We start from the raw sequence: 230,686 nt of genomic DNA, 5'->3' as shown, positions 1-230,686 counted from the left end.
TGACGAAGCTAAAACGTCTCCACTAGCGCAACAATTGTTTTATCTTCCCTTTGTAAAAACAATTTACATCTCTGGAAATTTTATTGCAATCGAAAAATATAGTATTGTAGAATGGGACGATGTCAAAGATGCCGTAGCGGAACAAATGGAAACATTTGTAAACAATGGCGGGACAATCATTACTATAGATGAAAACAAAACCAAAAAACAGCCTGTGACCGTTTATGGAGAGACCACTCCAAATCCAGCAGCATTGAAATTTGTAGTGAGCAAAATGTTGACCAAGAACTCCATCGAATTCAAAAATATCGATCAAACAGGCGCATCTCCATTAGCAAAAGAACTTTTTAAATTTCCTTATGTAAAAGAGATTTTCATTGATGAAAACTACATCTCAGTGACTAAATATGAAATCAATGAATGGCAGGAAATAACATTGGAATTAAGAAGTTTCATTAAGCAATATATCGAAAACGGAGGAACAGTTCTAGATGAAAACTTCATTCAAGCCGTTACAGCAGAAGAGGACACTAAAGCAAAAGAGTTTGACAATCTGGATGTCACTTCACAACAAATCATCAACATATTAGAGGAATACGTAAAACCTGCCGTACAAGCTGACGGTGGAAATATCGCATTCGATTCCTATAACGAAACTGACAAAACCGTAAAGGTGATATTACAAGGCGCCTGCAGTGGCTGCCCATCATCAACATTTACTTTAAAAAGCGGTATCGAAAACATGCTGAAAAGCATGCTAAATGACGAAGGAATTAAAGTGGAAGCCATAAACGCATAAGCAAAACTTAAAACACACACCTAGCTGACAATGTTATAGTTATATAAAAATAATTACCGTTTTAAATTGAAGTTTTAAATAAAATAGGTACATTTAATCTTTAACTTAACAAATAAAAATTATGTCAGTATTAAAAGTAATTGAAGTGCTTTCCAGTTCAGATATAAGTTGGGAAGATGCCACTCGAAAAGGAGTTGCAAAGGCGGCTAAAACCATAAACCACATACGTTCTGTATACGTTAAAGACCACAGTGCGGCTGTAAGTGGAGGTGAAGTCACAGAATACAGAGTAAACCTAAAATTAACTTTCGAACTCGAATAGTGAAATTAAAAAAACAAAATTTAAGCGTTTCATTTGAAACGCTTTTTTTATTTTTAAAAGCTATTTCCCGAGATTTCGGGACTATCGGGCTAAAAAACAAAAAATATGAACCTACTTTCACAAGAAACCAGTCCTTATTTATTACAACACGCCAACAATCCTGTTCACTGGAAAGCTTGGAATCCAAAATCATTGACAGAAGCCAAAGAAAACAACAAACTAATCATCGTAAGCATCGGATATTCTGCTTGTCATTGGTGTCATGTGATGGAACACGAAAGTTTTGAAAATGTAGCCGTCGCTCAAGTCATGAATGCGCATTTTATCAATATCAAAGTCGATCGAGAAGAACGTCCGGATGTTGATGCCGTTTATATGAAAGCCGTTCAAATCATGACCGGTCGTGGCGGATGGCCTTTAAACGTAGTCACACTACCAGATGGCAGACCGGTTTGGGGCGGAACTTATTTTAGAAAAGACGAGTGGACACAAACCCTTGATGAATTACAAAAAATGTATCAATCAGCGCCGGAAAGGATGATTGATTATGCCGAAAAATTGCATCATGGAATTAAAGCTATCGGAATTGTACAAAACGAAGAATCAGAAACAGAAATAGATCAAAATTTGATTGCCTCTTTAATCGAAAAATGGAAAAAAAGTTTCGATTGGGAATTTGGCGGAATGGCAAGAGCGCCCAAGTTTATGATGCCCAATAATTATCATTTCCTAATGCGTTATGGCTATCAAAAGAATGATGCCGGTTTACTGGATTTTGTAAATCTTACTTTAACTAAAATGGCGTATGGAGGGCTTTTTGATACCGTTGACGGTGGATTTTCACGCTACTCAGTAGATATGAAATGGCATGTTCCCCATTTTGAAAAAATGCTTTATGACAATGGACAATTGGTTTCTTTATACAGCGATGCGTATAAACTGACTAAAAACCAATTGTACAAAGAGGTTATAGAAAAAACACTTCGCTTTGTAGAAAAAGAATTAATGAATCCTGAAGGCGGATTTTATGCTGCGTTGGATGCTGACAGTTTAAACTCAAATAATCATCTGGAAGAAGGTGCTTTTTATGTTTGGAAAATCCCAGAATTAAAGGCGATCATCAAGGAAGATTTTGATTTATTCAGTCAGGTATTCAATTGCAATAGTTTTGGATTATGGGAAGACGAAAATTATGTTCTGATTCAAAATCAAACTTTAGAAAGTATTGCAAAACAGAATAACATTCCTGTTGCTACACTTGAAAACAAAAAGGAAAACTGGGAAAAACTACTGTATAACGAAAGAGAAAAGCGTTCTAAACCAAGACTCGATGATAAATGTCTGACTTCCTGGAATGCAATAATGTTAAAAGGATATGTTGATGCTTACAAAGCATTGGAAGACAAAAAATATTTAGAGACAGCCTTGCAAAATGCTCGTTTCATAACTACGAATCTTTGGTCAAGCGAGGGAAATTTATTTCACAATTACAAAAACGGAAAAAGTACCATCAACGGTTATCTGGAAGATTATTGTTTTGTAATTGCAGCCTTTATCGCCTTGTACGAAGTAACTTTTGACGAGAAATGGCTCCATGACGCCAAACAACTGACCGATTATAGTTTGGAACATTTTTATGATGAAAAAAAATCGTTTTTTGCTTTTACATCAAATCTGGATGAAGCTTTAATAACCACACATTATGAAACTGAAGATAATGTAATTCCTGCATCCAATTCAGTGATGGCAAAAAACTTGTATCAATTGAGCATTTATTTCAATAATTCTTATTACGAAAAAGTCAGCCATAACATGTTACTTGCTATACTTCCTGGTGTCGATTACCCGTCTGCATTTTCAAACTGGATGGATTTGGGGTTGGATTTTTCGGAACAGAACAAAGAATTAGCCATTTGTGGAGAATTGGCTTTAGAGTATTGCGCAAAAATAAACAGCATGTATATTCCCAATATTGTTTTGGCTGGAACCCAAAAAACATCAAGTCTTCCTTTTTTATCAGCACGCTATATAAATAAGGAAACGCTGTTTTATCTGTGCCAAAACAGGACCTGCTTGATACCAAATACTGATTTTCAGCAAATTATTAATGTTTTAATAAAGCAATCGTAGAAAAAATTGTTTAATATTGTAAGACTAATCAAATAAAAATACCATGGGACTATCTTCATTTTTTAAAAATTTATTTGGCTCAGCCAAAGAAACTGCCAGCGAATTAGCTGACAAAGCAGAAACTACTTTTGAACAAGCAAAAGAGACTGCAGCACCCTATCTTGAAAAAGCAGAAACATTTGCAGAAGAAACATTCGATAAAGCAAAAGAAACTGCAACTCCTTATCTTGAAAAAGCAGAAACTTTTGTAGAAGAAACATTTGAAAAAGTAAAAGAAACTGCTGCTCCAATTATAGATAAAGTAGAAGGTTTTGCTAACCAAGCCAAAGAAACTGTCACTGGGCATTCTGACAAAGCTGGTGATGCTTTAGGAAACGCAGCAGAATCCGTAAAAGAAAAAACTGTCGCAGCCACAGACAAAGTAGAAGAAATAGTACGTGAAACTAAAACAATCGCTACTGATGCTGCCGAAACCGTTTCTGAAAAAGCAAACGAATTAGCAAATGACGGTGATGCTGACACTATCGAAACTCCTAAAAAAACTATAAATAAAACAGACGAAGACGCAGATTAATTTATAAGAAAATAATTTATTTGTATTTTTGCACTTCAAACTTAACCTTCTCTTTTGGGAAGGTTTTTTATTATATAAAAAATGAACTTAAATCCAAATCAGTTAACTGATTATGCCAATACATTTATCACTGTATTGATTGATTATTCGCCAAAAGTTATTTCTGCCTTTGTCATTTTATTTGTTGGCCTTTACGCCATTCGACTTATCAATAGATTCATCAGAAAATTAATGATAAAAAGGGACTTAGATCCTACCCTAACAAAATTCCTTGCCGATATTTTACTTTGGGTATTAAGAATATTATTGTTTGTAACTTTCCTCGAAAAATTAGGAGTAGGAATCACCTCTTTTGTTGCCATTCTTGGTGCCATGGGACTTGCGGTGGGTTTATCACTTCAAGGTTCTTTATCGAATTTTGCAGGCGGTATGCTGATTATTCTCTTTAAGCCTTTTAAGGTAAATGACACCATTGAAGCACAAGGAGTGACCGGAACTGTCAGCGAAATTCAAATATTTGTAACCAAATTAATTACGGCTAATAACCAGACTATTTTTGTACCCAATGGATCTTTATCAAATGGAAACATTATCAATTATTCTTTACAAAAAATCAGAAGAGCCGATTTGACCATTGCCATTTCCTATGATACGGATATTAAAAAAGTGAAAGAAATAATTACTGCCATTTTAAAAAATAATCCAAAAGTACTTCAAACTCCTGTTGCCGAAGTTTCTGTAAAAAACTTAACCGACAATGCTATTCAACTTGCGGTGAGACCGTGGGCAAATAATGAAGATTATGGTAACGTTTTCTCTGAAACTTTAGAAAGCTGTAAACAAGCATTTGACACTGCCGGAATTGTCATTCAACCTTATGTAAGAGAATCATCCCAAGATAATTCTTAATCTAAAGATATTACTTCTTTGAAGTCGTAATCATAAAGTCTTTCAAATAATACGGTTCAAAATAAGCGACATCTACAGTGTCGCTTTTTTTAAATTTATCAAAACTTATCGCACTCATTTCTTTGGCAGAAGGATATACAATTTCGTCAAGAAAAACATAGTTTTCTTTGGTCAAAACTGACTTGCATTTTTCGGCACAATCCCCAACAAAATAAAGTGTTTCCTTCAAATCCTCAAAGGAATTTTCAGTGATTATTTCGGCAAGAACTTCTCTTTTTCGTTCCAAATTTGGAGCAAAAACAGCGCTATACACTTCCATTCTTCGGGCATCAATCATGGGAATGATTAATCCGCTGGAAATGGTTACCTGTGACGCCAAAGCTTGTAAAGTATCTACCGCAATTAATGGAATATCCAGTGCATAACACAGTCCTTTAGCAGCCGAAACTCCTATTCGCAATCCGGTATAGGAACCTGGACCTTGACTCACGGCAATGGCAGATAAATCATTAAGCGTAATTCCTGCTTCTTTTATAATTTCCTCAATAAAAACATGCAATCGTTCTGCATGAGAATAACCTTCCTCGGCAATTTCTTTGCATAAAATTGTTTTACCGTCTTTTGCAAGAGCAACTGAACAGTTTTTCGTAGCGGTTTCGATGTTGAGAATGTATTCCAATTTTATTTAGGCTTTTAGATTTAGGATATGAATCATAAAATCATAATTATTTTATTTCCATTTTTCCCAAACTTGTCATTCCGACGAAGGAGGAATCACATAATGAGATTCCTCCTTCGTCGGAATGACAAGTTTGGGTGATTTACTTTATGATAAAATATAATCACAATACAAATCTCGTTATAAAACTTGGAATTTGAGATTTGTTTTATGGAATTTTAAAAAAAAATTACTTCTTCTCTTTATCCTTATCCGTTTTTAACGTTACCTTATCCCCAGAATTTAAGTCCTTTGAAACGGTAGTATAAGGTCCGGTTATAACAACATCTCCTTTTTTAAGACCTGTTAAAACCTCAATATTTGTATCGTCTTGAATTCCGGTCTTGATAATTCTAATTTTAGCTTTATCGCCTACTTTTACAAATACGCATTCAAATTTCTTGTCACTTTTAGGTGCAGCTCCTTTTTGTTCTTCATTAGGATCTTCCACTTTAATTTCTTTTACAGCTGTCGTATCTGATTTCACCACTACTGAACTAATTGGCACAGACAATACATTCGTTTTTGTTTCTGTAATGATATCAACAGTTGCAGTCATTCCAGGTCTAAAAGGAGAATATGTATCCGGTTTTCCCTCTAATAAATCTTGATACGATTCTTTAAGAATTCTCACTTTAACTTTAAAATTAGTCACCTGATCTGCTGTCAAAGCTGAACTGGCCGAATTAGAAATACTAGTTACAACACCCTTAAATTGTTTTTTTAGATAAGCATCAACTTCAACATTCGCTTCATCTCCCACTTTAATTTTTACAATATCATTTTCATTGACATCGACTTCAACCTCCATATTATTTAAGTTGGCTACTCTCAAAATTTCCGTTCCAGTCATTTGTTGCGTTCCCAAAACGCGTTCCCCTAATTCTACGTTTAACATCGAAATAGTTCCATCCGCAGGTGCATAGATTGTAGTACGTCCTAAATTGTCTTTGGCTTCATTTACAGTTGCCGAGGCACTTTGAACATTAAAATAAGCGGTTTGCTTAGCTGCTTTAGCCACCTCATAAGACGCAACTGCTTTATCCCAATCTGACTTTGAAATAATTCCTTTTTCGAATAATGTTTTATTTCTATCGTAACTTGATTTAGATTCCTTGAACGAAGCATCTGCCTGACTCAAATTTGCTCTGGTTCCTGATAAATTGGAAACCGAACGATTGTAACCTGAAGTATACAAATCTGGATTTATTTTAACCAATAAATCTCCTTTCTTTACAACTTGTCCTTCTTTTACGTTTAAAGAAATAATCTCTCCTGATACCTCAGATGAAATTTTAACCTCAATTTCTGGTTGAATTTTCCCTGTAGCCGAAACCGTTTCAACAATAGTCACAGGATTAACTTGGGCGATTTCAACTTCAGTTCCCTTGTCCTTATTTCCGATAGCTCCTGATTTTGAAAGCGCTATCAAAGCAGCAATGATTACTACTGCTCCACCTATTAGGATATAAATTGTTTTCTTTGACATGATAAATTAGTTTTTGATAAGAGGGATTCCAAAATAGAATTCCAATATTTTAATTTTAAAAATATAATCGTATTTTGTTCTAAGAACATCTGATTGTGCATTAGTAAGTAAGGTTTGTGACTGATTGAAATCAAAAGAATTCATCAAACCAACCGCGTATTTTTCTTTGGCATAATCATACGCTCCTTGTCTGGACTCAAGTGCCACAACCGAAGATTCATACGCATTCAAAGCGCCTTTAGCATCTGCAAATGCAGTGAAAACATTTCTTTGCAAATCTAAATCTTGTTGCTCTACAGCAATTTTTGATCTTTCTAAACTTACTTTAGAACGCTCTACATTGTTTCTGGCTGAAAATCCATTAAAGATAGGAATCGATAACTGAGCCCCAAAAGAATGTCCTTTGTTATCACTAAATTGATCAAAGAAAGGCAAAGCTTTTCCTAATACGGGAGAAAAATTATTTTGTAAAACATTTTGATTTGTACCTTCCACATACCCAACTACAGATGTAGGATTTGAAGTATTTGGTTGAAAACCCACAACTCTGTCACTATACCCAACTCTAGAACTAAAACTATAAAAACCTTGCAAAGTAGGTTGAAAAGCTCCTTTGGCAATTGCTACATTTTTTTGGGCAATCTCCAAATTAGTTCTGGCAATTTTCAATTCTGTTCTGCCTTCTTTGGCTTTATCATAAATGGCCGCCGGAGATTGTGCCATAATATTATTTTCATCTTTAACATCGGTATCATCAACAACATCAAAATTTTCAAAGTCTTTCAACTGTAATAATTGAGCCAAACTTAATTTTGAAATTAATAATGCATTTTCAGCAGTAATAACATTTTGATTGTTTGATGCCACAGTAGCTTTTATGTCCAATAAATCCCCACGCGGAATAGATCCTGCTTTCACTAATTCTTCCGAGCGTGCATATTGCTTTTCATTAATTCCCAATTGTTCTTTTTGCACTTTTAAGTTTTCTTTGTTAAAAAGCACCTGTAAAAAAGCATTAGCAACATTCAATGCTACATCTTCCTGCATTTTCAACAATTGATATTTGGCCGCTATTATTGAAAGATTGGCTTTGCGTAGCGTATTTTGATTTTGTAATCCTTTGTAAATATCTACTCCAACATTGGCACCTGCGGAGGTAAACTGTGTGGTTTGATTTTGTAAAAGCCCCGTTGTAATATCCTGATTCAACCCAATATTCCAGGAATGAGAAGCACTGGCATTCAGTGACGGAAGGAAATTCCCAATCGCCCCTTTTTTATCAATGTTTGCCGTTTTAGAATCTAATTCGGATTGTTTGATTGAGATGTTATTTTGTATGGCATATTTTACGCATTCTTCCAGAGTCCATTTTTTGGATTGTCCCTGAACGGACAAACCAAACAGCACGATAAAAACAAAACTGATACAACTATTTTTTTTCATATATTTTGAATGAAAGTGTAGCAAAGGTACTACACATATTTAACATTTTTTTAAAAACTAAAATTCTTTTTTGAGTGTATTTTTAAGGTTTCATTTCTTCGTTTTTCAGCCCTTGATTCCATACTTTAATTTTATCCGAAGCTTTAATTCCGCTTTTTATTTCGACATAAATCCCATCACTGACCCCCAAGACTAAATCTTTTCTTGTGAATTTCTGTACGCCGGTTTCAACCTCTACATAGGGTTTTTGTGTTTTTTTATCAAATTGAATCAAAGATTCTTTTATCGCTAAAACTTTATCCGCTTTTTCTAAAATAATCGAGGCATTTGCACTTAAACCTGCTCTGATAAAAGTATCGTCTCTATTCGTCAAAGATGCTTTTATTTCGAATTGAATTGCTCCATTTTCTGTTTTACCTTTAGGGGCAATATATTGTAGAACGGCATCGAACTTTTTGTTTTCAATAGCGCCAACAGTAATTTCGATTGGTAATTTTTCTTTTATTTTACCTACTTCTGATTCGTCAATTTTTCCAACGAAAATCATACGCCCAACATCGGCAACACTTGCTATTGTTGTTCCTTCATTGAAATTATTACTTTCAATTACTTGGTTTCCTACTTTTACGGGAACATCCAGCACCATTCCATTTACCGTGGAACGAATCAAAGTATTGGCATAACTTCCCAGTCCTGAAGTTGTTCCTGTTTTCACAATGTCATATCCTTGTTTAGATGCGCTATAATTCTGTTTCGCTTGCTTATACGCTAATTGTGCCGCATCAAAATCATTGGCAGAAATAACGCCTTTATCAAACAACGTTTTTTGTCTTAAAAACACTTTCTCTTGATTATCCAAAGCAATTTTGGATGTTTGAACCTGGTTTTGAGAATTACTCAAATTAGATACATTGGCAACAACTTTAATTTTTGCAATTAAATCACCAGCTTTTATATTCTCCCCAGCTTTAATGTAAACAGCTTCAATAATACCTGAAATATTAGGTTTGATAAGCACCTCTTCATCTGGAACAATATTACCGGTTGCAATCGTATTCTTCACAATCGTTTTTATTTCTGCCTTATCGGTTTCAAAAACAACTGGAGATTCCTGATTCTTGGCATACAAATAATACAAGGCACCGGAGAACACTAGTGCGATTGTAATTAAAATAGTTACGGTTAATCCTTTTTTCATTTTGCTTATTGTTTAATCGATTATATAATTTTTGATTGATATTTTATTCTGTTCTTAATGCGTCTACCGGTTTTACGTTTATGGCAGTTTGAGCCGGAATTAATCCTGCAAATAAGCCGGAACCAATGAGTATGACTAAAGCAATAAAAACAACTGTCAAATCCACACTTGGATTGGCGAACATCATTCCTTCACTTGGCATAGACTCTAAAACCATATTGATAACAGCTAATAATCCTGTGGCCAATGCAATCCCAAACATTCCTGCGATAATTGTCAGAAAAATAGCTTCTGATAATATTTGAGAACGAATCGCACCCGGCGTTGCTCCTAATGCTCTTCGAATTCCTATTTCCTTTGTGCGTTCTTTGACAACAATCAGCATGATATTAGAAATCCCAATTACTCCGGAAAGCAATACCAATGTTCCTACAAAATAAGCGATGAATTTTAAAATAAAAAACAAGCCTTGTATTTTGCTAAACTCCTGAAACAAATCAAAATTCCCAATCGCTCTGTCATCCTGAGGATGTATCGAATGTCTGGATTTCATGAAGTCTAAAATTTTAGGCTTTAACTCTGTAATTGATGCATCATCATTAGCTGTAAGTGCCATCCACCCTACTGTGTCTCCATAATTAAAGGCTTGCTGAAAAGTCGTAAATGGCATAAAAATATTTTTTTGAGCGGATTCAGCATCTCCATTATTTCTAGATTTTGAGTTATAAACACCCACAACCATAAAATTAACTCCATTTACCTTGATATAAGTTCCAATAACCTCTTCTGCTTTTTCATACATTTCGCTTATGACACCTTGACCAATAACCGCAACTTTACGCTTCAATACAATATCTTGCTGATTCACAAAACGTCCTTTTATGATATCCATTGATTCTTGCTTAATCAATTCCGGGTAATCTCCATAAATAGTATAAGCTGCCGTTTTTGTTCCTCTGACTACATTATTTGCTCCTTCATAACCACCCAATTGATTTCTGGGCGAAACGTATAATAAATCCGGAAAATTCTCTTTCAAAGCAGTAACATCGGCGTTTTTAAAATCGAATTGTCTGGTTGCAGGCAATCCTTTGAACGGTTTCGAAGTAGTTTGTGACCACATAAACATGGTATTGGTTGCAATTCCGTCAAAACCTTTTTTAACGCCATTTTCCAATCCATTTCCTGCGGCGAGTAATATTACCAAAATAAATATTCCCCAAAAAACACCAAACGCCGTAAGAATCGTCCTGAATGTATTAGCCGTTAAAGCCTCTAAAATTTCGTTCCATTTATCTCTGTCAAACATAATTATTCGTCTCTAAGTGCTACAATGGGTTTTATTTTGGCGGCTCTGTATGCCGGGAAAAATCCAGCTAAAGCACCAGCAACAACTAATAATATCAAGGTGGTCAAAGCAATACTAAAATCAACTTCGGGATTCAGAAAATAATCACTTGATACTTGCGGACCTACTAATTCCAGCAACAACAAACTTGATAAAAGCCCTATAAACCCTGCAATTGTCGTAATAAAAATGGATTCATGCAAAATCATTCCGATGATAGAAATAGGAGATGCACCAAGTGCTTTTCTAATACCAATTTCTTTAGTTCTTTCTTTTACAATAATCAACATAATATTACTTACCCCAACGACTCCAGCTATTATGGTACAAATTCCAACCCACCAAAAAAACAATCGGATATACAGATTTAAATCATAAAATTGTTTTGCATTTTTTATGGAATTATTAATTCCTATGGCACTTTCATCATCAGGTGCAATTGTATTTTTACTTTTTAACAATTGATCTAATTCCTTTGTAAACTTATTTGATTGCGCTAAAGCTTCTTCATAAGTAGCCTTTTTTGTCAGTGTAAAAGACAAATTGCTAATTCTGTCCCCAATCCCAAAAGCTTTTTGTGTCGTCGTTATTGGCAGATACACTCTGGATTCTTCTCTTTCTCCAGCTGGATCGGTAAAAACACCAACCACTTTAAAATTGATATTGTTAATTACAATTTGCTCTCCAATAGGATTCTTGTCTTTAAATAAATCCAATTTTACTTTTTGTCCAATGGCTGCCACTTTTTCACTGCTTACTAAATCATTGTTATTAATGAATCTTCCATTAACGATTGTTGCATTTTCAATGGCTTGATAATCTGGATAAACACCTCTATATTGATAATTCCCCGTTTCTTTACCATAAACAATTACACCATTCCAAAAACTGTAGGTAGCTGCTTTTTTATCTAATAAATCTCCGAATTTTTGCACTGAAATATCATAATCGCTGTTGCGAAATTGAATTTGTCTTCCAGGATTCAATCCTTTGTATTCTTTGGCTGTAGTTCCTGTCCAAATTTCAATTATACCATCAGCATCACGTTCAAACTGTTTTTCAATCCCGTTTTGAAGTCCTTTGCCCACACCCAAAAGAATAACTAATATGAAAATCCCAGAAGCCACAGAAATTCCCGTGAGAAAAGTTCTCAGTTTGTTCTTGGCAATTGCCTCAAAAATTTCCTGCCAGCGTTCTACATTAAACATAAGCGGATGCTCTTACTTGTTCTACTAATTTATCATCGATGATTAAGCCATCTTTATAAGAAGAAGCTCTAACTTGTGCCACTAATTTATCATCAATGATCAAACCGTCTTTTAAAACCACATTTCTTTTGCACATGGCAGCAATATCAGGCTCGTGCGTTACAATCAAAATGGTTTTTCCTTCGTCATTAATTCCTTGTATCAACTCCATAACCTCATAAGATGTTTTGGTATCCAAAGCTCCTGTAGGCTCATCGGCCAATAATACTTTGGGATTTGACGCCAATGCTCTTGCAATGGCAACACGTTGTTTTTGTCCACCGGAAAGTTCATTTGGTAAGTGATGTGAATGTGAAGACAAACCTACTTTCTCCAAAAAGTTCATCGCAATTTCATTGCGTTCTTTCCTTTTTATACCTTGATAATACAATGGCATTGCCACATTATCCAAAGCACTTTTATAATTAATCAAATTGAAAGATTGAAAAACAAAACCTAAAAATTTGTTGCGATATCTTGAAGCGATAGTCTCATTGAGATTTTTTATTGGCACACTATCCAAAATATAATTCCCAGAATCAGCTTCATCAAGTATTCCAAGAATATTAAGCAGTGTAGATTTTCCTGAACCGGAAGACCCCATAATAGCCACTAATTCCCCTTCTTTAATGTTGAAATTAATTCCTTTTAACACATGTAATTCGGAACTCCCCATTTTATAGGATTTATGTAAATCTTTAATTTCAATCATAATTATGTTAATTTTAAAACAATATTAATTCTTCTCTAAAAGAAATTGTAATAAGAAAACGTTAATACCTTTATCAGGAATTTAATCATAAGACTTAATTGTTGTGAAAATGTTACACATTAATCCTAAAAAAGAATTGTTTTGCTAATTTTGCCCCATCAAACTAAAATAAAATGCATAAATATTTTTCAACCCTACTTATAATTCTGTCTATCGTACTGATTACAAGCTGCTCTACAACCAGTAAAATAGCTACTTTAAAACCAGAACCGGACGATGCCACTCCTTTAGTTTACGAAAACACTCCTTCCTTCATCAATTTACCCATCAGTGTAAAACTGAAGGATATCGAAAACCAAACAAATTCACTCCTAAATGGCTTGATCTATGAAGACAACACTATTGAAGATGATGACATTGAAATGAAGATTTGGAAATTAGCACCAATCACAATCAAAAATGACAACGGTGCCAATGGCCAAAAAATCAGAACGGTTTTACCTTTGAAAGCTATTGTAAAATACAGGATTGGAACAAAGAAAATGGGAGTTGAATTATACAACACTAAAGAATTTAATCTTGATGGCGTGGTCACTTTGCTCAGTGATGTAGGTTTGACCAATTGGAAAATGAATACCAAAACGGAACTAAAATCATTGGATTGGAATGAGAGTCCTACGATGACTGTTTTTGGAAAAAATGTGCCTGTAACCTATCTTATCAATCCGGGAATAAAGCTTTTCAAATCAAAAATTGAAAAGAAAATTGATGATGCTATTGCAAAGTCAATGGATTTCAAACCAAATGTTTTGGCTGCATTAGAGAAAATTTGTATTCCTTTTCAAATGAGTGATACTTATGAAAGTTGGCTTCGAATTGTTCCTATTGAAATTTATTCTACCAATGCCAAACTCAAAAATGACACTTTTGTACTGGAAATGGGAATGAAATGCAACATGGAAACATTAATAGGAAAGCAACCCGAATCTAAATTTAATGCCAGCAAAATTGTTTTAAAACCTGTCTCCAAAATACCTCAGGAAATTACCGCAAACATTGTCGCTGTTTCTACCTATCTGGAAGCATCAAAACTAATGACTAAGAATTTTTCCGGGCAAGAATTTGGTTCAGGATCCAAGAAAGTAAAAGTTCAGAATGTTGCTATTTGGCACAAAAATGGGAAAATGATAATCGCTTTAGATGTATTGGGATCTGTAAACGGAACCATTTATTTAGCCGGTTTTCCGCAATATAACGACAAAACCAAAGAAGTATATTTTGACCAATTGGATTATGCTTTAGACACAAAAAATAAATTAATGCGAACTGCTAATTGGTTAGCGCAAGGATTAATTTTAAGAAAAATAGAACAAAGTTGTCGCTACTCCATAAAACCAAATCTCGAAGAAGGTCAAAAAAGCATGATGACTTATTTAAAAAACTACTCTCCTATGCAAGGTGTTTTTGTAAACGGAAAAATGGAGGAGATTCAATTTCAAAAAATTCAATTGACAAATCAAGCTATTATTGCCTTTATAAAAGTAAAAGGAACAGTGAATGTGTCCGTAGATGGATTAAAATAAAAGTCCTCACCCCAGCCCTACCCAAAGGGAAGGGAGGCATTCTGATAAAATGGAATTTGGAGATTTTTTTGAAATTTTCAACCCTTAGGATTTCTTCTTTTTCATTCGGTAAATGGCATAACCAATTCCTGCGACAAGCAGATATGGAATTACCATTAAATAAACGATTCCGTCATTTACCGCTGCTGCTTTTGTTGTATTACCTTCACTGGTCAATGCGGCGCGACACATGGCGCATTGCGCATTTGCAGATTGTGAAAATAAACAAAGGGCAATAAGCAATAGACTATAGTTAAAAATACTTTTTGACCTTTTTGCCAATTGCCAATTGTTAATTATTTTTCTACTATACATAATATGGTGAAATCATTAAATAAACAACTACTCCGGTAACGGCAACATACAACCAAATTGGAAAAGTAATTTTTGCGATTTTTTTATGGGTATCAAATTTTTGCGACAATGCTCTAACATACGTTATTAAAACCATTGGAATAATAGCAATCGATAAAACAATATGCGTAATTAATATAAAGAAATAAACGTATCGAATTGTTCCTTCACCACCAAATTTTGTTGAATCAGAAGTCATATGATACGCAACATACATGACAAGAAAAGCAACAGACAAAGCAATCGCCGAAGTCATCAATCTTTCATGAAGTTTTCTTTTACCATTTTTAATAGCTATAACTGCACCGATTAAAACTATCGCCGTGATTCCGTTGGTAGTAGCATAGATTGGCGGCAAAAAAGAAAGTGGCTCAACATTATATCCAAAATCTTTTAGTTTTACTCCAAAAAGTATGGCAACCACAACTGGTATTAAAATTGAAACTGCAATGATGAGCTTGCTGAATTTTTGTTCTAACGAAATGTTTTCCATTATTATTCTTCTAATAAAATATTAATATCTTGTTGAATGTTTCTTACCCCTTTTTTATCTAAACCATCGTAATATAAAATTGGATTTCCAAAATCATCGTTTCTACAACGGATATTTCCGTTTTTATCAATCAAGGCAAACAATCCTGAATGCTCGAAACCACCTGCAACTTTTTTGTTTTCACCCGCATAAAGATTAAACCCTTTATTGGCTAAATTAAAAATATAGGCTTTGTCTCCGGTTAAAAAATTCCAATTAGAGGATTTTACTCCCAAAAGATTTGCGTGCTCTTTTAACACCTTTGGAGTGTCATGTTCTGGATCAATAGTAATAGAGACAATTCCAAAATTAGGATTACCGAAAAAACTCTTTTCTAAAACTAACATACTTTCATTCATTTTTGGACAAATGGTAGGACAGGTAGTAAAGAAAAATTCCAAGACATACACTTTCCCTTTGTAGGTTTCATTATTAATCTTCTTATTGTCTTGATTTACTAATTCGAATTTTGGCGCAGGTCCTATTTTAATTAATTGTCCTTCTTCTGCAATTGCCGGATTAACACTGTCCAGTCTATCCCCTTGAACCACTTTATCGTTTTTAATTCTCTCTACAATTTTTGGAACAGCGTAAATGCCGAAAATCAAAATAATAAAAGAGATACCTATATATGATTTATTTTTAAACATAAAACATTAAATTTTTCTGGTGGCGTTATTGTTCTTTTTAAGAGCCGCACGATATTCGTAAAGAATGACTTTAAAATCATCCAGCATTTCGTTACTCAACTCCGCTGGATGAAATGTACTATATCCCTCTTTAGTATCTTTCACTAGTTTTCTGCCTCGAAGATTTCGTTTTTTATCAATGATGTAGACTTTTGGCGTACCGGAATTCTCATCTAATTTCTCCACCAATTTTAATTGAGCATAATAGGTATTAATATCTTCCGTTGATGCAAATACAAAGCGCCACTGGGCAACATCAGTAAAAGCACCCAAAGCATCGACCACTTTTTTAGCATCTTTTTCAGTTCCAGTTGGACAAATCATCACAAATTGAACATCTTTGAACTCATGATACCTTTGATAAATTTTTTGATTTAAATTGAAAAGATTCCCTCTGTTTTTTAAAAGTTCAGTACCCATAAAACCGAGAATCGTTACTTTGCCATTCAAACTAACTTTTTGACCATCTAAAGATTGCCAATTACCTAAATCAGCGGTATTAGGAGTTATTGTTGGTAATTTAGTAAACCCGTTCACACCCGAAGCAAAAAAAAGGTAGGCAACTATAGGCAAAATAAAAAGAACGAAAAGGACAATATTTTTTTTCATTGTAATAATACTATTAAAGTACAAAAATAAAAAAAGGTACGCAATGCGTACCCTTTTATTGAATTAATATCTTGTTAAAAATTCCATTTAATGGTAGAATTCTTAAAAACCTCATAAATATAATCCCCTTCTGTCAAAAGAATGAAGAGTAAATATAATATCAGAAAAATTACTGGAAAAACAACTGCACTTCTTAAAGAACTTTTTTCACCTTCCATGTGCATAAATGCATATACAATGTAATAGGCTTTAAAAATCGTAAGAGCATAGAATATCCAATTAAGCAAATTCATACTTAAAAAATCATTCATGAAAAGAAAATCCGGTTTCAAAATACCCAAATAAACTTCTACTACTGTAACGGCAGATAATATTCCGAAAACTTTCCAGATTCTACCTATGTTAGATACGTGTTCGTGTGACATGATAATTACTTTTTGAAAATTAAACTAGATAGAAAACTGTAAATACAAATACCCAAACTAAATCGACAAAGTGCCAATAAAGACCCACTTTTTCTACCATTTCATAACTTTTTCTTTTTTCATAAGTTCCAATTAGCACATTAAAAAATATGATAATATTTATGATTACTCCAGAAAAAACGTGGAATCCGTGGAATCCAGTGATAAAGAAAAAGAAGTCAGCAAATAATTTACTTCCGTATTCGTTTCTTTTCAAGTTTGCACCTTCAACTACGTAGTGTGCTTGACTCAATCTTAATTCAGACTCTTCTCTTGAAAGAATTGTTTTTTTCTTCTCTTTGGTTATTACCTCAGTTCTGATCAAAAGTTCAGGATGCGCTTTGAAACCAGCTTGAACTTCGGCAACTGAATAAGAAGGCAAACTTGGTTCATCCATAAACCAATTCGCGCTACTTCTTGTCAATTGTTCTCTTTCTTCAGGCAAAATAGCTGCAAAATCCGCTAAAGCTACACGGTGTCCGTCTTTGTCAACAAACTGAAGTAAACTACCTCCTTTTGTTTCAATAGCACCGTATTCTCCTTTAATAAAGTTTTTCCATTCCCATGCTTGAGATCCTACGAAAATCAAACCACCGATAATGGTTAAAAACATATAAAGAACTACTTTATTTTTTTTCATTTGATGACCTGCATCAACAGCCAAAACCATTGTTACAGATGAGAAAATCAAAATAAAAGTCATTAATGCCACATAATACATCGGAGCAGATACTCCATGCATAAATGGGAAGTGCGTAAACACTTCATCGGCCAACGGCCAAGTTTCAATAAATTTAAATCGAGAAAAACCATACGCCGCCAGAAATCCAGAGAACGTTAAAGCATCTGATACGATAAAAAACCACATCATCAATTTGCCATAACTTGCTCCCATTGGCTCATTGCCGCCTCCCCAAGTTTTTTCTTCACTATTTGCAGTAGTAACTGTCGCTTCCATAAAAGTTATTCGTTAAAAAGTTCCCAAATTTACGTTTTTTTCTTATTTAAAGAAATATAAAAACAAAAACAAATAAACCCATAATAAGTCAAGAAAGTGCCAGTACATTGCACCTAGTTCAATTCCAAGGGTTTGAGATGAATTGTATTTTTGTTTAAAATGATTATAAATTATAATTAGAAGTGAAATCACGCCACCAGCAAGGTGAATCAAGTGCACAACCGTAACAACGTATAAAAAAGTCGTGGTTATTGAGCTTCCACTTCCAGTGAAATAATACCCATTATCCACTATTTGCCCAAATCCTACGAACTGTAAAATTACAAACAATATTCCTAGAACTAATGTCGTCAAAAGAAAAATTGTCGTTTTACTTTGATCGTTTTTCTGAATCGCTTTTTTAGCCAAATGAAAAGTAACACTACATCCTATTATTGCAACAGTACTGTAATAAAACGCTATTGGTAATTGAAAATCCTTCAACCAGTCTGCTCTGGATTTACTCACTACAAAAGCACTCGTAAGTCCTGCAAACATCATGGTCATACTTACCATTGCAAACAACAAAATCAATTTATAGGATCTTGCCGTTCTGGATTTTTGCTCCTCAGTTGTCATTATCATTTCCATAACTATCTTAAAAATTTATCAAATATATAAACCAATTGTAACAATGTAATATAAGAAACACTAACTAACATTAGTGTTCTAGCCGCTTTTGCAGTTCTTAATTTGTATAACCGAACAGCATAAAAAAGCATCCATAGTCCCAGTAAAAATACAACAATTGCAGCAATTGGCGTTATGTATAAACGTCCAGTATATCCTAAAACTGGTAAAAGTGACGCTAAAATTAACCAAACCGTATATAAAATAATCTGCAAGGCTGTTCCTTTGTCTTTTTTACCTGTAGGCAACATAAAGAAACCTGCTTTCTCATAATCTTCATACAAAAACCATCCAATAGCCCAAAAATGCGGAAATTGCCAAAAAAACTGAATTAAAAATAAAGTTCCTGCTTCTATTCCAAATTCTCCTGTTGCAGCAACCCAACCCAACATAAAAGGAATTGCTCCAGGAAAAGCTCCAACAAAAACAGACAGTGAAGTCATCGATTTCAAAGGAGTATAAACGCTTGTATATAAAAATATTGAAATGGCGCCAAACATAGCGGTTTTTGGATTGATTGTATAAAGCAACGCAATTCCAACAATAGTCAAAAGACTCGCAATAATCAAAGCTGTAGCCTGAGACATTCTGCCAGCTGGAACGGGACGATTTTTCGTTCTATCCATCAAGACATCAAGGTCTTTTTCGATAACTTGATTAAAAGCATTTGATGCTCCCACCATACAATAGCCACCAACTGCCAATTTTAATAAAACCATCCAATCTAATGAATGCAAATCATAAATCCCAAGCATAAATCCCGCAATAGACGAAAACACAACACTAATAGCTAAACGTGCCTTAGTGATCTCTCGGAAATCAATATAAATGGATTTTAATGAAAATGTATTTTGTGTTGCGTTCAATACTAGAGTTTGTTTGTTTTTAAAAACTTTTGCAAAAGTAGTGTATCAAAAGGGATTTGACAAAAAACAATTCACAAAAAGATTAATAATCAAAATACCAATTAAAAATATCAGCTCTCAGTCCTAAAGTAAACCAATTAGTACTTTCAGTGAAAGTTGTTTCGGTGTTTTTTGTAGGATCAAAACTTCTGTAAATATAACTACAGAAAATTTTCAAATTAGTAGCCGGGTTCACCAAATAACCACCTTGAAAATCAGCAATAAAAACAGCCGTTTTATTTCCCTGCCCCACTTTCACACCACTATCAAACGGTCTTTTTTCATCGTAATCTTTATAGATATTTCCTCCGTAATTAAAGCTGTCTTCAGCGGTGTCAAAATCCAGTCCTCGAGTCCCCACAGTAACTTTTGCATCAGCAAAAAGCCTTCCTTTATGATAGCGCGCAATAGCAATAAATTCCTTGAAATTTCCTCCCCATTGATGCCCAATACTTTGGTTATTATGACCGTAATTTGTGATTGGCATACTATGAGAATACACATAAGGACGCACGTGATTGTATTCTAATTGCAACAGTAAATTATCAACTTTGAAAGCGTTATAATACTTAACGCCTAACTGATAACCGTATTTATTTTTCCAACTATTGTCTCTTTCTTTGATGTCTCCAAGAGAAAACTCATCCAGAATAAACTGTCCATAAAAATTGATTTGATTACTCCATTTATATTTAAAAGTCAATCCCAAAACAGCATTTCCACTTCTTGCAGAAGAAGCGAACTCAACCGAACGATAAAAGATAATAGGATTTACAAAATTCACATCAAATCCTCTGTCATTTGTATTGGTCCAAATCACCGATTCGAAGAAACCAAGATTTAATTTATTGGAAACATTCCAACTCAAATAATGATTTGCCATAAATTTTGTGGCATACGTTCTTTCTAATGTCACCTCAGGACGAACATCTTTGAGCCACATGTAGGTATTGGTATATTTTATTTTCCAAAAATTAGTATTCAATTTAAAATAAGGATACGGACTGGCGCCATCACTTTCCAGCAAAGAACGGTATCCGTCCCCAATAAAATTTCGGCCATAACCCAATTGCAAATCAATGTATTTACTGGGTGCAAAAGTCAAATTGGCTTCCGCCAAAGGAAAATCATAGGCATCCGTTTTGAAATCTTTTGCAATTCCTATCCCTGGAATAATAGCAGGATTTCCTCCTGCGGGTTTAATAGATTCAGCATAACGATTAAAGTAATCTGCAAAACGCCCCTGACTTTCAAAAACCGTGGTAGAAAAATTAAGTTGCTTACCCAAACCTCCTCTAAAATTGATTCCGCGAGTATTCATATAGGTGTAAGACGCTTCCGTTTTAGAAGCTTTACCAACCTGCAAATCAAGTATAGGATTTAAGGTAAACCAATATCCTTCGCCCTGGATTTCTACCGTACTCTCATTCCATAATTTTCTTGTCCACCAACCTGAAGCTTTCTTTTTTATCTTTTCATTAACTGCTTTCAGATCATAATATTTTGAAACCTCAGCATAGGTATATGGTTTTGATGCCGTATGATTATTACTTCCCACTTGATTTAAGGAACCATCAAACTGCGCGTAATAACTATGCGAAAAAGGAACATTCAAATGGCTTTCAAACTCCGGATTAGTAAATTTTTTATATACAATACTATCCAATTCAGTACGTTTCGGTTTGTTGTTTGAAACAATTTCGGCTTTCGCCAAAGCTTCAGCTTCAAGTTCTTCCCTGCTTTTTAAAGGTATGGCGATAGTTATGGTAAATTTGGAGTAGGTTGGTTTTCCGTTATACGTTGACGGTTCTATTTTTGGAAATGTCTCAAAAACCCTTTTTGTTTCTTTTATCAATGCCTCATCAACAGCATCAACATAAATCACTTTAAAAATACCATTACTGTCCACTTCAAAAAGAACTTTTACGTTCCCTTTAAAATTATTTTGTTTTAAATTATCCGGAACTTGAAAATTTTGAAAAACAAAATCCTGAACTTGATTGTAAAAACAATTTTCTAATACTTTCGATTGTAAATTTACACAATCAGGAAAAACAGGAAATCGCTCCGCCGAATTGCCAGATTGTACCAAACTATTATTTAAATCTTGGGAATAGGCAAAAAAGGAATACGAAAATAAAAATAAAGCCAACAATCCTTTTTTCATGTTTACAATTTTTGTCCGTTTAATATTCATTATGTGAATTTTGTCCGTTAGCAATACTTTTCGCTCCTGATGTACCTATTCTTTTCACCCCCAGTTGAATCATCTCAACCGCTTCTTCATAAGTCCTTACACCACCTGCAGCTTTCACAGGAAGGGGCGATGCGTTTTCTAGCATCATCAGTATCGAGGGAATAGTGGCTCCGTTTGGTAAATTATTTTCTGTTTTATAAAATCCAGTCGAGGACTTCACAAAAACCGAAGCAAAAAGTTCTTGTTTAAAATTAGAAACAATTACATTTTTTATCAAACTTGACAACTGGATAATTTCCTTATCGCTTAGAGCCGCCACTTCAATGATCCACTTTACTACCTTGTTATTATCTAAACCTAATTGGGTACATTTAAGAATTTCTTCTTTTACCAAGGCTACTTCTCCTCTTTTGAAAGCTTCATAATTGCATACAAAATCTAAATCATCGGCGCCATCATGTATTGCTTGAAGAGCTTCGCTAAGTTTGTTTTCTAATGAAGATTTACCTTCCGGAAAATCAATTACAGTTCCTATTGACACAACTGAATTTGTTTCAACAATCATTTTTTTCGCCAAAGAAACCATATTAGGACGAATCATAATAAGCTTAAAATGTTCCTCGATGGCTTCTTGGATAAATCCTTTGACTACCAAAGTATTTTCTTTTTCGCTGAGTCCCGCTTGTTCTGCCGTTTTTAAATAGGTAGAATCTAAATATTGCTTAATATTCATGCGCTTTTGATTTCTTAATTAGAGTAGATTATGCCTCACAAAAATACATTTTATATGAACATAAGTTTACTATAAAATATCACTATTTTGTATTTTTAACGCTAGAAATGAAGTTTTTACATGCTTTTAAAAAAATACAAACCAAACTAAATAAACATTTAGCTATAAAATGAAAAGTCCCACCAAAGTGGGACTCCATTTAAATTGAATTTTATCTGACTTTTGTTTTTAAATCAAATAAAAGAATAAAAGCTACTCCTAAAATTGCACCAGATAGATTTGCTAAAACATCAAATACATCTGCATGCCTGGTAGCGGTTAATAATTCTTGCGCAATTTCAATACCTATTCCAAAAAAAACGGAAAACAGAAAAGAAATTATTATGGGTTTTAAACTGTTTATATCGTTTGTGTGTTTTTGAAAAAACAAAAAACAAAGCATCGTTAAAACAAGATGAAAAAAAACATGCACCAATTTATCCAGATTTGAAACATTCCCTAGCGGAACATTATTCAACTGTACTAAACAAAAAAAAGCAATAACTCCAGCCCACAATAAAGCTGCAAAAAAATATATTTGTTTAGGCACCAATAAGCTCTTTGTAAGATTCACTAGACAATAAATCATCTACCTCTGCCATATTCGCAATTTTTATTTTGATCATCCATCCAGCTCCATAAGGATCAGAATTAACGCTTTCCGGAGTACTTTCCAGAGCATCGTTGAAGGCAATAATTTCACCTGCTAATGGAAGAAACAAATCAGAAACAGTCTTAACTGCTTCCACTGTACCGAAAACCTCATCTTTGTCTAAAGTCTGGTCTAAAGTTTCTACCTCAACATAAACGATATCTCCTAATTCTTTTTGTGCAAAATCAGTGATTCCTACTGTTGCAGTATCGCCATCAATACTAACCCATTCGTGATCTTTAGTGTACTTTAAATTTACTGGTATGTTCATATAAATTGTAATTGATAATTATTTATTGATAATTTAGATTTTATGGCACAAATGTAATAATCTTCTATTCAAAAATTGTCCCCTTTTCGAAAAATTAATTTCCAAAATTATAACGAAGTGTGATTCCGGAACGAATATTTGTCAACGGAAAAGAAGTTGATATTACCGCTTTCGAAAAAGAGTGATCATAATAGAAAATAGCCGTTAGATTTTTACTAAACGAATAATCAGCCTTGACTGTTAACGACCAAAGATTCTGCCCTCCCGCCAATTGATTGTTATCATAATCCAAATATCTCACAATCGTCTGATTGTTTCTATAAGATACATCTGCTTTCAAGTTGATATCACTTTTTATTATCCCTGTTGGACTATCAGCCAGTCTGGAAGAGAAAATCACGTCTTTGAAACGATACCCCAATCCTACCACATATTCTATCCCTTTAACTTCGGTCAACAAATTATTATCAAAACTCATTGACAATGCTCTGTCTTTTTTGATTTCAGCCAATACTTTTAACGAACTTTTCAATTCAAAATCCATTCTTAACAATGGGTTGAATTGTTCTACCAAGTTAACATTTGACATTATGGTTTGATTGAAAAAGTTACCACTCGCATCCACTCCGCCTGGCGCTTTGTCATATTCAAAATTCGATCTAAACGCATTTATCGTATAAGAAGCCCTGTAATTATGTTGCAATGAGAAACGTTTGAAATTCTTTTTAAATAGCCCATAACGCATCAAACCATTGTATTTTATCGACCAGTTTGGAATTGGAAAATTCCTGAAAATTCCCAACGAAACATCTGAGGCATTTCCTCCTGAATAAGCCGCTAAAAATGCCGGTAACAATACTGCTTGATTGTTCTTCCCATACCCTAATGGAAATCCTTCTGAGTCCAAATTACCAGGATTATTAATATCAATCCCACGTTGTGTTGCTAATCGATTCGCTACCGTAAGTCTGTTTATTCTAAAATCATCAAATGCAACCGATGAATTTTCATCACTAGTCGAAAATGAAGTTTTTATCAACACCGTAGAAATTGAAAAAATACCTGTATTATAAGGAGATCTAGAATTATACACCCCATCCGTTACATCATACTGTTCTGAGAAATTTTCAGAATGAGCGCGGTCTAATGTCAGATCAATCTTTAAATCCGGCAACAAATCTACATTTGCCGTGGCTTTAAATAATTTATTGGTCACTTGAGAAAAATTTTGGTTAAAATCAGGATAGTTAGTTAGCCAACCATTTTTGGCAGCTTCATATCGCACATCATCCTGACTACCAAAAACAAACCCTAACGACGGTCTTGACGACCCAAGAAATCCTACACCTGGCGTGTATCCCGGTAAAACCGTACCGCTGTTATAGGTATAGTTCATCTGGATATTTTTAATACTGGTTAAAACACCTATAAAACCATCTACAAATTCATTGTTTTTCGGTACTTGATTAGCATTTGTATTTACTATTTTCTCACCTGGTTTTGGAGCAGTTGTTTTAGGTTTTGGTACCGTTTTGTTCATGTTTTTTGTCAGTCCTAAATACTTGTACAACATATCCATATTGAAAGTTGCATTCAAATTGCTTGAACTCGCATTTTGAACGGTGTTCCCTAAATTATACTCAACATCATCAATTTCTATTTGAGACAATGCATTAGAAGTACGCTGCCAGCTGTAGTCTCCCGTATAGGAATAATTGGCTTTGACAAAACTAAATAATGGAATTTTATTGATTGGAATTTCATAATTCACAACCAATTGTTGCATGTGTTGATTTGGATCTCCAATATCCCAATAACTATCCCAAATTGTAAAAGTATCGATAGGCTCATTGTCTTCATTCAAATAATTTTTTACAATATTACTGGAAGAAGCCGTATAATTTAATTTTAAAGATTTAGTCAAATTATAATTAAATCCATATTGGTAATTGAAAGCGAAATTTCTTCGATACAAAGGATCCAGCCCAATTCCTTCTACATCTACCTGTCTAAATTGTTGACGGTTGTATTGTCTGACGATATTAGTATTAAACGATATATTTGAAGGCAAATAATTAAAATTGAAATCACTTAATAATTTCCAATAACTACTTTTTTTCATGAATTTTGTCTTCTTGAAAGGCTCTACTGATTTTGGTTTAAAAGTATAGGCATAATCCACCGACGAATTTACTTGTTGGTCAACGTAATCTTCAATTTCAAAATCATGTCTTTCCACTTCATTAAAAGACTGGGAAAAAGTAAAGTTCTCCGGATCGTACACACGTTGTTTTTGCTCAGGACCGCGCTCTTTTCTAACCCCTATAAAATTTATGCTTTTGCGTTTTGTATAATCAACAGCTCTATTTTTAATGTTTGCTCTTTCGGCCTCATCAGTGGTATAATCCAATAACTGTTTTAATTTTATATCCTGATTAAAAGGATCGTATTCCGGAGTTATGGTCTCTTCGCCAATAGCATAATTAAAAGGCAGGTTAATTTGCCATTTTGGAGGCAATAATTTCCCAAGATTTACATTGGTCACAATACTATATTGTTCTGTATCCTCACGGTTTCTTTCGTTTGGCCCTTGTTCTAAAGTACCAAAACCAATGGTGCTTTTTTTACCTGAAGCAGAAACCGTGGCAAAATCTGCGAAATTTGTATCTATATTCAATACAGCTGCCATTCCCCCTTGATTATCCATATCCGCTAAGCGAAGTTCATTGAACCAAACTTCTCCTTTGATATCATCGCGCAGGTCGCTATTTTTCACACCAACCATCAGCGTACGCACTAAGCCAAAGTTAGGATTCCCTCTAATTCCCAGCTTCAAGCCAGTATTACCATCACCATTAGGAAAAATGTCTAAGTGGTCATCCGGATAATACACCCCATCCAATGGCAAAGCATCTTTTGGAACTCTAATCTTCATTTCAGTCAATAAAGCCAATGACAAATCAATCTCATTTTCTTCAGGCCAAACTTCCTCAGCGCTCAAAGGAGAACAATCTGAATTTGAAGCAGAAGACGGACTCGTTACTTTTAAAGGAATTTCAATTTGATAGAAATTTTGAGTAAAGTCATTTCCAAAACGGATAAATCCAACCATTTGATTGTCTTGAAGTACAATTTCATTTGGCAATGATTCTGCATGCAAGAACATTTTCAATTTCTTGAATTGACGCATGTCAATACTCACATTTTTAAAAACGGCTCTGGAGTCTTCCGGTTCTAATCCGTTTCCAGATACTCTCAACGCCAATGACTGCTCATTTTGATTGATAACCGTATTATTGTTGTACAATTGTTCCCGTTGCACACCTGGAGGAACAATATAATTTATTGGACATCTCTCATTATTTTCCTGAACATTAACAGCCAAAACATCTAGATTAGTATTGTCATCAGTAACATCTGTATCCAAAGGATCAAGCGTATTGGCGTATCTTCTCCATTCTCCCCTTACTAAATCCAGTGCGCCAAAACGAACGGTTACTTCTTCACTAAAGCCCGTCATAAACATCCTCATGAAGCGTATGGATCTAAAATCAGAAATATTCCCTATCGTGTTCTCCGGTTGTGAAACCGGTATTTTAAACTGCAGCCATCTCGCATCAGTAGTCGAACCATCCGGCAAAGTCACTTGCGTATTTCTTATATCGGTAATATAATTTTGCCCCACATTCATGTTTGGCTGAACCACAATACTGTATTCATAATACGCATTGATGGTATTCATAGTATTGTCTCTGTTGATATCCTCAACATCCGGAACGGTCGATGACCCTCTGTTTGGATCATTAATATCAACCGCTGAATTTCCATCAGTACCGTTATATCTTTTATATCGGTCTAAAATTCCTCCTGAAGCATTCAAATAATACGTATAATCATCTGCCGCAGGATCTAACTCTGAGGCAAAATTAGTATACACTGATCCTTCATTGGCATTAACCAAACCATCCAGACCAATATCTTGATTTGTTCTATTTGTTGCATTAGTGTCAAAAGCATAAATCAATGATTGAGATGCTGGAACATCTCCCCATAGCGGTTGAGGGTTTACCAATATCTGATCTGGCCCAAGTCCATTTTCATATTGTTTTCTTCCATCCTTCAAAACATCTTCAGATATCTCCCCTAAATTGAAATAAATTTTCCCCGTATTGGATTGTGGTACCTGACCGTTTCCTACATAAGGATCTAATACCCAAAACTGGATATACTCTACATTTCCTTGTTCGAAATTAGTCGAATTTAACGACCGCATAATTCCCCCAAAATTATCACTTGGATTTGCAGCTGAATTTGAATTGTTATTATAGGGTCCTCTATCAGAAGGATAATAACTTAAATCTAATGTATTAACGACTTGTGATTGCCCTTGAGCAATATCCGTCAAAGGATACAATTCCTCACTGAAAATTCTTCTGGTATTGTTGAACGACAAATCTTCATTTGAAATTCCTGCTGGCTTTTGAGTATAAAATATAGGGTCAATTGAATACCAAGCTAATTTGGCTCTTTTAAACCCATAACTTAAATCATTGGCATCGGCGTTGAAATCATACGTACTCATGGCGTTTCTTTCCGGTGTTGATGCCAGACTCCAAGCATACGGAGAACGCATATCAATGGTCGATTGGGAACCTTCAAAATCATCTACATAAATGGTAGACTCCCCCTGAAATTGATCCGCTTTTGGAGAATCTGGTCTCAAAAAAGCAACTTCACCTCTTACGGAAAGATTAGAAGGCACATCGGTATCAACATTTGGCAACTTATTCACCAATCGAGTCAAGAAAGGAACTTCAGTTGAAAAATTAGTATTGAATCCAAAAATAGTATTGTTAACTGATTCCTGACCAAAGCTGGATTTTTGAGTAAATGGTCTTTCGGTCATTTTAAGAAAAGTCCCTCCAACCAAAAAATTATCGGAAATTTTATGTTCCACATTTACGCCCATAAACCTTCTGGTCTGCAAACCAAAAACGGAATTGTTTTCTAAAGACACTTCAATAGGTGTATTGGAGGCTAGAAGTGACGGATCTAAAATCTGTACTCTTCCTAATTGGTAATTTACACTGTAATCAATTCCTTCCACTAAAACTCTACCTGCAGCAGTAACCACAACAGAACCTTGCGGCACATTTAAAGCCCCAATTGGTATTCCGTCTCCACCAGATGATTTATATTTTCCTCTTAATAAAAATTTATTTTTATCACTGTCCTGTAAAGCTCCAGATTGTGTATTTCGATACATACTACGAAACACGTATTTCTTTTGGTTTTCATTATAAGAATTAACATTGTTATAATTTTCACCTCCATTTGATAATTTAGAAAACAATAATTCTCCAAATGGTTCTTTAGTAGTAAAAATGATTCTTCCGTATTGGGCATCCATCGTTAAGCCCGGAATAAAATCAAAAAAACCATCGCCTCCAGCTTGAGGATCATTGTTATAATTTAATTTATCCAAGTTAAACACTTTCAACAAAGGCGTTTCGGCAACTTCATTTTGAGGCAATGGATTCGGCGGAAAAGGACTTCCCGGAACTTCAGTAATATAATTTAAAGGCGATGGATCCGTGTAAAGAATGTTAAATCTAAAATCTTCTTGTTTTACTTGATAAGCACCCGGAATTTGATAGATGTTTTTCATCATCAAGTTCCAAACAGGGTTTTTAACATTGGTCAAATTACTTTTCAGCATTTTCAAAATCAAACTTTGAGAAATAATGGCTTGATTTGAAGGACTAGTACCCGTTACCACAGTTGCATCTACCCCGTCATTTCCAAATTCACCCACTTGATACACTTGATCTCCGATTGTATATTGGTAGGCAACCGCCAAAACTTCGTCATTAGCCAGTCTCTGTTGTAATGAAATATACCCTAATTGTGGGTTATAGGTATATTCATTTGGATTTAGCTTTCGAGCATTTTCTAATTTAGAATAGTCACTTCCTTCAAAAGCATCATTAGTACTATCACCATCATTATTCCTTAGAAAACCTGATTTTGCAGTAACAATTTCCCTAATATTTTGTGTTAAAAAAGAACCTGACTGTCCAATAAATTTAGGATCATATTTATTATTACTATTCTCTGTTGGGGAATCAACTGGAACTGTATTAAAAAATCCTGTCGAAGGATTTATAACCACAACTTCATCATCTGGTATTCCAGTAAATTGCGCTTCCCCTAAATCCTGAAGTGCAATAATATTTCTTAAATTGTTACTATTGTTAGTGTTTCCGATACCAACATTCAATCTGTTTTGTTTGTTGGTCACCCAAATCTCCAGTCGGGTAATTTGAACTCTACTGTCTATAAAAGGATAGTTTTTTAATGATTTATCGTATCTATTTCTAAAATATTGGGATAAGAAAAAGTGTCTGTCATTATCATAATCCAATGCAAACATGTCAAAATCCTGAATTGTCCCTCCACCTTGAGCAATTAAACTTTTCGTTTGTGATTTTTGCTCTGAAAAAACTCCGGTAATGGTCGTTTTTCCAAATTGCAATTGTGTTTTTACACCAAATAAACTTTGCGCTCCTCGAATCAAAGAACTATTCAAGGGCATGCTTACATTTCCAACTTCTATTTTTTGGATAATATCGTCTTCTGAAGGTGCATATTCCAACTTCATTAAGTTTTGAAAAGCAAATGTTGATTGCGTATCGTAATTAGCATTTACACTGAGTCGCGTTCCTACTTTACCCATCAAGCTCATACTTATTCTTTGATCGAAATCGAAAGAAAGATTCGACCTGTTTCTGGGCGAAAAAGAGGGATTGTCTTGTTTTGTATACCGCATTCCTAAATCAATTTCTATAGATCCGGTCGGTTTTACATCAATGGTATTACTTCCAAAAATAGATTCAAAAAGCCCTGATTTCACATAATATCTTGGCAATAAGTCTTTTTTTGCTTCTTCACTGCCTTCTTTTTTCCCATCAATAGCATCCCCCTTTTTTTTGAAATAATCGCGCATTGATTCTTTCAAAACCAACTTTTCATATTCTTTTGGCGTTAATATAATGGGATAATTGATAGAGAATCCATCAACAGAATTAGTGTAGATATACCTATCTGTAATTGGATCATAGGTATAGGCTGAGAGAATACTCTTTGGATTTTTTAACTGGACTTTTCCGGTAGAAAATCCAGTTTTAACGGTATCCTGAGCCGCTTGATTTACTTGGGCTTGCGATGCAAAACCACAGAATAATACAAGCAAAAAAATACAAATTTTATGCATACAACTCGTGTTACTTGAATACCTCTATAAGTTTTTTAAAGCTTTCTTGATGATTGATTCCACTGAAGCCTCTGGGTCTTCTTTGACAATCTTTTCTACAACTCTTTCTGAAGATTTTCGTAAAAATCCCAAAACTTCCAAAGCTGATAACGCCTCATCTCGATTTGTATTGCTTTGTGACATAGAAACTTCATCTAAATCATACAATTTTAATACCTTATCTTTCAAATCCAGTATTACTCTTTGCGCTGTTTTGCTCCCTATCCCTTTTATAGATTGAATGGTTACCACATCACCAGATGCTATTGCATTAGTAATTTGTTTTGGGTCTAATGAAGAAAGCATCGTTCTTGCTATACTCGCTCCTATTCCGGAGACTGATAACAACATTTTAAAAATCTCTCTTTCTGACTTTTCCACAAAACCAAAAAGTGTATGCGCATCCTCTTTTATTTGAAGATGCGTATATACTTTTATAAAATCCGTATTTGGAAGCAAAGAATAAGTATGTAAAGAAATATTTACATGATAACCAACTCCTCCACAATCAATAATTATTTGCGTGGGCGATTTCTCTACTAATTTTCCTTGTAAATGTGCTATCATTAATTCTTAAATATATCATCAAATATAATAAAAATAGCACATAATTTTATCATATTCATCAATTTAACTTCGCTAATAATTTACAAATTATTAAACTAAATTAAATTTGCTTTTTTCTTTCCTTTCTCCTGCGCATCAATGACCGCAATTGCAGCCATATTGACCATTTCCTCAACACTTGCGCCTAATTGAAATATGTGAACCGGTTTTCCCATTCCTAACATAATAGGTCCTATTGAGTCTACCTTATTCAATTCTTTCAATAATTTATAGGTAATATTAGCCGATTCCAGATTAGGAAAAATCAAGGTATTTACTTTCTTTCCAGCTAACTTAGAAAAAGGGAATTTTTCTTTTAACATTTCAGGGTTCAATGCAAAATCTGCTTGAAGTTCACCATCAATAATCATCTCAGGATGATTATTATGCAAATAAGCAACAGCTTCTCTCACTTTTGATGCGCTTTCATTCGTTGAAGACCCAAAATTCGAATAGGATATCATCGCAATTACCGGCTCTACTCCAAACATTCTGGCTGTTTTTGCAGTCATGATGGCAATTTTAGCTAAATCATCTGCAGATGGATTAATGTTTATTGCGGTATCCGACAAAAACATTGGCCCACGAGCCGTCATCATCATATTTGTAGTGGCAACTAGAGAAGCGCCAGGTGCTTTTTCGATAAGCTGTAATATAGGTTTTACTACCGATGGATAACTTCTGGAGTATCCCGTTACTAATGCATCTGCTTCTCCTTCATTGACCATCATGGCCGCGAAATAATTTCTTTCACGCATTAACTTCTGAGCATCCAATAATGAAATCCCTCTTCTTTGTCTGGATGTCCAATACGTTGTGGCAAACTTGTTTCTTCTAGCTTCCTCTTCTTTAATTTTTGGATCTATAATCTGAACATCAGCATAAAAGCCTAGTTCTTCTTTTAATTCTAAAATAGTTTCTTTGTTTCCCAATAAAATTGGAAAACCGATCCCTTCTTCTAATACAATTTGTGCTGCTTTAAGGACATCTAAATGGTCTGCCTCAGCAAAAACAATTTTTTTAGGATCCATTTTAGCTCTATTAGCGATCAATCGAACCATTTTATTATCATTCCCTAAACGATCTAAAAGCTCTTCTTCATACTTTGCCCAATCGGTTATAGGGTTTAATGCTACTCCGGAATCCATAGCTGCTTTTGCAACAGCTGGTGCAACAACAGTTATCAATCTAGGATCGAACGGAGAAGGAATAATATATTCTTTTCCAAAAACCAATTTAGTAGCTCCGTAAGCAATATTCACTTGTTCCGGAACCGATTCTTTTGCTAATGCAGCAAGCGCTCTTACAGCCGCCATTTTCATCTCCTCATTTATTTTGGTAGCACGAACATCTAATGCGCCTCTAAAAATATAAGGAAATCCAAGAACATTATTCACCTGATTAGGAAAATCAGAACGTCCTGTTGCCATTATAATATCTTTACGTGTGGCAACAGCAAGGTTATAATCTATTTCCGGATCTGGATTTGCCATCGCAAAAACGATAGGATTTTCGGCCATTCCAAGCAACATTTTTGGAGTCATGATATCACCTGATGACAATCCTAAAAAAAGATCTGCACCAACTAATGCTTCTTCAAGACTTATCGGTTTTATGTCTTGGGCATATTTTTGTTGTAAAACTGATAGTGACGGATTGTCTTTTGTCAAAACGCCTTTACTATTAAACATCAAAATATTTTCTAATTTCACACCCAATAAAACATATAAATTAGCACATGCAAGCGCCGCAGAACCTGCTCCTGAAACGACCATTTTTACATCTTCCGCTTTTTTACCTGCTAATTCCAAAGCATTCAACAATGCCGCAGATGATATGATGGCTGTACCGTGCTGATCATCGTGCATCACAGGAATATTCAACTCTTCGACCAATCGTCTTTCAATTTCAAAAGACTCCGGCGCTTTAATATCTTCCAGATTAATACCTCCAAAGGTTGGTGCTATATTTTTGACTGTTTGAATGAATTCTTCAATATCTTTTGTTCCAATTTCAATGTCAAACACATCAATATCAGCAAAAATTTTAAACAATAATCCTTTACCTTCCATTACTGGTTTTGATGCTTCCGGACCAATGTCACCCAATCCTAAGACTGCAGTTCCATTTGTAATTACGGCAACTAAATTTCCTTTTGCGGTATATTTATAAACGTTATTTACGTCTTTCGCGATTTCTAAACACGGCTCAGCTACACCGGGAGAATATGCTAAAGATAAATCTCTTTGTGTTGCATATTTCTTAGTGGGAACTACTTGAATTTTACCGGGAGTTGGCTTTGCGTGGTATAATAATGCTTCTCTTCTTTTGCTATTTTTGTCCATTGTTTTTAGATTTTATTCTAGTCTGCAAAGATAGAAGACTTGATTTAAAAAGTCAGCATTTACCCTATTCTTTTACAAAAAATCGTCCCTCCCTAATTTATATAAAAAAAATAGCTGCATTAATTTTGCAGCTATTTATATACTTAATTTAAATTTTGAATTTATGCCTTGCTTCCGCTGATATAAGAATCCAAATATTGAATGGTATTTTTTTGAAGTTCGATTATCGCTTTTACCACATCGCCTATAGAGACAATACCTATAATCACATCATGTTCTGAAACTGGCAAATGTCTTATTCTTTTTGCGGTCATTAATTCCATACAATAGTCAATATTATCCGATGGCTTTACTGTAACCACATCTTTTTCCATGATTTCATGAACGAAAGTTTCCTTTGAAGATTTGTTTTTCAAAACAATTTTTCGAGCATAATCTCTTTCAGATAAAATACCTTTCAAAACATTATCTTCAATTATTAAAACTGCTCCAACATTTTTTTCTCCCATCACTTTCAAAGCTTCATATACAGTGATAGTAGAAAGTATTGAATGAACTTCCTTTCCTTTAGTGCTTAAAATTTGATTAACCGTCATAATTGATTCATTTAGTGAGTTATAAAGTTAAAAAAAATATACATTCAAATAACAAAAATATTTTTCAGCACTAAAATATATCATCAGAAGAAATCAATTCTCTCAATTTTGCTTTGAATTTTAAAGTTATTCCAGAAAATCAACATTCCTTTTTATCCCCTGAAACTTTGCTCTTTTTAATGGCGAATTTTTAAATACGGCCCTAAATGTTTCTTCGGTTATTTCTATCCAGTCCTTTTTGGACATGGAGAGTAATGCCGAATTTGTGTTAAATAAAGGTTCATTGTGCGCTTTTGAAAACTTATTCCAAGGACACACATCCTGACATACATCACAACCAAAAGCCCAATCATCAAACTTACCTTTCATTTCTTGAGGAATATTTTCTTTTAATTCAATCGTGAAATAGGAAATGCATTTGCTGCCGTCAACCACATAAGGCGCAACTATTGCCTCCGTAGGACAAGCGTCAATGCAAGCGGTACAAGTTCCACAATGATCCGTTGTAGGATTGTCGTAGTCTAAATCTAAATCAATAATGAGTTCCGCAATAAAGTAAAAAGAACCTACTTTTTGTGTCAGTAAATTACTGTTTTTCCCTATCCAACCTAAACCACTTTTGGCAGCCCAAGCTTTATCGAGCACTGGTGCGGAGTCTACAAAAGCACGTCCAGAAACTTCTCCGATTGTTGATTGAATGGAGAATAAAAATTCTTTAAGTTTTTCTTTAATTACAAAATGATAATCCTGCCCGTAAGCATATTTTGAAATTTTATAAGAATCCTGATTTTGTAGTTCTTCAGGATAATAATTTAGCAACAGCGAAACGACACTTTTAGCATCATCGACCAGTAAAGTTGGATTTAGGCGCTTGTCAAAATGGTTTTCCATATAGGACATTTGACCGTTTCTGTTGTTCTTCAACCAGTTTTCTAAACGTGGCGCTTCTTGTTCCAAGAAACCAGCTTTGGATATTCCACAAGATAAGAAGCCGAGACGTTGCGCTTCGGATTTGATAAATTGTGTGTATTTTAATTTATTGTTGATGCGTTAGGAGTTAAAGGTTATGCGTTAGGCGTTAGGAGTTATGGGTTATGAGTTGCACACTTAACGATTCGCCACTTTGAGATGGCTGAATATCCTAACCTTTCAGTTGTCGGCTTAACGAAACTTGAAACGAAACGATAATTCCACTAAATTCCAGCTAGCTCAAAATGGCTGTTAGCATACGTTTCTTTATTTTCCATATTTCATAATCCCCATAATTACTCCCACAAATATCGATAATAATATGTAAGAAAACACAACACCTACACTTCTTATAATCAATGATTTTTTTGAATAACCATAATCTGAAAAAAATTGTTTATAAAAATAAAACGCATAAACTAACGTGAATAGACCAATAATACTATAAATTGTAGTCAACCCTTTAATATTGGTATAGAAAATGGTCGTTATTGTAAATAGTAAAGCAATTAATGATTCTGCAACAGTTTTATAAGAATTTAAAACAAAATGTTCGGTCAGATTGAGTTTCGAATTTCTAAACCATAGAAAACTGAAAATAGAGTACAAAGGAATGGTTAAAAGTAAAGTAGATTTAGGATTTTTCTGTGTAAATTCTTGAAATTCATTCATTGCAGCTTTGCTACTTTCGGGCAATAAATCAGAAATTTTCACTTGGGAAAATTCACCTAAAAAATGGGAAATACCAATAGTAATGACCAACAATGTTACAAAATTAAAATATCCTACTCTTTTTCCATTAATATATTCTCTTATACTATGACCTGGACGTGTAAATAATTCTTTAATTGTAAAAAAAATCCCATTGTCAATGTGCCAAATTCCATGAATTAAATCGTGCTCAATAAAATGTTTGATAGAATATCTATGAACACTTGCTTTTTGACCGCACTGAGCACAAAAATTACTTGTTATTTGATTTACACAGTTTAAACAGTTTTCAGACATTTTATGTTATATTCCGGGATTTGATTTCATTTTTTACTTCTTTGTAGTTATTCCAATTCATTATAAAAATTGGCAAAAATATTATTGGCAATAAGGAAAAAAATGAAAGGCCATTTTTTATAAAACCATAAACTGTAATTCCAATCATCATTCCCATAATAAAAGAATATGAAGTGCTAATACTTTTTCTCTTCTTTTGCTCAATAATTAATTCTTGTTCTGTCAGATCTGTTAATCTCTTTGTTTTCATTTGATTACTTTCTATTTTAAATTATGATTTGTTTTTATTAGGTCTTCTGAAATTTATGCTAACTTCCTAACTTTTAATATTCCTAATAAATTAGAAAAGTCCGCCTTGAATGTTTGTATTTATTTTCCCTAAATGCTTATAGGCTTTATCAGTGACTTCCCTGCCTCGTGGCGTTCTCATGATAAATCCTTCCTGTATCAAAAAAGGCTCATAGACTTCCTCGATTGTTTCGCTGCTTTCGGATACGGCTGTTGCCAAAGTAGTTAACCCAACCGGTCCACCTTTAAATTTATCGATAATTGTGATTAGAATTTTATTGTCCATTTCGTCCAGACCATGCGCATCAACATTAAGCGCTTTTAAGGCGTAACGAGCAATTTCTATGTCAATTGTGCCATTCCCTTTTATCTGGGCAAAATCACGCACACGACGCAACAATGCGTTAGCGATACGTGGTGTTCCGCGGCTTCTACCTGCAATTTCTATGGCTGCTTCCATTGATATTGGCATTTTAAATATAGCAGCACTTCTTTCCACGATTGTGGTGAGCAACTCTGTGGTATAATATTGTAAACGGGAAGATATTCCAAAACGAGCTCTCATAGGAGCGGTCAATAAACCGGAACGCGTGGTGGCTCCAATTAATGTGAATGGATTTAGATTGATTTGAACTGTTCTTGCATTTGGTCCTGATTCAATCATGATATCAATTTTGAAATCCTCCATTGCAGAATATAAATATTCTTCCACTATAGGACTCAAACGATGAATTTCATCAATAAACAAAACGTCCCTTTCTTCCAGATTAGTCAATAAACCTGCTAAATCTCCGGGTTTGTCTAAAACTGGACCAGAAGTAATTTTGATGCCAACTTGTAATTCATTAGCAAGAATATTAGCTAAGGTTGTTTTTCCTAGACCGGGAGGGCCGTGAAACAGCGTATGGTCAAGTGCTTCATTTCGTTGATTTGCAGCTTGGACAAAAACTTTCAGGTTCTCTAATATTTGGTCTTGCCCCGCAAAATCATCAAAAGAAAGCGGTCTTAATTTTTTTTCAAGATCAAGTTCTTCCGAATTGTAACCGTTTGATGTTGGGTCTAAATTTTCATTCATGTAACAAAGATAGCAAAGCAATTTTGAATTATAAATTTTAAATTTTAAATGCTATAAAAATTAAAAAAGTTACTATCTAAAAGAATACTCCGAAGACTAAGTAATACCAAAACGCCATAAAAAAAGCCTCTACTTTCGCAGAGGCTTTTCTTTATATTTTAGTGGTGTAAAACTTCTTCACCTTCTTTCATTGGAACGTTTTGAGGTACAAAATCCACATCGTGTGCAGGATTACTGTAGTCATAAGGCCAACGATATACGTGAGGAATTTCACCTGGCCAGTTACCGTGAATGTGTTCAACCGGCGCTGTCCATTCTAGTGTATTCGATTTCCATGGATTCTGAACCGCTTTCTTACCGTAGAAAATACTACTAAAGAAGTTATACAAAAATACCAATTGAAAAGCTCCACCAATTAATGCAAATGTAGTAATCAAAACGTTTACGTTTTGCAAATCATCAAATAATGGGAAGTTTGTGTTTGTATAGTAACGTCTTGGTAAACCAGCTAATCCGATAAAGTGCATTGGGAAGAAAACTCCATAAGCACAGATTGCAGTTACCCAAAAGTGTACATATCCAAGATTCTTGTTTAACATTCTTCCGAACATTCTTGGGAACCAGTGGTAAATACCAGCAAACATTCCGTAAAGAGCAGAAATACCCATTACTAAGTGAAAGTGAGCTACTACGAAATACGTATCATGCACATTAATATCAAGTGTACTGTCTCCAAGAATAATTCCTGTTAAACCACCTGTAATAAATGTAGAAACTAAACCAATTGAAAACAGCATAGCCGGATTCAATTGCAAGTTACCTTTCCAAAGTGTAGTGATGTAATTAAACGCTTTTACAGCTGAAGGGATAGCAATCAATAATGTTGTAAAGGTAAATACAGAACCTAAAAATGGATTCATACCCGAGATAAACATATGGTGACCCCAAACAATTGTTGATAAGAAAGCAATTGCCAAAATTGACATAATCATCGCTCTGTAACCAAAAATTGGTTTACGTGAATTTGTTGCAATAACTTCCGAAGTAATACCCAAAGCAGGTAATAAAACGATATAAACCTCAGGGTGTCCTAAGAACCAAAATAAGTGTTCGAACAATACTGGCGAACCACCTTGATAATGTAAAACTTCTCCAGCAATATAAATATCCGATAAGAAGAATGAAGTTCCAAAACTTCTATCAAAAATCAACAATAATGCTGCTGATAAAAGAACCGGGAAAGAAACGATACCAATAATTGCTGTTACAAAGAAAGCCCAAATTGTAAGAGGCAATCTAGTCATAGTCATCCCTTTAGTTCTTAAATTAATTACTGTTACAACGTAATTTAAAGAACCCATTAAAGAAGATGCAATAAAGATAGCCATTGAAACTAGCCATAATGTCATTCCTAAACCTGAACCAGGGATAGCTTGTGGCAAAGCACTCAAGGGTGGATAAATAGTCCATCCTGCAGATGCAGGTCCAGCTTCAACAAAAAGAGAACTAACCATGATTATACTTGACAAGAAGAACAACCAGTATGATATCATATTCATAAAACCAGATGCCATATCACGTGCACCAATCTGAAGTGGTATCAACAAGTTACTAAAAGTACCACTTAAAGCGGCCGTTAATACAAAGAATACCATTATAGTTCCATGTATAGTAACTAAAGCCAAATAAATATCATTTGTCATTACTCCGTTAGGAGCAAATTTATCACCAAGTAAAATATTGAAAATTTTAAATGATTCTTCTGGCCATGCTAATTGCATTCTAAATAGCATAGACATTCCTACCCCAATAATTCCCATAATAATACCCGTAATTAGGTATTGTTTGGCAATCATTTTATGATCAATACTAAAAATATATTTAGTAATAAAAGTGTCTTTATGGTGATGTTCGTGTTCGTGATCTATTGCGTGATCGTGACCTTCTGCTGACATATATGTTTACTTTAAATTTTTCTTATTAATTATTTCATGGCCGTTACGGCAACTGCTGCAGTATCTTTTGCTTTTGTAGAATCTGTACCAGATGCTCCATCAGCAGCAGCAGGTTCAGCCATAGCAGCTTTTACTTCACTTACAATTGTAGCTTTATCTTTCAACCATGCTTTATAGTCTTCAGGTGTATCTACAATAATTTTCATTTGCATGTTATAATGAGATGCTCCACAAATTTTATTACAAAGCAATAAGTAATCAAACGTGTAAGGATCTAAAGCAGTTTCGCCCTTAGCTACTAATTCAATACTTTTTTTAGATCTTAAAGCATTAATATTAGCCACTTTTTCTACCATAAATGGCAATTCTCTATATTCTGCTGTAGTGTATATCGGTTCAAAAGCGAATTGCGTAACCATACCGGGAACACAGTTCATTTGTGCTCTAAAGTGAGGCATGTACGCTGAATGCAAAACATCTTGAGAACGCATTTTGAAAAGAATCTTTTTTCCTTTAGGAATATGCAATTCTGTTACAACAATATCATCTTGTGAATATGGATCAGCTAAATCAACACCTACTGCATTTGCACCTTCAATAAATCTAACATTAGCTTTCCCTAATACATTATCATTACCTGAATATCTGGCTTTCCAGTTAAACTGCTGTGCATACAATTCAATAACTATAGTATCCTCATCTTCATCAACAAACATAATATTTGTCCAAGCGAAAAGACCATAAAGAATCAAACCTGCTAAAACTACAGCTGGAATAACACTCCAAATAGCTTCTAACTTATTATTATCCGCAAAATAAAGTGCTTTTTGATCTTTTTTTCCTCTGTATTTGAAAGCAAAATAATGCAACAATACTTGAGTTATAGCCTGAACTATAAAGATAAGAACCCATGTAATATTCATTAAATTATCTACTTCACCACCATGTGCAGAAGCCGGCGTATGAAGAACAAGAGGTCCCCATTTAAACAATCCGTAAATTGAAAAAATATAAATGAAAGCCAAAAACCCAAACATCAAATAACCTTGAACGTTATTATCGTTATCTGTAGCTATTTCTGAACTATCTGAATTAGATCCAACTTGCGTCAGGTCGAATATTTTAGTCAATTGCCATAAAGCAACAGCTAATAAAACTAAAACTATAATTACCAACAAACTTGTCATCTGTTTTTTTCTTTAAATATTAATAATGAAAATGTTTACTTTCTCCTATGAAAGGATTTCTTTTTGCCAACAAAGGAGCTTTAGTTAACGCTGTGAAAACAACATAAATAAATAATCCTAAGAAGAAAAGAACGGATGCTATCTCTGGTACACCAATAAACCATCTGTCTCCTACAGTTCCCGGCATAATCATATTAAAGAAATCAATATAATGACCTGCTAGTATTACAATTCCTGCCATAACTAGTACCCAAGTAATTCTCTTGAAATCTGTATTAATTAATATTAATAAAGGGAATAAAAAATTCATTACTACAGCACCAAAGAATGGAAGATTATACAATTCAATTCTGGTAATAAAATACGTTACCTCTTCAGGGATATTTGCATACCATATCAACATGAATTGTGAAAACCATAAATACGTCCAGAAAACACTTAATCCGAACATGAATTTTGCTAAATCGTGTATATGACTTGTATTTACATGCTCTAAATATCCTCTAGATTTTAGGTACAAAGTAATTAAAGCAATAGTTGTAACTCCACTAACAAAGAAGCTAGCAAATACGTACCATCCAAATAATGTACTGAACCAATGAGGATCAATAGACATTATCCAATCCCAAGACATTATAGATTCCGACACGATGAAGAAAACTAAAAACATCGCTGATATGTTGAAGTTTTTCTTGTAAAACAAGTCATCATTTGCTTCGTCTTGCGCCAAACAGTTTTTTCTTGAAAAATATTGATATAAACTCCAACCAGTCAAAAATATAGCAGCTCTAACAATCCAAAAAGGAAAATTTAAATAACCTGTTTTATTAGCGATTAATTTATCATTTGCAACAACTTCAGGATCTAACCATATAAACATGTGATTAAAATGTAAACCACATAATATTAGAATAACAAAAAAGATAACAGAACCAACAGGTAAATAAGATGTTATACCCTGCATAACTCTAAATAATACTGGAGACCATCCAGCCTGAGCTACTTGTTGAATTGCATAAAACACTAAAACTCCAAGAGAAACAAGCATAAAGAAAATACAAGCAACGTATAAAGCAGACCAAGGTTTGTTTTGTAGTTGGTGTAAAACATGATTCAAATGCTCAGTATGTTCCGCCTCTTCACTAACATCATGACCTTCTTTTTTAACAGCTGCCTCAGCGTGAACTGGTTCAGCATGTGCTGCTTCAGCAACTTTAGTAGTATCATCTGTTGGAGCTACAGCTTCATGAGATTCTTCCATTTTTTTCTCTTCGGTAGCTTCGCTATGACTAGCAGCAGCTTCATGCGAAGGTTCAGCAGCAGTTGTCGCTTCATGTTTAGCTTCACCATGACCACCATGACTTTCGGCCGCAAGAAGTTTTTCAACTTCTTGAATATCTTTAGGTGCAGTTAAAAAACCATATCCAATTCCTAAAAGACCTACAGCCATTAAGATGAAAGAAAAAGTTTTTAATTTACTTGAAAATGTATACATATCTATTACGATCAGTTTGTTCAACAATTATAATTCGCTTTTTAGTTTTAGAACATAGTCAGTAACTAACCAACGTTCATGGGCACTCAATTGGTTAGCATGTGAACCCATTGAATTTAAACCATAAGTTATAACATGAAAAATACTTCCTTCAGTGATAACTCTATCTTTATAACTAGGAACACCCAGAAATTTTTCTCTTTCTACAAGCTTTCCTTTACCGTTTCCAGAAGCACCATGGCAACTGGTACAATATATCTCAAAAAGCTCCTTTCCTTTATCAGAGTCTCTGCTTAAAGAATCCAAAGGAGATTTAAGATTTGCTTTTGCTAACTCATACCCTGCGGTAGAATTTTCATATTCAAAAGGTTCAAATCCTCTGTTAATAGTCCCTTCAGCTGGAAGTTGACCTTCTTTACCGTTTTTAAATGCATTTGATTCAGAATAAGTTTCATACCCTACTGACTCATACATATTTGGAAAATACTGATAGTTTGGTTCCGCATTATTATGGCAAGATGAAACTAAAATAGTTATGCCAAATAAAAGTGTTATTTTATATACGCTTTTCATATCTATAATTAATGCTTTTCTATTACTTTAACTTCTACAGCTCCCGTGCTTTGGAAAAAAGAAACTAATTCTTCTTCATTATCATTTACAGCAACTTCCATTAAAAAATGGTCATCTGTAGTTCTTACATCTGGATTCTCTGCTTCTTTGAAAGGCCATAATTTACTTCTCATATAAAAAGTAATAACCATTAAGTGAGCCGCAAAAAATACCGTAAGTTCAAACATAATTGGAACGAAAGCAGGCATGTTTTCAATATAACTAAAACTTGGCTTTCCGCCAATATCTTGTGGCCAATCTTGAATCATAATATAATTCATCATAGCTGTTGCTACCGAGATTCCAACACAACCATAAAGAAAAGCACAAATAGCTAATCTTGTAGGTGCAATTCCCATAGCTTTATCCAAACCGTGAACCGGGAATGGAGTAAAAACTTCTTCAATATGATGATGAGCTGCTCTGGTTTTTTTAACCGCATCCATCAATATATCATCGTCATTATAAATGGCGTATATTACTTTATTACTCATGATGTGAATCTTTATTTGCTTCTCTTTCTCTTTTGTAATTATCTCCAGTTCCTTTCAAAATTGTTTTTACCTCTGCTTGTGCAATTACAGGGAATGTTCTTGAATACAATAAGAACAATACAAAGAAGAAACCTATTGTTCCAATGAAAATTCCAATATCAACAAATGTAGGTGAAAACATTGTCCAAGAAGATGGTAAATAATCTCTATGTAACGAAGTTACGATAATTACAAATCTCTCAAACCACATTCCAATATTTACAACTATCGAAATTATAAACGAGAACATGATACTTGTTCTTAATTTTTTGAACCACATGAATTGTGGAGAAAAAACATTACAAGTCATCATTGACCAATATGCCCACCAGTAAGGTCCGGTTGCTCTATTCAAGAAAGCATATTGTTCGTACTCTACACCAGAATACCATGCAACAAATAATTCAGTTATATAGGCAACCCCAACAATAGAACCCGTAATCATGATAACGATATTCATCAACTCAATGTGTTGAATCGTAATGTAAGCTTCTAGATTAGATACTTTTCTCATAATGATAAGCAAGGTATTTACCATTGCAAATCCTGAGAAAACCGCTCCAGCAACAAAGTACGGAGGGAAGATTGTAGTATGCCATCCTGGAATAACGGATGTAGCAAAATCCATCGATACAATAGTATGCACTGAAAGTACAAGTGGAGTAGCTAAACCTGCAAGTACCAAAGATACTTCTTCAAAACGTTGCCAGTCTTTTGCTCTACCGCTCCATCCAAAACTTAATATAGAATACACTCTTTTATTAAAAGGAGTAATAGCTCTATCACGTAACATGGCAAAATCAGGTAATAAACCAGTCCACCAGAATACTAATGAAACCGAAAGATACGTTGAAATTGCAAATACGTCCCAAAGTAATGGCGAGTTAAAGTTTACCCAAAGAGAACCAAATTGATTCGGAATTGGTAGAACCCAATACGCTAACCATGGACGCCCCATGTGAATGATTGGAAATAAACCTGCTTGAATAACGGAGAAAATTGTCATTGCTTCTGCAGAACGGTTAATTGCCATTCTCCAACGTTGACGGAAAAGTAATAATACCGCCGAAATAAGTGTTCCTGCGTGACCAATACCAACCCACCAAACAAAGTTCGTGATATCCCAAGCCCATCCTACAGTTTTATTTAATCCCCATGTTCCAATACCTGTAGATACGGTGTAAATGATACAGCCAAGTCCCCAAAGGAAGGCTATTAATGCGATTGAAAATACAATCCACCAATGTTTGTTTGCTTTACCTTCAACAGGCGCAGCTACATCTACAGTTACATCGTGATAAGATTTATCACCTATAACTAAGGGTTTTCTAATGGTTGCTTCGTAGTGAGACGACATAATCCTTTATATTGATTCTTAATTAATTATTTTTTGTACTAGGTATTTCTAACTTTAACGTGGTAAATCACATTTGGTTTTGTTCCAACATGCTCCAATAAATGATACATTCTTTCGTCAGCAGCTAATTTAGTTATTTCCGCTTCTGAATCATTTACATCACCAAATTTCATTGCCCCTGTAGAACAAGCATTTGAACATGCAGTTTGGAATTCACCATCAACGATTGCTCTTCCTTCTCTTTTTGCTTTCAAAATTGTCGCTTGTGTCATTTGAATACACATTGAACATTTTTCCATAACTCCACGAGAACGAACATTAACATCTGGATTCAATACCATACGTCCTAAATCGTCATTCATATGATAATCGAATTCACTGTTTTTGTTGTACAAGAACCAGTTAAAACGACGCACTTTATACGGACAGTTGTTAGCGCAATAACGCGTACCAACACATCTGTTATAAGCCATATGGTTTTGACCTTGACGAGAGTGTGAAGTTGCAGCAACTGGACAAACCGTTTCACAAGGTGCATGATTACAATGTTGACACATTACAGGTTGAAATGATACTTGTGGGTTATCACCCGCTTTTTCCATTTCATTAAATGTAGACAGTGAACTTGATAAACCTGCGATATTTTCTTTTCTTTCGTTATCTCCTTCAAAAGTACTTTCAGAAGAATAATATCTGTCAATACGCAACCAGTGCATATCACGACTTCTTCTAACTTCTGATTTTCCAACAACAGGAACGTTGTTTTCTGCATGACAAGCAATTACACAAGCACCACAACCAGTACAAGCGTTCAAGTCAATAGAAAGATTAAAATGGTGACCAGTTGAACGATCAAATGAATCCCATAAATCTACTTTAGTTGCTTCAACGAGTTTGTGATCCAATGAAACCATTGGTTGTTCATTCCACTCTTTAGCATCTTTTGTATTGAAGATTTCTAAAGAAGTTTCTTTTATAATATCGCCTCTTCCCATCAATGTCTTCTGACCTTGAACACAAGCAAACTCATGTTCTCCTCCAGCTTTCGCCAATGTTACAGACTGTACATTATCAAAACCTTTATATAAAGAGTAGGCATTTAAACCTACCATCATTTCTTCTTTCAAAGCCGCTTTACGACCGTAACCTAATGCTAAACCAATAGTTCCAACAGCTTGACCTGGCTGAACTATTACCGGAACATTTTCTAATTTAGCTCCATCGGCAGTAGTAATAGTAGCATAACTTCCGTTCAAACCACCATTTGCTACAATTTCATTAGAAAGTTCGTATTTTTTAGCATCTGCATTCGAAACAGTAACATAATTATCCCAAGACACTCTTGTAATTGGATCCGGAAACTCTTGCAACCAAGGGTTATTCGCTTGCTGTCCATCTCCCATACCTGTTTTAGTATATAAAACAAGTTCCAATCCTTGCGACGCTTTTGATTTTGCTAAAGCATTTGCAGCAGCACTATAATCAGCAGAACCTGCAGATACCGTTGGAACAACTCCAACATAAACACCATCATGTAAAACTTTGTTCCAAGAAGAACCAGCTATTATTGTTGATGCATTAGCCTTAATATAATCGTAGAATGTACCTGTAAGTCCATTTAAAGATAACAATACATCTTGAAATTGTTTCGTAGTAAAAAGAGGGCGAATTGCAGGCTGAGTAATTCCGTAAGTACCTTTTGTAATACTTACATCATTCCATGATTCTAAATAATGAGGTACAGCAGCTGCAATAGTACTTACTAAAGCCGTTTCATCTTCTTTTAAAGAAAATGCCACTGATGTTTTTACTTTTTTAAGTCCTTCAACAAAAGAAGCACTATCTGCTAAAGTGTAAACTGGATTAACACCACTCATTATCAAAGTATGAACGCTTCCCGCTTTCATATCATTGATTAATTGAGTAACTTTTGCATCAGATCCTTTTCTGATTTGTCTTACTCCAGAAGTACTGAAAGCTTCACTTGCCAACACTTGGTTGATAGCTAAAACTAACAATTGAGCATTTTTATCTTGAATACCCGATACCAATACTCCTTTTGAACCAGCAGCTTTCAATTGTTGAGCCGCTTTTGTAACTTCTGCTTTAAATTTATCTTCTAAACTTACAGCAACAGAAGAACCAGTTACAATATTATATATATGAACTAATGCTTGTTTTTGATTAGCCGTAGACATTGGTAAACGCTTATCAGCAGCAGCACCAGACAAAGTCATGTTTGCTTCTAATTGGAAATGACGTGACATCTTTCCTGCTTTAGGAATTCTTCCTTTAGCATAACCTGAATCAAATCCTCCACCTTGCCAATCCCCAAGGAAATCAGCTCCAACAGAAACTATAAGCGAAGCTTTAGAAAAATCATAATCAACCAAAGCTCTTTCTCCGTATACAGTTTCGAAAGCATCTAATGCTTCAGATTCAGATACAGCGTCATAAACAACATGTTTAGCGTTTGGATTTTTACCGATAAACTCAGCTATCAACTTTTCAGTTGACGGACTAGCCAATGTATTTGTCAAAAGCACTACTTGACCACCTTTTGCGGTAGCATCAGCTATACTTGATTTAATTTTAGAATCAACAGCAGACCAAGTTGAATTTTTACCTTCAATTTTTGGTTCTTTCAAACGCATACTGTCATATAAAGACAGAATAGACGCATGAACTCTTGCATTAGCACTAAACTTAGCTCCGGCAATAGTATTATTATCTATTTTAATAGGACGCCCTTCACGAGTTTTTACCAAAAGATTAGCAAAATCAAATCCATCAAAAACAGAAGTTGCATAATAATCCGCCACTCCAGGAATGATTTGTTCCGGCTGAAGCACATAAGGTATTGACTTGTTCACAGGACCTTCGCAAGCTGCAAGCGTAGCTGCCGCAGTACTAAAACCAACGTACTTTAAAAAATCACGACGTGATGTTGATGAAGATGACAAAGCGTCATTATTTCCTAAAAATTCATCAGTAGGAATTTCTTCAACAAATTCGTTATTTTTAAGCGCCTCAACAATAGAACTATTTTTGTCTAGTTCTTCAACACTTTTCCAGTATTTTTTGTTTGATGACATATATAAATATTAAAATCTTAATAATTTGATTAATAGTGGCATTTACCACATTCTAAACCTCCCATTTGCGCTGCAGTCAATTTGTCTACACCGTATTTCTTAGAAAGTTCATCATGAATTTTAGTATAGTACTCATTGCCTTCCATTTTAACATCCGTTTTTCTATGGCAATCTATACACCAACCCATTGTTAATGGAGCAAATTGTTTTTGAATTTCATACTCTTGAACCGGACCGTGACACGTTTGACATTCGATTCCGGCAACAGTTACGTGTTGAGAGTGATTGAAATAAACGAAGTCAGGTAAATTATGAATACGAACCCATTTTACAGGCTGCGTTTTTCCGGTATAACTTTGAGTTGTTTTATCCCAACCAACCGCAGTATATAATTTTTGGATTTGCTCATCATAGAATGCTTTACTGTATTCCGGAGTAGCAGTAGTTTCAGCAACTTCACCAATATTCTTATGACAGTTCATACAAACATTCAAAGAAGGAATTCCAGCATTTTTACTGACTCTTGCAGCAGAGTGACAATATTTACAGTTAACTTCATTATCTCCGGCATGAATTTTATGCGAGAAATGAATAGGCTGAATAGGCTGATAATTCTGGTCTACACCAATTTGCATTAAATACCCATATACAAAATAACCACTCGCCAAAAGCAAGAATATTGCCGTAACTAAAACCAAAAACTGATTTCTGGCAAATGCTTTCCATATAGGAGTTGTTGGAGCTTTTGGAGCTGTCTCGATACCGTTTGCTTTTGCCACTTTAGATAAAACCTTGTTTACCAAAAATAACATCACAACCAGAATAACCATAACAAGCGCCAAAGCACCTAATATAATATTGTTTGAAATTCCGCTGTCTACAGCAGGCTTACCAGGAACTTCAGCACCACCAGGTCCTGGAGCAGCAACTTCAGCTTTAGGCTCTGAAGTATACGCAATGATATTATCAATATCACCATCTGACAATTGAGGAAAAGCAGACATTACAGCCTTATTATTTTCTTCAAAAACCTTAACAGCCTGAGCATCGCCAGATTTAATTAAGTCTGAACTATTACGAACCCACTTATGAAGCCATGCAGCATCATATTTAGCAGACACCCCCCTAAGAGCAGGACCTGTTGATTTAGCATCAAGTTTGTGACATGCAGCACAGTTTGCGTTAAAAAGCTCTTTACCCTTTACTGGGTCTGCACTTTGCGAAGTAGCTGAAGCATCCGGAGCTGAAGCATCGGCCGCAGGTGTAGCTTCTTGAGCAAATGAAGTAAAGGAAAAAGATAGCATCAAAGCTATGCTAAAAAATAATTTCCTTGAGATCGAATTATGGTTACCCACCTTTTTCATATAGTATAATGATTATCTACTAAAAATTGGCACAGTTTTTTCTAATTGAATTATAAAAACTGATCCTTTATTTAAAAACTTGGACAAAAATACGACTTAAGAACTATTCTCAAAACCTTAAAATAGTCTTAATTTCAATTTATATCAATTCTAAATAACATTTAGTATTTGCTATCAATCATTAAATAGTACTTTTGCACAAAAACAATCACATTATGAGAATTTTAGCCCTTAGAAAAGCATTTTTTATCTCTCTTACCTTATTTATTTCCTATTGTAATGCAAACGCTCAAGACGGAAACATCAGAGTAAATCAAGACTCTAAATTTGAACAATTATTGAATGAAAAGAGAAAAACAAATGTTACAAACACTGTAAATGACTATTATAAAATTCAAATTTTCAGTGGAGACAGCGAAAAAGCAAAAAAAACATTGAATGATTTCAAGCAAGAATTCAGAGACATAGATGGTACTATTACATTCTTCACTCCGAATTACAAAGTTTGGGTTGGGAATTTCAAAACACGAATTGAAGCAGAACGAAATCTTATTGAAATTAAAAAAAGCTACAGCAATGTACATTTAATAAAGCCTAACAAATAAAAGCGTACCGTTTTTAAATTTATAAGCTATCGCTACAATTCCTTTTTTCACATAAGAAAGCCATTCATCACGAATGGCTTTCTTCTTTTTATTTCATTGTGAATACTCCTCATTGTAGGCACGGTTTGCAAAACCGCCATCGAACCGCTGAAACATCGGCACCATCGGATTTTTTAGACCGCTTGACGTCATCACTCAGACTTAGCTCGGGTTTTAGACTACAATACCATTTAATTTTTGGATTATTGTTATTGAAGCAAATGCAAGATTGACCTCAAATAAAAAATTATTGCCAAATTCGGCTAAACTTGTTTTGTACAAGGTGTTTATAGCAATCAAATCAATCTTTTTTATGTTGTTGCTCCGTGTGATTTTGATTTCCGTTAATCGTATTATCTCCCACGTTCATTCCGTTTGACATTCCGATCATAAATGCCGTAATAATTAGGATAATTTTTCTTTTTGCCCAATGAATAGGGCGTTTAGATTGCTCCAAACGTGTTTTATTAATGTGTTTATACATTTTGTAAATGATAAATGATTAGACATTTGTTTTATCATCTTATGCATTGAATTGCATAAATGCTTAGAAAAGAAATTTTCTAGGCTATGTATAAACTTTCACAGGAGTGTCTTGAAGTAATCATTTCATTTATGAAGACGTGTTGCATTGTAAATAAACTTACTTTTTGATACAGCAGCGTTCGTAATTTTAGAAGAACCCGAATTTGAAGATTATAAACATCTTTAAACTTAAGGTATGTTAAGAAAATTGAATATGAAGTCTTTTTAGACGACTTTATCTGATTGAACAGGTATAATTTGGAACTCTTATAACTCCATTCTCTTCTGATAATTACGTTCGAGAATTGATAATAATCTACTGAATTTGATGGAGAATCTAAAGCACCATCATTAACCATCAGGCCAAAAGCCAGAAAGAGTGAAATCAGATATTTTAAATACTTTATCAATTTAATTCGAATTATTAATTTTAGTGATTTATTGTACAACGGTTAGCTGCTTTGAGATGGCGGTTGAGTTCGTAACCTTTCAATTTTCGGCTTTGTAGAAAAGTTAACGCGAAACGGCAATTCCACTAAAACCCCACTATATCAAAACCGCTGTTGGGCGTCTGGCGTTATTTTCAGCCTGTTATTTAAATCGTATTTGCAAATTCAACTTGAAATAATATTGTCCGTTTTCTTCAAATATTTTTCCAAAATCGTGTCGAGTACTACTTGCAGTTTCAAGCTTTGTATTTACAAATAAATAGTCTTCAAATTGGTTACGGTTGTAAATATGGTAGCACAAAATATCTCCGTTTTCTTTTACAACTAAATATCCACCTGTTGCATCATAAATTCCCGTCCAAACCTTTGAAGGTGTCATTCCTAAAGCAACATCAGTCAAGAAGCGTTTTACTTTATAGTCGTAAAATGTATGTGCAAATTGAGTGTCGTAGTTTAATGGATTTGATTTGTTGATGTTTTCGGTTAAGTCTTTTATAGAACTTAAAGCTGACGTGAAAAACGTCTTAATAATTTCTGCTACAATGTTTGGTAATAAACTGTCAATAAGCACTAAATTATTTTTAAAAACATCTTGTTCAAGCGTTACGAATTTTAATTTTCCACCTGCGTTTTTTACCGCTTCAATTCTGTCTTTAATTTTACTTCTTGTATCAATTTCGTTGATTGCTTTTATTTCGCTTTCAGTTGGTTTGAAATCCAAAATTTGATAAATAAAATTGGTCGTTTTTCCAGCATTTAAAAGTGTGGCATCACCGCCTAATTGGGATTTAATACTAAAGCCTAATTCTGCTGTTTGGTTTGTTCTTTGGTCGTGAATTACAATTATTTCTTGAAAATATTATGGTAGTGATAATCTAAAAATTCTTTTGATGGAAAGAATTTATTAGGTAAAATAATAGACTGATTTTCGTATTTTAAAAATAAATCGGTGACGGCATTTTCTTTAGAAAAATCTTTAAAATAATCAGATAGTTTAATTTTAAAATCGGGTGTAATTGTAATAAAACCTTTATCGAATGCTTTATCGTGAATCGAATTTAAACATAATCCATTGTGGGGATTTAATCTATTATTTTCATCTTTTGACCAAGGTACTATATGACTTGAAACTAAAAAATCTGGAATTGATAATCCTGTAATGCAACATTTTTGATTGTATGATGATAAAATTGTACTTCTAAAAAATGATTGGTTAACTCTTGCCTTAATAATTGTTTCTCTTTCTTTCCCTTGTGGTAAATTTTCTAAATCGAAATCTGCAATTTCTTCAATTGCTTTATTTTGGAATTTAGCAATCAATAACTCGCTTTCATAGGCTAATTTCTCCCAATTTCCGTGAAATTCATTCCAAATATCTTCTTCAAGTTTACTTCCATTTACTAAACCAACTATTCCTTGCTTTTTTAATTCTGGGTCTAAACGTCCAAAATTCCCAACTTTCATATTTAAAGCAGAAGGTGAGCGACCTATAATATTGGCATATTTAATAATTACAGCATTCGTTTTACTACTGCTTTTAAATGGTATTTTACAATAAACATTAAACGCAACAATAGTTTCTTCTCGTGTCCAATTATTAGTGTTTGCCATTTTTATTTATTTCAATTACTTCGAGATTATCTACACAATAATCAGATAATATTTCGTCAAAAAGTTGATTAGAAAAATCAGAACAACCTAATAAAATTGTTCTGAAAATTTCAATTCTATCATCGGGTGTTAACTCATTTAGCTTTTCATCATCACGAAAAAACTTCATAAAATCTTCTCTTGTGATTGATTTGTAATTTTCCATATTATGCTACGGTTTGCGTTAGGGATTGAAGTGGAAATCCTTTTTGAGAGGAACGAACAAAAAGATTGCAACGGAAAGCCCGACCCGATAGGGAAACGCCCAAATCGAAACCGTCAGGAATATAAGATTTAGTTTCTTCTTTTGTGATGTCGCCAAATGGAGTTTCTCCGAAGTTGGCTCGGTATGTTTTCTTTGCTTCTTTATCCCATTCGCTTGTAAACACGCATTTGCCTCCCAAATTTTGCATAGCCAATCTAAAACCGCCAATTCCGGCAAATAAATCTATGAATTTGAATTTAGGGTTTTCTATTGGTGGAAAAGGGATTGAAAAAGTGTCGAAAATACCGTATTGTAAAGCTTCTTCGGCTACTAAATTTGTAATGGTTTCCTCGGGATATTTGTATTGTAAAATCTCTTTAGTGTATTCTACGGCATCTTTTTTATAGAATTTAGAAACTCCATTTTTGCTGTTGTGCATATAATGGGTCAGAACCGCTTCCTTATTGCATTCAGGTTCTACAATTCTAACTCTGAATTGTTTTCCTTTAATCTCTTCGAGCGATATTTTTTCTTTTAAATCCATTTTTGCTTCGTTAATTGCATTTTCAACTTCTATGGCGCAATTTAGTAAATCTTTCTCGATGTCTTTACCCCAAAACCTTAAAGTTGTCCATCCATTTTCTAACAATTTTTGGTTGACTTCTTTATCACGTTCAATATTACGTTCAATTTTTTTAATCCAAAATTCTTGATTGGTTTTGAGTCTGTTTTTATTTTCTTCCCAATCTTTTCCGTGCCAAAATTCTCCGTCCACAAACACAGCAATTTTTAGTTTTTTGAATGTTAGATCGGGTTTTCCAAAGACGGTTTTGTCGTTTTTTCGGTAACGATGCCCTCGGGCAAAAAGAAACTTCGCTAAAGCAACCTCGATTTTTGTACCTGTCGCTTTAACCGCTTGCATATTTCTTCTTCTTTGCTCTTCGGTCAACTTGTCCATAGATACAAAGTTACGGCATTTCTGTTGTTGGACTATTTGAGAAGTTAAAGTTTTGTCGGTTGGTTCTGTTTGCGCACGGTAGTCTTACACTTGCCATTAACTCATAAATACACGCAGGTTTATAAAACCGGAACATATTCAAAGTATTGATTTTTTAATTATTTGAGAAATTAACTTAAAAAACACTGCTATGCAGTATACTTTCTAATTTGTTTTATTCGAAATCAAATATAAACTATTTTTCTTATAAAAATATTGGAGGACAACTTATTTAAAACGCATTAATAGGTCTTGAAAAAGAAAAACTTCCTCATTATTGATAAAGGTCTTGTGCTCGCGTTAGAGATAGGAGCTAGCTACCCTGTAGCGCGGATAGCCCGACAGCAGCTAGGAAAAAGGGCAATGACCGGCATGTTGCTGGCTCTTTTTTCTAGCTGGTGCCACGCCCATATAAAACCCAAAGGACTCTCGATGCTCTCCAACTCACCACTAGCGTTAATTAAAACATACCAAAACTAAAAAATCCCGACGAATCGGGATTTTTGGTTTAAAACATATTGAAATTCTATTTCAGTTTCTTTTTAACAGCTACTTCATGGTACGACTCAATAACATCTCTTTCTTCGATGTCGTTGTATCCTTTTACTTGAATACCACAATCGTATCCTTTAGCTACTTCTTTCACATCGTCTTTGAAACGTTTCAGTGCCAAAAGTTCTCCTGTGAAGACAACTACACCTTCTCTAATAATTCTCATTTTAGCGCTTCTGACAATTTTACCGTCCATTACCATACAACCTGCAATTGAACCCACTTTAGAAATTTTGAATATCTCTCTAATCTCAGCAGTACCCAGAATTTCTTCTTTCATTTCAGGAGCTAACATTCCTTCCATTGCATCTTTCAAGTCATCAATAGCGGCGTAAATAATAGAGTAGTAACGGATATCTATTTCTTCTTTGTCTGCTAATTGTCTTGCATTTCCAGCAGGACGAACATTAAATCCGATGATAATCGCATCTGAAGCAGAAGCCAACATTACGTCAGTTTCAGTAATTGCTCCAACACCTTTATGGATAATATTGATTTGAATTTCTTCAGTAGATAATTTAGAGAACGAATCAGACAATGCCTCAACAGAACCATCAACATCTCCTTTAAGGATAATGTTCAATTCTTTAAATTGACCCAATGCAATTCTACGTCCAATTTCATCCAATGTAATATGACGTTGTGTACGTACGGATTGCTCACGCATCAATTGAGAACGTTTTGAAGCAATTTGTTTCGCTTCTTTTTCGTCTTCAAAAATATTGAACTTATCACCCGCAGTTGCTGCTCCATCAAGACCAAGAACTGAAACCGGAGTCGAAGGACCCGCAACAGTTACAATATTCCCTCTTTCATCATGCATGGCTTTAATTTTACCATGATGCTTACCAGCCAACATATAATCTCCAATTTTCAACGTTCCGTTTTGAACTAATATCGTAGAAACATATCCTTTTCCTTTATCAAGGAAAGCTTCAACAACAGTTCCAGAAGCCGCTTTATTTGGATTTGCTTTCAAATCTAAAAGTTCCGCTTCTAACAATACTTTTTCTAATAATTCTTTAACACCTGTTCCTACTTTCGCAGAAATATCATGTGATTGAATTTTTCCACCCCAATCTTCTACCAGTAAATTCATACCGGCTAATCTTTCTTTTACTTTTTCAGGATTAGCATTTGGCTTATCAATTTTATTGATAGCAAATATGATAGGAACTCCAGCTGCTTGAGCATGGCTAATTGCTTCTTTGGTTTGCGGCATGATGTCATCATCAGCAGCAATTACAATAATAGCAATATCGGTAACTTGAGCACCACGCGCACGCATCGCAGTAAACGCTTCGTGACCCGGTGTATCTAAGAATGCGATTTTTTGTCCGTTATCCAACGTTACTCCGTAGGCACCAATATGTTGTGTAATTCCTCCAGACTCCCCTGCAATTACGTTTTCTTTACGAATGTAATCCAGTAACGATGTTTTACCGTGATCGACGTGACCCATTACCGTTACAATTGGCGCTCTGAAAACTAAATCTTCTTCTCTGTCTTCAACAACCTGAATTGCTTCTTCGATGTCTACAGTGATAAATTCAACTTCATAACCAAATTCATCAGCAACGATAGTCAATGTTTCTGCATCAAGACGTTGGTTCATGGTAACCATGATTCCAAGTGACATACACGTACCAATAACTTTAGTAATTGGCACATCCATCATGATAGCAATTTCACCTACAGTAACAAACTCAGTAACCTTAATAGTTTTACTTCCTTCGTCAATGGCTCTTTGCTCATCATCAGATTTCTGACGGTGTGTATCTCTTTTATCTCTTCTATATTTAGCCGCTTTAGATTTACCACCTTTACCTTGCAGTTTTTCTAAAGTCTCTCTAATTTGGTTTTTAACTTCTTCTTCGGTAGGCTCCACTTTTGCAACAATAGCAGGTCTGTTTCCTTTTACAAAACCAGGTCTAGCGCTTCTGTTTGCATTGAATCCACCGCCACCAGTATTAGGTGTAATCTTGTTAGGATTTGGCGCACCAGGAACTCCCGGTGTTGCAGGCGGTCTTGGAGCGCCCGGTTTAGGAGCAATCCTTTTACGCTTATTTTTATTTGCATTGGCTGCAGCCGAACCTGGAGCACCCGGTTTATTCGGAGTGATTTTCGGTTCTTCTTTTTTCTTTTTCGGTTTGTTGAATTGAGATAAATCAATTATCTGCCCCGTTAAAGTAGTTCCCGATAGTTTTTGATATTGCGTAGTGATGGTTTCATCAACAGGCGCTTCATCAACTTTAACTGCCTCGGGTTTTGCAACCACTTTTGGTTCAGCAGGAACTTCTTTAGGAGTTTCTGTTTTAACCTCTTTTATCCCAACAATAGGTTTTACCTCTTTTTTGTCTGAAACAGGTTTCTCAGTTGACGGTTTTTCAGTTGACGGTTTCTCAGGTGAAACTTCTTTTGAGACAGCTTTTACTTCAGGTACATCAGCTACTGGAGCCTCTGTTTTTTCAACAGCTTTTACAGGCGCAACGATGGAAGGTTTTTTTGGATTAAGATCAATCTTACCCACTTGAACCGGACCAGCTATAACTGCTCTCGCTTTTATAACCTCTTGTTGTTTTACGCGCTCTTCCTCAATTTTACGTTTGTCTTCGATTTCTTTCTCTCGTTCTAAACGCAAAGCTTCTTTTTCTTTTCTTTTCTCTTCCCCTACTTCTTTAGAAGCCTCCTTATTCCCTTTGTCACCTGCAAACTGACCGCACAAGACATTGTATACATCATCAGAAATTTTTGCGTTTGGATTTGCTTCAATAGCAATCCCCTTATCTTTTAGATAATCCACAGCTCTTTCTAAAGAAATATTCAATTCCCTTAAAACTTTGTTTATTCTAATAATTCTCTCTTCAGACATAAAACCTTTTTATTATTACCTTTTTTGTTATTCCTCACTTTACTCCCAACTCGATACCTACCGAGCAAGAATTCATTGTAAAGTGGCATGTTTATCGTTGAAGATACATTTGACTAACTGTCAAATTCTTCTTTCAATATTCTCATTACATCCAGAATCGTTTCCTCTTCCAGGTCTGTTCTTCTTACTAAATCTTCTACATCTTGTTTCAAGATACTTTTTGCTGTATCCAAACCAATTTTTGCAAATTCTTCAATAACCCAGTCTTCAATTTCATCTGAAAACTCAGTTAATTCAACATCATCCTCATCAGCAGTTGCACCAGCAACATCACCTTCACGAATAACGTCTAATTCATAGCCTGTCAATAAACCTGCTAATTTAATGTTGTGTCCGCCACGACCAATAGCTTTTGAAACTTCTTCAAGCTTCAAGAAAACTTCTGCTCTTTTTGTCTCTTCATTTATCTTAATCGAAGAAACTTTAGCAGGACTTAATGCTCTCGTTATATACAATTGTATGTTACTTGTATAATTGATAACGTCGATATTTTCGTTTCCTAATTCACGAACAATTCCATGAATACGAGATCCTTTCATACCCACACAAGCTCCTACCGGATCAATTCTGTCGTCATAAGAATCTACGGCTACTTTTGCTTTTTCACCTGGTATTCTCACCACTTTTTTAACCATGATTAAACCGTCAAATACTTCAGGAATTTCTTGTTCAAATAATTTTTCCAAAAACTTCTCAGAAGTTCTAGACATAATAATTTGAGGTTTATTTCCTTTTAATTCAACGCTTTCTATTATTCCTCTAACATTATCTCCTTTACGGAAAAAGTCAGAAGGTATTTGTTTTTCTTTTGGTAAAATAATTTCATTCCCTTCATCATCAACCAAAATCACAACTCTTGGACGCACATGGTGCACTTCAGCAGTATAGATATCACCTATTAAATCTTTAAATTGTTTGTAAAGATTCGTGTTATCATGTTCATGGATTTTAGAAATCAAATTCTGACGTAAAGCTAAAATTGCTCTTCTTCCCAAATCAATTAATTTCACTTCTTCGGAAACTTCTTCACCAATTTCGAAATCAGGTTCTATTTTTCTAGCTTCAGTTAAAGTGATTTCAAGATGATCAAAATCTAAGTCTTCATCCGCAACGATCACTCTTCTTTGCCATATCTCCATATCTCCTTTATCAGGATTTATAATGATATCGAAATTATCATCTGAACCGTATTTTTTCTTCAATGCATTTCTAAATACATCTTCCAAAATTGCCATAAGCGTTACACGATCAATAAGTTTATCATCTTTAAACTCTGAGAATGAATCGATTAATGCTAAATTTTCCATGCGAATTCTTTAATTAAAATGTTACTGTAACAATTGCTTCTTTTATATCTACGTAAGGCAATTTAAGTTCTTTTTGAACTGTTTCTTTCCCTTTTCCTATCTTTTTAGGCTCTCTTGCTTTCCAAGACAAAATTACAAAATCATCATTAGCATCCACTAATTCTGCTTCAATAATTTCAGTCGAAGTCTTCACAATCAATGTTCGACCTATATTTTTCTTGTATTGTCTTACTAATTTTAACGGAGAACCAACTCCTACCGAAGCTACTTCTAAAGAGTAATCTTGTTCCTCTCTGTCCAAATTATTATCAATGAATTTACTCACATCTATACAATCTTGAAGCGCCACTCCATTATCGCCGTCCAAAGTCACAATAACCTTGAAAGCATCAGTAATGACAAGGTCTATCAAAAAGATTGACGGCTTTTCTAATAGGCCTTCGGTCAACAACGTATTTACTTTTTCTTTAAATGTCATATTTTTTATAAAAAGAGGGGACATTTAGTCCCCTCATTATCTAGATTTTAATAAATAACGGTGCAAATATAGTGTTTTTTTTATAAACTAAAATAATCGATTGCTGTAAAATAATTTCTTATCTTTAATGTAGCATTAAAATAACAATTTTCATCATAATTTAACGCTTTATAGTTATGAAACGAATTTTAGTCCCTACCGATTTTTCTGAACACGCAGAACACGCATTAAAAGTGGCCGCCATAATTGCGAAAAAAAACAATTGCGAAATCTTTTTGTTGCATTTATTAGAATTGCCTAACCAGATGAATGATGCCGTAACCGGCGGAAGCAGCATACCCGAAGTAATGTTGTTTATAAAAAAAGCAAACGAAACACTCCAAAAAATCAAGGAACAGCCCTATTTAAATGGAATTTCAGTAAACGCATCCGTACAATTCGAAAGAGCTTTCAGCGGTATTTTATCTTTTAATAAAAAAAATGAAATTGATTTAATTATCATGGGCTCACATGGAACTTCAGGCATAGAAGAAGTACTCATCGGATCCAACACCGAAAAAGTGGTACGACTCTCAGAAATCCCGGTACTGGTTATAAAAAAGAACATTCGTGACTTTAAATTCAACAACTTTGTGTTTGCTTCTGATTTTTCGAAAGAAACCAAAAAACCTTTCAAAAAAATGATAGAATTTGCCAAAATATTTAATGCAAATCTATACTTAGTCATGATTTGCACGCCCAATAGCTTTAAAACCACCAAAATGTCCGAAGAAATAATGAAAAAATTCATTGACTCTTTTGAGGTCGAAAATTACTCCACACACATTTACAATGACGTTAATATAGAAAATGGAATTATCAATTTCACCAATAGCATTGATGCCGATTTAATAGGTCTTTGCACACATGGAAGAACAGGATTCGCTCATTTTTTCAATGGAAGCATCAGTGAAGATCTGGTAAATCACACCGTTAAGCCAGTGATAACTTTCAAGATTTAATTAATCCAAAAAATAAATCAAAACAGCCTAAACACGACTCTCATAGCCACCACAGGCATTTCAATAAATTAAACTCCAAAAACAATCTGCTGGATTTATTGCATAAAAAAACCTCTCAATAAATGAGAGGTTTTACGTTGGTCTACAAGGACTCGAACCTTGAAAGACTGCACCAAAAACAGTTGTGTTACCATTACACCATAGACCAGCATTGCTGCTAAGCGAGTGCAAATTTAAACTAAATTTTAGTTTGTACAAATTTTTTTTGCCTTTTTATGAAAAAAAATTCGTTTAAAATTCAAAATAACTTCAAAAACCTTTAGAATCAATGCGTTATTAAATTGTAATACTTTTCCAGAAAATAGTGTTAATGCTAACAAGTTTAAACAAAAAAACATTTTCTTTGTAACTCAAAATTAAATTAAATTTTAGTACATGGATAAAGCAGCATTCAATTTCAATAAATGGAATACAATTATTGGTTGGCTTACATTTGGAATCGCATTATTAACATACACTTTAACTGTTGAACCCACCATGAGTTTTTGGGATTGTGGCGAATACATAGCCACAGCTGCAAAACTTGAGGTTGGCCATCCCCCGGGAGCGCCTTTATACCAGATGATTGGTGCCTTTTTCGCCATGTTTGCTTCAGATGACACACAAATTGCATTAATGGTGAATATGATGTCTGTATTCTCGAGTGCATTTACCATTTTATTTTTATTTTGGTCTTCCTCTATAATTTTAAAGAAACTGATTTCAAGATTTTCTGACCCGAGCCAAAAAGGCGAACAGGCGGAGCAAACAAATAAATACAATGACATTGTTATTCTTGGAAGTTCATTCGTTGGAGCTTTAGCCTATACTTTTTCTGATAGTTTTTGGTTCAATGCTGTTGAAGCCGAAGTATATGCCATGGCATCTTTATTTATTGCCTTATTATTTTGGTTGGGTTTACGTTGGGAACAGGACATGGACAAACCCAGAGGAAATAAATGGCTTTTAATCATTTCTCTTGTTGTTGGACTTTCATTCGGGGTCCATTTCATGGCACTATTAACAATTCCAGCGATAGGTTTCCTTTACTTTTTCAAAAACTATAAAGTAGTTACCCTCAAAAGTTTCATCATTGCAAATGTTGTTGTTATTGCCATTTTATTATTTATATTCAAATTACTACTCCCTATGACTATGGGATTCTTTGGCAAAACCGAAGTTTTTATGGTCAACAGTTTAGGATTGCCGTTTGACTCAGGAACAATATTTGTAACCATACTACTTGTTATTTTGTTTTATTTTGGTTTAAAATACACCAACAACAAAGGATTAGCAACATCCAATACGCTAATTTTATGTGTGCTTTTTATCCTGATTGGTTTTTCTACTTGGACAATGTTACCGATACGTGCCAATGCAAATACGGTAATCAACGAAAACAAACCCTCTGATGCAGCTGAAGTTCTTGCGTATTACAATAGAGAACAATATGGTGTAAATCCTTTGTTTTATGGTCCTCAATACACAGAAGGTTTTGCTGGTTTAGACAAAAACAATCCTTACCTGGACAAAGCGCCCAATTACGAAAGAGATTATAAGACTGGGAAATATATTATTACGAATAATTTCAAAAATGCCGAGCAAAATACGGATGACAATCAAAAAACTATTTTGCCAAGAATGTGGAGCGGTGATCACATCGAGAACTACATGAATTTTACAAATCCACCTCAATTCAGATTAAATCCTGATTATCCGTACGAGGATGATTTAGCCAAATACGGCATCGATCCGAGTCAATTGAGTGAGGAAGATTACAACAAAGCGATTGCTCAGCTAAAAAACGAAACCGAAAAAATAATAACTGAATTCAGACAAGCTTACGCTCAAAAACAAATTGACAACGAAGGTTATGTTACGTTCCTGAAAAGTTATGGTGATTATTTAATTGTTGAAAAACCAACAACTGCTGACAATTTAGGATTCATGGTTGAATACCAGTTTGGCTACATGTACTGGAGATACTTGATGTGGAATTTTGTTGGTCGACAAAATGACATTCAGGGAAAATACGACTATCTGGATGGCAACTGGCTTAGTGGCATAACTTTTATAGACGAACTCCATTTAGGAAGTCAAGACAATTTACCTTCGGATGTATTGAACAACAAAGGTCGAAATGTATATTTCTTTCTACCGTTTATTCTCGGCTTAATCGGTTTAATGTATCATGCCAATAAGGATTTGAAAAGTTTCTATGTACTACTCGCCTTATTCCTTTTTACCGGAATAGCATTAAAAATCTACTTAAACGAAAGACCTTTCGAGCCTAGAGAAAGAGATTATGCCTTAGTTGGTTCCTTTTATGTATTTGCCATTTGGATAGGCTTTGGTGTTTATGCATTGTACGAAAGTGCCACGAAATATTTAGCCCCAAAACTGGCAGGCCCAATTATTATCGCAGCCAGTTTATTGGCAGCTCCGGTTCTTATGGCTTCTCAAAACTGGGATGATCACGACCGTTCCGGAAAACATACTGCTGTTGCAATGGCAAAAGCATATCTGGAATCATGTGATCCAAACGCTATTTTATTCACAATTGGCGATAATGATACGTTCCCGCTTTGGTACGCACAAGAAATCGAAAAAGTGAGAACGGATGTTAAAATTGTAAACACGAGCCTTTTCATGACGGATTGGTATATCGATCAGATGAAAACTAAAACATACGAATCAGATCCTTTGCCTATTTCATTTACACACGATCAATATGTAGGAGACAAACTGGACTATGTAGCTCACATTCCAAAAGTTGAAAGTCGTTGGGATATAAAAGATTTTATCAATTTTATCAAAAATCCAAAATCAACTGTAGACATGCAAAACGGACAAACAATCCATTTTTACCCTACAAACAAAATCAGAATCCCTGTTGACAAAAATATAATTATACAAAACAAAGTAGTTAATCCTAAACACAATGATTCTATTGTGCCTTACATTGACTTGGATATCAAAGGAAATGCATTGTACAAAAACAGATTGATGATGCTTGATATTGTTGCTAATAACAATTGGAAAAGACCAATCTATTTTAGCGGTGGTGCATTTGACAGTGAAGATTATATCTGGATGAAAGAGTATCTTCAATTAGAAGGAATGGTTTACAAACTGGTTCCAATAAGAACAGCGCTACCAAAAGATGCAAGTCCTCTTGATATGGGACAAATAGATTCTGATAAAATGTATGCTAAAGTTATGAAATGGGATTGGGGTAATGGCGAAAGTCCAAAAATTTATCACGACCCTGAAACCCGTAGAAACAGCATAACCTACAGAACCAACCTTTCCAGATTAATGAATCAATTAATTGTTGAAGGACAAAAAGATAAAGCAAAAAACATTATCGATTTGGCAATGACAAAAATGCCGTTGGAATATTTTGACTATTATTCATTACTAGAACCTTTCGCTGGCGGATATTACAAAATCGATGAGAAATTAAAAGCACAACAATTGTTGAGCAAATTAATACTAAAATACAGAGAGAACCTTAATTATTATGGCAATCTAAAATCTTCTGAGCAAACTAGCATTGCCATTCCTATCATCACTGATATTGAGCGATACAGAAGTCTTTTAACGGTAATGAAAGAAAATGGCGATTTAGATTTTTATAATAAAAATAGAATTGTATTCAATACTTACATTAAAATGTTTGACCGCTTTGGACGCGAAAAAGAATAACTTCAAACAAAAAAGATTCTGATTAGAAAAGGTAGCGATATTGAAAAATGTCGCTATTTTTTTTTAATTTTAAAACTAAAAAATGAAACTTTACTGGATAAAGACGAATTGGATTATAAAAAAAATATTCTCTAATTATACTTGGGATGTTTCCAATACTGGAAGCAATACTACAGTCTACCTCACATTTGACGATGGGCCTATTCCAGAAATTACAGAATGGGTTTTGAATGAATTAAAAAAGCACCATGTAAAAGCTACTTTTTTTTGCATTGGAGATAATATTGATAAAAACCCCGAAATATTCAAAAAGGTCATTAGCGACGGTCATTCCATAGGAAATCACACTTTTAATCATTTGAACGGTTGGAAAACTTCAACTGAAGCCTATATTGAAAACACTAAACGATGCGAAGCAACTATTCAAAAAAATAGTACTTCTAATCTGAAGTCTAAAATATTTCGTCCGCCTTATGGGAAGATAAAAGTATCTCAATCAAGAAAACTACGAAAATTTGGCTACAAAATAATTATGTGGGACGTCCTAAGTGCTGATTTTGATCAAACTTTATCGCAGGAACAATGCTTAGAAAATGTAACATCAAATCTAAGACCAGGAAGTATTATTGTTTTCCACGACAGTATAAAAGCCTTTAAAAACTTAGAATACGTATTGCCGAAAGCATTAGCTTATTTAAAAGAAAATAATTATAATTGTGAGGTGTTGTACTGAAATGCGCTACAATTGTTCTTGAACAATACTAATAATAGTGTTCGCATCTAATTCTCCGGACTGTCTCCATATCATTTGACCTTGTTTGTAAATCATCAACGTAGGCAAGCCTTTAATGCGTAAAGCATCGGCTAATTCTTGATTCTTATCCACATCAATCTTTATGACTTTTGCTTTATCACCAAGAGCGGCTGCCACATCTCTAATTACAGGATGCATTGAAACTGAAGGCTCATTCCATTCTGTGTAAAAGTCTATTAACACAGGTACTTGAGTATTTATAAGTTCTCCAAATTTTGACATAAAACCAAAAATTTAATTTTTAAAATTCACTAAAAAGAGATATTTATTATACAAATGTAGCATTTTAAACGAATTATGCCACATTAACACCCTTTTTTAGTTCGATGACCGTTATTTCCGGCATGATTCCTACTCTGCCCGGATAGGCATGAAAACCAAAACCTCTATTTACATAAACGTACCGTCCTACGTTTTCATATAATCCCGCCCATTGTTTGTAAACATATTGTGCCAAACTCCATTTAAAATAACCTGGTATTTCTATTCCAAACTGCATTCCGTGTGTATGACCTGAAAGCGTAAGATGGAAATTTTTCTCATGATGTTGCACTTCATGTTCCCAATGTGAAGGATCATGACTCATCAAAATTTTAAAATCTTCTTTATTTACATGTTGAGAAGCTTTGTTGATATCACCCGCTTTTTTGAAATTATGTCCCCAGTTTTCTACGCCAATTAATGCAATTTTAGCATCTCCTTTTTCAATAAAAGTATGTTCGTTTAGCATTAATTTGAAACCGATTTGTCCATATAAATCCTTAATGGCTTTAAAATTGTCCTCTTTTGCTGCCTCTGATGGCCAAGTTATATATTCGCCATAATCGTGATTCCCTAAAACCGAATATTTTCCATATTCATGTTTTTTAATTCTATTAAAGGTTTCTATCCAAGGATGCATTTCTTTGGCATCCGTATTCACAATATCTCCGGTAAACAGAATCATGTCTGAATTTTGTTCGTTGACTAAATCTATTGCATAATTAATTTTCTCGGGATTATCAAAACTGCCGCTGTGAACATCCGATATTTGAGTAATCGTAAAACCATCAAAAGCATCAGGCAAATCAGGAAAAAATATACGTTGCTTGATGACTTTATAGTTGTATTTACCAATAGTCACTCCATATATTAAAGATAAAAAAGGAACTGCTGCTAATCCCAATCCTATTTGACTGACAAATTTTCTTCTTGAATTCAGAAAATCTGCATTTTTATCATAATTAACAAAATACTTAACAGCTCCGGTACCTACTCTAAAGATATCTTCTCCCATTAATATGAATGTCAAAATTAGTTTTGGAACATAAACTATAAGCAACAAACCCATGACAACCATCAATTGCTTGGTTTGCCCTGAGTTACGGTCAAATTGCATCAAAGAATAAACAATGTATACTAAAACCAACAGGCTTATAATCTGAATTGAAAACAAAACTGGCCTTGATTTTATTAAAGTTTTTAATACTTGAAAAGTATAAAGCTCAATAACAAGAAGGATTACGCACAAGAATACGATACGAAAGATCATTTTAAAAAAATTTTAAACAAAATAACAAAACAATTCATCAAAACGGTTTCTTATTAATTAAAATTTAACGGTTGATTATCCTATACTGGCTCTTGATGCTTTAAAATTGTATAAATCGACAAAAGCAGAATTTAATCAAAATAGTCGCATTATTTTAAAAACTAAATAATGCGACTATTATAAATTGTAAAGAAGTATTCCTTTTTATTATTTTTATTTCATTGACATATTATAAGAACGAAATGTAAATGTTTTGTTTGTTCCATTTAACCGCTGTGCATACAATTCAACATATTCTCCATTGGCAAGACTGATGGTCCCTGAAACAGAAAAACTTTGCACATTTGCTGTATTAGAATCTATAAAGGTTTCTGAAGAAGTTATAAAAGTATAAGGAGTTCCGCCAGAAGCAAATTTCACGAAATAAAACAAAAGATCAGCACTGCCGGTTCCACCTTCGAAGGAAACTGAAGCCGCAACCGTAAAAGTTCTTGCCTTTCTACCTAAATAAACCAGCCTGTTAGTTGTAGAACCACTTATTCTAAACAAATTCGTTGAAATTGTCGTTCCTGGGACTTTATAGGCTCCATTCGTATCTGTAAGTTGGATTGTTGGAGAAGTAATAGTTCTGTTCAAATATAAATTTCCGGTTGCATAAGAATCTCCCTCATTTGGAATTCCTGTAGAACGTACGGTCCAAAAATCATTAAAACTATATCCCGTATAGCTACCCACTGTATATCCTTTCACGTATTTCCCTGTTGTAAGTACTCCTGTAAAAACCACTGTTTCCATAACGGCATCTCCGGTTATAACTGGATTAGACGACACATCTAATCCAATAGACGCTCCAGTTACTTCACTAAAACCACCTTGCTTCTGGACTAATCCAAATGTACCTTGCAATTTTTCATAAGTACCTGTATTATTACTGAACCACGCTGCATTATTTATTAATAATTTGCCAATAGTATCATACGTAATCCCCGCAGCATTACCCACAAATTGAACGATACTGACAAAAACTAATCCGAAACCAGTTATAGAACCTACATTAGAAGAACCTGCGATTATTGCATCTCTTATAATTAAACTTTGTGATATTGCTCCATTCAAATTAAAAACTTTCCCTCCTCCGGTAACCTGAATAGTTACATTTCTAATACTTCCTCCTGTTGCACCGTCAAACAGATTTCCAGATGTTCTAACCAATACATCCTCATTTGCATCCATGCCAGAAACATAGGCATTATTTAAATCAATCGGTAAATCTACATTTATGGTTCCATTTATTTCATAATAAGTATTAACATCCAAAAGATACTTAGTATTACCTCCTGCGGTCTTCTCCGCTGCCAAAACTGTCGCTAGGACATCCGTAGATTTTATACGTTTAAACTTCAATCTGCCATTCGCTTCACTATTCAGTCTAATCCATAATATTAAAGTAGAATTGTAGTGGTAAAAAGATTTTAAATCTGTATCATAAACTATTAAACCATCGGCTGGAGTCACAATAGCAGTTCTTTGTACAGTTGTCATTCTGGGTGTCAACATTCCTTGGGTTGTTGATGAAACATCCAGTACTGAACTTGCATGGGGCGTGATAGTTCCTATGCCTACTTGGGCAAACACATTCGCAGTTATTATCATGAAAAATAACAGACAGGCTTGTAACACCTTTTTAGAAAAATAATTTTTTTTCATAACAACTGATTAAAGATTAAATATCAATGAACCTCATTGGAGTAGAAATTCCATGTATAAATTTACATAAAAATATCGTTTAAATACATAAATAATCGTTTAAAAACATTATTTTTATTGATGTATAACTATATTCCTATAATTATATATTTCGCAATCACAGCCCTTTAATAATTTATAATTATTTTCTTTCAAATCATTATCCCATAATTTTTCATCAAAAAAAATAGACTGCAAAATTATTTAACGACAACTTTTAGAAAACTAAAAAAAAGGACTCAAACATGAATCATAAGAAATATTTCACTCCTTTATCTGACAAGTTTTGTACTTTTGAAAACTTTACAAAATCACAATCATGTCACAACAAAAACGCCTTTTCCTTCTTGATGCCTACGCCTTAATCTTTAGAGGCTATTATGCTTTCATAAAAAATCCAAGAATCAATTCTAAAGGAATGGACACATCGGCCATTATGGGATTTATGAATTCATTGATGGATGTAATTAAAAGAGAAAAACCAGACCATTTAGCCGTTGCCTTTGATAATGGCGGAAGTCAATTGAGAAATGATATATTTCCAGAATACAAAGCCCATCGTGATGCCACTCCCGAAGCTATTAAAATTGCTATTCCTTATATCCAAGATTTGCTAAAAGCCATGCATATTCCTATTATAGAAGTAAAAGGATATGAAGCTGATGATTTAATTGGAACTATTGCTAAACAAGCAGAAAAACAGAACTACAAAGTCTTTATGGTAACCCCAGATAAGGATTTTGCACAACTCGTTTCTGAGAATATATTCATGTATAAACCTGCCCGAATGGGAAATGGAATAGAAATTTGGGGAATTCCGGAAGTATTAGCAAAATTTGAAATCGAACGACCAGACCAAGTGATTGACTTTCTTGGAATGATGGGTGATGCTGCCGATAATATTCCAGGACTTCCTGGCGTAGGCGAAGTAACCGCTAAGAAACTTTTGAAAGAATTTGGAACCATGGAAAACCTTCTGGCTAATACTGACAAGCTAAAAGGAAAGATGAAAGAGAACATTGAAGCCAATAAAGAGAAAGGATTATTATCCAAAACTTTGGCGACAATTTTACTGGATTGTCCGGTTATTTTTGACGAAACGGATTATGAATTATCTACTCCCGATGTAGAAAAAACAGATGCACTATTCAATGAATTAGAGTTTAGAAGAATGGCAGAACAATTTGATGCCATATTTAAAAAAGGCGGAACTGCATCCACCAATAATAATCCCGTTGACGAAACCAAATTGTACAAAAAACCACAGCCAAAAAACGAAGAGCAATTCGACCTTTTTGGAAGTACACTACAGGATGACTCCTCAGAAGAAACACGTCATCAATATTACAACTCATTAGAAAACACAGAACATTCTTATCAGATAATTCAAGGTGATTTAGGACTGAAATTGCTGTTGCAAAATTTACAAAACCAATCTTCCGTTTGTTTTGATACCGAAACAACCGGTTTGGATGCTTTGCATGCTGAATTGGTTGGAATCTCATTTTCGTATGAGAAAGGAAAAGGATTCTATGTTCCGTTTCCGGAAAATCGCGACCAAGCGCAAACTTTAATTGAAAAATTCATTCCTTTTTTCGAAAATGAAAGCATTGAGAAAATTGGTCAAAATTTAAAATACGATTTAAAGATTCTTTCTAATTACAATGTTACCGTAAAAGGAAAATTATTCGACACCATGATTGCACATTATCTGATCAATCCGGATATGCGTCATAACATGGATATTTTATCAGAAACGTATTTAAAATATTCGCCTCAATCCATTGAAACTTTAATTGGTAAAAAAGGAAAAAACCAAAAATCAATGCGTGATGTTGCATTGGAAGAAATAAAAGAGTATGCCGTTGAAGATGCTGACGTAACCTTGCAACTCAAGGAAATATTCACCTTGGAATTAGACAAAACAGGAACCAAAAAACTTTTTGAAGAAATCGAAATTCCATTGGTAAAAGTCTTGGCTGACATGGAAAAAGAAGGAATCCGTGTAGATGTGAATTTCTTGAAATCACTGTCAAAAACATTAGACGACGACATTAAAATATTGGAGACAAACATTTACGAAACTGCGGGCGAGAAATTCAATCTGGCTTCCCCGAAACAACTGGGTGATGTTTTATTTGACAAATTGAAAATTGGCGGAGCCAAACAAAAGAAAACCAAAACCGGTCAATACGCAACAGGGGAGGAAATCTTAAGTTATTTAGCAGCCGAAAATCCAATAGTGAAAGACATACTCGATTGGCGACAATTGGTGAAATTACAAAACACCTATGTCGAGGCTTTGCCAAACCAAGTAGATAAAATTACGCAACGCATCCACACGGATTACATGCAAACCGTTGCCGCAACAGGCCGTTTGAGTTCAAATAATCCGAACTTACAAAACATCCCGATTCGTACGGAACGCGGCAGACAAATCAGAAAAGCATTTGTAGCCCGAGATGAAAACTACACTTTGGTTTCTGCCGATTATTCTCAAATAGAATTGCGTGTGATTGCGGCATTAAGTGGTGAAGAAAACATGATTAAGGCATTCCAAAATCACGAAGACATTCACAAATCTACAGCTTCAAAAGTATTTAATGTTCCACTCGAAGAAGTGACTCGCGAGCAACGAAGTCATGCCAAGACGGTGAATTTTGGAATTATTTATGGAGTTTCGGCTTTTGGATTGAGCAATCAAACCTCTTTATCCAGAAGTGAAAGTGCCGCTTTGATTGAAGCGTATTACAAAACATATCCAAGATTAAAATCCTATATTCAGGAACAAATAGATTTTGCAAGAGACAATGGTTATGTGCAAACAATTCTGGGACGTCGTCGCTATTTGAAAGATATCAATTCGCAAAACGCCATTGTTCGTGGTGGCGCAGAACGAAATGCGGTAAATGCACCAATTCAAGGAAGTGCCGCCGACATCATTAAAATTGCGATGATTAATATTCATAAAAAACTAACCTCCGAAAACTGGAAAAGCAAAATGTTGTTACAGGTTCATGATGAGCTTGTGTTTGACGTGCACAATTCGGAACTCGAAAAAATCCAACCGATGATAAAATACGAAATGGAACATGCCTTTAAACTTGATGTACCTTTGGATGTTGATTTAGGAGCAGGGAAAGATTGGCTGGAAGCGCATTAATTTAGAGTTTAGAATTTTGTAACTTTGTTAAAAAGAAAACACTATGCCAGTAATCAGCTTGTTCTACGGATTAATTATTTCGATGTATTATTTGGACAATAAGCAACATAACTTACCTCATATTCACGTAAAATATAATGAGTTTGAGGCAGTATTTTCAATTCCTGACGGAGAATTATTAGACGGAAAACTGCCCGTAAATAAAACAAAACTTGTAAAAGCCTGGATTGAAATTCGTCAAGAAGATTTAATGGCAGACTGGAGTTTAGCCATAAAAGGAGAACCTATTTTTAAAATTGAACCTTTAAGATAATTGATATGTTTCCAAAAATCATAACTGCCATACCGAAACCTGGTTATAAATTAGAGCTAGAATTTGACAATAAAATCTGGAAAGAATTCTCTGTTTTACCCTATCTTAATTACCCAGTATTTCAACCTTTGAAAGACACTTCATTTTTCAATCAAGTTTTTGTAAAATACGACACCGTAGTTTGGGGGAAAGAAGAAATCATAGATTTTGACCCTTTTACACTTTGGACAGAAAGTATTGAAATATCGAAAAACAGCATAGCAAGTTGAATTCTATGACAGACGATTTCAAAACCAGGTAATTTGGTCAAAAATAGTTGGTGGTTTTTCATTTTAAATTAGTTAAATTACTTTTACTCGTCCATTAATTTCTTTACTGTGATCATTAAAAATGACGGAATGAGTATTGAAATATAAAGCCACGAATTTAAATCTCTATATGTTTTTTCAACTTCATAATCGAATGGATTAACCTTAAAATATAATAGAAGATTAAGAAATGAAATAAAAATAAAAATCAATATGCTTTTAAGTTGGCTTAATTTGAATTTTAAGGAAATGAATAAATAAACAATAAACGAAAGAATAAAGCTGATAATGCTATTAATAATTAAAACAAAAGGTGCCATTCCAGCAACACCACCCGGAAATTGTGAAGAATAAATAATGTAAATAATATTTGAAATTATAATTATTGGTACAATGTACAACAAATTTTCAAAAGCTCTTTTTAGTATCATTGTTCTAATACTGTTGCTAACTTATTAATAATTCTAGTGGTAATAATTTCCAGTTTCTTCTAATTTACTAAATGACGTTTTAAAAATAATCTACAACTTCCTTGTTGACTCTCTTTCTTTCAATTTTGTTTTGATTACTACCGTCTCATAAGGAACGTGCTCTTCTTTGGATTCTAATCTCGCGATAAGCAATTTAGCAGCAACTTCGCCTATTTCTATTCCATGCTGGCTTACCGTCGTTAAACTTGGAGATAATCTTCTAGAAGCTAGAATTCCATCGGCAAAACCTATAATAGAAAGTTCTTTCGGAATTTTAAATCCTTTTTTAAGACCTACTTTTAATGCGGCCACCGAATCATTTTCATCCAAAGCAAAAACACCATCTATTGTATTGTTATCAAAAATACTTTCAATTTTATTTTTCAAATTGTCTTCAGAATCCGTTCTAAGAATTATATTAGCGTTTACAGGAATATTATTATTTTCCAATGCCTTAAGATACCCTTCGGCCCTTAATTTACCAACACTTAAATTATCTACAGAAGAAAACAAAGCGATGTTCTTGCATCCTATATTTATTAAATGCTGCGTAGAATTTAAAGCCGAATCGAAATCATCAACTACAACTTTATCACACTCCACCCCATCGGCAATTCTATCAAACATAACTATAGGAGTACCATCATTAATAATTTCTTTGAAATGATTGTACTCATGATTTTTTTGTGCTTCTTCAGAAACGGAAACAATAAATCCATCAATAGTCCCATTACTTAGCATTTCAAGTGTATGTGCTTCTTTTTCTAATGATTCATTAGAGATACACATAATAACATTATATCCTTTTTCATCCGCTATTTTTTCTATACCGCTAAATACTTTAGCAAAAAAAGAATTTAAAATATTTGGAATAATTACACCAATGGTTTTTGTCTTTCTGTTTTTGAGATTCAGACCAATTACATTGGGTTTGTAATTTTTAAGTTTAGCATATTCTTTAATTTTAATTTTCGTCAGCTCACTAATTTCCGGGCTATCATTAAGTGCTTTTGAAACTGTAGAAACAGAAACATTCAGTTCTTTTGCGATTTGTTTTAATGTTGCTTTAGCTTTCATAAGGGAGATATTTGTCGTAATTCATATAGTAAAAACAGTAACAAGATATATATAATTAGAATATTAACTGTTTAAATGACAAAAATAGCCAATAAAATATAAAATTTACCTCTGAAAAACTAGAAATATACAATAAAAGCACATAAAAACCACAGCCCATTGAATTCAACTCACGAAGAAGAGAGAAACACAAATTCAATCACAGAATATTATTTCAAATATCCAGTTGATAATCAGTACTAAAACAAGTGAAAAATAATCTTTTAAGGTATTTGTATTTAAAATAATTAATTGTACTTTTGCAACCCCTTTATTGGGGATGGAATGTTTAATTAAAATAATATTATGGACGCATTAAGCTACAAGACACAATCAGCAAGCAAAGCCACCGTTACAAAAGAGTGGATTGTTGTAGATGCTGATGGGCATAACTTAGGCCGTATGGCTTCAAAGATCGCAATGATCCTTAGAGGTAAATACAAAGCTAGTTATACGCCGCACGTTGACTGTGGAGATAACGTAATTGTTATCAACTCAGAAAAAATCAACCTTACAGGAAACAAGATGAAAGAGAAAACTTACATCCGTCACACTGGCTACCCTGGAGGACAAAGAACTTTAACTGCTGAAGTATTGCAATCAAAAAACCCTGCATTACTAGTTGAAAAAGCGATAAAAGGAATGTTACCTAAAAACAAGTTAGGTGCTGAACTTTTTAGAAATTTAAATGTTGTTGTAGGATCAGAGCACAAACAAGGCGCTCAAAAACCTAGAACAGTTAACCTTAACGATCTTAAGTAATGGGAGTTATTCACAAAATCGGTAGAAGAAAAACCGCTGTTGCACGTGTTTATGTTTCAGAAGGAACAGGAGTAATCACTGTAAACAAAAAAGCATTCGAAACGTACTTCCCAACTGCAACTTTACAGTACAAAGTATTACAACCTATGTCTATGACAGAAAATGTAAGCAACTTTGACGTAAAAGTTAACGTTTACGGAGGTGGTTCAACTGGTCAAGCAGAAGCTGTAAGAATGGCATTGGCACGCGTTATGTGTGAAGTAAATGCTGAAAACAGAGCTATCTTGAAACCAGAAGGTTTATTGACAAGAGATCCAAGAATGGTTGAACGTAAGAAATTCGGTCAGAAGAAAGCTCGTAAGAGATTCCAATTCTCTAAACGTTAATATTACCTGTCTTGTTCAAATGGGACAAGACATCGTTCCTTTATTATTGAATTTAAAAAAACAAAGTTGTTGTTGCTCTCCTACCGAGGTAGGAAATAGTTTAGCATCTAAATGTATAAAGCCGGGAAACCGCCATTTATTCATTGCTAATCAACAGAACGTAAACTAGAACAAAAATGGCAAACAAAGTAGAAGTAAAAGAATTACTAGAAGCAGGTGTTCACTTCGGACACATGACTAGAAAATGGGATCCAAACATGGCTCCTTACATTTATATGGAGCGTAATGGTATTCACATTATCAATCTATATAAAACTGCAGCAAAAATTGAAGAAGCGAATGAAGCTTTGAAAAAAATCGCTGCATCAGGTAGAAAAATATTATTCGTAGCTACCAAAAAACAAGCAAAAGACATCGTTGCTGAAAAAGCAAAAGCTGCAAACATGCCTTACATCACTGAAAGATGGCCTGGTGGAATGCTAACTAACTTCGTAACTATCCGTAAAGCTGTTAAAAAAATGGCTACTATTGATAAAATGAAGAAAGATGGTACCTTCATGACCCTTTCTAAAAAAGAGCGTTTGCAAGTAGATCGTCTTCGTGCTAAATTAGAGAAAAATTTAGGTTCAATCGCTGACATGTCTAGACTACCAGCTGCATTGTTCGTAGTTGATATCAAAGCGGAACACATCGCAATAAAAGAAGCTCAAAAATTAAACATTCCAGTTTTTGCAATGGTTGATACAAATTCTGATCCTCGTGAAGTAGAATATGTAATTCCTGCAAATGATGATGCTTCTAAATCAATTGATAAAATTTTATCTTTAGTTACAGCTGCAATTGTTGAAGGACTTTCTGATAGAGGTTCTGATAAAGAAACTGAAGCTACTGCTGAAGTTGTTGCTCCTGCTGCTGAAGCTGTAGAAGTAGCTCCTGCTGTAGAAGCAGCTGCTCCAACTGCAACTGAAGAATAAATAAACATTTAATTCCAAGTTTTAAATTCCTCTCCATAAAAAATTAGAAACCTAAAGTTGATAATTTAATAAAATTGGAAATTGGATTTAATACTTGGAATTTTTTACTTTTAACCTTAAAAAATAATACAATATGGCAACAATTACTGCTGCAGACGTAAATAAATTAAGAACAATCACTGGCGCAGGTATGATGGACTGCAAAAAAGCCTTGGTTGAAGCAGACGGAGATTTTGATTTAGCAATCGAAAACTTACGTAAAAAAGGACAAAAAGTAGCTGCTAACCGTTCAGATAGAGAATCTACTGAAGGTGCTGCAATTGCTGTTGTAAATGCTGACAAAACTGCTGGAGTTGTAATCACATTGAACTGTGAGACTGACTTCGTAGGAATGAATGAAAACTTTGTAAAAATGGCTACTGAAATGGCTAATTTAGCATTGAACTTCAATACTAAAGAAGATTTCTTAGCAGCTGATTTCAACGGAATTACTGTTGCTGATAAATTAATCGAGCAAACTGGAGTTATCGGTGAAAAACTAGAAATTAGAACTTTCGAAAAATTAGAAGGTGCATTCATCGGATCTTACATCCACTCTGGAAACAAAATCGCTACTTTAGTTGCGCTATCTGCAAATGTTGAAGGTGCTGAAGAAGTTTCAAGAAACGTATCTATGCAAGCAGCAGCTATGGCTCCTATTGCATTAAACGAAGAAGGTGTTGATGCAGAAACTATCGCTAAAGAAATCGAAATTGCTAAAGACATCCTACGTCAAGAAGGAAAAGCTGAAGCAATGTTAGACAATATCGCTAAAGGTAAATTGGCTCGTTTCTTTAAAGACAACACTTTAGTAAACCAAGATTACATCAAAGACAACAAATTAAGCGTTGCTAATTATGTAAAATCTTTAGATAAAGATCTTATCGTTACAGGTTTCAAAAGAGCTGCTTTAGGATAAATTGATTTTTGATTTCAGATTAACGATATTTGATTTCAGATTTATATAAAAAACCCCATTTCGAATTACTTCGAAATGGGGTTTTTCTATTTTAAATTATAAAACCTAATTCTCAACCATCCTGAATTATACAATTTAGAAAGATAAAATCTTCTCTGACATTTCTTCCAAATCAATTTGCATTTTTTTAAAATAAAACATTTTATACAATCCCAAGCAGAGTCTTATTTTCTTGATAAAAAATACAAAATTTACCAAAACCATAACCACGAAGAAAGTAATCTTACACTATAATTAAAAAAATAACAGTACTATTGTAGATCAAAATATCTCTAACTCTATTCACGGAACGCTGATTTTAATACATTTTTAAAAATGAAACATATCTCTAGAACAAGTATTTATCTTTTAATTGCTTCATTACTTTGTTGCACACTAAAATCAAACGCCCAAGAAGAAAAAGAATACCGAAGAATATCCTTACATACATTGATCATGGATGAATATCCCCATCCATATAGAAAAATGTTAGCAGATTTCTTCGAAAAATCAGCTTTATCTGAAAAATTCAACAATCATAATTTACCATCAAGAATATTTCAAATACAAGAAAACCAATCATTACTTAATAAAAAAGCACATCAAGGAAATAACGACATGCTGTTTACAGGTGACGGAGGATTGAAATTTGAAAAAAAAGAGATTACATCCTATTTAGACCAGAATAATGTAGCCAGAGATTTAGTCGCAAAATGGTTCAATCGATCTAAAAAAGGAGGATTTAATATGGAGTTAGTCCAGTCAAGAGGCAATTATGATGCTTCCAATTTAAATGTTTCAATTGCGAAAGCAACCAAGAGAGGAATGAGTTCTATTGCTGATGCCGGTGAAGAGTTAATCCAAAAAACATTTGTTCTGGTTTATGATTCTCATTTTATTTACAACCATCAATTTGATATTGAAAAGGCAAAACGAAATGAAAAAAACAAAGCCTATTCAATGTTTTCAAAAATGACTCCTATTGAAGCTGAGCATTTTATATTTAACATTAGAGCTCATTTGTATCAATTAGACTGGAACGATGAAATTGCGACACAATTTTACTCAGAATACTGGGCTGACGACAAATCAATAACAGCCGAAAAGAAAAAAGCATTTGATGAAACTACACTTTTTAAATTAAAATATATAGGTTCAAATAAATCTCAAGTGATTTACAAAAAAACCTTTTACTCAATGAAAGACATAGAAGATTTTGAAAAGAATAAAATTGAAATTCTAGGCGAAACGACATTGAATGCAATAGATGAAGCTATTGTTAAACTCCAAAAAGAACATGATGTTTTTAAAACCAAAACGCCATTATATAGTATTGAACCTATTACGGCAAAAATTGGATTGAAGGAAGGGGTGACAAAAAAATCAATTTTTGATGTTGTTGAAAAACAAATTGATGAAAATGGAAAAACAAAATATGTAGATGTAGGGACTATAAAAATTGACCCCGAATTTCCAATATGGGATAATAAATATAATGCTGGAGAAGAAAATCCAAATAGTACAACTGACAGAACTTACTTTAAGAAACTAAGCGGCTCGGATTTTTACCCAGGCATGTTAATCGTTCAGAAAAAAGGAAAATAAAATATTAATAATACATTTCTCAGTAAACGTGCATTAAAAAAATTCCAAATTTAGTTTTTAAAAAATCCCTATAAATGAGTATTGTATCCTAAAAAACTAAATTCTATTTTTGTCAGCAAACAAGATTTCATCAAAACCAAAATTTATGAAAATAAAATTACTTACTGCCTTACTATTAATTTTTACAATCACTACATTAAATGCCCAGTCAAAAGTTAAAAAGGGAACAACAAACAAAAAAAGCGTTAAAAAAACCATAGTTAAAAAAGACGTTTTGAAAGACGAACCTGAAATAGTTGACAAACCAATTGTTGAGGAAGCGCCAGAATCAAATCCATTAAAAATTAAGTATCGAAGAAGTTCTCTTTATACAATGATGGTAGAAGCGCCTAACATGCCTTATGCGGATTCCATTAAAAAATACTTTGTAACCAGCAAAATTCCGGACAAATTCAACAACCATAATTTAGACAAAAGGGTTTTAGAAAACTTGCCAGGTAACATACCCACTTCATCACCTAATGGAAGCCCGGGATCAGTAAACAGTAACCTTTCAACTTCGACAGGAATTTTAAGTAGCATGACACAATCCCCATACCTGCTAGAATATCAAGCCGAAAGAAAAAAACTCGAAGATGAAGCAAAGGAAATTGGAGTTACCAAAAAGAAAAAAATAACAGAATACGTAGACAAAAGGGTTCAATTTGATAACCAAAGATATCAAAAAGAACTTGTCGACCTTATGCCTCAAGAAGCTAAAGACCAAATTAAACAAGCCGAAAAAGGAACAAATGACATAGCAAGGGAATTAGTTGCAAAATGGTTCGACCGCTCCCCAAAAGGAGGATTCAATATGAATCTGATTAAATCAAGAGGTAATTATGATGCCACAGTACTTGACATCGCTAAAGCAAGAGCCAGTAAAAGAGGACTAACTATGCTAGGCGATGCTGGTGAAGACCTAATAAAAAATACTTTTGTATTGATCAACGAGTTCAAATACACTGACAAAGAAGCAGTAGCAAAAAAAGCTAGTGGATGGTTAAGTGCTATAGGTACAGTGGCAAGTTATGTTCCGGGTGCATCAACACTATCAACTGTTTCTAGTGTTGCCTCATTAGGTGTTACTGTGGCCGGTAAAGGATATATTGTTAAAACAAAGGCCCATTTATATAGATTGGATTGGAATGAAGAAGTCGCAGCAAAATTCTATAACGACTTTTGGGCCACAGATAAAAGTATAACTCCCGCGAAGAAAAAAGCATTTGATGAAACTGATATTTTCAAATTGGTTTATATTGGCACCGACGATTCATGGGCCGATGTACAATCTTCAATTTTCACTAATAAAACAGATGTAAAATTGGTTGAAAGAGCCACAATGAAAGCAATTGATGCCGTAGTTGTGAAACTTCAAAAAAATCACGATGAATTCAAAACCAAAACACCAATATATACAAACGAGCCGCTCACAGCAAAAATCGGACTAAAAGAAGGATTGAATGACAAGTCAGTTTTTGATGTTCTGGAACAACAAATGGATGAAGATGGTATTCCTAAATATGTAAGCGTTGGCGTAATCAAAGTAGATACGACTTTCCCTATTTGGGATAATCGTTACGGAGCCGATGTCGAAAATCCTAACAATACAACCGACAAAACGTACTTCAAAAAAGTTAGCGGTAAAGATTTCTACCCAGGAATGCTCTTGGTTCAGAAAAAAGGAAAATAATAGTATAAACTCTCTATCAACTTTTCTCTTTTCATTTTAAAACCTAAATAAAATAAGTATTACGTATGAATTATTATGGGCTACTATTGTATCTATAAAAAACATTAACAATATTTACAGTATTAAAAAAAATTAAACACAAACAACTAAATACCAACACTTAACCCTTGAAATTAAAATAAATATGAAAAAACAAATACTTACAGTATTATTAATGCTTATTGCATCAGCATCAACTTTTGCGCAGTCCGGGAAACAAAAAAAAGCAGACAAAGCAACCGAAGCATGGAGATATGAGATAGAATGTGCAGGTGTAGGAACTGATGGAACTTACCTAATAAAAGTTTGGTCCTATTCTAAAAAACCAAGCATAGCAATTACACAAGCAAAAAAGAATGCAGTTCATGGTATAATCTTCAAAGGATTTGGTGGTGATGGCAGAGGTTGTTCATCCCAAAAACCTATGACTACAAACCCTAACATTGAAATGGAAAAAATGGATTTCTTCGAACCTTTTTTTGAAGAAGGCGGGAAATACATGAAATTCGTATCTGAATCAACGGACGGAATGGTTGATGCTTCAGACAGAATGAAAGTAGGTAAAGAATATAAAATAGGAGTAATCGTATCCGTATCTAAAGATGCTTTAAGACGTGATTTAGAAGCTGCTGGAATAATTAGAGGACTTTCATCTGGTTTTTAACCCTAAAAAATAAAAAATTATGAAACTTAAATTAACTTTAATCATCTTCCTTTTCACTCTAACGTTTATATATTCCCAGAAAAAAATATCTGGAAACTATATCTACAAGACCGAGTGCATGGGCATTGAACATGATGGATCTTTGACCCTAAAAACATGGGGAAACGGGAGAAATAGGGCTGACGCAGTGGAACAAGCTAAAAAAAATGCAGTAAGAGATGTAATCTTTCAAAGTATTCTGGAAGGAAAGCAAGATTGCTTAAAAAAACCGCTAATCACTGAAGTAAATGCTGAAGAAAAGTATGAAGATTATTTTAACAAATTTTTCTCAGACGGCGGTCAATACCTAAACTTCATTACATTAAAAGCGGAAAGAATTGGCGAACAAATTAGACGTGACAGAAGGAAAGCCAGAGAAAGTGTTACCAATGGATTACTGGTAAGCGTATTACGCTCTGAATTAAAAAGCAAATTAATTGCTGACGGGATTATTAAATAATAAAGTAATTATATACAATGAGAAAAATAACAACAAAAATATTCGCTATACTGTTTATACTTACAGTAAGTTTATCACATGCTCAAGCAAAAAAACCAACAATCATGGTGGTGCCAAGTGACGTCTGGTGTAATAAAAATGGGTATATGATGGAATTTAATAATCAAGGCACCAAAGTGAAAATACCAGATTACAAAAGGGCTTTTCAAGAAAATGCCGATTTATTAACTGTAATAAGTAAAATCAACGGTTTAATGGCAGAAAGAGGTTTTCCATTAAAAAACATGGAATCTGCCATCAAAACATTGGAATCTGAAAGCGCTGAAAATGCAATGCTAACTTCAAAATCTGGTGCTGGAGTTGTTGAAAGTCCTGTAGACAAATTGAAAAAAGTAGCTAAAGCTGATATCATCATGCAATTAACCTGGACCCTAAACACTGCTGGGCCAAAAAAATCTGTAAATTTCACTTTACAAGGGTTAGACTCATACACTGATAAAGAGATTGCGACAGCAACAGGTACTGGCGCGCCATCTTTCTCAGCAGAGTTACCGGTACTATTAGAAGAATCGGCATTAGCACACATTGATAATTTCAACGTATCACTTCAAAAACATTTTGATGATATGTTTGAAAACGGAAGAGAAATTATCATCCGAGTGAAAAAATTCGATTCTTGGACTGGTGATTTAGAAAAAGAATACGACGGAAAAGAATTAAGCTCCGTTATTGAGGATTGGATGGCAGCAAATTCAGTAAAAGGACGTTTTAGCACTAGTGACGCTACAGAAAACATGATCCTTTTCGAACAAGTAAGAATTCCTCTTTATGATACAACCGGAAAAGCGATTGATGCAAGAGGTTTTGCCAAAAGCCTACAAGAATTTTTAAAGAAAGCCCCTTACACAATTCCTAACAAATTAACGATGAAAGGTTTAGGACAAGCAGTAATAGTTTTAGGCGAAAAATAATAAAAATAATAAAACATGAAAAAATCAATTAATAAATTCATATATAGTTTTGCAGCAATAGTAAGTTTTACAACTGTTTCTATAGCTCAAAACGCAGCTAAATCTGATGAGTTAGGAAAAATTGCACTTACAGCATACATGCCATCACAAGAAAGCATGCCCGAGGATACAACAAATATGCTAACTAATAAATTGAATCAAATTATTAGCACAAATGGCATCGCTAATTCTAGTTTTAATTCTAGATTTATCATCACTGCTAATGCAAATGTTATGACTAAAGATATAACGGCAACTGCTCCTCCTATGACAGCATTGACATTAGATGTAACATTATACATAGGTGATGGAATTGATGGTAAAAAATTCGCCAGCAAATCGTTAACATTAAAAGGTGTTGGCACTAATGAAACAAAAGCATATATCGATGCGATGAAATCTATTAATCAAAACGATACCGGAATTCAATCATTTGTAACCAATGCAAAAAACAAAATTATAGATTATTATAATGCTAATTGTAATAAGTTAATCAAGGAAGTACAACTTCTTGACAAACAAAACTTGTACGAAGAAGCTATTTTCAAACTTACTTCCGTTCCAGTTGAATGTACTGATTGTTACAACAAAACAATGGCTGTAATCCCTGCTATTTACAAGAAAAAAATCAACAGAGATTGTTCTGTAAAATTAGCCGAAGCAAATCATCTATGGAATGCAAACCAAGATTATGACACGGCAGTTTCAGTTGGTGAAATCTTAAACTCAATTGACCCTAGTGCTGCTTGTTTTAATGAAGTAAAAGCACTTTCTAGCAGAGTTGGAAAAAGGATTCTTGAAATTGATAAAAGAGAATGGAATCTAAACTATGAAAAAGAAGTTGGTTTGCAAAAAGATCTGATCAAAGCATATCGCGATGTAGGTGTTGCCTATGGTAGCGGTCAGCCAAAAAATTTCACTTACAACGTTTTAGGTTGGTGGTAAAATAGTAACTAAGAAATCAATGCAAGAGGCTGTCCAAAAAGACAGCCTCTTTTTTTTTAAAAATCAACTACCGTCTGTTTTATAAAACATAAATTTCAAAATAATATACTAAATTTGAGTACTAATTATTTTTTATGTTTAAAAACAAAAAAGAGCACGTATTTATTATCCTCGCCGGAATCTTTATTACCAATGCTGTTACTGCCGAATTAATCGGCGGGAAACTCATACAAATAGGTCCGTTTGTAATGAGTATCGGTATTTTGCCCTGGCCAATTGTTTTCCTGACCACCGATTTAATCAATGAATACTTTGGAGGAAAAGGAGTAAAAAAACTCTCTTTAATCACTGCCTGTTTAATTGCTTACGCTTTTATCCTCTTGTTTTTAGCCATAAGTATCCCCGCAGCAAAAGGAATAAGTCCGGTAAACGACGATCAATTCTTTGCAGTTTTTGGGCAAAGCATGTGGATAATTGTTGGAAGTATCATTGCCTTCTTGGTTTCTCAATTGATTGATGTGACTATTTTTTGGTTTTTCAAAAACCGCACAGGAAATAGCAAAATCTGGCTAAGAGCAACGGGTTCCACCATAATTTCACAATTATTCGATTCCTTTATTGTACTTGGAATTGCTTTTTGGTTGCCCGGAAAAATAAACTTTAATACTTTTATAACTTCCGCATTGACGGGTTATACATTCAAACTTGGAATTGCAATCCTATTGACTCCTTTAATTTATTTGGGTCACTATTTAATAAAAAACTATTTAGCCTCTGAAAAGGAATAATTATGGAAGATAAAATACGATGTGGTTGGTGTTCTTCAAGCGATTTATATAAAAAATACCATGATGAAGAATGGGGTGTTCCCGTTTATGAGGACCAAAAATTATTTGAGTTCTTAATACTGGAAACCTTCCAAGCGGGTTTAAGTTGGATTACCATCTTAAAAAAGAGAGAAAACTTCCAATTAGCTTTTGATGATTTTGACTATAAAAAAGTCGCACTTTATACCGAAGATAAAATCCAAGAGCTACTTCAAGATGCCGGAATTATTCGCAATCAGTTAAAAATTCGCGCAGCAATTTCGAATGCAGTTGCATTTATGAAAGTTCAGGAAGAATTTGGCAGTTTTAGCAAATACATTTGGGAATTCACCGATGGAAAACCAATTCAAAACAACCGACAATCCTTAAAAGAAGTTCCTGCCACTACTCCGCTTTCTGATGCAATCAGCAAAGATTTAAAAAAACGCGGGTTTAAATTCGTAGGTTCTACCGTAGTTTATGCACACATGCAAGCCACTGGAATGGTTGATGATCACGTAGCAGATTGCTGGAAAAAAAGTAACTTTTTAAAAGTCAATAACAAAACAAGTCCTAAAAGTTTCATTTTTTTTTAAACTTTAGGAATTCCGTATTAAATAATATCCTATTTTTGCTTCACACTTTAGGGGTGTCTACAACATTGTAGGCTGAGAATTACCCTCTGAACCTGATCTAGTTCATACTAGCGTAGGGAAAAGTAAGATGACTCCTAGTACATTTATGTGTACTTGTAGCCATTCCTAAAGTAGAGACGCACGGCAGTGCATCTCTATAATTTTCTAAAATTAAAAGGAATGGAGCTCAAAATCAACAATCAAACCAAACAATTTACAACTGACAGTCTAACTGTTCAGGCACTTCTTGACTTGGAAATTCCCATCAAACAAAATGGGATTGCCGTAGCCATTAACAATACCGTTATTCCAAAATCCAACTGGAATTCCCATCCTTTACAAGAAACCGACGACATTCTCATCATCTCTGCAACTCAAGGAGGATAGTTTGGCTGCTCGGGCGGGCTATCCATTTCAAGTCCGCAGTTGCAGCCCTATAAAACATAGTCTTAGTCAAAGCTTCCTTACGGTCGCTTCACTAATCCTTGTTTTATTTGGCCTTCAACTTTACGGGCTTTCCATTACTATCCCTAGCAGAATACAACACTCCTAAAATCATAAAATTCAAACAAATGAATAACGAAGAAAAAATCTCAAGAACTCCTTTCCCAAATTCTACAAAAATTTACGTAGACGGAACCATTCATCCCATAAAAGTAGCGATGCGAGAAATTGCATTAGCAGACACTAAATTATCCAACGGAAGAATAGAAAAAAACCCTCCTGTTACGGTTTATGATACTTCAGGTCCATTCACCGACCCAAATATCGAAATTGACATTCGAAAAGGATTGCCACGCATTCGCGAACAATGGATTTTGGATCGTAATGACGTAGAAGAATTAACTGAAATCTCGTCTGAATACGGGAAACAACGTCTGAATGACGAGAAATTGAACGAATTGCGTTTTGAGTATTTACACAAACCCATGCGCGCCAAAAAAGGAGCCAATGTTTCCCAATTGTATTATGCCAAGCAAGGCATCATCACTCCTGAAATGGAATACATTGCCATTCGTGAAAACCAACGCTTGGAGCTAATAAACGAACAAACCAAGGCCATGCAATGCCAACACGGCGGGAACAGCTTTGGAGCCAATACGCCAAAATCTAAAATCACTCCTGAGTTTGTGCGCAGCGAAGTGGCCAGAGGTCGCGCCATTATCCCAAACAACATTAACCATCCCGAAAGCGAACCCATGATTGTCGGGCGTAACTTCTTGGTAAAAATTAATGCCAATATCGGAAACAGCGCTGTAACTTCAAGCATCGAAGAAGAAGTGGAAAAAGCGGTTTGGGCTTGCCGTTGGGGAGCTGATACGATTATGGATTTGTCAACCGGAAAAAACATCCATGAAACCAGAGAATGGATTATCCGAAATTCTCCGGTACCAATTGGAACCGTGCCTATTTACCAAGCTTTGGAAAAAGTAAATGGCATTGCTGAAGATTTGACTTGGGAAGTCTATCGTGATACGTTAATCGAACAGGCCGAACAAGGCGTTTCCTATTTCACCATTCATGCCGGTGTTCTATTGCGTTACATTCATTTAACTGCGGAACGTGTTACAGGCATTGTTTCCCGTGGTGGTTCCATTATGGCAAAATGGTGTTTGTTTCACCACAAAGAAAACTTCCTTTATACTCATTTCGAGGAGATTTGCGAAATCATGAAACAGTATGACGTAGCCTTTTCATTAGGAGATGGATTACGTCCAGGTTCTATTGCCGATGCCAATGACTCCGCTCAGTTTGCCGAATTGGAAACCTTAGGCGAACTGACAAAAATTGCTTGGAAACACGACGTTCAAGTATTTATTGAAGGTCCTGGTCACGTACCCATGCATATGATTAAAGAAAATATGGAGAAACAATTGGAGCATTGTGATGAAGCACCATTTTATACTTTAGGTCCATTAACCACTGATATTGCACCAGGTTATGACCACATCACTTCTGCTATTGGAGCAGCAATGATTGGCTGGTACGGCTGTGCGATGCTCTGTTATGTAACCCCAAAAGAGCACCTTGGACTACCCAACAAAAAAGACGTAAAAGACGGTGTTATCACCTATAAAATTTCGGCTCATGCCGCCGACTTAGCCAAAGGACATCCGGGATCACAATACCGTGACAATGCCTTGAGCAAAGCGCGCTTTGAATTCCGTTGGGAAGATCAGTTCAACTTGTCGTTAGACCCAGACACAGCAAGAGAATTTCATGATGAAACATTACCGGCAGATGGTGCAAAAGTGGCTCATTTTTGTTCCATGTGCGGACCAAAATTCTGCTCTATGAAGATCTCACACGAAATTCGTGATGTTGCCGAAGCGGAGAAAGGCATGAAAGAGAAGTCGCAAGAATTTGTAGAAAGCGGGAAAGAGATTTATAGTTAAAAGAGGAATTAGACAATAATTTCTACTCCTTTTTGTCATTCCGAGGAAAGAGGAATCTCATTTCGTCGCTCATTTTATGGAGATTCCTCTTTCCTCAGAATAACAACATTACCTATTATCAATCATCCAATAAACTATGATTCTCATCAGCAATCCAATATCCGTTCCAAACGAAATCAGCCTAATCCATTCGCTTTTTGCCGAAGGATTGGAGTTGTTGCACGTTCGTAAACCCGATTTTTCGGAAACGGAAATGAAAGCGTTTTTATCGGAAATCGGATTGGAGTTTAGAACTAAATTGGTTTTACACAACCATCATCATTTGGCAGATGAATTGAATATTAACCGATTTCATTTTTCCGAAAAGGAAAGAACCAACCCTTTCAGGGTTTCAAACCTTGAAAGGATTATTTCAACGGCAACGCACAGTATAGAAGATTTCAACGCCTTGGAAAACGATTTTGAATATGCGTTTTTGAGCCCAATCTATCCAAGTATTTCCAAGCCAGATTATGTTTCTAAAATCAATTATTTGGAAGAAATTAAAAATAGAATCAATTTTTCGACAAAACTCGTCGCATTGGGCGGAATTTCAGCAGAAAACATTCAGCAGACTTTAGCAAATGGTTTTGACGACATCGCTCTTTTAGGCACCATTTGGAACAGCAATAACCCAATAGAAAATTTCAAACTATGTCAGCAGATCGCCCTTTCGTATTAACAATAGCCGGTTTCGATCCCTCGGGAGGCGCAGGAATTTTAGCAGATGCGAAAACATTCGAGCAACATAGCGTGTATGGTTTTGCTGTGAATACTGGCAATACCATTCAAACCGAAAACATGTTCTACGAAATGCAATGGACAGACTTAAATTTTGTTTTGCATTCCATACAAATGCTATTCAAAAACTATAGTATCAAAGCAGTAAAAATTGGCATTGTTCCTTCATTGGATTATTTAAAAGAAATTGTTTTTGCCGTAAAAAGGCTTTCGCCAAAAACAAAAATCGTTTGGGATACCGTTCTGAAATCCACTACCGAATTCGATTTTATAAGCATCGAAAACCAAGCTTTTTTGATTGAAATATTGAAAGAAATTGATTTGATAACACCCAATTACAATGAGATTTTACAACTGTCTTCGGAAGAAATTAATGCAGAAACAATTGCAGAAAACCTTTCGGAATATTGCGCCGTTTTACTAAAAGGCGGTCATAATCCAGCCGAAATTGGTGTTGATTATTTATATCTAAAAAATGAAATCTTCAGGCTTTCGCCGAAAGAAGTTTTAGTATTTGAAAAACACGGTTCCGGCTGCGTATTATCATCAGCCATTACAGCCAATATAGCTTTGGAACAGGATCTGAAAACTGCCTGTACTAATGCCAAAAATTATATAGAAAACTATTTACAATCTAACCAAACCAAATTAGGATATCATTATGTATAACAAATTACAATACATTTCGCAAGGAAATACAGTCGAAGAACAATTATACAACATCCACAAAGCATTAGATAATGGTTGCGATTGGATACAAATGAGATTCAAAAAAAATTATTCAGATGATGCTTTCACTTTGGCGGAAGCCGTAAAAATGTTATGCAAAGAATATTTATCCACTTTTATCATCAATGACAACGTCCATTTAGCAAAGCAATTGGATGCTGATGGCATTCATTTGGGTTTGAGTGATATGAAAATTGAGGAAGCGCGCCTTATTTTAGGAAACACAAAAATCATTGGCGGCACCGCCAACACTTTTGAAGACGTGCTTCAAAGGGCAGAAGAAAACTGCAATTATGTTGGTTTGGGTCCGTTTCAATTTACAATAACCAAACAAAATCTAAGCCCAATTTTAGGACTTGAAGGCTACCGCACGATTATCGAAAAAATGAAAACGAAAAACATCAATATTCCTATTTACGCTATTGGGGGCATCGTACTGGAAAACGTTGAAAGTCTAATGGAAACAGGAATTCACGGTATAGCCGTTTCGAGTTTAATTACTCAAAGCGAAAATCCATCTCAATTGATCAATCAACTTAACGAAAAACTATATGTTACCATTTAAAATAGGAGATAAAACCTTTGAATCCCGCTTGTTTTTAGGCACAGGGAAATTCGGTTCCAATCAACAAATGGAAGAAGCCATTTTAGCATCAGGAAGCGAATTAGTGACAGTAGCGCTAAAACGTGTCGATTTAGAAACTGAAACAGATGTAATTTTATCACACTTAAAACACCCACACATCAACTTATTACCCAATACTTCTGGTGCAAGAAATGCCAAAGAAGCCATTTTTGCGGCGCAATTGGCTCGGGAAGCACTAGAGACCAACTGGCTCAAACTCGAAATTCATCCCGACCCAAAATATTTAATGCCTGATGCAATAGAAACTTTAAAAGCAACGGAAGCATTGGCAAAATTGGGATTTATTGTTTTGCCCTATATTCATGCTGACCCTGTTTTATGCAAACGGCTGGAAGACGCAGGAACAGCAGCGGTAATGCCTTTGGGCTCGCCAATTGGGAGTAATAAAGGATTAAAAACTATCGATTTTTTAGAAATCATTATCGAACAAAGTAGAGTTCCAGTAATTATTGACGCAGGAATTGGCGCACCATCCGATGCTGCAAAAGCGATGGAACTTGGGGCAGATGCGGTTTTGGTAAACACAGCTATTGCCGTAGCGGGAAACCCCAAATTGATGGCAGAAGCCTTTAAAGAAGCCGTAATTGCAGGACGAAAAGCATTCGAAGCAAAAATCGCTCAGCAACATAATCGAGCAATGGCTTCAAGTCCGCTGACGGCGTTTTTATATGAGTAATCCTCTCCCCTCCCGAAGCCTCGGGACTCTCCAAAGGAGAGGGAGCCATAGCCATATAAAAATATGGAGCAAAGTAAAACTAACTCATTATCTAATAAATGAAAACATTTAAATCGGTTTTTGACAATTACGATTGGGATACCATCAAAACCAAAATATACCAAACTACAGCAAAAGATGTAGAACAGGCATTGGCTAAAAACAAACGGAATCTAGACGATTTTTTGGCGTTGATTTCGCCTATTGCACAAGATTATTTGGAACAAATGGCTCAAGAATGTCACGAGTTAACCAAAAAACGTTTTGGCAAAACGATTCAGATGTATGCTCCTTTGTACCTGAGTAACGAGTGCCAGAACATTTGCACCTATTGTGGTTTTAGTTTAGATAACAAAATAAAACGAAAAACCCTCACTGGAAACGAAATCACATTAGAAGTTGAAGCCTTAAAAAGTGCTGGTTTCGATCATGTTCTGTTGGTAACAGGCGAAGCCAATTACACGGTAAATATTCATTATTTTCTAAAAGCAATTGCGCAAATAAAAAATGATTTTTCTACTATTTCAGTCGAAGTGCAACCGCTTTCTACCGAAGAATATGCCCAATTGCATGAAGCCGGTGTCTATTCGGTTTTGGTATACCAAGAAACCTATCATCAGGAGGTTTATAAACAATACCATACCAAAGGTAAAAAATCAAATTTCGATTTCCGTATGGAAACACCGGACCGAATAGGAACTGCGGGCATTCACAAAATTGGCATGGGCGTGTTATTAGGATTGGAAGATTGGCGCACGGACAGTTTTTTCAATGCGTTACATTTGGATTATTTACAAAAAACCTATTGGCAAACTAAATATGCAGTTTCTTTTCCTAGGTTGCGTCCAGCAGAAGGAGTCATTCAGCCCAACTTTATCATGAATGATAAAGATTTAACCCAACTCATTTGCGCGTATCGATTGTGGAATGAAGATTTAGAGATCTCAATTTCTACGCGGGAGAATGAAAAATTCAGAAACAGTATCATTCCTATTGGCGTTACAAGCATGAGTGCCGGTTCAAAAACCAATCCCGGCGGTTATGTTGTTGATCCGCAATCTTTGGAACAATTTGAAATCAGCGATGAACGTTCGGCTGCCGAGATTGCAAAAATTATTTCGAGTATGGGCTACGAACCTGTTTGGAAGGATTGGGATAAAATATACAGTCAAATGTCATAAAGTCTTAATGTCGAAAGAACTCAACTTACTTTTTTTATCTTCTTTTGACTTTTAACTTTATGACTTTCAACTTTAAGACTAAAAAAAATGAGTATTATTCAAGATTTTTTACGCTACAACCGACAAATGATGTTACCGGAAATTGGTGATTCGGGACAAGAAAAACTCAAAAGAGCTAAAGTTTTAGTAATTGGCGCAGGCGGACTGGGCTGTCCCATTTTACAATATATAGCGACGGCTGGAGTAGGAACTATTGGAATCATAGATTTTGATACAATAGAATTACACAACCTGCACCGTCAAATTTTATATACGGAACAACATGTTGGTCAATCAAAAGCAATTACGGCAAAATCGGTTTTAGAAACTTTAAATCCGTTGATTCAGATTATTGCTTTGGAAGAAAAATTAACTGTTGAAAATGCCGCACAAATCATCATGAATTTTGATGTGATTGTTGACGGTTGCGATAATTTTGAGACCCGTTATCTGGTAAATGATACTTGTGTAGCGTTAGGAAAATCATTGATCTATGGCAGTATCTTGAAATTTGAAGGGCAAATGGCAGTTTTCAATCATAATGGAAGCAAAAACCTGCGTGACTTATTCCCAGAACCACCGAATCCAAAAGATGTTCCCAATTGCAACTTGAACGGAGTATTGGGTACTCTTCCGGGAATTATCGGAACGATGATGGCGCATGAAACGTTGAAACTGATTATGGATTTACCAACTTTAGAAAATGAATTAGTACTTTTTAATACTTTAGATTGGAGTTTTACAAAATTGAAATTTTAAAACTATTTGCTTTTCAAAATTTCCATAAATTCTTCTCTATCAATTTCCATACAGCCTAAACTTTCAAGATGTGGATTATAAACTTGGCAATCCAGTAGCTTGTAGTTGGCTGCCTTTAATTGGCTTACCAAAGCAATAAAAGCCACTTTGGAAGCATTAGAAACTTTAGAAAACATACTTTCACCACAAAAAACATGTCCCAAATCAATTCCGTATAAACCACCAACCAAAACCTCATCTTGCCAAACTTCAACCGATTTGGCGATTCCCAATTCATGGAGTTTACAGTAAGCTTCAATCATGTCGTTGGTAATCCAAGTCCCGTTTTGACCGTCTCGTTTTATATTTTGGCAATTCGAAATTACATCCCTGAAATTCTGATTAAAAGTAACTTTAAAAACATTTCGATTCAGAATGTTTCGCATACTTTTTGAAACAATCAATTCATCCAAAAACAAAACCATTCTGGGATTTGGTGACCACCAAGTTATCGGTTCACCATCTTCAAACCACGGAAAAATTCCGCTTTTATAAGCCAGTTGCAAACGCTCTGGCGATAAGTCTCCACCAATGGCAAGAATTCCATCGCGATTGGCTTGAGAAACGGGCGGAAAAAATAAGGCGGAAGATAAATAATACATTTTTCAATTTCAAAAATCAATGGCAATGACAACGGCAATTTAAAAAAAATAAAAAAGTCAGAAATTCAAGTAAAACTCAAACTTCTGACTTCTAAATTCTAACTTTTTTATCTCTTAGAATGGTAAATCGTCAGCTTCTTCTTCGTTTAAATTTGTAGCTGGAGCAAATGCTTCAGCAGCTGGCATTGGAGGCATTTGCGCAGAAGTTGCTTCAGCAGCTACTCTTTCCACTCTCCATCCTTGGATTGCGTTAAAATATTTAGTCACTCCTTGTGGATCAACCCATTCGCGTCCTCTTAAATTGATAGAAACTTTTACTGCTTCACCCACTTTAAAACTATTTAATAAATCACATTTATCTTGTACAAATTCCACTAAAATATGTTGTGGATATTGCTCCTCAGTCGTTACAACTAGTTCTCTCTTTAAGAAACTTCCATTTCCTACATTTTTAGCTTCTCCAAGCATTTTAATTTTTCCTGTAACTTCCATCTTCGTTATTTTTAATGTTATTTATGTTATTTTTTTGCCAAAAGCACTTTCCAAGCAGACAAAACATCATTATTATCCAGATATTTTTTAGCCTCCAAGTGTACTTTTTTCTGATCGTCAGCGCTTAAAACGCCTTTTACGGCAAAATTCTGTTTTACAAATATACTAACTTCTTCCATTGTAGGCAAGGCTTCTATATTTCCCAACATCCCTAAATCATTTCCATCAAAAACTGGGCTTTCTTTTATAAAATTTGGAATCGCATCTACTCCAATTCCTAATGTGGATAATGGTTTTGGCACTTCAAAAAGACCTTGATTCGATCTGGAATACCAATTGCCTCCTAATCTGGAAACCAAGTCTATTTTATGTTGGTCAATAGCTCCATTTTCGTCTAAAACAGATTCGTCAATATGAATGCGTAACACTTCACAAAGCACTAAATTTCCGGCTCCTCCTTCTGTTCCCAAAGGAATAATCTGCGTGACTTTGCATTCAAATTGAACCGGTGATTCTTTTACTCTAAAAGGTTTCACCACCTCAGAAGGAATTGGCGTCAAACCTGATTTTATAAACTCATCTACACCATCGGCATACTCTGTACTTGCCAGAGATGTTTGCTGTACAATATTATAATTAACCACATTAATCACTACTTCCCGAGTCGCTTCGGCATTAATTAAAGTGTGTTTTATCGAATTATCGCGAACGCGTCTTGCAGGTGAAAATATCAGAATTGGAGGATTTGCACTGAACACATTAAAGAAACTAAAAGGCGATAAATTCGGATTTCCTTTAGCATCCATAGTACTGGCAAATGCAATGGGCCTTGGCCCAACGGAACTTTGTAAATATCCTTGTAATTTTGCTGTTTCAATACTTTTAGGATCAATAGTAATCATACGTTTTTAATTTATTGCTGGAAGATACAAAAGTAGACAAATGAATTAAGTTTAAGAAGTAGTAACGAAGAATTAGAATGAAATTCAGAATTGATTTATTCAAAAAAAAATTCTTTGGTAAAAACTAAAATAGTACAGCATTTATTTCGTTATATTTATAATTCAAAATTTAATTTATGCAGTTTTCTGAAAGAAGAAATACAACTCGTTGGGTTATTATTTTTGCCTCCTTTTTAATCATCTCATTAATTCTATGGAACACTTATACGTTTTTTCAAATCTTCAAAAATGAAGAACGATTAAAAATGAACCTTTGGGCAAATGCACAAAAAACCCTCATAAATGCAGGTGAAAATACCGATGTAGAACTTCCATCCCAAATTTTCAGCAACAATAAAACGATTCCTTTAATTCTTACCGAAAACAATAAAATCATAAATAGTACCAATATTGATGATAATATTGTTAAAGACAAAACCAGATTAGATGCTTTTCTAAGAAGGTTAAAAACGGAAAACGACCCGATAGTTATAGAGTATGTTCCAGGAAAATTTCAATATTTATATTACGGAAATTCTTCATTGCTTAACAAACTAAAATACTATCCTATTGCCTTATTGCTAATCATAGTGCTGTTTGGCGGCTTAGTTTACAATTTTTACAGAAGCACCAAAATGGCGACGCAAAACAAGCTTTGGGCAGGAATGGCAAAAGAAACCGCACACCAGATAGGAACACCACTTTCTTCATTGATTGGCTGGGTCGAACTCTTGAAATCTGAAAATGTGGACGAAAGCACAACTTTCGAAATTGAAAAAGACATTGAGCGTTTGCAAACCATAACCGATCGTTTTTCGAAAATAGGATCTGAACCAAAATTAGAAAACAAAGATATCATCGCAGAAACCTTTCAATCCTACGACTATTTACAATCCCGATTTTCGAAACAAATTGAGTTTTCGTTTAAAGCGCCAAAATCACCTATAATTGTTTCTTTGAATCCTACTTTACACAGTTGGACCATTGAAAATTTAGTGAAAAATGCCATTGATGCCATGAAAGGAAGAGGCCAATTAGCGCTGGAGATTGAACAAGAAGGCGATTATGTAAAAATAAACGTTTCCGATTCCGGAGGCGGGATTCAAAAAAAACAATTCAAAACCATCTTTGAACCTGGATTTACTACTAAAAAACGAGGTTGGGGATTGGGTCTTTCATTGACCAAAAGAATCGTGGAAGAATACCATAAAGGAACCATCAAAGTACTGGGTTCCGAAATTGGAAAAGGAACAACAATGCAAGTGATTTTAAAAAAAAGTAATTTAGTTTAACGGAACACCAAACCAAGATACTTTCGAGAACATCGTTTTTCTGACTATTTTAGACTTCCCCAAATAATTTTTAACAAACAAAGCGTGTTCTTCGGCTTGCGCCAAAGCTGCCCCAATTGATTTTTTAATCGACGCTACATTAGATGCATTTTGACTACCAACAGAACCAACGGTGTAAATATCGTTCTGACATTTGGCCAGTTGCTCTCTTGGCGTTTCAATCATACGGCTAATTTCATCATCTGATAAAGTAGGCTTGAACTTATTGTTTCTGTAATAAATAAAATCATTCAATAGGACGACTGCCTGATTCATTTCATTCACAATAGCATTCAATTTTTCAATATTTGTATTTTGTCGCAAATAGGTCAACTGTTTCTTTTTCCCTTCGTAACGCTCCAGAATCATGGTATTTTTCAAGCCGTTTTTCTCTATTCTTTCTGCCGAAGAAAACAATTGATCGACTTCAGACAAGGCATTATATTTGGTGATTTCTTTCTCAAAATCGAAGTATTTCTTGGCTTTGTTGATTTGAATTTTCCCTTCATAAAACTCACCATTGGTAATAGGATAATTCGAAAATTGCCATAAATAATCAAATGGAATGTGGGAAGCGATTATTTTAGCAGGTTCCGCCTTAAAATAATAGTTATTTATTTTTTTAGAAAACCGCCCATTATTGACATAACCAGAACCCCAAGTGGGATCAAATACATACCACTTTCTGTCAATTTTTGCAGCTGTCCAAGCGTGAGCTAAGTCACTTACTTTTCCGTTTTGCTTTGTATAACCTTCAATTATATAGGATTGGATTCCTATTTTTTGTGAGAGCTCATTAAAAACGACAGCATAATGAATACAAACCCCTTTTTTAGTTTTTAACGCCTTTGCGATTTTTTCCTGTGTCGTTTCATTGAAATTTACGGAGTACATATTGGCAACATCATAGCTGATATTGGAGGCGGTCCAGTAAAAAATAGCCCTGATTTTATCTGTTTCTGTTTTGAAATTAACATTGATATATGCAGCAATTCCTTCGGTAGAAACAGCCGAATTAGCTGGAATAGCAGCCATTTTAGCATCAACCAAAGGATATCCGGAATTAACCTGTCCAAAACTCAGAAGTGAGAAAAAGAAAAAAAGTACTAAACAAATGTTTTTCATAGTATATAATGTAGGCTCTAAAAATTAAAAGGGGATAGGTTTTCACCTATCCCCTTTCTAAACTAAAATCATACCAATTTATTTTATTTGTGCAACTATTATAAATTGGTCTTAATGCTTTCTGCCAAAGCTTCAAATTCATCTTTGGACAATGATACTTTATTTTGAAAACGCATTTCATCCATTTCATTCAAGGGAATTAAATGAACGTGTGCATGGGGAACTTCAAGTCCTACAACGGCCATCCCGATTCTTTTACACGGAACAGTTTTTTCAAGAGCAACCGCTATTTTTTTAGAAAACTGCATCAGTCCGATATACAAATCGTCTTCCATCTCAAAAATCTTATTTATTTCTTGTTTCGGAATACAAAGTGTGTGTCCTTTTGCATTTGGATTTACATCCAAAAAGGCCAGGAAATTTTCATCTTCAGCGATTTTGTAACACGGAATTTCTCCGTTTATGATTTTTGTAAATATACTTGACATTGTGAAATTGGTTAATTGTTGAATCAGTTAATCGGTTAAACAATTAACCGATTAAACCTTTAACTATTTAGTCGCGAGAAATTTCTAAAATTTCAAACTTTAATACACCATTAGGCACCGTAATTTCAGCAACTTCGCCCACTGATTTTCCTAGCAAACCTTTTCCAATTGGTGAGGTTACAGAGATTTTCCCGGTTTTTAAGTCGGCTTCACTTTCAGCTACCAGCGTGTATTTCATTTCCATTCCATTGGCTTGATTCTTGATTTTCACATTCGACAAAACCAATACTTTAGAAAGATCTAAATGGGATTCATCAATTAATCTGGCGTTAGAATGTACTTCTTCCATTTTAGCAATACGCATTTCCAGCATTCCTTGTGCTTCTTTAGCAGCATCGTATTCGGCATTCTCAGAAAGGTCGCCTTTATCTCTTGCTTCGGCTATATCTGCAGATGCTTTTGGACGCATTACGCTTTTTAAATAATCTAATTCTTCTCTTAATTTCTTTAACCCTTCTGCGGTGTAATACGATACTGTACTCATAACTTCATCATTTATATAAATAGAAAAAATCCCATCAGGACGGGATTTCTTTCCACAAAGATACTATTATTATTTTTTCGTCTATAAATATATGTTAATCATATATAATTCAAAGTTAAATAAATTAAATTTGTTTCACTAATACTTTGACACTATTTTAAAATGAAAAAATACCTGCTGCTTTCCGTTATAATTCCTTTCCTTTTTTCGTGTAGTGATTCAGGTTTTGATAATACAAATCCATTTGTCCCTAATTATACTTTTACGGTAGATATTAATATGAATTTGCCTGCGTATTCAGACCTTAAATATACCAGCAATGCCATTTATTATCCCGGAGAAGGCGCACGTGGTATTATTGTTTTTAATACTGGTAGCGGTTACAATGCTTTTGACGCCGCTTGTCCCAATCAAGCTATAAGTTCCTGTTCTACCATGACTATAAATGGCATCAATGCCGTTTGTGGGTGTGATAGTAAAGAATACAGTTTATTTACCGGACAGGGTAGTTTACAATATCCTATGAAGCAATATCGGGTTCAAGTCAACGGAACGTCGCTTCGGGTTTATAATTAAACCAAAAAATCCTGACAGTTAAACCATCAGGATTTTTTTCATTATAACTAAAATAGTATTCTAAAACTTCAACGTTAATCCGGCTAAGAAGTTGATTCCGGCTTGTGGATAATAGTACGGATAAACATCCCACATATATCCATTAGAAACATATTTTTTATCTAAAAAATTATTCACCAAACCAGTGATTACAATTGATTTAAAAATTGATTTTGGTTTAAACTCATACGCTACATTCAAGTCATTTACAAAATAATCCGCCAACTTTGCAGCCGGTAATTCGATGTTATTCATGTATTGTTCCCCGACGAATTTTTGCAACCATGAAATATGAAGATTTTCAATTGGCGTATAGACCAAAATATTTCCCGCAATAATCGATGGAGAATATGCGATATCTGTAGTCCCATAACTCTGTCCTTCTACCGCTAAATCTGTATTTTTATTAGCACTCAAAGTAAAATTAGGACGGATAATCAATTGATTTGTCAACGCTATTGTAGCATCTACTTCCAGTCCTAAACGGTAACTTTTCTCGCTATTGGAACGTATTGGAGCGCCTACATCATCCAGATTTCCGGTCAAAATCAATTGATCTTTATAGGCCATATAATACACATTCGAATTGAATTGTATTTTCTCTGCAACATATCTCCAACCCAATTCAAAGTCATTCAACTTTTCTGGCTTTACATTTCCACCTTCATAATCGGTTCTGTTTGGCTCTCTGTTAGCTCTTGCATAAGAGAAATATAAGGCATTATTAGCATTGATATCATACGTCAATCCTGTCTTTGGATTAAAAAAATCAAACGTATCATCCACTACATTGGCCTGAACGCCATTTGCTTTATAGTTAACCGTACGGTATTGTAAATCCCCAAATAAACTTAATTTTTCGGTGATTTGATAATTAACTTTTGCAAAAACAGTTCCATCGGTTTTAGTGGCAAAATCATCGTAATAACGATCTCCTAATTCACTCTGCGAAGCAAATCGCGCCCAAATAACTTTCCCAAAGTGACTGCCTTCATACTTGTTCCATCCGCCGCCAAAAATCACATCCAGTTTGTCTTTCTTATAATTTGTAGAAAATGTAGTTCCGTAAAAGTCATTATCCAACCATTTTTGACGAATCAAATCAGTCGTTGTTAAAACTCCTACTGGCTGCAATCCATAATCAGAAAAATCAGCATCTTCTTTGTAGTTTTCATAGAATCCTTTCCCTTTCGTGTAATGCAACGCAAAATTTGTGCTCCAGTTTGCTGCTATTTTTTCGTTCCAATGCAATTGAGCGTGATCTTGTTGGTAATTATCGGTTTCATTGTCATAAAAACGATCTTTTCCTTGTTCATCAGTAAAAGCTCCTGCTGAATTAAAAGTTCGATCTCTGATTAGCGTTTCGCCATCAATTCCGTTCCAAGACTGGTACGTTTTCTCTTTTCCGCCAAAAACCAAGGCTTTGATTAACGTTGTTTTCCCTACATACGTCCCTTGAAGAAAATAGGATTTCAAATCAGATGCACCTCGATCCACATATCCATCCGAATTTAAAGCCGATAAACGTCCCGCGATTTCGAAATGATCGTTCATCAAACCTGTACTGAATTTCACCGTGTGTTTTCTGGTATTGAAACTTCCAAAAGAGTTTGAGATTTCTCCCGTGCTTTCTTTGGCAAAATTATCAGTCAGCATATTTAAACTGGCGCCGAAAGCTCCAGCTCCATTAGTCGAAGTCCCTACGCCGCGTTGCAATTGTAAACTCTCCAGCGAAGACGCAAAATCAGGCATATTTACCCAATACGTTCCATGACTTTCGGAATCATTGTAAGGAATCCCGTTGATGGTTACATTGACACGGGTTGCATCGCTACCACGAACCCGAATTCCAGTGTACCCCACTCCATTTCCAGCATCGGAAGTCGTAACGACTGAAGGCAAATAATTCATCAAAATAGGGATATCTTGTCCTAAATTTCGGAATTTGATTTCCTTTTTGTCCAAATTGCTAAAACTGACCGGTGTTTTTGTAGTCACACGTACTGCCGAAACCAAGACTTCATCGAGTTGGTTTACTTTAGTAGTGTCTTTAACTTGTGAAAAAGAGACTAAAGAAAATAGAGAAAAGACAATAGACATACAAGGAGTTAAAACCTTGCTTTTAAAAACTTTGCAACTTTGCGACTTTGCAACTTTGCAACTAATAATAGTATTCATCCGTAAAAAGATTACGAATAAAAGGGGGAATTATTCTTTTGTTAAATTAAAATGATTGTTTCCTATGACAAATAGATCGTTTGCACGCTATTTTGTCATTCTTTCCCTTGACAACATTACTTGTCCAGGTTCTTTGGGTATAATCTCAGCTCGTTATTTAGAGCACCCCTTTGAGACGGGGCAAATTTAGAAAAGATTTTTAGATATTTAGATTGTTTGACCGTTAGATTTAAAAAATAATTAGACCCGAAAAAATACAATTAATCTAAATTAGGTCTTCTGCGATTTTTTTTAACTTCAGAAACATTCTTTTTGTCCTTTATACGCTTTCTAATAACCGACTTAGGAATTTTAGTCGCTTTTCGTTCTTTAGGAATTAGTAACGCATTTTTGATGAGTTCCAAAAATCGTTTGATTACAATTTCTTTATTTCTAAATTGACTTCGATCTTCATCACAATTTAAGATTAAAACAGCATCAGTGGTCAATCTGGAAGACAATTTGGTTTCAATCAGGAGTTTTTCTTCCTCAGTTAAAGCTTGAGAATGTTGCACGTCAAATGTAAGCACCACTTTTGAAGATACTTTATTTACATTTTGACCACCGGCTCCACTACTGCGGACGGCTTTAAAACTTAATTCAGATAAAATTTTTTCGTTTTCCAAAATTATTACGGTTGATGTGCTGGTTTTAATAAATCATTTACGTTTTTTACAGGATTGAATGTTATTAAAGGCACTTGAACAAATATGGTGATCCAGTTTGCCATAGCGCCATTCCATAAGCCCGGCAATTCGTATCCTTTCAATTCGGTACCGTTTTTATTTTTCTCCACTATAAAACCACTATTATAATCTATAAATTGAGTCAAATCAAATTTTTCTTTTTTATAATTTTTAATGCCGCAAACTAAATCCACAGGATTAAAATGAGTAGCTCTAGTAATTATTTCAGACTGGTTTTTATTCGAAAAATCTACTTGATAACTTTCCACAATTTGCAACGAAATTGCCCCTTTTTCATTTCTTACCCAAAAAGGACCTCCACCAGGTTCCCCTTCATTTTTTACCATTCCGCATACACGCATTGGTCTGTTTAGATACCCTTTAATTTGTGTAATCTTGCTTTCTAAACTACAAGTATAAAAATCATCCTGAATTTTAATATTTAATTTTTCTTCTAAGAAAAGGATTATTTCATCGATATACTTTTGCTCCACTTCATGAGTATCGATACTTTGCAAATATTTAAAAACTTCTCCCTGTACTTCCATTAAAATTCCTGCCAAGGCTTTTTTGTACAGGGCAATTTTTTCAATATTGTTTTGAATTACATTGTCAATATTTTTGATAAATATAATATCGGAATCCAGATTATTTAAATTATCTATCAAGGCACCGTGTCCACCCGGTCTGAAAACCAACTCCCCATTTTCTTCTCTAAATGGCTTATTTTCCAGATCTACAGCAATAGTGTCTGTACTCTTATTTTGATACGAATAAGTAACATCTATTGAAGTGCCGGATTCCTTTTCAATTTTATTTTTAATGCTATCAATAACACTTTCAAATTGCTCTTGATGCGATTCAGAAACCGTAAAATGCAGATATGAATTGTTATTGGAACTCGCATAATGGGTACATTCATTCAAATGTTCTTCAACAGGAGTTGCAATGTGTGTTTTGTATTTATGAAAAGGCAGAATTGCTTTTGGTTTATTGGCAAAATCAAAATAATCAGAAGCCAAAAGCAATTTTATAAAATAATAATTTTTATAACTGCTGTCTAAAGAATCAAAATCTGCAAACTCCTCTTTAAGTTGCTTGTCAATTGCCTCAAAAAAAGGAAATTTTTCCATGCCAACTATAAAAATAGATAATTCCGTATCTTTTTTTCTATTGATATAGGCGTTGATGCTTTCGTTTTCAACATCAAACTCATTCAAAAAAGCAATTAGAAACTTAAACATTCTGCTTGCGGCTCCCGAAGCAGGGACAAATTTCTCTAATTTCAGATTTGTTTTATTGGCATCAAAAAAAGCTGCTTTTTGCTTAAAATCTGTTTCTGATAATTTTAAAATCCCATTAAACAGTGTTGCCGGATCTACCAAATCAATTTTAGAAATTCCGTTTTGAAGAAACTTTAATTGTTTTTGAATATTTTCAATTGGGATTCCGTGTTCCTGAATTTGGATAAAATCAACCGAAGAAAAACCCATTTCTTTGGCTTTTGCCAAATCATTGATAATGGCTATTGCTTTCTCAAGTCGTAATTTTTTATCTCCTGAAAGAATTACAAATGGTTTTTTATTATCAATTAAAGACTGTTTGAAAATTGCAAATACGGATTCTCTTTCTTCAGGACTATCTCTTAAATCATCTTTTTCCCAAGGGACATCAATATCCGTAAGGAAAAACAAATCGTATTCATGTTCTCGGGCCGCTTGATCTAATAATGGATCACAATAATCATAATACACTTCCGAAAACACTTTGGTTACCATTAAGTTAGTATCGCAAAAAAGATACTTATTGGCAATTAAAGCGCTTTCATTTTCTAATTTGGTTTGACCCAAAGCAATCGGTAACATATCGTCAATAGCACAAATTTGCTGATGTACATCCCATTTTTCTTGAAGATATTCTCGTGCATATTCAGGAACCCATTCTGTTTTATAGTAATCAGCGAGTTGTTTTGCTAATGTGGTTTTTCCGGTACTTTCGGGACCAAATAAAGCTATTTTAATTATTTTTGTAGCTCCGATTGAGAGTTGTCTGAGATTTTCTTCCATTCTAAATAGCCAAAAATGGCAACAATTGTAAATACTGTGTACTGAAAACTTGTAAAAGTAAACCCTTTTGAAAAATATAGTGGAATTGAAATTACATCTCCAACAATCCAAAATATCCAATTTTCTACCTTCCTTTTGGCCATGAGCCACATTCCCACAAAGAAAACCCCCGTAATGAATGTGTCTACATAAGCATACCAAGTGGTAAATTTATCAAAATACTGATAAACCAAAACCACAAATACAACCGTAAATATAAAAAGAATTATGGCAATTCGTTTTTCAGAGCTTGAAATTTTTGAAATTGGGAACTCAATTGTGTCATCTTTTTTTCTGGTCCAATGGTACCAACCATAAATACTCATCACAAAATAATACCCATTGATCATCATATCGCCCCATAAAGTCCATTTCCAAAGCAAATAAACAAATATTAATGTACTTACAATCCCTGTTGGGAATACTAAAATGTTATCTTTTTTAGCATACCAAACACTTAACAAACCAAAAACGACCGCTACAATTTCCAAAATTATATCTAATGTTGGGTAATCTGCATATTGAGAAAAAAAGTATTCTATCATTGAAGTGTTTTAGGTTTGTGAATTTACCTCTCGTCCCTCGACTGCGCTCGGGATGACAAATAAAACTAATGTCTGTTATTAAAAAAATTCAAATCTTTTTCAAAAGCAGTTCCTATTACAACTAAATCGGCTCCGGCTTGGTAAGCGTTTTGAATTCCTTGCAAATCTACAATTCCGCCACCAACCAATAACGGAATTTCAATATTTTGAGAAACTAATTCAATTATTTCTAACGGAACAGCTTGTTTTGCCCCACTTCCCGCTTCGAGATAAATCAACTTATTGCCTAACATTTCGCCGGCTTGAGCTGTTGCCAAAACCAAATCCAAATTATTTCTGTCTAAAGGCTTTGTTTTACTAACGCTCGCTACAGCAGTTTCATTGCCGCTTTCTATCAAAATATAACCGGTAGAAATAATTTCGAGTTGGGTTTGTTTTAAAATAGGCACTGCTTTTACTTGGTGTTCGATTAAATAATCAGGATTGCGACCAGAGATTAAAGACAAGAACAAAATCGCGTCTGCTTTATCTGAAATTTGAGATGGATTTCCTGGAAAAAGGACAATTGGCAAATCACAGTCTTGTTTAATCTTTATAATTAATTCGTCAAGAATATTAGTTTTCACATGGCTTCCGCCAATGAAAATATGCGTTGCCGGCGATTGATTGATTTTCGAGATTAAATCCCCAAGATTTTCCCAGACGATTTTGTCGGGATCGAGGAGAATGGCCAGTAACTTTTTGTCGTTGGTTTTGGCTTTTAGTATTTGGCTGTATAGGTTATCCATGTTTTTTTACCGCTAATTCGCAAATTTGCGGTTTATTTTAATTTTCAAAGGCATAAACTAAAGTAAAATCCTCTATTTCTTCAAAATGAATTTTGAAATCCTTTATCAGATTATCAAAATGAAGTTCGGCGATAGTTTGTTTCTCTTCTAGTTCGAAAGCATTGACCTTGATATGGTCTTTGAAACTGATTCCTTTTTCGTTTCGGATTTTGAAGATGGCTTCTTTGGCACCCCAAATTACGGTCAATTTCCGAATATATTCTTGTGCTTTTTCAGTCCCGAAGCTTGGTGATAAAAATTGAAATTCCGAGTCACAGAATTTATCTGCGATTCGTATGATTTTATCTCTCTGTAATTCGATGTCAATTCCCACGGTTTCGTCACTTATAATAAGTGCCGAAAAATTATGGGAATGCGTGATAGAAATGTGTTTCTCTCCGTTGAGATGCGGTTTCCCGAATTCATCATAATACAAATCCAAATCCGTGTGTCCTGTTTCCTGCAATAATTTGCGAACACTCAGGAAGGCGCGTTGGTGCATTTCAGATTTCATTCCGTCAAGTCGGATGCGATTGGTATTGTTTAACACCACATCTCCTAATAATTCCGCATAGGATTCGGTTACTTTCCAAACAAGAATTTGGGTAGTGGTCCCTACGCTTCGGGAGAAATTGATGGTTTTATAAAGTGGCATCGTGTTATGGTCTTGATTTTTAGCCCCGATAGAAGTGAAAATCCTTTTTCTCAACCCTTTCAGGGTTTTGAACCCTGAAAGGGTTGAGAAAAAGATTGCAACGAATAGCGGGATTGGCTCCTAATAAAAATTATTTCTCTAATATTCAAAAGATTAAGTAATTCACAAATCTTTTAGAAATTAGTTTATTTATAAAGTTATTACGTAAATTTGCAAAAAATTTTACACTTACAAATATACTATAAATGAGTACTACAACTATGCCTTTTGTGGCTTTCAAAGTTAAAGACATTTCTCTAGCGGCTTGGGGAAGAAAAGAAATTGAACTAGCAGAAGCTGAAATGCCAGGTTTAATGGCGCTTCGTGCAGAATACAAAGACGAACAACCACTTGCTGGCTCTCGTATTGCGGGATGTTTGCACATGACCATCCAGACTGCGGTTTTGATTGAAACGTTAATTGCTCTTGGTGCTGAAGTGACTTGGAGTTCTTGTAACATTTTCTCTACTCAAGATCAAGCTGCTGCTGCAATTGCTGCTGCAGGAATTCAGGTTTACGCTTGGAAAGGGTTGAACGAAGTGGATTTTGACTGGTGTATTGAGCAAACATTATTCTTTGGTGAAGACAGAAAACCATTGAACATGATTCTTGATGACGGTGGAGATTTGACGAATATGGTTATTGACCGTTACCCAGAATTGGTTGCGGGAATTAAAGGATTGTCTGAAGAAACTACAACTGGTGTTCACAGATTATACGAAAGGGTAAAAGCCGGAACGTTACCAATGCCTGCAATAAACGTTAATGACTCGGTTACTAAATCGAAATTTGACAACAAATACGGTTGTAAAGAATCGGCTGTTGATGCAGTTCGTCGTGCAACTGACTTGATGCTAGCCGGAAAAAGAGTAATTGTTTGTGGATACGGAGACGTTGGAAAAGGAACTGCTGCTTCTTTTAGAGGTGCTGGATCAATAGTTACTGTTACTGAAATTGACCCGATTTGTGCTTTACAAGCTGCAATGGACGGTTTTGAAGTGAAGAAATTAGATACTGTGGTTGGAAATGCTGATATTATCATCACGACAACTGGAAATAAAGATATCGTTTTGGGAAGCCATTTCGAAAAAATGAAAGACAAAACTGTTGTTTGTAACATCGGGCATTTTGACAACGAAATTGATATGGCTTGGTTGAACACCAACCACGGTGCATCAAAAGTGGAGATCAAACCACAAGTTGACAAATATACTATTGCTGGAAAAGATATTCTTATCTTGGCAGAAGGTCGTTTGGTGAACCTTGGTTGTGCTACAGGTCACCCAAGTTTTGTAATGAGTAACTCATTTACAAACCAAACTTTGGCTCAAATCGAATTATGGAAAAACAGTGCGGCATACAACAATGACGTGTATATGTTACCAAAACATCTTGATGAAAAAGTAGCTATGTTACACTTGGCTAAATTAGGTGTTGAATTAGAGACTTTACGTGTTGACCAAGCTGATTATATTGGAGTTCCAGTTGAAGGTCCATTCAAACCAGAATATTACAGATACTAGATTGCTGATTTTAGATTAGCGATTTATGATTTCAGATTTAAAACCCTTGCAGAAATGTGAGGGTTTTTTATTGGGGCGTGATCTCAATAAAGTATAAATAATTATATGCAAAAAGTGATTCAAAAATAATCATTCTCACTTTATGTCAAATAAATTATTTTTGAATATATTAGCAAAAGAATGGTTATTGAGCTTACTTCTCAAAAAACAGAATAAAGTTTTTTTTCAAACCTAGTAATTAAAAAAAAGTATATGAAACCTAATATCGAAACATATTTAAAACATCTAAAAGAAAATTTCGGCGAAAACTTAACACCACAAGTGCAACAAGTTGCGGCTGATTTTGTGGAAAATCATGAAGAATATAGTGAAATGTTTTTGAAAAATAAAATTTCTATCATTTCATCAGCTTCAAGATTAGCAGATGCTACAGGTAATCCCGAATACTCTAAACATCATAAATTTAACGGATTATCAATTGTATTAATTCTTACTTCTATTATTTTTTTATTTTTTTCATGGAAAACAACAATTATCTTAATTGTTTTATCAATTATCATGAAGTTAATATCAAAATCATTAAAAAATAAATCGAATTTTAATTACACTAAACTAATTTACGATGAACTCGCTAATGATATTGACAGTGGTATTTTAAAAGTATGTGTAAATTATTGTGCAGGAATTGTACAATTGCAAAGTTCAAAAGCTAAAGCACATTTACCTATTTTACCTTCGGCTTGTATAACAGGTGAAATTATTTATGCCAAACATAGTTAATATAACACCAAAAATCTACCATACAGGTATATGTCAACTATGAAAAAAAATTTTTGGGTAGAAGAAAGAGTTATTTTTTGTTTTTACATTCTATCTAACAATCTTCAAAAAGGAATTAGATAATAATTCTTTTGACTTTTCTTTATTACTAGACCTTTTTCTAAATTCATCTTTGAGTTTGTTTCTTTCGTCTTTAGATAATTGAATGAAAATATCAAACATTGTTTCATAGCATTCAGTAGACGTTTTTAATTCTGATTTTTTTTCTTCCAGAGAAACCGCTTCTAAAAAATCATCTGTTGCAAATGAATACTCCTTTAATTCCATTCTAATTATAAATCTTGTTAAATATGCACTTAAACATTTATCATCTAATTTGATAGCATTTGTACAATCCTTTATTGCACCACTATAATCTTTAATTTTTAACCTCAAAATTGAATTATGCAAATAATCATCTTTAGTTAATTCAAAGTCATTTTTTGAAAATTCGGAATCACTATAAAGAGATATGGTTTTCATATATAAAAATTAATTACTTAATGCGTTTTCTAATTCTGAAATTCTAAATTTTAATTTTTCCATTTCATTCTTATGCTCACCTAAATCTTCTCTCAATCCTTTAATTAGATTTATCAAATCTAAAATGTGTTCATTTAATTCTGTATTCATTTGTTTAATTTTATCGATAATTTTTCTAAAAGCATTCTAATAATAACGCAATAATATATTGATTTGTTTTTCCGAATTAATCTTTTAGCAATTTTCATCTTTATCCTATAATTAACTCTAAATCAAACCTTTTAATTATCAATTATTATATGTTTTTAATTTGTTTACACGATTGAATAAATTTGAATGTAATTGATCTTCTAAACTTTCAAATAACTTGAAACTAGAATTTGTTTGAGGTTTTTCGTTCCCTATATAACCTTCAATAAATTGTTTTTTTTGATCTTGAATAAAATCTAAAGCCGCTTTTAAGTCAGCAATTGACAAATCATTTAATTTTAAATTTTCCATTTTTATAATTATTTGTGTTTTCTATTGCAAATTTACAAACAATAGATAAAAACTATTTAAAATAAACATTAAACTTATTCACATCTTATCAACCAAACCTCGACCGTGGGGATTTGACATAGTGTTGAAAAAAAACCGACCGCTCGGATTTGTCTCCAGTTCGATAGCGCAGATTTGCGATCTGTGCCCGAAAAACAAGAACTACACCTCAAAAAGTTATATATTTTATTTACTTTTGAAATAAAAATTAAAAATGCCAAAGAAACTTCTAGCCCTATGTTTAGTATTTATTTTCACTATAACGCTACACAGCCAAAACAACCAACAAAAAACAAATAGCCAATGGCTGATAAAAAACACGAACGTTGTTGATGTCCTTTCCGGTAAAATATTAAAAAACAGGAACATCTTAATAGAGAGCAATAAAATAATTGCCATAAGTAAAAAAAACAAAAATTATGACAATGTACCCGCTTCTAATCAAATAGACGCTAGTAACAAATACGTAATTCCCGGCCTATGGGATAATCACATCCACATTGAAGGTGAAAATCTTGTGGAAGATAATTTGGCTCTATTCCCGGTATATTTAGCCTATGGCATTACCACTGTTCGAGATTGCGCAAGCGATTTGGGCGAAAAAGTATTGTCTTGGCGAGACCAAATAAATAGCGGCAGCTTACTTGGCCCAACCATTTTTACTGCCGGAAGAAAATTAGAAGGAATAAACTCTATTTGGAAAGGTGATTTAGAAATCAGCAATGAATCGGAACTCCATTTAATGCTTGATAAATTAGATAACTACAAGGTAGATTTCATTAAAATTACCGAAAGCACACTAGATGGGTCCTTATACACAAAAAGCGTACTTGCCGCCCACAATAGAGGTTACCTTGTTTCTGGTCATATTCCGTCAAATGTTAGCATTGAAACCTTAATTGACAACGGACTTTCCAGCATCGAACATGCGAGTTATGTTTTACGATTAGGAAGTGATGAAAACGAAATAATTTCAAAACTCAATTCCAAAGAAATCACAAAAAGTCAGGCGGAACAATTGTACTATAAAAATTTCAACCAAGAAAAAGCCATTTCAAATTATAAAAAACTGGCTAAAAAAGGAATGACAGTAACCCCTACATTAATAGGAGGCAAACAATTGGCCTATTTAGATGAAAATGATCATAAAAACGATGCTTATCTTCAATATTTAACCAAGCGTTTTACGGATAATTATCAATGGCGAATTGGCCGAATGGCAGGTGAAACGGCTGAGCAAAAGCAACAGAAAAAAGACAAATATAAACGTATCGCACAACAAGTTCCACTGATGCAAAAGGCTGGTGTAACTATATTGGCAGGAAGTGATTCTGCGGCATTAAATACATTTGTTTATCCCGCAGCAGCATTAACAGAAGAACTTGAATTGTTTCAAAATGCAGGTATGCAACCTAAAGATATTTTGAAAACCGCCACCATCAACGGAGCAAAATTCTTGAAAAAGTCAGATACTATGGGCTCTGTAAACGAAGGAAAAATAGCCGATTTGGTAATCCTGAATGAAAACCCTTTGATTGACATTAGAGCTGTAAACAAAGTTTACGGTGTTTTTACAAAAGGTCAATATTTTGACAGAGAAAATTTAAACAACATGTTAGAAATTGCAAAAAACAAAAAAATAGAATTGGACGAAAAAAGGAAATAACCATTCCCAAGCTATGGAATGCAATTCTATTTTAAGTTCGAATTAGAAAAAAGCAATTTTCACAACAATATCAAAAAAACCGTTTACCTAGGCGAACGGTTTTTTTGTACTAATAAAATCACCCTGATAATGGTTCGAACGGAAACTCGCATATATACCATTTATTGTTAAATCCCTGTATTCTATTCTCCATAGAACTTCGACGAAAAGAGGAAATCTTGCATTAAATTGAATTTGACTCTTTTTTACGAAAGATTTTTACTATTATAGCAGAAAAAACAATTCAGCCTTACAATTAATATACTTTAGGTGTATTTTTACAAATAACAATTCTATTTTTATTCAATTTATTATATGAATCAAATTTATAATTCAACCACAACATTTTACTTTTTCTTTACACCGAATAACCGCTATTAAATCCTTATCATCCAAAAGTAAATGAATTATAAGTATAAGTCTTCAATTCTTACATCCGTAAGTATATTTACCATTGTCCTAGCGCTAATTGTTATTTTAGGATGGCTGTTTGATATTTCTGTATTTAAAACAATCATTCCTGGCTATGTTTCCATGAAAATAAACACTGCCATCGGCTTTTTATTATCCGGAATAATATCCCTATGTATGACTACAAATCGATGGAGTAATACTTGTCGTTTCGCTGCTTTTTTACTTTTAGTATTTGGCGTAGCAACTTTTTCGCAAAATATTTTCAATTATGATTTAGGAATTGACCAGTTTCTAATCACCGATTACGACAATATAAAAAAAGGATTCTCTTATCCAGGACGCCCCTCACCAACTACCGCTTTTTGTTTTAGCTTATATGGTTTGGCCCTTTTAGGCATTACTTCTCAAACTTCCCACTTTAAGAAACTGGCTCAATATTGCCTTCATATTATCACATTAATATCTTTCATCGCATTATTAGGTTACCTGTTTGTAGTTCCTGTTTTTTACAAACTGTCTTTTCTTACTACTGTAGCGGTGCATACTGCATTAGCCTTTTTTACACTCTCAATTGCCACTTCTTTTACACAAAAAAATTTGGGAATAACCGGTATTTTTACCGGAATCAACATAGGAAACCTGATGTCACGGAACCTTTTCCCCAAAATGGTAACCGCTATTCTCCTGCTTACTTCATTAGAATTATTCATCCTTAGACACAAACTGATATCGCAAGATTTTGGAATAGCGCTATTGGCAACTTCCTTTATTCTGATATCGCTGTATTTTATCGCGTCAACTTCAAGCTTACTAAACCAAATAGACATCAAAAGAATTAAAGCCGAAAATAAAATAATCAAAGCCAATAAAAATCTTGAAAAGATAGTTGTTGATCGCACCATGTATTTGACCACTCAAAACAAACAATTAGAAGATTTTGCCCATATCATTTCACACAATCTCCGCGGACCTGTGAGTAATTTACACTCCCTTTTGAACTTCTATAAAGAGGAAGAAAACATAGAAGACAAAGATGAATTGATGCAAATGTTTGAAAAAACCGTCAACAATATCGGAAGCACTCTTAATGAATTACTGGAAGTGGTTTCCACAAGACACGAATCAAAGAGAGATAGAGAAAAAATCATTTTTGAAACCGTTTTCTCAAAAATAACAACAACATTCCAAGGACAGATTTTAGAATTAAATGCCAATATAACCGCCGATTTTTCAGAAGCTCCTGAAATAGAATACTCTAGCACCTATCTTGAAAGTATTATGCAAAACCTGCTAAGTAATGCCTTAAAATATCATACTCCAGAGCAAAAACCCGTTATTCATTTTGCAACAACAAATACGGATGACAGAATTGAGCTTACGGTAAGTGACAACGGCCTCGGAATTGACCTTTCTAAAAACGGATCTCGTTTGTTCGGATTGCATAAAACCTTCCACAAACACCCTGAAGCAAAAGGAGTCGGGCTTTTTCTTACCAAAACACAGGTAGAAACGATGGGAGGAATAATAAGCGCAGTAAGCAAAGTAAACGAAGGCACTACCTTTAAAATAGTATTCAATCCAAGTCCAACCGCCTAGATTTGAATATCCGAACAGAATATGCTAATCTGTTTCCAGTTCAATTCCCTTCTAAAAAATAAAATTACAGATATACGTCTCTACGAAATTGCACATCTCTTAAATTGCACCTCTACAACAATTATACGTATCTACAATTGTGGAAAAACAAAAAACCCGCTTCTTTCGAAACGGGTTTTTTTAATAATTGAGAAAATCAATTATGCTTCAACTTCAAATGGAAGGATAGAAACATAAGATTTGTTATCTCTTTTCTTTTGGAACTTAACAACTCCATCTACTCTTGCGTGTAGTGTGTGATCTTTACTAATGTAAACGTTTTCACCTGGATTATGTTTTGAACCTCTTTGTCTTACGATGATGTTCCCAGCAATAGCAGCTTGACCACCAAAAATCTTAACACCTAAACGTTTTGATTCTGATTCTCTACCATTCTTAGAACTACCGACACCTTTCTTGTGAGCCATGACGTATTAGTTTTATTTTGTTATTATTCTTGTGTATCTTCTTTTTTAGCTTTAGCTACTTTTTTCTTAGGAGCTTCAACTTCTTCTGTAGTTGCTTCAACTGCTGCTTTTTTAGGAGCCGCTTTTTTAGCACCAACACCAGTAATACCTTCAATTACAATTTGAGTAAGATATTGTCTGTGACCGTTTCTCTTTTTGTATCCTTTTCTTCTTTTCTTTTTAAAAACGATAACTTTATCTCCTTTTAAGTGTTGTAACACTTTAGCTTCTACTGAAGCACCTTCTATAGCTGGGGCGCCTATTGTGATTGTACCGTTATCATCTAACAAATAAACTTTGTCGAAAGAAACTTTCGAACCTTCTTCATTTGTCAAACGGTTAACGTAAACCTTTAGGTCTTTGCTTACTTTGAACTGTTGCCCTGCTATCTCTACGATTGCATACATACTGAATTGTTTTAATAATTTTTAAGGTTGCAAATATACAATTAAATATTTAACCTGCAATTAGTAGAACCAAAAATATTACTTCCTTCTAATCCCCTGATTTGTCATACTTTTGAAGCTGTTTGATAATAAACCTAAATGAACAGTTGTTAAAGGTTTATTCTGTAGTATTTTTGATGTAACAATACCCCTTTTTCCGTTACTAATAGAAAATAAAAAATTATTAATCCAATATGAAAAAATCAATAATGGCCTTAAGTACAGCGCTCATGCTTGGTGGAGTAGCTTCGGCTCAAAAAGTAGTTTTCGAAGAATACAATTTAGACAATGGCATGCATGTCATTTTGCATAACGATCCTTCTGCGCCTGTAGTTGTTACTTCTGTGATGTACCATGTAGGTTCCAAAGATGAGAATCCGGAACGAACTGGTTTTGCCCATTTTTTCGAACATTTGTTATTTGAAGGAACTGAAAACATCAAACGTGGTGAATGGATGAAAATTGTAAGTTCAAACGGAGGAACGAACAATGCTAATACTTCTGATGACCGAACGTATTATTACGAAGTATTTCCTTCTAATAATTTAGAATTAGCACTTTGGATGGAATCCGAAAGATTAATGCATCCTGTAATCAATCAAATTGGCGTTGACACTCAAAATGAAGTGGTAAAAGAAGAGAAAAGAACCAGTTTTGACAATCGTCCTTATGGAAACATTCTTACGGTTGTAAAAGAAAATATGTTCAAAAATCATCCATATCGCTGGACTACCATTGGCTCAATGAAAGATTTGGATGCCGCAACCTTAGAAGAATTTCAAGCATTCAATAAAAAATTCTACATTCCAAACAACGCTGTTTTAGTTGTTGCCGGTGATTTCGAAAAAAATCAGGCTAAAGAATGGATTCAGAAATATTTTGGACCAATAAAAAAAGGAACTGCTGTAACGAAACAAACTTTTGTTGAAGAGCCAATCACTCAAACTATAAAAGCTACGTATCAGGATACTAACATACAAATCCCAATGTTAGTTGCTTCGTACAGAACACCATCAATGAAAACAAGAGATGCCAGAGTTTTGGATTTCATCTCTTCTTATTTAAGTGATGGAAAAAGTTCTAAATTGTACAAAAAAATAGTTGATGAGAAAAAAATGGCATTACAAATAGGTGCCGTTGGTTTTAGCCAAGAAGATTATGGAATGTATATTTTGTATGGCTTACCAATGGGAACAAATACCGCTGCTGATGTCTTGAAAGAAATTGACGAAGAAATTGTAAAAATTCAAACCGAATTAATTTCTGAGAAAGACTTCCAAAAATTACAAAATAAGTTTGACAATAATTTTGTGAATGCCAATTCAAATGTAGAAGGAATTGCCGAAAATTTAGCAACCTATTATATGCTTTACGGGGACATCAATTTAATTAACACCGAGATAGAACTTTTACACTCTATCACTCGTGAAGAAATTAGAGACGTTGCAAAAAAATATTTGAATCCAAACCAAAGATTGCTTTTGGATTATATTCCTTCAACAGAACAGGCTAAAAACTAAGACACTCTAAATCATGAAAAAAACAAATATACTAGTATTCATTTTGTTGGTAACAGGAATTATGCAGGCACAAGATAGAACACAACCTAAACCTGGAGCTTCACCAGTAGTAAACATCAAAAAACCACAAACTTTTGTTATGTCAAATGGTTTGAAGGTAATGATTGTTGAAAATCATAAACTCCCAAAAGTCAGCTTCAGCCTTTCGCTGGACAACGCTCCTTATGCCGAAGGCAATAAAAAAGGAGTTGATGAATTGACGAGCAGCATGATAGGAAACGGGAGTAAAAAATTAGCAAAAGATGCTTTCAACGAAGAAATTGATTTTCTAGGGGCTGATCTTAATTTTAATTCTCAAGGAGCTTATGCAAGCGCACTTTCTAAATATTCTAAACGAATATTGGAATTGATGTCTTACGGAGCTTTGCACCCAAATTTTACTCAAAAAGAATTCGAGAAAGAGAAAGCAAAATTACTGGAAGGACTTAAATCTCAGGAAAAAAGTGTTCCTGCAATTGCAAACAGAGTTGTTGACGCACTTGCTTTCGGAAAAAACCACCCTTCTGGAGAATACATGACCGAAGAAACGATTAAAAACGTAACTCTTGCGGATATTCAAGCCAATTATGCTAATTATTTTGTTCCCGAAAACGCTTATTTAGTGATTATTGGAGACATCAAATACAAAGAAGCAAAACCAATTGTAGAACAACTATTTGGATCTTGGCAAAAAAGAAGCACGCCAAAACTGACCTACGCAGCCCCGGAAAATGTACCGTTTACTCAAATCAATTTTGTTGATGTTCCTAATGCAGTACAATCGGAGATTTCATTAGTAAATACAGTGAATTTAAAGATGAGTGACCCCGATTTCTTCCCTGCTGTAATCGCAACTTATATTCTTGGCGGTGATTTCAATAGTTATCTTAATATGAATTTAAGAGAAAAACACGCATGGACTTACGGTGCCAGTTCTATAATAGGAAGCGGAAAATACGTGACTAAATTAAGATCGACTTCGGCGGTAAGAAACGTAGTTACAGATAGCGCAGTGGTTGAATTTATCAAGGAAATAAAAAAAATACGTACTGAGAAAGTAAGCGAGGAATTGCTGAGTAATACTAAAGCCGGTTATATTGGACGATTTGTTATGCAGGTAGAAAAACCGCAATCAATTGCCCGATATGCCTTGAATATAGAGACAGAAGATCTTCCAAAAGATTTTTATGAAAATTACATCAAAACTATCAATGCGGTAACTGCCGATGATGTACTTCGTGCAGCCAACAAATATTTTCTTTTAGACAATAAACGAATCATTATTGCCGGAAAAGGATCAGAAGTGATTCCAGCTTTGGAAAAATTAAAAATTCCAATGTTTTATTTTGACAAATACGGCAATCCATTGGAAAAACCAGTTTTCAAAAAAGACATTCCTGCTGGCGTAACTGCCAAAAGCGTTATTGATAATTACATCAAAGCTATTGGTGGAGAAAAAGCAGCTTCTGCTGTAAAAACGATTGTAATGAACGGAACAACGACTATTCCCCAAGCACCTTCTCCTTTAAGTTTTACTTCTAAGATAGATGCTAAAGGAAAATTAATGGTTGAATTAGCGATGGGAACCATGAGCTTGATGAAGCAAGTTATCAATGAAAAAGGAGCTTACATCATGCAACAAGGGCAACGCAAAAACATTGAAGGTAATGACCTTACTGAAATGAAAGCAAGCGCAACAACTTTTGAAGAGTTATTGCTTTCTAAAAAAGAAGGATTAGTATTGAGCGGTATAGAAACAATCAGTGGAAAAGATGCGTATGCTGTAAAAAATGGAAAAACAACATTCTATTACGATGTAACTTCCGGACTGAAAGTATCCGAATCAAAAACAATGGAACAAGGTGGTCAAACCATCACTCAAACTACGAATTATGGAGATTATAAAGAAGTAAAAGGGGTTAAGATTCCTTTTAACATCATCCAAAATGTAGGATTTGAATTGGATATTAAAATGTCTGATGTAAAAATCAATGAAGGTGTTTCAGATGCTGATTTTCAATAATCAAAACTTGAATTAATAAACAAAGGCTGTCTTTTTTAGGCAGCCTTTGTTGTTTTATAAAGTTTGTGAATCCATTAGATTTTAAAAAATTCAAAATCTGTTATCTATCCGTTTATAATCTGAGTACTAAACTGATCACTGAATACTACTTCTTAGCTGACAAGTACACTCCGATTAAAACGATAAAAGCACCAAAAAACTGAACTGCAGTAAGCATTTCATTGTCCAACAATCCCCAGCAAAAAGCAACCACAGGAATCAAATACGTTACTGAAGTAGCGAAAACTGGTGAGGACATTTGGATGAGTTTAAAGAACAGAATATTCGCAATTCCCGTTCCTACAACCCCAAGAACCATAATAAACAAAACCGATTCCTGCACTTTCACATCGTGTACCACTTCAAAGAAACCGGAGAAAAACAAGATGATGAATGCCGGAAAAAACAACACCATAAAATTACCGGTAGTAATACTCAACGGACTCAAATCATGTAAATATTTTTTGATTAAATTTACATTAACCGCATAACATATTGAAGCTATTAAAACCAAAATAGCATAATAATAATTTTGTTCCGGATGATGAATAGCCCCGTTCAAAATCAACAAGGCGCTTCCTATTAAACCGATTAGAATTCCAAAAATCTGATTTCTTTTGAATTGCAATCCAAAAACCAAAGCGCCTAAAATCAATGTATTCAAAGGAGTCAGAGAATTCAAAATAGAACTCACGGAACTATCAATTTCGGTCTGGGCAATCGCAAAAAGGTAAGCTGGTATAAATGTCCCAAATAGAGAAGTTAAGGCAATATATTTCCATTTATGCATCGGGATTTTAGATAAACTTTTAAATCCTATCAGCAATAAAAAAACAGCTGCAAAAATAATTCGCAACGATCCCAATTGTAAAGCTGTCAAACCAATTAGCCCTTTTTTTATTAATATAAATGAACTTCCCCAAACCAAGGCAAGAACCATCAAGTACACCCATTTTAACTGCTTCGATTCCATAAAGATAATTTTGCCCCAAAATTGTAATTATTTTATGAATTAGTCCTCCTTTTTTTAATTAATTTTGCAGTTCAGAAACACGCTTTTAATCTTTAAAATTTACATCATAATGAATTTCAAAAAATCAATCGTAACGCTAGTACTTACAAGTGTTTTATTTGTAGGCTGTAAAGAAAAATCAACAGATATCGTTTCCAAAGAAACTGCAACAACAGAAGCTCCAAAAGTTAAAAAAGAAATTGTAGCTGCCAATCTTCAAACAGCGAGTTTTTCCGTAGAAGGAATGACATGTGCCATAGGTTGTGCCAAAACGATTCAAGAAGATTTGACCGGACTCGATGGCGTTCAGAAAGCAACGGTAGATTTTGATACAAAATTAGCCACCGTGACTTTTGACAAAACGGTTCAAACTCCAGAAAAATTGGCTAAAGTTGTTGAAGCCGCTGCAGATGGTAAAACATACAAAGTTTCGAATATGAAGTCGTAATCCAGACTTTCAAATTGTATAAAAAAAAGCATTCTCTTAACGGGAATGCTTTTTTTTGAACCATACAAGAAATTGAAGGTCATTCAAGAAAGCTCAGAATCCAATATTTACGGGCTTATTTATCCTTAAATGTCTATATGGCTATAAAAGAATATTTATTGTTTCTTAAAATTTCAGTAAATTTCTATTGTTGTTATTTCCACTTCAGGGTTTCCATCAGTCGCTGCATGTCATTTTTGATATAACTTGCCGCCGGCATAATGGAATCATAATTGGGTTTTGCATAAAAATAAACAGAGCCTGTAACAAAATGTTTGGTGCTGTCTGTAGCGTAAAACTGGGAATTCGTTGCCGCATTTCCTTCTACCTGATAAAACATTCCATAGACTTTTTTGTCAGAATTCAAATACGGCTGTTCTAATATATCATCCGCTTTTATCACGTGTTCATAAGTTAGTTTTTGCGCATCACGCAACAGTTCATTAATGTTTTTCGTAACTGGTTTATAGGTGAGATAAATAGTCGCTTTCATTTTTGGATACGTAATCGTAAAACCACAATCCGTCTCTTTTTTGATAATGGCATCCGAATTCATTTCGAAAGCAAAAGGACATTCATTTTCAAAATTCACATATTTGGCTTCCGGGTAATCCAATCGCAAATAGCTTGACGGTTTTGGCAAGACATCATCTTTGCAACTAAAACTCAACAATGACATTACTACTATTGCCGAAAAAGTGATTATTTTTTTAAACATTTGTATTCTAAATTTATTTAATCTTTTATTTTTCAAAAGAAACACATTCCACAATAATTCCCCTTCCTTCGGAGAGGATTTATTCAATCGTTACTTTTATTTGCTTTACCCTTTTTTGATCCACTGCTTCTACTGTAAACAGACAATTTTCGAATGAAATTTTCTGATTTTTTTTTGGAAAATTTCCCAAAATTTCAAGAATAAATCCAGCCAGCGTTTCGGCTTCTCCTTTTTTGATTTCGAATAATTCTTCATCGACATCAATTATCCTGTAAAAATCCTTGAGGTTTATTTTCCCTTCAAAAAGGTAATTTCTATCGTCAATTTGGGAAAAATTAATATTCTCGTCGTCAAATTCATCGCTGATATCCCCTACAATTTCTTCAATAACATCCTCAAGTGATACCAAACCGGAAGTTCCTCCATATTCATCAACTACAATCGCGAGATGACTTTTCATACTCTGAAAGTCTTTCAGCAAATTGTCCAGTTTTTTATTTTCAGGAACAAAGAAAGGCTCTCGCAACAATGATTTCCAGTCAAACTCACTCGTATTAATATGCGGAAGCAAATCTTTGACATACAAAACGCCTTCTATCTGGTCTATATTGTCTCGATAAACCGGAATTCTGGAATATCCTTTTTCTATAATTTTAGGACAAATAACGGAAAAAGATTCGTCTATTTCTAAAGCAAAAATGTCAATTCGGGGACTCATCACTTGTCTCGTATCGGTATTTCCAAAACTTACAATTCCTTCTAAAATTTTTTGCTCTTCCGTAGAAGTTTCATCTGAAGCTGTTAATTCTAAAGCTTGTGACAATTGATCGACGGAGAAATTTGTTTTTTGCTTTCCTAATTTGTTATGCAAATAAATCGTTGCAGCGCGCATGGGTAAACTTATTGGCGAAAGCAATTTATCCAGAAAAGCAATTGGATACACAATCAGTTTGGCAAACTTTGTATTGTTTCTGCTGGCGTATACTTTTGGCAAGACCTGACCGAATAATAAAATTAAAAAAGTAGCGGTCAGTACTTCCAGAATAAATTTTAAAAGTGGTGTTGTTATTCCCGAAAAGATTGTTTTTCCAACAAACGAAAATAATAGCACTATGGAAATATTGATAAAATTATTGGCAACAAGAAGTGTCGCTACCAGTTTTTTGGGTTTTTCTAAAAGTTCAGCAATAATTTTCCCTTTGGAGTTATTTTCCTGCACTGTTTTATCAATATCCTTTTGTGACAACGAAAACAAGGCAACTTCAGCACCTGAAATTAATGCAGAACAAAATAACAAAACAACTATTCCTGTAAAGCCAAACACTACATTAGTATCAATAGCGTAAGCAAAAAATAAACTGGGCTCTGGGTCCAAATTAGTTAAGATTAATTAAACAATCAAAATGGCAAGTCATTAATAGGCAAGACATTATTTTCCGAGTCAAAATTAGTGTTTTTCGCAACATCAGCTGCAGGAATTTGTTTGTTGTTTTCACTGTCTTTTTTTGTTGTAAGAAAAGTGAATTCGGTTACCTGAATTTCGGTGGTGTGTTTCGTACTTCCATCCTCTGACTGCCATTGACGGGACTTAATGCGTCCTTCCACATATATTTTATCTCCTTTAGAAAGGTATTTTTCACAAAGTTCAGCCGCTTTATTGCGCACCACCAAATTATGCCATTCCGTAGAAGTGATTTTTTCATTGGTGGTTTTGTTGATATACACTTCGTTTGTTGCCAACTGAAATCTTCCGATACAATTGCCTCCGTCGAAATAATGCATTTTGATATCATCACCAAGAAAACCGATAAGCATAACTTTATTTAATGTTCCGTTCATTGTAGGATTTGGTATTTCTATCAAAGATACATTTTTTCACTAAGACTCAAAGATTCTAACAGGTTACTTCTGGATCTGATTGCAAATATCACTGTGTAGAAACATATTCATAATAAGGGGTGTTAGCTTTAGATTTTTCTAAAGTTAACCCATAAAGTTCTAAATCTTTTATAGTATTTTCTATCGAATCGTTTCTCAAAATAAAGTCGTAATTACCAAGTAGTCCAGTTTCGTCATTAATTACAGTATTATAAAATCTACTCATAGTATTTAACATTCGTTCAATTTTAATGTTGCCAATCAGAAAATGAGTTCTATTGTATCCGTCTTTGCGGCCTTCTTCGTTGAAAATTTCTTGTAGTTTCTTTTTATCAACTATTTTTAAAACATAAATTGACTCTTCTTTGTATGTTAAATCTTCTTTTAAAGACAATGAATTTAAAAGCAAGTTTTTAATTTTATTCCGTTCTTCCTTTTCATTCTTAAACAAACTGTTTTTATAAAATATACTATACAATTTGTCTTTTTGATTTTCTGGAATAACAATATGATTTTTAAAAGCATTTGTTAAATTTGAAATAAGTGAGATTAGGTCTAGATTCCAATTTTGATAATTCCCTTCATTATTAAAATCAAAAAGGTACCCACCACCTTCATTTTCATTACCTTTAAATACTGAAAATGAATACATCGTTTTATCAATTGTAGTTGTTTTATAACCTAAATCTATTGTGTTGAATTCTTCTATTTTAGTTGGATTTCTAACTATTAGTGATGGTGGCGGCATATCTGAATTTGAATTTTGACTCGTTGAAATTTCTTTGCCATTCAAAAAATTATTCAGAATCAAATCGTTTAAAGTTTCTGGATTTCCAATCCATTTCAAAATTCCTTTATCATCAATAAGAATGGTGGTTGGAAAGGCTTTAATGCCAAAGTTTTCAATAGTTTGTCCGGTCTGATCACTAACAACCACTGATTTAAAAGGAATGCGTTTTACTGTCCGTAAAACTTTATCTACTTTTTCATCGGTAATTGAAATAAAAACAAAATCTTTATTGGATTTAAATTTTTCTTGAAATTTATTCAAATTAGGCACTCCTTGCAAACAGGGCCCACACCAAGTTGCCCAGAATTCCAATAAAATAAATTTATTTTTAAAATTCTTATCGCTCGGAACATTTGAAATATAGTCCGTTATATTAATTTTTGGTGCAATATCCCCAACTTTTAATTTAGTTTGACTGAATAATGAGTTAGACATAAATAATATGGCTACTATATACAAAATATTTTTTTTCATGATTTAATGACTTTTTTTTAGTTGCTATTCTTTTTAACAGAATTTCTAAAGATAGAAAAATCCTACTACTAATTTCATGGAAAATCAGTTTTAAATTTCATTCTCTATAAAATTATGAATCACAATTGGGAAAGGAAAAGTTCTCAAAGTTTCCCCATCAATTCCGTTTTCAATTGTTCCTTTTACAGATACTTTCCAAAACTTGATGTGTAAATGTTGGTGTGACAATTTATGAATGATGCTTTTTTCGTTGTATTCTAACATGCTTATAACTTCATACTGGTCGCTAAAATCGGTTTGTATTTGTGTTGAAATAAAATCAAAATCTTCTTCTTTTTCTGTTTCTATCAAAGGGAATTCATATAAATTATGCCAAATCCCTTTGTCCGTTCGTTTCTGGATAATTGTATTTCCCATTTCATCGGCAACAACCAAATAATTAAAGTATCGGTTTCTTACTTTTAGTTTTTTGGACTTTACAGGCAATTGATCGACTTTATTTTTTTGCAAAGCGGCGCAACTTTCGTTGAAAACACAAATGCCACAATTCGGACTTTTAGGAACGCATTGCAAAGCGCCAAACTCCATAATGGCTTGATTGAAAGTTGCCGGATTAGCTTCGCTCAGTTCGGCTCCGCCTCGGGTGTCTTTTGGCATGAGTTCAAAAGCCAGTGCAGCGAATTCTTTTTTGGCGGAAGCCTGAGCAATATCCGTATCCACATCGAAATAACGCGATAAAACCCGAAACACATTTCCATCAACAACGGGAACGGCTTCATTATAGGAGAAAGAAGCAATGGCCGCTGCGGTATATTCCCCTACTCCTTTTAATTTCAATAAGTCATTATAATTCCCCGGAAAGATTCCGGATAAATCAAAAGCGATATGCTGTGCAGTTTTATGTAAGTTTCGAGCTCTGGAATAATATCCTAATCCCTGCCAAAGTTTCAAAACTTGTTCTTCATTGGCTTTCGCCAAATCAAAAACAGTAGGAAAAGCGGTTGTAAAAGATAAAAAATAAGGCATTCCTTGCGCAACACGCGTCTGTTGTAACATGATTTCAGAGAGCCAAATAGGGTACGGATCAGTGGTATTCCTCCATGGTAAATCACGTTTATTTTGTAAATACCATTGAATTAGCAAGTTAGAGAAAATCATGTTTTAATTATTTGTTAGCAAAAGTAAAAGTTTATGTGATTAAAATTTAATGAATTAGCTTGAATAATTGTTTTTTAAATTCCTATATTTGCAAACTCAAAAAAATAGTACAACATTATAAATAGGAAAGAAAATGACGAAAGCAGATATCGTAGCAAAAATTTCAGAAAAATTAGGTCTTGAAAAAGGAGATGTACAGGCAACTGTAGAGACTTTTATGAATGAAGTAAAAAATTCATTAGAAACTGGAGACAATGTTTATTTAAGAGGTTTTGGAAGTTTTATAGTGAAGACTAGAGCTGAGAAAACAGGAAGAAATATTTCTAAGAATACAACAATAAAAATTCCTGCACACAATATTCCTGCATTCAAACCTGCAAAAGTTTTTGTAGAAGGAGTGAAAACAAATAACGAAGCAAAATAACAATATTAATTAATCATAAAATCGATAAGATATGCCAAGTGGTAAAAAAAGAAAGAGACATAAGGTAGCGACGCACAAACGTAAAAAAAGAGCGAGAGCTAACCGTCACAAGAAGAAAAAGTAGTTTTAAACTACTTTTTTCTTTTTAAACGTTCATTGAAATTGAAAATTAGTGTTCAGCCCTCAGTTTTAAGTATTCAGTTTACTGCCAACTTACAACTGCTAACTGCCAGCTAATTTTCCCCGGGTTCAATACCTGTTAAAATATTGTTTAATCCATTTGTTCGCCTTGGCGAATAGATAAAAAATTTACAGTGTGAATAAAGAATTAATCATTAGATCTAGTTCTGAAGCCGTAGATTTTGCCTTATTAAAAGATGGAAAACTAATTGAATTACACAAAGAAGAAGAAAAAAGCAACTTCCAGGTTGGTGATATTTTTATTGCCAAAATCAGGAAACCAGTTGCGGGACTGAACGCTGCTTTTGTAAATGTTGGCTTCGAAAAAGATGCTTTTTTACATTATCACGATTTAGGTCCTAACTTATCTTCCCAACTGAAATTCATAAAACTTGTAAGCGCAGGTAAATTAAAAGATTTCTCCCTAAAAACCTTTCAGTTTGAAAAAGAAATAGATAAAGATGGTACTATTACTGATGTATTAAGTGCCAATCAATCTGTTTTAGTACAAGTCGTCAAAGAACCTATATCTACAAAAGGACCAAGAATTAGCGCTGAGCTTTCTCTTGCCGGAAGATTTATAGTTTTGGTTCCGTTTTCTGACCGCGTTTCTATTTCACAAAAAATAGAAGACAAAAAAGAAAAAGAACGCTTGAAACGATTAGTACAATCCATCAAACCAAAAGGATTTGGTGTTATTGTTCGCACAGTAGCCGAAGGCAAAAATACAGCCGAATTAGAAAAAGATTTGCAGAACCTGCTTAGCAGATGGACTGCAATGTGTAAAAAATTACCAACTGCTCATCATCCGTCCAAAGTATTAGGAGAACTCAACAGAGCCTCTTCGATATTAAGAGACGTATTTAATGATACCTTTAGTGGTATTCAAATTGATGACGAAGAGTTGTACAACCAAACAAAGGATTATTTGCAAGAAATTGCACCATCCAAACAATCAATTGTTAAGTTTTATCAATCAAAAGACACACCTATTTTTGAGAAATACAACATAGAGAGACAAATCAAAACTTCTTTTGGAAAAACAGTATCCATGAGTAAAGGGGCTTATCTTATTATCGAACACACTGAAGCTTTGCACGTTATAGACGTAAACAGCGGAAACCGTTCTAATAAGGCCACCAACCAGGAAGATACAGCCATGGAAGTCAATATGATTGCAGCTGCCGAAATCGCAAGACAATTACGTCTTCGTGATATGGGTGGTATCATCGTAGTTGATTTTATCGATATGTCAAATCCTGAAAATCGTAAAGTGTTGTTCGATTTCTTGAAAGAAGAAATGAGCGACGATAAAGCTAAACATAAGATCTTACCTCCGAGCAAATTTGGATTAGTCCAGATTACAAGACAAAGAGTAAGACCAGAAGTAAATATTAAAACTAGAGAAGAAGATCCAAACAATGAAAGTGGCGAAATTGAAGCGCCAATTCAAATCATTGACAAAATCGCTTTTGATCTAGAAAGAGTATTAAAAAACCACAAAGATGTTGTGCTTAATGTACATCCTTTTGTGGCCGCATACCTTACCAAAGGTTTTCCATCATTACGTTCAAAATGGTTTCTTGAACATAAAAAATGGGTGAAAATTATACCTCGTGATGCTTACACGTACTTAGAATATCATTTCTACGACAAAAAAGAAAATGCTGTCATAGAATAAATTACAAACTCCTCAAGAAATTGGGGAGTTTTTTTTTGCTCTTTTTTTAGGAGCTAATCCAGCTATCCGTTGCAATCTTTTTCAACGCTGTCAGGGTTCAAAACCCTGACAGCGTTTAGAAAAAGGATTTTCACTTCTATCTGGGCTAGGGCATTCGAGTATTATATTACTTCCTTCTTTCTACAAAAAATCGCTTCATCAACTCCGAAGCTTCATTCGCCAGAACTCCAGAAACAACAGTAGTTTTAGGATGCAATTGTGTTCCCATTTTTACAAAACCACGATTTTCATCGCTGGCGCCATACACAATTTTAGAAATCTGACTCCAGTACAAAGCACCTGCACACATCTGGCAAGGTTCCAGCGTGACGTAAAGCGTACAACCAATTAAATATTTCCCGCCAAGATAATTCGCAGCGGCAGTAATAGTTTGCATTTCGGCATGGGCCGTAACGTCATGGAGTAATTCGGTTAAGTTATGACTTCTGGCAATGACCTTATTATCGATGACAATTAGAGCACCAACAGGGATTTCGCCTTTCTCAAAAGCCATTTCAGCTTCCTGCAAAGCCTTTTTCATAAAATATTCGTCGGTGAAAGGATTTATCATAGTATTAACCACGAATTCGCAAATTTTAAATTCTTTGTGAATCTTCGTTTTATTTTGTGAATCTTTGTGAAACAACTTTTTTTATCGAATGCAAAAATACAATTTCAAATCGTACATTTGCTTTATGCCAGATAATTTACTTTCAAACCTAAACAATCCAACCGATTTGCGCCTGCTTGACGAAGTCCAACTTCCTCAAGTTGCCCAAGAGTTACGTGATTTTATTATCGATATTGTGGCTGCAAAAGAAGGGCATCTTGGCGCCAGTTTGGGAGTTGTAGAACTCACAATAGCTTTGCATTATGTTTTTGACACGCCGAACGATTTGTTAATTTGGGACGTAGGTCATCAAGCCTACGGACATAAAATACTGACCGGAAGAAGAGAAAATTTTCATACCAATCGTCAAATTGGCGGTATTTCCGGTTTTCCAAAAAGAAGTGAGAGTATTTACGATGCTTTTGGCGTAGGCCACTCCTCTACTTCCATTTCAGCGGCTTTAGGAATGGCAATTGCTTCTAATTTAAAAGGCGATTTCAACAAACAACACATAGCAGTAATTGGAGACGCTTCCATCGCATCAGGAATGGCTTTTGAAGGCTTAAATCACGCCGGAGTTACCGATGCTAATTTATTGGTGATTCTCAACGATAACGCCATCGGAATTGATCCAAGTGTAGGGGCTTTGAAACAATACCTTACTGCCGTAAAAGAAGGAAAAAATCCGAGGCAAAATAACATGATTAAATCCCTGAATTTTAATTATTCAGGTCCAATAGACGGTCACGATATTTTTGCTGTGATTAAAGAACTGAAACGTTTGCAAAAAATCAAAGGACCTAAATTCCTTCATATCATTACCACCAAAGGAAAAGGACTGCAACAAGCCGAAGAAAATCAGGTAAAATACCATGCACCCGGAAAATTTGATGCTGCAACAGGAGAAATCCACATTAAATCCGAAGAAAATTTACCTCCAAAATATCAGGATGTTTTTGGCTTGACCGTATTGGATTTGGCCAGAAAAAATGAAAAAATCATAGGAATTACACCGGCAATGCCATCCGGAAGTTCCTTAAAGTTTATGATGGAGGCTTTTCCTAAACGTGCTTTTGATGTAGGAATCGCCGAGCAACATGCGGTAACTTTGGCGGCCGGAATGGCTACTCAAGGTATGGTCGTTTTTTGTAATATTTACTCCACTTTTTTACAAAGAGGCTACGATCAGGTAATTCATGATGTCGCTTTACAGAATCTTCCGGTGATTTTTTGTTTAGACAGAGCCGGTTTAGTGGGAGAAGACGGCGCAACGCATCACGGTGTTTTCGATTTGGCTTATCTGCGTTGCATTCCCAACATGATTGTATATGCTCCAATGAATGAAATAGCGTTGCAAAACATTTTATACACAGCACAATTGGGATTAGATCATCCTATCGCCATTCGATATCCTAGAGGTCGTGGTGTTATTGCAGATTGGCAAACTCAACATTTGGGAAACTATCAAAAAATAGCAATTGGAAAAAGTATTTGTATTAAAGAAGGTTCAAAAGTAGCCGTTTTATCCAATGGAACTATTGGTAATAATGTCACTTTGGCAATAGCCAAAATAATCCATCCAGAAACTATTGCGCATTACGATTTTTCTTTTGTTAAACCACTAGATGAAAAGGCATTACATTCCATTTTCACTGAATTTAAAAGTATAATCACAATTGAGGATGGCGTTGTAAAAGGCGGTTTTGGGAGTGCGGTACTCGAGTTTGCCTCTGAGAATAATTATACGTCAAAAATAACGACTCTTGGCATTCCTGATGAGTTCATTGAACATGGAACTGTAGCTGAATTACAACAATATTGCAAAATTGACGTTAAAAGTCTTGAAATACTTTTTTCGAGTTATTAAAAGAATTATTTTGCAACCTCAAACACAACAGTACAAAATGAAATTATTAACCTACACATTCCTTTTACTTACCTTTACAATCTCTTTCAATTGTTTTTCTCAAGAAATAAGAATCACACCGTTATCTGATACACTTAAACCTGTAACAACACTATCAACAGCAAATAAACCGCTGAAAGTAGCATTAAAAATACAAACTAAAACACACTTCCTTCCATTATCCTATTGGAGTAAAAAAAATAGTTTAGGCTTTGACATCTCCGAAGTAGCCTTTGTCAACTGGAGTGCAGGAGGAACAAGTTCGATTTCAGGATTATTTAAAGGAAAATTTCATAGAAATTATACCGGAAGTAATTACAACTGGTCAAATGAGTTGATCGTTAAATACGGTTTAAATAAACAAGACGGTATTGATATACGAAAAACAGAAGATGCCATACAATTTAACTCCACATTTGGCTACAGAAAAAATCCTCTTTCCAACTGGTTTCATTCCGCTAAATTCAATTTTAATACGCAATTTGCCAATGGTTATGCATATCCAAATACTGAAAAAGCAATCTCAAAACCTTTTGCTCCCGCTTATATTTTTATGGGTGTAGGCGCTGAAAATATCAATAAAGAAAAGAAAAGAACACTTTACATTTCGCCATTTACATTCAAAACAACTCTGGTTTTAGACCAAAGACTGGCGAATCAAGGTGCTTTTGGTGTTGCTAAAGCCACCTACGACTTGGATGGAAATCTACTCACCGAAGGAGAAAAATCAAAAATGGAACTTGGCTTTTTAATAACTAATAAATACAAAAAAGAAGTATTCAAAAATGTCAATTTAGAAAACCGCCTGAGCTTATATTCCGATTATGTGAATCGTTTTGGAAATATAGACGTAGATTGCGACTTACAAGTAGAACTTGTGGTAAATCAATACGTTAAAGCTAATATTGGAGCACACGTTATATATGACGACGATATCAAATCAAAAAGAGAAATCGCCGGAATACAAGTAACTGAAGGTCCAAAAACACAAATAAGACAAGCTATTGGTGTTGGAATCGAATATATTTTCTAAAAATTAATTCTGCTTTCTTCCATTAATAGTTTCGAACAATTCAAGTGCATTCCCATCAGTCAGCAGCGACACATAATGACAAATATGAAGTAGTCTTCCATAAAGGTTTTCTTTTTCCAAATGGTGTTTTTCCGGTAACATTTTCATGATTAAAGAATCATAATTAGAAGCTTTGCCATCAAATTTATTATTGAAAGCAGTTATGAATTTATCCAACAAAGTTTGAATAATCTGATAACCCACAATCTCTTTCTCGATGACTTCACGGCTTTGATAGATGTTTTTAACACTTATTTTAATAATATCATCCATTTGGGCTTTGTACTTGCTTTTATCCATGATAGCAAAAGGGAATTTACCTTCCATAATTAATGCTTCATTTTCTACAAAAACTTTTACGGCATCGTTTATTAAACTTCCAATGGCCAAAGCGCGCAAATAACTTATTCGGTCTTCTTTGGTTTCTAAAGTCTTATATTTAGACGTATCAATGCTGTCTTTTACCAGTTTTATTAAATATTCCAACGCGAAATCTTCGGAAACTAATCCTAAATTAATTCCGTCTTCAAAATCAATAATGGTATAACAAATATCATCGGCAGCTTCTACTAAATACGCCAAAGGATGTCTTTCAAAACCTATATTCTCTCCTGATTTATTTGAAATCAAACCCATATCAGAAGCCACATCTTGAAAAAAGGCTTTTTCAGTTTGAAAGAAACCATATTTTTTATCGGCAATAGCTGTGGTCGGTTTTTTCGGTAAGCTTTCTTTTGGGTATTTCATGAAAGCGCCAAGAGTTGCATACGAAATTCGAAGTCCGCCTTCAATTCCGGGACGACTTGCAGTTAACACTGAAAACCCATTCGCATTTCCTTCAAAATCAATTAAATCCTGCCATTCTTTTGCTGTAAGTTGGTCTTTGTATTGTTGCCCTTTCCCAATCGAAAAATATTCTCCAATCGCTTTTTCACCGGAATGTCCAAAAGGAGGATTCCCAATATCATGAGCCAATGATGCCGCGGCAACAATAGCCCCAAAATCATTCATGTGATACCCATGAACTTCTTTCAGATGTGGATATTTTTCGATGATTTTTTTACCCACCAATCGTCCTAAAGAACGCCCAACAACCGAAACTTCTAAACTGTGTGTCAATCTGGTGTGCACAAAATCAGTTTTCGATAACGGAATCACTTGTGTTTTATCCTGCAAACTTCTAAAAGCAGACGAGAAGATTATACGGTCATAATCAACTTCAAAACCCAAACGGGTGTCGTCTTGTTCTACACGCAATCTTTTTCCTTTGTCGCCTTGTCGTCTTAGTGATAAAAGTTGTTCCCAGTTCATGATTTCTTTTTAAAATTTCTTTCCAAAGATATAAGAAATAGACACATTATCAAGTGAAATAAAGTCAGGTATGACTTTATTTATATGAAAAATCTAAAGTATTGGCTCCTATTAATACAATATCCTAAAAATAACAAATTTATAAACCTATCGAAAAAAACTTTAAATGATTAGTGCTACTTTTGTACTGAATTTAAGTTCTTAATTTATTTCTTCATCAACCGATAAGGGTTTTACTTAACTGTAGATTAATAGGGAATCGTGTGTAAATCACGAACTGTCGCGCAACTGTAAGTAACACAAAAAGTTTTTATCTGAAATAAGATCCACTGTTAGTCTATGACGAATGGGAAGGATGATAAAAATGTTACAAGTCAGGAGACCTGCCTTTTATCGAATTGACAATGCTTTCGCGATTTGAAGCAATAGTCAGGTATGGTGCGTTCTGAACACAATAAGCGTAACTATTTATGCCTTGTTGTGCGGTTCTCTTTGGTAACGTATTCCCCTTTCTACTTTTCATTTCTGCTTCGCATTTGAAATGCATCAAGAGCTTTTAACTGATTTATTCATCATTTAAAAAGCAAAAAAATGCTAACAAACAATCTTGGCTACCCGCGAATTGGTAGCAACAGAGAATTAAAAAAAGCCTGCGAATCGTACTGGGCAGGAAAAATTTCCGCAGACGAACTTTTGGCTACAGGCGCAACTATCCGCAAGCAAAACTGGCAGTTACAAGCCGAAACCGGAATCGATTTAATCCCTTCAAACGATTTTTCGTTTTACGATCAAGTACTGGATTTATCACTTACTTTAGGAGTTATTCCAAAACGTTATCAAGAATTAGCCAAAACAAACTCCGCTATCGATTTGTATTTTGCCATGGCTAGAGGTTCACAAAAAGAAGGACAAGATGTAGTTGCGATGGAAATGACAAAATGGTTTGACACCAATTACCATTACATCGTACCGGAATTTACCAAAGACCAAGAATTCAAATTATTCTCCGAAAAAATAATCGACGAGTTCAAAGAAGCCAATGCTTTAGGAATCGCTACAAAGCCTGTACTTATAGGACCTGTTTCTTATTTGCTTCTTGGAAAAGAAAAGGAAGCAGGTTTCCATAGAATTGACCTTATCGAAAAATTGCTTCCGGTATATTTTGAAATTCTTCAAAAACTGGAAAATGAAAATGTAGAATGGATTCAATTTGACGAACCATTTCTGGCTTTGAATCTAACGGATAAAGAAAGAAACGCTATCACCTATGTATATAACGAAATCAACAAACGTTTCCCTAAAATCAAACTAATTCTTGCTAATTATTTTGATTGCTTTGGCGAAAATCTGAGCACCGTTCTTGCACTACCGGTTCATACGTTGCATTTAGATTTGGTTCGTTGTCAATCCCAATTGGATGATATTCTGGAATCAGGACAATTATCAAGCAATGTGAGTCTTTCGCTAGGTGTTGTTGATGGAAGGAATATTTGGAAAAATGACTTCAAAAATTCCTTGGCTATTATCAAAAAAGCGACTGATGCACTTGGCGAAGACAGAATATTAATTGCGCCATCGTGCTCGCTTATTCACTCGCCGTGTGATTTGGAATTAGAAACCAATAACGCAACGCTAACTCCAGAAATCAAACAATGGCTGGCTTTTGCCAAACAAAAAACAGAAGAAGTAGTCTTGCTTAAGTATTTTGCTTCGAATGAAATAGACGTCAGTAATTCTATTCGTTTTCAAGAAAATACTGTTGCCAATGAAAACAGAAAAACATCAACTTTAATACATAATGATGCGGTAAAAAATCGTGTCGCCAGCATTACAACTGGGGATGACCAACGAGAAAATCCATTTTCAATTCGTAGAAAAAAACAAATTGACGTATTGGATCTTCCATTATTCCCGACTACAACTATTGGTTCTTTCCCGCAAACAACGGAAGTACGAAGCTGGAGAGCCAAGTTCAAAAAAGGAGAATTAAATCAACAACAATACGATGATTTAATTAAAAAGGAAACGGAAGAAACCATCCGTTTTCAAGAAGAAACCGGCATTGACGTTTTGGTTCACGGAGAATTTGAACGCAACGATATGGTGGAATACTTTGGCGAACAATTGGACGGATTTACGTTTACCAAAAATGGTTGGGTGCAAAGTTATGGCAGCCGTTGCGTGAAACCTCCCGTTATTTACGGTGATGTTTCCCGCCCAAATCCTATGACAGTAAAATGGTCCTCTTTCGCACAATCACTTACACCAAAATGGGTAAAAGGAATGTTAACCGGTCCCGTAACTATTTTGCAATGGTCATTTGTTCGTAACGATCAACCGCGCTCGGAAACCTGCACCCAAATTGCATTGGCGATTAGAGATGAAGTAGTCGATTTAGAAAATGCAGGAATTAAGATTATTCAAATTGATGAACCCGCTATTCGAGAAGGATTGCCTTTGCGAAAAGAAGACTGGACAACCTATTTGGATTGGGCGGTAAAAGCATTTCGAATTTCGGCAAGTGGTGTGAAAGATGACACCCAGATTCATACGCACATGTGCTACAGCGAATTCAACGATATCATCCAAAATATTGCCGACATGGATGCCGATGTAATCACCATAGAATGTTCGCGTTCACAAATGGAATTGCTCGATGCTTTCGCCGATTTCAATTATCCAAACGAAATAGGTCCAGGAGTCTATGACATTCACTCACCTCGTGTACCTTCAAGTACTGAAATGGTACGATTACTAGAAAAAGCTTCGGCAGTGATTCCTGTAGATCAACTTTGGGTAAATCCGGATTGTGGTTTAAAAACACGTCATTGGGATGAAACCAAAAAGGCTTTAATCGAAATGGTAGCTGCAGCTCAACAAATGAGAATTGCTGTAGAAAACATTGCAACGGTATAATTCAATTCAAAAAAACCCAGTAGATTTAAAAATTTACTGGGTTTTCTTTTTAAGGAAACTATTATTAAACTACGATTTCATCAGATGGATCAAGCAATTTCTTTTTTGCTATAAACTCATGTTTCTTCACCACATACGTAACGGATAATGTATCATGCCATCCGCGCGCAGCAATTAAAAAAGAAAAAGGCTCCAAAGGAATTAATCTCGATACTGTTCGTATAATAATGCTTTTCATATTTGGTTTTGAACCGTCATGTTTGACAACAAGTGTTTTTGTAAAATATTTAGCGAAGGTTCTGGAGAAATACATTTCAGTCAGTCCATAATAAAAAAACAGGATAATAAGTCCAAAAAAGAAGTTTTCAATTGGGCTTAATGATGTAACCCAATTCGAAGCGGCATAACTATTGGTCAAGTCTCCAATTATATTTAAAGTGGTACCAATAGTGATTTCAATAACATAAACTATCAATATATCGATAATAAAATTCAGGAAACGCTGCTCTTTGGAAGCTAATAAATCATCTGTAACAGTAAATTTTTTATTTTCCATTTTTATTATTTTTGATTATTATAAAAAAGGTTTTAAGACTAATAACTATCTCAAATATAGTGAATTATTTACAAATTTAAACTGTTAGCTCTTGGTATTTTAACCCTGATTACTTCACAACACTTTTAATTTCATGGGAGTTCAGTGAACTTCGTTTGCAGGGAAAATCCTTTTTATTTTTTCTTTAAAAATAAAAAAATTGAAACGGAAAGCGGAACATCGAAGATTCAGCGAAGCTAAATAGCTCCAAAAAAAAAGCAGTTATCATTACAATAACTGCTTAAAATTTATCCTCTTCCCGAAACTTCGGGAGAAATGACAAAGTGTTCTATTCATTACGGTTTTCGATCAAAAATCAAAAATCGTTAATCATCATTCTAAAATCTTTAAGACCCACACATTTCACATTCGTCCGGACCTGCATTTTTAGACAATTCAATCATTGCTCTGTATTCATCAGCAGTCATCTCTACTGCTTCCGTTACTACAGGAATGGCAACTGGTTGTTCTTGAATTTCAATTGGCTCCGCTTTTTTATCATTGTTCAATGTAAATTTAATCGCATCCACCGCAGCTTTTGTTCTTAAATAATACATCCCTGTTTTTAATCCTGATTGCCAAGCGTAGAAATGCATTGATGTCAATTTAGAATAATTGGCATTTTGCATAAATAAGTTCAATGATTGCGATTGATCGACAAAATAACCCCGTTGACGTGACATATCGATAATGTCTTTCATTGACATTTCCCAAACCGTTTTGTACAATTCTTTCAAGTCTTGCGGAATGTTTAGGTCTTGAACAGAACCGTTATTACGCATTAATTCTTGTTTCAAAGTTTCGTTCCACAAACCGCGTTCCACTAAATCGTGCAATAAGTGTTTGTTTACCACAATAAATTCTCCCGAAAGTACTCTTCTCGTGTAAATATTAGAAGTATATGGTTCGAATGCTTCGTTGTTACCCAAAATTTGCGAAGTCGAAGCAGTTGGCATTGGCGCTACTAACAATGAATTTCTCACCCCATATTCCATCACTTCTTTTCTTAACGAAGCCCAATCCCAACGTCCTGATAATTCCTCATCTTTCAATCCCCAAAGGTTGTATTGAAATTCTCCTTGTGAAATTGGCGAACCTTTAAAAGTGGAATAAGGACCTTCTTCTTTCGCCATTTCCATCGATGCGGTTACAGCAGCAAAGTATAAGGTTTCAAAAATTTCCTGATTCAGTTTTTTAGCTTCATCACTGGTAAAAGGCAAACGCAACATAATGAAAGCATCGGCTAATCCTTGTACTCCAAGACCGATTGGTCTGTGGCGTTTATTAGAATTTTCTCCTTCTCTTACCGGATAATAATTTCTGTCGATAACTTTATTCAAGTTTCTCGTTACACGTTTCGTCACGGTAAACAACAAGTCATGATTGAATTTTTTGTTTTCCACAAACATTGGCAATGAAAGTGACGCCAGGTTACAAACCGCGATTTCATCTTTAGAAGTATATTCCATAATCTCAGTACACAAATTCGAAGAACGAATCGTACCCAGATTTTTTTGGTTTGATTTTCTATTGGCTGCATCTTTATACAACATGTAAGGCGTTCCAGTTTCAATTTGCGATTCCAGAATTTTCTCCCACAATTCATGTGCTTTGATGGTTTTTCTACCTTTTCCGCGTTTCTCGTAATCAATGTACATCGCTTCAAACTCTTCGCCATACACATCATACAATCCCGGACATTCGTTAGGACACATCAACGTCCAATAACTGTCTTCTTGTACTCTTTTCATGAATAAATCAGAAGTCCACATCGCAAAAAATAAATCTCTTGCACGCATTTCTTCTTTTCCGGTATTCTTTTTCAAGTCCAAGAATTCAAAAATATCCGCATGCCAAGTTTCGATATAAATCGCAAAACTTCCTTTACGTTTTCCACCACCTTGATCTACATAACGCGCCGTGTCATTGAAAACACGCAACATTGGAACAATTCCGTTTGACGTTCCATTAGTCCCTCGAATATAAGAACCTGTCGCTCTCACGTTATGAATAGAAAGTCCTATTCCACCTGCTGATTGCGAGATTTTAGCCGTTTGTTTCAACGTGTCATAAATCCCGTCAATACTATCGTCTTGCATTGCCAAAAGGAAACAAGAAGACATTTGAGGTTTTGGCGTTCCAGCGTTGAAAAGCGTTGGAGTCGCATGCGTAAAGAATTTTTTCGACATTAAGTCGTAAGTTTCTATTACTGATGTCAAATCATCTAAGTGAATTCCAACCGAAACACGCATCAACATATGTTGCGGACGTTCCACGATTTTACCGTTTATTTTTAGCAAATAAGAACGTTCCAGCGTTTTAAAGCCAAAATAATCGTAGTTGAAATCTCTGTTATATATCACATGTGAATCCAAGAATTCAGCATTTTTCATAATCACTTGATGCACTTCTTCAGACAACAAAGGAGCATCTTGCCCATTTCTCGGGTTTACATAATGAAACATATCGTTCATTGTTTCCGAAAATGATTTTTTTGTATTGGAATGCAAATTCGAAATTGCAATTCTCGCTGCCAATTGTGCATAATCTGGATGCGCAATAGTCATCGAAGCCGCAGTTTCGGCTGCTAAATTATCTAATTCTGACGTAGAAACTCCATCATAAAGTCCTTCAATTACTCGCATTGCTACTTTCACAGCATCTACCAAATCATTTAAACCATAACATAGTTTTTTAATTCTATCCGTGATTTTGTCGAACATTACCGGCTCTTTGTGGCCGTCTCTTTTTACTACGTACATACTTTTGTTTGTTTTTAAAACAGAAAATCCCTTCGCTGTTTTTTGTTATTTGTAATACTTTTTTGGAGCTATTTCCGCTTCCCGATAGCTATCGGGACGTTGCAATCTTTTTATTTTTAAAAGAAAAAATAAAAAGGATTTCCTCTTCAAACGAAGTTCACTGAACACCTATAAAAATAGAAATTAAGTGAAGTAATCTGGGCTAATCTACAAAGACTCGTAACTTATTGAAACCCTTTTCTTTAATTTCTAATTTTTTATAGAAATTTCATCTAATTTTTCCAAAGCATCAAATCTACTATCGTCCGATTTCTCAACTTTATCAAAAACTTCTTTATTGTCGTCCCAATTATAATATTTGTTTTCATACTTTAAAAAAGAATTTGGAAATTGATTCCCAGATTTCTTCTCCTCAAGATATTCTTCAAAAGATAATTTCTTTTCTTTTGTTATATCACAAATTTCCAAATAACCTTTATAATCAATAAGAAAAAATCTAGTTGTTTCTGCTTGGCAATAATCATTAGGAAGATCTGATATTACATACGGTGTTAATTGTCCACATTCATCAATGCAAAAAGCTAATAATACACTTTTTGCGATTTTAATATCACAAACCGCAAAAAACTGAACCTTATATATTTGATAAAAATTATTTTCTTGATTTACATTTTCATCTTTTAGAGAAAATGACATTTCTCCATCAAAAACCAATAAAACATTAGTACTTTCAGTGACTTTTTTTAAATTTAAAATTTCAAAACTTTCCCATTCACTATTTTTTTTAGAATATTTTTCTAAATATAATTCCATGATTTATTTATGTTTTTAATTAATATTTTTTTATACAAGTTTATATAAACACTATCCATTAAAAATCAGCGTCAAAAGATATTTTTTGAGCATCACTATCGGTGTTCATCACTCCTGCTTTTTGATATTCGGCTACTTTCTTTTCAAAGAAATTTGTTTTCCCTTGAAGCGAAATCATATCCATAAAATCAAAAGGATTTGTAGTATTGTATTCTCTGTCGCAACCTAATTCAACCAACAATCTATCGGCAACAAATTCTAAATATTGCGTCATTAATACCGCATTCATCCCTATTAAACTTACCGGAAGCGATTCGGTGATGAATTCTCTTTCTATATTTAAAGCATCTACAATAATACTTCTAATTCTTTCTTTTGGCACTTTATTCACCAAGTGATGGTTGTGCAAATGCACCGCGAAATCACAGTGAACTCCTTCATCACGAGAAATCAATTCGTTAGAAAATGTCAATCCTGGCATTAATCCACGCTTTTTCAACCAATAAATAGAACAAAATGCTCCCGAAAAGAAAATCCCTTCCACCGCTGCAAAAGCGATTAATCGCTCCGCAAACGAATCGGATTCAATCCATTTCAAAGCCCAGTCCGCTTTTTTCTTAATAGCCGGAAAAACTTCCAAAGCATTGAATAAGTCATCTTTCTCCGCTTCATCTTTTACATAGGTATCAATCAATAACGAATAGGTTTCGCTGTGAATGTTTTCCATCATGATTTGAAAACCATAGAAGAATTTTGCTTCAGCATATTGCACTTCATTCACAAAATTTTCAGCCAAATTCTCATTTACAATTCCGTCAGAAGCAGCAAAAAAAGCAAGAATATGTTTTACAAAATAACGCTCCTCGTCAGAAAGCTTATTATTCCAGTCATTTAAATCTTGTGACAAATCTATTTCTTCAGCAGTCCAAAAACTAGCTTCCATCTTTTTATACCATTCCCAAATATCATGATGTTTGATAGGAAAAATTACGAAACGATTTTTATTTTCTTGTAAAATTGGTTCAACTTGCGTCATTATAATTGTTTATTTTTTTGAGATTTTAAAGAAATTTTATGCATTCTGCGGATTACAAAGATTGTGAAATATTGCGGAAATTAAAAGCCAAACTTATTCACAATCGCCCCTAGTTTTTAACAAATGGAAAAAATCAGGATACTTTTCATAAAAATCATAAAAAACTATACATCAGTATTTTAAAATTTAAAAAAAGAGATGAAGTACCGTAAAATATAGGATTTTAAAAACAGGAAACAAGAAAAATTTAATTTTTTTTGGATTTATTTTTTGAGCTCTTGGGCGACTATTTCAAGCTCTGCATACCAGTCCTCTCCAAACTTTCTAACCAAAGCCTCTTTGACAAATTTATACACCGGCACTTCAAGTTCCTGACCTAAAGAACAGGCTGGATCACAAATATCCCATTTGTCATAATTAACGGCTGCAAACTCCGTAAAATCTTTCACACGAATAGGATATAAATGACAAGAAACAGGCTTTTTCCAATCAATTATTCCTTGATTATACGCTTGCTCGATACCGCATAAAGCAGTTTTACCGTCAAAAATTACATAGGCGCAATCTTTATTGTCAATCAACGGTGTTTCAAGATCACCGTCAGTTCCTGTTGTCCAAGTTCCTTGCGCTTCGATAGCAGCAATTCCTTGTTTGCGTAAAAATGGTTTTACTTTAGGATAAATTTCTTCTAATATCTTAGTTTCCTCAACGCTCAAAGGAGCTCCCGCATCACCATCAACACAACAAGCCCCTTTACAGGCGGATAAATTGCAAACAAAATCTTTTTCGAGTATGTCTTCTGAGACGATGGTTTTTCCTAATTGAAACATTATTTTGGGGTACTGGGATTATAAAGTGCAAAGGTAGTTAAAGTAAATTGTAATTTTTTAGATAAAAACCAACTTTAACTTTTTTAAAACCAACGGAAAAATTGACTTTTAAAACCAACTAACAGACTAACAGTAAATAACATACCGGCAAAAATAACAAAAAATCAATTAAAAATCGGTCTGTAAAAAAATGAATCAGAATTGTTGTAATAAAATTTAATTTTAATCAAAAATCTATCGAAAAGTTTAACTTTGCAAACAAAAAATTATGTTTGAAATCGATTTTAGAGAAATAATTACGGTTGGAATGGTACTTTTTGCTGTAATTGACATCGTGGGAAGCATTCCTATTATTGTTGATTTAAGATCAAAACATGGACATATAGAATCCGAAAAAGCTTCAATAGTAGCCGGTACAATTATGATTGTTTTCCTTTTTGTGGGAGAAGAATTATTGAATTTAATAGGAATTGATGTGAACTCATTTGCCGTTGCCGGTTCGTTTGTATTATTCTTTCTGGCACTAGAGATGATTTTAGGCATTCGCATTTATCGTGATGAAGAAGCGAGTTCCGCATCTATAGTCCCTTTGGCGTTTCCCTTGATAGCCGGAGCCGGTACAATGACAACTTTACTCTCTTTACGTTCCCAGTTTTTTACCATAAATATTGTTATTGCAATACTATTGAATATTATTCTGGTATATATCGTTTTGAAATCATCATCTAAAATCGAAAAAATATTAGGAGAAAATGGACTTGGCGTGATCCGAAAGACTTTTGGCGTAGTACTTCTTGCAATTGCTGTTAAATTATTCGCTGCGAATGTTAAAGGTTTGTTCGTCTAAAATAAATTTTCATAAATTTACCCCCTAAGATAATTTTAAAAGACAATCTGATTTTTGGACAGACCTGTTTCTAAAACAAAAAAATCTATTTCTTTTACATCAAAAACAAAAACGTATTATGAAAATTTTTACTAACATATTGGTGTTTTTAGCATTAGCGCTAATCATATTTAATGTTACTTTGTTGGATTTTAGAAATCCATTTCAAGGAGATAGCGTAGTTGCTTTTATTGGAATTGCCGCTTCTTTTTGTGCCGTTTTGATACTTCTAATTTTTAGGATGGCTAAAAAAATAGAAGAAAAATCAAACGACCAACTATAACAATGTTTGATGTTCTCGTAGTTGGTGGTGGCGTTTCCGGAATGTCATGTGCACTCGTTTTGGGTTCTGCAAAAAACAAATCCTTTGCTGCTGACAAAAAAATAGGAATTTTTACCCATCAAAAAACATCTTCTCTTCAAGATGCGCTGTTTAATAATGCATACGGAATAGCTCCGGGGAAATTAGGCTCTGAATTATTGGAGGAAAGCACGGAACATCTTTCGAAAGCCTATCCTCATGTTACTCAAATTCCAGATGAAAAAGTACTAAAAATTGAAGGACAATTTCCTGAATTTACAGTCCTTACAAACAAGAACTCTTACCGAACTAAAATAATTGTCATAGGCATTGGATCCGCAAATACTTTTGCAATTGAAGGATTGATGCATTATGTAGAATCCCATCAAAAATCCCTTCCCGAAAAACAACGAATCCAACTAAAAAACAGCGACCACAAAGTTGCTGAAGGAATTTATGTCATAGGAACTTTAGCAGGCTGGAGAAGTCAACTGGCTATTGCTGCCGGAAGCGGTGCCGCCGTTGCAACAGATATTCTTACGGTATGGAATGACGGCGTGCAGACTCATGCACACGACAGTATCAGGTAAATAGAATTTGATTCTGAAAAATCACTGGAAAAATAGTGGTAGGTTTACAATTTCAATACACTATTTTATGTTATCACTATTATTGGGTCTGACTAGGCTCATCATTTTTGTACTATTCGTTTCCTTTTTCTCGATTATTTTCTATTTGATGAGTTTTTTTCGTAGCGAAGAAAACAATTCCAAAAGAGGACTTTTACTACGTGATTTTTTAATAAGAGGGCTTAATATCATTTTAGGCATTCGTACCATAATTTACGGTGAAAAACCAACCATACAAGGACTGATTGTAGCCAACCATCGTTCTTATTTTGACCCAATCGTTATTGTAAATCAAATACATGCTTTTCCTGTAGGAAAGAAAGAAGTCGCCTCATGGCCTATGATTGGCTACATCTGCAAAATATCCGGTGTTTTATTTGTAGACAGAAAGTGTCCAAAAAGCAGACAAGAAACTGCCGAAAATATTCGAGAAGTTCTGGCCAAAGGATATTCTATCATTAATTTCCCAGAAGGCACAACAGATGTTCTACCAACGACTGTAGATTTTAATTATGGCTCGTTTGTGATGGCCACTAAGATTAAAGCAGCAGTTATTCCTATTGCTATTGATTACAAAGAAAAAACAGATGCTTTTGTGGGAGATGATACTTTCATTCCGCATTTTTTAAAGTGTTTTGGAAAATGGACTACCGAAATTAAAATCACTTTTTTTCCACCTATTTACTCTGAAGATGCAACCTACTTATTAAATACATCTAAAAAGATGATAGATGAAGAACTCATTCGGTATAGAAAAGATTGGAATAATGAAAATTAATTGTTTTTAAAACGAGTATTTTTCCTCACTGTTACTTCTTTGAAACCGCCTTAATCATTGCATCCTCTTTCAATACAATCTCATAATAACAGCTTTCCCCATACAATTGTCGGGCGAATTCAGCAGTCAAGTATCTTTTCACCAATGACTTGCTTTTTCCGAAATTTAAATCCAATCCGTTTCCGAAGATAAATTTTTGAAACAAATTAAAATACAAATCCGTTTGATTCATTTTAATTTTGAATTGTTCGAAAGTCAGTCCTTTAAAAGCGCTTCTGTTTTTATCCAATTGTTCGAAAACAAAATTGCCCACGATTCCGGATTGTAATAAATAAGCGGCACTTTCATTTCCGTGTTCCACTTCTAGCGGTACAAAAACATCAGGAACAATTCCGCCTCCGCCGTATACAATTTTACCTTTTTTAGTCTTGAACTTTATGGTATCAGAAACTTTTATACTGTCTTTTTCATACAATTCACCATTTCCAAAACGAGCTTCTGATTCTTTAAAATACGCCTCATTTCCTTTCGAATAAGGCTTTTGAATCGAGCGACCGGTTGGCGTATAATACCTGGCAATAGTCAATCGAACCGCTGAACCATCGGCAAAATCCATTTCTCGTTGTACCAATCCTTTTCCAAAAGAACGGCGTCCCACAATAGTCCCTCTGTCATTATCTTGAATCGCCCCCGCTAGAATTTCACTGGCTGAAGCACTGTTTTCATTGATTAAAACAAATACGTTTCCGGTTTCAAAACTGCCTTTTTTGGTTGCAAATGTCTTGTCTATATTCCCGTTTTTATTCTTGGTAAAAACAATCAGCTGCTTATCCGTCAACAATTCATCGGCAATAGCAATCGCTTCTTCCATATAACCGCCACCATTATCACGAACATCAATCACGAGTGATTTTGCACCTTGTTGTTTCAGTTTAGTTAAACCCGCCATAAACTCTCTATAGGTCGTTTCGGCAAATCTGTTTATTTTTATATAACCCGTTTTATTACTCAAAAGCAAAGCGGCATCAACACTTTTTAGAGGAATAACATCCCGTTTTATTTTTACTTTTAGCTTTTTGCCTTCGGATTTTCTGTAGATAGTCAATTCAATATCAGAACCCACCGTTCCTTTCAATTTAGAATACAAACTGTCACTTGGCAATTTTCGTCCAAATAATTTTGTTTTATCGGCATACAAAATTCGGTCACCTGCCTTTATTCCAGCTTTTGCCGAAGGGCCATTTTCAACTGGTTTTATAACCGCAACTGAATCGTTATACATATAAAAGTTTACGCCTATCCCCACAAAATTTCCTTTCATGCTTTCTACCACTTCCAGCTGATCGCTTGGCGGAATATATACGGAATGCGGGTCGAGTTGCGCCAGAATATTATCTACGGTAAGGTTTACAATAGAATCCGTATTGATATCATCGACGTATTCATTGTCGATAAAATCAATCAGTTTATTGAGTTTGCTCCTAGAGTTGTTTCTGTCCGAAAAATCAGCTGCGTTAGGAAAATTCAACATTCCGCCCAGCACAACACCCAGAGCGAGTGTTGAGAAAATAATAATGGGCAAATATTTTACGTTATATTTCATACGAAGACAACATTTATTCTTCTAATATTGGGATATGTTCTACCTCAACTCCTGCTTTAATAAGGAACTGAATTCCTGAATCGTCACGGTATCCATTCTGATACACCACTCTTTTTATTCCGGATTGATGAATCAATTTGCTGCACTCTTTACAAGGCGAAAGCGTAATATACAAAGTCGCTCCTTCGCAGGATTGTGTGGATCGTGCCACTTTCAGAATTGCATTTGCTTCAGCATGTAAAACATCCCAACGCGTCAATCCTTCTTCATCTTCACAGCAATTTTCAAAACCGGATGGCGTTCCGTTGTATCCGTCAGAGATTATCATTCTATCCCGCACAATAATCGCACCAACTTGTTTGCGTTTACAATACGATAAAAGACCCCATTCTTTGGCAATTCTAAGATACGCTTTATCGTATTTATTTAATTTTTTTTCGTTCATTTTTATCTAATCCAGATTTCACTTTCAACAATCATTGGTATCACTACTCCTATTATAAATGCCGACATCACTAATGTCCAATCGCGTTTCGAGAATCGAAAAACGGTTTGAACAATATACGACAAAATCAAAACCATAAAAACCACTACAATCTGGGCCACTTCTATTCCTAATGCAAATTCTGACAATGGCAATATTTTAGAAGTAGCATCGCCTCCAAGAATCGATTTGAAATAATTTGAAAAACCCAATCCATGAATTATTCCAAAGAAAAGTGTGATAAAAAACACCAAATTTATACTCTCTTTCTTACTTGATTTTCCCGCCGTAAAAAGATTAAACAACGCCGTTATCAGTATCGTTATTGGAATTAATAATTCGACAACATTCACTTTAATCGCAACTATACCAAAAACAGAAAGCAATAAAGCCATCGTATGTCCAATGGTAAAAAGCGTCACCAAAAGCACAATTCTCTTCCAATCTTTAAAAGAGAAAGGAATCGCTAATGCTATTAAAAATAAAACATGGTCATAAGCATGAATATCTAAAACGTGTTTTAATCCTATTTGAAAGTAAATCCAAAATTCTGACATAGGTAATTTATTAGGTTGATAAAGGGGTTGTAAACTTACGATTAATTTTGAAAATGATTGATTTGATTATTTAAATAAATACAATTCAAAAGAGATCAAATTCAAAGAAAAAATATAAAAAAATTAAAATCATTAATTTAAAAATAGATTTATCTTTGTAAGATAAAAAAACAATAATTATGTCATTTTCAGATTTATTTGATAGCGAATTCAAACAAAGAAATAAAGGTCATTTTTCAGCTATTGTTCGTGTAGCATTGGCTGACGATAAGTTTGCTCCAGAAGAGAAACTATTTTTAGACAAACTGGCTGTTCGATTAGAAATTTCTCAAGCAGAATATGAAGAAATTTTAGAAAACCCATTAAAATATCCCATAAACCCTCCTTATTTACATGAGCAAAGACTGGAGCGTTTGTTTGATTTAGCGAGAATGGTTCATGTGGATCATCAGTTAGGTGACACACAAGAATTATTATTAAGAAAAATTGGAGTAGCACTAGGCTTTAATGCTGAAAATGTAGACTATATTATACATAAAGCACTTAAATTAGTAGATAGAAAAGTCGATATAGATACTTTCCTTTTCGAAATGCAAAACATGAACAAGTAATTGTAAAGTATAAAAAAAGCTCCCAGAAATCTGGGAGCTTTTTTATTAAACATGCATTTTAGTACTTGCTTAATTTAGCTTTATGCATAAATTCTTCCGCTTTTTCCACCATGTTGTAGCTTCCGCAAAAGAACGGAACCCTTTGATGTAATTCCGTAGGTTCAATTTCCATGATTCTATTAAAACCATCTGAGGCTTTTCCTCCCGCTTGTTCAGCAATAAAAGCTAATGGATTGCATTCATATAACAATCTTAATTTTCCTTTTGGTGCTTTAGAACTCGTAGGATATAGATAAATCCCGCCTTTAATCATATTTCTATGAATATCCGAGACTAAACTCCCTATATATCTTGAAGTATAAGGTCTGTCTCCTTCTTCTAACTGACAATATTTTATATAATCTTTTACTCCTTGCGGAAAATGAACATAGTTCCCTTCGTTAATGGAATAAATATGGCCATCAGTTGGGAATTGCATTTTTGGATGCGATAAATAAAAGGTTCCAATCGCTGGATTCAACGTAAATCCGTTCACTCCGTGTCCTGTTGTATAAACCAACATCGTCGAGGTTCCGTAAATAACATATCCCGCCGCAACCTGATTGATTCCCGGCTGTAAAAAATCTTCAATGGTAACTGGAGTCCCTATTGGAGTAACTCTTCTATAAACCGAAAATATAGTTCCAACCGAAACATTTACATCAATATTTGATGAACCGTCAAGCGGATCCATTAAAACCACATATTTGTTATTATGACTGTTGTCACTCCCTTCTACAGTGATAAAATCATCATTCTCTTCGGAAGCAATACCACATACAATTTCACGATTGATTAAAGTTTGAATAAAAACTTCATTCGCATAAACATCGAGTTTTTGCTGGTCTTCTCCTTGTATGTTTTGTTCTCCGGCAGCACCCACAATATCAACTAATCCAGCTTTGTTTACTTTATAATTGACCACTTTGGCAGCCAGTCGGATGGAGTTAATGATTCGGGATAATTCGCCTGACGAATATTGAAAAGCGTTTTGGTTTTCAATGATAAATTCTCCTAGTGTTTTGTTGCGTTCTTCCATTAAGAAATCGATGTAGTTGTTTTGAAGTCACAAATATCGTTTTTTTTGTGAAAATGATTTGAATAATATTTACTTAGTTTGTCAGTATTGTATATTTGCTTATTAAAACACAAAATTAATACGTAAAAATGCAGTTTTATTGCGTTTTTGAAGCATTAAAATAAAAATTTATGAAATGAGCAGTATGGAAGTTTGATAAAAACGCCGATACAGTAATGCGAATTCCATATTCAAAATAAATTAAATATAAACTACGTATGAATATTAGAAGAGGAGAGCCACAAGATATGCAAGCTGTTTTAGGTCTTATCCAAGAATTAGCCGAATTTGAAAAGGAGCCAGATGCTGTTCTTGTAACTGTTGACGATTTAATTCGGGATGGTTTTGGTCCTGTCCCTCTATTTCATGTTTTTGTTGCCGAAGTTGAGTCAGACCCGAGCGATAGCGAACAGGCGAAGCAAATTGTGGGTATCGCATTGTACTATTACCGCTATTCGACTTGGAAAGGAAAAACAATTCATTTAGAAGATTTAGTGGTAAAAGACAAAATGCGTGGAACCGGACTTGGATATGCTTTATATTCTGAAATTATAAAACAGGGTAAAAAAGATCAGGTTCGAAGAGTGGAATGGAATGTACTGGACTGGAATACCCCGGCAATAGAATTCTATGAAAAATCAGGTGCAAAAGTGCTGCGGGACTGGGATGTTGTACAAATGGATGAAGCAGGAATCAACGATTTTGTGGAGAATAAATTGAAATAAAGTAAAAGAACAATTTTTGTTTAAGACTATGAGAGTATTCAAATTTGGAGGAGCTTCTGTAAAAGATGCCGCAGGAATTAAAAACGTATATGACGTTTTACAAAAAGTGGGTTATGAAGATGTATTGTTAGTGGTTTCTGCAATGGGAAAAACGACGAATGCACTGGAAATTGTCATAAAAAACTATTTCGACAAATCGGCTGAGTTAAATTCATCAGTCCAAGAAGTAAAAAAATACCACAATCAAATTTTGATGGATTTATTTGAAGATGACAAAAACGAAGTTTTCGCCGCTGTAAATACTCAATTTGCTGATTTAGAATATTTCCTTACACATAATAAATCTCCCAATTATAATTTTGTTTACGACCAGATTGTAAGTTATGGCGAATTAATTTCGACAACTATCCTCAGTCATTTCATGAATTTCATGGGAATAAAAACGCAATGGCTGGATGTGCGTAATTTCATAAAAACGGATGCAAATTATAGAGATGCGGAAGTAGACTGGGAATTGACACAGAAAAACATTTCTAAAAACGTAAAACGAAAAATACTGAACATCACACAAGGTTTCTTGGGTTCAGATGAGAATAATTTCACCACCACTTTAGGTCGTGAAGGCTCCGATTATACTGCTGCAATTTTTGCGTATTGCTTAAATGCCGAAAGCGTAACCATCTGGAAAGATGTTCCCGGAGTAATGAATGCCGATCCGAGATATTTTGAAAACGCAAGTTTATTAAATCAGATTTCGTATCGTGAAGCCATTGAATTAGCTTTTTACGGTGCAACGGTTATTCATCCAAAAACGCTGCAACCTTTACAAAAAAAGGAAATCCCTTTGTATGTAAAATCATTTATAAACCCATTATTAAAAGGGACAAGTGTTTCCAAAGGTGTTGACTTAGAACCGTATTTGCCTTGTTTTATTGTCAAAAGAAACCAGCTTTTGATTTCGCTTTCATCAATAGATTTCTCTTTCATCATGGAAGAAAACATCAGCGAGATTTTTGCTCTGTTTCACCAATTTAAAATAAAAGTAAACTTAATCCAGAATTCTGCGATTAGTTTCTCTGTATGTGTGGAGGATAAATTTGACAATTTTAAAGCGCTGAACGCCATTTTATCTAAAAAATTTAAAGTGGATTACGACGAGAATGTAACCTTATATACTATCCGACATTTCAACGAAACAGCAGCTCAAACTGTTGAGAAAAACAAAGTAGTTTTATTGAAACAAGTCAGTCGTGAAACCATGCAAGTGATTACTAAAGAAGTTTAAAAACTGTTTCAACAATATTAAAAATGGGAATCGGAATTTAATTTTGATTCCCATTTTTTGTTGCTCCAAAGCATAAAATCAAGAACTCTAAACCAGAATATGTCGATTTGTCTATTCCCTGATTTTCTGATTGACGCATTTTCTAATTATCGGATTATAAGTACTACTTTTGATACTTTCGAGTTATAGTATTTATGTTGAAAAAATTACTTTTTTGGATTGTAATAAGCTGTTTTTCTGGGCTCCATGCTCAGGAAATTAATTCGCTGTACAAAACCAAAAAAATTCTTCCTTCCCGCGACACTATTTACATTGAAAAAGAAAGTATTAATTCCAGTTTTTTCAAACTGCTTGACGCCAATGGCAAACCCATCGACAGCACTTTATTTAAAATAGATTTTAAAAAAGGGACTTTAATTCTAAAGGAAAATAGTGCTTTTAACTCCGATTCGCTTACGATACACTATCTTAAATTTCCTGAAATACTAACCAAAGAATACCGCATTTACGATCCCAGCAGAGTAGTCAGTAATGAAGCAGGGACTGGCAATCTGTATAAAATTGAAGAGAAAAACCTAAAGAAAAATATGCCTTTTGATGGTTTGAATACTTCCGGAAGCATTACCCGTGGCATTACCATAGGAAACAATCAAAATGCGGTTTTGAACTCTAATTTAGATTTACAAATTACAGGAAAAATTTCCGAAAAAGTAAGTTTGAGAGCCTCCATTCAAGACAGTAATATCCCGTTGCAGGATGGCGGATATTCTCAAAAACTGGATCAGTTTGACAATGTTTTCATGGAATTGTTCAGTGACCAATGGAACATTCGAGCAGGAGATATTTTTCTGGAAAACAAGAAAACCCAATTCCTCAATTTCAATAAAAAAGTACAGGGACTGGCGACTAATTTCAACTTTGGAACCGAAGAAAACAAAACGAATGTATTTGCATCAGCAGCATTAGTTCGAGGCCAATATGCCAAAAGTAATTTTGTGGGACAAGAAGGCAATCAAGGTCCTTACAAATTAAAAGGACAAAATGGAGAATTATATGTACTGGTTGTTTCGGGTTCAGAGCGGGTTTATGTAAATGGCATTTTACTGAAACGAGGCGAAAACAATGATTATACAATAGATTACAATGCCGGTGAAATTGTATTTACGCCACTTTTTACTATAACTTCTGAAATGCGGATTGCTATAGAATATCAATATTCCGACAGGAATTACACCCGTTTTGTAACCTATGCCGGTGCCACGCATGAAAATGAAAAATGGAGTTTTGGAGGGTATTTATATTCGGAAAACGACTTGAAAAACCAACCGCTACAACAAAATTTATCGAAAGAACAAGCCCAGATTTTAGTCAATTCCGGAGACAATCCTGATTTAATGACAGCGCCTTCTGCCTATTCTGATTCCTACTCCGAAAACAAAGTGCTGTATCGAAAAACGATCGTTAATGCCGTTGAAATTTTCGAATACTCAAATGATGCGCAACAGGAACTATTCAATGTCCGATTCACTTTGGTAGGAACCAATAATGGGAATTATATGGTAACAAATTCGGCTACCATTACCCGAGTTTATGAATATGTAGAGCCAATAAACGGTATTCCTCAAGGAAATTATGAACCGATAATTCAGCTCATTGCGCCTACAAAAATTCAAGTAGCCACCTTTTTGGGAAAATACAACCCCAGCGAAAAAACGGCTGTTGATTTTGAAATTGGTCTCAGCAACAATGATAAAAATTTATTTTCACCCATTGATGACTTCAACAATCAAGGCTTAGCTGGAAAAATAAATGCCAAGCAACGTATTTTTTCAAAAAAATGGCAGATGGATGCTTTTGCCAATTATCAATTTATACAAAAAGATTTCAGATCCGTGGAACGACTGTACAATATAGAATTTGACAGGGATTGGAACTTAGGAACCGCTGCCATTGGAAATCAAAGTTTATTGGTTTCCGGTTTGCAATTGGACTTAAATCCAGAACCAAAATCCACCAATAAAGGATTATTTTTGTATCAGTTTGAAAAACTGAATTTCTCCGAAAATTTTTCTGGAAGCAGACATATTTTAAATGGTTTATTTCGAATAAAAAAATGGACCTTTCAAAACCAAGGCAGTTTCTTAAAAAGTGACGGTACTGTTTTATCTTCTAAATTTTTAAGAAACCAATCTCAAATGCGTTTTCATTTTGATAAAAACTGGGTTGGTTCCAGCTTGCGATTAGAAGACAATCAAGAAAAAAACAAAGCAACCAATCAATTTTCGACATTAAGCCAAAAATTTACGGAGTATGGTTTTTTTACCGGTCGTGGTGATAGCACTAAAGTTTTTGTAGAATTGGGCTATTTAAGAAGAACCAATGACAGCCTACAAAATGGCTTGATTCAGCGGGTCAATTCCTCCCAGACTTTGATGCTGAAATCGAAATTAATTCAAACTAATAAAAGTGATTTGTCCCTTTATGCCAATTACAGAATCTTGGATTTTGTGGATGCAACAAGAAAAAGAGAGCCTTCATTAAATTCGAGAATAGTATACACGGATCGTTTCTTCAATCAATTAATCCAAAGCACAACGGTTTATGAAACGAATTCAGGAACCATTCCACAACAGGAATTTACCTATCTCGAAGTCTCCGCAGGTCAGGGCGTTTATACGTGGAATGATTATAACGGCAATGGAATTCAGGAATTACAGGAGTTTGAAGTTGCTCCATTTATCGATCAGGCAAAATTCATCAGAGTATTTTTACCCAATCGGATTTATATAAAAACACATCAAAATAAATTCTCACAATCCGTGACATTGAACCCGAATCAGTGGCAAAATGAAAAAGGAATAAAAAGATTACTTTCCTATTTCTACAATCAAACCGCATTTATAATTGACCGAAAAACGAGAAGTGACGGAGATAATTTTGAATTAAATCCGTTTAGCGGTTCCAATGAAAATGTGCTGGGATTAAATTCCAGCTTGAGGAATAGCTTGTTTTACAATCGAGGAAAGCAAAACCATTCGATTACCTATTCTTATCTTCAGAATAAAATGAAAAACCTCTTGTCGATAGGTTCGCAGGAAGCTACAAACAGTTCGCATCAATTGCAGTATGGACATATGTACCAAAAAAGTTGGCTGTTCGGTTTTTTTGCCAAAACAATCCAAACCACTATTCAATCAGAGAATTTCCCGGAAAAAAATTATGAAATAAACGGATATCAATTGGCTCCAAAAATCAGTTATTTATTCTCTAAAAACACCAGTTGGGATCTCTTTTATGAATTACAAAGCAAAGAAAACCAGATTGGAATTTTCGAAACATTACTACAAAACCGTTTTGGAACTTCCTTTTCCTATGCCAGTGATAAAAAAATAACGCTAAACGGAGAAGTTTCTTTTTACCAAAATAAATTTGAAGGAAATGAATTTTCTTCGGTTGGATTTCAAATGCTCGAAGGTTTACAAACTGGGCAGAACTTGACTTGGAGATTGCTTTTGCAAAAAAACATCACACAATTTTTAGACATTAATTTCAATTATCAAGGACGAAAAAGTGAAACAAGCCAAGCCATTCATACCGGAAACGTTCAATTGAGAGCTTATTTTTAATGTTGAAATCTGGAATAATTTCATCGGATGACTTTCCAAATATGATTATTTTTTATTATTTTTATTACATAAAATTTAAAATCAAACTATTATGAAAAAATTACTGTTGTTATGTTTTGTAATTATTTTGTCGGTAAACTTGCAAGCACAAGAAACTGCAGCTGAAAAGAAAGCAGCGAAAGCTAAAACTGAAAAATTGGCTAAAGCCAAAAAAGAAAAAGCTGCTACTTCTAAAAAAACAGCAAAAGACAAAGCAGAAGCTGCCAAAGACAAAGCAACTACAGCTAAAGAAAAAGCGGAAACTGCAAAAGATAAAGTAGTCAAAAATAAAGCCGAAACTGCAAAAGAGAAAGCAGCAGTAACTAAAGAGAAAGCAACTGAGTCTAAAAAAAATGCAAAAGATAAAGCGGAAACTGCAAAAGATAAAGCAGCGACGGCTAAAACAACAGTAAAAGAAAAAGCTGCGAATACAAAATCAGTAAAAAAAATTAGGGAAACCAATGAAAAAGCACCTAAAGTAGCCGACAAAATAACAGGTGAATACAATGGCAAAAAAGTATATACTGGTCCTCGAGGAGGAAAATATTACATTAACTCAAACGGAAATAAAACCTATATCCAAGAATAATTTTTTATAGAAAGTATCTTAAAAAGGCTATCCCTAAAAAAGATAGCCTTTCTTTATTCTAGTCCATCAGAAAGAAAAAAACAATCTGAAACAGTCTTCAATAACTGGATAACTTAATAGTTTAGTAATATTTTGCAAATACAAAAAAGGGCTTAACTTATGTATCTTTCACCTATAAAAAACATTTGATACAATTAGAAATGGATATAAAAACCGCCCCTAAAACTATTTTGATTGCACCTTTAAACTGGGGTTTAGGCCATGCCACCCGTTGCATTCCAATCATTAGAGCTTTACAAGATAACAACTACATCCCAATAATTGCTTCTGATGGTATTGCTCTTGAATTACTGCGAAAAGAGTTTCCCAACATCCAAACACTGGAACTACCATCCTATCAAATTGAATATGCTAAAAATGGTGCCAATTTTAAATGGAAATTAATAAAAAATGGTCCAAAAATGGTTAGAGCCGTTTTGGAAGAAAAAAAAATAATTCAAAATTGGATTGAAAAATATGCAATAGACGGAATTATTTCGGATAACAGATTGGGGGTTTTCAGCAAGAATGTGCCCTCCGTATTTATCACTCATCAATTGAATGTGATGACAGGAAATACCACTTGGGTAACCAGTAAAATACATCAATATATTATAAAAAAATACACCGAATGTTGGGTTCCTGATCTTGTGGGAACTTCAAATCTGACAGGCAAACTAGGCCATATTGACAATCCAAATCTCAAGACAAAATATATTGGTCCTTTGAGCAGGCTCCAAAAGAAATTGTTACCAAAAAAATATGATTTATTGGTGATTCTCTCTGGCCCTGAACCTCAACGCAGCATGTTAGAAAAACATTTAAAAGAAGAAATCGTTAAATACAACGGCAATGTAATTTTCATTGAAGGAAATATCGAAAAGGAACAAAAAATAACAGCAATTGGAAATGTCACGTATTACAACTTCATGAATTCAACCGAACTGGAACAGGCTTTTAACGAAAGTGAAATGGTTCTTTGCCGTTCGGGTTACACTACAATCATGGATCTAGCCCAACTGAGAAAAAAAGCTTTTTTTATTCCAACACCAGGACAATATGAACAAGAATATTTAGCCAAAAAATTAAAGAAAGAAGGTCTGGTTCCTTATGCTACGCAAGATGATTTTAGAATGGAAAACATTCGAGAAATTGAGGAATATAAAGGATTGCCTCGGTTAGACACTACATTAGACTGGAAAATATTATTCAAAATTTTTGAAAAAAATTAATAGTTATTACAACTGTAATTTGTAAAACACTTCAAATACACAACCCCTGCTTTAGGCTTTTTCCATAATCAAAAAGCACACTAATTACCATACTTTCAAAGTATATAATTAGTGTGCTTTTATAAAAATATAAAAAATTAATCTAGATTATCGGTGTCAAATTTCTTATCTCCAAATTTTTCGTGTTTGATAATTTTGGCATTAATCATAAAATAAACATACTCTGCAATATTTGTACAATGCTCCGAAATACGTTCCAAATGTTTTAAAACAATCACAAGATTTGTTCCTGAAACTACGGTCTTAGAGTTAGACTTCATTTCATTTATAATATTGTGAATGGCTTCATCACTTTCATTTTTTATGGTATTATTCAATATGAAAATCTCACCAATCGTACTTTCATTACGAGTTAAAAAACACTCGTTTGTTTTTATTGTAATAGTCTCAACTTGTCTGGCAATATCAGTAATACTGAACTTAACAATTAAGTCATGTTTATCTTTAATGTTTTTAGATTTTTTTATGATGCTTATGGCTAAATCACCTATTCTTTCTATCTCATTGCTAATTTGCATGGCTGACATAATAAAACGTAAATCAGAAGCGACTGGCTGATGCAAGGCAAAAACGCTCTGACAAATTTCATCAATTTTAACATCCAATTTATCAATCCTATTTTCTATTTTTTTTACTTCTTTACCTTCCGCGACAGGTTCTGAAAGTAATGCTTTGACAGCCTCAGTCACCTGACTTTCGGCTAAATTTCCTATTTTTATTATTATGCCCTTAAGTTTTCCTAGTTCTGTTTCTATGTGTGACCCCATTTTTTAAAGATTTAAAAGATTTAAAATTAAACGATTCTGAATGCAAATCAAAATCAATCTTATCCAAATCTTCCCGTTATATAATCTTCCGTTTGTTTTTGTGACGGCTTTGTAAATATAGTTTTTGTTTTATCATATTCAATCAATTCACCCATATAGAAAAAAGCGGTTGTATCACTCACACGTCCTGCTTGCTGCATATTGTGTGTTACAATAACGATTGTATATTTATTTTTTAATTCGTAAATAAGTTCTTCAATTTTGGAGGTAGAAATTGGATCCAAAGCCGAAGTAGGCTCATCCATTAACAATATAGAAGGCTGAATTGCTAATGCACGTGCAATACACAAACGTTGTTGTTGTCCTCCTGAAAGTTCAAAAGCCGACTTCTTCAATTTGTCTTTCACTTCTCCCCAAAGCGCCACTTGCTCAATAGAAGTAATCACGCGTTCTTCAATTATTTTTTTATCGGTAATTCCGTTTACTTTTAAACCATACGCGACATTTTCATAAATGGATTTTGGAAACGGATTAGGTTTTTGAAATACCATACCAACATTTTTACGCAAATCATCTACATTGGTGTTTTTTGCATAAATATCTTCTCCTTCAATCAAAATTGTACCCGTCAATTTCGTGTTGTCAATCAAATCATTCATTCTATTCAATAAACGCAGGTACGTCGATTTCCCACAACCGGAAGGGCCAATTAATGCGGTAACGGTATTTTCTTTCATTGACAACGAAACGTCATGCAAAGCTTGCGTTTCTCCGTAATAAAAATTGATGTTTTTTGATTCTATTTTGTGCATACTAATTCATTTTTACTTTTTTTCCAAAATATTTACGAAGTGCATTCGCCAATAAATTAGAAATTAATACGATTATAATTAAAATAAGTGCCGTTCCATAAGCCATTGCCCGAGAAGCTTCTATATTCGTCCCACTGGTTGAAATCACATATAAATGATACGGCAACGCCATAGCCTGATCGAAAATTGAAGTAGGCAATTTTGGTAAAAAATAAGCCGCAACGGTAAATAAAATCGGAGCTGTTTCTCCTGAAACCCTTCCTATAGAGAGAATTAATCCCGTAATAATATTTGGAAAAGCAATAGGGAAAACTACTTTGCTGGTAGTTTGCCATTTACTGGCTCCCAACCCTAAACTGGCTTGTCTAAAAGTATCATCAACTGACTTTAATGATTCTTCGGTAGTTCTGATTACCACCGGTAAAACCAATAATCCCAGGGTCAATGATCCTGCCAAAAGGGAATCTCCAAATTCTAATTTATTAACAAACAACGCCATCCCGAAAAGTCCAAAAACTATCGATGGAACTCCAGCAAGGTTATTGGTCATTTGTTTGATGATTTTTTTCATCCAGCCATCTTTCACATATTCATTCATATAAATAGCTGCCAAAACACCCACAGGGAATGCAAAAATCATACTTCCAAAAACCAAGCAAAGCGTTCCTACTATCGCCGGAAAAATCCCGCCTTGCGTCATACCCTCTTTTGGCATTTCTGAAATAAACTCCCAACTGATAACGCTAATTCCTTTTATTACTATAAAGGATAGTATCACAAATAACAGCCCCACAACGGTATAGCTCGTAAATTGAAATACACCAAAAGCAATTTTTTGGTTTCTTCTTTTTTGTTTTGCTAAACGAATTTCTTTAGTCATCTTTTAATGTTTTTTATGGGAATTTCTATTGGTGACAAATTCCACCATCATATTTATGCAAAAAGTAATTAGGAATAAAATACATCCAAGCGCAAATAACGACTGATAATGCAATCCGCCATTTGCAGCTTCACCCAATTCTGCCGCAATGGTAGCGGGAATGGTTCTTAGTGGTGCTAAAAGTGTATGTGGAATTATAGCTGCATTACCCGTTACCATTAAAACTGCCATCGTTTCACCAATAGCACGCCCAATTCCTAAAATGGCTCCAGCAGTAATCCCGGAAGCCGAATAAGGAATTACTACTTTATATATTGTTTGCCAATGACTCGCTCCCAATGCCAAGCTGGCTTCTTTCATAGCGCGTGGAGTCGTACGCATTGCATCTTCCGAAATGGTGATAATCGTTGGCAAGGCCATGATTGCCAAAACAATACTTCCCGCCAATCCTGTTTCACCAACGGGTAATCCGAAAACATTTTGAATTAAAGGGACAATGACCACTAATCCAAAAAAACCATACACTACAGATGGGATTCCTGCCAATAATTCAATGAGCGGTTTTAAAATATTGCGCGTTCTTTTTCTGGCTATTTCACTCAAATAGATAGCCGCTGCCAAGCCAATTGGCAATGCCAATAGTATTGCTCCAAAACTGACCCATAGTGTGCCATAAATCAAAGCCTTAACTCCCATTTGTGCAATAGGTTGTGCCGTTGGAAACCATTCTTCTCCGGAAAGAAATTCAAAAATTTTAATTTTGTTGATTTCTAATTCTTTCCCATGAAAATTTTTCGCTTTGTATTTATCTGAAAAAAAGGCAATTACGCCGGGTGTTTTTGAAACATATTCATCTATTTTCGCTGGAAAATGTTCGAAGTTTTCTCCTAGCTCCTCGTCTGAATAAAATTCGGTAATATCTTCTGTTCTAAACAAAACGATGGGTTCGTTTTTTCCGCCTAACTGTTTCCAATTGGTGATTTTTTGATCGAAAATATCTTTCACCTGCGAAGGCTCTAATTTTTGTATTGGATTAGTCGAATGTACTACCAACAAAAAACCTTCTTCAATAGGTTTTTTGGTAAAAACTCCCGCGCCTTCAATAAATAGAAAAAAAACAATCAAAACAACAGTAATACTGGTAGCAGCGCTACTTAGCATTAATATAGTCTCTATTATTTTCTCTTTTATTTTTTTAAAATTTGTTTTCAAATCTATAGTTTATTTTAACCGCAAAAGTACATTAGCCTTGTATTTCGAATGTTTTTTATACATTAACCTTGTGTTAATTTAAAGTTAAGTATAAAAGTACGCAAATCGTTTTATTATTTTTCAATAAAGCCATGTTATTGAAAATAAGACAAATACAAAAGGGCTGCCTAAAACAGACAGCCCTTTTATTACTTATAAATAGCCTTATTAATTTAACGGTACATAACCTACTTCCAAAACAATTTTTTGTCCTTCTGGCGACAAAGCAAAATCTACCACCGCTTTTACTTTTGCAGCATTCATTTTATCAAAAATATAGAATAATGGTCTTGAAATTGGGTAGCTTTTGTCTTTAGCGGAAGCTACACTTGGAGCAACAAAGGTTTTCCCTTGGTCATAAGAAACCGAAAGTTGTTTTACTTCTTTAGTCTCATACGCTAATCCAACATACCCGATAGCCCCTTTTGTTTGGCTTACTGCCTGAACAATAGCTCCAGTCGCAGGCATACTCAAGATATCAGAAGCGTAATTTTTTTTATCCATTACTTCTTCTTTAAAGAACTCATACGTTCCTGAAGAAGATTCTCTTGAATACGCTACAATTTTCGCATCTTCACCACCTACTTCTTTCCAGTTTTTAATTTCTCCTGTATAGATTTTTTCCAATTGCTCACGTGTTAACTGACCTACTTTATTAGCCGGATTAACAATAACCGCTAAGGCATCAAAGGCAACAGTCACTTTTTCGATTTCTTTTTTGGCTTCAGAAAATTTTAATTTCTCTTCTGTTTTTAAATCTCTGGAAGCCATTGCGATATCCGTGGTTCCGTCCAAAAGAGCCGTAACACCAACTCCGGTTCCTCCTCCTACTATAGTAACACTAACTTCGGGATTTGTTTTCATCATTACCTCAGCCTCTTTCTGTGCCAATGGCAAAACGGTATCACTTCCTTTGATTGTAACTGATGTAGTAGCCGTTGCTTTATCTTCAGTTCCTTTATCTTCATTTTTTGCTTTACCGCAACTTAACATTCCAATTAAAGGTAACATTAAGAATAATTTCGTTTTGATAGTCATCTTGTGGTTATTTATAAATTTGTACAAAAGTATATGCACTACATTAACAATATGTTAAGCCAGTATTATACTATCTTTAATTATTTAGCTTGTTTTAATAATTATTTAATCCATCCAAAATAAATGATAACAATTTATTAAAAGTTGAACTGAGCCTGTAATCGCAATAAATTACCTCGTTGTCTGTTGTTTGGAAGCGCGCTGTCTTCAAACGTTCTATCAGCAATCACCCATTCTGCTACTAATTCAAATGCTTTAATAGGCTGCCATTCAATTCCAAGTTCATAATCCCTTACAACATAACTTCTGGCGTCTTTCTCAAATTTCTTTCCGCCATCATAATATTGGAATTTGGCAAAAGGATAAATATATTGCTGTTTAGGCAAATCCCATTTATAGTTTAAGGTTACATAACCGCCTTCTAAATCAGATACGTCAACAGTATTAGTCAATTTATTATAGCGAGGTCCTTTTCCTATATTATATTCCGCCTGCACTCCAAATGGTTTCGGATAAAGAATAAAAGATGCTGCAACCCTTTGGTCAACTGTATATAGTTTATCCTGCGTTGTCACTCCTGTGGAAAGTTCACTCCCAAAAGCCCATTTCCCAGTGTAGGCTTGCAAGCCAGGCTCAATAATTTGACTCCCAATTTCAAAAGGATAACTTACCCTTGTCACTACGTGCAAGTTTCTGTTCGCTTCCGACCTGTTGGCTGTTTGTCCGTTATATACCCCAAAACCAAATACGCCATAATCTCCAGAACCTTTATACCCATCTTTTACCAGCATGGCAAAACGATCCCTAATCTTACTTGGAGCCCAATAGAAAAATGCACCTAAATCCCTTTCATTTGCCACCGCACTGTTCAAAGCATCATTTCGATCTAATGTTAATCGGTTTTGGCTTGACTGTAAATTTTCAAATCCAAAAGGCACTTTACTTTGTCCTATTCTTATGCGATATTCTTTTTTAGGATCAAAGGATAAATCAAAATACGCATCTCTGATTTGGGCAAAATTATTAACTCCTGAAGAAGGCGAACTTGCAAAATCTGGTTGGAAATAAAAATACACATTGGGAAGAATCTGCCCTGAAAATACGATACGAGCTCGTCTTATAAAAAGACCGTTATTTGATTTTGCATCAATGGCTGTTGATGTTGTTCCCCAAGATCTATCACATTGCTCACAGGAAACTTTGTCATTAGAAGAAAACAATCCATTGTATCTTATCTGAGCATAACCTCTTATGCCGATTTTATCATACCATTGTTCTTTTTTCTCCTTACTTTTTTCTTGAACATCCTTTACTTTCTTGATAGAGTCCAAAACATGAACTATGGATTTAGTAAGCTCCTCTTTACTTAAAGTAACTGTTTGTGAAGGAATTTTCGTTTTTTTAGAACTTTCCACAACAGGAGTAACTTGTGCAGCTACTAGATTTACTACAAATATATTTGCAATAATTAATACTATTTTTTTCACGATTAAATGTTGTTTATTTAGTACACCAAAGGTGATTGCGTAATGTTAATTAAACATTACGCAATTGTTAATTTAATTAAAAATTAATGTTAATAAATTGTTACTAATAAATAGCAATCTATTGTTTATTAACTAGTTACAAATATACCTTTTTTATACCAAACAAAAACCTTCATGTTATATTAAAAATTACCTAACTTTAAAATGACATTTGACCCTACTATTATTTACCGCGTTTATTTGATTTTTCAAGTGTAAAAGAAAATTCAGATCCAATTCCAAATTTACTATTCACATAAATTTTCTCATCATGCGCTTCGATAATATGCTTTACAATGGATAATCCCAAACCGGAACCACCTTCAGTTCTTGCACCACTTTTGTCTACTCTATAAAAACGTTCGAAAATTCTCGAAATATTTTTTTTATCAATTCCTTCGCCATTATCGGTTATTCGAACGATGACTTTTTCATCAGTCAAATCCTCAATACTTACTTCGGTAGAACCCTTTAGCTTTCCGTATTTGATCGAATTCACAACAAGATTCATCACTACTTGTTGGATTTTTTCTTGATCTCCAAGCACCATAACGGGCCTGTTGTATCGCATATCAAACATCAATAGAATATCTTTCTTGGAAGCTTTCATTTCGAGTAAATCAAAGACATTTTGAACCAATTTAACAATGTCAAATTCGGCAATTTCCAAGTTCAAATCTCCAATTTCGAGTTTTGAAATCATGTCTAAATCTTGTACGATATAAATCAGTCTTTCTACTCCTTTTTCGGCACGCTCTAAATATTTTTTTCGGATTGTTTTATCGCTCATGGCTCCGTCGAGCAGGGTTGACAAATACCCCTGAACCATAAACAATGGCGTTTTGAGCTCATGGGAAACATTACCAAGAAACTCTCTTCTATATTCTTCACGAACTTTTAAAGTTTCGATTTCTAACTTTTTATCGGTGGCAAACTTTTTCACTTCGCGTGTTAGCGTTGCCATATCTGTTGTGATTGGCTGATTCCTGAAAGTACTTGATTCTAACAAAGAGACATCATCGTATATTTTTTTTACCTTTTTATAGATAAAGCGCTCCACCCGATATTGTATTACAATAAATGAAAAAGCAGCTATTGAAATAGCGAAAATCAAACAAAAACGGTACGAAAAGGTGAAAAATAAATACGTGAGGAAACCAACTAATCCTGTAGAAAAAAGAGTAATATAAAGCGCTGATTTTACGGCAAAACGATATGTTTTTTTAAAATTTATTGTCATTTATACTTCAAACTTATAGCCAACTCCTTTTATTGTTTTAAACAATTCTTCTCCAATTTTTTCTCTTAGTTTTCTGATGTGAACATCAATCGTTCTTCCACCAACAACTACTTCATTACCCCAAACTTTGTCCAGAATCTCATCACGTTTGAATACTTTCCCCGGTTTAGAAGCAAGTAGATAGAACAATTCAAATTCTTTTCTAGGCAATGCGATTTCAATATTATCTTTAACGATTTTATATTCTTCGCGATTTATTTCAATTCCGCCTACGTTAAGAGTTTCGCTGTTCTGCTCCTGTTCTTTTAATCGGCGTAATAATGCTTTTACTTTACTGACTAATAATTTAGGTTTAATTGGCTTAGTGATGTAATCATCCGCACCCGCGTCAAAGCCTGCAACTTGAGAGTAATCTTCGCTTCTGGCTGTCAAAAAAGTGATGATTACATTACTGAGTTCAGGAATCTTTCTAATAGCTTCGCAAGCCTCCATTCCATCCATTTCCGGCATCATTACATCCATTATAATAAGGTCAGGCATTTCTTTTTTAGCTTTTGCTATTGCCTCTTTCCCATTTGCTGCAGTAACGATTTGATATCCCTCTTGAGCCAAGTTATACCCTACAATTTCCAGGATATCCGGTTCGTCATCTACTAATAGAATCTTCGTGTTTTTTTTCTTCATAAAGCGCAAAAAATTGTTTTTTGAAATGTAAATGTAATCATAAATGGGATATTCAAATGATGTTAACCATAATTTAATATTGAGATGATTTTGAGACCCAAAACAAAACATAACCATAACAAGTCAGTAACTTACATTTTACATTTCAGGCGTTACTTTGCAAAAAAATTAAAACCAAATGAAATTCAAGTTACTATTTTTCACGTTATTAATAACAGCTATTTCTTTTTCACAGAATAAAGGAACGATTTCTGGAATCTTAACAGACAAAGATGCTAATAATCAGTCATTACCTTTTGCTAACGTTCTTATTAAAGGAACAAATATAGGTACAAATACCGATATTGATGGTAAATACATCATAACAATACTACCTGGAAGCTACACCTTACAACTTAGTTTTGTGGGTTATGAATCTGTAGAGATTCCTGTAACAGTAGTTGCCAATGAAACCGTAACCGCAAATAAAGCGTTAGGTGCCGGGAGCTACAAACTAAAAGATGTTGTTATAAAAAATACAGCAAGCAGAGAAAAGGAAACGGCTCTTTTATTAGACCAAAAACAAGCGGTCGTAATAAAACAAAGTATCGGTGCTCAAGAAATGGCAAGAAAAGGAGTTAGCGATGTTGAGGAAGGTTTGACAAAAATAACCGGAATCACTAAAGTTGACGGAAGAGGATTATTCATCAGAGGATTGGAAGACCGTTACAATAACTTATTGATAAATGATTTACAATCCCCATCAAACAGCCCTTTCAAAAAAATCATTCCATTGGATTTATTCCCTACTGATGTTGTTGGAGTATTAAATATCTACAAAACTTTCAATCCTAATATTTCTGGAGATTTTGCTGGAGCAACTGTTAATATTGAGACACCTCAACCAAAAAACATCACTAAATTGAATATTGGTTTTGGATATACGACTAACAATAATCTTCAAGACTTCTTACTTTCTGATGACGCAAATTCTGCCAAAGGATCTTTAGGAATGATTGGTAATGACAGAGCACTTCCTGGTATTTTTGGATCAGTTCCAAGCGGGCAAAAACTTTCTCCTGCTGAATACGAAAATGGATTTGGTAAAAAATCATGGGATGTTAACAGCACAAAAAGCCCTTTGAATTCTAGCATTGGATTTTTACATGCTCAAAAATTCAATCTTAAAAATGAAAAAAACATTAGTTATATCATGTCTTTCAATTTTGACAACAAATACTCTTACAGAGAAGGTGTTGACAGAACTTTCAATCTTGGACAAGGGAACTACGACAATAATTTATACAATACGCAATACAGCTACCAAACTACTTTTTCTGGTTTAGCAGGTTTGAAATACAAGACAAACCGTTTTAATTTAAACTTCAATACGTTCTTGATTAAAGCGACTGAAAGCAAAATCCAAGATCAGTTAGGATACACAAACAGTTTAGCAAATCAGACAAATAATCTTATCAGATTAAACCAATATGAAGAGTCTAACTATTGGAACACGCAATTGTACGGGGATTATAAATTAACCGAAGACGGAAAACACAGCATAAAAGCAGGTGGTTCTTATGTAAAAACTTCTTTTCAACAACCTGACAGAAAATTTATCACTGGTGTAAAAGTAAATGATAGCCAAATAAATATGTCTTATGGTGGTAATAACTTGAACCGTCAATTCCTTGATGTAAAAGGAAACTTCTATTATTCTTCACTTTTAGAATATAATTTAAAATTTGGAGACAAAGAAGATTCTAATAAATTATCCATTGGACACAACAGTTCGCTGAACGACATGGAATCTTCTTACCGTTTCTTCTCTGGAAGAAGAAATCTGGAGAAAAACTATACTGCTGATTTAAGTACTATAAGCCAAAACATCAACGAAGATATCAACAACGGAATTGTTTATGTTCAGGAAGAGTCTAACGGAGATTATAAAGTAAAACTGAATCAGTTTGTTAATGCGGGGTACTTCAATTTGTTTATGAATCTTGGAGAAAAATGGGATTTAAATGCCGGAATTAGAGGTGAAAGTTCTACTCGTGAAATAAAATACAGACAACAAGGTGATCCTTTTGGAAGTGCTTACCGCAAAAAGACAGATGACAAGCTGGATATCTTACCGTCTGTAAATGCGAAACGTATTTTGAATGAAAACAGTAATTTGAGAGTGTCATTGGCAAAAACAATAACTCGTCCAGTTGCTATGGAGTTGTTACCCATAAATTACATCAATGCCGATGGAACTTCAGAAAGTGGAAACCCAGATTTAAAAGACAGCGAAAACTATAATGTAGATTTCAAATACGAATTATTCCCTAACAACAAAGAATTATTTGCTGTAGGAGTATTTGGAAAAATGATCAACAATCCAATTGAACGAGTTTTCAAACCAACTGCAAATAGTGGTGGTCAAATCACAACTTTCAAAAACTCAGAGCAAGCAGTTATTTATGGTGCCGAAATAGAAATGCTTTTCCAATTGAGCGGAATCAGCAAATCTCTTTCTAATTTCTCTTTAGGTTTCAATACGTCATTAATGAGTACAGATGTTAAAATTGACCTTAAAAAACAAGGGAATGAATTAGAAAACAGTACAAACCGTAAACTGCAAGGTGCTTCAAGCTGGTTGATTAATTCTGATTTAAAGTATGATTTCATCCTTAATAAGGATTGGAAAAACTCTATGACCTTAGTATATAACGTTTATGGAGACCGTATTTTCGCTGTAGGTTCTTCAGGAATTGATCATATCTACGAAAAATCTTTTAGTAAATTAGATTTTGTTTGGACTAACTCTATTTCAAAAAGTATTGAACTTAAATTTGGTGTAGACAACATCTTAAATCCAAGTTATAAAAAAGAGCTGGGAAGCAAAAGCACTTTAAACATTACTGAAGACTCTTTAATTTTAAGAGAATTCAAAAAAGGTGTCGGGTTCTCCTTTAACATAGGATATACGTTTTAAAAACAACAAAAAAAAGAGCCGTCATGGCTCTTTTTTTTATTTACATAAGTAACATAAACTTTACATCAAATTCATTGTTATATAATACTTTAATAACAATTACGTAACTAAATTTCAGAAGCTCGAGAGTACTTTTGAAATAAATAATTAACAAAAAAACTTATAATTTTAAAATCATTAAAAATGAAAAAATTAGTATTCAGTCTTGCATTATTGAGCTTGGTTTTTACAAGTTGTACTTCAAGTGATGACGATGTAGCAACTACTCCACCGACTGCAACGGGTGAAATCACAGGAGATATCACAGCAGCAAAAACGTATGTAAAAGGTGTTTATACTATTAAAGGTACTGTTAGAGTAAAAAGTGATGCTACTTTAACTTTTGAAGCTGGTTCAGTGATTACTGCTGATGCATTTGATGGTCCCGATGCTTTATTGGTTGAAAAAGGCGGGAAATTAAATATTTCAGGAACTGCTGCAGAACCTGTTGTATTTACTGAAAAATCTAAAACTCCAGGTTCTTGGGGTGGAATAATCATGTTTGGTGATGCTCCTATCGTTTCTGGAAAAACGACTGACGGAACTCCTATTACAACTGCAACTTCTGAAGACGGAACAAATATTGTTTACGGTGGTACAAATGCTGCTCATAATGGTGGTTCTTTGAAATATGTACGAGTAGAATATGCAGGTAAAAAAATCCTTGACGGAAATTCTGAAATGAATGGTTTCTCATTCTACTCAGTAGGTTCTGGAACAGTATTAGAAAACTTAGTTTCATACAAAGGAGCTGATGATGGTTTTGAATTTTACGGAGGAACAGTAAGTGCTAAAAACCTTATTTCTTACGGAAACACAGATGATTCTTTTGACTGGCAAGATGGATGGCAAGGTCAAGCTAATACTAACTGGTATGCTTACCAAACTGGAGCTGGAAATTTTGGAATGGAAATTGAAGCGAAAAGTGTGAACAATGCATTCTTCCCTAAAGTATCTAACATTACTTTAAGAAGAGCTGCCGGCACTGCAACTGAAGCTGGAAATCCACTTGAAATTGATGCAATCCAATTCAAAAAAGAAGGAAACGGAGAATATAGTAATGTAGTAATTTCAGGATACACAAATACTGTAACTTCAGGAACTGCAACAATAAATGCCGTTGCCGTTAGAATACAAGATGCTGCTACAAACACTAATCAAGTTCTTACCGGTAAAATAAAAATGTTGAATGTAAAAATTGCAGACAGCAATACTTCTCAATGGGGTGCTGGTGCAGCTTTCACCGTTACATTTTTACCAGCAAACTTCACAACAAGTACAACCGCAACTGGAGCAGTATTGACTCCTGGAGCATGGGCTATTGTAGATGGCGTTAATTTATTAGGGAATTTATAAAAAACATCTCTTTTATTTATATCAAACATCCTGAGGATTCAGGATGTTTTTTTTTGGTACGCTTTTTGAATTATTTTTTGTATATTTACTATTCAAACTAATCCAATGGCAAAAAACTACTTTTATATCACCATCTTATTGGTTTTTTTATTCTCTATGAGCGCTAGTGCTCAGGAAACTAAGCAACAACCAAAAACACAAGAAACCGCCGCAATTGAAGGTTTAAGCTTGTACCCGAACCCTGTGAGTAATGGCAAAGTCTACATTACTTCGAAAAACGACTTGGATAAAGAAATCATTATCTTTGATGTTTTAGGAAAAAAAGTGCTCCAAACAATGCTTAGTTCTAGAGAACTTAATGTCTCTAATCTAACTTCAGGTGTCTACATTATAAAAATTAATGAAAAAGAGGCATCTGCGACCAGAAAACTAATTATAAGATAATACGTCAACATTTAAATACAAAAGCTCCAATTCCTATTGGGGCTTTTTTTATGCAGAATTCTAATGAAATGGATTCCAAAAAAACAGACTATTGCTATTTTGTTAATGAGCTTCCCTTAAAAATTTTGATTACTTTTACAAAAAAAATTCTTGATTACATCCTCCGATATATTTGCTATTTCCAGTCAAAAACAGTTTGAGAAAATCGCCTTGAAAGTGTTTCGTTTCCAATACGAAAACAACTTGGTCTATCAAGAATTTTGCGATTTTTTGAAAACAGATCCTCATAAAGTAAAATCATTACAGCAGATTCCATTTTTACCGATTCAGTTTTTTAAGAGTCATGAAGTGGTTTCTAATACCAATCCAATTCAGGAAACCTTTACCAGCAGCGGAACAACCGGAATGATTACCAGCAAACATTTGGTTACGAATGTTACCTTGTATGAAGAAAGTTACCGCAAAGGATTTTCCGAATTTTATGGCAATATTGAAGATTATGTTGTTTTAGCCTTGCTTCCATCCTATCTGGAAAGAGAAGGTTCTTCCTTAATTTACATGGTCAAGGATTTAATTGCATTATCCAATCATCCCGAAAGTGGTTTTTACCTGCACAATCATGACGAACTGATTGCCAAACTCATAGCTTTAGACCAAGCCGGTCAAAATGTCATTTTAATCGGTGTTACTTTTGCTTTATTGGACTTAATAGAAAAACACCAGTTTCAACTGCAGCATACCATTATCATGGAAACCGGCGGCATGAAAGGAAAACGTAAAGAAATGATTCGGGAAGAATTACACGAACAATTGTGCAAAGGATTTGGCGTTTCAGCCATACATTCTGAATATGGAATGACCGAATTGCTTTCGCAAGCGTATTCTTTAGGAAACGGCGTGTTTGAATGCCCTTCTTGGATACAAATCCTTGTTCGTGACACCGAAGATGCTTTGACCTATATTCAAGACGGAAAAACAGGCGGAATCAACGTCATTGATTTGGCCAACATTAATTCTTGTTCGTTTATCGCTACGCAGGATTTGGGCAAAAAAAATCCCAACAACTCTTTCGAGGTATTGGGACGTTTTGATAATTCTGATATTCGAGGTTGTAACCTCATGGTAATTTAAAGTTTATTCGGTAATTTGTTTATTCGGTTAACCAAATCAAACAATTAAACAATTCTCACCACAAAATAATTTTTCTTTCCACTTTGCAACAATACAAACTGATTGTTGATTAAATCTTTGGTTGAAAGCACAAAATCCTCGGCAACTTTTTCTTTATTTACTGAAATAGAATTAGCTGTCAAAGCGCGTCTTGCTTCACCATTGGATTTCATAAAACCTGTTTTTTCATTCAAAACAGCAACGATATCAATTCCTGCTTCAATTTCTGTTCTGCTGATTTCTGCTTGAGGAACACCATCAAAAACATCTAAGAAAGTCGCTTCGTCCAATTGTTTCAAATCATCTGAAGTAGAATTTCCAAACAAAATATTCGATGCTTTTATTGCATTTTCTAAATCTTCCGCTGAATGTACCATCACCGTAATTTCTTCGGCCAAACGTTTTTGTAACAAACGTAAATGTGGTGCTTCTCTATGTTTTTCTGTTAAAACTTCGATTTCCTCTTTTGATAAAAAAGTAAAAATCTTAATGTATTTTTCCGCATCAACATCGGTAGTATTCAACCAAAACTGGTAAAATTTATAAACAGAAGTTTTATCAGCCGTCAACCAAACATTTCCTCCTTCGGATTTTCCAAATTTAGAACCATCAGCTTTTGTTATCAAAGGACAAGTCATGGCGTATGCTTTAGCCTCTTCACCTACATTCATACGACGAACTAATTCAGTTCCTGTTGTAATATTTCCCCATTGGTCAGAACCTCCCATTTGCAACAAACAATTGTATTCTTTGTGCAGATGGTAAAAATCATACCCTTGAATTAATTGGTACGTAAACTCAGTAAAAGACATTCCTTCGCCTTCACCGGACAATCTTTTCTTTACAGAATCTTTTGCCATCATGTAGTTCACGGTGATTCGTTTACCCACGTCACGAGCGAAATTAATGAATGACAAATTCTTCATCCAATCGTAATTATTTACCAGAACTGGCGCATTTATTTCATTCGAATTAAAATCTAAAAAACGAGATAAAACACTTTTTATTCCCTCTACATTATGATTCAAAGTCGCTTCATCCAAGAGATTTCTCTCATCCGATTTCCCAGATGGATCACCAATCATTCCTGTGGCTCCACCAATCAATGCAATAGGTTTATGTCCAAAATTTTTCAAGTGAACCAAAAGAATTATAGGCACTAAACTACCAATATGTAAGGAATCCGATGTTGGATCAAATCCTATGTAAGTAGTTGTCATTTCTTTTAGAAGTTGCTCTTCGGTTCCAGGCATGATGTCGTGAACTAAGCCGCGCCATTGTAATTCGGAAATAATATTTTTCATTTTATAAAAATCAATTTTCACAAAGATAGCTTTAATTGCATAATTTGAAAATCTATCTGTCTAAAAATCGAACAATCTAATTATCTTTACAAAATGATTTTAGTCACAGGAGGAACTGGTTTAGTAGGCGCACATCTATTGCTTCATTTAATTGAAAATGGAGAGACCGTTCGCGCCATTTATCGAAATCCGGAAAGCATCCAAAAAACAAAATCGGTATTCGATTTATACTCGAAAACCGCTCTGTTTGATTGCATCCAATGGGTACAGGCCGACATTATCGATGTCCCTTCATTAGAACAGGCTTTCCCCGGAATAAACCAAGTCTATCATTGCGCCGCTTTGATTTCTTTTGATCCAAAAGACGAAGATCTTCTGCGAAAAACAAACATTGAAGGCACTGCAAATATTGTTAATTTTTGCATTGATAAAGCAATTAACAAACTGTGTTTTGTAAGCTCCATTGCTACTCTGGGCGATTTACTGCCTCATGAAAAATTCATCACGGAAGAAACCGAATGGAATCCGGAGAAGTCCCATAATGATTATGCCATTTCTAAATATGGTGCCGAAATGGAAATTTGGCGTGGGCAACAAGAAGGTTTAGATGTAATAATTGTAAATCCAGGCGTTATTCTTGGTCCCGGTTTTAGAGAACAAGGAAGTGGGGAACTTTTTACGAAAGTAAAAAACGGATTGAAATTTTATACGCTGGGTTCAACGGGATTTGTTGCCGTTACTGATGTTGTTCGAATTGCTTACCAATTAATGCAAAGCGAAATTAAGAATGAACGCTTTACCTTGATTGCAGAAAATAGTGTTTTCCGTGACATTCTGAATTCTATGGCCGATTCATTAAGTGTGAAAAGACCTGAAATTCATGCAAAACCCTTTTTTATGGAAATGCTTTGGAGATTGGATTGGTTTGTTTCGAATGCTTTTCAACAGAAGAGGAAATTAACTCAAACAACTGCAAAAGCTTCGTATTCGACAACTATATATTCTAACCAAAAGATTAAAGACATCTTGAAAACTGATTTTATAAATATTAACCAGTACATCAAAGAAATCTCTAATCTCTAAGTTCTTTACTTATTCTAATTTTATAGTATCCCTGCCAATTTTAGTTTGCTTGGCTCTTTTTTTAATAATGGGATTCTTTTTCTTTTTTTGCAATTTGACCAAAGAATCTACACTCTTTGTATTTGCTTCCAATCGCTTGCTGATTTGTTCAAACATGCTCTTGTATTCATTATAATCAGAGGCATAATAGACATTGCTTTTAGCAAATTGAGCACTGTCAATTTTATATTTTTTAAAAATATAATCTCTCGAATTTATTTTAAAGGTATCCAAGGAAGCCGGGTTTTGATTTCTTATGGCTTCCAAAATAGATAAATCATACATAATATCAACCATAACGTCTTTCTCTATAAGTCGTTCCGGCTTATTCACCACTTCTTCTTTACAGCTTACAAATAGTATTACAATCGTTAAAAGTGCTATGATTTTTCTCATTGATGAATTTTATCTTTCGAATAATAAACGTTTTCCTGCACGAATATCTTTTACTTTAAAAGCGGTATAAACCAATTGCCCGTTTACAAAAGTATGGGTAATTCTTGATTTAAAAGTAAAACCTTCAAATGGAGACCAACCACATTTAGCCAAAATATTTTCTTTTTTTACGCTCCAAGGCAAACCTGAATTTACAATTACCAAATCCGCATAATAGCCTTCTTTGATAAAACCACGTTTTTCTATTTTGAAAATTTTAGCCGGGTTATGGCACATCTTCTCCACAATTTTTTCAATGCTTATTTTTCCTTGGTGGTGCGCTTCAAACATAGCCACTACAGCATGTTGCACTAATGGTCCTCCTGAAGGCGCATTCAAATAAGATTGTTTTTTTTCTTCCAAAGTATGCGGTGCGTGATCCGTAGCAATCACATCAATTCTGTCATCCAGCAATGCTTCCCAAAGCGCTTTTCTGTCATTAGCTGTTTTTACAGCTGGATTCCATTTGATTAAATTGCCTTTAGTAGCATAATCATCATTGGTAAACCATAAATGATGCACACAAACTTCGGCAGTGATTTTCTTGTCTTCCAAAGGAATTTTGTTTGTAAACAAATCCATTTCTTTGGCAGTCGAAAGATGAAAAATATGCAAGCGGGCCCCTGTTTTCTTAGCAAGAGCAACCGCTTTGGAAGACGAAATATAACACGCTTCCTCGCTTCGGATAAGGTGATGAACCGTAACAGGAACATCTTCACCATACTCAGCTTTGTATTTCTCTAAATTATTTTTGATAGTCGCCTCGTCTTCACAGTGCACCGCAATAAGCATGGGTGTACTCGAAAATATTTTCTCTAAAGTGGCTTCATTATCCACCAACATATTTCCTGTTGAGGAACCTAAGAATATTTTTATTCCGGCAACATTCTTTGGATTTGTTTTTAAAACTTCTTCCAAATTATCGTTGGTTGCGCCCATCATAAAAGAATAATTCGCATACGATTTTTGGGCAGCCAACTCGTATTTTTGCTCTAATATTTCTTGGGTAACCGCATTCGGAATCGTGTTGGGCTGTTCGATATAGGAAGTAATTCCACCGGCAACCGCCGCTTTAGATTCTGATTCTATGTCTCCTTTGTGCGTCAGTCCTGGTTCTCTAAAATGCACTTGATCATCAATCGCGCCCGGAATCAAATAATTCCCTTCGGCATCAATGATTTTACATTGAGAGGATTTGGCACTAATACTTTCTGAAATCTCAACAATTAAGTCATTTTCAATTAATACATCGCCCTCAAAAATCACTCCTTCATTTACTATTTTGGCATTCTTAATTAAAACCCTGTTCATCCTGTCTTTTTCTTATAATGTGTTGACTAATCTTTTTAATCTAAGTGCAATAACTCCAAAAACGGCTTCAATAATTATTGAATTACTCATTTTGGATTGCCCTTTTGTTCTATCGGTAAAAATGATGGGAACCTCAGCAATTTGAAATTTTTTGCAATACGTTCTGTATTTCATTTCAATTTGAAAAGCGTATCCAACAAATTTTATTTTATCTAAATTGATGTCCTCTAATACGTCTCTTTTGTAACAAACGAAACCTGCTGTGGCATCATGAATCTTCATTCCGGTAATCATTCGTACATAAACCGATGCAAAATAAGACATCAATACACGGCTCAACGGCCAGTTTACCACATTTACTCCGGTAACGTATCTGGATCCTATCGCTAAATCAGCATCGCCAAAATGGCACGCATTGTATAATTTCTCTAAATCATTTGGATTGTGGGAAAAATCAGCGTCCATTTCAAAAATGAAATCATATTTATGCTCCAATGCCCATCTAAATCCATGAACATAAGCCGTTCCCAGACCCGCTTTTTTTTCTCTTTTTTCCAAAAATAATCTGCCCTCAAATTCTGACTGAAGTAAAACGACCTTATCAGCTGTGTGATCCGGCGAATTATCATCAATAATAAGAACATGAAAAGATTTATGTTGCGAAAACACCGATCGAATAATGCTTTCTATATTTTCAATTTCGTTATAGGTAGGAATTATAACAATACAATCATTCATATTTTGACTAATTTCACCGCAAAAGTAAACTTTTTATGCCATTTCATCCTTAATAAAATTATAATAAAAAGAATGATATAAAAATTAGTAATTTTGTAGCGTTATGATCGAAAATATACTTCATCCAAGAATAACTGAGAGCAAAGACTGGGCAACCGTGCTTTTTGTTCTGTCATTTGCAATTATTGCTGTTACAAAATCTGTTTTCGAAAACAGATTCGGTGATTTTGCCAATTTAATTTTTTCAAATAAATACAACAAAGTATACAGAGACAGCAGCCATCTAAAAAGCGGCTTCACCATCTCCTTGTTTTTTGTCCAAGTCATTTCGCTTGCTTTCTTCATTCAAATTGCGCTAAGCTATTTTGGTCACGCCTCAAAAACAGATTGGATCCTTTACATTCAAATATTTACTTTCCTAGCTTTCTTTATTTTATCTAAATATTTGATAGAGAAAATAATAGCTACTTCATTCAATATTGAAGAATTTATGGACCAGTTTAACCTCCAAAAGGTGACTTACAGAACCTATATTGGACTATTCATACTGCCGTTCAATATTATTTTGTTTTATTACGACTCTTTTTCAAGAAATATTCCATTGTTAATTATAGCCATGATATTGCTAATCAATATATTAACTTATTTGATTTCAATAAAAAATTATCAAAATATAATATTCGGTAAGTTGTTTTATTTTATTTTATATCTTTGCGCTCTTGAAATAGCCCCCTATTATTTTATGTATTATTGGTTTACAAAAGGGAGTGCTTAGAAACCGTTAAATATGAAAGTGAAAACAATTTTGGTGTCACAGCCTGAGCCTAAAGTGGAGAATTCCCCTTACTTTGAACTTCAACAAAAGCATAAAGTAAAAATTGATTTCAGACCTTTTATTCACGTAGAAGGAGTTAATGCAAAAGAGATTAGACTTCAAAAAATTGATCTTAATCATTACACCGCTATTATTTTAACGAGTAAAAATGCTGTAGATCACTTTTTCAGAGTGGCTGATGAAATGCGTTATAAAGTTCCGGAAGGATTAAAATATTTCTGCCAATCCGAAGCTATTGCTTTTTACCTGCAAAAATACGTAGTGTATAGAAAGCGTAAAATCTACGTTGGACCAAAAGATTTTGCTGATTTATCTCCGCTGATAAAAAAATACAAAGACGAGAAATTCTTATTGCCTGCTTCAGACCAATTGAATGCCGATGCGCCAATTACGCTAAACGCATTAAAAGTAGACTGGACACCAGCGGTTTTTTACCGTACCGTAATGAGTGATTTATCCGATTTAGCCGATGTATATTATGATGTTTTGGCTTTCTTTAGCCCAACCGGAATAAAATCATTGTTTATGAACTTCCCAGATTTCGAGCAAAATAATACTCGAATTGCCGTTTTTGGAAGCACTACTCAAAAAGAAGCGTTGGATCACGGCTTAAGAGTGGATATTCTTGCTCCAACACCAGCAACGCCCTCAATGACAATGGCTTTAGAAAAATACATTATTGAAGCTAATAAAGGGAAATAAAAAATTACTTTTCAGATACAATTACAAAAGCCATTCGCAATCCGAATGGCTTTTTTTACAACAAAATTGAACAATTACATTATTTCTTAAATGAACTTCTATTTCTTATAGGATTTGTATTTATCAACATATAAGAAATAGAAGTTCATTTAAGTATTAAAAAATAACACATTAATCTTATATTTTTCATTAACGTTCATTGTTGTCCGATAAAAATCTAATAATATTATACAACTTCAATGAATATAGTCCCTACAGGACATTTGTAATAGGTGTGTCTAGTTTTTCTACCAACATTTTGCTCCTAACGGAGCATACCTCGTAGAGGTTAAATATTGGTAGAAAGAGATCTAGGATTGGTGAATTTGTCCCGTAGGGACTGTACTTAATTTATATCGGACAATATTGATTAACATTAGTCATTTTTATCTTAAATTTGATTTTCAATTCAAACTAAATTTCATCTTTTAGTTTAAAATAACAACTCATGAAAATCAATTCCCTAATAGTAGAAATTGACGGTATCGACAAAGAAATTTTACGCGACCTGATGGAAGATGCCCGAAAACCGATTCTTCAAATCGCCAATAAAATAGGAATTTCAGGAGCGGCAATTCATCAACGCTTGCGAAAACTGGAGCAATCTGGCGTTATTTCGGGATCAAAATTTACGGTAAACAATAAAATCCTGGGGTATAATACGATGGCTTTTGTTGGGATTTATCTGGACAAAGCAGCTAGAAATCCAGAAGCCGTGAGAGATTTAAAAAAAATTCCTGAAGTATTGGAATGCCATTATACGACAGGAAACTGGTCGATTCTGATAAAAATTATTTGTCGCGATAACGAACATTTAATGCAATTGCTCAACACAAAAATCCAAGCGATAGAAGGTGTTTCCAGAACAGAAACCTTCATTTCCTTAGACCAACAAATCGACAGACAGATTCAACTTTAGCTTTAGCTTTAGTCAGATTTTTAGATAATTGGATTGTTAGATTTCTAAAACAAGGAAACCATCTCGTTAAGATAACAAGACGGTTTTTTCTATAATTCTCTAAAGATCTAATTTTCTAACAATCTAATTTCTTCTTCCTCCCATATAAATCGAAACGTAATACAACAGTGTTGCAATGGATCCCAAAGCAGCCACGACATACGTTCTGGCAGCCCATTTCAGTGAATCTTTTGCTCCCGCTTGTTCTTGTTGCGTCAACATTCTTTTGTTTTCTAACCAAGCCAATGCACGATGACTCGCGTCATATTCTACTGGCAAAGTAACAATCGAAAATAAAGTGGTTGCCGCAAAAATGATAATTCCTACCAATAGTAATTGTGGAAAAGTCTTCATCATCAAGATTCCGGCAAGCAAAATCCACTGCATATACGTTGACGCCACATTCACCACCGGCACTAATTTAGAACGCATCGTCAACCATTGATATCCCACAGCATGTTGCACGGCGTGACCACATTCGTGTGCCGCAACAGCAGCCGCAGCAGCATTTCGTTGGTTGTAAACCACCTCACTTAGATTCACTGTTTTATCTACTGGATTGTAATGATCCGTCAAACGTCCCGGTGTAGAGATAACTCTCACATCACGAATTCCGTTATCGGCAAGCATTTTTTCGGCGATTTCAGCGCCGGACATTCCGTTTTGTAATTGTAATTTAGAATAATGTTCAAATTTGCTTTTTAGTCTTGAACTAACTAACCAGCTGAAAAGCATAATTGCTCCGGCAAGAATCAAATAACCCATTCCCATATTTTTGTTTTTTAATTTATTGTTTAAAGTTATAAAAGAATCATCAAAATCTGAACCAATTTTTTACAATGTCAATTTGGCATTCATAAAATGGAACGCGGATAACGCAGATGAAACGAATTTGCGCGGATTTCATGAATGGGAATAAAAAAATCCAAATTCTAATAAATAGAATTTGGATTCATATATCTGTTGTTGTAGAGAGGCACCCGACGCACCGTAGAGACGCACTGCAGTGCGTCTCTACAACGTTACGTTTAAAATTTACCCCACCAAATTGATAATTTTTCCCGGAACGATAATCACCTTGTTTGGCGTTCTGCCTTCTAATTGCTTAATGGTTCTTTCGTCTTTCATTACGATTTCCTCGATTTGTTCCTTGGTTAAATCTAAAGGTAGAACCATCGTAAAACGCATTTTTCCATTGAAAGAAACCGGATATTCCTTTTCGCTTTCTACTAAATATTTAGCTTCAAAAATAGGAAAAGGAACCGTCGCAATCGAACCTGTATTCCCTAACAATGACCACAATTCCTCAGCAATGTGTGGCGCATACGGCGAAATCACAATCGCTAATGGTTCTAAAATTGCACGAGAATGACAATTTTGCGTTGACAATTCATTCACGCAAATCATAAACTGAGAAACCGAAGTATTAAAAGAGAAACCTTCAATATCTTCTGCTACTTTTTTGATGGTTTTGTGCAATGATTTTAAGTTGTCTTTGGTTGGTTCGTCATTGGTGACAATCAAACCATTTTCGTCAAAATACAAACGACATAGTTTTTTCAAGAAACCAAAAACCCCTGAAATTCCTGCCGTGTTCCAAGGTTTTGCTTGTTCCAATGGCCCTAAGAACATTTCATACAAACGCAATGTATCAGCTCCGTATTCGTTACAAATATCATCTGGCGTTACGACATTGTATTTCGATTTCGACATTTTTTCGATTTCGCGACCAACGATATATTTTCCGTTTTCTTCGGTTATAAATTCCGCATCGGCATAATCCTCTCTCCAAGCTTTAAATTTATTTTCATCTAATTCATCAGAAGAATTTACAATCGAAACATCGACATGTCTACCGTCAATATTCAACAAAATAGATTTAAAACCTTTTTCTTCAAGTTCTTTTTTTAATGATGGAATATTATCCGAATTAATAAAAACAGGGAATTTATTAAATTGTTCTTTCAACTCAACTTCAAACAAGCCTTTAGAAATATATTTATTTTTCAAAATAGACTCTAATGATAAAATAATTTCTTTACTTTTTTCAATTTCTTCGATTTCTAAAAATTTAGTATTACTTGAAGCTGTATTTTGTCCAATATTACTTAATGAAACTTTATAAACAAAAGCACTCATTCCCAAAATCATTCCCTGATTAATCAGTTTTTTAAATGGTTCTTCGGTAGGTGCAAAACCTTTGTCTTTCAAAAATTTGTTCCAAAAACGAGAATACAATAAATGTCCAGTTGCATGTTCACTTCCGCCAATGTATAAATCTACGCTTTCCCAATACGCTAAGGCTTCTTTGCTGGCAAATTCGTTCTCATTGTGCGCATCCATATAACGCATCCAATACCATGAACTTCCCGCCCAACCTGGCATCGTGTTCAATTCTAAAGGAAAAATTGTTTGACCCTCGACTGCGCTCGGGTTGACAAGATCGGTAGAAACAACTTTATTATTAACACTATCCCACGCCCAAACCAAAGCGTTTCCTAACGGTGGCAAACCTTCTTCGGTTGGTAAATATTTCTCTACTTCCGGTAAGATGATTGGCAAATGTTTCGCATCAATCATTTGTGGCAAACCATTCACATAATATACAGGAAACGGCTCTCCCCAATAACGCTGGCGAGAGAAAACGGCATCACGCAAACGGAAATTCGTTTTTCCTTTTCCTTGGTTTAATTTTTCCAATTCTTCTATTGCTTTCTTAGTCGCTTCTTTGTAATTCAATCCATTTAGGAAATCAGAATTAGCGATAATCACATTGTCTTTAGAGCCATACGCTTCTTTGGAAATATCCACATTTGCAAAAATGTTTTTGATTTCTTGCATTCCTTGTTGCCCTTTGAAGAAATTTGCAAAAGCATAATCTCTTTCGTCGCCACAAGGAACCGCCATAACCGCGCCTGTTCCGTAACCAGCCAAAACATAATCCCCAATCCAAACCGGAATTGGTTCTTTCGTAAAAGGATGTTCTGCATACGCCCCGGTGAATACTCCCGAAATGGTTTTTACATCGGCCATACGCTCTCTTTCGGAACGTTTTGACGTTTTTTCTATATAGGCTTCCACTTCGGCTTTTTGTTCCGGAGTAGTTATTTGTGAAACTAATTCGTGTTCTGGCGCTAAAGTCATAAACGTAACTCCGAAGATGGTATCAGGACGAGTGGTGAATATCCCCACCCCAACCCTCCCCGAAGGGGAGGGAGACGAGATGCTAACCGTGTCAATAAGAACTTCATTTAATAGATCCCCATTATTATCTTTACTATCCCCAAAGTTATCGGCTCTGGTCCCTTCCCCTTCGGGGGAGGTTAGGAGGGGGAATACTACCGTTGCTCCAACGGATTTTCCAATCCAGTTTCTTTGGCTTTCCTTGATGCTTTCGCTCCAATCAATATCGTTCAATCCTTGCAACAAACGTTCTGCATAAGCCGAAATTCGCATGCTCCATTGGGTCATTTTCTTGCGCACTACTGTAAAACCGCCACGCTCTGAAACGCCATTTACGATTTCGTCATTCGCCAAAACCGTTCCTAATCCCGGACACCAGTTCACCTCCGTCTCGGCTAAATAGGTCAATCTGTATTGCAACAAAATTTTCTCCTGCTGTTCTTTTGCGAAAGCGTTCCATTCATTGGCTGAAAAAGCTTCAATATTTTCATCGCAAACCGCATTGACGTTTGCATTTCCTTCCGTTGAAAAAACGGAAACCAAAGTCGAAATATCTTCTGCTTTATCGCTGTTTTTATTGTACCAAGAATTGAATAATTGGATGAAAATCCATTGCGTGTGTTTGTAATAATCCGGATTTGAAGTGCGCACTTCTCTGCTCCAATCAAAAGAGAATCCAATTTTATCCAATTGCTTTCTGTATCCGGCAATTTTATTTCCTTCCTTATCCGTTCCTCCATCAATATTTACCGAAGTCGTATCTTCAGGACGTTGTCCCGTTTGAATGGCATATTGTTCCGCAGGCAATCCAAAACTGTCATAACCCATTGGGTGCAACACATTAAAACCTTGGTGTCTTTTGTATCTGGAATACACATCAGAGGCAATATATCCCAGCGGATGTCCTACGTGCAATCCCGCTCCAGATGGATAAGGAAACATATCAAGTACGTAATATTTAGGTTTTTCTGAGTTGTTTTCGGCTTTAAACGTTTCGTTTTCTAACCAATATTTCTGCCATTTGGCCTCTATTTCGTTCGGATTGTATTTCATTCTACTTTCTTAATTGTTCTTTTAATGGAGTCATGCTATCGCACACTCAAGTCATTTAGCTATTTATTTTAACCCATTCAGGGTTTTGAACCCTGAATGGGTTGCGAAATTTCAGCTCGCAAATTTACGTTTATTGTACGAAAGTTAAAACTTTGAGCGTTATTAACTTTAAATAAAGAAATTCTTTATTATTTTTACCCAATAATTTCAATAAACTATGACTTCTAATTTTGATAAATTTCAAAAACGCAGATTAATTTCCTCTTATTTTTCAGTAGTGCTAAGTGTATTCTTGGTTTTATTTCTATTGGGCGTGTTGGGTCTTTTTATTATAAATTCTAAAAAATTAGCTGACGATTTCAAGGAAAATATTGCCATGACCGTTTTTTTCAAGAAAGAAGCGAATGACAGTATTCTGAAGGCTTTTGGAACTGAATTAAAATCGAGTCGTTTTGCAAAATCATACGACTATGTCACTAAAGAAGCTGCCGCAAAACAACATACGGATATTATTGGAGAAGATTTTATGGAATTTCTTGGTGAAAACCCATTGCAAAACTCCTACGATATTCACCTCAAAGCCGATTATGTAATCAAAGACAGTATTGCAAAAATAGAAACCCGCTTACGCAAAAACGCCATGGTTTCGGATATTGTGTATGACAAACAATTAGTGAATCTAGTCAATGACAACATCAAAAAAGTAAGTATGTGGATTTTAATAATCAGCGGATTCTTAGCCGTAATTGCCGTATTACTGATTAATAGTTCGTTGCGTTTATCAATACACTCCAACCGATTTATCATTAAAACCATGCAAATGGTAGGTGCAACCAAGGCCTTTATCAGAAAACCATTTGTGCTAAGAAGTATAAAACTGGGAATGATTGGTGCAGGACTTGCCATTATTGCATTAATTGGCGTTTTGATTTACGTTCAAACTAATTTCCCAAATCTTGGTATACTTGACGATAAAGCTTTAATTGGACTGGTATTATTGACCGTTTTAGGAATTGGAATATTGATTACCTGGTTAAGCACGTATTTTGCAACACAACGTTTCTTAAATTTAAGAACGGACGACCTTTATTAATTTAAATAATGAGGATACCATTGCTTTGCTTTATTCATCGCAACTCCTAACAATGACTTTATGAAAAACAACGAACAGAAACCAGAATTTCTTTTTGACAAAATAAATTATAAAATTCTATTAATTGGGATTGGAGTAATTGCCTTAGGATTTATTTTAATGGCTGGCGGAGGAAGTGATGACCCAAATGTTTTCAATGAAGATATCTTTAATTTCAGAAGAATTCGATTAGCGCCAACTACTGTTTTAATCGGGTTTGGAATTACTATTTATGCCATTCTTAAGAATCCCAAAAAAGCATAAATGAATACATTACAAGCATTTTTAATTGCTGTTATCGAAGGATTAACTGAATATCTTCCTGTTTCTTCAACAGCTCACATGGTTTTTCTAAGTTCTTATTTCGGAATTCAAGAGGATGATTTTGTAAAACTATTTCAGGTTTCCATACAATTTGGAGCCATTCTGGCTGTTGTAGCTTTGTATTGGCAGAAATTTTTCGATTTCTCATCAAAAAGTGTCGCAATCAACTTTTACATTAAACTTATTTGCGCCGTAATTCCAGCTTTGGTTTTAGGGAAATTATTCGATGATAAGATTGAAGCAGTTCTTGGAGATCCTATTCCCATTGCGATTGTATTAATTTTAGGCGGAATCGTTTTATTATTTATTGACAGTCGTTTTCAAAGTCCAACGATTATTCAAGAAGAAGACATCACCATTAAAAAAGCAGTAACCATCGGTTTTTGGCAATGTTTAGCGATGATGCCCGGAACAAGTCGTTCTGCTGCTTCCATAATTGGCGGAATGCAACAAGGATTAACGCGTCACGCAGCAGCGGAATTCTCATTCTTCTTAGCGGTTCCAACGATGATGGCGGTAACATGCTATTCCGTATTCTTAAAAACCTACGAAACGTCACAAATGAAAGGTTACGAATTGATTTTAAAATCAAACGAAAACATACAATTGTTCTTGATAGGAAATGTTGTTGCTTTTATCGTTGCCATTATCGCTATTAAATTCTTCATTGAAATCATCAAAAAATACGGTTTCAAACCTTGGGGATGGTACCGAATAATAGTAGGCGTATTTTTATTGATCTACTTTTCATACTTAAAATAATTCCCATTGAAAACAGCCGAAGATTTCCAAAACGGACAAATTTTACTCATTGACAAACCCTTGAATTGGACTTCTTTTCAAGCGGTAAATAAAATGAAATGGGCTTTAATCAGCAAAATTAATCTTCCAAAAAAATTTAAGATTGGTCATGCCGGAACTTTAGATCCTTTGGCAACCGGATTATTATTAGTTTGTACTGGAAAATTTACCAAAAGAATTACCGAACTTCAAGGTCAAGCCAAAGAATATACCGGAACGTTCTATATTGGAGCCACGACGCCTTCGTATGATTTAGAAACTGAAATCGACCAAACTTTCCCAACGAAACATATTGACGAAGCTTTAATTCAGGAAACCGTCAAACAGTTTTTAGGGGAAATAGACCAGAAACCTCCCATTTTTTCGGCCATAAAAAAAGATGGCGTTCGTTTATACGAACATGCACGTGCTGGAGAAACAATCGAAATCGCGAGTAGAAAAACAACCATTCATGAATTTGAAATTACCCGAATCGCACTTCCGGAAATAGATTTCAGAGTCGTTTGCAGCAAAGGAACTTACATTCGCTCCCTGGCTTTTGATTTTGGGAAAGCGATGAATTCCGGTTCCCATTTAACCGTTTTACGCAGAACAAAAATTGGAGATTATAATGTGGCTGATGCTATGGATGTGACTTTATTCGAGGATAGTCTTACCTCAGTATTGTAATCAAAAAGCAAAAACACATGACAAATCCAAAATTGAATTTGCGATGTGTCTTTTCAAAAGTTAAAGTAGTTTTAATCCATACTCTTTTTGTCTACTTGGCTTCGCCGTTGGTTTAATAATGAGTTGCGTTTTTACCTCCAAATAGTAAATTCGACAAATAATCATAAAACCTTTCAAATAGCTTTTTCATGACGATGTTTTTTTTGATTGTGAAACAATATTTAAACACCAATAAAAAAAGTAAATCAAACAATAGACCTGGTTGGCAGTCACCAATTTACGATTTTTTTTTCGATACACAAAAAAAAACGACAAAAAAATAAACTTAATTATTTGATATAAACAAACTTACAACCACATCTACTTTTTACATTACAGATTTTACATCTAGGCAATAATTTCTTGTTCTGTACCAAAGCGTTTATAGTAAAAATGGCGCAGTTTCAGTTTACATTCAACTACTTTACGTAGAATAAAAAGTGACGATTATGATATAAAAAATGGCATGAATGTTATTCATTTGTGGATTTTATTATTCCAAATCAAGAATAATTCACATAAATCACACTCATTTTCAATACTTTTCACTAATTTTACTATTATGAAAACGAAGAAAGACAACTCTAACAATCTTGCTATTCCGGGCAAACCAATGTCCCAAAAGAAATTTGCTTCTCTAATTAAAGAAGCGGAGGAGGGAATCTTCTATACAGATTTACAATTTAGAGAAAAATTCCAAATATGGAAGCAGACTTTAAAGAAGTAGCTCGTTCCGAATTTTTCTATTTAGACATTCAACAAATTTATTTATATGGTAAAAGCACATTTGGAGAAAGTGCTGCTGATTTCTTTTTTGAAGAAATTTTACGATTAGTTAATGAATTAGAATTTCAGTATTTCCTTCATCCCAAATGTCGCCATCTTGAAACCAAAACTAAAAAATACCGCAACATTATTCTTGGTTCTTACCTTATCATTTACAGGATTACACCAAACAGAATAGAGATCTTAAGAGCACTTCATGGGAGCCGCTCCCCAAAAACCATTAAGAGAACAAGAACTATTACAATCGGTTAACTTTCCAAATCAAGCATCAAGTTAATCAATTCATTTTGGGTGCTTATTCCTTTATCATGCAAATACCACAATTGTAAGTTAGTTTTTGCTGTTTCATCAATAACTCCAAACTCTTTTTTATAATCCGTAATTAAATCGGTTGCACCTTTGGGTCTTGGACCCCATTTTCCAAGAACACTTCCTGTTTCTTTATCTACGACTATCACTATTGGAATTGATTTATTTTTATTGGTCAAAAACAACTTCATCAATTCGTCATTTTCATCACGCAGAACAATTTTCAATTCTATCTTACCGGAATCAACCGCCATTTTATTAATAATTGGCAAGAGCTGGGCTGCATCACCACACCACCCTTCGGAAATAACTAACCAAATGTATTCACTATTTAAGTTCTTTAATTTCAGATTATTTTCATCGGTAATTTTCATCGTTTTATCCAAACGATTCATTCGGGTTTCATTTAATTCACTGTACTGTTTTAAATCTTCAGATTGTTCATTCCCGGTTGACTTTCCTTCCAGTAATAAATCTGAAACTAGTTTTCTATACTCTAAATAGGAATGGCTATTAAACAATGCTTTAGCTACTGGAATTTTCATAATGAATTATTTGTTTTCACAAAGTTACCATAAAATTGGAGCATAAATATGATATATGTCACATTCAATTCCACAAAAAGAGTAATTTTATCACAAATAAAAAAGATGGATTTAAAAACAAAATCGATAGGATTAGTACTTTCCGGCGGAGGTTCTAAAGGTATAGCGCATGCTGGTGTGATTAAATTTTTAGAAGAAAAAAATATCCGTCCGTCTCAAATAGCAGGAACAAGCGCAGGTTCAATTGTTGGCGCAATGTATGCTTGGGGAAAAACGCCTGAAGAAATTCTGGAATTTTTCAAATCGATATACCTTTTTCACTGGAAGCATTTAACATTCAAAAAAGCAGGTTTAATTGATTCAGAATCCTTCAAAACTTATTTTCACACTATTTTTAAGGATGCTACATTAGGTGATTTAAAAATCCCGATTCAAATTACGGCAACTGATATGGTTCGCGGAAAATTAAAAATATTTGACCAGGAAACAAAAATCATCGATGCTATTTTAGCTTCCTCAGCATTTCCCGGAATCTTGTCTCCCTATGAAATTAAAGGAAAAATATACAGTGACGGCGGGATATTAAATCATTTTCCTACTGATATTTTACAAGGACAATGTGATACATTAATAGGTGTTTATGTGAGTCCGATTCAAAAAATAGAAGCCAAAGATTTAAATTCCATCAAAGCGGTGACCACTCGGGCATTTGATATTCTTTCGGCAAATTCAAACATGCATAAATTTAATATTTGTGACTGGGTTATTGAACCAAAGGATTTATGCCTTTACAGCACCTTTGAAACCAACAAAGTGAAGATGGATGCCGTTTTCAACATTGGCTATGAAGCCGCAAAAAAATCGTACGAAAAACTTAATTTATAAAATTTAAGCAACATTATTTTAAAAAAAAAGAATATTCTATATTTGCACCAATCAACTCAACACACACATGAAATACAAAAGAATTCTTCTAAAACTAAGTGGAGAAGCTTTAATGGGCGACTTGCAATACGGAATTGACCCAAAAAGATTAGCTGAATATGCTGATGAGATCAAGCAAATTCATGAAAAAGGAGTAGAAATAGCCATTGTAATAGGTGGTGGAAATATTTTTAGAGGAGTTGCCGGAGCGAGCGCAGGAATGGACAGAGTGCAAGGCGATTATATGGGAATGCTGGCTACAATTATCAACGGAATGGCTTTACAAGGCGCGCTGGAAGATAAAGGAATGCTTACCCGTTTACAAACTGCGTTGAAAATTGAAGCGATTGCTGAGCCATATATTAAGAGAAGAGCGGTGCGTCACCTTGAAAAAGGAAGAATTGTGATTTTTGGTGCAGGAACCGGAAACCCGTATTTTACAACAGATACTGCAGCCGTTTTACGTGGTGTGGAAATCAATGCCGATGTAATCCTGAAAGGAACCCGTGTTGATGGCATCTATGATTGTGATCCGGAGAAGAATGCTTCTGCCGTGAAATTTGACCATATCTCTTTTGAAGATGTCCTTAAAAAAGGATTGAATGTAATGGACACCACTGCATTTACACTAAGCCAAGAAAATAAATTACCAATCGTAGTTTTCGACATGAACAAAGTAGGAAACTTATTGAAAATCTGCGATGGAGAAAATATAGGAACCGTAGTAAATATATAAATAGACAAATTAGATTGTTAGACTTTTAGATTGTCAGACAGTCTAAAGATTTAAAAAAATCTAATAATCCAAAGATCTAAATTATGACTGAAGAAATTGAATTTATATTAGATAGCACAAAAGAATCTATGACAGGTTCTATTGCGCATTTAGAAAAAGAGTTTTTGAATATTCGTGCAGGAAAAGCATCTCCAGCAATGCTTGGAAGCGTTTTTGTAGATTATTACGGATCTGCGACACCGCTTTCTCAAGTGTCAAAAATTAGTGTTCCTGATGCCAGAACAATTACGTTGCAGCCTTTTGAAAAAAATATGCTGCAAGTAATTGAAAAAGCAATTATGGTGGCAAATATTGGTTTTAATCCAATGAATAACGGTGATGTAATTATCATAAGCGTTCCCGCATTAACTGAGGAAAGAAGACGTGAACTTGCCAAACAAGCCAAGATAGAAGCTGAAGATGCTAAAGTGGGTATTCGAAATGCCAGAAAAGACGCTAATACTGACATTAAAAAATTAGAAAAAGAAGGAACATCAGAAGACATTTGTAAAAGTGCCGAAGAAGAAGTTCAAAACTTAACCAATAGTTATATCAGGAAAATAGATGAACTTTTAGCTATAAAAGAAGCTGAAATCATGAAGGTGTAATTCCCTTTTAAATCCTATTAAAAATCCGTTCGCTTAGGCGAACGGATTTTTTTATTGTTATTTTTGCGATACCAAAATGAGATTATACCCGTTTTGCAGTAAACCCTATTTATGAAGCAATTGTGTTTGTTATTCTTTTTTTTAACGCTTTCGCTACAGGCGCAATTTCAGGTAAATGGAATTGTGAAAGAATCCACAACCAACAACCCGTTGCCGTTTGCCACAATTACCACAAATAATGGCCTAAATACCATCTCTGATGTCGATGGAAAGTTTAGTATTGTAACTGCAATTCCCATTACAGCTTTTGATATTTCTTATATTGGTTTCACCAAAGCTAGGATTGTCATCGAAAAAAATAAAAATTATTATGTTGTCGTTCTTTCTCAAAAGACGGATGATTTGAATGAAGTGGCGGTTCCAAGCGAAAACCCGGCTTTGGCAATTATCAGGAAGACAATCGAAAATAAAGACAACAATAATCCCCAGAAAAAACTCCGCAGTTTTGAGTTTAAATCCTATAACAAACTCATTGTAACCGCAAATCCTGACTCCATTGACGGAAGAATCGATTCTGTTTTTGTCCAAAAATATATTGGGAAACGATTCTCAAAAATTGACTCCTCCGATTATAAATTCAAAGAAGTCATCAGTAAACAGCATCTTTTTCAAACCGAAAAAGTGTCACAATATCAATTTGCAAATGCCAGATTAAAAGAAACAATATTAGGCACCAAAATGGCCGGTTTCAAGCAACCTGTTTATGAAATCATTGCTTTTAATTTGCAGTCTTTCTCTATTTACGATTCCAGTTACGAGCTTTTTGAAACCAAATACAACAGTCCAATTGCCAATGATGCGCTAAACGATTACAACTACAAACTCTTGGATTCACTTATCATTGACGGTAGAAACACCTACATGATTTATTTTAAAAACAAGAAAAAAAGAAGAGCATCAGGACTGGAAGGCGTACTTTATATTGACCAAAATAATTTTGCTGTCGCCAAAGCGGTGATGCGCATAAAAGGCGTTCTTGACATTAGCGGGATTCATGATTTTAAGTACATTCCCAATGAAAAATTATGGTTTCCAACGGACAAAACCTTTAAAATTGTAAAAGGTAAAAATGATGACGATATAAAAATCCTTGGCGGATCCATTCAATTTGATGGCGATGTAGAACGGGATTTTAAAGAAAGAAAGAAAGTCGCCTCGGATTTCACCTATTTGCTTTCGCACACGAACAATTTTGAAATTCAGTATAACATTCCGATACAAATTAAAAAATCGGCTATTTATATCGAGATCAAAGACGATGCGATTAATAGACCGGAACGTTTTTGGAACACCTACAGAAAAGACAGTTTAGACAGTCGAAGCCAAAAAACGTATTTGGCACTGGACAGTATTTCAGTTAAAAAACGAATTGAAAGCCGCATCCGTTTTGGGCGAAAAATCATCAACGGGTATTTACCCATTGGAAAATTCGATTTAGACTTACGCAAATTATTCAGCTATAATAATTATGAAGGCTTCCGATTGGGAATTGGCGGAGTCACCAATGAACAGTTTTCAAAAAAATACAGAATCGAAGGCTACACTGCTTATGGAACAAAGGATGGCAATTTCAAATATAATTTGGGAATGGCGACTCGGGTTGGCAAATTTTCGAATTCCTGGATTGGAGTTTCCTATACTGATGACATTCGGGAAATTGCAAGTACTGTATTTACAATTGATAAAAAAGCGTTTAAAATCTATAATCCAAGACCTATAAACATCAGTACATTTTACAATTATGTGAGTTGGAAGACATTTATAGAAACTAAAATTATCCCAAAAACAGAAAGCTTCTGGGAACTTTCCCGTGCCGCAATCGAACCTAAATTTAGCTATATATACAACCTAAACGAGAAACTATATACAAGCTATATTATGACAACCGCAATGGTTTCTTTGCGTTGGAATCCATTCAGCGATTATATGCAGACGCCTACGGGACGAATTGAAGTAGAAAAACGTTTCCCGAAATTCACTTTTCAATACACACAATCCTTGCCTAAGGTTTTGCAAAATGATTTTGAATTCAGCAAAATAGATTTCAAAACGGAGTATGAAAAAAAATATTTAAACGGTCAAAAAACAAGTTTACTTTTCGAAGCCGGTTATGCTTTTGGCGAAGTGCCGCTGACGCATTTGTACAACACCTCTCCCAATAATATTACCAAGGAAACCATCATGCAGAGAATTACTTTTGCAGGAAAGAATAGTTTTGAAACGATGTTTTTCAATGAGTTTTTCTCCAGTGAGTATGCCTTTTTTCAATTCAAACACGGCTTTAGCCGCATAACACTGTTCAAAAAAGTAAAACCGTCCTTAGTTCTCGTTTCAAGAATGGCTTGGGGAAATTTACAAAAACCGGAACAACACATCGGATTGGATTATAAAACCCTCAACAAAGGTTATTTCGAATCTGGAATAGAACTCAACCAAATTTACAACGGCTTGGGATTAGGCGGATTTTACCGTTATGGCCCGAATCAACTGAGTAAATTTCAAGATAATATAGCTGTCAAAATAAGTTTCGTTCTTAATCTGGGACTTTAATGACTCGAAACGAATTTTAGTCCAATAATAGAACTGATTAAAGTGGTGATGAAGAAAATTCGCCAGAAATCAGCTGGTTCTTTAAACACAAAAATCCCAACCAGAACCGTTCCCACCGCTCCAATTCCCGTCCAAACGGCATAAGCTGTTCCAATAGGCAGGGTTTGTGTGGCTTTGTAAAGTAATACCATACTTATTGCCAAGCAAATTAAGAATCCGCCCAACCACAATGTTGCTGTCATTCCGGAACTTTCTTTGGCTTTACCCAAACAAGTTGCAAAACCCACTTCAAAAATCCCACCTATAATTAATAAAATCCAGTTCATATTTATTGTTTTAAAATTAATACCGAAGGAACGCCACTCAACCAGTCACTTCTGGAGTCCACTAATTCTTTCCAACTTTCAAGACTAATTAACATTAAATCCTGTTTGGCCAGAAATTCTTTTTTAATGGTTTCATCCGTTATTAAACCAATGTTATTCGGATATTTTTGTTCCAAAGAATCAATAGCGCTCTTGATTACAAAATTAGTGTTGACATGTCCATTGACATCCAAAATAACAATTTTAGAGTTGTTGTTGTAAATTAATTTTTGGATATAATCAATCACAAATGAATCTTCGGGACTAAAAATTGGAATAAAAACATGATTTACGTGCTGTAGATCTTTATCAATCAAAATCCCTATTGGCATCTTGGTTTTAGAAATAATCTGTCTGGTTCTTTCGTCAAAAGGCGAATTTTCGAATAACCCTTCTTTCCCGGTAAACTTATCAATTAAACGATCCGGATTGATTATCCGTGTGGTAAAACCGATTACTTTTCCAAGAATGGTACCTTCAAATATTGATTTTCCCAAACCTACCAACAACAAATCATAATCCCCTTGATTAGCAACATCCGCAATTTCGGTTTCAATATCCATGGTTGCTTTAAAAATAGTGGTAATGTCCTGATTTAACAGTTGGGATTCTTCAACAATAGGATAAAAACTATTTTTCTCCTTGTCTTCCATATTAAAAGTATGCATCTCGTCACTTAAGGACAAATGCATTACCGTAATACTGGCAGAATCTTTTTGCTTTTTTATCAAACTATTCGCCAATCGCAACAAGGATTTGCCTTTTTCATTGTTTCCAAACGAAATTAAAATTCGGTATTTATTATGGTTTGTTTGTTCTAAAATTTCAACACCATCTTTAGTTTTAAAAATATAATTGATTAAATCCAAAGCCGGTCCCGTCATAAAAGTGGTCACTAATGCCATGATTACCATCATCGTAAACACCTCAGGAGTCAAAACTTTAAGTTCTAATCCAATGTTTAAAACGATCAATTCCATTAACCCTCTTGTATTCATCAAGGCGCCAATGGTCAAACTGTCTCGCCAACTCTGCCCTACAAATTTCGCCGCCAAAGCACTTCCTAAAAATTTCCCCACTACGGCCACCAAAATAATAAAACCGGTCACTTTCCATAAATAAGGATCATTGAGCAGTCCAATTTCGGTTTTCAAACCCGTGAATACAAAGAACAAAGGCAGTAAAAGTATCAATGCAACATCCTCTACTTTTTCTATGAATATGGTTCTGAATTTTGGAACATCCGGCATAATAGCTCCCGCCATAAACGCTCCAAATAATGCATGAATCCCAATCACTTCCGTAGCATACGATGAAAGAATCAGTACCAGAAAAAAGATAGCCACAACCGGTTTGATTATAGTGTCTTTCGAACCATACAAATCCCCGATTCTTTTCAAAAATGGTTTTACAATAAAAATCATGGCAACAACATAAAGTACTGCCAGCATAATAATGTATAAGGAACTAACGAAAGTTCCCGCTTTTACAATTGCAATTACCACGGCTAGAATGCACCAAGCGGTAATGTCATCGGCAGCAGCGCAAGTAATAACAATTGCCCCTAATTTCGTTTTATGAATTCCTCGTTCCTGAACGATTCTCGCCAGAACCGGAAAAGCGGTAATACTCAATGCAATTCCCATAAACAAACTAAAAGCCAAAAATTTCACACCTTCGGGAGCAAATTGATTGTAAACAAAATAAGCCAATCCAATCCCGAGTGCAAAAGGAATGACGATACTGGCGTGACTGATTACCACCGCTTCATTGGCTTTGTTTTTAAGCACTTTCATATCGAGTTCCATTCCTATGACGAACATAAAAAGTATCAATCCTATCTGGCTTAAAAATTTTAAATTCCCTAAGGATTCAACAGGAAATAAAGCACTTGAAAATTCCGGAAAATACAATCCCAATAAGGACGGCCCAAGTACAATCCCCGCAATAATCTCCCCTATTACTGATGGCTGGCCAATTTTCTTGAAAATCCAACCAAAAACACGGGCAACAAGTATTATCGTTATGATTTGTGCCAAAAGAATCGCTAAAGGATCCTGAAAATTGTGCTGCATGGAAGCTATAAAATCATTCCAAGAACCGTTTCCGCTTTCAGGCGTTACGATAACTTCACTTGCTTCTAAGCTTTTTCCTTTGCTTATAATCCAATATATTAAAGCAGTGAAACCACCTGTTACACCTAAATAAAACAATGTATTTTTATAATTCTTCATATTCATTTTTATGTATTCACGCTCAACTCTAAAAAAACAAAGATGAGAAATTCAAATGTATAATTTATATCCCACAAAATTATTTAATTGTAAAATAAAAAACTGGTATAATTAGCCCCACAAAACAACAAAAAGTTTTAGTTAAAACAAATGATATATAGCGGTTTTGACTACCTTTACCGCCGTTAAATATGAATTATGATGAAGTGGTTTAGTTTAGGATTTTGGGAATTAATAGCCCGAATTGTCCTTAGAAATAGAATTTTGATGTTATCCATTGTTGTAGCGATAACAGCTCTTTTAGCAATGCAATGGAAGAATATCCACTTCACTTTTACCGAAGCCAATTTATTACCGGATGACAATATTGTAAATATTCAGTACAATGCCTTTTTGAATAAATTTGGTGAAGAAGGAAATCTAGTCATCATCGGTGTAAAAGACAATGCCATATTTACCCCGAAAGCCTATGCTTCCTGGAGTAAACTGATGAACACTCTTAAAGAAGACAAAGCGGTAGATTTAGTAATTTCGTTAAATGACTTAAAGAAATTACAAAAAAATGATTCGCTGGCAACCTTCGAATTGGTGCCTTTTGTTGACCAAAGCAAAACGGTTGACAAAACTTATCTTCAAAAAATAAAAAAAGAACTTTTCAATGATTTGCCTTTCTACGAAGGATTACTATTCAACAAAAGATCAGGAAGTATTCGCTCTGCCGTTTACATGGATAAAAAAATTGTAAACACGGCGGCCAGAAAAGATTTTATCCTAGAAAAACTCGTTCCCGCAGTAGAAACATTCGAAAAAGAAACTGGAATCGACCTTCGTGTTTCGGGAATGCCTTACATCCGAACGCTGAATGCAAAAACGATTGTTGACGAGATAAGCATCTTCATCGGAGCCTCATTATTGGTCACCTCATTGCTTTTCTTTTTCTTTTTTAGAAGTTTTAGAGCAACCTTAATATCAATGGTAATTGTAATTATTGGTGTGATGTGGTCTTTTGGGTTTCTAGGATTATTGAATTACGAAATAACCGTTTTAACCGCTTTAGTTCCTTCTTTAATCATCGTTATCGGGATTCCGAATTGTATTTTCCTGACCAACAAATACCATCAAGAATACAAAGTCCATCGAAATAAAGCCAAAGCATTACAGCGTGTTACGACCAAAGTGGGAATGGCAACGCTAATGACCAATCTTACCACAGCCATTGGTTTTGCTACCTTTGTTGCTTCTAACAATCAATTATTATTAGAATTTGGCGTCGTGACTTCTATCAACATCATGGCACTTTTCTTTTTGTGTATCATTGTCATCCCTATTTTTCACAGTTATATTCCACCACCAAAAGACCGTCACATCGAGCATTTAGACCGAAATTATGTTAAGGTTTTCATGGATTGGATTCTGAGAAACGTAAAATCCAATCGATTTTCGATTTACGTTGTTGCCATTCTTCTTTTGGTTGTTAGTATCGTAGGTATTTACAAAATGCGTATTTCGGGCAGTTTGATCGAAGACATGCCTAAAAAAGAAGCCTTTTTTGAAGATATTGTTTTCTTCGAAAAAGAATTTGATGGCGTTATGCCGCTGGAAATCATGATTGACACCAAGCGTAAAAAAGGAGTCATGAGATTGTCTACGCTGAGGCGAATGGAAGAACTTGAAGAAACCATTGACGAAATTCCGGAATTATCAAAACCCATTTCTATTGTCAATTTGGTTAAATATTCCAAGCAAGCGTATTACAACGGAAATCCCGATTATTACGAATTGCCAACGTCACAGGAACAGTCGTTTATTTTGTCGTATGCTAAAAATGCCACGAAAAACTCCAAAGACAATCTGATGAAAAGTTATGTAGATTCTACAGGACAATTTGCCCGAATCACAACTTTTATGCGCGATGAAAATGGCGACAATATTGCCAAAATTGAAGCCGAAATTCGCAAAAAAGCCGATAAACTTTTCCCGCCGAGTCAATACAATGTCAGCATTACCGGAAAAGCATTGGTTTTCCAAAAAGGAACCGGTTACCTGCTGGACAATTTGCTTTCGTCTTTGGTTTTTGCCTTTTTCCTGACCTCACTTTTGGTGGCGTTTATGTTCCGTTCGTTCAAAATGGTTTTGGTTTCCATTATCCCAAATCTATTGCCGTTGTTGCTAACTGCAGGAATTATGGGTTATTTGGATATTCCGTTGAAACCATCGACGATTTTAGTTTTCGGAATCGCGTTTGGACTTTCGGTTGATGATACCATTCGGTTTTTAGCGCAATACCGCGAGGAATTAAAGAAAAATAACTGGAAAATCCGCAAGTCGGTTTACGCTACATTTACAGATGCCGGTTTGAGCATGTTTTACACTTCTATCGTGTTATTCTTCGGATTTTCGGTGTTTATGTTGTCCAGTTTTGGAGGAACAATCGCTCTTGGCGGATTGATTTCGTTGACATTATTATTCGGAATGCTGTCGAATTTAATGTTATTGCCGGCTTTGGTATTGACGTTGAATAAAACATTGGCCAACGAACAGGAATTCATCGAACCAAAAATTGACATCATCGAACATAGCGATGAAGAAATTGATGCTTTGGAGAAAGAGTAAGTTGTTTAATCTAATTTAGGGTACATTCTTTATACTAAAATTCAAAATCCCGTCTAGTAAGGCGGGATTTTTTATGTTTTAAAAACAAAATATTACAAATTCCTTCAAAATGTTCTATCTGCTAAATCTTCTATTAATTGCTATTACTAAATCATTCAACCAATTACTTTTATTATCTTTTATTTCATCCTCATCTATTAAAAATTCCGAAAGATCATTTTTTCTACATTGTAAATTAACAAAGTTGGTGTCCCAACTAGAAACAGGAGAATAATTAATCAAAAAAACAATGCATAGATAAAAACCCAAAACACGAAAAAAAATTGACACTTTTGAAAAGATTCTAATTGTTTGATGTTTTTTGTTTTCTTTAATTGCTTTTCGGACAAAATAAAACAGTTGAATTATAAACAACATTATAAGAACATTAGATGCGAATTTTGTATTGTGGCTTTCTTCAGAGCTTAACGAAAAGAAAACTACAGCTAATAAAGCTACTACAATTGAAACTATTACATTAACTATAACAAAATAGCTCGCCCATTTTAAATCTATTTCAAATTTTTCCAAAGTCAGTTTTATTTTAAATATTAGCAAATATAGCTAAAAACTCACATGAATAATATTGGGGAATATCTTCAATATTATCTATTTAATTTTTGTACCTAATAGGTAAAAAAAACGGTGCAGGATATTCCGAAAAAATATTCATAAAACTCCAAATATCTCCATTCGTTTAGCCCAGATAGCAGCGGCATCCTTTTACTTTTTCCTTTAAAAAGTAAAAGATATAGCGAATAGCGGGTCCCGATAGCTATCGGGATAGCTCCAAACTAAGTTTATCATTCAATTACATTCTTATTACCCTATTTCTCACAATGACAATTAGGAACAAATGATTTATATTTGCAGTTCGATAAAAACACAATTTTTCAATATCAATTATATTTAAAATGAGACATACAAAAGTTAAAGACTTACTAAACAGCACCACAACGCTTCATGAGGTAAATGCAAAAGGATGGGTGAGAACTTTTAGAAACAATCAATTTATCGCGTTGAACGATGGTTCGACCATTGATAATATACAATGTGTTGTCGATTTTGAGAACACGCCAGACGAAACGTTGAAGAGAATTACGACTGGAGCAGCAATATCTGTGACAGGAACTTTGGTGGAAAGTAAAGGGGCGGGACAGAAATTTGAAATTCAGGTGGCTAAACTGGAAATCCTTGGAGATTCAGATGCGGAGAAATTCCCGATACAACCTAAAAACAAACCGAGCTTGGATTTCTTGCGTGAAAATGCGCATTTAAGAGTTCGTACCAATATGTTTGGAGCCATAATGAGAGTGCGTTCAGTACTATCGTATGCGGTTCACAGTTATTTTCAGGAGAAAGGTTTTGTGTATGTAAATACGCCAATCATAACGGGTTCGGATGCGGAAGGTGCCGGTGAAATGTTTAAAGTTACTGCTTTGCCTTTTGACGGAACACCAAGAACCGAAGACGGGAAAGTGAATTATAAAGAAGATTTCTTCGGAAAAGAAACGAACCTAACGGTTTCGGGACAACTGGAAGGAGAAACTTTTGCGATGGCTTTGGGTCAGATTTATACTTTTGGACCAACATTTAGAGCCGAAAACTCCAATACTTCGCGTCACCTTGCGGAATTTTGGATGATTGAGCCGGAAGTGGCGTTCAATGATTTGAATGACAATATGGATTTGGCCGAAGATTTTATTCAATACGTAATCAAATATACCATGGACAAATGTCCGGAGGATTTGAAATTCTTGGAAGGACGTTTATTGGATGAAGAAAAATCAAAACCAGTTGCAGAGAGAAGCGAAATGGCTTTACTTGACAAATTAAACTTTGTTTTGGAAAACAATTTCAAACGTGTTTCATACACCGAAGCAATTGATATTTTAAGAGATTGTACGCCAAATAAAAAGAAAAAATTCAACTATATCATTAACGAATGGGGAGCTGATTTACAATCGGAACACGAGCGTTACTTGGTGGAGAAACACTTTAAATGTCCGGTAATCTTGTTTGATTACCCGGCAAATATCAAGGCATTTTACATGCGTTTGAACGAAGACGGAAAAACTGTTCGCGCGATGGATATCCTTTTCCCAGGAATTGGAGAAATCGTGGGAGGTTCTCAAAGAGAAGAGCGTTTTGATGTTTTGGTTGAAAAAATGAAAGCCTTAGGAATTGACGAAGAAGAATTGTGGTGGTATCTTGATACACGAAGATTCGGTTCAGCAGTTCACTCTGGTTTCGGACTTGGATTCGAAAGATTGGTATTATTTGTAACAGGAATGACGAATATTCGTGACGTAATTCCTTTTCCAAGAACGCCAATGAATGCAGAATTTTAAAAAAACGTTATGAGTTTTATGAGTTATGAGTTAGGCGTCAGAATCTAACTTATAACGAATAACACTTAACGTATAACCTACAATAAAAAAATGCTAAAGCAATTCTTAAATTTAAAATTATCACAGAAATTATCTCCTCAACAAATTCAGTTGATGAAGTTAATTCAATTGCCTACGCAAGCTTTCGAACAACGTTTATTGGAAGAAATGAACGAAAATCCAGCTTTGGAAGCCGGAAAAGAAGAAGATGAGTATGAAAAGGACGAGTTCGAAAACGAAGATTATGACGATTATGATGATTCGGAATCGGATAGAATTGAAGCCGAAGACATCAACATTGACGAGTATTTAAGCAACGACGAAACTCCGGATTATAAAACACAGGTCAATAATTACAGTGACGACGATGAAGATCGCGAAACGCCTTTTGCCGCGCCGGTGAGTTTTCATCAGGATTTAATAAATCAGTTGAATACTTTTATCCTGAATGACGAGGAGCGTGAAATTGCTGAATTTTTGGTAGGAAGTATCGATGATATGGGCTATATCCGTCGCAGTGTTCCCGACATGGTGGACGATATGGCGTTTACTCAAGGCATTTACACCGATGAAAAAATGGTGGAGAAAATGTTGCAAGTGATTCATGAACTAGAACCATCCGGTGTGGGAGCGCGTGATTTGCAGGAATGTTTGTTATTGCAATTGAAACACAAAACACCAACGGAATACGTGGAATTAGCCACTGATATTATCGAAAATCAGTTTGATGCGTTTACCAAAAAACATTACGATAAATTAATTCAAAAATATAATGTTTCGAATGAGCAACTTAAAAAAGCCATTCATGAAATAGAAAAACTGAATCCAAAACCAGGCGGATCATTTACCGGAAACAATAAAGTAACGGAAAATGTAGTTCCTGATTTTGCCATCAGAATTGTGGACGGCGAACTGGAACTGACCTTAAACGGACGAAATGCTCCTTCCCTGCACGTTTCCAAAGATTACCAGGAAATGATGCAAACCTACAAGGATTCCCGAGATAAATCAGCGCAACAAAAAGATGCGGTGCAGTTTATCAAGCAAAAATTGGATTCGGCTAAATGGTTTATCGATGCGATTCGCCAACGTCAGGAAACGCTTTTTGTAACCATGAATGCGATTATGCATCATCAGGAAGAATATTTCCTGGATGGTGATGAAACCAAGTTGAAACCGATGATTCTAAAAGACATTGCCGATATGGTGGGTCTTGATATTTCGACGATTTCGCGTGTGGCAAACAGCAAATATGTAGAAACGCCTTACGGCACGAAACTGATTAAAGAATTCTTCTCAGAAGCGATGAAAAACGACCAAGGTGAAGATGTTTCGACACTGGAAATCAAGAAAATCCTTCAGAATACTATTGAAGAAGAAGACAAGAAAAAACCACTTCCAGACGATCAACTGGCCGAAATTCTTAAAGAAAAAGGCTATCCAATCGCGAGAAGAACGATTGCAAAATACAGAGAACAACTCGATATTCCGGTGGCGAGAATGAGGAAGAAAATGTAAGATTGTTGATTTTAGATTGCTGACTAACGATTTGAGATTTAGTGTTGATAAAAAACAATGTTCCTATAAAAAGACAAACCCTTTTGGAGTTCTAAACTCTGAAAGGGTTTGTCTTTTTCATAACTTTATATTTCAATCCAGTTCTGGCTCCCTCTCCTTCGGAGAGGGTTGGGGAGAGATTTATTTTTTCTCCTGATCTTTCCGCATCGCATGATAATACGCGGCACGGCTTAACGGTTCGTATTCTTCGGTTTCGCCTAACATAACAAGTTTATCATTGTCGGTTTTACGGAAACTGTAATTAGCAAGATTTCCAGTGCGGGTACACACGGCATGCACTTTGGTCACATATTCCGCAGTTGCCATAAGAGCTGGCATCGGACCAAAAGGATTTCCCTTAAAATCCATATCCAATCCGGCCACAATTACCCGGATTCCCTGATTAGCCAAATCGTTACAAATTTTAACAATTTCGTCATCAAAAAACTGCGCTTCGTCAATGCCCACCACATCACAACCTTGAGCCAAAATAGCAATATTTGCGGCAGCAGGAACGGGCGTGGAACGGATTTCATTGGCATCATGTGACACCACCATATCGTCATGATAGCGTGTATCAATTTCAGGTTTGAAAATTTCTACTTTTTGCTTGGCAAACTGCGCTCTTTTCAAACGACGGATCAATTCCTCGGTTTTACCCGAAAACATGGAGCCACAAATGACTTCGATCCAACCAAATTGTTCTTTATGATTTACTGTATTTTCGAGAAACATTTTGTATTTTTCTGACTTAAAAAATGAATAGTTTTTATTACTTTGTAATGGATAAAACCGACTTAAAAATTTTATACTTTTACGTCGTTTCAAAAGTATAACATTTTTATTAAATCGGAGATTCGCGAGCTCTTATTTAAAAAATAAAATCACGCGAGCAAAGGTTCCTTCTTCCTTATGCTAAATAAAAACCAGGAAGATATTTATTAAAAAGACCCGCCTAACACACTATAATTTCAAAAATTATGAAAAAAAAATTGGAAGCCGATTTAATCAGCATTGCACACAGAGTATTACAACTAAAAAATAAATCTGACATCAATCAATTATATCTGGAAACGCAGAAATTATATGAAAAACTTTCTGTCTTACGATTTGTAGACGAGCACTTTAGCGAGGCAAAACCAACTATTGGCGCTGCTGAAGTAGAGCAAAAAATGGAATCTATTTTTGATAAAATGGATTCGGTTCAACCGGAAATCAAAGCTGTAGTTGAAGAAACTGTTGCCGAAGAAATCGTTGAAACGCCTTTGGAAGAAACAATAGAAACTGCTGACATATCTGAATCTGAAACGAATATTGTGGAAGAAGAAACTGTTGAAGTTCCATTGGAAGAAACAATTGAAACTGCTGATACAACTGAGTCAGAAACGAGTATTGTGGAAGAAGAAACTGTTGAAACTCCTTTGGAAGAAACAATTTCTAATGAAGAAATAACCGCGGAAGAAGAAAAAGAAGAAGAACCTATTATTGAGGAAGAAATAGTTGCTGAGGAAAAAGAAACTTCAGAACCTGAAACCGCTGCATTCACACCAGCTTTTGAATTGTCTCAAGAAGAGGAAGTAGAAACGGAACTGGAGGTGCCAAAGAAAATGGAACCGGTACAAATTTCTTTCGAAGATTTATTGGGCGGAAATTACCATGACACCCAGTTTGTAAAAGTGCAACAGATTGAAAATATTCCCACAGCAGTAGTAATCGAAACTTCAAAAGAAATCGTTGCGGAGGAGGAAAACGTTTTACCTGTGAAAGAAGCTGTTGAACCAAAAACAGTTTCCCTGAACGAAAAATTAGCCAAAGGAATCAATATCGATTTGAATGACCGCATTGCTTTTATAAAACATCTTTTTGGAAACAGCAGCGAAGATTACAACCGCGTTTTAAATCAATTAATCACGTTTGATACGTTCTACGAAACCAGAGATTTTGTTCAGGAAATGGTAAAACCGGACTACAACAACTGGGAAGGAAAACAAGAGTATGAGGAACGTTTTATGGATGTTATAGAGAAAAAATTCTTGTAAACTTCCCTGAATTTTTCTGAATATACATTTGAACAAATACAGATTTTCTATAAAATTTGTATTTAATTATTTTATCTATGTCAAAATTATACATCGTTCCTACGCCTATTGGCAATCTCGAAGACATGACTTTTCGAGCGATTCGGATTCTTAAGGAAGTCGATTTGATTCTCGCCGAAGACACGCGTACGAGTGGAAAATTATTAAAACACTTCGAAATTGGCACACACATGTACAGCCATCACATGCACAACGAACACAAAACCATCGAGAATTTAATTTCGAGATTGAAAGCCGGAGAAAACATTGCCTTAATCTCAGATGCGGGAACGCCCGCAATCTCGGATCCCGGTTTTTTATTGACCCGCGCTTGTGTTGAAAATGGTGTTGAAGTAGAGTGTTTACCCGGCGCAACGGCTTTTGTTCCGGCATTAGTCAACAGCGGTTTGCCCAATGACAAGTTTGTTTTCGAAGGTTTTTTGCCTGACAAAAAAGGGCGTCAAACCCGCTATTTAGCATTGGCGGAAGAAACCCGAACGATGATTTTATATGTTTCTCCGCATAAATTAGTAAAGACTTTAGCGGAATTCATTACCTATTTTGGCGAAGACCGTCAAATATCGGTTTCCAGGGAATTATCCAAACTGCACGAAGAAAATGTTCGCGGAACCGTGAAAGAAGTGGTCGCTCATTTTGATAAAATAGCGCCAAGAGGAGAAATTGTCGTCGTAGTCAGTGGAAAAGCAATCACCAAAGAACCTAAAAAAAGTAAATTTTCGGAAGAAGAATAACCTATAAAAACACCATGAATTTAGAATCCTTTTTAGAAAAATTAAAGCAGACACCAGAATCTATCGCTTTTGCAGAAACCATTGCAACAATTGAAGAAAACTACGACTTTACTCCAGCGGCATTTGAGAACGGTTTGCAACACAATGCAGCTGGAGAAAATTCAGGCTCATGTAAATTATTTGCTTTCGCCGAAATTCAAAACCTATCAGAAGCAGCTACATTAGCCTGTTTTGGAGCATATTATTACGAAGATGTTTTGAAAAATCCAAATGGAACTGACCATCAAAACATTCGCAATTTCATGAAAACCGGTTGGGATGGAATTGCATTTTACGGAAGTGCTTTAGTATTGAAATAAAACAGTTAAAACGCTAATTCGTAAATTAAATCGACAGACACAATTAGCGAATTAGCTGTTATTCTTTTTTTAGAGTTCCTAAAATCCTAATTTCAAAATCTAAAATCCCAAATCAATATGCGTTGGACACTTAAATCAAAACCTTCCGAAGATACCGTGAAACATTTGGCGAAAGCTTTGAATGTGGAGGATTTTGTGGCCACTTTATTAGTACAACGCGGCATCGAAACTTTTGAAGATGCCAAACGGTTTTTTCGCCCGAGTTTAGATGATTTGCATGATCCGTACTTGATGAAAGATATGGAAAAAGCAGTCGCTCGAATCGAAAAAGCGATTGAAAATGAAGAAAATATTCTTGTTTTTGGCGATTATGATGTCGATGGCACCACTGCAGTTTCTCTCGTTTCTTCCTATTTAAAAACCTATTATCCAAACGTTGCGACCTACATTCCGGATCGTTATGATGAAGGTTATGGAATATCTTTTAAGGGAATTGACTTTGCTGATGACAATGGATTTTCACTCATCATTGCTTTGGATTGCGGTATAAAATCCATCGATCATGTGGCTTACGCCAAAGAGCGAAACATCGATTTTATCATTTGCGACCACCACAGACCGGGAGATTTTTTACCCGAAGCCGTTGCCGTTCTCGACCCAAAACGAGACGATTGCAACTATCCTTATGATGAATTGTGTGGTTGCGGAATAGGTTTCAAATTGATTCAGGCTTTAGGCCAAAACCGAAATCAGACAATTGATGATTTGATTCCGTATCTGGATTTAGTTTCGGCTGCAATTGCTGCTGATATCGTCCCGATGACCGGAGAAAATCGGGTGCTGGCTTATTTCGGATTGCAAGTCATCAACACCAACCCGAGACCAGGAATCAAAGCCATCATTCACCAAATAAAAAAACAAACCTTAGATATTACCGATGTTGTTTTCATCATCGCGCCCAGAATAAACGCTGCCGGACGCATCAAACACGGGAATCATGCAGTGGAATTATTAACCGAATTTGATTTTGAGCAAGCCCAACAATTTGCTTCCGAAATTGAAGCCTATAATTCGGAGCGAAAAGATTTAGACAAATTAATCACCAAAGAAGCGTTACAACAAATTGAAGAGAACAATGAAAAAGAACGTTTTACTTCCGTGGTTTTTCAAGAAGATTGGCACAAAGGGGTCATTGGGATTGTCGCTTCCCGATTGATAGAAACCTATTATCGTCCGACACTTGTTTTTACCAAAAGTGGCGATAAATATGCCGCTTCGGCACGTTCCGTAAAAGGATTTGATGTATATAATGCACTCGAAGCATGTACCGAACATTTGGAACAATTTGGCGGTCACATGTATGCCGCGGGAATGACTTTAAAGGAAGAAAACTATCAAATCTTCAAAGATACTTTCGAAAAAGAGGTCGAAAGAACCATTCATCCGGATATGTTGACACCCGAAATTGCAGTTGATGCCGAGATTGATTTTGCGGATATTACTCCAAAACTAATCCGAATCCTGAAACAATTTGAACCTTTTGGACCGCAAAATATGACTCCAATTTTCCTGACCAGAAATATCAAAGACACCGGTTATGGAAAACCGCTTGGACAAGAAGACGAACATTTAAAACTTTTTGTTAAACAAAACAACTCCGAAGGTCTCGCTGCTATTGGTTTTAATTTGGGAAACAAAATCGAACTGACTACGCATCAAAAACCTTTTCAAGCCGTGTATTGCATTGATGAAAACGAATGGAAAGGCAAATTAAGTTTGCAATTGCGATTGCGAGATATTAAAGAATGATTCTTTTGTTATGAAAAAAAAAGACCCTTACTCGGCGCTGCGTTATAAAGAATTCAATATTTTTTTGTTGTTGCGTTTTGCCATGGTTTTTGGCTGGTCCATGCAGTTTATCGTCATTGAATGGGAAGTCTATAGTTTGACCAAAAACCCGTTATCGTTAGGGATCATCGGATTAATGGAAGTCATTCCGGCCATTTCGATGGCTTTATTTGCCGGACACATTGTCGATCAAAAAGAGAAAAAAGGATTGCTTTTCAAATGTATTTTAGGGTTTTCAATCATTAGTTTGGGCTTGTTTTTATTTACGTGGCCACCTTTTATAAAAGATTTTTCTACCCAAACCATTTTATATTCCATTTACTTTTTCGTGTTTTTAGGAGGATTGGTTCGTGCTTTTCTTGGCCCGACGATATTTTCTCTTTTGGCATTGATTGTTCCTAAAAAAATATACCCAAATGCTGCCACCTGGAGCAGTTCCGTTTGGCAAATAAGTTCGGTTTTAGGACCTGCAGTAGCCGGTTTTTCCATCAATTGGATTGGCGTTCATTGGTCAATGTCCATCGTTTTGGGATGTTCGCTTTTTGCGTTAATCGCTTTAACCCAAATAGCAACAAAACCTATTTTGAATCCAAAAATTGGCGAACCCATTATGGAAAGTTTGAAAGAAGGTGTGAAATTTGTTTTCAATAATAAGACTATTTTAGGCGCTTTATCACTGGATATGATTGCCGTTCTTTTTGGTGGAGCCGTTGCGCTGTTACCCATTTTTGCACAGGATATTTTGAAAGTGGGACCGCAGGGATTTGGTGTTTTGAGAGCCGCTCCGGCTGTTGGCGCTTTTTTAATGCTGATTATTTCCGCGTATATTCCTTTTACTAAAAATGCGGGTATGAAACTATTGTCGGCAATTTTTGCGTTTGGGATTTGTATTATCGTTTTTGGACTTTCCTCTATTTTTTGGTTGTCTGTTGCCGCTTTATTTCTAAGCGGTGTTTTTGACGGAATTTCGGTGGTGATACGCCAGACTATTTTGCAATTGAAGACTCCTGATCAGATGCGAGGCCGAGTTGCAGCCGTGAATTCTATATTTGTGGGTTCCTCTAATGAATTGGGCGCTTTTGAAAGCGGATTAACCGCAAAACTGATGGGAACTGTTAGCGCAGTAGTCTTTGGCGGAAGCATGACACTGATCACCGTGTTTCTTACCGGAGCCGTATCGCCTACTTTTAGAAAACTGGACTTGCAAAAAGATATTGAGGAACATGAAAAGAGCGAGTAATAAATAGATTTTTCAGAAAAATACTTCCTATAGCCCATCGGTAAAATAATCTCAAGATTACTTACCGACTTTTTTATGCCTTTTTTATGTTTTATTATTTAGAACAAATATAAATAATGCTTATATTTGTTTCAAACTGATGACACATGCAAGAAATAAAACAAATATATCATAACAATTTAGGCACGGCTTTTTACTGGAGAAAAGACAATGCTATTGTACTGGACAAGGTTCAACTGGTTTTTAGAGAAATGGGATTTTATTTTACTCCGCAGGAACTGCAACTATTTAAGCGCTGTATTGAAGACAGCTATATCCAAAATAAATGTTGCGACGATTGTGAACTGAAAAACAAATGCCACAAATTTTTGCTAAAAACGCCTTGTTCCCAAATTGATTTGGCCGTTTCCATGGAAGAATTGGATGCCGTAAAAGACTTAGTGGAAGGCACTTTATTTAAAATAAATTTGGATGATTATTTGTATGGGGTGGGGATGAATTAGGGATTGGAGTTTTTCAACTGTTTATAAACATGAGCGAGAACTTTTTCCTTTACCATAGTTGTAAATACTCATCATTGTGGGCACGGAAAAAATTTCCGTGCTATCGAACCGACAATCAAATCCTAGCTATATGGCTATTATTTTCCTTTTAAAAAGTCAATTGATATTTGGCTAATTATTTCAGGTTTGTCTCCAAACACTTCGTGCGAACAATTTGGAATTACACAAAATTGACTGTTTTTTATAGCATTATGAATCTCAATACCGTGTTCTAAAGTATACATATCATTGTCACCATAAACCACTAAAGTTGGTATTTTTATTGCTTCTAAATCAGTTTTTGGAAAATATTGTTCTTGAAACCACATTTGTCTAGCCTCTGTGACATATCTTTTCCAATCTTTTGATGATAATTTTTCATAATATTTTATCCAATGTGGCCAATTTTTTTCAATCCAATTTGTATCTGTCCAGTTTTTAGCTTCTTCTATATTTTTAAATCCCTCCATTTTATAATTCGCTCCTGAAATTATTAACTTTTTCACTTTATCAGGTCTGTTTTTTGCGAGAATCAAACCAGTAATAGCACCATCACTCCAGCCAATGACATAAAGACTATCTAGTTTTAATTTATCAATGATTTCGGAGTTGTACTCTGCCAATAATTTATAACTTAACGGAGTATCTGAATATTCTGAGCGACCGAGTCCAGGTGCATCAGAAATAATAACTTTATATTTTTTTGAAAGAATTGGAATAACATTTTCAAAGTCGATAATACTTCCAAATCCTCCGTGTATTAACAATAGAGGAATTCCTTCTCCGTACTCTTCATAATAAATTTTTGTTCCTTTAATTGTTAAATATTTTCCATTATTTGAGCCGTATTTTATTTGGGCAATTCCACTTAAAGAGAAAACTAATGTAAAAAGTAATATTTTAAATCTCATATTGTATAGGTTTCGTTTTTTTTAAAACTGGAACAAAACTTATTTTAAGCTCTGACACATTGCTTTGATATTTATCAAATATATACAAAAAGAAAATCGTCGCCATATTTTTAGGTTTTTTACACAATAAAAAAAAACAGGAAGTCAAGAATAAATTCTTGAGAATTTATTAATACTTTTTGATTTCGAAATTCTCGCCATCAAAAACGCCATAGGTAAAATACGTAATCCAGTCGCCCAGATTGACATACTCGGCATCTTTGCCTACGGTTACTTTCATAGGCAAATGACGGTGGCCAAAAATAAGGTAATTGTAGTGTTTGGTTTCCAGTTTTCTTTTGGAATAGAGAATCAGCCATTCGTTGTCTTCACCAAGAAAGGTCACATCTTCATCACCAGAAATCAATTTGTTTTTTACGGAAAGGTATTGCGCCAGTTTCACGCCAATATCCGGATGAAGCCATCTAAAAAGCCATTTAAAAAAAGGATTTGTAAACACTTTTTTCATGCGTTTGTATCCTAAATCGCCAGGACCTTTTCCGTCTCCGTGGCCAATTAGGAATGTTTTATCTCCAAAAGTATATTCTTGATTGTCATGAAACACAGGAATATTCAGTTCTTTCTGAAAATAATCCTCCATCCATAAATCGTGGTTTCCCACGAAGAAATAAATAGGGATTCCGCTGTCTCGGATTTCGGCGAGTTTGCCTAAAACACGGATAAACCCTTTTGGGACTACGGTTTTGTATTCGAACCAAAAATCAAATAAATCGCCCAATAGAAAAATAGCTTCGGCATCGCCTTTTACTTCGTCGAGCCAAGCCACAAATTTTTGTTCTCTCGGAAAACTCAATTCGGGTGTTGGTGCTCCAAAATGCTGATCGGAGGCGAAATATATTTTTTTGTTATTGGGTAATTGCATGAAGTTACAGTATGGATTTCATATTATCACTGGCAAACCATTCTGCAAAAGAAGATTCGGTTTCTTGCAGTTTTAAGGAAAAAAGAGTGATTCCTTCCGGTAATCGGCTGATGATTCTTTGAGAAAAATCAACGACCATGTTTTCACTCGTTGGTTGGTAATCTACCAAAATAACGTGGTGTCCGCGGCTCATTAATTCGTTTGCCAATTCGATATGTGGCGTTGTTCCGTTAAAAACAGTCGCATGGTCAAACTGATCTACAATTTCTTCTTTTACAATTTTCTTTAAATCCGTGAAGTCAATCACCATTCCAAATTTCACATTGGAACGATCTGTAATTGGAGTTCCAATTACCGTTACTGACAATTTATAACTATGTCCGTGGACATTTTTACATTTCCCGTCATAGCCATATAAGGCGTGTCCGGTTTCGAAACTAAATTGTTTTGTAATTCTGATATTGCTCATCGGAGTTTAATTTTGATGCAAATTTAGCAAATTGATATGAGAAATGAGATGTAAATCTTGGTATTTGGATTCCACTGAGACCTAGCCCTGATAGGAGTGAAAATCCTTTTATTACCCTGTCAGGGTTTCGACCCCTGACAGGGTATAAAAGATTGTAACGGATAGCAGGAAATAGCTCCTGAAAAAATTACTTTTTGAATTGGGACAACGCTTTTCTGGTAAAATCAGACAACACCAATTTACCCGAAATCGCGGCGCGTTCCAACAACAATGTTTCCCAATGTTGCGTTCCTTCCCACAAAACCTTTTTCATTTCCAGTAAAGCTTCGGGATTATAACTAGATAATTTAGCGCTGAAATCAGCTATTGCGGCATCCAGTTCTGCAATGGTTTCAAAAGTATTGGCGTACAATCCTTTGGCTGCAGCCCAATCAGCGGTTTTCCATTCGTGGGCTGCGAGCGTCATTTCGGCCATTGCCGTCTTACCGATTTTCTTGGAAACTACGGGTTCTATCACAAAGGGACCAATGCCGATGGCCAATTCCGATAGTTTTATAGAAGCGTTTTTTGTCGCCAATGTATAATCACAGGCAGAAGCAATTCCTACGCCGCCGCCAACTGCTTTTCCGTGAACGCGACCAACAATAAGCTTGGAACACGAACGCATCGCATTGATTAAATGCGCAAATCCGGAGAAAAATTGGGTTCCTGCTGCTTCATCAGAAACAGCCAAAAGTTCATCAAAAGAAGCGCCTGCACAAAAAGCTCCCGAGCCTTCGCTTTGAATAACAATCACCGAAACGGCTGGATTCGTACTCAAAATGTTGAACTCATTCGTTAAACGATCCAACAATTCTCTTGGAAAAGAATTGCTCGAAGGATGACCAAATGCAACGGTTGCGATTCTATTTTCGATTGTTGTGAAGAGCGAACCTGTTGGGTTTTCTGATACCATAGTGGGGATTTTGATGTAAAGTTAAAAAAAGTAAAGGAGGATTTGACTTTTTTTCAAATAGAATGGATTTGTATTTTGAAATTTGCTTTTTGGGAAATTTATATGTTATATTTGCGATCTAGTTTGGGGGATTAGCTCATTTGGCTAGAGCGCTTGCCTGGCAGGCAAGAGGTGATCGGTTCGAATCCGATATTCTCCACAACATAAAACCGTAAAATCTTTTAATTAAGAGTTTACGGTTTTTTATTTTTAGAAATTGTTCGATTGTGTTTTAAGACTATAGAAAACTATTTTTTAATATTCAATTTTCCCCACTTGTCGCATCACGCGAACGATTTTAGCTTTTCGTCTGTTGATATACGAGGAAGAACTGGTCGCCGAATATTTTCTTGGATTGGGCAAAATCGCGGCTATTCCTGCTGCCTGCATCGGCGTGAGACTGGAAGCTCCTTTTCGATACCAATGTTCCGCAGCCGCTTGCGCTCCATACACACCATTCCCCATTTCGATACTGTTCAAATAGACTTCCATGATGCGTTCTTTACCCCAAATGATTTCGATTAAAACCGTAAAATACGCTTCGAGTCCTTTTCTCAAATAACTTCGGCCTTGCCAAAGAAATACATTCTTGGCCGTTTGTTGCGATATGGTGCTTCCTCCTTTTATTCTTCGGCCTCTTTCATTGCTTTTATACGCTTTTTGCATTGCGACAAAATCAAAACCATTGTGTTTCAGAAACGTTCCATCTTCACTGGCGATTACCGCTTTTTGAAGATTCATCGAGATGTTTTCAATTGGTTCCCAGTCGTGACTGAAAAAAACTTCTTTTCCCGCTGTTTTGTTTTCAATCCCCCGAATGACCATTAAAGGCGTAAACGGAACCGGGACAAATTTAAAAAGTACCACAAAAAACAAAGAGAGTCCGAGGAACCATAAAAATACTTTGAATAAAAAACGAGTTAGTTTGCTCATAAAAGAGGTCGGTTCTTTTTTAACGGGTTGTCTTGATTTTCTTGGTGTTATTTTCGTTGCCATTATGCTAAATCTGCTAATTCTGTTCCAATTAAACTTCCTATTGCCACTCCCATTCCGCCCAATCGTACGCCACAATAGACATTATCGGACAGTTGTGAAACGATTGGATTCTTGCTGTTGCCAATACCCATAATCCCGCTCCAACGGTGTGCAATTTGGAAATCCTGATGAGGCAAAATTACTTCTTTTAATAATTGTTCCAATTTTTTTTGGACGATTTCTGTTTGTCCAAATTCTATTGTGTTCTCTGTCTCAAAATCCAGGTTTCTCCCTCCGCCCAGTAATATCCTTTCGCCAATATTCCTGAAATAATAATACCCTCTATCCAAGTGAAAAGTTCCTTTTATATCTAAGTTTTTAATAGGCTCCGTAATTAAAACCTGAGCTCTGGCTGGCTTAACGGCTCCACTTGTCAATGCATTGGCAAAACCGTTCGTCGCAAACAGTATTTTTTGGGTACTAAAACTGAAATCACCAAGCGCTACTTCCACTCCATTTCCTTTGTCGAAATAGGAAGTAACGGTTTGTTGGTTTAGAATTAAAATATTTTTAGAAACTGCTTCTTTCAACAACGCCTGCATCATATTTCCGGTATCAATCTGTGCTTCAAACGGATTGAAAACCAAATATTCCTGTATGCCGCTGAATCCAAAACGGTCTACTTCCTTGGCAAAAACATCCGCTTTAAATAGTGGTCTTAAAATTTCATTGATGAAGGGCAATTTTCCAACACACTCACTGTAACAACTTTCATCGTCTTTTAAAAACAACTCATATCCGCCGTAAGGTTTGAAATCTATCGTGTCGTCACCGAGTCTTTTTCGCAACAACTGCAAGCCTTTCCATCGTTTTTGAACAAGATGAATCACTTCTTCTTCCGAGTGGGATTTTAAATCATCTATGATTTCTGAAAGGCTTCCAAAACAGGCAAAACCGGCATTTTTAGTACTCGCGCCTTGCGGTAACATTCCTTTTTCCAACACTAAAATTTTGCTCTCCGGGAATCTTTCGCGCAAGCGTAATGCAGCATGCAAGCCCACAATACCGCTTCCTACGATGGTATAATCGACATCTGTAAACCAGTTTTTTAATTCCCAATAGCTCAAATCCATGTCCAAATTTTTTCATAAAAATAATAATTTTTTGGATTTATTTTGAATTTATTTCAGAAGCTAATCCCGCTATCCGTTACAATCTTTTATTTTTTTGAAGAAAAAAATAAAAGGATTTCCACTGCTATCGGGGCTAAAAAGCAATCGTGAAAACGGCAAACATCAAAATAAATTGGCTATTTTTATCATTCGAAAAAATCAATAATTAAAATGAAAAAAGTACTGCTTATACCCTTATTAATGATGAGTTTAAATGCTATGGCACAAAATGTAATGACTCCAGAACTGCTTTGGAAATTAGGAAGAGTAACTCCTTTAGGCATTTCCAAAGATGGAAAAAATATAGTCTATAAAGTGACCACTCCTTCTGTTCAAGAAAATAAATCGGACACAAAATTCTACACTTTGCCCGTAAATGGTGGAAATCCAACCGAAGTAAAAGATACCAAAGACCTATTAAAAGACAAAAACAGTTCTCCAGACGGAAAACATATCGTTTACAATGAAGAAGTAAAAATTGAAAAAGTTCACGGAAAAGATTTTTATCCGGAACTGGAAAAATCGGACGTTCAAATCTACGACGGATTGAATTATCGTCATTGGGATACCTGGAACGAAGGCAAATACAACCATGTTTTTTACAAAGAAAACAAAGAAGGCGCAGTGGGAATTGACATTCTGAAAGGAGAAAATTTCGATAGCCCGCAAAAACCTTTTGGTGGTGATGAAGATTATATTTGGTCACCAGACAGCAAAAGCATCCTTTACGTAAGCAAGAAAAAAGCAGGGACCGAATATGCTGTTTCTACCAACACCAATATCTTCGAATACAATCTGGAAACTGGAAAAACCATCAATAGAACCGAAGAAAATCTAGGATATGATACCGCTCCACAATTTTCTCCAACAGGAAATTTGACTTGGTTGCAAATGAAACGAGACGGTTATGAAGCCGATAAAAATGACCTGATTGTTAGTTTCAAAGGAATGAAGATGAACTTAACGGCCAATTGGGATGGAACCGTGGATCATTTTATCTGGAGTACTGACGGGAAAAAAATCTATTTTGTGGCACCAATAGACGGAACTAAACAGTTATTTGAAGTTAATTTTCCGGGTCTGACCAAAATAGCAATTAACGTTCGCCAAATCACTACTGGAGAATTTGACGTCAATGATTTAGTTGGTTTTTCCGGTGATAATATCATTGTTACAAGAACCGACATGAATCATGCGGCGGAAATTTTTTCTTATAATTTAAAGAAAAACACTTGGAAACAAGTATCGAATGTCAATACAGCAACCTATAATTCTTTGGCGCTAAGCAAAACAGAAAGAAGATATGTAACGACAACTGATGGCAAAAAAATGTTAGTTTGGGTGGTTCTTCCGCCTAATTTTGATGCCTCAAAAAAATACCCAACCCTTTTATATTGTCAAGGAGGACCACAATCTCCATTGACACAATTTTATTCTTACCGATGGAATTTACAGCTGATGGCTGCAAATGGATATATTGTTGTTGCACCAAACCGTCGTGGCATGCAAGGTCATGGTGTAGCATGGAATGAGCAAATCAGCAAAGACTGGGGCGGACAAGTAATCCAAGATTACCTTTCAGCGATTGATGATGTGGCGAAGGAAAAATATGTTGATGCGACACGTTTAGGATGTGTTGGCGCCAGTTACGGCGGGTATTCTGTTTTCTATTTAGCCGGAATTCACAACAACCGATTCAAAACGTTTATTGCCCATGACGGTATTTTTAATACACAAAGTATGTTTGGGACTACCGAAGAAGTTTTCTTTACCAACTGGGATTTTGGTGGTGCCTATTGGGAAAAAGACAATGCTGTTGCGCAAAAAGCCTATACGACATTCAACCCAATGACCATGGTGGAAAAATGGAATACACCTATTTTAATTATTCAAGGCGGAAAAGATTTTCGTGTGCCAACAGGACAAGGTCAAGAAGCTTTCCAAGCGGCGCAATTACGTGGAATAAAAAGTAGATTCTTGTACTTTCCGGAAGAAAACCACTGGGTATTAAAACCGCAGAATGCTCAAATTTGGCAAGGTGAATTTTTCAAATGGCTGAAAGAAACCCTGTAAATTAAAACTTAAAGAAATAAAACCTCACTTTTCAGTGGGGTTTTTTGTTTGTATCAAAACATTTTGAATAACTTAACTTTAAACGCTTTTGTAATTTTTATCTTTGAAAAATGGATAGTAAAAAAAGTTATATTCCGATAAAAATTTTCATAAGTTACCTGGTGCTGGCGTTACTTTTTGTAAGCGTGGGCTGGTTTTTATATACTGAAAACAAGAGTTTTTCTAAAACTGAGAAGAGAATTACTGAGGAAAGCAGCACTATTTTGAAAGTGAGCAACTTACTATCCAACATGCATAAAACGGAAAGTTTAGCCCGAATCGCTATTCAATCGGAATCAGAGAACGATTTTAAAAATTACATCAACAAAACTGCGTCCTTAAAATCAGATATTGATTCTTTAAAACTACTGGTTTCTACTCCCTATCAAATCACTTTATTGGATAGTGTTAAATATTTATTGTCCAAAAAAACTAAAAACATCCAGCAACTAAAAACGATAAAAAACAAAACCGAAGATGAAAGTGCTGTAAAAAACGCTATTGCCGATTTGACAAAAATGGAGTCTTCTTTGCGAAAACTTCAATTGGAAGATTTTGTAAAATACCCTTCAGGAATGGGACAATACCAACGAAATGTGCTTAAAAAGTATGTGGCTTATTTGAATCAAAATATTCCCGACGACAGCACCAATACATTAAGCAAAAAAGCTTCGGATTCTATTTTAATGGCTTCTAAAAATTTGCTGAATGACGTAAAGAAAGAAACCGCAAAAAAGAAACTACAGTTAAATCAGGAAGAAAATAAATTGCTGCAAAACGAACTTTCGATATCCGATCAATTAAGAAAAGTACTCAATATTATAGAACGTGAAATTATTATAAACACAACCAAAAGCTATTCAGACCGAGAAAATTCACTAAAAAAAACAAACCAGATTGTTACCACCGCCGCAATAATTGGATTGTTGCTGACCTTGTTTTTTTTGATTATCATTTTAAATGATTACTCCAAAACACAATCCTATAAAAAACAACTGGAGATTGCAAATTCTAAAACAAAAAAACTCTTAACGAGCAGAGAACAACTTATTTCGACAGTAAGCCACGATTTAAAAACGCCTTTAAGCACTATTGTTGGTTACACAGAACTTCTGGGGAATTCTGATTTAAATACCAAACAATTGTATTTTACTAAAAACATCAAAGGTTCCTCCGATTACATTTCACAATTAGTACAGGATTTATTAGATTTCACTCAAATTGAAGCGGGAAAAATCACCGTAGAAAAAATTCCGTTTTCATTATACGACATCATTAACGAAGTCGGAAATAGCATTCAATCCGTTTATACGAAAAAACAAATTCAACTGATTATTGAAGTTGATCCTAATCTAAAACAAAGAATCATTGGAGATCCATTTCGACTAAGACAAATACTGTCTAACATCATTGGGAATGCTTTCAAATTTACGGAGAAAGGATTCATAAAAATTGAAGCCAAAATCCATTCAGAAACGAGTACAATAATTATCCTAATTGAGGATTCCGGCATTGGAATAGAAGAAAAAAATCAACAATTAATTTTTGAGGAATTTACACAAGCCGATGAAAATATTGAGAAAAAATATGGCGGAACTGGTTTAGGACTTACCATCTCTAAAAAAATGACGGCTATTTTAGGTGGCGAATTAAGTTTGAAAAGTGAACTGGGCAAAGGAAGTATTTTTAAAATCCAAATTCCATTACAATTTGACGATGCGATTCAAAAAGAATTAAATAACACTCCATCCGAAGAAGAATTTACTGCAATTATTATTGATGATGATGAGAGTTTATTAAAATTGACATCCGAAGTTTTAAAACAGCATCACTTCAATACAGTTTCATTTAACAATGCGAGCGAAGCGCTCCATTGGATCAAAAACAACAGTTTTGATTTCATAATTACGGATATTCAAATGCCCGTTATGGACGGTTTTTCATTTTTAAAAGAACTCCAAAACACACCGGACTCTAATTATCAAAAACAACCGGTAATAGCGGTGACAGGAAAAAGTGATTTGGATTTAGAAAGTTATAAAAAAGCCGGATTTATAAGCGTTGTCAGAAAACCATATTCGCCCAAAACACTACTTAAAATTATAAAAGCAATCTTGAATAATGACGAAATTCCTATTGGATTGAAAAATAGAATCGATTCTAGAAAAACTGACAAGCTCTATTCTCTAAAAGCATTAAAATCATTTTTACCCAATGAAAAAGAGGCTTTAACTGAAGTTTTAGAATCGTTTATGGCAAGTACCAAAGAAAATTTAGGCAATTTAGAACGGGCGATTTTAGAAGAAAATTTTATTGAGATTAAAAATATTACCCATAAAATGGGACCGATGTTCAAGCAAATTCAATCCAACGAAATCAGTGGTATATTAGACCAATTAGAGTTAGACGATTTTACAATCGCAGCAATTAAAATCCATTCTGAAAATTTAAAAGATAAAATCGATTGTCTTTTTACTCTTTTAGAAAAGGAATCAGACTAATTAATATCGTAGCGGTTTAATTTATTATACAACGTTTTTCTGGTAATTTTCAGCAATTTTGCAGCTTCTGATTTGTTGTTATTGGTTTGATTTAAAGCTTCAAGAATGGTTTCTTTCTCATTTTCAAACAAAGAAAAATCGGTTGTTTTTTTGTCTTCATTTTGAAAAAACTCCATAGGAAGCGCCGTTTTTTCAATAAAATCACCTTGCGATAAAAGCGTTGCTCTTTTGATACAATTTTGAAGTTCCCGAAGATTTCCGGGCCATCTGTAGTTTTGAAAAATAGTCATGACTTCCGAAGAAAATCCGATGACATTTTTATTTAATTCCTGATTTGACTTTTCAAGAAAAAAATCTGAGAAGATCATTAAATCTTCATTCCTCTCGACTAATGACGGGGAATGAATAGAGAATTCGTTGATTCGGTGGTATAAATCTTCCCGGAAATCTCCATTTTTAACCGCTTCACGCAAATCTTCATTTGTGGCGGTAATGATTCTGATATCGACGTCTATTTCTTTATTACTGCCTACGGGTTTTATTTTTCTTTCCTGCAAAGCTCTCAAAAGCTGGATTTGATTTTCATAAGACAGATTCCCTATTTCATCCAGAAAAATAGTTCCTCCATTTGCCGCTTCAAAAAAACCTATTTTATCCTGGATTGCTCCCGTAAAAGATCCTTTAATATGACCAAAAAATTCACTCGCTGCTAATTCTTTTGGAATGGAACCACAGTCAACAGCAATGAAATTAGTGTTTTTTCTGGAACTGTTTTCGTGAATACTTTTGGCAATGACTTCTTTTCCGGTTCCACTTTCGCCGATAATTAAAACCGACATATTTGTCGGGCTGACCAATTGGATGTATTCGGCAAGCTTTTGGGACGCTTTAGAAATCCCTTTAACGAATTCGCCGGTAGGTTTTTTTACACTTTGTTTTCCAATTTTTGGGGCGGTCACTATTTGATTTGTCTCCTTGTCATTTGAAATTTGCAAAGCATTGGTAATAACCAATAAAACTTCCTCTGGATTAAATGGTTTGGAAATATAATCCGTAGCACCATTTTTTATAGCTTTTACAGCTGTACTCACATCAGAATATCCCGTCATTAGAATTATAGGAACATTTGGGTGAGTTAATTTTATTTCTGACATAAGTGCAATCCCATCAGAATCGGGAAGTCTTAAATCCGTGATGACCAAATCGAATTCGTTGCTCTTAATTTTGGATTTTGCTTCTGCAGCTGAAAATGCTGCCATTACATCGTACGATTTCTTTATTAGAAATTTTTCTAATAATTTACAAAAGGCAACATCATCTTCAATCAATAAAATCTTAGCCATTACATTTTAACTTTAAGGCTAAAATAAAGTTATTAAATTTGTATTCTCATAATTTTATGCAAAAAAAAGAGAGACTGTTACAAACAATCTCTCTTTTTAAAAACAAAAACTCACCTAAATTATTTTTTTATCCAGTTCCCATTGGCATCTGCATAAACAGTAGCTTTCTTGTCTCCAACTGTAATCTCTAATTTGTATTCTTTCTTTGCATTTATAAACGCTTTTCCAAGAATTGCACCCGGATGTGCTGTTTCCAGCGCTTTTTTCACAGCATCTGGAACTGTTTCTACTTCAGTATATCCTTCTTGAAATAATGAGGATTGAACTTGAAAATTTTGATTTGGAACTGTAGTCGCAAATGCTGATAAACTCCCTAAAACGATTGCTGCTGATACCATTAACTTTTTCATACTGTTTATTTTAATTAATTATTATAATTTTATTTTTGAATCCATTTTCCAGTTGCATCTGCAAAAAGATTTCCTTTTTTATCCCCAATAGTTACATCTAGTTTGTATTCTTTGGTAGCATTTACATATGCTTTGTCAAGAACAGCACTTGGATAAGCCGTTTTTAATGCCGCTTTTATTGCTTCAGGAACTTCTTCTAATTTTACTTCAGTGTATTCCTCTTGAATTGATACTGTTTTAATGGCACTACTCACGATTGGAGCTGTAGTAGCATAGGTTGACAAACTTCCTAAAACGATTGCTGCGGATAAGATTAACTTTTTCATAGTATTTAAATTTTAAATTATTTATTTGTTATTGTTACTTAAGACAAAGAAATAATTATACCAATCATTTAAAGCAAGGCGTCACATCGTTAATATATTAAAAAACAACGTTTTAAAAATATTTACTGAATTCAAAACACAAGAAAGATGTATACACACTGGGGCGAAGTGTATAATTATTATACAGTTTCGCGTAGCATCAAAATATAATAAACAAAAAAACCTTGCATCGCTGCAAGGTTTTTTACTTAAATAAAGTATTTTTTATTCCGGATCGTTCATTTTGAAGGTATCCATAAATGCGGTAGTGTACTCTCCTGCAATATAACGAGGGTCGTCCATTAATTGTCTATGAAACGGAATGGTAGTTTTTATTCCTTCGATTACAAATTCATCCAAAGCTCTTCTCATTTTACTAATCGCTTCCTCACGAGATTGGGCTGTAGTAATAAGTTTTGCAATCATTGAATCGTAATTTGGTGGAATAGTATACCCTGAATACACATGAGTATCTAAACGAACTCCATGTCCACCCGGCATATGTAATGTTGTAATTTTCCCTGGAGAAGGACGGAAATCATTATAAGGATCTTCTGCATTAATTCTGCATTCGATCGCATGTAATTGTGGCAAGTAGTTTTTACCCGAAATAGGTATTCCAGCGGCAACCATAATTTGCTCACGGATTAAGTCATAATCAATAACTTGCTCCGTAATTGGATGTTCTACTTGAATACGGGTATTCATTTCCATAAAGTAGAAATTACGGTGTTTATCAACCAAAAATTCTACCGTTCCAGCACCTTCATATTTGATGTATTCGGCCGCTTTTACAGCTGCTTCACCCATTTTTGCACGTAACTCATCTGTCATAAATGGAGATGGAGTTTCTTCCGTTAATTTTTGATGACGTCTTTGAACTGAACAATCTCTTTCAGATAGATGACAGGCTTTTCCATAAGAATCACCTACAATTTGAATCTCGATATGACGTGGCTCTTCGATTAATTTCTCCAGATACATTCCGTCATTTCCAAAGGCTGCCGCAGATTCCTGACGTGCATCTTCCCAAGCTTTCAACAATTCATCTTCTTTCCAAACAGCTCTCATTCCTTTTCCACCACCACCAGCAGTTGCTTTAAGCATTACTGGATAACCGAAATCTCTTGATAATTGTAAGGCTTGCTCATACGATTCTAAAATTCCTACTGAACCTGGAACACAAGGAACACCCGCTTCAATCATAGTCGATTTTGCGGAAGCTTTATCCCCCATTCTATCAATCATCTCTGGAGAAGCTCCAATGAATTTGATACCATGTTCTTGACAGATTTTAGAAAATTTAGAATTTTCAGAAAGGAATCCGTATCCCGGATGTATTGCATCTGCATTTGTAATTTCGGCAGCGGCAATAATATTTGACATTTTTAAATAGGACAAGTTGCTTGGAGGTGGCCCAATACAAACCGCTTCGTCAGCAAACTTTACATGTAGACTTTCGGCATCTGCAGTAGAATAAACAGCTACTGTTTTTATACCCATTTCCTTGCATGTTCTAATTACGCGTAACGCAATTTCCCCTCTATTGGCAATCAATATTTTTTTAAACATCTTATTTTATATTTTAAATTCAAAATTCCAATAGTCAAATCCAAATTGGAATTTATAATATGACTATTGGAATTTCGAAAATATTATGATGGATCTACTAAGAATAATGGTTGGTCAAACTCTACTGGCGACATATCGTCAACTAATATTTTTACAATTTTACCAGAAACTTCAGATTCAATTTCATTAAATAATTTCATGGCTTCAATTACACAAAGTACATCACCTTTAGAAATTGTTTTACCTACTTCAACAAACATTGGTTTGTCTGGAGATGGTTTTCTATAAAAAGTTCCGATGATTGGAGATTTTATGGTGATATAGTGCGCATTTTCTACTACTGGAACTTCTGGAGCCGCTGCAACCGGAGCAATTTGTTGCGGAGCTACTGCTTGTTGAAGTGTAGCTTGAGCTGGCATTTGTTGAACATACGTGGTTTCAGTTACATTTCCTTCTAAAGTTGTTCTGATGGTAATTTTCACATCATCCATCTCTAATTTAACTTCTGCAACTCCTGAATTTGCTACAAACTTGATTAGATTTTGAATTTCTTTTAAATCCATAATTATTTGTTTTTAGTTTAAATTTATTTTTTATCGTATGCCCATTTTAGGTAAATAGATCCCCAAGTGAATCCACCTCCAAAAGCAGCCAAAATTATTGTATCTCCTTTTTTGAATAAATGTTCAAAATCATTAAGGACTAATGGTAAAGTCGCAGAAGTTGTGTTTCCGTATTTTTCAATATTCATCAGCACTTTAGAATCTTCTAAATTCATTCTATTTGCTGTTGCATCTATAATACGTTTGTTGGCTTGATGCGGAACTAACCAATCTACATCTTCATTTGTCAAATTATTTCTTTTCAGAATTAATTCACTTGAATCAGCCATGTTGGTTACAGCATATTTAAATACCGTTTTTCCGTCTTGAATAATATTGTGTTTATTGTCTCTTACTGTTTCGTAAGAGGCAGGAAGAAGGGAACCACCAGCGTCAATTTTCAAAAAATCACGACCGATTCCGTCACTGCGCAAGTATTCGTCTTGCAATCCTAATCCTTCATAATTAGGTTCAAACAATACTGCTCCAGCTCCATCTCCAAAAATGATACAAGTTGATCTATCCGTATAATCTACGATAGAAGACATTTTATCAGCACCAATTAACAGTACTTTCTTATATCTTCCAGATTCTATGTAAGCTGCTGCCGTTGACATCCCAAATAAGAAACTGGAACATGCTGCTTGCAAATCATATGCAAAAGCATTTAAGGCTCCTATTTCGGTTGCTACATATACACCTGTTGAAGCAACTGGCATATCCGGCGTTGCAGTTGCCATTATCAACAAGTCTATTTCTAGAGGGTCGATATTGGCTTTAGCTAATAAATCTTGTGCAGCTTTTATGGCTAAAAAAGAAGTTCCTTTACCCTCTTCTTTGAGGATTCTTCTTTCTTTTATTCCTGTACGAGAGGTTATCCACTCGTCATTGGTGTCGACCATGGCCTCAAGAGCTTTGTTAGTTAAAACAAAGTCTGGAACATAGGCTCCAACAGCGGTTATTGCGGCTGTAATTGTATTCATTGTATGCGATTATTTTTTGTCAAATGTTGCCATTTGAAAAATTTTTAAAAGACTTGAAAATTACAAAAAAAATTCCATTCTCATTGATTTGGAACTTCTTATTTAATGAAAATTATAAACAACAAAAAAACTCCCACGATGTGAGAGTTCGAATATCATTTACAAAAATGTATTAAGCAACAGCTACAGATTTATCTATAACAACTTGCCCTCTGTAATACATTTTACCTTCATGCCAGTAAGCTCTATGGTATAAATGCGCTTCTCCTGTAATAGGACAAGTAGCAATCTGTGCTACAGTAGCTTTGTAATGTGTTCTTCTTTTATCTCTTCTTGTTTTGGAGATTTTTCTCTTAGGATGCGCCATTTTACTATATTATTTATCCGTTAATAGTTGCTTTAATTTGTCCCAACGCGGGTCAATATTTTCTTCTTGTTTATTCTCTTTTTTTTCTTCTTTTACTATCAGTTCATTAAGCTTAGTCAAAACTTCCGTTTTTAAACTTCCATCTTTCACACCTGGATGAACTCGTCTTAGAGGCACTGACAACACTATCATTTCATAGATATATTGTGCAATATCAATTTCAAACTCTCCATGAGGTAAAATCAACAATTCTTCATTGTCATTATTAAAATTCTCGCCAAAACGAACAATTAATTTCATTTTGCCTTTTACTGGCAAGTCAAAATCTTCGCTTGTCAAATCACAAGGTACATTTACTATCCCTTTATGCTTAAAACTTAACTCTAACAGCGTACTTTTTTTCTCTAAAACTACATTTACTTTGATATTTGAATCTTGATATTCATTATAATCAAAGATTTCAAAGAACGAATTATTTATTTGATACTCAAAATGATGTTTTCCTAGCTTTAATCCTATAAAAGGTATTAAAAATTCTTTTGTCTTCTTCATTTCAACAACAATTTGACCCCTAAACTTCGGGAGTGCAAAGATATAAAATTATTGCAAATCTAATAATGTTATTCACTTTTTTTTGTTTACAACTGTTTTTCTTTTGTTTTCAATGGTTTTACACTGATTTCGGCATATTGATTTCTTGAATGATAAATATCAATTGCAAGATAGACAGCCTCTTTGAAGGAATTAAAATCAGCCACCCCTTTTCCTGCTATATCGTAAGCCGTACCATGATCTGGCGACGTTCTTATTTTATTCAAACCTGCGGTATAATTCACTCCATTACCAAAAGACAATGTCTTGAAAGGAATCAACCCCTGATCGTGATACGCCGCTATAATAGCATCATACTTCTCATATTGATTACTTCCAAAAAAACCATCAGCAGCAAAAGGACCAAAAACCAAAGTGCCTTTATCAAATATCTTTTTCAATGTTGGCTTTATAACCAAATCATCTTCGGTACCAATAACACCTCCATCACCACAATGGGGATTTAACCCCAAAACAGCTATTTTAGGCTTATTAATACTAAAATCTTGTATCAATGATTGCTTAACCGTTTCAATTTTTCTTTTAATCAATTCCTCCGTAAGATGAGAAGCCACTTCACTTAACGGAATATGATCCGTCAAGAGCCCTACTCTTAAATTATCCTGAACCATCAGCATAAGTGCATTTCCCTCAAGTTCTTGATTTAAATAATCCGTATGTCCCGGAAATTTAAAATCCTCCGATTGAACATTATACTTATTTATAGGCGCAGTAACCAATACATCTACAAGACCATCTTTCAAAGCTTTAGTAGCCGCAACAAATGATTTTATAGCATATTCACCTGCCTTAGGATCATTTACTCCAAGATTCAAATCAACTCCTTCTCTCCAAACATTTAAAACATTAATCTTTCCCGGTATAATTTGATCCAGTTTATCAATTCCGTGCAACAAAGAAGCAGATTGAAAACTTTTCTTTACAAAAGACAACAACTTAACATTAGCAAAGATAACAGGAGTACACAACTCCAACATACGAGAATCCTCGAATGTTTTTAAAACAACTTCGCTTCCAATACCGTTTAAATCTCCTATAGAAATCCCGACGATTATATTTTCTGCTTTTTTCATCATGACCTAACGTTATTTATTGCTAATTTTGAAGTGCAAATTTAGTAAAATAAAACAAGAAATGTTTACAGGAATCATAGAAACCCTTGGCACCATCCAAGAAATAAAAAAAGAGAACAGCAATGTCCACATAACGATGAATTCATCGATTACCGGTGAACTACAAATTGACCAAAGTGTTGCTCATAACGGAATTTGCCTTACTGTTGTTGCAATCAATGATACTTTTTATACTGTAACCGCGATAGACGAAACGATAAAAAAAACAAATTTAACCGATTGGAAAGTTGGAGACAGCGTTAACTTAGAAAGAGCAATGAAACTTGGAGACAGACTTGACGGACACATCGTACAAGGACACGTAGACCAAACCGGAACCTGCATCACTGCCGAACAAACCGACGGAAGCTGGTTTTATACCTTTGAATATGATGAAAAACTAAACAATTTAACCATAGAAAAAGGCTCCATTACCGTAAATGGCGTAAGTTTGACCGTGGTAAATTCTAAAAAAAATGAATTTAGCGTAGCCATAATCCCTTATACACATGAGCACACTAATTTCAAAACCATTGAAGTTGGCACAAAAATAAATCTTGAATTTGATGTAATTGGCAAATACGTTTCCCGATTATACGCTAACAAATAATCCTCTTAATTATATAAAAACAAAAACCACTATTTAAATAGTGGTTTTTGTTTTTATATAATGACGGTAAATGATATAAATTCCAAATAGCAATGCAATTACCAATAATACAAAAATATTTTCATCAATAGGCAGTCCAGGCGGCGGCGGCGGCTTCTTCCTTCCAAAAGGATTTGGAACTGGAGGCCCCGCAAAAACATTCATAATCCCAAAAAGGAAAATGATCAAAAAATAAAATTTGTTTGGTTGAAATTTCATAATTTTAAAAAATAAAACAATTCTTTAAAAAAAAACGACACAAACCACCGGACTCAAAACTAACCTTTTACTAAATAAAAAGTAAACCCATAACATATAAGCAACAACAAAAACTATTCTCGACTAACTTAAGTTTTCACCGACAAACCGAATCAGTTTTTAAGGTTTCGAGAAATATTCCAAAAGGCATTTCCCTTTTAAAATTAGAAACAAATACAAGATTCACACACCTCCTATATTAGCCTAATATCACAAGAAATCATTGTTGACTATTTCGAATTAACTTCCTATAAAAAAGACTTAAAAAAACTCGTTAGATGTGTTTTTGCAGTAAAAAACATCGACACAGGTCTTAGTAAATATACTGAATTTCAACCTCTTCACCAAAGCCTACATCAAATATAGTAAAATTATTATAGAATTTTGAAAGTTATAAGTTCCTAGAATTATGAATTAGAATACCAGTCAGGTGCCGACAGAAAATAAAAATATCTAATTATACGCTTCTTGTCGATAGAGGGCATTTATCAAAACCCATTCAATTAGATTTGCTTCAAACTGCAAATATCAAATTAGAAACGCCAAAAAGAGCCCATAAAAAAAGCCTTTGCATTTCTGCAAAGGCTTGATTTCACTAGTGGTCCCACCTGAACCACCTTTATTTATTAAGTGGGATTAATTGATTTTCATTTGTTATATTTGGTTATCAAAGGGTTTGTTGTACTGGGATTTATGATTTTTAATGAACTTTAATTTCAAAAAACTCCCCTTTTTACTCCCCCTATTTAATCAACTTTAATGAATTTTAATATGAATTATCTGTTTGAACTAAGAAAAGACAAAATCAATAAAAATGGTTTGATACCTATTAGGATTGTTATCACTTCGGGTAAAATTAAAATTCGAAAAAACTTATCTAATGTGAAAACATTATTAGAGGATTGGGATGAAAAAAGTGAAGTTGTTAGGAACAATAAAAAAAATCCATTTTACGAAATTTACCAACAATCAAATATAGATGTTCAGCAGACGAAAGAAAAACTTGAAAACATTAAAAATTTCTTCAAGTTTAACAATATCCCTTTTGCCGAAGATATTTTTTTAGAAAAATTTGACAAAGAAGAAGTGTCTGTTGCAATAGATTTTTTCGAGGCTTTTACTGAATTTGTTAATGTGTCTAAACATACTAAGGCTCTTGGAACCATTACGAAATATACTACTGTTAAAAACTTTTTAAGTCAATTCACTGAATTTACTAGATACCCTATAAGATTTGATACAATAAATCAACGATTTGAAGAAAAGTTTATGGACTATGCTTATGAAGAGCGAAAGACTTTAAATAACTATTATGGAAAATTAATCAGCATCATTAAAACCTTTATGAATTGGTCTTTTGACCGTGGATACCATAATAATATTGAGTTCAAAAAGCTAAAACGAATAGAGAATGAAATAGAGGTTATTTTTCTAGAAAAAGAAGAATTATTTAAATTGTATAAACATGATTTTGAAAATGAAAGATTAAATAAATCGAGAGATTTTTTTTGTTTTGGGTGTTTTACAGGTCTAAGACACTCAGACATTAATAATATGGATAAAGCAAACATCTATGATGACTTTATTCAATTAACCCTAATAAAAACTAAGACGATTAATCATCGGGTGGAATTAAATATTTTTTCAAAAGCAATCCTAGAAAAATATAAAGGAACTATCTATGAACCATTACCCAAAATAAGCTCACAAAAGCTAAATAAGAATATACAGGACTGTTGTAAGATTATCAAATTAGATTCTGACATAACATTAACTAGACATATTGGAAGTAAGAGAATTACCAAAACTCATAAAAAACACGAATTAATTACTAGTCATGTTGCAAGAAAAACTTTTGTTACAAATTCTCTTATTTTCGGAATGAATGAGAGGATTCTCAGGGAGATGACCCATCATACAGATGAAAAATCTTTCAAAAGATACGTGGATATATCAAATTTTCAGAAAAATAAAGAAATGAAAAGTACTTGGAATATAAATTTTGAAACAGAATAAATATGGAGATTTTAAATTTTCTTAAACAAATGGGTAAAAGTGGACTCCTTGAAGCAAAAATAAAAACAAATATTTTAATTGTTAAGTCTGCATATGATCAGATAGTTGATAATTTAAAATCTATTTCAGAATCTAACGATAATTCAGACTATTACTGGATTATAACAGAAATGAAAAACCATTTAAATTATAAAGAAGTAGAATTATTAGTTGATTTAACCAATGATTTACCCAACACGAACATTTTTTTATCTGTATTAGAAAAGGAAAAATTCTTTTGGGAAAGAAAGATTGAGTCTGGCTATTCTAAGGATATAGAGTGCGCAAAAATTTCTTTATGCACAAGTGACTTCTTGGCTTTCGTTATTGGAAAAAAATATGATCTACATCTATTAATAAATAAAAATAGTTTTTGGAGCAAAGTCTACTCTAATATAGCCTTAGATATTAATGTTTTCATACTACAAAGTAATTTACTGTGTAATTTAGAAGGGATTCAAAAAGCTCATGTTCCTGTAAATTATGCACTTTCAATGTTCTTACTACATAAAAAAAAAGAAGCATTAGCAAAATTTAAAAGAATTCTGAGTAACGATAGAGAACATAGACTAGAAGGAATGCATCAAGCAGAATATTTTTTAACAGTAGAGAATTTTTTCAGTAGACTAAAATTGAATTTCATCCCTCAAATTAATTACTTAAATCAGTTAAAACCAATCAATTTCGAAAACGAAAACAATCAATACATCACAAAAGACGAAATAAAAATCTTAATAGATAAAGAGGACTATTTTAATAAAAGAAATTTTGTTATTGATAAAAAATATTTATTACGGTCAGTAAATATTTGTGACGAAAAGAAACTTAAAGAATTGTATTTTACATTTTTTAATTTTTTTGACAACAAAATCTCAAAAAATCAAATTGAAGTTTTATATTCTTGTTTTACAGAAATTAATCCAAAATACGAAGAATATCAAATTAAAATTATTAGAATTAAACTAATCGAATTAATTAATGAAAAAGAAATAGCAAAAGATTTAATATATTTCAGCTATTACCTTGTTACTAATGTTTTGGACAGTTCTTATGAGAAAATTAAATTTCTTACGAGTACTTTTTTTAATACAAAAGGGCTATCCGCCAGCACTATTTCTGATGTTTTTTCTGATAGATTCGGGAAAGACAAGTCATATAGTTCAGAATTGCCTCGAAGTTTGGTTGATAAAATAAATGACATTTAATGCTTTTGCATACTAGCTATCAGCTACTTGTATGCGTTTGTAAAAATGTTTTCAAAATACATTTTATGTTTGCCAATGAAAATCAATTAAAATCATTGAAAATATGGCAACTACAATTAAACCTTCCGAAGAAGTAAAATTAAACTCGTTTCCTCCTATTGAAGACAGATTAAATCAAGCTCAAGTAGCTGAATTATTCGGGACAACTGTTCAGACAATTATTACATGGAAGAAAAAAGGAAAAATCCCATTTTTTCAATTGGGGAGATTCCCAATATTTAGTAGAAAGCAACTTACTATGGTAGCTTCTAAAAATCAACATTTAATAAGATCTTAAAAACAAAAAAAGCACAGTCTTCAGCTATGCTTTTTTTGTGTTCTTAAATTCTAACCTATTGTATATACGGCAAATATACGATATAATCCTTATTGTATAAATGAAAGACAACTATTTAAGAGTAGGCACTACCTACTTTAAGAAATCCTTGTACCCTACTTTGTCGGGTGATCGCATTGAAATTTTATTACCATGGTCGCCAGAACTCATTAGGCAAGATCATGGTAAAAATGCCCTTTCGGTTGTAGAAATTTTTGATGGGTTTATTTGTTTTCCAGAAAACAGACTCGAATTTTATCTAAAAAACCATCAAGGGTATTACAATACTTATCATTCGTTAAGTAAAAACCCCATTGAAGGAGATATTACGAATACTAAGAAATTTATCACTCACATTTTCGGAGAGCAAACAGAAATTGGATTCGATTATTTGCAACTTTTGTATTTGAAACCCACACAAATATTACCCATACTTTGTTTGGTTAGCAAGGAACGTGCAACTGGAAAATCCACTTTTCTGAAATGGCTCAAGGAAATATTTGAATACAACCTTACCTACCTTACCAATGATTCGTTTTCAAGTAATTTTAATGCCGACTGGGCTTCTAAACTACTAATCTGTATAGATGAAGTGCTTTTTCAAACTGAAATCCTCACAGAACGGATTAAATACCTATCTACGACCAATGTAAACAAAATTGAAGCAAAAGGGAAAGACAGAAAAGAAATTGAATTTTTCGGGAAGTTTATTTTATGCTCTAACAATGAAACCTCCTTTATAAAAATAGATGCTGATGAAATTCGTTTTTGGGTTCGAAAAATTGACAGTTATGAAAAAGAAGATGTTCATTTTCTTAGTAAGCTAATAAAAGAAATTCCCGCTTTCCTTTATTTTCTTTCAAAACGGCAATTATCAACTGAGAACAAATCAAGAATGTGGTTTACTCCACATCAAATAAAAACAAAAGCGTTACAGAAATTAGTCAAATTCAACTGCAATAAACTGGAGAGTGAATTGGCTCATGTTCTAATCAATACCATGGATAGTTTAGATGTCGAAATGTTTCATTTTTGCTTCTCAGATTTATTAAATGTTCTCAATAAGTTTCGAATCAAATATGATGCTGCTGAAATAAAAAAAATCATTCGAAATAACTGGAAATTAGAACAGCAATCCAACTCCAATCAATATCAGAAAATCACCATTACAAATGACTTGGATTTTTACCAAAATTCAAGTAAAGGGAGGTATTATTCTGTTTCTAGGGAATTTTTAGCTCTAAATTATGATGAAATGATGACAAAAGAAGGTTAGCCCTTTATTGACGGGGCTTTGCCTTGTCATCATTTTGTCATCATTCTGTCATCAAAAATAAAAGTGATGACAAAATAGCGATGAAAAACACCCAATTGTGATGAACTGATGACAAAGTGATGACGGTCTTATCCCTTTGTCACATTGGTCTACGGTGGTTTTGTCATCATTTCATCACTTTTTTAAAGATTTTTAAACCTAAAAAGAAAACACAGCCATGAACTCTAATCAAGCTAGACAAATATCAATTGAAAAAGTACTTCAAAAACTAAATCATTTACCCTTAAAAATTATTGGTAATGATTATTGGTACTTGTCGCCTTTTAGAACAGAAGTAACACCCTCGTTTAAGGTCAATCTTAAGTTGAACAGATGGTTTGACCATGGAGAACAGATTGGTGGAAATATTATCGATTTCTTGGTTCATAAATTCGGATTTTCAATTTCCGAAGCATTAGAATATCTAAAGCCATTTGAGTGTGATTTTTCTTTTCAAAAGCAAATTTTAGATTATTCCAATCCAGAAAAAAGGCAAAATAACTTCATCAATAAAACAATTCCGATTCAACACATAGCCTTAGTGCAATATCTTGAAAGTCGGCAAATAATGAATTACAAAGAAGTGAAGCAACTTAAAGAAATTCATTATACGATCAACGACAAAGATTACTTTGGAATTGGGTTTCAAAATAATAGTGAGGGTTGGGAAATCAGATCTAAATATGCGAAAATCTGCTTGGGAAAGAAAGACATAACACTAATCACCAACGAATCAAAAACACTAAGAATCTATGAAGGTTTTTTTGACTATTTATCGTTTGTTCAGGTTAGAGAAAATTTAAGGAAGGAAGAGTCGGATTATTTGATTTTAAATTCGGTTGCATTATTGTTAAAGAATGTTCCGGTTTTAATGAATTATACTTCTATTGAATTGTATTTGGATAATGATGATGCAGGAAATAATTATACCGAATTAATCAGAAAACAATTTGAACAGGCGGTGGATTGCAGAAAATTGTATCGAGAGTATGAGGACTTAAATGATTGGTTAAAGACGATAGTTTTAAAGGAGCGAATTAAGTGTTAATGATCGAGATGTGCCAATGTGGTCACAAATTGCTTCGCATTTGCACCAAATTGGCCACTCGTTTTTTCTCCCGTTGGTCGCAAAAAAAGGAAGAGCAGTGCTCGATAGAAATTTTAATTTTCAATTAAAAAACTTCAAAATGAAGAATGACCTTATCAAATTTAGAGTTTCAAAAATAGAAAATCTCATCATAAAAAAGAAAGCGGAAGATAGTGGTGTAACTGTTTCTGAGCTTATGAGAGGATTGGTTTTTGATTATAAACTATCTCATAAATTAACAGCGGAAGAAATAGAATGCTACCAGTTACTGTCCAAATATGCTGATAATTTTAGACGAATATCCAATCTTTTCAAATTAGGGGATGTAGATGGTTTCAAGAAAGAAACCTTGGAAGCAAGTAAGCAAATACGGGAACATTTAATAAAATTCAAATGATATGATAGGACTTGCAAAAGCTTGTAGCGGAGGCGGAGGGCTTGCCAATTATGTAATAGATGAAGAAAAAGGGTATGAACTGGATAGAAATTTACTTTGTGGTGACAATCCAAAGGAAATAATGGAGGAAATGAAAATGATTCAGGATTTGAACCAAAGAGCGTCTAATAAAACTTTCAGTATGGTATTGTCGCCTGATATTAAAGACGGAGCGAAACTATCTAATAAAGACTTAAAAGAAATGACGAGAGAATATTTAAATAAGCTAGGGATTGACCCTCAAAAGCAGCAGTATATTGCATTCGTACACACGGAGAAACAACATAAGCACATTCATATTATTGCAAACAGGGTACAACCGAATGGAAAACTTATTTCAGACCATCACATTGGCAAAAAAGGACAATGGGCAGCCCACGAAATAGCCAAAGACAGAGGATTGGTTTCGGCTAAAGAGAAAATGATCGATAATATAAAAAGCATTGAACAACAGAAAGGAAATTTTAAAGACCTCAGAGGAGATATTTTTAAGAAACATCAATCGGTAATGAATACTAATCCGCAAGGTTTTAAAGAGTATCAATCTGCCATGAAAGGACTTGGTGTGAAAGTAGAATCCGTGATAAACAAACAAGGAAAGGTACAAGGACATAAATTAATAGACTCTATAACAAGTAAAGTTTTCAAAGCATCCGAAATTCACAGACACTTGGGATTAACCGCCATGATGCAACCACTGGCTCCATTGCAGGC

212 protein-coding genes, 2 tRNA genes, 1 pseudogene and 2 riboswitches (2 of these 217 running past the window's edge) are annotated in these 230,686 nt (G+C 34.5%); of the genes and pseudogenes, 97 read left to right on the top strand and 118 right to left on the bottom strand.

The window, feature by feature from the left end; all coding sequences use genetic code 11:
• The 5 genes from E0I26_RS03010 to E0I26_RS02990 all read left to right on the top strand — a co-directional run.
• Positions 1-799 carry the 3' portion of a NifU family protein gene (locus E0I26_RS03010; RefSeq protein WP_131915004.1) on the top strand. It extends 101 nt beyond the left edge of the window, so only the last 799 of its 900 coding nucleotides appear in the window; the start codon falls outside the window, past its left edge; the stop codon is at positions 797-799.
• A gap of 121 nt (positions 800-920) precedes the next feature.
• Complete coding sequence (locus E0I26_RS03005; protein ID WP_131915003.1) at positions 921-1,121, top strand: dodecin family protein; 201 nt, start codon at positions 921-923, stop codon at positions 1,119-1,121.
• 105 nt (positions 1,122-1,226) lie between these two features.
• Complete coding sequence (locus E0I26_RS03000; protein ID WP_131915002.1) at positions 1,227-3,251, top strand: thioredoxin domain-containing protein; 2,025 nt, start codon at positions 1,227-1,229, stop codon at positions 3,249-3,251.
• A gap of 43 nt (positions 3,252-3,294) precedes the next feature.
• A complete protein-coding gene (locus tag E0I26_RS02995) occupies positions 3,295-3,825 on the top strand; it encodes a YtxH domain-containing protein (protein WP_205728766.1) in 531 nt (176 codons plus the stop codon).
• Between the two features lie 81 nt (positions 3,826-3,906).
• Entirely contained in the window at positions 3,907-4,734 is an 828-nt protein-coding gene (locus tag E0I26_RS02990; RefSeq protein ID WP_131915001.1) for a mechanosensitive ion channel family protein, read from the top strand.
• A gap of 10 nt (positions 4,735-4,744) precedes the next feature.
• Here the strand turns inward: E0I26_RS02990 and tsaB are convergent, their stop codons facing one another.
• From tsaB to E0I26_RS02955, 7 genes are all read right to left on the bottom strand, one after another.
• Positions 4,745-5,413: a tRNA (adenosine(37)-N6)-threonylcarbamoyltransferase complex dimerization subunit type 1 TsaB gene (gene tsaB, locus E0I26_RS02985; protein ID WP_131915000.1), complete on the bottom strand. Its 669-nt coding sequence runs from the start codon at positions 5,411-5,413 to the stop codon at positions 4,745-4,747.
• A gap of 229 nt (positions 5,414-5,642) precedes the next feature.
• Positions 5,643-6,941 (bottom strand): efflux RND transporter periplasmic adaptor subunit, encoded by a 1,299-nt coding sequence (locus tag E0I26_RS02980; protein ID WP_131914999.1) that lies wholly within the window; start codon positions 6,939-6,941, stop codon positions 5,643-5,645.
• Between the two features lie 6 nt (positions 6,942-6,947).
• Positions 6,948-8,384, bottom strand: coding sequence for a TolC family protein (locus E0I26_RS02975; protein ID WP_131914998.1), 1,437 nt, complete (start codon positions 8,382-8,384; stop codon positions 6,948-6,950).
• Between the two features lie 82 nt (positions 8,385-8,466).
• On the bottom strand, positions 8,467-9,582 hold the full coding sequence (locus E0I26_RS02970) for an efflux RND transporter periplasmic adaptor subunit (RefSeq protein WP_131914997.1): 1,116 nt from the start codon (positions 9,580-9,582) through the stop codon (positions 8,467-8,469).
• A 43-nt stretch (positions 9,583-9,625) separates the two neighbouring features.
• Positions 9,626-10,891 (bottom strand): ABC transporter permease, encoded by a 1,266-nt coding sequence (locus tag E0I26_RS02965; protein WP_131914996.1) that lies wholly within the window; start codon positions 10,889-10,891, stop codon positions 9,626-9,628.
• A gap of 2 nt (positions 10,892-10,893) precedes the next feature.
• Complete coding sequence (locus tag E0I26_RS02960) at positions 10,894-12,138, bottom strand: ABC transporter permease (protein WP_131914995.1); 1,245 nt, start codon at positions 12,136-12,138, stop codon at positions 10,894-10,896.
• Positions 12,131-12,889: an ABC transporter ATP-binding protein gene (locus E0I26_RS02955; RefSeq protein ID WP_235831705.1), complete on the bottom strand. Its 759-nt coding sequence runs from the start codon at positions 12,887-12,889 to the stop codon at positions 12,131-12,133. Before E0I26_RS02955 ends, E0I26_RS02960 begins: the two co-directional genes overlap by 8 nt.
• A 173-nt stretch (positions 12,890-13,062) precedes the next feature.
• On the opposite strand from E0I26_RS02955, the gene E0I26_RS02950 reads away from it, so the two are divergent.
• A complete protein-coding gene (locus E0I26_RS02950; RefSeq protein WP_131914994.1) occupies positions 13,063-14,472 on the top strand; it encodes a DUF4403 family protein in 1,410 nt (469 codons plus the stop codon).
• 84 nt (positions 14,473-14,556) lie between these two features.
• On the opposite strand, the gene E0I26_RS02945 is transcribed toward E0I26_RS02950, so the two are convergent.
• From E0I26_RS02945 to E0I26_RS02810, 28 genes are all read right to left on the bottom strand, one after another.
• Positions 14,557-14,793, bottom strand: coding sequence for a hypothetical protein (locus E0I26_RS02945; RefSeq protein WP_235831704.1), 237 nt, complete (start codon positions 14,791-14,793; stop codon positions 14,557-14,559).
• A gap of 25 nt (positions 14,794-14,818) precedes the next feature.
• Positions 14,819-15,358 (bottom strand): DUF420 domain-containing protein, encoded by a 540-nt coding sequence (locus tag E0I26_RS02940; protein ID WP_131914993.1) that lies wholly within the window; start codon positions 15,356-15,358, stop codon positions 14,819-14,821.
• 2 nt (positions 15,359-15,360) lie between these two features.
• Positions 15,361-16,047, bottom strand: a complete 687-nt coding sequence (locus E0I26_RS02935; protein ID WP_131914992.1) for an SCO family protein — start codon at positions 16,045-16,047, stop codon at positions 15,361-15,363.
• A gap of 6 nt (positions 16,048-16,053) precedes the next feature.
• Positions 16,054-16,695, bottom strand: coding sequence for a hypothetical protein (locus E0I26_RS02930; protein WP_131914991.1), 642 nt, complete (start codon positions 16,693-16,695; stop codon positions 16,054-16,056).
• A gap of 74 nt (positions 16,696-16,769) precedes the next feature.
• On the bottom strand, positions 16,770-17,120 hold the full coding sequence (locus E0I26_RS02925; protein WP_131914990.1) for a cytochrome C oxidase subunit IV family protein: 351 nt from the start codon (positions 17,118-17,120) through the stop codon (positions 16,770-16,772).
• A 19-nt stretch (positions 17,121-17,139) separates the two neighbouring features.
• Positions 17,140-18,117 carry a cytochrome c oxidase subunit 3 gene (locus tag E0I26_RS02920; RefSeq protein WP_131914989.1) on the bottom strand — a complete coding sequence of 326 codons (978 nt, stop codon included), beginning with the start codon at positions 18,115-18,117 and terminating at the stop codon, positions 17,140-17,142.
• Positions 18,118-18,159: 42 nt separating this feature from the next.
• A complete protein-coding gene (locus tag E0I26_RS02915) occupies positions 18,160-18,747 on the bottom strand; it encodes a cytochrome c oxidase subunit 3 (protein WP_131914988.1) in 588 nt (195 codons plus the stop codon).
• Positions 18,748-18,749: 2 nt separating this feature from the next.
• Entirely contained in the window at positions 18,750-19,652 is a 903-nt protein-coding gene (gene cyoE / locus E0I26_RS02910; RefSeq protein ID WP_131914987.1) for a heme o synthase, read from the bottom strand.
• Between the two features lie 82 nt (positions 19,653-19,734).
• Positions 19,735-21,858: a gliding motility protein RemB gene (locus E0I26_RS02905; protein ID WP_131915146.1), complete on the bottom strand. Its 2,124-nt coding sequence runs from the start codon at positions 21,856-21,858 to the stop codon at positions 19,735-19,737.
• Between the two features lie 19 nt (positions 21,859-21,877).
• Positions 21,878-22,621, bottom strand: a complete 744-nt coding sequence (gene deoC / locus E0I26_RS02900; protein WP_131914986.1) for a deoxyribose-phosphate aldolase — start codon at positions 22,619-22,621, stop codon at positions 21,878-21,880.
• A 211-nt stretch (positions 22,622-22,832) separates the two neighbouring features.
• Positions 22,833-23,210, bottom strand: coding sequence for a VanZ family protein (locus tag E0I26_RS02895; protein ID WP_131914985.1), 378 nt, complete (start codon positions 23,208-23,210; stop codon positions 22,833-22,835).
• A complete protein-coding gene (gcvH, locus tag E0I26_RS02890; RefSeq protein ID WP_131914984.1) occupies positions 23,203-23,583 on the bottom strand; it encodes a glycine cleavage system protein GcvH in 381 nt (126 codons plus the stop codon). The genes E0I26_RS02895 and gcvH overlap by 8 nt, the downstream gene beginning before the upstream one ends.
• Before the next feature lie 94 nt (positions 23,584-23,677).
• The gene (gene sov, locus E0I26_RS02885; protein ID WP_131914983.1) at positions 23,678-30,856 is read right to left on the bottom strand and encodes a T9SS outer membrane translocon Sov/SprA; all 7,179 of its coding nucleotides are present in this window, start codon (positions 30,854-30,856) and stop codon (positions 23,678-23,680) included.
• A gap of 24 nt (positions 30,857-30,880) precedes the next feature.
• The gene (gene ruvA, locus E0I26_RS02880) at positions 30,881-31,462 is read right to left on the bottom strand and encodes a Holliday junction branch migration protein RuvA (protein ID WP_131914982.1); all 582 of its coding nucleotides are present in this window, start codon (positions 31,460-31,462) and stop codon (positions 30,881-30,883) included.
• A 95-nt stretch (positions 31,463-31,557) separates the two neighbouring features.
• Positions 31,558-33,846 (bottom strand): NADP-dependent malic enzyme, encoded by a 2,289-nt coding sequence (locus tag E0I26_RS02875; protein WP_131914981.1) that lies wholly within the window; start codon positions 33,844-33,846, stop codon positions 31,558-31,560.
• 161 nt (positions 33,847-34,007) lie between these two features.
• On the bottom strand, positions 34,008-34,442 hold the full coding sequence (locus E0I26_RS02870) for a CBS domain-containing protein (RefSeq protein WP_131914980.1): 435 nt from the start codon (positions 34,440-34,442) through the stop codon (positions 34,008-34,010).
• A gap of 126 nt (positions 34,443-34,568) precedes the next feature.
• Positions 34,569-35,489: a tRNA epoxyqueuosine(34) reductase QueG gene (queG, locus tag E0I26_RS02865; RefSeq protein WP_131914979.1), complete on the bottom strand. Its 921-nt coding sequence runs from the start codon at positions 35,487-35,489 to the stop codon at positions 34,569-34,571.
• Positions 35,490-35,678: 189 nt separating this feature from the next.
• Entirely contained in the window at positions 35,679-36,419 is a 741-nt protein-coding gene (locus E0I26_RS02860; protein WP_131914978.1) for a DUF3667 domain-containing protein, read from the bottom strand.
• Between the two features lies 1 nt (position 36,420).
• Positions 36,421-36,669, bottom strand: coding sequence for a hypothetical protein (locus tag E0I26_RS02855; RefSeq protein WP_131914977.1), 249 nt, complete (start codon positions 36,667-36,669; stop codon positions 36,421-36,423).
• A gap of 90 nt (positions 36,670-36,759) precedes the next feature.
• Complete coding sequence (gene ruvB, locus E0I26_RS02850) at positions 36,760-37,782, bottom strand: Holliday junction branch migration DNA helicase RuvB (protein WP_131914976.1); 1,023 nt, start codon at positions 37,780-37,782, stop codon at positions 36,760-36,762.
• Positions 37,783-37,940: 158 nt separating this feature from the next.
• Complete coding sequence (locus E0I26_RS02845) at positions 37,941-39,737, bottom strand: cytochrome c oxidase subunit I (RefSeq protein ID WP_131914975.1); 1,797 nt, start codon at positions 39,735-39,737, stop codon at positions 37,941-37,943.
• A 29-nt stretch (positions 39,738-39,766) separates the two neighbouring features.
• Positions 39,767-40,924 (bottom strand): cytochrome c oxidase subunit II, encoded by a 1,158-nt coding sequence (locus tag E0I26_RS02840; protein WP_131914974.1) that lies wholly within the window; start codon positions 40,922-40,924, stop codon positions 39,767-39,769.
• Between the two features lie 19 nt (positions 40,925-40,943).
• Positions 40,944-42,419 carry a quinol:cytochrome C oxidoreductase gene (locus tag E0I26_RS02835; protein ID WP_131914973.1) on the bottom strand — a complete coding sequence of 492 codons (1,476 nt, stop codon included), beginning with the start codon at positions 42,417-42,419 and terminating at the stop codon, positions 40,944-40,946.
• A 27-nt stretch (positions 42,420-42,446) separates the two neighbouring features.
• Positions 42,447-42,992, bottom strand: coding sequence for a c-type cytochrome (locus E0I26_RS02830; protein WP_131914972.1), 546 nt, complete (start codon positions 42,990-42,992; stop codon positions 42,447-42,449).
• 8 nt (positions 42,993-43,000) lie between these two features.
• A complete protein-coding gene (locus tag E0I26_RS02825) occupies positions 43,001-43,525 on the bottom strand; it encodes a DUF3341 domain-containing protein (RefSeq protein WP_099714289.1) in 525 nt (174 codons plus the stop codon).
• Positions 43,518-44,921, bottom strand: coding sequence for an NrfD/PsrC family molybdoenzyme membrane anchor subunit (nrfD, locus tag E0I26_RS02820; RefSeq protein ID WP_099714288.1), 1,404 nt, complete (start codon positions 44,919-44,921; stop codon positions 43,518-43,520). Before nrfD ends, E0I26_RS02825 begins: the two co-directional genes overlap by 8 nt.
• A 38-nt stretch (positions 44,922-44,959) precedes the next feature.
• On the bottom strand, positions 44,960-48,016 hold the full coding sequence (locus E0I26_RS02815) for a TAT-variant-translocated molybdopterin oxidoreductase (RefSeq protein ID WP_131914971.1): 3,057 nt from the start codon (positions 48,014-48,016) through the stop codon (positions 44,960-44,962).
• A 29-nt stretch (positions 48,017-48,045) separates the two neighbouring features.
• Positions 48,046-49,380 carry a c-type cytochrome gene (locus tag E0I26_RS02810; RefSeq protein WP_131914970.1) on the bottom strand — a complete coding sequence of 445 codons (1,335 nt, stop codon included), beginning with the start codon at positions 49,378-49,380 and terminating at the stop codon, positions 48,046-48,048.
• 215 nt (positions 49,381-49,595) lie between these two features.
• On the opposite strand from E0I26_RS02810, the gene E0I26_RS02805 reads away from it, so the two are divergent.
• Positions 49,596-49,985 (top strand): SPOR domain-containing protein, encoded by a 390-nt coding sequence (locus tag E0I26_RS02805; protein ID WP_131914969.1) that lies wholly within the window; start codon positions 49,596-49,598, stop codon positions 49,983-49,985.
• 340 nt (positions 49,986-50,325) lie between these two features.
• On the opposite strand, the gene E0I26_RS02800 is transcribed toward E0I26_RS02805, so the two are convergent.
• The 5 genes from E0I26_RS02800 to vsr form a co-directional block, all read right to left on the bottom strand.
• On the bottom strand, positions 50,326-50,508 hold the full coding sequence (locus tag E0I26_RS02800; RefSeq protein ID WP_131914968.1) for a hypothetical protein: 183 nt from the start codon (positions 50,506-50,508) through the stop codon (positions 50,326-50,328).
• Between the two features lie 632 nt (positions 50,509-51,140).
• The gene (locus tag E0I26_RS02795) at positions 51,141-51,836 is read right to left on the bottom strand and encodes an HpaII family restriction endonuclease (RefSeq protein ID WP_262712046.1); all 696 of its coding nucleotides are present in this window, start codon (positions 51,834-51,836) and stop codon (positions 51,141-51,143) included.
• Positions 51,837-51,841: 5 nt separating this feature from the next.
• Entirely contained in the window at positions 51,842-52,609 is a 768-nt protein-coding gene (locus E0I26_RS02790) for an HNH endonuclease (protein ID WP_131914967.1), read from the bottom strand.
• The gene (locus tag E0I26_RS02785) at positions 52,596-52,814 is read right to left on the bottom strand and encodes a hypothetical protein (RefSeq protein ID WP_131914966.1); all 219 of its coding nucleotides are present in this window, start codon (positions 52,812-52,814) and stop codon (positions 52,596-52,598) included. Before E0I26_RS02785 ends, E0I26_RS02790 begins: the two co-directional genes overlap by 14 nt.
• 1 nt (position 52,815) lies before the next feature.
• The gene (vsr, locus tag E0I26_RS16685) at positions 52,816-53,811 is read right to left on the bottom strand and encodes a DNA mismatch endonuclease Vsr (protein ID WP_131914965.1); all 996 of its coding nucleotides are present in this window, start codon (positions 53,809-53,811) and stop codon (positions 52,816-52,818) included.
• Between the two features lie 291 nt (positions 53,812-54,102).
• Between vsr and E0I26_RS02775 the strand changes: the two genes are divergently transcribed.
• A complete protein-coding gene (locus E0I26_RS02775; protein WP_131914964.1) occupies positions 54,103-54,330 on the top strand; it encodes a hypothetical protein in 228 nt (75 codons plus the stop codon).
• Between the two features lie 46 nt (positions 54,331-54,376).
• Here E0I26_RS02775 and infB read toward each other — a convergent pair whose 3' ends face one another.
• From infB to rimP, 3 genes are all read right to left on the bottom strand, one after another.
• The gene (gene infB, locus E0I26_RS02770) at positions 54,377-57,274 is read right to left on the bottom strand and encodes a translation initiation factor IF-2 (protein ID WP_131914963.1); all 2,898 of its coding nucleotides are present in this window, start codon (positions 57,272-57,274) and stop codon (positions 54,377-54,379) included.
• A gap of 113 nt (positions 57,275-57,387) precedes the next feature.
• Positions 57,388-58,641: a transcription termination factor NusA gene (gene nusA / locus E0I26_RS02765; RefSeq protein ID WP_131914962.1), complete on the bottom strand. Its 1,254-nt coding sequence runs from the start codon at positions 58,639-58,641 to the stop codon at positions 57,388-57,390.
• Between the two features lie 13 nt (positions 58,642-58,654).
• Entirely contained in the window at positions 58,655-59,119 is a 465-nt protein-coding gene (rimP, locus tag E0I26_RS02760; protein WP_131914961.1) for a ribosome assembly cofactor RimP, read from the bottom strand.
• 176 nt (positions 59,120-59,295) lie between these two features.
• Between rimP and E0I26_RS02755 the strand changes: the two genes are divergently transcribed.
• Positions 59,296-60,120: a universal stress protein gene (locus E0I26_RS02755; protein WP_131914960.1), complete on the top strand. Its 825-nt coding sequence runs from the start codon at positions 59,296-59,298 to the stop codon at positions 60,118-60,120.
• A gap of 137 nt (positions 60,121-60,257) precedes the next feature.
• Here the strand turns inward: E0I26_RS02755 and E0I26_RS02750 are convergent.
• Positions 60,258-60,328, bottom strand: a tRNA-Gln gene (locus E0I26_RS02750).
• A gap of 227 nt (positions 60,329-60,555) precedes the next feature.
• Here E0I26_RS02750 and E0I26_RS02745 point away from each other — a divergent pair.
• Together E0I26_RS02745 and E0I26_RS02740 are read left to right on the top strand one after the other, a co-directional pair.
• Entirely contained in the window at positions 60,556-63,867 is a 3,312-nt protein-coding gene (locus tag E0I26_RS02745) for a glycosyltransferase family 117 protein (protein ID WP_131914959.1), read from the top strand.
• 82 nt (positions 63,868-63,949) lie between these two features.
• Positions 63,950-64,600 carry a polysaccharide deacetylase family protein gene (locus E0I26_RS02740; RefSeq protein ID WP_131914958.1) on the top strand — a complete coding sequence of 217 codons (651 nt, stop codon included), beginning with the start codon at positions 63,950-63,952 and terminating at the stop codon, positions 64,598-64,600.
• Positions 64,601-64,606: 6 nt separating this feature from the next.
• Here E0I26_RS02740 and E0I26_RS02735 read toward each other — a convergent pair whose 3' ends face one another.
• The 3 genes from E0I26_RS02735 to E0I26_RS02725 all read right to left on the bottom strand — a co-directional run bounded on the left by E0I26_RS02735 (position 64,607) and on the right by E0I26_RS02725 (position 67,919).
• Positions 64,607-64,903: a thioredoxin family protein gene (locus E0I26_RS02735; protein ID WP_131914957.1), complete on the bottom strand. Its 297-nt coding sequence runs from the start codon at positions 64,901-64,903 to the stop codon at positions 64,607-64,609.
• A 73-nt stretch (positions 64,904-64,976) separates the two neighbouring features.
• Positions 64,977-66,212 (bottom strand): metallophosphoesterase, encoded by a 1,236-nt coding sequence (locus tag E0I26_RS02730; protein WP_131914956.1) that lies wholly within the window; start codon positions 66,210-66,212, stop codon positions 64,977-64,979.
• 213 nt (positions 66,213-66,425) lie between these two features.
• Positions 66,426-67,919 (bottom strand): hypothetical protein, encoded by a 1,494-nt coding sequence (locus E0I26_RS02725; protein ID WP_131914955.1) that lies wholly within the window; start codon positions 67,917-67,919, stop codon positions 66,426-66,428.
• Between the two features lie 358 nt (positions 67,920-68,277).
• Between E0I26_RS02725 and polA the strand changes: the two genes are divergently transcribed.
• Genes polA through E0I26_RS02710 form a run of 3 tightly spaced genes read left to right on the top strand, consistent with a single transcriptional unit; the run spans position 68,278 to position 71,703 of the window.
• Positions 68,278-71,121, top strand: coding sequence for a DNA polymerase I (polA, locus tag E0I26_RS02720; RefSeq protein ID WP_131914954.1), 2,844 nt, complete (start codon positions 68,278-68,280; stop codon positions 71,119-71,121).
• 43 nt (positions 71,122-71,164) lie between these two features.
• On the top strand, positions 71,165-71,434 hold the full coding sequence (locus tag E0I26_RS02715) for a DUF4160 domain-containing protein (protein ID WP_131914953.1): 270 nt from the start codon (positions 71,165-71,167) through the stop codon (positions 71,432-71,434).
• 5 nt (positions 71,435-71,439) lie between these two features.
• On the top strand, positions 71,440-71,703 hold the full coding sequence (locus E0I26_RS02710; protein ID WP_131914952.1) for a DUF2442 domain-containing protein: 264 nt from the start codon (positions 71,440-71,442) through the stop codon (positions 71,701-71,703).
• A gap of 560 nt (positions 71,704-72,263) precedes the next feature.
• Here the strand turns inward: E0I26_RS02710 and E0I26_RS02705 are convergent.
• Positions 72,264-73,289 carry a LacI family DNA-binding transcriptional regulator gene (locus E0I26_RS02705; protein WP_131914951.1) on the bottom strand — a complete coding sequence of 342 codons (1,026 nt, stop codon included), beginning with the start codon at positions 73,287-73,289 and terminating at the stop codon, positions 72,264-72,266.
• 345 nt (positions 73,290-73,634) lie between these two features.
• On the opposite strand from E0I26_RS02705, the gene rplM reads away from it, so the two are divergent.
• The 20 genes from rplM to E0I26_RS02605 all read left to right on the top strand — a co-directional run bounded on the left by rplM (position 73,635) and on the right by E0I26_RS02605 (position 91,627).
• A complete protein-coding gene (gene rplM, locus E0I26_RS02700) occupies positions 73,635-74,090 on the top strand; it encodes a 50S ribosomal protein L13 (protein WP_066080505.1) in 456 nt (151 codons plus the stop codon).
• Positions 74,090-74,476, top strand: coding sequence for a 30S ribosomal protein S9 (rpsI, locus tag E0I26_RS02695; RefSeq protein WP_066080508.1), 387 nt, complete (start codon positions 74,090-74,092; stop codon positions 74,474-74,476). The genes rplM and rpsI overlap by 1 nt, the downstream gene beginning before the upstream one ends.
• A gap of 176 nt (positions 74,477-74,652) precedes the next feature.
• Positions 74,653-75,450: a 30S ribosomal protein S2 gene (rpsB, locus tag E0I26_RS02690; RefSeq protein ID WP_131914950.1), complete on the top strand. Its 798-nt coding sequence runs from the start codon at positions 74,653-74,655 to the stop codon at positions 75,448-75,450.
• Positions 75,451-75,583: 133 nt separating this feature from the next.
• Positions 75,584-76,408, top strand: coding sequence for a translation elongation factor Ts (tsf, locus tag E0I26_RS02685; protein ID WP_131914949.1), 825 nt, complete (start codon positions 75,584-75,586; stop codon positions 76,406-76,408).
• 375 nt (positions 76,409-76,783) lie between these two features.
• On the top strand, positions 76,784-78,052 hold the full coding sequence (locus E0I26_RS02680; RefSeq protein ID WP_131914948.1) for a hypothetical protein: 1,269 nt from the start codon (positions 76,784-76,786) through the stop codon (positions 78,050-78,052).
• Between the two features lie 145 nt (positions 78,053-78,197).
• Positions 78,198-79,784: a hypothetical protein gene (locus E0I26_RS02675; protein WP_131914947.1), complete on the top strand. Its 1,587-nt coding sequence runs from the start codon at positions 78,198-78,200 to the stop codon at positions 79,782-79,784.
• Positions 79,785-79,968: 184 nt separating this feature from the next.
• Positions 79,969-80,487 (top strand): hypothetical protein, encoded by a 519-nt coding sequence (locus E0I26_RS02670; RefSeq protein WP_131914946.1) that lies wholly within the window; start codon positions 79,969-79,971, stop codon positions 80,485-80,487.
• Positions 80,488-80,605: 118 nt separating this feature from the next.
• Positions 80,606-80,986, top strand: coding sequence for a hypothetical protein (locus E0I26_RS02665; RefSeq protein ID WP_131914945.1), 381 nt, complete (start codon positions 80,606-80,608; stop codon positions 80,984-80,986).
• A 17-nt stretch (positions 80,987-81,003) separates the two neighbouring features.
• Positions 81,004-81,957, top strand: a complete 954-nt coding sequence (locus E0I26_RS02660) for a DUF6175 family protein (protein WP_131914944.1) — start codon at positions 81,004-81,006, stop codon at positions 81,955-81,957.
• A gap of 15 nt (positions 81,958-81,972) precedes the next feature.
• Complete coding sequence (locus E0I26_RS02655; RefSeq protein ID WP_131914943.1) at positions 81,973-82,941, top strand: hypothetical protein; 969 nt, start codon at positions 81,973-81,975, stop codon at positions 82,939-82,941.
• 134 nt (positions 82,942-83,075) lie between these two features.
• Positions 83,076-83,729, top strand: coding sequence for a queuosine precursor transporter (locus tag E0I26_RS02650; protein WP_131914942.1), 654 nt, complete (start codon positions 83,076-83,078; stop codon positions 83,727-83,729).
• Positions 83,730-83,731: 2 nt separating this feature from the next.
• Positions 83,732-84,343, top strand: coding sequence for a DNA-3-methyladenine glycosylase I (locus E0I26_RS02645; protein WP_131914941.1), 612 nt, complete (start codon positions 83,732-83,734; stop codon positions 84,341-84,343).
• A 39-nt stretch (positions 84,344-84,382) separates the two neighbouring features.
• Positions 84,383-84,479, top strand: a riboswitch (TPP riboswitch).
• A gap of 83 nt (positions 84,480-84,562) precedes the next feature.
• Positions 84,563-84,769 carry a sulfur carrier protein ThiS gene (thiS, locus tag E0I26_RS02640; protein ID WP_131914940.1) on the top strand — a complete coding sequence of 69 codons (207 nt, stop codon included), beginning with the start codon at positions 84,563-84,565 and terminating at the stop codon, positions 84,767-84,769.
• A 185-nt stretch (positions 84,770-84,954) separates the two neighbouring features.
• Complete coding sequence (gene thiC / locus E0I26_RS02635; protein WP_131914939.1) at positions 84,955-86,778, top strand: phosphomethylpyrimidine synthase ThiC; 1,824 nt, start codon at positions 84,955-84,957, stop codon at positions 86,776-86,778.
• Between the two features lie 136 nt (positions 86,779-86,914).
• The gene (locus E0I26_RS02630; protein ID WP_131914938.1) at positions 86,915-87,499 is read left to right on the top strand and encodes a thiamine phosphate synthase; all 585 of its coding nucleotides are present in this window, start codon (positions 86,915-86,917) and stop codon (positions 87,497-87,499) included.
• Entirely contained in the window at positions 87,472-88,227 is a 756-nt protein-coding gene (locus tag E0I26_RS02625; RefSeq protein ID WP_131914937.1) for a hydroxymethylpyrimidine/phosphomethylpyrimidine kinase, read from the top strand. The genes E0I26_RS02630 and E0I26_RS02625 overlap by 28 nt, the downstream gene beginning before the upstream one ends.
• Positions 88,220-88,852: a thiamine phosphate synthase gene (locus E0I26_RS02620; protein ID WP_131914936.1), complete on the top strand. Its 633-nt coding sequence runs from the start codon at positions 88,220-88,222 to the stop codon at positions 88,850-88,852. Before E0I26_RS02625 ends, E0I26_RS02620 begins: the two co-directional genes overlap by 8 nt.
• The gene (locus E0I26_RS02615) at positions 88,839-89,609 is read left to right on the top strand and encodes a thiazole synthase (protein WP_131914935.1); all 771 of its coding nucleotides are present in this window, start codon (positions 88,839-88,841) and stop codon (positions 89,607-89,609) included. The genes E0I26_RS02620 and E0I26_RS02615 overlap by 14 nt, the downstream gene beginning before the upstream one ends.
• 98 nt (positions 89,610-89,707) lie before the next feature.
• Positions 89,708-90,829, top strand: coding sequence for a 2-iminoacetate synthase ThiH (thiH, locus tag E0I26_RS02610; RefSeq protein WP_131914934.1), 1,122 nt, complete (start codon positions 89,708-89,710; stop codon positions 90,827-90,829).
• Positions 90,830-90,916: 87 nt separating this feature from the next.
• Entirely contained in the window at positions 90,917-91,627 is a 711-nt protein-coding gene (locus E0I26_RS02605) for a HesA/MoeB/ThiF family protein (RefSeq protein WP_131914933.1), read from the top strand.
• A 2-nt stretch (positions 91,628-91,629) separates the two neighbouring features.
• On the opposite strand, the gene aat is transcribed toward E0I26_RS02605, so the two are convergent.
• From aat to E0I26_RS02590, 3 genes are all read right to left on the bottom strand, one after another.
• Entirely contained in the window at positions 91,630-92,268 is a 639-nt protein-coding gene (gene aat / locus E0I26_RS02600; protein ID WP_131914932.1) for a leucyl/phenylalanyl-tRNA--protein transferase, read from the bottom strand.
• 114 nt (positions 92,269-92,382) lie between these two features.
• Positions 92,383-92,760 (bottom strand): DUF3127 domain-containing protein, encoded by a 378-nt coding sequence (locus tag E0I26_RS02595; RefSeq protein WP_131914931.1) that lies wholly within the window; start codon positions 92,758-92,760, stop codon positions 92,383-92,385.
• Between the two features lie 26 nt (positions 92,761-92,786).
• Positions 92,787-93,662 (bottom strand): flavin reductase family protein, encoded by an 876-nt coding sequence (locus tag E0I26_RS02590; RefSeq protein ID WP_131914930.1) that lies wholly within the window; start codon positions 93,660-93,662, stop codon positions 92,787-92,789.
• Between the two features lie 176 nt (positions 93,663-93,838).
• Here E0I26_RS02590 and E0I26_RS02585 point away from each other — a divergent pair, with 176 nt between their 5' ends.
• A complete protein-coding gene (locus E0I26_RS02585) occupies positions 93,839-94,993 on the top strand; it encodes a sensor histidine kinase (RefSeq protein ID WP_131914929.1) in 1,155 nt (384 codons plus the stop codon).
• On the opposite strand, the gene E0I26_RS02580 is transcribed toward E0I26_RS02585, so the two are convergent.
• The 3 genes from E0I26_RS02580 to greA form a co-directional block, all read right to left on the bottom strand.
• On the bottom strand, positions 94,985-96,157 hold the full coding sequence (locus E0I26_RS02580; protein ID WP_131914928.1) for a transglutaminase domain-containing protein: 1,173 nt from the start codon (positions 96,155-96,157) through the stop codon (positions 94,985-94,987). The two genes, E0I26_RS02585 and E0I26_RS02580, sit on opposite strands and share 9 nt — an antisense overlap.
• Positions 96,158-96,255: 98 nt before the next feature.
• On the bottom strand, positions 96,256-96,645 hold the full coding sequence (locus E0I26_RS02575) for an HIT family protein (RefSeq protein WP_131914927.1): 390 nt from the start codon (positions 96,643-96,645) through the stop codon (positions 96,256-96,258).
• Positions 96,646-96,712: 67 nt separating this feature from the next.
• Entirely contained in the window at positions 96,713-97,189 is a 477-nt protein-coding gene (greA, locus tag E0I26_RS02570) for a transcription elongation factor GreA (RefSeq protein ID WP_131914926.1), read from the bottom strand.
• 162 nt (positions 97,190-97,351) lie between these two features.
• On the opposite strand from greA, the gene E0I26_RS02565 reads away from it, so the two are divergent.
• Positions 97,352-97,765, top strand: a complete 414-nt coding sequence (locus E0I26_RS02565; RefSeq protein WP_131914925.1) for a Rieske (2Fe-2S) protein — start codon at positions 97,352-97,354, stop codon at positions 97,763-97,765.
• 60 nt (positions 97,766-97,825) lie between these two features.
• On the opposite strand, the gene E0I26_RS02560 is transcribed toward E0I26_RS02565, so the two are convergent.
• The 6 genes from E0I26_RS02560 to E0I26_RS02535 form a co-directional block, all read right to left on the bottom strand.
• Positions 97,826-99,904 (bottom strand): TonB-dependent receptor, encoded by a 2,079-nt coding sequence (locus tag E0I26_RS02560; RefSeq protein ID WP_165929392.1) that lies wholly within the window; start codon positions 99,902-99,904, stop codon positions 97,826-97,828.
• A gap of 338 nt (positions 99,905-100,242) precedes the next feature.
• Positions 100,243-100,647 carry an alternative ribosome rescue aminoacyl-tRNA hydrolase ArfB gene (arfB, locus tag E0I26_RS02555; protein ID WP_131914923.1) on the bottom strand — a complete coding sequence of 135 codons (405 nt, stop codon included), beginning with the start codon at positions 100,645-100,647 and terminating at the stop codon, positions 100,243-100,245.
• A gap of 5 nt (positions 100,648-100,652) precedes the next feature.
• On the bottom strand, positions 100,653-102,773 hold the full coding sequence (locus tag E0I26_RS02550) for a DUF4301 family protein (protein ID WP_131914922.1): 2,121 nt from the start codon (positions 102,771-102,773) through the stop codon (positions 100,653-100,655).
• Positions 102,728-103,357 (bottom strand): nicotinamide riboside transporter PnuC, encoded by a 630-nt coding sequence (gene pnuC, locus E0I26_RS02545; RefSeq protein ID WP_131914921.1) that lies wholly within the window; start codon positions 103,355-103,357, stop codon positions 102,728-102,730. The genes E0I26_RS02550 and pnuC overlap by 46 nt, the downstream gene beginning before the upstream one ends.
• Before the next feature lie 65 nt (positions 103,358-103,422).
• Positions 103,423-104,145, bottom strand: a complete 723-nt coding sequence (locus E0I26_RS02540) for a geranylgeranylglyceryl/heptaprenylglyceryl phosphate synthase (protein ID WP_131914920.1) — start codon at positions 104,143-104,145, stop codon at positions 103,423-103,425.
• A gap of 37 nt (positions 104,146-104,182) precedes the next feature.
• On the bottom strand, positions 104,183-104,839 hold the full coding sequence (locus tag E0I26_RS02535; RefSeq protein ID WP_131915145.1) for a 4'-phosphopantetheinyl transferase family protein: 657 nt from the start codon (positions 104,837-104,839) through the stop codon (positions 104,183-104,185).
• Between the two features lie 245 nt (positions 104,840-105,084).
• On the opposite strand from E0I26_RS02535, the gene ahcY reads away from it, so the two are divergent.
• Together ahcY and E0I26_RS02525 are read left to right on the top strand one after the other, a co-directional pair.
• Positions 105,085-106,401: an adenosylhomocysteinase gene (gene ahcY / locus E0I26_RS02530; RefSeq protein WP_131914919.1), complete on the top strand. Its 1,317-nt coding sequence runs from the start codon at positions 105,085-105,087 to the stop codon at positions 106,399-106,401.
• Positions 106,402-106,653: 252 nt separating this feature from the next.
• A complete protein-coding gene (locus tag E0I26_RS02525) occupies positions 106,654-107,181 on the top strand; it encodes a hypothetical protein (RefSeq protein ID WP_131914918.1) in 528 nt (175 codons plus the stop codon).
• A 90-nt stretch (positions 107,182-107,271) separates the two neighbouring features.
• On the opposite strand, the gene E0I26_RS02520 is transcribed toward E0I26_RS02525, so the two are convergent.
• The 3 genes from E0I26_RS02520 to E0I26_RS02515 all read right to left on the bottom strand — a co-directional run bounded on the left by E0I26_RS02520 (position 107,272) and on the right by E0I26_RS02515 (position 108,204).
• A complete protein-coding gene (locus E0I26_RS02520; RefSeq protein ID WP_131914917.1) occupies positions 107,272-107,703 on the bottom strand; it encodes a tetratricopeptide repeat protein in 432 nt (143 codons plus the stop codon).
• Positions 107,704-107,712: 9 nt separating this feature from the next.
• Positions 107,713-107,853 carry a hypothetical protein gene (locus E0I26_RS16430; protein ID WP_165929391.1) on the bottom strand — a complete coding sequence of 47 codons (141 nt, stop codon included), beginning with the start codon at positions 107,851-107,853 and terminating at the stop codon, positions 107,713-107,715.
• 138 nt (positions 107,854-107,991) lie between these two features.
• The gene (locus E0I26_RS02515; protein WP_131914916.1) at positions 107,992-108,204 is read right to left on the bottom strand and encodes a hypothetical protein; all 213 of its coding nucleotides are present in this window, start codon (positions 108,202-108,204) and stop codon (positions 107,992-107,994) included.
• Between the two features lie 253 nt (positions 108,205-108,457).
• On the opposite strand from E0I26_RS02515, the gene E0I26_RS02510 reads away from it, so the two are divergent.
• Positions 108,458-109,909, top strand: coding sequence for an amidohydrolase family protein (locus tag E0I26_RS02510; RefSeq protein ID WP_131914915.1), 1,452 nt, complete (start codon positions 108,458-108,460; stop codon positions 109,907-109,909).
• Positions 109,910-110,350: 441 nt separating this feature from the next.
• Complete coding sequence (locus E0I26_RS02505; protein ID WP_131914914.1) at positions 110,351-111,958, top strand: sensor histidine kinase; 1,608 nt, start codon at positions 110,351-110,353, stop codon at positions 111,956-111,958.
• A 200-nt stretch (positions 111,959-112,158) separates the two neighbouring features.
• Here E0I26_RS02505 and rpmA read toward each other — a convergent pair whose 3' ends face one another.
• Positions 112,159-112,425, bottom strand: coding sequence for a 50S ribosomal protein L27 (gene rpmA, locus E0I26_RS02500; protein WP_026709571.1), 267 nt, complete (start codon positions 112,423-112,425; stop codon positions 112,159-112,161).
• A 23-nt stretch (positions 112,426-112,448) separates the two neighbouring features.
• Positions 112,449-112,871 carry a 50S ribosomal protein L21 gene (gene rplU, locus E0I26_RS02495; RefSeq protein WP_131914913.1) on the bottom strand — a complete coding sequence of 141 codons (423 nt, stop codon included), beginning with the start codon at positions 112,869-112,871 and terminating at the stop codon, positions 112,449-112,451.
• A gap of 233 nt (positions 112,872-113,104) precedes the next feature.
• Between rplU and E0I26_RS02490 the strand changes: the two genes are divergently transcribed.
• Entirely contained in the window at positions 113,105-114,430 is a 1,326-nt protein-coding gene (locus E0I26_RS02490; RefSeq protein WP_131914912.1) for a M16 family metallopeptidase, read from the top strand.
• A gap of 13 nt (positions 114,431-114,443) precedes the next feature.
• The gene (locus E0I26_RS02485; RefSeq protein WP_235831703.1) at positions 114,444-116,492 is read left to right on the top strand and encodes a M16 family metallopeptidase; all 2,049 of its coding nucleotides are present in this window, start codon (positions 114,444-114,446) and stop codon (positions 116,490-116,492) included.
• 145 nt (positions 116,493-116,637) lie between these two features.
• Here E0I26_RS02485 and E0I26_RS02480 read toward each other — a convergent pair whose 3' ends face one another.
• Positions 116,638-117,504, bottom strand: a complete 867-nt coding sequence (locus E0I26_RS02480) for a DMT family transporter (protein WP_131914911.1) — start codon at positions 117,502-117,504, stop codon at positions 116,638-116,640.
• Positions 117,505-117,613: 109 nt separating this feature from the next.
• On the opposite strand from E0I26_RS02480, the gene E0I26_RS02475 reads away from it, so the two are divergent.
• Entirely contained in the window at positions 117,614-117,991 is a 378-nt protein-coding gene (locus E0I26_RS02475) for a heavy-metal-associated domain-containing protein (protein ID WP_131914910.1), read from the top strand.
• 193 nt (positions 117,992-118,184) lie between these two features.
• Here E0I26_RS02475 and gldD read toward each other — a convergent pair whose 3' ends face one another.
• The 5 genes from gldD to mutY form a co-directional block, all read right to left on the bottom strand.
• The gene (gene gldD / locus E0I26_RS02470) at positions 118,185-118,748 is read right to left on the bottom strand and encodes a gliding motility lipoprotein GldD (protein WP_131914909.1); all 564 of its coding nucleotides are present in this window, start codon (positions 118,746-118,748) and stop codon (positions 118,185-118,187) included.
• A 79-nt stretch (positions 118,749-118,827) separates the two neighbouring features.
• Entirely contained in the window at positions 118,828-120,123 is a 1,296-nt protein-coding gene (locus E0I26_RS02465) for a gliding motility-associated protein GldE (RefSeq protein WP_131914908.1), read from the bottom strand.
• A 23-nt stretch (positions 120,124-120,146) separates the two neighbouring features.
• Positions 120,147-120,587, bottom strand: coding sequence for a single-stranded DNA-binding protein (locus E0I26_RS02460; RefSeq protein ID WP_131914907.1), 441 nt, complete (start codon positions 120,585-120,587; stop codon positions 120,147-120,149).
• An 88-nt stretch (positions 120,588-120,675) separates the two neighbouring features.
• Positions 120,676-121,890, bottom strand: a complete 1,215-nt coding sequence (locus E0I26_RS02455) for a redoxin family protein (RefSeq protein WP_131914906.1) — start codon at positions 121,888-121,890, stop codon at positions 120,676-120,678.
• A gap of 90 nt (positions 121,891-121,980) precedes the next feature.
• Positions 121,981-123,048, bottom strand: coding sequence for an A/G-specific adenine glycosylase (mutY, locus tag E0I26_RS02450; RefSeq protein ID WP_131914905.1), 1,068 nt, complete (start codon positions 123,046-123,048; stop codon positions 121,981-121,983).
• Between the two features lie 133 nt (positions 123,049-123,181).
• On the opposite strand from mutY, the gene E0I26_RS02445 reads away from it, so the two are divergent.
• Positions 123,182-123,472 (top strand): HU family DNA-binding protein, encoded by a 291-nt coding sequence (locus tag E0I26_RS02445; RefSeq protein WP_066080765.1) that lies wholly within the window; start codon positions 123,182-123,184, stop codon positions 123,470-123,472.
• Positions 123,473-123,788: 316 nt separating this feature from the next.
• Positions 123,789-125,333 carry an Rne/Rng family ribonuclease gene (locus E0I26_RS02440; protein ID WP_131914904.1) on the top strand — a complete coding sequence of 515 codons (1,545 nt, stop codon included), beginning with the start codon at positions 123,789-123,791 and terminating at the stop codon, positions 125,331-125,333.
• Between the two features lie 166 nt (positions 125,334-125,499).
• On the opposite strand, the gene E0I26_RS02435 is transcribed toward E0I26_RS02440, so the two are convergent.
• Positions 125,500-125,943 (bottom strand): nucleoside deaminase, encoded by a 444-nt coding sequence (locus tag E0I26_RS02435; RefSeq protein ID WP_131914903.1) that lies wholly within the window; start codon positions 125,941-125,943, stop codon positions 125,500-125,502.
• Between the two features lie 124 nt (positions 125,944-126,067).
• Here E0I26_RS02435 and E0I26_RS02430 point away from each other — a divergent pair, with 124 nt between their 5' ends.
• Both E0I26_RS02430 and E0I26_RS02425 read left to right on the top strand, forming a co-directional pair.
• Positions 126,068-127,849, top strand: a complete 1,782-nt coding sequence (locus E0I26_RS02430) for a 1-deoxy-D-xylulose-5-phosphate synthase (protein ID WP_131914902.1) — start codon at positions 126,068-126,070, stop codon at positions 127,847-127,849.
• A gap of 37 nt (positions 127,850-127,886) precedes the next feature.
• Positions 127,887-128,921, top strand: coding sequence for a DUF3078 domain-containing protein (locus E0I26_RS02425; protein WP_131914901.1), 1,035 nt, complete (start codon positions 127,887-127,889; stop codon positions 128,919-128,921).
• Between the two features lie 3 nt (positions 128,922-128,924).
• On the opposite strand, the gene E0I26_RS02420 is transcribed toward E0I26_RS02425, so the two are convergent.
• Positions 128,925-130,271 (bottom strand): deoxyguanosinetriphosphate triphosphohydrolase, encoded by a 1,347-nt coding sequence (locus tag E0I26_RS02420; protein ID WP_131914900.1) that lies wholly within the window; start codon positions 130,269-130,271, stop codon positions 128,925-128,927.
• Between the two features lie 211 nt (positions 130,272-130,482).
• Positions 130,483-130,676, top strand: a riboswitch (cobalamin riboswitch).
• Positions 130,639-130,794 carry a hypothetical protein gene (locus E0I26_RS16425; protein ID WP_165929390.1) on the bottom strand — a complete coding sequence of 52 codons (156 nt, stop codon included), beginning with the start codon at positions 130,792-130,794 and terminating at the stop codon, positions 130,639-130,641. (Overlaps the previous riboswitch by 38 nt.)
• Before the next feature lie 68 nt (positions 130,795-130,862).
• Between E0I26_RS16425 and metE the strand changes: the two genes are divergently transcribed.
• A complete protein-coding gene (gene metE, locus E0I26_RS02415) occupies positions 130,863-133,187 on the top strand; it encodes a 5-methyltetrahydropteroyltriglutamate--homocysteine S-methyltransferase (RefSeq protein ID WP_131914899.1) in 2,325 nt (774 codons plus the stop codon).
• 64 nt (positions 133,188-133,251) lie between these two features.
• Here metE and E0I26_RS02410 read toward each other — a convergent pair whose 3' ends face one another.
• The 5 genes from E0I26_RS02410 to E0I26_RS02390 all read right to left on the bottom strand — a co-directional run bounded on the left by E0I26_RS02410 (position 133,252) and on the right by E0I26_RS02390 (position 139,223).
• Positions 133,252-133,743: an RDD family protein gene (locus E0I26_RS02410; RefSeq protein WP_131914898.1), complete on the bottom strand. Its 492-nt coding sequence runs from the start codon at positions 133,741-133,743 to the stop codon at positions 133,252-133,254.
• A gap of 386 nt (positions 133,744-134,129) precedes the next feature.
• Positions 134,130-136,544 (bottom strand): ribonucleoside-diphosphate reductase subunit alpha, encoded by a 2,415-nt coding sequence (locus E0I26_RS02405; RefSeq protein WP_131914897.1) that lies wholly within the window; start codon positions 136,542-136,544, stop codon positions 134,130-134,132.
• A gap of 249 nt (positions 136,545-136,793) precedes the next feature.
• Positions 136,794-137,357: a hypothetical protein gene (locus E0I26_RS02400; protein WP_131914896.1), complete on the bottom strand. Its 564-nt coding sequence runs from the start codon at positions 137,355-137,357 to the stop codon at positions 136,794-136,796.
• A gap of 58 nt (positions 137,358-137,415) precedes the next feature.
• A complete protein-coding gene (locus E0I26_RS02395; RefSeq protein ID WP_131914895.1) occupies positions 137,416-138,393 on the bottom strand; it encodes a ribonucleotide-diphosphate reductase subunit beta in 978 nt (325 codons plus the stop codon).
• A 263-nt stretch (positions 138,394-138,656) separates the two neighbouring features.
• Positions 138,657-139,223 (bottom strand): DUF3109 family protein, encoded by a 567-nt coding sequence (locus E0I26_RS02390; protein WP_131914894.1) that lies wholly within the window; start codon positions 139,221-139,223, stop codon positions 138,657-138,659.
• Between the two features lie 268 nt (positions 139,224-139,491).
• Between E0I26_RS02390 and E0I26_RS02385 the strand changes: the two genes are divergently transcribed.
• From E0I26_RS02385 to E0I26_RS02370, 4 genes are all read left to right on the top strand, one after another.
• The gene (locus tag E0I26_RS02385; RefSeq protein ID WP_131914893.1) at positions 139,492-140,070 is read left to right on the top strand and encodes a MarC family protein; all 579 of its coding nucleotides are present in this window, start codon (positions 139,492-139,494) and stop codon (positions 140,068-140,070) included.
• A 118-nt stretch (positions 140,071-140,188) separates the two neighbouring features.
• Entirely contained in the window at positions 140,189-140,392 is a 204-nt protein-coding gene (locus E0I26_RS02380) for a hypothetical protein (RefSeq protein WP_131914892.1), read from the top strand.
• A 2-nt stretch (positions 140,393-140,394) separates the two neighbouring features.
• Positions 140,395-141,000 carry an FAD-dependent oxidoreductase gene (locus tag E0I26_RS02375; protein ID WP_131914891.1) on the top strand — a complete coding sequence of 202 codons (606 nt, stop codon included), beginning with the start codon at positions 140,395-140,397 and terminating at the stop codon, positions 140,998-141,000.
• Positions 141,001-141,067: 67 nt separating this feature from the next.
• Positions 141,068-141,817, top strand: a complete 750-nt coding sequence (locus E0I26_RS02370; RefSeq protein ID WP_131914890.1) for a lysophospholipid acyltransferase family protein — start codon at positions 141,068-141,070, stop codon at positions 141,815-141,817.
• A gap of 31 nt (positions 141,818-141,848) precedes the next feature.
• On the opposite strand, the gene E0I26_RS02365 is transcribed toward E0I26_RS02370, so the two are convergent.
• Genes E0I26_RS02365 through E0I26_RS02355 form a run of 3 tightly spaced genes read right to left on the bottom strand, consistent with a single transcriptional unit; the run spans position 141,849 to position 144,461 of the window.
• Positions 141,849-143,420 (bottom strand): S41 family peptidase, encoded by a 1,572-nt coding sequence (locus E0I26_RS02365; protein ID WP_131914889.1) that lies wholly within the window; start codon positions 143,418-143,420, stop codon positions 141,849-141,851.
• A 13-nt stretch (positions 143,421-143,433) separates the two neighbouring features.
• Positions 143,434-143,865 carry a deoxycytidylate deaminase gene (locus E0I26_RS02360; protein WP_131914888.1) on the bottom strand — a complete coding sequence of 144 codons (432 nt, stop codon included), beginning with the start codon at positions 143,863-143,865 and terminating at the stop codon, positions 143,434-143,436.
• Between the two features lie 2 nt (positions 143,866-143,867).
• Positions 143,868-144,461: a HupE/UreJ family protein gene (locus E0I26_RS02355; protein WP_131914887.1), complete on the bottom strand. Its 594-nt coding sequence runs from the start codon at positions 144,459-144,461 to the stop codon at positions 143,868-143,870.
• Between the two features lie 179 nt (positions 144,462-144,640).
• Here E0I26_RS02355 and E0I26_RS02350 point away from each other — a divergent pair, with 179 nt between their 5' ends.
• The gene (locus E0I26_RS02350; RefSeq protein WP_131914886.1) at positions 144,641-145,072 is read left to right on the top strand and encodes a TerB family tellurite resistance protein; all 432 of its coding nucleotides are present in this window, start codon (positions 144,641-144,643) and stop codon (positions 145,070-145,072) included.
• Between the two features lie 58 nt (positions 145,073-145,130).
• Here E0I26_RS02350 and fbp read toward each other — a convergent pair whose 3' ends face one another.
• Entirely contained in the window at positions 145,131-146,150 is a 1,020-nt protein-coding gene (fbp, locus tag E0I26_RS02345; protein ID WP_131914885.1) for a class 1 fructose-bisphosphatase, read from the bottom strand.
• 257 nt (positions 146,151-146,407) lie between these two features.
• Here fbp and E0I26_RS02340 point away from each other — a divergent pair, with 257 nt between their 5' ends.
• The 5 genes from E0I26_RS02340 (at position 146,408) to E0I26_RS02320 (ending at position 153,724) form a co-directional block, all read left to right on the top strand.
• Positions 146,408-146,914, top strand: a complete 507-nt coding sequence (locus tag E0I26_RS02340) for a GNAT family N-acetyltransferase (protein ID WP_131914884.1) — start codon at positions 146,408-146,410, stop codon at positions 146,912-146,914.
• 28 nt (positions 146,915-146,942) lie between these two features.
• Positions 146,943-148,199: an aspartate kinase gene (locus tag E0I26_RS02335; RefSeq protein ID WP_131914883.1), complete on the top strand. Its 1,257-nt coding sequence runs from the start codon at positions 146,943-146,945 to the stop codon at positions 148,197-148,199.
• Positions 148,200-148,393: 194 nt separating this feature from the next.
• On the top strand, positions 148,394-151,825 hold the full coding sequence (locus E0I26_RS02330) for a hypothetical protein (RefSeq protein ID WP_131914882.1): 3,432 nt from the start codon (positions 148,394-148,396) through the stop codon (positions 151,823-151,825).
• Positions 151,826-151,916: 91 nt separating this feature from the next.
• Positions 151,917-152,453, top strand: a complete 537-nt coding sequence (locus E0I26_RS02325) for a hypothetical protein (protein ID WP_131914881.1) — start codon at positions 151,917-151,919, stop codon at positions 152,451-152,453.
• A 200-nt stretch (positions 152,454-152,653) separates the two neighbouring features.
• Complete coding sequence (locus tag E0I26_RS02320) at positions 152,654-153,724, top strand: glycosyltransferase (protein ID WP_131914880.1); 1,071 nt, start codon at positions 152,654-152,656, stop codon at positions 153,722-153,724.
• A gap of 137 nt (positions 153,725-153,861) precedes the next feature.
• Here the strand turns inward: E0I26_RS02320 and phoU are convergent, their stop codons facing one another.
• The 8 genes from phoU to E0I26_RS02280 form a co-directional block, all read right to left on the bottom strand.
• A complete protein-coding gene (phoU, locus tag E0I26_RS02315; RefSeq protein ID WP_131914879.1) occupies positions 153,862-154,551 on the bottom strand; it encodes a phosphate signaling complex protein PhoU in 690 nt (229 codons plus the stop codon).
• A 59-nt stretch (positions 154,552-154,610) separates the two neighbouring features.
• Positions 154,611-155,363, bottom strand: coding sequence for a phosphate ABC transporter ATP-binding protein PstB (gene pstB, locus E0I26_RS02310; protein WP_131914878.1), 753 nt, complete (start codon positions 155,361-155,363; stop codon positions 154,611-154,613).
• Between the two features lies 1 nt (position 155,364).
• Positions 155,365-156,243: a phosphate ABC transporter permease PstA gene (gene pstA / locus E0I26_RS02305; RefSeq protein WP_131914877.1), complete on the bottom strand. Its 879-nt coding sequence runs from the start codon at positions 156,241-156,243 to the stop codon at positions 155,365-155,367.
• Positions 156,244-156,246: 3 nt separating this feature from the next.
• Entirely contained in the window at positions 156,247-157,455 is a 1,209-nt protein-coding gene (pstC, locus tag E0I26_RS02300) for a phosphate ABC transporter permease subunit PstC (RefSeq protein WP_235831702.1), read from the bottom strand.
• Between the two features lie 207 nt (positions 157,456-157,662).
• Positions 157,663-158,532: a phosphate ABC transporter substrate-binding protein gene (locus tag E0I26_RS02295; protein ID WP_235831701.1), complete on the bottom strand. Its 870-nt coding sequence runs from the start codon at positions 158,530-158,532 to the stop codon at positions 157,663-157,665.
• A gap of 137 nt (positions 158,533-158,669) precedes the next feature.
• Positions 158,670-159,923, bottom strand: a complete 1,254-nt coding sequence (locus E0I26_RS02290) for a porin (RefSeq protein WP_449404231.1) — start codon at positions 159,921-159,923, stop codon at positions 158,670-158,672.
• 319 nt (positions 159,924-160,242) lie between these two features.
• Positions 160,243-161,298, bottom strand: a complete 1,056-nt coding sequence (locus E0I26_RS02285) for a sensor histidine kinase (RefSeq protein ID WP_131914876.1) — start codon at positions 161,296-161,298, stop codon at positions 160,243-160,245.
• On the bottom strand, positions 161,299-161,982 hold the full coding sequence (locus E0I26_RS02280; RefSeq protein WP_131914875.1) for a response regulator transcription factor: 684 nt from the start codon (positions 161,980-161,982) through the stop codon (positions 161,299-161,301).
• Positions 161,983-162,160: 178 nt separating this feature from the next.
• On the opposite strand from E0I26_RS02280, the gene E0I26_RS02275 reads away from it, so the two are divergent.
• From E0I26_RS02275 to E0I26_RS02260, 4 genes are all read left to right on the top strand, one after another.
• A complete protein-coding gene (locus E0I26_RS02275; protein ID WP_131914874.1) occupies positions 162,161-164,941 on the top strand; it encodes a TonB-dependent receptor in 2,781 nt (926 codons plus the stop codon).
• Positions 164,942-165,124: 183 nt separating this feature from the next.
• Positions 165,125-166,336 (top strand): hypothetical protein, encoded by a 1,212-nt coding sequence (locus E0I26_RS02270; RefSeq protein ID WP_131914873.1) that lies wholly within the window; start codon positions 165,125-165,127, stop codon positions 166,334-166,336.
• Positions 166,337-166,441: 105 nt separating this feature from the next.
• Complete coding sequence (locus E0I26_RS02265; RefSeq protein WP_131914872.1) at positions 166,442-166,780, top strand: T9SS type A sorting domain-containing protein; 339 nt, start codon at positions 166,442-166,444, stop codon at positions 166,778-166,780.
• 150 nt (positions 166,781-166,930) lie between these two features.
• On the top strand, positions 166,931-167,911 hold the full coding sequence (locus E0I26_RS02260; protein ID WP_131914871.1) for a LuxE/PaaK family acyltransferase: 981 nt from the start codon (positions 166,931-166,933) through the stop codon (positions 167,909-167,911).
• 44 nt (positions 167,912-167,955) lie between these two features.
• On the opposite strand, the gene tyrS is transcribed toward E0I26_RS02260, so the two are convergent.
• Positions 167,956-169,254 carry a tyrosine--tRNA ligase gene (tyrS, locus tag E0I26_RS02255; protein WP_131914870.1) on the bottom strand — a complete coding sequence of 433 codons (1,299 nt, stop codon included), beginning with the start codon at positions 169,252-169,254 and terminating at the stop codon, positions 167,956-167,958.
• Between the two features lie 93 nt (positions 169,255-169,347).
• On the opposite strand from tyrS, the gene E0I26_RS02250 reads away from it, so the two are divergent.
• Entirely contained in the window at positions 169,348-170,337 is a 990-nt protein-coding gene (locus E0I26_RS02250) for an NAD-dependent epimerase/dehydratase family protein (protein WP_131914869.1), read from the top strand.
• 9 nt (positions 170,338-170,346) lie between these two features.
• On the opposite strand, the gene E0I26_RS02245 is transcribed toward E0I26_RS02250, so the two are convergent.
• Genes E0I26_RS02245 through E0I26_RS02235 form a run of 3 tightly spaced genes read right to left on the bottom strand, consistent with a single transcriptional unit; the run spans position 170,347 to position 172,860 of the window.
• Positions 170,347-170,772, bottom strand: coding sequence for a DUF4296 domain-containing protein (locus E0I26_RS02245; RefSeq protein WP_131914868.1), 426 nt, complete (start codon positions 170,770-170,772; stop codon positions 170,347-170,349).
• A 9-nt stretch (positions 170,773-170,781) separates the two neighbouring features.
• Positions 170,782-172,122 (bottom strand): dihydroorotase, encoded by a 1,341-nt coding sequence (locus tag E0I26_RS02240; protein ID WP_131914867.1) that lies wholly within the window; start codon positions 172,120-172,122, stop codon positions 170,782-170,784.
• 12 nt (positions 172,123-172,134) lie between these two features.
• Positions 172,135-172,860 carry a polyprenol monophosphomannose synthase gene (locus tag E0I26_RS02235; RefSeq protein ID WP_131914866.1) on the bottom strand — a complete coding sequence of 242 codons (726 nt, stop codon included), beginning with the start codon at positions 172,858-172,860 and terminating at the stop codon, positions 172,135-172,137.
• A gap of 103 nt (positions 172,861-172,963) precedes the next feature.
• Between E0I26_RS02235 and E0I26_RS02230 the strand changes: the two genes are divergently transcribed.
• The 3 genes from E0I26_RS02230 to E0I26_RS02220 all read left to right on the top strand — a co-directional run bounded on the left by E0I26_RS02230 (position 172,964) and on the right by E0I26_RS02220 (position 175,355).
• Positions 172,964-173,635, top strand: coding sequence for a DUF4271 domain-containing protein (locus E0I26_RS02230; RefSeq protein WP_131914865.1), 672 nt, complete (start codon positions 172,964-172,966; stop codon positions 173,633-173,635).
• 12 nt (positions 173,636-173,647) lie between these two features.
• Positions 173,648-174,397, top strand: coding sequence for a uroporphyrinogen-III synthase (locus E0I26_RS02225; RefSeq protein WP_099714209.1), 750 nt, complete (start codon positions 173,648-173,650; stop codon positions 174,395-174,397).
• A 487-nt stretch (positions 174,398-174,884) separates the two neighbouring features.
• Positions 174,885-175,355: an Lrp/AsnC ligand binding domain-containing protein gene (locus tag E0I26_RS02220; RefSeq protein WP_073352582.1), complete on the top strand. Its 471-nt coding sequence runs from the start codon at positions 174,885-174,887 to the stop codon at positions 175,353-175,355.
• 123 nt (positions 175,356-175,478) lie between these two features.
• Here E0I26_RS02220 and E0I26_RS02215 read toward each other — a convergent pair whose 3' ends face one another.
• Positions 175,479-176,165: a zinc metallopeptidase gene (locus E0I26_RS02215; protein WP_131914864.1), complete on the bottom strand. Its 687-nt coding sequence runs from the start codon at positions 176,163-176,165 to the stop codon at positions 175,479-175,481.
• A gap of 264 nt (positions 176,166-176,429) precedes the next feature.
• A complete protein-coding gene (locus E0I26_RS02210) occupies positions 176,430-179,630 on the bottom strand; it encodes a leucine--tRNA ligase (RefSeq protein ID WP_131914863.1) in 3,201 nt (1,066 codons plus the stop codon).
• A gap of 217 nt (positions 179,631-179,847) precedes the next feature.
• Between E0I26_RS02210 and E0I26_RS02205 the strand changes: the two genes are divergently transcribed.
• The 6 genes from E0I26_RS02205 to E0I26_RS02185 all read left to right on the top strand — a co-directional run bounded on the left by E0I26_RS02205 (position 179,848) and on the right by E0I26_RS02185 (position 183,633).
• A complete protein-coding gene (locus tag E0I26_RS02205) occupies positions 179,848-180,723 on the top strand; it encodes a cell division protein FtsX (RefSeq protein WP_131914862.1) in 876 nt (291 codons plus the stop codon).
• 60 nt (positions 180,724-180,783) lie between these two features.
• Entirely contained in the window at positions 180,784-181,026 is a 243-nt protein-coding gene (locus tag E0I26_RS02200) for a DUF3098 domain-containing protein (RefSeq protein WP_131914861.1), read from the top strand.
• The gene (locus E0I26_RS02195) at positions 181,027-181,848 is read left to right on the top strand and encodes an undecaprenyl-diphosphate phosphatase (protein WP_131914860.1); all 822 of its coding nucleotides are present in this window, start codon (positions 181,027-181,029) and stop codon (positions 181,846-181,848) included. It begins immediately after the preceding gene.
• A gap of 6 nt (positions 181,849-181,854) precedes the next feature.
• Positions 181,855-182,556, top strand: a complete 702-nt coding sequence (gene truB / locus E0I26_RS02190) for a tRNA pseudouridine(55) synthase TruB (protein WP_131914859.1) — start codon at positions 181,855-181,857, stop codon at positions 182,554-182,556.
• 601 nt (positions 182,557-183,157) lie between these two features.
• Entirely contained in the window at positions 183,158-183,322 is a 165-nt protein-coding gene (locus E0I26_RS16420) for a hypothetical protein (protein WP_165929389.1), read from the top strand.
• Complete coding sequence (locus tag E0I26_RS02185; protein ID WP_131914858.1) at positions 183,298-183,633, top strand: type II toxin-antitoxin system RelE/ParE family toxin; 336 nt, start codon at positions 183,298-183,300, stop codon at positions 183,631-183,633. The genes E0I26_RS16420 and E0I26_RS02185 overlap by 25 nt, the downstream gene beginning before the upstream one ends.
• Here E0I26_RS02185 and E0I26_RS02180 read toward each other — a convergent pair.
• Positions 183,630-184,235, bottom strand: coding sequence for a thioredoxin family protein (locus tag E0I26_RS02180; protein ID WP_131914857.1), 606 nt, complete (start codon positions 184,233-184,235; stop codon positions 183,630-183,632). The two genes, E0I26_RS02185 and E0I26_RS02180, sit on opposite strands and share 4 nt — an antisense overlap.
• Before the next feature lie 105 nt (positions 184,236-184,340).
• Between E0I26_RS02180 and E0I26_RS02175 the strand changes: the two genes are divergently transcribed.
• The 4 genes from E0I26_RS02175 to E0I26_RS02160 all read left to right on the top strand — a co-directional run bounded on the left by E0I26_RS02175 (position 184,341) and on the right by E0I26_RS02160 (position 189,152).
• Positions 184,341-185,120 (top strand): patatin-like phospholipase family protein, encoded by a 780-nt coding sequence (locus E0I26_RS02175; protein ID WP_131914856.1) that lies wholly within the window; start codon positions 184,341-184,343, stop codon positions 185,118-185,120.
• Positions 185,121-185,187: 67 nt separating this feature from the next.
• Positions 185,188-185,895 carry a UMP kinase gene (pyrH, locus tag E0I26_RS02170; protein ID WP_131914855.1) on the top strand — a complete coding sequence of 236 codons (708 nt, stop codon included), beginning with the start codon at positions 185,188-185,190 and terminating at the stop codon, positions 185,893-185,895.
• Positions 185,896-185,978: 83 nt separating this feature from the next.
• On the top strand, positions 185,979-186,542 hold the full coding sequence (gene frr / locus E0I26_RS02165) for a ribosome recycling factor (RefSeq protein ID WP_131914854.1): 564 nt from the start codon (positions 185,979-185,981) through the stop codon (positions 186,540-186,542).
• A 111-nt stretch (positions 186,543-186,653) separates the two neighbouring features.
• The gene (locus tag E0I26_RS02160) at positions 186,654-189,152 is read left to right on the top strand and encodes a DUF5686 family protein (protein ID WP_131914853.1); all 2,499 of its coding nucleotides are present in this window, start codon (positions 186,654-186,656) and stop codon (positions 189,150-189,152) included.
• On the opposite strand, the gene E0I26_RS02155 is transcribed toward E0I26_RS02160, so the two are convergent.
• Positions 189,149-189,478 carry a DMT family transporter gene (locus tag E0I26_RS02155; RefSeq protein WP_131914852.1) on the bottom strand — a complete coding sequence of 110 codons (330 nt, stop codon included), beginning with the start codon at positions 189,476-189,478 and terminating at the stop codon, positions 189,149-189,151. The two genes, E0I26_RS02160 and E0I26_RS02155, sit on opposite strands and share 4 nt — an antisense overlap.
• Before the next feature lie 2 nt (positions 189,479-189,480).
• Positions 189,481-191,751, bottom strand: a complete 2,271-nt coding sequence (locus E0I26_RS02150) for a cation:proton antiporter (protein WP_131914851.1) — start codon at positions 191,749-191,751, stop codon at positions 189,481-189,483.
• 198 nt (positions 191,752-191,949) lie between these two features.
• Between E0I26_RS02150 and E0I26_RS02145 the strand changes: the two genes are divergently transcribed.
• Positions 191,950-194,364, top strand: coding sequence for an efflux RND transporter permease subunit (locus E0I26_RS02145; protein ID WP_131914850.1), 2,415 nt, complete (start codon positions 191,950-191,952; stop codon positions 194,362-194,364).
• A gap of 114 nt (positions 194,365-194,478) precedes the next feature.
• On the opposite strand, the gene E0I26_RS02140 is transcribed toward E0I26_RS02145, so the two are convergent.
• The gene (locus tag E0I26_RS02140; RefSeq protein ID WP_131914849.1) at positions 194,479-194,934 is read right to left on the bottom strand and encodes a hypothetical protein; all 456 of its coding nucleotides are present in this window, start codon (positions 194,932-194,934) and stop codon (positions 194,479-194,481) included.
• A gap of 383 nt (positions 194,935-195,317) precedes the next feature.
• On the opposite strand from E0I26_RS02140, the gene asnS reads away from it, so the two are divergent.
• Positions 195,318-196,754, top strand: coding sequence for an asparagine--tRNA ligase (gene asnS / locus E0I26_RS02135; protein WP_131914848.1), 1,437 nt, complete (start codon positions 195,318-195,320; stop codon positions 196,752-196,754).
• Positions 196,755-196,844: 90 nt separating this feature from the next.
• Entirely contained in the window at positions 196,845-198,311 is a 1,467-nt protein-coding gene (gene rpoN, locus E0I26_RS02130; RefSeq protein ID WP_131914847.1) for an RNA polymerase factor sigma-54, read from the top strand.
• Between the two features lie 180 nt (positions 198,312-198,491).
• Here rpoN and E0I26_RS02125 read toward each other — a convergent pair whose 3' ends face one another.
• Positions 198,492-199,085 (bottom strand): thymidine kinase, encoded by a 594-nt coding sequence (locus E0I26_RS02125; RefSeq protein ID WP_131914846.1) that lies wholly within the window; start codon positions 199,083-199,085, stop codon positions 198,492-198,494.
• 245 nt (positions 199,086-199,330) lie between these two features.
• On the opposite strand from E0I26_RS02125, the gene E0I26_RS02120 reads away from it, so the two are divergent.
• The 6 genes from E0I26_RS02120 to E0I26_RS02095 all read left to right on the top strand — a co-directional run bounded on the left by E0I26_RS02120 (position 199,331) and on the right by E0I26_RS02095 (position 205,130).
• Positions 199,331-200,389 (top strand): hypothetical protein, encoded by a 1,059-nt coding sequence (locus E0I26_RS02120; protein WP_131914845.1) that lies wholly within the window; start codon positions 199,331-199,333, stop codon positions 200,387-200,389.
• A 77-nt stretch (positions 200,390-200,466) separates the two neighbouring features.
• Positions 200,467-201,180 (top strand): 16S rRNA (cytidine(1402)-2'-O)-methyltransferase, encoded by a 714-nt coding sequence (gene rsmI / locus E0I26_RS02115; protein WP_131914844.1) that lies wholly within the window; start codon positions 200,467-200,469, stop codon positions 201,178-201,180.
• A gap of 14 nt (positions 201,181-201,194) precedes the next feature.
• Positions 201,195-201,539, top strand: coding sequence for a HopJ type III effector protein (locus E0I26_RS02110; protein ID WP_131914843.1), 345 nt, complete (start codon positions 201,195-201,197; stop codon positions 201,537-201,539).
• Positions 201,540-201,656: 117 nt separating this feature from the next.
• Positions 201,657-203,348 carry a single-stranded-DNA-specific exonuclease RecJ gene (gene recJ, locus E0I26_RS02105; protein ID WP_131914842.1) on the top strand — a complete coding sequence of 564 codons (1,692 nt, stop codon included), beginning with the start codon at positions 201,657-201,659 and terminating at the stop codon, positions 203,346-203,348.
• Positions 203,349-203,358: 10 nt separating this feature from the next.
• Positions 203,359-204,627 carry an MFS transporter gene (locus E0I26_RS02100; protein WP_131914841.1) on the top strand — a complete coding sequence of 423 codons (1,269 nt, stop codon included), beginning with the start codon at positions 203,359-203,361 and terminating at the stop codon, positions 204,625-204,627.
• Positions 204,628-204,773: 146 nt separating this feature from the next.
• Positions 204,774-205,130 (top strand): hypothetical protein, encoded by a 357-nt coding sequence (locus E0I26_RS02095; RefSeq protein WP_131914840.1) that lies wholly within the window; start codon positions 204,774-204,776, stop codon positions 205,128-205,130.
• Between the two features lie 137 nt (positions 205,131-205,267).
• On the opposite strand, the gene E0I26_RS02090 is transcribed toward E0I26_RS02095, so the two are convergent.
• From E0I26_RS02090 to E0I26_RS02075, 4 genes are all read right to left on the bottom strand, one after another.
• On the bottom strand, positions 205,268-206,080 hold the full coding sequence (locus tag E0I26_RS02090) for an alpha/beta fold hydrolase (RefSeq protein WP_131914839.1): 813 nt from the start codon (positions 206,078-206,080) through the stop codon (positions 205,268-205,270).
• A 169-nt stretch (positions 206,081-206,249) separates the two neighbouring features.
• Positions 206,250-207,002 (bottom strand): UDP-2,3-diacylglucosamine diphosphatase, encoded by a 753-nt coding sequence (locus tag E0I26_RS02085; RefSeq protein WP_131914838.1) that lies wholly within the window; start codon positions 207,000-207,002, stop codon positions 206,250-206,252.
• A 4-nt stretch (positions 207,003-207,006) separates the two neighbouring features.
• On the bottom strand, positions 207,007-207,471 hold the full coding sequence (locus E0I26_RS02080; RefSeq protein WP_099714184.1) for a 6-pyruvoyl trahydropterin synthase family protein: 465 nt from the start codon (positions 207,469-207,471) through the stop codon (positions 207,007-207,009).
• A gap of 187 nt (positions 207,472-207,658) precedes the next feature.
• A complete protein-coding gene (locus tag E0I26_RS02075) occupies positions 207,659-208,426 on the bottom strand; it encodes an enoyl-CoA hydratase/isomerase family protein (protein ID WP_131914837.1) in 768 nt (255 codons plus the stop codon).
• 125 nt (positions 208,427-208,551) lie between these two features.
• Between E0I26_RS02075 and E0I26_RS02070 the strand changes: the two genes are divergently transcribed.
• Positions 208,552-208,625, top strand: a tRNA-Ala gene (locus tag E0I26_RS02070).
• Positions 208,626-208,720: 95 nt separating this feature from the next.
• On the opposite strand, the gene mtgA is transcribed toward E0I26_RS02070, so the two are convergent.
• Positions 208,721-209,461, bottom strand: coding sequence for a monofunctional biosynthetic peptidoglycan transglycosylase (gene mtgA, locus E0I26_RS02065; protein WP_131914836.1), 741 nt, complete (start codon positions 209,459-209,461; stop codon positions 208,721-208,723).
• The gene (locus E0I26_RS02060; RefSeq protein WP_131914835.1) at positions 209,461-210,573 is read right to left on the bottom strand and encodes an NAD(P)/FAD-dependent oxidoreductase; all 1,113 of its coding nucleotides are present in this window, start codon (positions 210,571-210,573) and stop codon (positions 209,461-209,463) included. Before E0I26_RS02060 ends, mtgA begins: the two co-directional genes overlap by 1 nt.
• Before the next feature lie 210 nt (positions 210,574-210,783).
• On the opposite strand from E0I26_RS02060, the gene E0I26_RS02055 reads away from it, so the two are divergent.
• Together E0I26_RS02055 and E0I26_RS02050 are read left to right on the top strand one after the other, a co-directional pair.
• On the top strand, positions 210,784-212,685 hold the full coding sequence (locus E0I26_RS02055) for a S9 family peptidase (protein ID WP_131914834.1): 1,902 nt from the start codon (positions 210,784-210,786) through the stop codon (positions 212,683-212,685).
• A gap of 110 nt (positions 212,686-212,795) precedes the next feature.
• Positions 212,796-215,225 (top strand): ATP-binding response regulator, encoded by a 2,430-nt coding sequence (locus tag E0I26_RS02050; protein ID WP_131914833.1) that lies wholly within the window; start codon positions 212,796-212,798, stop codon positions 215,223-215,225.
• Here the strand turns inward: E0I26_RS02050 and E0I26_RS02045 are convergent.
• From E0I26_RS02045 to pdxA, 9 genes are all read right to left on the bottom strand, one after another.
• On the bottom strand, positions 215,222-216,568 hold the full coding sequence (locus tag E0I26_RS02045; protein ID WP_131914832.1) for a sigma-54-dependent transcriptional regulator: 1,347 nt from the start codon (positions 216,566-216,568) through the stop codon (positions 215,222-215,224). The genes E0I26_RS02050 and E0I26_RS02045 overlap by 4 nt on opposite strands.
• A 119-nt stretch (positions 216,569-216,687) precedes the next feature.
• The gene (locus E0I26_RS02040) at positions 216,688-216,978 is read right to left on the bottom strand and encodes a hypothetical protein (RefSeq protein WP_131914831.1); all 291 of its coding nucleotides are present in this window, start codon (positions 216,976-216,978) and stop codon (positions 216,688-216,690) included.
• A gap of 29 nt (positions 216,979-217,007) precedes the next feature.
• On the bottom strand, positions 217,008-217,304 hold the full coding sequence (locus tag E0I26_RS02035) for a hypothetical protein (protein ID WP_131914830.1): 297 nt from the start codon (positions 217,302-217,304) through the stop codon (positions 217,008-217,010).
• Positions 217,305-217,568: 264 nt separating this feature from the next.
• Complete coding sequence (gene accC, locus E0I26_RS02030; protein ID WP_131914829.1) at positions 217,569-218,915, bottom strand: acetyl-CoA carboxylase biotin carboxylase subunit; 1,347 nt, start codon at positions 218,913-218,915, stop codon at positions 217,569-217,571.
• An 83-nt stretch (positions 218,916-218,998) separates the two neighbouring features.
• A complete protein-coding gene (gene accB / locus E0I26_RS02025) occupies positions 218,999-219,478 on the bottom strand; it encodes an acetyl-CoA carboxylase biotin carboxyl carrier protein (RefSeq protein ID WP_131914828.1) in 480 nt (159 codons plus the stop codon).
• 23 nt (positions 219,479-219,501) lie between these two features.
• Positions 219,502-220,500 carry a beta-ketoacyl-ACP synthase III gene (locus E0I26_RS02020; protein WP_131914827.1) on the bottom strand — a complete coding sequence of 333 codons (999 nt, stop codon included), beginning with the start codon at positions 220,498-220,500 and terminating at the stop codon, positions 219,502-219,504.
• A 172-nt stretch (positions 220,501-220,672) separates the two neighbouring features.
• Positions 220,673-220,867: a 50S ribosomal protein L32 gene (gene rpmF / locus E0I26_RS02015; RefSeq protein WP_007137315.1), complete on the bottom strand. Its 195-nt coding sequence runs from the start codon at positions 220,865-220,867 to the stop codon at positions 220,673-220,675.
• Positions 220,868-220,876: 9 nt separating this feature from the next.
• A complete protein-coding gene (locus tag E0I26_RS02010) occupies positions 220,877-221,419 on the bottom strand; it encodes a YceD family protein (protein WP_131914826.1) in 543 nt (180 codons plus the stop codon).
• Positions 221,420-221,505: 86 nt separating this feature from the next.
• Complete coding sequence (gene pdxA / locus E0I26_RS02005) at positions 221,506-222,555, bottom strand: 4-hydroxythreonine-4-phosphate dehydrogenase PdxA (RefSeq protein WP_131914825.1); 1,050 nt, start codon at positions 222,553-222,555, stop codon at positions 221,506-221,508.
• Between the two features lie 58 nt (positions 222,556-222,613).
• Between pdxA and E0I26_RS02000 the strand changes: the two genes are divergently transcribed.
• Positions 222,614-223,201, top strand: a complete 588-nt coding sequence (locus E0I26_RS02000) for a riboflavin synthase (RefSeq protein WP_131914824.1) — start codon at positions 222,614-222,616, stop codon at positions 223,199-223,201.
• A gap of 33 nt (positions 223,202-223,234) precedes the next feature.
• On the opposite strand, the gene E0I26_RS01995 is transcribed toward E0I26_RS02000, so the two are convergent.
• Positions 223,235-223,459, bottom strand: a complete 225-nt coding sequence (locus tag E0I26_RS01995) for a hypothetical protein (RefSeq protein ID WP_131914823.1) — start codon at positions 223,457-223,459, stop codon at positions 223,235-223,237.
• A 497-nt stretch (positions 223,460-223,956) separates the two neighbouring features.
• On the opposite strand from E0I26_RS01995, the pseudogene E0I26_RS16575 reads away from it, so the two are divergent.
• From E0I26_RS16575 to E0I26_RS01960, 8 genes and pseudogenes are all read left to right on the top strand, one after another.
• A pseudogene (locus tag E0I26_RS16575) lies at positions 223,957-224,058 on the top strand (IS982 family transposase); the annotation flags it as partial.
• Between the two features lie 211 nt (positions 224,059-224,269).
• On the top strand, positions 224,270-225,514 hold the full coding sequence (locus tag E0I26_RS01990) for a tyrosine-type recombinase/integrase (protein WP_131915141.1): 1,245 nt from the start codon (positions 224,270-224,272) through the stop codon (positions 225,512-225,514).
• Between the two features lie 2 nt (positions 225,515-225,516).
• Entirely contained in the window at positions 225,517-226,758 is a 1,242-nt protein-coding gene (locus E0I26_RS01985; protein ID WP_131914822.1) for a hypothetical protein, read from the top strand.
• Between the two features lie 103 nt (positions 226,759-226,861).
• Positions 226,862-227,095: a helix-turn-helix domain-containing protein gene (locus E0I26_RS01980; RefSeq protein WP_131914821.1), complete on the top strand. Its 234-nt coding sequence runs from the start codon at positions 226,862-226,864 to the stop codon at positions 227,093-227,095.
• Positions 227,096-227,195: 100 nt separating this feature from the next.
• Positions 227,196-228,410, top strand: a complete 1,215-nt coding sequence (locus E0I26_RS01975) for a primase-helicase family protein (protein WP_131914820.1) — start codon at positions 227,196-227,198, stop codon at positions 228,408-228,410.
• A gap of 217 nt (positions 228,411-228,627) precedes the next feature.
• On the top strand, positions 228,628-229,497 hold the full coding sequence (locus E0I26_RS01970; RefSeq protein ID WP_131914819.1) for a toprim domain-containing protein: 870 nt from the start codon (positions 228,628-228,630) through the stop codon (positions 229,495-229,497).
• Positions 229,498-229,636: 139 nt separating this feature from the next.
• Positions 229,637-229,933, top strand: coding sequence for a plasmid mobilization protein (locus E0I26_RS01965; RefSeq protein WP_131914818.1), 297 nt, complete (start codon positions 229,637-229,639; stop codon positions 229,931-229,933).
• 1 nt (position 229,934) lies between these two features.
• Positions 229,935-230,686, top strand: partial view of a relaxase/mobilization nuclease domain-containing protein gene (locus E0I26_RS01960; protein ID WP_131914817.1) — the 5' portion only. Its footprint extends 52 nt past the window's final position; the window shows 752 of its 804 coding nt (coding positions 1-752); it begins with the start codon at positions 229,935-229,937; its stop codon lies beyond the right edge, outside the window.

This window comes from Flavobacterium rhamnosiphilum, from assembly GCF_004349195.1.
In the GTDB taxonomy this organism is placed as follows: domain Bacteria; phylum Bacteroidota; class Bacteroidia; order Flavobacteriales; family Flavobacteriaceae; genus Flavobacterium; species Flavobacterium rhamnosiphilum.
Note: the sequence above shows the minus strand (reverse complement) of the source record. Positions and strands in the feature narration are given on the sequence as shown.

Bases quoted from the DNA above. Each gene is read 5' to 3' on its own strand.
- E0I26_RS03005 (WP_131915003.1), top strand. From the start codon at position 921: ATGTCAGTATTAAAAGTAATTGAAGTGCTTTCCAGTTCAGATATAAGT.
- E0I26_RS03000 (WP_131915002.1), top strand. From the start codon at position 1,227: ATGAACCTACTTTCACAAGAAACCAGTCCTTATTTATTACAACACGCC.
- E0I26_RS02995 (WP_205728766.1), top strand. From the start codon at position 3,295: ATGGGACTATCTTCATTTTTTAAAAATTTATTTGGCTCAGCCAAAGAA.
- E0I26_RS02990 (WP_131915001.1), top strand. From the start codon at position 3,907: ATGAACTTAAATCCAAATCAGTTAACTGATTATGCCAATACATTTATC.
- E0I26_RS02980 (WP_131914999.1), bottom strand. From the start codon at position 6,941: ATGTCAAAGAAAACAATTTATATCCTAATAGGTGGAGCAGTAGTAATC.
- E0I26_RS02975 (WP_131914998.1), bottom strand. From the start codon at position 8,384: ATGAAAAAAAATAGTTGTATCAGTTTTGTTTTTATCGTGCTGTTTGGT.
- E0I26_RS02970 (WP_131914997.1), bottom strand. From the start codon at position 9,582: ATGAAAAAAGGATTAACCGTAACTATTTTAATTACAATCGCACTAGTG.
- E0I26_RS02965 (WP_131914996.1), bottom strand. From the start codon at position 10,891: ATGTTTGACAGAGATAAATGGAACGAAATTTTAGAGGCTTTAACGGCT.
- E0I26_RS02960 (WP_131914995.1), bottom strand. From the start codon at position 12,138: ATGTTTAATGTAGAACGCTGGCAGGAAATTTTTGAGGCAATTGCCAAG.
- E0I26_RS02955 (WP_235831705.1), bottom strand. From the start codon at position 12,889: ATGATTGAAATTAAAGATTTACATAAATCCTATAAAATGGGGAGTTCC.
- E0I26_RS02950 (WP_131914994.1), top strand. From the start codon at position 13,063: ATGCATAAATATTTTTCAACCCTACTTATAATTCTGTCTATCGTACTG.
- E0I26_RS02940 (WP_131914993.1), bottom strand. From the start codon at position 15,358: ATGGAAAACATTTCGTTAGAACAAAAATTCAGCAAGCTCATCATTGCA.
- E0I26_RS02935 (WP_131914992.1), bottom strand. From the start codon at position 16,047: ATGTTTAAAAATAAATCATATATAGGTATCTCTTTTATTATTTTGATT.
- E0I26_RS02930 (WP_131914991.1), bottom strand. From the start codon at position 16,695: ATGAAAAAAAATATTGTCCTTTTCGTTCTTTTTATTTTGCCTATAGTT.
- E0I26_RS02925 (WP_131914990.1), bottom strand. From the start codon at position 17,120: ATGTCACACGAACACGTATCTAACATAGGTAGAATCTGGAAAGTTTTC.
- E0I26_RS02920 (WP_131914989.1), bottom strand. From the start codon at position 18,117: ATGGAAGCGACAGTTACTACTGCAAATAGTGAAGAAAAAACTTGGGGA.
- E0I26_RS02915 (WP_131914988.1), bottom strand. From the start codon at position 18,747: ATGGAAATGATAATGACAACTGAGGAGCAAAAATCCAGAACGGCAAGA.
- E0I26_RS02905 (WP_131915146.1), bottom strand. From the start codon at position 21,858: ATGAAAAAAGGATTGTTGGCTTTATTTTTATTTTCGTATTCCTTTTTT.
- deoC (WP_131914986.1), bottom strand. From the start codon at position 22,621: ATGAATATTAAGCAATATTTAGATTCTACCTATTTAAAAACGGCAGAA.
- gcvH (WP_131914984.1), bottom strand. From the start codon at position 23,583: ATGAACATACCAGTAAATTTAAAGTACACTAAAGATCACGAATGGGTT.
- sov (WP_131914983.1), bottom strand. From the start codon at position 30,856: ATGCATAAAATTTGTATTTTTTTGCTTGTATTATTCTGTGGTTTTGCA.
- ruvA (WP_131914982.1), bottom strand. From the start codon at position 31,462: ATGATAGCACATTTACAAGGAAAATTAGTAGAGAAATCGCCCACGCAA.
- E0I26_RS02875 (WP_131914981.1), bottom strand. From the start codon at position 33,846: ATGGACAAAAATAGCAAAAGAAGAGAAGCATTATTATACCACGCAAAG.
- E0I26_RS02870 (WP_131914980.1), bottom strand. From the start codon at position 34,442: ATGACGGTTAATCAAATTTTAAGCACTAAAGGAAAGGAAGTTCATTCA.
- E0I26_RS02860 (WP_131914978.1), bottom strand. From the start codon at position 36,419: ATGTCTGAAAACTGTTTAAACTGTGTAAATCAAATAACAAGTAATTTT.
- E0I26_RS02855 (WP_131914977.1), bottom strand. From the start codon at position 36,669: ATGAAAACAAAGAGATTAACAGATCTGACAGAACAAGAATTAATTATT.
- ruvB (WP_131914976.1), bottom strand. From the start codon at position 37,782: ATGAATGAAAATTTAGACCCAACATCAAACGGTTACAATTCGGAAGAA.
- E0I26_RS02845 (WP_131914975.1), bottom strand. From the start codon at position 39,737: ATGTCAGCAGAAGGTCACGATCACGCAATAGATCACGAACACGAACAT.
- E0I26_RS02840 (WP_131914974.1), bottom strand. From the start codon at position 40,924: ATGACAAGTTTGTTGGTAATTATAGTTTTAGTTTTATTAGCTGTTGCT.
- E0I26_RS02835 (WP_131914973.1), bottom strand. From the start codon at position 42,419: ATGTATACATTTTCAAGTAAATTAAAAACTTTTTCTTTCATCTTAATG.
- E0I26_RS02830 (WP_131914972.1), bottom strand. From the start codon at position 42,992: ATGAAAAGCGTATATAAAATAACACTTTTATTTGGCATAACTATTTTA.
- E0I26_RS02825 (WP_099714289.1), bottom strand. From the start codon at position 43,525: ATGAGTAATAAAGTAATATACGCCATTTATAATGACGATGATATATTG.
- nrfD (WP_099714288.1), bottom strand. From the start codon at position 44,921: ATGTCGTCTCACTACGAAGCAACCATTAGAAAACCCTTAGTTATAGGT.
- E0I26_RS02815 (WP_131914971.1), bottom strand. From the start codon at position 48,016: ATGTCATCAAACAAAAAATACTGGAAAAGTGTTGAAGAACTAGACAAA.
- E0I26_RS02810 (WP_131914970.1), bottom strand. From the start codon at position 49,380: ATGAAAAAGGTGGGTAACCATAATTCGATCTCAAGGAAATTATTTTTT.
- E0I26_RS02805 (WP_131914969.1), top strand. From the start codon at position 49,596: ATGAGAATTTTAGCCCTTAGAAAAGCATTTTTTATCTCTCTTACCTTA.
- E0I26_RS02800 (WP_131914968.1), bottom strand. From the start codon at position 50,508: ATGTATAAACACATTAATAAAACACGTTTGGAGCAATCTAAACGCCCT.
- E0I26_RS02790 (WP_131914967.1), bottom strand. From the start codon at position 52,609: ATGGCAAACACTAATAATTGGACACGAGAAGAAACTATTGTTGCGTTT.
- E0I26_RS02785 (WP_131914966.1), bottom strand. From the start codon at position 52,814: ATGGAAAATTACAAATCAATCACAAGAGAAGATTTTATGAAGTTTTTT.
- vsr (WP_131914965.1), bottom strand. From the start codon at position 53,811: ATGGACAAGTTGACCGAAGAGCAAAGAAGAAGAAATATGCAAGCGGTT.
- infB (WP_131914963.1), bottom strand. From the start codon at position 57,274: ATGTCTGAAGAGAGAATTATTAGAATAAACAAAGTTTTAAGGGAATTG.
- nusA (WP_131914962.1), bottom strand. From the start codon at position 58,641: ATGGAAAATTTAGCATTAATCGATTCATTCTCAGAGTTTAAAGATGAT.
- rimP (WP_131914961.1), bottom strand. From the start codon at position 59,119: ATGACATTTAAAGAAAAAGTAAATACGTTGTTGACCGAAGGCCTATTA.
- E0I26_RS02755 (WP_131914960.1), top strand. From the start codon at position 59,296: ATGAAACGAATTTTAGTCCCTACCGATTTTTCTGAACACGCAGAACAC.
- E0I26_RS02745 (WP_131914959.1), top strand. From the start codon at position 60,556: ATGGATAAAGCAGCATTCAATTTCAATAAATGGAATACAATTATTGGT.
- E0I26_RS02740 (WP_131914958.1), top strand. From the start codon at position 63,950: ATGAAACTTTACTGGATAAAGACGAATTGGATTATAAAAAAAATATTC.
- E0I26_RS02735 (WP_131914957.1), bottom strand. From the start codon at position 64,903: ATGTCAAAATTTGGAGAACTTATAAATACTCAAGTACCTGTGTTAATA.
- E0I26_RS02730 (WP_131914956.1), bottom strand. From the start codon at position 66,212: ATGATCTTTCGTATCGTATTCTTGTGCGTAATCCTTCTTGTTATTGAG.
- E0I26_RS02725 (WP_131914955.1), bottom strand. From the start codon at position 67,919: ATGAAAAAAAATTATTTTTCTAAAAAGGTGTTACAAGCCTGTCTGTTA.
- polA (WP_131914954.1), top strand. From the start codon at position 68,278: ATGTCACAACAAAAACGCCTTTTCCTTCTTGATGCCTACGCCTTAATC.
- E0I26_RS02715 (WP_131914953.1), top strand. From the start codon at position 71,165: ATGCCAGTAATCAGCTTGTTCTACGGATTAATTATTTCGATGTATTAT.
- E0I26_RS02710 (WP_131914952.1), top strand. From the start codon at position 71,440: ATGTTTCCAAAAATCATAACTGCCATACCGAAACCTGGTTATAAATTA.
- E0I26_RS02705 (WP_131914951.1), bottom strand. From the start codon at position 73,289: ATGAAAGCTAAAGCAACATTAAAACAAATCGCAAAAGAACTGAATGTT.
- rplM (WP_066080505.1), top strand. From the start codon at position 73,635: ATGGACGCATTAAGCTACAAGACACAATCAGCAAGCAAAGCCACCGTT.
- rpsI (WP_066080508.1), top strand. From the start codon at position 74,090: ATGGGAGTTATTCACAAAATCGGTAGAAGAAAAACCGCTGTTGCACGT.
- rpsB (WP_131914950.1), top strand. From the start codon at position 74,653: ATGGCAAACAAAGTAGAAGTAAAAGAATTACTAGAAGCAGGTGTTCAC.
- tsf (WP_131914949.1), top strand. From the start codon at position 75,584: ATGGCAACAATTACTGCTGCAGACGTAAATAAATTAAGAACAATCACT.
- E0I26_RS02680 (WP_131914948.1), top strand. From the start codon at position 76,784: ATGAAACATATCTCTAGAACAAGTATTTATCTTTTAATTGCTTCATTA.
- E0I26_RS02675 (WP_131914947.1), top strand. From the start codon at position 78,198: ATGAAAATAAAATTACTTACTGCCTTACTATTAATTTTTACAATCACT.
- E0I26_RS02670 (WP_131914946.1), top strand. From the start codon at position 79,969: ATGAAAAAACAAATACTTACAGTATTATTAATGCTTATTGCATCAGCA.
- E0I26_RS02665 (WP_131914945.1), top strand. From the start codon at position 80,606: ATGGGCATTGAACATGATGGATCTTTGACCCTAAAAACATGGGGAAAC.
- E0I26_RS02660 (WP_131914944.1), top strand. From the start codon at position 81,004: ATGAGAAAAATAACAACAAAAATATTCGCTATACTGTTTATACTTACA.
- E0I26_RS02655 (WP_131914943.1), top strand. From the start codon at position 81,973: ATGAAAAAATCAATTAATAAATTCATATATAGTTTTGCAGCAATAGTA.
- E0I26_RS02650 (WP_131914942.1), top strand. From the start codon at position 83,076: ATGTTTAAAAACAAAAAAGAGCACGTATTTATTATCCTCGCCGGAATC.
- E0I26_RS02645 (WP_131914941.1), top strand. From the start codon at position 83,732: ATGGAAGATAAAATACGATGTGGTTGGTGTTCTTCAAGCGATTTATAT.
- thiS (WP_131914940.1), top strand. From the start codon at position 84,563: ATGGAGCTCAAAATCAACAATCAAACCAAACAATTTACAACTGACAGT.
- thiC (WP_131914939.1), top strand. From the start codon at position 84,955: ATGAATAACGAAGAAAAAATCTCAAGAACTCCTTTCCCAAATTCTACA.
- E0I26_RS02630 (WP_131914938.1), top strand. From the start codon at position 86,915: ATGATTCTCATCAGCAATCCAATATCCGTTCCAAACGAAATCAGCCTA.
- E0I26_RS02625 (WP_131914937.1), top strand. From the start codon at position 87,472: ATGTCAGCAGATCGCCCTTTCGTATTAACAATAGCCGGTTTCGATCCC.
- E0I26_RS02620 (WP_131914936.1), top strand. From the start codon at position 88,220: ATGTATAACAAATTACAATACATTTCGCAAGGAAATACAGTCGAAGAA.
- E0I26_RS02615 (WP_131914935.1), top strand. From the start codon at position 88,839: ATGTTACCATTTAAAATAGGAGATAAAACCTTTGAATCCCGCTTGTTT.
- thiH (WP_131914934.1), top strand. From the start codon at position 89,708: ATGAAAACATTTAAATCGGTTTTTGACAATTACGATTGGGATACCATC.
- E0I26_RS02605 (WP_131914933.1), top strand. From the start codon at position 90,917: ATGAGTATTATTCAAGATTTTTTACGCTACAACCGACAAATGATGTTA.
- aat (WP_131914932.1), bottom strand. From the start codon at position 92,268: ATGTATTATTTATCTTCCGCCTTATTTTTTCCGCCCGTTTCTCAAGCC.
- E0I26_RS02595 (WP_131914931.1), bottom strand. From the start codon at position 92,760: ATGGAAGTTACAGGAAAAATTAAAATGCTTGGAGAAGCTAAAAATGTA.
- E0I26_RS02590 (WP_131914930.1), bottom strand. From the start codon at position 93,662: ATGATTACTATTGATCCTAAAAGTATTGAAACAGCAAAATTACAAGGA.
- E0I26_RS02585 (WP_131914929.1), top strand. From the start codon at position 93,839: ATGCAGTTTTCTGAAAGAAGAAATACAACTCGTTGGGTTATTATTTTT.
- E0I26_RS02580 (WP_131914928.1), bottom strand. From the start codon at position 96,157: ATGAAAAACATTTGTTTAGTACTTTTTTTCTTTTTCTCACTTCTGAGT.
- E0I26_RS02575 (WP_131914927.1), bottom strand. From the start codon at position 96,645: ATGTCAAGTATATTTACAAAAATCATAAACGGAGAAATTCCGTGTTAC.
- greA (WP_131914926.1), bottom strand. From the start codon at position 97,189: ATGAGTACAGTATCGTATTACACCGCAGAAGGGTTAAAGAAATTAAGA.
- E0I26_RS02565 (WP_131914925.1), top strand. From the start codon at position 97,352: ATGAAAAAATACCTGCTGCTTTCCGTTATAATTCCTTTCCTTTTTTCG.
- E0I26_RS02560 (WP_165929392.1), bottom strand. From the start codon at position 99,904: ATGTCTATTGTCTTTTCTCTATTTTCTTTAGTCTCTTTTTCACAAGTT.
- E0I26_RS02550 (WP_131914922.1), bottom strand. From the start codon at position 102,773: ATGGAAGAAAATCTCAGACAACTCTCAATCGGAGCTACAAAAATAATT.
- pnuC (WP_131914921.1), bottom strand. From the start codon at position 103,357: ATGATAGAATACTTTTTTTCTCAATATGCAGATTACCCAACATTAGAT.
- E0I26_RS02540 (WP_131914920.1), bottom strand. From the start codon at position 104,145: ATGGATAACCTATACAGCCAAATACTAAAAGCCAAAACCAACGACAAA.
- E0I26_RS02535 (WP_131915145.1), bottom strand. From the start codon at position 104,839: ATGCCACTTTATAAAACCATCAATTTCTCCCGAAGCGTAGGGACCACT.
- ahcY (WP_131914919.1), top strand. From the start codon at position 105,085: ATGAGTACTACAACTATGCCTTTTGTGGCTTTCAAAGTTAAAGACATT.
- E0I26_RS02525 (WP_131914918.1), top strand. From the start codon at position 106,654: ATGAAACCTAATATCGAAACATATTTAAAACATCTAAAAGAAAATTTC.
- E0I26_RS02520 (WP_131914917.1), bottom strand. From the start codon at position 107,703: ATGAAAACCATATCTCTTTATAGTGATTCCGAATTTTCAAAAAATGAC.
- E0I26_RS16430 (WP_165929391.1), bottom strand. From the start codon at position 107,853: ATGAATACAGAATTAAATGAACACATTTTAGATTTGATAAATCTAATT.
- E0I26_RS02515 (WP_131914916.1), bottom strand. From the start codon at position 108,204: ATGGAAAATTTAAAATTAAATGATTTGTCAATTGCTGACTTAAAAGCG.
- E0I26_RS02510 (WP_131914915.1), top strand. From the start codon at position 108,458: ATGCCAAAGAAACTTCTAGCCCTATGTTTAGTATTTATTTTCACTATA.
- E0I26_RS02505 (WP_131914914.1), top strand. From the start codon at position 110,351: ATGAATTATAAGTATAAGTCTTCAATTCTTACATCCGTAAGTATATTT.
- rpmA (WP_026709571.1), bottom strand. From the start codon at position 112,425: ATGGCTCACAAGAAAGGTGTCGGTAGTTCTAAGAATGGTAGAGAATCA.
- rplU (WP_131914913.1), bottom strand. From the start codon at position 112,871: ATGTATGCAATCGTAGAGATAGCAGGGCAACAGTTCAAAGTAAGCAAA.
- E0I26_RS02490 (WP_131914912.1), top strand. From the start codon at position 113,105: ATGAAAAAATCAATAATGGCCTTAAGTACAGCGCTCATGCTTGGTGGA.
- E0I26_RS02485 (WP_235831703.1), top strand. From the start codon at position 114,444: ATGAAAAAAACAAATATACTAGTATTCATTTTGTTGGTAACAGGAATT.
- E0I26_RS02480 (WP_131914911.1), bottom strand. From the start codon at position 117,504: ATGGAATCGAAGCAGTTAAAATGGGTGTACTTGATGGTTCTTGCCTTG.
- E0I26_RS02475 (WP_131914910.1), top strand. From the start codon at position 117,614: ATGAATTTCAAAAAATCAATCGTAACGCTAGTACTTACAAGTGTTTTA.
- gldD (WP_131914909.1), bottom strand. From the start codon at position 118,748: ATGTTTAAAAAAATAATCACTTTTTCGGCAATAGTAGTAATGTCATTG.
- E0I26_RS02460 (WP_131914907.1), bottom strand. From the start codon at position 120,587: ATGAACGGAACATTAAATAAAGTTATGCTTATCGGTTTTCTTGGTGAT.
- E0I26_RS02455 (WP_131914906.1), bottom strand. From the start codon at position 121,890: ATGAAAAAAAATATTTTGTATATAGTAGCCATATTATTTATGTCTAAC.
- mutY (WP_131914905.1), bottom strand. From the start codon at position 123,048: ATGATTTTCTCTAACTTGCTAATTCAATGGTATTTACAAAATAAACGT.
- E0I26_RS02445 (WP_066080765.1), top strand. From the start codon at position 123,182: ATGACGAAAGCAGATATCGTAGCAAAAATTTCAGAAAAATTAGGTCTT.
- E0I26_RS02435 (WP_131914903.1), bottom strand. From the start codon at position 125,943: ATGATAAATCCTTTCACCGACGAATATTTTATGAAAAAGGCTTTGCAG.
- E0I26_RS02430 (WP_131914902.1), top strand. From the start codon at position 126,068: ATGCCAGATAATTTACTTTCAAACCTAAACAATCCAACCGATTTGCGC.
- E0I26_RS02425 (WP_131914901.1), top strand. From the start codon at position 127,887: ATGAAATTATTAACCTACACATTCCTTTTACTTACCTTTACAATCTCT.
- E0I26_RS02420 (WP_131914900.1), bottom strand. From the start codon at position 130,271: ATGAACTGGGAACAACTTTTATCACTAAGACGACAAGGCGACAAAGGA.
- E0I26_RS16425 (WP_165929390.1), bottom strand. From the start codon at position 130,794: ATGAAAAGTAGAAAGGGGAATACGTTACCAAAGAGAACCGCACAACAA.
- metE (WP_131914899.1), top strand. From the start codon at position 130,863: ATGCTAACAAACAATCTTGGCTACCCGCGAATTGGTAGCAACAGAGAA.
- E0I26_RS02410 (WP_131914898.1), bottom strand. From the start codon at position 133,743: ATGGAAAATAAAAAATTTACTGTTACAGATGATTTATTAGCTTCCAAA.
- E0I26_RS02405 (WP_131914897.1), bottom strand. From the start codon at position 136,544: ATGTACGTAGTAAAAAGAGACGGCCACAAAGAGCCGGTAATGTTCGAC.
- E0I26_RS02400 (WP_131914896.1), bottom strand. From the start codon at position 137,357: ATGGAATTATATTTAGAAAAATATTCTAAAAAAAATAGTGAATGGGAA.
- E0I26_RS02395 (WP_131914895.1), bottom strand. From the start codon at position 138,393: ATGACGCAAGTTGAACCAATTTTACAAGAAAATAAAAATCGTTTCGTA.
- E0I26_RS02390 (WP_131914894.1), bottom strand. From the start codon at position 139,223: ATGTTTCAATTAGGAAAAACCATCGTCTCAGAAGACATACTCGAAAAA.
- E0I26_RS02385 (WP_131914893.1), top strand. From the start codon at position 139,492: ATGTTTGAAATCGATTTTAGAGAAATAATTACGGTTGGAATGGTACTT.
- E0I26_RS02380 (WP_131914892.1), top strand. From the start codon at position 140,189: ATGAAAATTTTTACTAACATATTGGTGTTTTTAGCATTAGCGCTAATC.
- E0I26_RS02375 (WP_131914891.1), top strand. From the start codon at position 140,395: ATGTTTGATGTTCTCGTAGTTGGTGGTGGCGTTTCCGGAATGTCATGT.
- E0I26_RS02370 (WP_131914890.1), top strand. From the start codon at position 141,068: ATGTTATCACTATTATTGGGTCTGACTAGGCTCATCATTTTTGTACTA.
- E0I26_RS02365 (WP_131914889.1), bottom strand. From the start codon at position 143,420: ATGAAATATAACGTAAAATATTTGCCCATTATTATTTTCTCAACACTC.
- E0I26_RS02360 (WP_131914888.1), bottom strand. From the start codon at position 143,865: ATGAACGAAAAAAAATTAAATAAATACGATAAAGCGTATCTTAGAATT.
- E0I26_RS02355 (WP_131914887.1), bottom strand. From the start codon at position 144,461: ATGTCAGAATTTTGGATTTACTTTCAAATAGGATTAAAACACGTTTTA.
- E0I26_RS02350 (WP_131914886.1), top strand. From the start codon at position 144,641: ATGTCATTTTCAGATTTATTTGATAGCGAATTCAAACAAAGAAATAAA.
- fbp (WP_131914885.1), bottom strand. From the start codon at position 146,150: ATGGAAGAACGCAACAAAACACTAGGAGAATTTATCATTGAAAACCAA.
- E0I26_RS02340 (WP_131914884.1), top strand. From the start codon at position 146,408: ATGAATATTAGAAGAGGAGAGCCACAAGATATGCAAGCTGTTTTAGGT.
- E0I26_RS02335 (WP_131914883.1), top strand. From the start codon at position 146,943: ATGAGAGTATTCAAATTTGGAGGAGCTTCTGTAAAAGATGCCGCAGGA.
- E0I26_RS02330 (WP_131914882.1), top strand. From the start codon at position 148,394: ATGTTGAAAAAATTACTTTTTTGGATTGTAATAAGCTGTTTTTCTGGG.
- E0I26_RS02325 (WP_131914881.1), top strand. From the start codon at position 151,917: ATGAAAAAATTACTGTTGTTATGTTTTGTAATTATTTTGTCGGTAAAC.
- E0I26_RS02320 (WP_131914880.1), top strand. From the start codon at position 152,654: ATGGATATAAAAACCGCCCCTAAAACTATTTTGATTGCACCTTTAAAC.
- phoU (WP_131914879.1), bottom strand. From the start codon at position 154,551: ATGGGGTCACACATAGAAACAGAACTAGGAAAACTTAAGGGCATAATA.
- pstB (WP_131914878.1), bottom strand. From the start codon at position 155,363: ATGCACAAAATAGAATCAAAAAACATCAATTTTTATTACGGAGAAACG.
- pstA (WP_131914877.1), bottom strand. From the start codon at position 156,243: ATGACTAAAGAAATTCGTTTAGCAAAACAAAAAAGAAGAAACCAAAAA.
- E0I26_RS02295 (WP_235831701.1), bottom strand. From the start codon at position 158,532: ATGACTATCAAAACGAAATTATTCTTAATGTTACCTTTAATTGGAATG.
- E0I26_RS02285 (WP_131914876.1), bottom strand. From the start codon at position 161,298: ATGACAATAAATTTTAAAAAAACATATCGTTTTGCCGTAAAATCAGCG.
- E0I26_RS02280 (WP_131914875.1), bottom strand. From the start codon at position 161,982: ATGAAGAAAAAAAACACGAAGATTCTATTAGTAGATGACGAACCGGAT.
- E0I26_RS02275 (WP_131914874.1), top strand. From the start codon at position 162,161: ATGAAATTCAAGTTACTATTTTTCACGTTATTAATAACAGCTATTTCT.
- E0I26_RS02270 (WP_131914873.1), top strand. From the start codon at position 165,125: ATGAAAAAATTAGTATTCAGTCTTGCATTATTGAGCTTGGTTTTTACA.
- E0I26_RS02265 (WP_131914872.1), top strand. From the start codon at position 166,442: ATGGCAAAAAACTACTTTTATATCACCATCTTATTGGTTTTTTTATTC.
- tyrS (WP_131914870.1), bottom strand. From the start codon at position 169,254: ATGAAAAATATTATTTCCGAATTACAATGGCGCGGCTTAGTTCACGAC.
- E0I26_RS02250 (WP_131914869.1), top strand. From the start codon at position 169,348: ATGATTTTAGTCACAGGAGGAACTGGTTTAGTAGGCGCACATCTATTG.
- E0I26_RS02245 (WP_131914868.1), bottom strand. From the start codon at position 170,772: ATGAGAAAAATCATAGCACTTTTAACGATTGTAATACTATTTGTAAGC.
- E0I26_RS02240 (WP_131914867.1), bottom strand. From the start codon at position 172,122: ATGAACAGGGTTTTAATTAAGAATGCCAAAATAGTAAATGAAGGAGTG.
- E0I26_RS02235 (WP_131914866.1), bottom strand. From the start codon at position 172,860: ATGAATGATTGTATTGTTATAATTCCTACCTATAACGAAATTGAAAAT.
- E0I26_RS02230 (WP_131914865.1), top strand. From the start codon at position 172,964: ATGATCGAAAATATACTTCATCCAAGAATAACTGAGAGCAAAGACTGG.
- E0I26_RS02225 (WP_099714209.1), top strand. From the start codon at position 173,648: ATGAAAGTGAAAACAATTTTGGTGTCACAGCCTGAGCCTAAAGTGGAG.
- E0I26_RS02220 (WP_073352582.1), top strand. From the start codon at position 174,885: ATGAAAATCAATTCCCTAATAGTAGAAATTGACGGTATCGACAAAGAA.
- E0I26_RS02215 (WP_131914864.1), bottom strand. From the start codon at position 176,165: ATGGGAATGGGTTATTTGATTCTTGCCGGAGCAATTATGCTTTTCAGC.
- E0I26_RS02210 (WP_131914863.1), bottom strand. From the start codon at position 179,630: ATGAAATACAATCCGAACGAAATAGAGGCCAAATGGCAGAAATATTGG.
- E0I26_RS02205 (WP_131914862.1), top strand. From the start codon at position 179,848: ATGACTTCTAATTTTGATAAATTTCAAAAACGCAGATTAATTTCCTCT.
- E0I26_RS02200 (WP_131914861.1), top strand. From the start codon at position 180,784: ATGAAAAACAACGAACAGAAACCAGAATTTCTTTTTGACAAAATAAAT.
- E0I26_RS02195 (WP_131914860.1), top strand. From the start codon at position 181,027: ATGAATACATTACAAGCATTTTTAATTGCTGTTATCGAAGGATTAACT.
- E0I26_RS16420 (WP_165929389.1), top strand. From the start codon at position 183,158: ATGAAAACGAAGAAAGACAACTCTAACAATCTTGCTATTCCGGGCAAA.
- E0I26_RS02185 (WP_131914858.1), top strand. From the start codon at position 183,298: ATGGAAGCAGACTTTAAAGAAGTAGCTCGTTCCGAATTTTTCTATTTA.
- E0I26_RS02180 (WP_131914857.1), bottom strand. From the start codon at position 184,235: ATGAAAATTCCAGTAGCTAAAGCATTGTTTAATAGCCATTCCTATTTA.
- E0I26_RS02175 (WP_131914856.1), top strand. From the start codon at position 184,341: ATGGATTTAAAAACAAAATCGATAGGATTAGTACTTTCCGGCGGAGGT.
- pyrH (WP_131914855.1), top strand. From the start codon at position 185,188: ATGAAATACAAAAGAATTCTTCTAAAACTAAGTGGAGAAGCTTTAATG.
- frr (WP_131914854.1), top strand. From the start codon at position 185,979: ATGACTGAAGAAATTGAATTTATATTAGATAGCACAAAAGAATCTATG.
- E0I26_RS02160 (WP_131914853.1), top strand. From the start codon at position 186,654: ATGAAGCAATTGTGTTTGTTATTCTTTTTTTTAACGCTTTCGCTACAG.
- E0I26_RS02155 (WP_131914852.1), bottom strand. From the start codon at position 189,478: ATGAACTGGATTTTATTAATTATAGGTGGGATTTTTGAAGTGGGTTTT.
- E0I26_RS02150 (WP_131914851.1), bottom strand. From the start codon at position 191,751: ATGAAGAATTATAAAAATACATTGTTTTATTTAGGTGTAACAGGTGGT.
- E0I26_RS02145 (WP_131914850.1), top strand. From the start codon at position 191,950: ATGATGAAGTGGTTTAGTTTAGGATTTTGGGAATTAATAGCCCGAATT.
- asnS (WP_131914848.1), top strand. From the start codon at position 195,318: ATGAGACATACAAAAGTTAAAGACTTACTAAACAGCACCACAACGCTT.
- rpoN (WP_131914847.1), top strand. From the start codon at position 196,845: ATGCTAAAGCAATTCTTAAATTTAAAATTATCACAGAAATTATCTCCT.
- E0I26_RS02125 (WP_131914846.1), bottom strand. From the start codon at position 199,085: ATGTTTCTCGAAAATACAGTAAATCATAAAGAACAATTTGGTTGGATC.
- E0I26_RS02120 (WP_131914845.1), top strand. From the start codon at position 199,331: ATGAAAAAAAAATTGGAAGCCGATTTAATCAGCATTGCACACAGAGTA.
- rsmI (WP_131914844.1), top strand. From the start codon at position 200,467: ATGTCAAAATTATACATCGTTCCTACGCCTATTGGCAATCTCGAAGAC.
- E0I26_RS02110 (WP_131914843.1), top strand. From the start codon at position 201,195: ATGAATTTAGAATCCTTTTTAGAAAAATTAAAGCAGACACCAGAATCT.
- recJ (WP_131914842.1), top strand. From the start codon at position 201,657: ATGCGTTGGACACTTAAATCAAAACCTTCCGAAGATACCGTGAAACAT.
- E0I26_RS02100 (WP_131914841.1), top strand. From the start codon at position 203,359: ATGAAAAAAAAAGACCCTTACTCGGCGCTGCGTTATAAAGAATTCAAT.
- E0I26_RS02095 (WP_131914840.1), top strand. From the start codon at position 204,774: ATGCAAGAAATAAAACAAATATATCATAACAATTTAGGCACGGCTTTT.
- E0I26_RS02090 (WP_131914839.1), bottom strand. From the start codon at position 206,080: ATGAGATTTAAAATATTACTTTTTACATTAGTTTTCTCTTTAAGTGGA.
- E0I26_RS02085 (WP_131914838.1), bottom strand. From the start codon at position 207,002: ATGCAATTACCCAATAACAAAAAAATATATTTCGCCTCCGATCAGCAT.
- E0I26_RS02080 (WP_099714184.1), bottom strand. From the start codon at position 207,471: ATGAGCAATATCAGAATTACAAAACAATTTAGTTTCGAAACCGGACAC.
- E0I26_RS02075 (WP_131914837.1), bottom strand. From the start codon at position 208,426: ATGGTATCAGAAAACCCAACAGGTTCGCTCTTCACAACAATCGAAAAT.
- mtgA (WP_131914836.1), bottom strand. From the start codon at position 209,461: ATGGCAACGAAAATAACACCAAGAAAATCAAGACAACCCGTTAAAAAA.
- E0I26_RS02060 (WP_131914835.1), bottom strand. From the start codon at position 210,573: ATGGATTTGAGCTATTGGGAATTAAAAAACTGGTTTACAGATGTCGAT.
- E0I26_RS02055 (WP_131914834.1), top strand. From the start codon at position 210,784: ATGAAAAAAGTACTGCTTATACCCTTATTAATGATGAGTTTAAATGCT.
- E0I26_RS02050 (WP_131914833.1), top strand. From the start codon at position 212,796: ATGGATAGTAAAAAAAGTTATATTCCGATAAAAATTTTCATAAGTTAC.
- E0I26_RS02045 (WP_131914832.1), bottom strand. From the start codon at position 216,568: ATGGCTAAGATTTTATTGATTGAAGATGATGTTGCCTTTTGTAAATTA.
- E0I26_RS02040 (WP_131914831.1), bottom strand. From the start codon at position 216,978: ATGAAAAAGTTAATGGTATCAGCAGCAATCGTTTTAGGGAGTTTATCA.
- E0I26_RS02035 (WP_131914830.1), bottom strand. From the start codon at position 217,304: ATGAAAAAGTTAATCTTATCCGCAGCAATCGTTTTAGGAAGTTTGTCA.
- accC (WP_131914829.1), bottom strand. From the start codon at position 218,915: ATGTTTAAAAAAATATTGATTGCCAATAGAGGGGAAATTGCGTTACGC.
- accB (WP_131914828.1), bottom strand. From the start codon at position 219,478: ATGGATTTAAAAGAAATTCAAAATCTAATCAAGTTTGTAGCAAATTCA.
- E0I26_RS02020 (WP_131914827.1), bottom strand. From the start codon at position 220,500: ATGAATACAATTACAGCCGCAATAACCGCTGTTGGAGCCTATGTTCCA.
- rpmF (WP_007137315.1), bottom strand. From the start codon at position 220,867: ATGGCGCATCCTAAGAGAAAAATCTCCAAAACAAGAAGAGATAAAAGA.
- E0I26_RS02010 (WP_131914826.1), bottom strand. From the start codon at position 221,419: ATGAAGAAGACAAAAGAATTTTTAATACCTTTTATAGGATTAAAGCTA.
- pdxA (WP_131914825.1), bottom strand. From the start codon at position 222,555: ATGATGAAAAAAGCAGAAAATATAATCGTCGGGATTTCTATAGGAGAT.
- E0I26_RS02000 (WP_131914824.1), top strand. From the start codon at position 222,614: ATGTTTACAGGAATCATAGAAACCCTTGGCACCATCCAAGAAATAAAA.
- E0I26_RS01995 (WP_131914823.1), bottom strand. From the start codon at position 223,459: ATGAAATTTCAACCAAACAAATTTTATTTTTTGATCATTTTCCTTTTT.
- E0I26_RS01990 (WP_131915141.1), top strand. From the start codon at position 224,270: ATGAATTATCTGTTTGAACTAAGAAAAGACAAAATCAATAAAAATGGT.
- E0I26_RS01985 (WP_131914822.1), top strand. From the start codon at position 225,517: ATGGAGATTTTAAATTTTCTTAAACAAATGGGTAAAAGTGGACTCCTT.
- E0I26_RS01980 (WP_131914821.1), top strand. From the start codon at position 226,862: ATGGCAACTACAATTAAACCTTCCGAAGAAGTAAAATTAAACTCGTTT.
- E0I26_RS01975 (WP_131914820.1), top strand. From the start codon at position 227,196: ATGAAAGACAACTATTTAAGAGTAGGCACTACCTACTTTAAGAAATCC.
- E0I26_RS01970 (WP_131914819.1), top strand. From the start codon at position 228,628: ATGAACTCTAATCAAGCTAGACAAATATCAATTGAAAAAGTACTTCAA.
- E0I26_RS01965 (WP_131914818.1), top strand. From the start codon at position 229,637: ATGAAGAATGACCTTATCAAATTTAGAGTTTCAAAAATAGAAAATCTC.